The organism is Defluviimonas sp. D31, assembly GCF_033436765.1.
Lineage (GTDB): Bacteria > Pseudomonadota > Alphaproteobacteria > Rhodobacterales > Rhodobacteraceae > Albidovulum.
Genome location: NZ_JAWQFN010000004.1, coordinates 1 through 222,535 on the forward strand (window position 1 = coordinate 1; position 222,535 = coordinate 222,535).

Consider the following 222,535-nt stretch of genomic DNA (forward strand, 5'->3'; position numbering starts at 1 on the left):
CCTACGAGGAACCGAAGAACCCCGAGCTCAAGGTCGAGACCGAGAACGTCGACGTCGACAACTGCGCGCACCAGGTCATCCTGAAGCTCGAGCAGATGGGCCTGATCAGGGCCTGACGGCATTGGGCCGGACCTGCGGTCCGGCCCAGTTTCATCTGTTGGCAGCCGCCAACCCGCTCCTCGGGCTACAATACTGGCCATGTGCCGACGTCGTCGCTAAACTTCGTTTCAAGGCGGCAGGGGCGACCGCCGAGGCGGGATCGGAGCGAGCGGCATGTGGGCAATCGTCGAACAATCCGCGCTGGCGCTTTTTGGCGCGCTGCGCGACCTTCTCGCGCCGGCGTTGTTCTTCTTCCTGCTTGCGATGCTCCTGCGCGGACGCGCGGTCTTTCACGACATCCGCCGCGTCTGGCCGGAAACGCGCCTGAACCTCGAATTGCTCGCGTTCAACGCCTTGGTCGTGGTTCCTCTGATAGGTCTTGTCGCGACGTTTCTTGCGACCACGATCCAGTCGCGCGGTCTCGTGTTTTTCGATCCCGCCGACTGGGCGCGTTTGCCCACGCCGCTGGTGATCTTCATCGTCATCTTCATTGGAGATTTCGTAGGCTACTGGCGGCATCGGCTGGAGCATTCCGTACTGCTCTGGCCCTCTCATGCAGTGCACCATTCGGACACCGCGATGACCTGGCTGACGCTTGAGCGGTTCCACCCGATCAATCGCGTCACCACTTTCGTGATCGACGCCTCCGTTCTCATCCTTCTCGGCGCGCCGCCATTCGCCATCGTCGCCAACAGCCTTGTCCGGCACTACTACGGCTTCCTGATCCACGCCGATCTACCGTGGACCTACGGTCGCCTCGGCCGGATCTTCGTCTCGCCCGCCATGCATCGCTGGCATCACGCGGCGGACGCGAAAGCCTTGAACACCAACTATGCAACGGTCTTCTCTGTCTTCGACCAACTTTTCGGCACATTCCGCGTACCGGGCCCTTGCACGGCACCACTCGGCATCCTCGACGACCTGCCCGCGACGTTCGGGGCGCAACTCGGTTACGCGTTCCGTCCGAACGTCTATCGCAAGCTCATGGCCCACAACGCCCGGCGTCGCGCCAACCGAATAGGCTGACCGTGCGGGCACCGCAGCGGAATGCTCTACTCGGACTATGAGAAAAGATCGTCACGTCCACCTGTGCGGGCGCCTGCGACGGTACGGAGCCTCAGTGAACGCTGACCGGAGCCATGTCGTTCTGCCGCGCGAGGATGAAGGCCATCTCGCGGTCCTTGACCAGCGCCAGTCGCTCGCCGCTCGCGTCATGGACCGCGTAGAGCGTGTCGAGACCGTCGGCCTGTGCCTGGATCTCTTCAGGCAGGTCTGAAACCTCCACCGCGCGGACATAGACGATACGCTCGCCCGCCTCGGGTCCGAAATCGTACTTGGTGTGCATGTAACCTTACCTCCTTACCCTTTGGTGATGCGGATCGTCTGCACCACCTTCTCCGGGACCGAGCGACGCAGATCGACATGGAGAAGTCCGCTCTCCATCGTCGCGCCGGCGACATCGACGCCCTCGGCCAGGACGAAGCTGCGCTGGAAGGCCCGCGCGGCGATGCCGCGATGCAGGAACACGCGGCCCTCGTCGGCCTCCTCGGCCTGGCGGCCGCGAATCATCAACTGCCGGTCCTCGACCGTGATGCCGATGTCGTCCTCGCGGAAACCGGCCACGGCCAGCGTGATGCGGAACTCGTGCTCGGAGGATTGCTCGATATTGAACGGCGGATAGCCGTCATTGCCGGATTTGGCGGTGCGCTCCACAAGCCGCTCCAACTGGTCGAACCCCAGAAGGAAAGGGTGGGCGGCAAAGGTCAGTTTTGTCATCTCGGCATGTCCTCGGATTCAAGCGACACATCGCGAAACCCCGGCTTCCGGCAGTCCCGCAATTGGAATATGGATATCTCTCGCCGCCGCGACAAGGCATGGCAATGCTAAATGCTTCCCGCAATCACGCGGAATTGCTATCTTTCCAAGGGCCGCGATGTCGCGACTCAAGAACACAGGGATGGAATGAACGTCCGCATGGAAATGGACAACACGGAGGTTCTGCGCGTCAAGCTCGAGGTGCTCCGACAGGAGCATCGCGATCTAGACGAGGCGATCCATTTGATGGAGTCCTCCGGTCGCGCCGATCAGCTCACGCTGAAGCGGCTCAAGAAGCAAAAGCTGATGCTGAAGGACCAGATCGCGCGGATCGAGGACATCCTCACCCCCGACATCATCGCCTGATCTCCGGATCAGATCGCAAGCCGCCAGAACCCCGCGCCGAGCGCGAGGCAAAGCGGCCCGTAGAGCCGCCGGTCGAGTGTCGCGAAGGGCTCATCGGGAAAGTGCCGGCGCCAGGCCGGCAGCCAGGCCGCGATGCCGCGTCCGGCGAGGATCGTGCCCGTGGCCGCGAGCGCGACATCGCGCGGCAGGCCCGGTGCCCACCAGAGAAACGAGGCCGCGCCCAAAAGCGCCGAGGCGCCCAGCGAACAGGCCACCGCACCCGGCATCTCCCGCCGGCCCGGCGTACCGATCACCGCCCGCGCCAGCGCGGTTTCATCGCGCAGCGGAAACCAGAATCCGATTCCCCAGGCGATGTGCAGCACCGCCAGGAGCATGAGGATCGTCGTGAGCGTCAGGACCAGGAGCATCATGGCGGCACCCTATCGCGGCTTCCGGTGCCGTCAACCGCCGCCACCGGGCGCAATCCGCCCCCGATCCGCCGGTTCGGGCTCTTGCCCCGCCCCGGCCCGTCGCTATAGTGCGCGCTCCAATCCGGGGCGAAGGACGGCACCATGAGCGTGAAGGTCGGCATCATCATGGGGTCGCAGTCCGACTGGCCCACGATGAAGGAGGCGGCATCGGTTCTCGACGAGCTGGGCATCGCCTACGAGGCGAAGATCGTCTCCGCCCACCGCACCCCCGACCGGCTCTGGGCCTATGGCAAGGCGGCCGTTGAGCGGGGCCTGCAGGTGATCATCGCCGGCGCCGGCGGAGCCGCGCATCTGCCCGGCATGATGGCCTCGAAGACCCGCGTGCCGGTGATCGGCGTTCCGGTCCAGACCAAGGCGCTTTCGGGCGTCGACAGCCTCTATTCCATCGTCCAGATGCCGAAGGGCTACCCGGTCGCCACGATGGCGATTGGTGCGGCCGGTGCCGCCAATGCCGGGCTGATGGCCGCCGGCATCCTCGCCCTTTCCGACCCCGCCCTCGCCGCCCGGCTCGACGCCTGGCGCGACGCCCTTTCCGCCTCGATCCCCGACGAGCCCAAAGATGACTGACACCCTGCCCGCCGGTTCCGTGATCGGCATTCTCGGCGGCGGCCAGCTTGGCCGCATGCTTTCCGTCGCCGCCGCGCGGCTCGGCTACAGAACCCATATCTACGAGCCGATGGCCAATCCGCCGGCGGCCGATGTCGCCCATAGGGTGACGACCGCGCCCTACGAGGACCTCGCCGCACTTGAAGCCTTCGCCAGGTCGGTCGCCATCGTCACCTACGAGTTCGAGAACATCCCGACCTCGGCGCTCGACGCGCTCGAGGCGCATTGCCCGATCCATCCGAACCGCCGCGCGCTCTCGATCAGCCAGGACCGGCTGATCGAGAAGTCGTTCCTGCGCGATCTCGGCATTCACACCGCGCCCTATGCCGCCGTCGACGATGCCGCCGACCTTGCCGAAGCCATCGAGGAAATCGGCACGCCTGCGATCCTCAAGACCCGGCGGCTCGGCTATGACGGCAAGGGCCAGGAGCGGCTGAAGTCCCCCGATGACGCCGAGGCGGCGCTGACCGCTATGAAGGGTGCCCCCGCGATCCTCGAAGGCTTCGTCGAGTTCAGCCACGAGGTCTCGGTCATCGCCGCGCGCAGCCTCACCGGCGAGGTCGCGGCCTTCGATCCGGGCGAGAACGTGCATGTGGGCGGCATCCTCAGCACGACGACCGTGCCCGCACGGCTGACCGAGGCCCAGCGCACCGACGCCGTGCTTCTGGCCGCCAAGATCCTCAACGCGCTGAAATATGTCGGCGTCATGGGCGTGGAGCTCTTCGTCACGAAGAAGGGCCTCATCGTCAACGAGATCGCGCCCCGCGTGCACAATTCCGGTCACTGGACCCAGAACGGCTGCGCCGTCGACCAGTTCGAGCAGCACATCCGCGCCATCGCGGGCTGGCCGCTCGGCAACGGGTCGCGCCATTCCGACGTGGTGATGGAGAACCTGATCGGTGACGACATCACCCGCGTCCCCGAGATCGCGCGCGAAAAGCACGCGGCGATCCATCTCTACGGCAAGGCCGAGGCGCGGGCTGGCCGCAAGATGGGCCATGTGAACCGCGTCACCCCGCGCTGAGGATCACTCCCCGGGCAGGTGCGCGACGATCCTGAGGGGGCCGCCCGAGCCGCCCTCGATCATCATCGGCAGCGCCACGATCATGGCGCCGGTCGCGGGAAGATCGCTCATGTCGCCGACGTTTTCGAAGACGGGGATGTTGTGGGTCATGAGTTCGACATGCGCCGCGAAATCCTTCGACTGGCCGTAGTCGATAGAGGGCGTGTCGATCCCGACGGCGGCGATCCCGCGTTCCACCAGCAGCGCCGCGCCATCGGCCCCGAGACCGGGGAAATGCAGCTTCGCGACCGCCTCCTCGCCGCGCTCGTCGGTCCCCATATAGGCCTTGCGGTCACCGTAGAGCCCGGCGCGCCCGGCATTCAGGAGCACGATCGTGCCGGCCCCGATCGGCCCGTGCTCGGCCTCGAACGCCTCGATATCGGCGGCGCTCACGAGGTAGTCGACATCGGCCGTCGCCTGCTCCGTCACGTCGATCACCACGGCCGGCCCGATGAGCCGGTCGAGCGGCACCTGGTCAGTGGTATGCGCCCCTTCGGCGAAGTGGATGGGCGAATCCATATGAGTGCCGCCATGCTCGGCGGCGGCGAAATTGTAGGCCGCATAGAACCAGCCACCCTCGGTATGGCCGTGGAAGACCTCGGTCTTGGTGAACATCTCGGCCGTCGGCCAGTAGACCGAGTTCTCGTTGAAGGGATGGGTGAGTTCGATCCAGCGCCCCGCGGCGAGGTCCTGCGCCGCGGCCGGCAGCGCGAGGCCGCACCAGATGGCGGCAGTCGTCAATCCGGTATGCATGGCAATCCCCTGTCTGAGGTCGCGCAGCGCCGAAAGGCGCCGCAGCCTGTTACAGGGTAGCGCAGCCGGACCCGTCGACCAAGCCGTCGGGGCTCACTCGATCAGCCGCTCCGCGGCTTGAAGATAAGTGAGATCGTGGTCGAACCAGCCTTTTTCGAGGAACTCCAGCACCTCGGCGATCACCAGGGGATTGTTCATCATGAAAGTATGGGTGACGGGCAGCACGATATGGTCAACCATGCCGCCGATCCGGGTGCTGTCGACGCTGACCTTGCCGTCGTCCTCGCCCGAGATCACCGCCGAATAGACCGGGTTGAGCGAGCGGTTCCCTGCAATGATGCCAAGGTCGAACTGCACCGCCGGCAGCGCGTTAGGCACACTCGCCGGCCCGGTGCCAAGCTCCAGCCCCGCCGGGCCGTTGATCCAGCGGAACGGGCCGAGATCGCCGAAGGCGTCCACAAGCTCCGAGCCGTGGTTGGGCGGCGCCAGCATCACCACCCGACCCATCCGCTCCGACCTGTTGTCGGCCAGCCAGGCCCGGACCAGTATGCCGCCCATCGAATGGGTGACGAAGGACACCCGCTCCTCCTCGCATTTCGCAACGGCAGGACCGACATATTCGGCCACGAGATCCGCGATCGGCACCGTCGTTGACGGATAGTCGACGTTGATGACCCGGTGCCCCGCCCGCTCCAGCGCCGCCTTCATCACAAGCAGCGAAGAGTCCGTCCGCGCCAGACCATGCAGAAGCACGATGCAATCCGCCCGCGCGGGGCCGGTGGCAAGGGTCGCAAGGGCAAGAAGCAGCGCTTTGATCATGGTTTTGACATAAGAAGTTTACGCCTTCGATGCGAGCCCCTTGCTCTCGCCCCGACGCTTCGTCACTCTGGCGCGATGAAATCCCGACTGCCCCGCCTGGCAACCCGCGCCATCATCCTCGCCGAGGGGAGGCTCCTGCTTGTCAACGCCTATGCCGGACGCCGCTCGGACCTCTGGTGTGCGCCGGGTGGCGGGGTGGAACCGGGCCGCTCGCTGCCGGACAATCTCATCCGCGAGGTGCACGAGGAATGCGGGTTCGACATCACGGTCGGGCCGCTCGCGCTGGTCAACGAATTCCACGATCCGCGCACCGGGTTCCATCAGGTCGACCTCTTCTTCCGCTGCACGATCACCGGCGGCCGGCTCGATCCCGGCTGGGCCGATCCTTCGAAGGTCGTCCATACCCGCCGCTTCTTCGCGCAGGAAGAGCTGCAAGCGATCCGGCTGAAGCCCGACAGCCTGCCGCGCATCGCCTTCGGCGCCGACGGGCCCGCGCATTACGACCCGCTGGAGGTCATCGTCCAATGAGCCGCGCCTTCGTGAAGGAGGATGGGCCCGACAACGAGCCCCTCCCCGATCTTCCCGTCTCGTCGCATCCGAACTACGTCACGCCGCGCGGACTCAAGGCCTTGCGCGACCGGCTCGCGACACTACAGGCCGAGCTTGCCCGGCTCAAGGCGCGTGCCGAGCGGCTCGACAAGCTGCCGGAAAAGGCCGCCGAGCGCGACATCCGCTATGTCGAGGCGCGGCTCCGTTCGGCGATCCTTGTCGACCCGGCGGACCAGCCCGGCGGCGAGGTCGCCTTCGGCGCGCGGGTGACCGTGGCCGACGAGGACGGGGCCGACGCTGTCTACGAGATCACCGGAGAGGACGAGGCCGACGCGAGCCTCGGCCGCATCGCGCCGCAATCGCCGCTCGCGCGCGCGCTTCTCGGCGCGCGGGTGGGCGACGTCGTCGAGTGGAAGCGCCCGGCGGGACGTGTCGAACTGGAAATCCTCGCTATCGCCTATGCCTGACGGGCCGGACGCACCGCGAAGGCGACGCCGCCGAGGACCAGGATCGCCGAGAGCGCGAAGCGCAAGGTGAGGACCTCACCGAGAAGCACCATCCCGCCCGCAAGCGCGATCACCGGCACGGTGAGTTGCGCCACCGCGCCCCGCGCGGCGCCAAGCTCGGGCAGCACGCGGTACCAGAGCGCGTAGCCCAGCCCCGATGTCACCGCGCCCGAGATCACCGAGAGTAGCACCCCCGAGGCCGTCGCCGGAACCGCGTCCGCCGGGGCGAAGGCGAAGACGAGCCCTGCCACCGGCAACGCGAGGATGAAGTTCCAGGCCGTGGCGCCGAGCGGGTCGCGGGCGCCCCGCGCCGAGAGCGAGTAGAAGCCCCAGCCGATCCCCGCCGCCGCCATCAGCGCCGAATGCAGCAGGACCTCCCCGGCGCCCGATCCCGGCGTAAGGAGGTAGACCAGCCCGAGAAAGGCCATCCCCGCCCCGACCCAGCGCCGTGCCGGCACCCGCTCGCCAAGCGCCAGCGCGCCTGCGAACATCGTGACCTGCACCATCCCGAAGAGAATGAGCGCCCCGGACCCGGCATCGAGCGCGAGATAGGCGAATGAGAAGCCGAAGAGATAGACGAGCAGCGACAAGGATCCCGCGACCCGCCCGCGTGTGCCGGGCCAGACCGCGCCACGCCCGGCAAGCGCCCGCAGCCCGACCAGTGCCCCGAGCATGCCCGCCCCGGCGAGAAGCCGGATCACCGCGAAATCGACCGGACCGATCAGCCCTGTCCCGACCGCCATCCGGTTCAGCACCGAATTCGCGGCGAAAGCCGTCATGGTGAGCGCGGTGAGCAAGAGCAGTCGCATGGCCCTGCCTACACCGCCACGCCCGCGCCGCCAACGGCCTTCGTCGTGCCGGATATGACGCGGAACTATCCCGCCGGGACGAGCGGTCAGACACCGAATGCACCGCCTGACACGTCGCGCCTTTTTTACGGTGCGGCCGTCTTTCACCGATAACAGGTCAACTGTGCTATGGAGGATGCCGGGAGGGGCCGGCCGGCCGCCGGCGTCGGCCGGATGAAGGGGTGTGGGGGACACATGCTGAAGACGACCGGCCTTTTGCTGATGACGTTTGCCATGATCCCCACGGCCATGCCCGCCGGGGCGCAGGAGGCGGTGTTCATCATCCGCCACGCGGAGAAGGTGGCCACCGGCGAGGACCCGAACCTGACCGATCAGGGGCGTGAACGCGCGGTCGCCTGGGCCGGGATGCTGGAACGCGCCGGGATCGACCATGTGATCACCACCAGCGCCCTTCGAACGCGGGAGACCGGCGGCATCGTCGCCGACGCTTTGGGTGTGGATCGAACGCAGGTCGAAATCGCGGACGTGACGGGTTTGGTCGATCTCCTTGCCTTCGACCATGCGGAGAGCCGCGTTCTGGTCGTGGCTCACGAAGAGACGATCCCGTCGATTCTGACCGGGCTTGGCATCTCCAACGAGATAGACGTCGACCCGGACGACTACGCCAATCTGTTCATCGTCACGACCCCGGACAGCGAACACCCGGTTCTGGCGCATCTCAGGATGCCGACCGCTGCCCTTGCCCCATAGCCTCCTCTTCAGGCTCGAAACGATCCGACCCGGATCCGGGCCATTCCCAAACGAAAAGGGGCCCTGTGCGGGGCCCCTTCCCTGTTCCTTGCCGGAACGGCGTGATTACATCATGCCGCCCATGCCGCCCATGTCGGGCATGCCGCCGCCGGCGGCGCCCTTCGGCTCGGGCTTGTCGGCGACCATGGCTTCGGTCGTGATCAGGAGACCGGCGACCGAGGCCGCGTCTTCCAGAGCCGTCCGGGTCACTTTCGCCGGGTCGATGACGCCGAACTTGAACATGTCGCCATATTGTTCGGTCTGGGCGTTGAAGCCGAAGGCGAGATCCTTCGATTCACGGACCTTGCCGGCCACGACCGCGCCATCGACGCCGGCGTTCTCGGCGATCTGGCGCAGCGGCGCTTCGAGCGCGCGGCGCACGATGGCGATGCCGGCTTCCTGGTCGCCGTTTTCGCCCTTCATGCCTTCCAGAGCCTTCGCCGCCTGGACGAGAGCCACGCCGCCACCGACGACGATGCCTTCCTGAACCGCCGCACGGGTCGCGTTCAGCGCGTCATCGACGCGGTCCTTGCGCTCTTTCACTTCGACCTCGGTCATGCCGCCGACGCGGATGACGGCGACGCCACCGGCGAGTTTCGCAACACGCTCCTGCAGCTTCTCGCGGTCGTAGTCCGAGGTGGTGTCCTCGATCTGGGTGCGGATCTGGGCGACGCGCGCCTCGATCTCGGACTTCTCACCGGCGCCATCGACGATCGTCGTGTTGTCCTTGGTGATCGAGACCTTCTTGGCGCGGCCGAGCATGTCGACACCGACATTCTCGAGCTTCATGCCGAGGTCTTCCGAGATGACCTGACCACCGGTCAGGATCGCGATGTCCTGCAGCATCGCCTTGCGACGATCACCGAAGCCCGGCGCCTTGACGGCGGCGATCTTCAGGCCGCCACGCAGCTTGTTGACGACGAGCGTGGCCAGCGCCTCGCCCTCGACGTCTTCCGCGATGATGAGGAGCGGCTTTTGCGACTGAATGACCGACTCCAGCAGCGGAACCATCGGCTGCAGCGACGAGAGTTTCTTCTCGTGCAGCAGGATCATCGCGTCTTCGAGTTCCGCGATCATCTTGTCCGGGTTGGTGACGAAGTAGGGCGAGAGGTAGCCGCGGTCGAACTGCATGCCCTCGACGACTTCGGTCTCGGTCTCGAGGCCCTTGTTCTCCTCGACGGTGATCACACCCTCGTTGCCGACCTTCTGCATCGCGTCGGCGATCTGACGGCCGATCTCGGCCTCGCCGTTCGCGGAGATGGTGCCGACCTGAGCGACTTCGGCCGAGTCAGCGACCTTGCGGGCCGCGCCCTTGATGTGCTCGACGGCCTTGTGCACGGCGAGATCGATGCCGCGCTTGAGGTCCATCGGGTTCATGCCGGCGGCAACCGACTTCAGGCCCTCGCGGACGATCGCCTGGGCGAGAACGGTCGCGGTGGTGGTGCCGTCGCCGGCCTCGTCGTTGGTGCGGGAAGCGACTTCCTTCACCATCTGCGCGCCCATGTTCTCGAACTTGTCGGAAAGCTCGATCTCCTTGGCGACGGTGACGCCGTCCTTGGTGATGCGCGGGGCGCCGAACGACTTGTCGATCACGACGTTGCGGCCTTTCGGGCCGAGCGTCACCTTCACCGCGTCGGCGAGGATGTTGACGCCCTTGAGCATCCGGTCACGGGCATCGGAATTGAATTTGACGTCCTTAGCAGCCATGTTGGCTTCTCCTGGTTGTCTGGATGGAATTCGAGGTCAGCGAGGGTCTCAGGCGATGATGCCGAGAATGTCGCTTTCCTTCATGATGAGTAGCTCTTTGCCGTCGATCGTCACTTCCGTGCCCGACCACTTGCCGAAGAGGATGCGGTCGCCGGCCTTGACCGACGGCGCGATCAGCTCGCCGGAATCCTTGCGCGCGCCTTCGCCGCACGCCACGACTTCGCCCTCGGCCGGCTTTTCCTTGGCGCTGTCGGGGATGATCAGACCGCCCTTGGTCTTCTCGTCGCTTTCCACACGCTTGACCAGCACACGGTCATGAAGCGGTTTGAAATTCATCTGGCCACTCTCCCTTGGGGTTCCAGGTTGAAGGATGATTAGCACTCGATGCGAGTGAGTGCTAACATGCCGTAGTTAGGCGTCGCTCCTGCGTGAGTCAACTCCCGCGTGCCGCAAAATTTCCACGACTTCCACATGGCCCTGCCGAGCCGTCCGTGCAAGGATGCCCCGACAGTGAATTCTTGTATGCAGCGAGGAAGTTCCCATGCTTCGCACCGCCTTGGTCTGGATCCTTTTGGCATTTAGCGTGAAGGCGGCGACCGCCGCCTGCAACGGCACGGACCTCGCCCAGACGATGGCGCCCGATGACCGCGCCGCGATCGACGCCGCCATCTCGGCGGTGCCCTATGCGCGCGGCAATGCCTGGCTGGCCCAGCGCGGCGACGCGCGGCTGTTCCTCGTCGGCACCTACCACCTCGATGATCCACGCCACGACGCGGTGCTCGAGCGCATCGGCCATGCGGTTGACGAGGCCAAGGTGGTTCTGGTCGAGGCGGGACCGGACGAGATGGAGAATCTGACGTCCGAAATGACCCGGCGGCCCGACCTTCTGTTCACCACCTCCGGCCCGACGCTGCCCGAGCGCCTTGACGAGGCGGATTGGCAGATGCTCGCCGACGCGATGCGCGAGCGCGGCGTTCCGCCGGTCCTCGCCTCGAAGATGCGGCCCTGGTATGTCTCGATGATGCTCGGCATCCCGCCCTGCGCCATGGAAGAAATCGGGGCGGGCTCAAGCGGCCTCGATGCGCGCATCATCGACCGCGCCGAGGCCAAGGGGATTCCGCTGTGGGCGCTGGAGCCCTACGACACGATCTTCGGGCTTTTCGATGCCATGCCGCCTGAAAAGCAGCTCGACATGATCCGCGCGACGCTCGCCATGGGCGAGCAGGCCGAGGACTACGCCGCGACCCTGACGGAGGCCTATTTCGCCGAGGATGTCCGGCTGTCGTGGGAACTCGGCCGCCTCGCGGCTTACGACCTGCCGGGGATGACGCGCGAAGAGGTCGACGCCGATCTCGTCCTGATGGAAGAGGCGCTGGTCAACCGTCGCAACCGCGACTGGCTTCCGGCGCTGGAAGCCGCGGCCGAGGAAGGTCCGGCCTTCGCGGCGTTCGGCGCGATGCACCTGTCCGGGGAGGAAGGCGTGCTGGCACTTCTGGAACGCGAGGGCTTCACGATCGAACGCCAGCCGTTCTGAAAGCTGATAACCCGGCCGGTCGGGGCGTCACGCCCGTTCGAACACCACCGCCCCGCCGACCATCGTCATGTCCACCTTCGTGGCGCCGATCTCGTACACCGGGCAGGCGAAGATGTCGCGGTCGAGCATCACGAGATCGGCCTGCTTGCCAATGCCGAGCGTCCCGGTATCTGCGCCTCGCCAGGCCGCCGCTGCAGCCTGTACAGTATAGCCCGCGACCGCCTCTGCGCGCGTGATGCGCTCCTCGGGCAGGAACGGCGGCACCCGGCCCTCCGCGACCGGCGGCTGGCGCGTCACGGCGGTTTCGATGATCTCGAACGGGTTGAGCGTCGAGACACCCCAGTCGCTCGACAGCGCCATGCCCGCGCCCGCGTCAAGGAGCGAGCGGAAGGCGTAGATCCAGCGGCTTCGGTCGTTGCCGACCAGCGGCACGGCGGCATCGGTGACGACAGGCTCGTTCCTAGCCCAGAGCGGTTGCACGTTCGCCATGACGCCGAGGGGGCGGAAACGCGGTATGTCGGCGGGGTCGACGAACTGGATATGGGCGATCTGGTGCAGCGAGGGCCAGTCCGCGTTAGCCCCACGCGCCGCCTCGCACCCGTCGAGCGCGGCGCGCACGGCCATGTCTCCGATCGCATGGACATGGATCTGGAACCGCGCGGCGTCGAGCGCGGTGAACATCTCCGCGATCTGGCTTGGATCGAACATCAGCGGCGCGTTGCCGCCGGTCTCGTCCGCATAGGGGGCGATCATCGCCGCGGTGCGGTTCTCGATGACCCCGTCGAGGAAGAACTTGGCTGAATGGACCTTGAAGCGGGGGCCATGGGCCATGGCGCGGAAGTCGGATAACCGCTCCAGCGCCTCCGTCGTCGTGTCAAAGGCGTTGACGAGCGCGGTCGAGGCCACGCGCAGCGTCAGCGCACCCGCATCGTCCAGATCCCGGTAGACGCGGACGTGCCGCTCTTCCACGCGCGCGTCGATAACGCCCGTGATGCCGTGGCGATGGGCGAGCGCCTGCGCCCACAGCACGCCCGCGGCGTAATCCGCATCCGACGGACAGGGCATCCGGCTTTCGGCCCAGTCGACGGCCTTTTCATAGAGCATCCCAGTGGGCTCTCCCCCCGCGTCGCGCACGAAATGGCCGTTCATGGGATCGGGCGTCTCCGCCGTCAGCCCCAGCGCCGCGCAGCCGGGGGTGTTCAGGCAGGCGCTGTGGCCGTCGGAAGAGACGATCAGGCATGGCCGGCCCGGCACCGCGCGGTCGAGGAGATGGCGGTCGAGGTTCCCGGCGTGAAAGATGACCGCGAGCCATCCCGTCCCGTTCACCCAGGGCTTTTCGTGCGTGGCGGCGAAGGCCGACAGCGTGGCGACAAGCTCGTCCGGCGTCCGCGCGGCGGTGAGGTCGGCATTCTGGCTGAAATCCAGCCCGCCGTCCTGAAGATGGATATGGGTGTCCTGAAAGCCCGGCAGGACGAGCCTGCCACCCGCGTCGATCACCTTGGTCGCGGGACCGGCCATGCCGCAGATGTCGTCGTCGGATCCCAGCCCGGCGACGCGCCCGCCTCGGATCGCGAGAGCCTGCGCGCGGGGGATCGCGCCGTCCATCGTGACGATGTGGGCATTGACAACGATCATGTCGGCCGACCGCATCGGAATCGCCTTTCAGACCAGAGTCCGGATGCCAGGCTGAAGCGGGGAACGCCGCCGCGACCTGCGGACAAGTCTCCCGCTCGACATGCCCCCGGCCGTGATCATGGCTTCCGCGCCCTCAGATGGGTCGGGCAGTGTTCGCCGCTGTCGAGAACCGGGATCATCCGCTCCCATATGCCGATGTTCTCGTCGACGAAGTCCTGCCCGACGACCCCGGCCGCCGCCCTGCCCACCGGTCCCTTCAGCCGCTCCAGTTCGGACTTCGCCGCGGCGCGATACCACTCGTTGCGGCTCGTGATCGTGATGTCCGTGAAGCCTGCCGCCGCCATCGCGTCCCGGTAGCGTCCGGGCGAGGCCATGCCGAAATCGAGCCCCTCGGCGGCGATGTAGGCGGCCATCTCGGGGCTCGGGTCGCCGTCATGCCCGATCAGCCAGTCCGAGGCGAGGAACCAACCGCCGGGCCGGAGCACGCGGAACACCTCGCGCATGAGCGCGTGCTTGTCGGGGATGTGGACGATGGAATCCTTGGAAAACACGATATCGAAGCACGACGGCGGGAACGGCAGCGGACCCGGCGCGACCTTCAGGCATCCGATGCGGTCGCCGAGACCCGCCTCGCCGATCACCTCGCGGGCACGGGCAAGCACCGTGTCCTCGACGTCGATGCCCGAGACGTAGCCCGCGCCGTGGGTGCGCACCAGCGCGATGTCGATCCCGCCCGCGCCGCAGCCGATATCGAGGACGGCCTTGCCGCCGATGTCGATGCCGGCGACGACGCGGCCCACCTCGTCCGGCCCGCCGGGCGACAGGAACCCGGTGCCCCAGAGGGCTTCGAGCGTCGCGACGAGCCGATTGTGGTAGAGTTCTCCGCCTTCCGCTTCCATCGTTCCGTCTCCCTGCTTGCCCGGCGGCAGTGCCCTCAGGCGTCGATCATGCCTTGTTCGAGCGCGTCCCAATCCCCGGCCGGAATGATGCGCGCCGGTTCGTTCGCATCCTTCGTCCAGCAATAGATGCAGAGGAATGGCCGGGGCCCGACCTTCGTCAGATGCGGCACGTCGGGCGCGTTCCAGACCGGCTCATGCGCTGGCTTGATCACGAGCGGGGCATCGGGCGCGAAGCGCCAGCCATGCGGCCCCGTCAAAGGCGCATAGAGTTCGGGCGCGCTGTGGGCGTGGTCGCGATAGAGCAGACCCGGCGCGATCAGGAACAGGCCGAGGTCGAAGTCCTCGGCGGGGATCGCCCCCTCTCCGATCAGCGAGGCATAGGCATGGCCCGCGCGGAACGCGGCACCGATCTCCTCCGGCGGATAGCTGTCATAGGCGCGCCAGCCGAGGTGCGGCATGGCCTCCTCGATCGCGGCCGCGAGGGCGGGCCGCTCCGTGGCGAGCGCCGCCAGCGCATCGGGAAGATGCGCGCGCACGACCGCGAGGTCGGACTGCGCGCCCGGTCGCACCGGACCGTCGCGATGCGCCGCGAGACCCGCGCGGGTCTCCGAGATTCCCGGCCCGGAAAGCCCCGCAAGATAGCGGTCGATTTCGCCCAGAAGCCCGCGCAGCGCCAGTTCCCGGTCCGGCTGCGGCCGGGGCGGAATGTCTGCCCTCAGAGCGCGGGCATTCAGAAGCCCGGCCGGGTCCTCGCCATCGCGGGCCGAACAGATGCGGTAAACCTCCAGCACTTCCGCGGACATGAGCCCCTTGCGGTAGAAATGCATCGCCGCCGCATAGCGGACCCGGCCCGAGCCGGGTTGCCCGAACCCGCCATGAAGCTCCGCGAGCGCCTGAAGGTCGTCGGCCGGCAACGTCATTGGTTGGCCTGGTAGGCGAGTTGGATATCGCGCTCTCGCGCCTTCTCGGCCCGGTTGAGAAGCCATCCGGCGATGAAGACCCCGATCCCGACGATCACCACGGTGATCGTGGCGAGCGCGTTGATGTCCGGCGTCACGCCGAGCTTCACCTTCGACCAGATCAGGATCGGCAGGGTCGTCGTCCCCGGCCCAGTGGTGAAGTTCGTGATGACCACGTCGTCGAGCGAGATCGTGAAGGCGAGAAGCCAGCCCGACATGATCGCGGGCGAGATCACCGGCAGGGTGATGTCCTTCATCACCTGCCAGGGGCGACTGCCGAGATCCATCGCCGCCTCCTCGATCGCCTCGTCGGCCTGAACGAGCCGGGAATGGACGATTGTCGTCACGAAGACCATCGAGAAGGTGATGTGGGCCAGCGTCACCGTGGTGAAGCCGCGCGTCGCGGGCCAGCCGATATACTCCGCCATCAGGATGAAGAGCATCAGCGAGGCGATGCCGGTGATCACCTCTGGCATCACGAGGGGCGCGGTCACGAGGCCGGAAAACAGCGTCCTTCCGCGGAACCGCTTGAACCGGGCCATGGCGATGCCGGCCATCGTGCCGAGGATGGTGGCGAAGGTGGCGCTGAGTACGGCGATCTCGATCGACAGGACCGCGGCCTTCAGCACCTGCCGGTTGGACAGGAGCGAGACATACCACTTCGTCGAGAACCCGCCCCAGACGGTCGCAAGGCGCGATCCGTTGAACGAATAGACCATCATCGACAGGATCGGGATGTAGAAGAACGCGAAGCCGAAGCAGAGCATCGTGATCAGGAAGACCGGACGGCGGTTCATCAGCTCTCTCCCTCCGCCTTCTTCTTTTCCAGCGACTTGCCCTCGAAATAGGTATAGGCCATCAGCGGCCCGACGAGCAGGAGCAGCAGCGCCACCGCGACGGCGGACGCCATCGGCCAGTCCCGCGCCGAGGCGAACTCGTCCGAGATCACGCGCCCGATCATCGGCTGAGAGGACGAGCCGACGAGCGAGGGGATGATCAGCTCGCCCGAGGCCGGGATGAAGACCAGGAGCGATCCCGCGATGATGCCGGGCAGCGACAAGGGAAGCGTCACGTCGCGAAACACCTGAAAGGGGCGCGAACCAAGGTCCATCGCGGCCTCGTTCAGCGAAAGGTCGAGCTTTTCGAGGTTCGCGTAGAGCGGCAGGATCATGAACGGCAGGTAGGAATAGACCGTGACGAGGACGACCGCGAAGCCGGTGTTCATCATCGGGATGTAACGCAGCGCCATGTCGGCGGGCATCACCCAGTTATAGGCGCCGGTCAGGAGCTTGTTGAACCAGCTGTTGGTCCCCATCAGCCCCATCCAGGCATAGACGCGCAGAAGGAACGAGGTCCAGAAGGGCAGGATCACCAGCATCAGGAGGACATTGCGCCACGACCGGCTGACGCGCGTGAGGCCCAGCGCCATCGGGTAGCCGATGAGGAGGCACATGAGGGTGGCGAGCGTCGCGTTGCCGATCGAGTTCAGGTAGGCGCGGATGTAGAGGTCATCGCTGAACAGCCGCGCGTAGTGGTTGGTGTTCATCACCGGATAGTCGCCGCCGAAAGAGAACGGCGGCGCGGTCGGCGTCCGGGTCGCGAAGCTCATCGCGATGACGATGACGAAGGGCAACAGGAAGAACAGCGAAAGCCAGACGTAGGGCGTGGCGATCGTGATCTTGATCCAGCCGCGCCGGTTGAACCATCTGCGAAAAACCGGGGACCGATGTGCCGCTTCCATCGCTTCAGTCCTTCAGGAGGATCGCTGCCGCCGGCTCGAACGAGAGCCAGACCTGGTCTTCCCAGTCGGCGACACGCTCGTTTTCGCCCACGCGCCGCGCGTTGACCGAGTTGACCGACATGACCCGTCCGGACGGCATCTGGATGCGGTAGAGCGAATCCTTCCCGAAATAGGCGAGGTCGCGGACCTTGCCCGGAAAGGCATTGGCCGTCGCGGGCTTCCCGCGCGAGATCGTGAGCTTCTCGGGCCGGATCGCCAGCGTGATCGGCTGGCCGAGCGCCAGGCCCGGTATCGCGCGCGCCTCGACCGTGCCGCCAAGTTCCGGCACCTCCACCTCCGCCGTGTCGCCTTCGGCGGCGCGGACCGTGGCGTCGAAGAAGTTGATCGACCCGATGAAACCCGCGACCAGCTTCGAATTCGGGTATTCATAGACCTCGGTCGCGGTGCCGGTCTGCATGATGCGGCCCTTGTCCATGACCGCGAGGCGCGAAGAGAGCGTCATCGCCTCCTCCTGGTCGTGCGTCACGACGATGAAGGTCGTGCCGGTCTTGTCCTGGATGTCCATGAGCTCGAACTGCGTCGCCTCGCGCAACTTCTTGTCGAGCGCCGCGAGCGGCTCGTCGAGCAGCAGGAGCTTCGGCTGCTTGGCAAGGGCGCGCGCGAGCGCCACGCGCTGGCGCTGGCCGCCGGAAATCTGGTGCGGCTTGCGGTGGGAAAAGTCGGAGAGCTGCACGAGCGCCAGCATCTCCCGCACCCGCTCGGTACGCTGGGACGCCGTCATGTCCATGTGTTTCAGCCCGTAGGCCACGTTCTTCTCGACCGTCATGTGGGGAAAGAGCGCGTAGGACTGGAACATCATGTTCACCGGGCGCTCGTAGGGCGGCAGGTCGGTCATGTCCTGACCGTCGATGAAGATGCGCCCCTCGGTCGGGTCCTCGAACCCGGCCAGCATCCTCAGAAGCGTGGTCTTGCCGCAGCCCGAGCCGCCAAGGAGCGAGAAGATCTCGCCCTTGCGGATCTCGAGGCTGACGGAGGAGACCGCCGTGAACGCTCCGAACCTCTTGGTGACGCCCTCGATACGGATGAAGGGCGGTTCCTTGGTGGCCGGTGCGACGGCGCGCGGAAACTGCGCAATCTTCGCGTCGGCAGTGGTGGCCGGTTCGGGCATCTCGACGGTCTCCTCCGGTGAGTGGTGGCAAATGCGCGAGGCGCGATCAGCCCGACTTGATCTCCTGCCACGCGCGGGTGATGGCGCGGTCCTGTTCCTCGCTGAAGGGCTTCGGCGCCCACATCCGGCCGATCGTCTCGGCATCCGGATAGACCGCCGGATCGTCGAGGATCTCCTTCAGCACGAACTCCCGCGAGGGCACGTTGGCATTGGCGTAGTAGGTGTAGTTGGTGCAGCCCGCCGCGACTTCCGGCTGCATCATGAAGTCGAGGAACTTGTAGGCGTTGTCGCGGTTCGGCGCGTCCGAGGTGATGCACATCACGTCGACCCAGGCCGGCGCGCCAGTCTTCGGCACGAAATAGGCGAGGTTCATCTCGATCCCGGCCTCGGCCGCGCGGCCCGCCGCCGTCGCGTAGTCGCCCGACCAGTTGTTGATGGCGCAAAGCTCGCCGTTCGGGATCGCGTTCAGGTAGTTCGTGTTGTCGAAGGTGCGGATGTACTGGCGGATCGGTTTGAACGCCTCCACGACCTTCTGGTAGTCCTCGACATTCGTCGTGTCGCCGTCGAGCCCGAGGTATTTCAGCACCATCAGCATGATGTCGGTCGGGCTGTCGAGGATCGAGATGCCGCAATCGGCGAGCTTCGCGGCATTCTCGGGATTGAAGATCAGGTCCATCGAGGTCATGTCGGCATCGGGGATCCGCTCGTTCACCATGTCGACATTGTAGGTGAAGCCGACCGAGCCCCACATGTAGGGCATGCCGTATTTGTTGTCCGGATCCCAGCCCGACAGGATGCGCAGGATCTCGGTGTCGAGGTTCTTCCAGTTGGGCAGGAGCGACTTGTCGAGCTCCTCGTAGATGCCGGCCGCGATAACCCGCGGCATGTCGATGCCGGCATGGTCGACGACGTCGTAGCCGGTCGATCCGGCGAGCATCTTCGCCTGCATCTCCTCGGCCGAGGAATAGGTGTCGTAGACGACGCCGATCCCGGTCTGCGCCTCGAAATCGGCGAGCGTCGTCTCGCCGATGTAGTCGGCCCAGTTGTAGACGTTGACGGTTCCGGACTGCGCCCAGGACGGGCGCACATAGGGTGTCGCCAGCGCCGCCCCGATCGCGGTGAGCGTGGTTCGTCTCGTCAGCTGTGTCATGCCTTGTCTCCTCCCTTGGTCTTCGCCGTACCTACTGATGTTATTGGGTTTTCGCGCCGGCGCTACGCATTTCTTCGTTGATGTGGGCCAGTTCATCCTCCGGTGGCGCCGCATCCAGCGTCACGACCGGCAGGAGCGCGCGCAGCCGGTCGTGATGGGCGCGCACGCCGAACTCGAGATCGGAAAGGTGGAAGTCGTCGAAAGCAGAGGACTTCATCGACTCGTTCGACCAGATCGAGAGCTGCTGGTCCTCGTAGGACGTCTCGCGGTCGATCCGGTAGGCGAGGTAACGCGCCGCGCGTTCCTCGCGCGTCTCGTGGGCGCGCCGGTAGAGCCGCCCGCCGACGACGGTCTCGTTCAGCGAGAGCGGAATGTCATGGTAATACTGCGCGCCGTCCGGGGTGAAGGCGATGACCGAGTTCGGGAAGATGCCGTAGTACGTCCAGCTTCGCCGCAACCGCTCCGGCAGCCACTCGCGCTCGGGGCTGAACTTCGTGTAGAGCTTGACCGACCAGAGCCGGCCTGGCTTGTCGCCGAACTCGCCGATGGAATGCGAGATCCCGCCCGGATAGACCAAGTCCCGGTAAGTCCGGCCGTAAAGATCCTGAAGGGCCGGATGCGCCATCGCGACGTGATAGCCCTCGTTGTCCACATCGCGCACCGATTTCCAGTTGACCGGCAGCGGTTCGAACGTCCACCGGCCGAAAGCCTCCGTCGAGAGCAGCTCTTCCGCGCGATAGGCTTCGAAATCCGCGTCGAACGGCTTCATGAGCTCGGCGACGCTGGGCTGCGGGCCGGGCCGGAACCGCAGGAATATGAACCCGTGCCAGATCTCCATCTCGACCGGCTTCAGGCCGAACTCGGCCCGGTCCATGTCGCCGAAACTCTCGGGCCGCGCCGCGCCCCTGAGCGTGCCGTCGAGGTTGTAGACCCAGCCGTGGAACGGACAGACCATCGCCGACTTGCACTGCCCCGCCTCGCCATCGACCAGCCGCGCGCCGCGATGGCGGCAGAGATTGTGGAACGCGCGCACGACGCCATCCTTGCCCCGGACGATGAGCGCCCGTTCGTTCAGGAAGTCGAACGCCAGCCAGTCGCCCTGCCCCGGAACGTCGCTGACATGGCCCGCGATCTGCCAATGCGTCAGCAACACCTCCGAGCATTCGAGGTCGAAGAGCGCCTCGGAGTGATAGGTCCAGCCCGGTAGACCGCGGCGGTCCCAGTCGTTCGGAACGGGAATGGCTTTAAGGCTCTGGTTCATGGCGTCTCTCCTGCGGTCGTCTCCATCTGCCGGCGCACCCATTCGTGGAACCTCAGGATGTCGAATTCCTGCGGCATGAGGCGGCCGCCTGTGTACCGGACGGATCGGAGCCCGCGCTGGTTCATCTCGCAGGCTTCGGCGTCCTGGGACATCACGAGCGTCGCGAACTCCGCGACCGACGCGGCATCGAACCCCGGCTGGGCCAGCGTTTCCTCTGAAAACAGCCATTCCGCCGTGAGCCGCGTCCGTTCCGGCCCGAGCGGCATCAGCGAGACGGCGCGCACATAATCGACATGGGCGACGACGAACATCGTGGGATAGATCGTCACGAAGTTGTGGCCGTTGGCGCGTTCCTCGGCGGTCAGCTGCGCGAATTCGGGGCCGCAGGGCTCGCCGGTCATGGTCCAGGTCCGCGCCTTCTCGCGCAGGGCCGGGGGCCTCGGGGCGCCGCCGGTCCAGCCCGGCGCCTCCTCGGGCGACATGATCCCGTCGCGGTAGACCGGAACCATGTCGCAAAGCTCGGGGTGAATGCCCGGACAGTGCAGGCATTCGTTGTAATTCTCCCAGAAGACCTTCCAGTTGCAGGCGATCTCCTTGACGACGCGGTGCCCGGTGCGAAGGTCCTCCATCGGCCAGTTGTCGAGCGCAGAGAGGCCGAGGTCGGGGGCGAGGTCTTCCGGCTCATCCGCGAGGCAGAGGAAGACGAAGCCGTTCCAGATCCGCACGCGGACCGGAAAGAGGCCGTTATCCTCCTTGCGAAAATCCTCCGTCGGCGTCGCGTGGGCGGTCGAGACGAGCCGCCCTCCGGTGTCGTAGGCCCAGGCGTGATAGGGGCAGCGGATGAGCTTGCCGAGCTCCTGCCGCTCCTTCGTGCAAAGCTCAGATCCGCGGTGGCGGCAAGTGTTGTGAAAGGCGGTCACCGTGCCCTTGCCGTCGCGGCAGAGAACAAGGTTGTGGCCCGCCAGATCGACCCTCCGCATCGTCCCCGGCGCGAGGTCCGAAAGCCGCCCCGCCGCCACCCAGTTCCGCGCCCAGATCGCCTGTCGCTCGCGCTCGTACCAGTCCGGGTCGACATAGGCCGCCGCCGGAAGGGTCTCGGGGCAGTGATCGAGAAGGGGCGAGGCAGGATGGCGGTGTTCGGTCATCGGCTTGTCCTCAGAAGCGTCCGGGCGGGGTCGCGCGGCGGCGGGGCGGGGCGAAGAACGGGCGCTCCGTCACCCGCGCCTCCATCATCAGCTTCACGTAATGCAGCTCGCGCAGCGCGTAGATCTCGGCCCGGAGGCCGCCCTTCGCCCCGGCGTGATGCGGACGGCGCACCTGTGCCAGCGCGATGCTGCGCTTGGTCGACGGCGACCAGGCCGCCGACGTGATCTGACCGACCTCGCGGTTGCGGCCGTCGTAAAGGATCGCGTGATCGGCGGCCACGTTGCCCTCGATGTCGAGCGCCACGAAGGCCCATTCGGAAGTCTGCCCGTCACGCTCTGCAAGAAGCGCCCGGCGGCCATTGAAATGGCCCTTGCCGAAATCGATCATCCAGTCCAGCGCCAACTCGTAGGGCGAGCGCACCCGGTCCTCGCGCAGAGCCTGGTCGGCCGGCACGAAATCCGCGTGCGTCGCCAGGAACCCCGCCTCGATGCGCGCGATGTCGAGCGCGTGCGACCCGACCGGGCGGATGCCGCAATAGGCTCCCGCCGCCATCAGCCGGTCCCAGAGCGGCAGCGCCAGCGCGGGCTCGATCCAGAGCTCATACCCGAGATCGCCGGTGAACCCGGTGCGCGAGATGATCAGGTCGCCCCCCTCGAACGGGAAGGACGCGAAGCGGTAGGGCTTGAGCGCCGAGACGTCGAACCCGGCCGCGTCCAGCACCGAAGCCGTGCAGGGCCCCTGAAGCGAGAGCGCGGCAATCTCCGCCGTGACGTCGTGAACCGAAACCTCGAAGCCGATGGCCGAGTCCAGGAGCCACGGCAGATGGCGCTCCTGGCAGCAGAGCAGGAACTCGGCCTCGCCGAGCCGGAAGAGCGTCCCGTCATCGAGAAGCTTGCCCCGGTCGTCGCACCATGCGGTGTACTGCACCGCCCCCACGGCCACGCGCGCGACATCTCGGAGCGTCAGCCGGTTGAGGTAATCCGCCGCGTCGCGCCCGGTGATCCGGTACTTGATCATCGGGCAGAGGTCGTAAAGGCTCGCCGTATTGCGGATCGCGGAATATTCCATTTCCGCATCCTCAAGGACGAGCGCGGTCGTGTAGCCGGCCCACGGCCCCCATTGGTTCAGCACATTCGCCTCCGCGATGCGCTCGTGGAACGGCGTTGTCCGCAGCGGGGCTTCGTAGTGATGGCGCAGGTCCTTCATGCCGCCACCCCCGAGAGAATGCGCTCCGCCGCGTTCCAACCCGCCGCGCCGGACACACCGCCGCCCGGATGACTGCCCGCCCCGGCAAGCCAGAGGCCGGCGATGGGCGTCGCATACTGGGCAACCTCGGCGAAGGGCCGCAGGAACAGCATCTGCTCGACGCTGAGTTCGGCGTGATGCCAGTTGCCGCCCGCCATACCGTAGCGCGCCTCGATGTCCTGCGGCATGAGAAGCTCGCTGTGCGTGATCAGGCCGCCGATGCCGGGCGCGTAGTCTTCGAGTACGCCGAGCGTGTTCGTGAGCATCCGGCTGCGCGCCTCCTCGAGACCGGCGCGTGGGGCGTGGGGCGCGAACTGTACGATGGCGGACAGAACGTGACCGCCGCCCGCTTCGCGCTCATGCGCCTTCGGCAGCACGATCTCCATGACTGGGCGCTGAGGCACCTCGCCGTATTTCGTCGCGTTGAAGGCCTCCTCCACCGACGCGATATCCGGCGCGATCACCAGCCGGGTCGCTAGGTCGGCGCCACGGAAATCGGGCGCGCCCTTCAGCGCGAGATGCAGCTTGGCCGCGCCGCCGCGCGCGCGGATGTTCGTGGCGCGGCGCACGAAGCCGGTATCGAGGTGCCGCACCCCGACCAGATCGAGGAACGTGGCCTTCGGACCGACCGCCGAAACGACGAGACCGGCCCGGATCTCCTCACCGTCCGCGAGGATGACACCGCAGGCCCGATCCGCCTCGATCAGCACGCGCCCGACGCGCGCCCCGGTGCGCAAGGTGACGCCCGCGGCCTCGGCCGACCGCGCCATCGCGTCAGCCACGGCGCCCATGCCGCCCTGCGGCACAGCGAGCGCGGCCCGTGTTCCGGCGGCCTCCCCGGCAAGGCGGTTGAGATAGAGGATCAGCGAGTTCGGCGACCGCGGCCCGAGCCAGGCGCCGAGCACCGCATCGAAGGCGACGAGCCCCCGCAGCCGGTCGTCCGCAAGCTCGTCCTCGAGCACGTCCGCGATATTGATGAGGGCCATCCGCAGGAACTCGCGGAACTCCTCCTGGCCGAGCCGGCGGAGCCCGAGCCCGATGCGCGCGAGCTTCAGATTGTCGTTCCCGGCCTTCCGCGCGATCCGCGGCGGCGTGACGGCGCGAAACGGCGCGAGGGCATCAGCGAAACCCATCAGGCGCTGGCGCAGCGCCTCCCACGCGCTCCGCCCGGCGTCGTCGATCGAGCCGGAGAGCGCTGCCCCGGCCGGTCCCTCCAGAACCAGATGATCGCCGGTCGCCGACAGGGCCGTCGTCGCGATCCCGGCCGCGGCATAGCTGAGCCCGTGCCGCTCCAGCTCCATCCCGTCCAGAACCCGCGGGTCGAGCGTCGTCAGAAGATGCGCGAGCGGCATCGGTGCGAGGTCGGGCGCGAGCGCCGCGCCGGTCGCCCCGCCGCCCGCACGCTCGGTGGCCTCGAGCACGAGGACGCGCTTGCCCGCCTTCGCGAGCCGTGCAGCACAGGCGAGCCCGTTCGTGCCGCCGCCGATGATGATGGTGTCATACGACGGCATAGGCCTGCCTCATCTGGGTCTTTGCGCGCAGATCGCGCAGGATTTCGGAGGCCGCGTTGCGGCCGGGCGCGCCCATCACCCCACCGCCGGGATGGGCGGTCGAGCCGCAGAGCCAGAGATCGCGGATCGGCGTCTTGTACTGGGCGTAACCGGGCACCGGGCGGTTGAAGAGGAGCTGGTCGAAGGTCAGCTCGCCCTGGAAGATGTTGCCGTCGGTGAGGCCGACCTCCGCCTCCAGTTCGCGCGGGGTCCGCACCTCCATATGCAGGATGCGGTCCTTGAAGCCCGGCGAATACTCCGCGATCTGGTCGATGACCGTCTGCCCGAAGGCGTCGCGGTCGGCGTCCGTCCAGTCGCGCCCCTCGATCTTCGGCGGCGCGTACTGGATGAAGCAGGACATGAAATGCTTGCCCGGCGGCGCCATCGTCGGGTCGATCATCGTCGGGATCATCGTGTCCTGGAACGGATCGCGGCTGAATTGCCCCGCCTTCCAGTCGTCATAGGCCCGCTCCATCCGCTCGACGCTGTCGGTGAAGTGGAGATCGCCCTTCAGCATCGGCGCGCCGTCGGGAAGCGCCGGGAAGTGCGGCGCGGCGTCGAGGGCGATGTTGAGCTTGCCCGACGAGCCGCGGCTCTTGAAGGTTTCGACCCGCTTGACGAAGGCGGGCGGCAGCTCGGCCGTGTCGACATGCTTCAGGAAGGTCCGCTTCACATCCATGTTGGACAGCACGCGCCGGGCGGCGATCTCCTCGCCGCCCTCCAGCCGCAGCCCCGTGGCCCGGCCATTGACGACGAGAACCTTCTCGACCCCGGTGCCCGTCCGCACCTCGCCACCGGCTGCCCTGAGCGATGCCGTCAGCGCCTGCGTGATCGCCCCCATGCCGCCGCGCGCAAATCCCCAGGCGCCGACGTTGCCGTCCACGTCCCCCATGTAGTGATGCAGCAGCACATAGGCCGAACCCGGCGACATCGGGCCGAGCGCGGTACCGATGATCGCCGAGACGGCAAGATAGGCCTTGACCACAGGGTTCTCGAAATACTCGTCGAGAAAGTCCGAGATCGACATGGTCCAGAACCGGATCATGTCGCAGATCTGGGCTTCCGACATCTCGCCGACCTTGCGGCCGAGCCACGCCAGTTCGGCAATGTCGCGCGGCCGGAAGGTCGCGGGATCGGGCGGCGTGCGCAGCAGCAGCGGCCGGATGAAGCGGCAGTGCCGCATCACGTCGCGCGAATAGCGGTCATAGGCCTCCGCGTCGCGCGGCGAATGTCGCATGAGCTCTCGGCGGTTGGCCTCGTGATCGCGGAAGGTCGCGAGATAGCCACCGTCGCGGGTGAAGACCGCGCCGCCTTCATAGGGCAGGACCTGCAGCCCGTGCTTCGGCAGTTCGAGATCGCGCATGATCTCGGGCCGGAAAAGCGAGCAGACATAGGAGCAGTTGGAATAGGTGAAGTCAGGATGCAACTCGCGCGACACCGCCGCGCCGCCGATCCAGTCGTTCTTCTCGACGACGACGACCTTCAGCCCGGCGCGGGCGAGGTAGCAGGCCGCCACCAGCCCGTTGTGCCCCGCCCCGATGATCGCCGCATCGTAGCTCATGCGCGCTTCTCGGCCTCGAAATGCTCCAAAGTCATGTCGACCGCGGTCTCGAACGCCACAAGCGTATCCTCGAGACATGCCGCGTCATGCGCTTCGCACATGAACCAGGGCTCGCGGCTGTCGGGCTCGCAGATGACCCCGAGGTCGTGGAGGTGGTAGGCCATCTGGTCGTAGAACGAGTAGTCCGACGTCTTCCAGTCGCGGTAATTGTCCGGCGCCTTCTCGGCGAAGAAGAGGCCGAACATCGAGTCGTGCCCCGCATAGGAATGCACGATGCCGCGCCGATTGAGGATCCTGGACATGCCGGCTTTCAGGTTCTCGCCGTATTTCGCGAGGGTCTCCAGCGCCGGGGTTTCGTCGAGGATGCGCAGGCATTCCTCGGCAGCCGCGAGGCTGACCGAATGCGCGGTGTAGGTGCCGCCATGCGCCGCGCCGCCGTAGCGGAAGGTCCGCATGACCTCCTCGCGGCCAGCGACCACGGCGATCGGGTAGCCGTTGGCCATCGCCTTGGCGAAAGTGCAGATGTCTGGCGTCACGCCGTGGAGCGACTGCACGCCGCCGCGCGCGACCCGAAAGCCGGTCTTGACCTCGTCGATGATCAGAAGGACGCCGTACTGGTCGCAGAGCTTGCGCGCGAGCCGCACATAGTCGCCCGAGGCCGAGATCCCGCAGCAATTGCCCTGGATCGGCTCGATCAGCATCGCGGCCATGTCGTTGCCGTGGCGCTTGAACGTGTCCTCGAGCCGCTGGAGATCGTTCATCGGCACGAGATGGGCGAGCGTCTTCAGCTCCTGCGGGATGCCCTTCGAATAGGCCACGACCTCCGGGTCGCCGCCGCCGCGCCGGCTCCATTCCTCGACATTGGCCATCCACATCGCCGCATCGAAGAGACCGTGATAGGCGCCCTCGATCAGTAGATAGCTGTCGCGCCCGGTATGGGCCCGCGCCAGGCGCAGCGCCGCCATGACCGCCTCGGTGCCGGAGTTGGAGTAGCGCACGAGATCGACGCCCGGCACCATCTTCGCGATACGGTCCGCCACTGCAAGCTCGCGCTCGGTCGAGAGCGCGAAGACGCCGCCAACCTCCATGCCGCGCCGCGCCGCCGCGTCTACCCGATCGTCGGCGTAGCCGAGGATCGCCGGACCGTAGCCGAGGCGGTAATCGACATAGCCGTTGCCGTCGATGTCCCAGATCCGCCCGCCCTTGCCGTGATCGACATAGATCGTCCGGTCGTCGCCCCAGTACCGGAACGTCGAAGCAACGCCGAGCGGCAGCCTTTTCAGAGCTTTCTGGAACTGTGCATTGGATTTTTCGATTGAGCGTCGGGGTGCCGCGCGCATGTCCTGTCCTCTGGTTGATGGGCAATGACCGGGCCGCTTCAAGTCGGCCGGTCTTTGTCATGGATCCCATCTGACACGCATATTGACTGGACTGTCAATCAATTTTTTGACTGACAATCCAGTCAGAATATGGTTAGGTTGCACATCGGGACGGATTGCGTATGTCTGTCGGCACGCGAGGAGGCAGGATCGAAGCGGGGCGGGATGAACGAGATCGAGAGCAGCACGACCGACCAACAGCCGCAGCCGCGCAAGCTGAGCCGCGAGGCGCGGCGCGAACAGCTCATCGAGGCGACGATCGAAACCATCGGCCGGCAAGGTTACGCCAAGACCACGCTGACGGATGTCTCCCGGCACGCGGGATTGTCGCACGGGCTGGTCAACTTCCACTTCGAGACCAAGGAAAAGCTGCTCGCTGAGACGCTCTCCTATCTGGCCGAGGAATACCGGCGGAACTGGACGACCGCACTGGAAGCGGCCGGTTCCGACCCCGCGCGACGCCTCGACGCGATCTTCAGGGCCGATTTCAACCCGACGATCTGCACACCGTCCCGCCTTGCCGCCTGGTGCGCCTTTTGGGGAGAGGCGCAAAGCCGGCCGCTCTATCAGGAACAGTGCGGATCGAACGACCGGGAATACAACCGGGTGCTTGAGGAGATCTGCCGCGAACTTCTCGCCGAGACCGGCCGCCCCGGCGACCCCGTGCGCATCGCCCGCGTCCTGCGCGTCACCACGGAAGGCGTCTGGATGGACCTGATGACAATGAGCGCCCCCTACGACAAGGAAGAGGCGCTGTGCACGGTCTTCACCTGCGCCGCCGCCTTCTTTCCGGAAAAGTTCACGTCGCAGGGCACCGTGACTTCGGGTTCGCCCGGGCATTCCCCTGTGGCCGATCCGGTCTGACGGCGAGCTTCTAACAGAGCGGGCGCGCTCAGAATGCTGGGCCGCCATCCAGGTCGCTTCATCGTCGTCCATGACGTCGGAAGGTGAACCGACCGGGGGCAGCCTCGAAGCGCCAATCGGAAATCATCGAGGGCACACGGCGAGAGGTGGCGCCGTCGCTCGGTTTCGCCGCCGCAAAGGTCTGCTCCGGGATTGGTCCGGTCGGGTCAGATGCTCGTCATAGGAATAGAAGTGCGCTAGACTTCTTCGCCAGCACCGTCGGCGATCTCGGCAGAGCGCGGTGCGTCCATCGGGGCGGCGCCAATGTCAGATGCAGGTATCGCAGCCGACTACGTCGTGATCGGCGCTGGAGCCGCAGCGATGGCCTTCACGGACACGCTGCTCACCGAAACCGACGCGACCTTCGTCATGGTCGACCGACGTTCCCGGCCCGGCGGGCATTGGAATGACGCCTACCCCTTCGTGCGCCTCCATAGCGCCGCAACCTTCTACGGCGTGAACTCCGCCCCGCTAGGCTGCGGGCGCATCGACCAGGTCGGCTGGAACAGCGGCCATCTGGAACTGTCGAGCGGTGCCGCGATCTGCGGCTATTTCGACGACGTGATGCGCCACAGGTTCCTCGCCAGCGGCCGCGTCACCTTCCTGCCAAACCACGAGTACGAGCCCGGCGGCTTTGCCGCGTCCCGCTTGACCGGGACCCGCACGATCCTGCACGCCCGGCGCAGGGTCGTCGACGGCAGCCATGCCGATACCCGGTTGCCGTCGACCCATCCGCCGTCCTTTCCCGTTGCGCCGTCCGTCCGGCTCGTGACGCCGGACGCCCTGCCCGGCATCACCCGGCCCGCCACCGACTTCGTCATCATCGGCGGCGGAAAGACCGCGATCGACTGCGTGTTGTGGCTCCTCGAGCAGGACCTGCCGCCCGAGCGGATCTTCTGGATCAGGCCCCGCGACAGTTGGTTCTACAACCGCAAGCGCATGCAGCCGCAGTCAGACGTGGCCGCAGAGACCATCGAGCAATACGTGATCGACATGGAATCCGCGCGCGACGCGAAGAACATCGACGATCTGTTTCGCAGGCTCGAAACGAAGAACGCGCTTCTCAGGATCGACCCCGAGGTCACGCCGACGATGTTTCATTGCGCCACGGTCACCGAGGCGGAACTGTCGCAGCTTCGCCGCGTCCGCAACGTCATCCGCAAGGGCCGGGTGACGGCGATCGAACCGGACCGGGTCATGCTCGAACATGGCGACATACCGACGTGTCGCGAAACCGTCCATATCCACTGTGCCGCGAGCGGCGTTCCGGTCCGCCCGTCAGAGCCGGTCTTTCAGGACGGCCGCATCGTCCTGCAATTCATCCAGCATTGCTGGCCCACGTTCAGCGCGGCGGCAATCGCCTTTCTGGAAGCGCGCCGATCCGACGACGCCGCGCGCAATCGCCTCGCCGTGCCCGTCCGGATGGCCGATCGGCCCATCGACTGGTTGCGCGGCGAACTCGCCAGCCGGGAAAACGAAGCCCTGTGGTTTGCCGAGCCCGATCTCGCGGAGTGGCGCGCGGCCGCTCGGCTCGACGGGTTCACCCGGCTGTTCCTGGCGGTCGAGAAAAGCCCGGATCCGGCATTACGGGATCTGCTCAACCGCCTAGAAGCAGCCAGCGGGCCGGGCATCGCGCGGATTCGGACGCTGCTCGAAGCGGCCGGTGGAGCGGGCCACATGTAACGAACCGCCGGGGTCCGCACGAAAACGCGTCTAGATCAGCCCGTGCGCGCGGAACAGCGCCTTGACGTCGGTCTCGGGGCGCGCGCCGAAATGGCTGATCACTTCGGCCGCCGAGATGCAGCCCATCCGCCCCGCCGTCGCCAGCGACTGCCCGGTGGCCATCCCGTAAAGGAAGCCCGCCGCGAACTGGTCGCCCGCGCCGGTCGCATCGACCGGCACCACCCGGTGCACCGGCACCTCGGCCCGTTCCGCGCCGCGCAACAGTATCACGTCGGCGCCCGAGCGGGTGCAGACGATGAGCGGGCAATCCGCCTGCGCCTCCTTCAACGCCGCCTCCAGGTCCTCGGTCTGGTAGAGAGAGCACCATTCGTGCTGGTTGCCGATGACGTAGTCCATCTGGTCGTGAACGAGCCGCCGGAAATCCGCGCGGTGGCGGTCGACGCAGAACGGGTCGGAAAGCGAGATCCCGGCCCGGCCGCCACCCCGGTGGCAGGCTTCGGCGGCCTTGAGGAATGCCGCCTTGCCCTGGTCCTTGTCGAAGAGATAGCCCTCGAGGAAGAGGTAATCCGCGGCCCGCACCACTTCCTCGTCGAGGTCCTCCGCCCCGAAATCCGCCCCCGCGCCGAGATAGGTGTTCATCGACCGCTCGCCGTCATTCGTAACGAAGATCATCGATCGCGAGGTCGGCAGCTCCGCCCGCGCCGAAGGCGGGTTCGGAAAGTCCGTCCCCTCGCCCTCCAGCGACTTCGCGTAGAACCGGCCGAGCGCATCGTCCTTCACCTTGCCGACGAAGGCGGTCTTCAGCCCGAGATTGCCCAGGCCCGCCAGCGTGTTGCCGACCGAGCCGCCGGGCGCCTGGGTGCGCTCCTTCATCGCGGCGTAGAGCGTCTCGCCCCGCTCGCGGTCGACGAGTTGCATGATCCCCTTCTCGATCCCCATCCAGTCGAGGAAATCGTCGTCGCACTGGGTCAGGACATCGACGATCGCGTTGCCGATGCCGACCACCTGGTAGCGGTTGGTCAAAGCGTCTTCTCCTCGTAGGGACAGAGGTCACGGATGTGGCAGGCGCCGCACTTGGGCTTCCGCGCCACGCAGATGTAGCGGCCGTGCAGGATCAGCCAGTGATGGGCGTGGCTCTGGAACTCGGCCGGCACGTTGTCCTCGATCGCCCGCTCGACCGCCTCGACGGTCTTGCCCGCGGCGATACCGGTGCGGTTGCCGACCCGGAAGATATGCGTGTCGACCGCCTGCGCCGGGAAATGGAACCACATGTTCAGCACGACATTCGCGGTCTTGCGCCCGACGCCGGGCAGCGTCATCAGCGCCGCGCGCGAGGATGGAACCTCGCCGCCATAGTCCTCGACGAGGATGCGGCTGAGCTTGATCACGTTCTTCGCCTTCTGGCGGAAGAGCCCGATCGTCTTGATATGCTCGATCAGCCCCTCTTCGCCGAGGGCAAGCATCTTCTCGGGCGTGTCGGCCACCTGGAAGAGCGCCCGCGTCGCCTTGTTCACGCCGGCGTCCGTAGCCTGCGCCGAGAGCGCCACCGCGACGAGGAGCGTGAAGGCATTGACATGCTCAAGCTCCCCCTTCGGCTCGGCCTCGGCCTCGCGGAAGCGGGTAAAGATCTCGCGGATCGTTTGGTAGTCGAGTTGGCGTGACATGGAATCGGTCTATGCCCGCCCGGCCGGGGCGCGGCAAGGGCCGAGCGCGCCGATCCCGTCGTTTTACCTCTCCCCATGCCTGTTAACCGGGCTTTCGCCGTTCCGCGCGATCATCGCATCGGACCGGCAGGGAGGGACGGCATGGGGAGCGAAACGGGCCTCGCGGCGGGCACCCGCATCGCCACCACGCGCGGCCCGGTCGCGGTGGAAGGGCTCTGCCCCGGCGACCGGCTCCTGACCCGCGATCACGGCTACCGGCCGCTCCGGGCGCTCGCCGGCACGCTGCTCGCCCATCCGGTCGAGATCGCGACGGGCCGCCTGGGCTTCGGGTGTCCGGACCGTCCGCTGCGTCTCGGCCCGGAGCACGGTGTTCTCCTCCGGGCGCCCGGCCTTGCCGCCCGGTTCGGCACCGCCGAGCTGCTGGCGCGGGCCGCCGACCTGTCGCCGCCCCGGCCGCCGGGCCCAGTCCTGGGGTTTCTCCCGTTCCTCGACAATCCCGCGCTGATTCTGGCCGACGGCCTCTGGCTCGCGGCGCCGGCCATCGCCGCGACGAACCCCGCCCGGCCGCTCCGGCCCATCCCCGACCTGGACACGCTCGCCATACTGCTGGCCGCGCCGTTTGACGCTGCGGCCTGAGCACCAAACCGCAGCTTTCGGGTCGCCGTCGCCCGCCCCGCGTCCTATCTTCGGGTCAAGGAGACAGACCATGCTGAACGAACCGCTCGACCGGGGCTACCACTACGGCGTCATCGCCCGCGCCCTCGCCCTCATCGAGACCGAGGGCGACCTCGGCCTCGACGACCTCGCCGCCCGGCTCTCGATGAGTCCCGCGCATTTTCAGCGCGTCTTCTCGCGCTGGGTCGGCGTCTCGCCGAAAAGGTACCGCCAGTACCTCACGCTCGACCTTGCCAAGCGGCTCCTGGCCGAGCGCCACACGCTGCTCGACACCGCCGCCGAGACCGGGCTGTCCGGCGCGGGCCGCCTGCACGACCTTTTTCTGCGCTGGGAGGCGATGAGCCCCGGCGAATACGCCCGCGCCGGCGAGGGCCTCGCGGTGCGCTACGGCTGGTTCGATTCGCCCTTCGGCGCCGCGCTCGCGATGGGCACCGACCGCGGCCTCTGCGGCATCGCCTTCGCCGAGGACTGCGGCCGCGACCACGCCTTCGCCGACCTCGCCGGCCGCTGGCCGCGCGCCTCTTTCGCGGAAGCGCCCGAGACCATCGCGCCCTGGGTCACGGCGGCCTTCGAGCAGAAGGGCGAGGCGGCGCTCCACATGATCGGCGCGCCGTTCCAGATCAAGGTCTGGGAGGCGCTGCTCAAGATCCCCTCGGGCCAGGTGACGACCTATTCCGACATCGCCAGCCGGATCGGCAATCCGCGTGCGGTGCGCGCGGTCGGCACCGCGGTCGGGCGCAACCCGGTAAGCTGGCTCATTCCCTGCCACCGGGCGCTGAGAAAATCCGGCGGGCTCGGCGGCTATCATTGGGGCCTGCCGGTGAAGCGGGCGATGCTGGCCTGGGAAGCCGCCCGCGCCGACGCCGAATCCGCCACCGCGAGATGATGCGCGGAATGCTGCCGGAACCGCTTTTCCCCGCCTGCGTTATTGCCTAACAGTCGCTAATCTCACACTTAACGCACAACGAACACCAAGCGGAGCAGCTTTCATGCGTTTCACCACCCTCTTGGCCGGCGGCACCGCCGCGGCGATCCTGCTGGCAGCCTGCACGCCGGTCGACCAGTACAATCCGAACGACCCCTACCAACGGACCCGCCAGGGCGCGCTCACCGGGGCCGGCGTCGGCGCCCTTGCCGGCGCCTTGACCGGGGATGGCGGCATCGAAAAGCGCGACCGCGCGATCGTCGGCGCGGTGGCCGGCGGCCTGATCGGCGGCATGGTCGGCAGCAACCTCGACCAGCAGGCGGCCGAGCTTGACCGCGCCATCGTCAACGACCGCGTGCGCGTCATCAACGAGGGCAACCAGCTCCGCGTCATCATGCCGGAAGGCATCCTCTTCGCCGTCGACAGCGCCTCGGTCAATCCCGGCATCATCGGCGACCTCTATGCCGTGGCCAACAACCTCAACCGCCATCCCGACAGCCGCGTCGAGGTCATCGGCCATACCGACAACACCGGCGCCGCAGCCTACAACTTCGACCTTTCGCAGCGCCGCGCCAGCGCGGTGGGCGCGATCATCCGCGACGGCGGCGTGGCACCCGGCCGCATCGCCGCCTTCGGCCAGGGCGAGAACCAGCCCGTCGCGTCGAACCTCACGCCCGAGGGCCGCGCCCAGAACCGCCGGGTCGAGATCCTGATCATCCCGACCCGCTGACGCAGCGTGGATCCGGGAAACCGCCGCCGATCGCGGCGAGCCGCCCGGACGAAGACCTGGAACGGCCCCCGTCGCGCGCGCCGCGACGGGGGCCGTCCGCTCTGGGCTCCGGCACTTGCGCCGGGTAGCTCCGAATGCCCCTCGCCGATGGGTGACAAGCCCGATCGCAGCGCCTATAAGGCCGGCGATTTCCAATTCTCCCTGATGGATGACAGACATGATCAAGGTTTTTGGCCACAAGTCCCCCGACACCGACTCCACCGGCTCGCCCATCATCTGGGCCTGGTATCTCTCGGAAGTGAAGGGCACGCCCGCGACGCCCGTCCTCCTTGGCGAGCCGAACACCGAAGCCGCCTTCGTCCTCAAGCGCTGGGACCTGCCGAAGCCCGCGATCATCGCCGACGTCGCGGCCGGCGAGACCTGTGTCGTCGTCGACACCAACAACCCGGCCGAGCTTCCCGCCTCGATCAACGAGGCGAATGTGGTCCAGATCATCGACCACCACCTCCTCGCCGGCGGGCTGAAGACCAAGGGGCCGATCGACATCACCATCCGCCCGCTCGCCTGCACCGCGACGATCATGCACGACCTGATGGGCGACGACGCGGCGAAGATGCCCGAGAACATCAAATGCGCGATGCTCTCCTGCATCCTTTCCGACACGCTGGAGTTCCGCTCGCCGACCACGACCGCGCATGACCGCGCCGTGGCCGAGAAGCTGGCCACCGAGCTCGGCATCTCGATCCCCGACTATGCCGCCGAACTCTTCGCCGCGAAATCCGACGTCTCGGCCTTCTCGGACGCGGAACTGCTGCGCATGGATTCCAAGGAATACAACGTCGCCGGCAAGGAGCTGCGCGTCTCGGTGCTGGAGACGACCTCGCCGCAGATGGTGCTCGACCGCAAGGACAGCCTGATGGCCTCGATGGTCGATGTCGCGAAAGAGGACGGTGCCGACCAGGTCCTGCTCTTCGTCGTCGACATCCTCAAGGAAGAGGCGACGCTTCTGGTACCGAACGACCTCGTGAAGCAATTCGCCGAAGCCTCCTTCGGCGCCAAGGTGACCGGCGACACCGTGGTCCTGCCCGGCGTCATGAGCCGCAAGAAGCAGATCATCCCGGCGCTGAAACTCTGAGCCGCCGAACACGTTGCATTAGGGCGCCTTCGGGCGCCCTTACCTTTCTCCGGCCCGGCCTGTAACAAGGGCTGCAACACGAGGAGGCGCCCATGACCCGGATCATTCAATCGCTGTCGGAGGCCGCCGCCGGTTACGACGCGCTCTTCTGCGATCTCTGGGGCTGCGTCCACGACGGGCTGCGCCCCTTCCCCGCCGCCGTCGCCGCCCTGCAGGCCTACCGGGCCAATGGCGGCAAGGTCGTTCTCGTCACCAACTCGCCCCGTCCGCGCGCCGGCGTGGCCGCGCAGCTCGACCAGATCGGCGTGCCGCGCGACGCTTGGGACACGATCGCGACCTCGGGCGACAGCGCGCGGGCGGCGATGTTCCAGGGCGCTGTCGGCCAAAAGGTCCACTTCATCGGCAACCCCGAGACCGACATGGGTTTCTTCGAGCCGCTGAAGATCCTCGACAATCCCGCCCGGATCGAGATCGTGCCGCTCGCCGAGGCGGAGGGCATCGTCTGCACCGGACCCGCCGATCCCATGGCCGATCCGGCGGTCTACCGGCCCGACTTCCTCTACGCCAAGGCGAAGGGTCTGAAGCTTCTCTGCGCCAACCCCGACATCGTCGTCGACCGCGGCGAGCGGCGGGAATGGTGCGCCGGCGCGCTCGCGCGGCTCTACACCGAAATGGGCGGCGAGAGCCTCTATTTCGGCAAGCCGCACCCGCCGATCTACGACCTCGCCCGGCGGCGGCTGACCGCGCTGACCGGCGCAGCCGTCGGCGACGCCGGCATCCTCGCCGTGGGTGACGGGATCGGCACCGATATTCAGGGGGGCATGGGCGAGGGGATCGACACGCTCTTCATCACCGGCGGGCTCGAGGCGGCCCGCTTCGGCGCGGATGTCGAGGCGCCCGAACCGGGCAAGCTGACCGCGTGGCTCGACGAGGTGCAGATGGCGCCGACCTTCGCCATCGGGCGCCTGCGATAGATTATTGCCAGACGGCAACATTCTTTCGATCCAGTCGCCGTTTCGGTCAAATAATTACTTCCCCAGATTGCGCGAAGGCCCGCGCTCATCTATGCTGCACTGCAACATGGATGTTTGGGATTCGTGATGATGCTCGACAATCAGCCGCGCGGGACGATCTGCATCGAGGATCTGGAGATCGGGATGACCCGCTATCTCCAGAAGGAGATCACGGACCGCGACATCGAAATGTTCGCCGAAGTCTCGACCGACCGCAATCCGGTCCATCTCGACGAGGACTACGCCCGCGAGACGATCTTCGAGGGGCGCATCGCCCACGGCATGCTGACCGCGGGCCTGATCTCGGCCGTGATCGGCGAGCAGCTGCCGGGCCACGGCACCGTCTATCTTGGCCAGACGCTGAAGTTCATGGCGCCGGTTCGCCCCGGTGACGTGGTCTATGCCGAGGTCAAGGTCACCGCGATCGACCACGCCAGGCGCCGCGTCACTCTTGAAACCCATTGCGCGGTGGGCGATACGGTCGTCCTGAAGGGCGAGGCGCTGGTTCTGGCGCCGAGCCGCAAGTTCGACTGATCCGGCGGGCGCTCCCGCCACACGGGGGCCGATGCGCACGCATTTCCATTGGACGGAACTGGCGGAGGCCGACCGGGGCGCCTCGGTCGCGATGGGCAACTTCGACGGCGTCCATCTCGGCCACCAGGCGGTGATCGACCAGGCGCGCCGCACCGACGCGCCGCTTGGCATCGTCACCTTCGAGCCCCATCCCCGCCAGTTCTTCGCCCCCAAGGCCCCCGCCTTTCGCCTGATGAACGCCGAGGCGCGGACCCACCGGCTGGAAAAGCTCGGCGTCGAACAGCTCTACGAACTCCCCTTCGACGCGGATCTCGCCGGGATGGAGGCGGAAGACTTCGTAGCCGAGGTGCTGGTCCGGGGGCTCGGCGTCGCCCATGTCACGGTCGGCGCGGATTTCTGCTTCGGCAAGGGCCGCAAGGGCAATGTCGAGACCTTGCGCGACTGCGCCCGCCGTCACGGCTTCGGCGTGACGATCGCGGAGCTTGTCGAGATGGGCGGCGAGGAGATCTCCTCGACCGCGATCCGCACGGCGCTCGCCGAGGGGCGTCCGCGCGACGCCGCGCAGATGCTCGGCCACTGGCACCGAATCGAGGGCAAGGTTCTGCACGGCGACAAGCGCGGCCGCGATCTCGGCTTTCCGACCGCCAACATGGGCGTCGGCGGTCTGCACCTGCCGAAGCTTGGCGTCTATGCGGTGAAGATCGACGTCCTGACCGGGCCGCATCAGGGCAGCTACAACGGCGCCGCGAGCCTCGGCGTGCGGCCGATGTTCGGCGAGAACAAGCCCAACCTCGAAAGCTTCCTCTTCGACTTCAAGGGCAACCTTTACGGCGAGCATCTCTCGGTGGCACTCATCGACTATCTGCGCCCCGAGATGAAATTCGACGGCCTGCCCGCGCTCGTGGAGCAGATGAACGCGGATTGCCACCGCGCCCGGACGATCCTCGCGGCGCTCTGAGCACGGTGCAGAACGGCCTGCATCGGAAAATCCGCGCAGACGGAATCATCGCCCTTCCCTTTAGGCCCGCTCTCGGCCAATGTCGCGCGCCATGAAAAGCTCGAACGTTCGCGAAGCCCTCCGGCCCGGATTCTGGAACCGCCCCCTCGACACGCTGACCGCGTCCGAATGGGAGGCGCTTTGCGACGGCTGCGGGAAGTGCTGCCTCAACAAGCTCGAGGACGCCGATACCGGCGAGATCTACTTCACCCGCATCTCCTGCCGCCTCCTTGACGATCACAGCTGCCGCTGCACGCAGTACGAGAACCGCAAGACCTTCGTCCCCGAATGCGTCGTCCTGACCCCGAAGACGATCGACAAGGTCGCCTACTGGCTGCCCTCGACCTGTGCCTACAAGCTCCTGCACGAGGGCAAGCCGCTCTTCGACTGGCATCCGCTGATTTCCGGCGACCCGGAAAGCGTCCACCGCGCCGACGAATCGGTGCGCGGCTGGACCCTGCCGGAATTCGAGGTCGCGGAAGAGGAATGGGAAGACCACATCATCGAGGATCTGTAATGGAATTCGCCTCCGACAACGCCTCCGGCGCCGCGCCGGAGATCCTCGCCGCCGTCACTGCGGTCAACGCGGGCGCCGCGCCCTCCTACGGCGCGGATGCGTCGATGGCGCGGGTGCGGGCGCTCGTCCGCGAGACCTTCGCGGCGCCGGAGGCCGAGGTTTACCTCGTCGCCACCGGAACCGCGGCGAACTCCTTGTCGCTCGCCTGCCACTGCCCGCCCTGGGGTGCCATCTATGCCCATGCCTCGGCGCATGTCGACACCGACGAATGCGGCGCGCCGGAGTTCTACATCGGCGGCGGCAAGATCGTGCGCATCGCCGCGCCCGACGGAAAGCTGACACCTGGCATACTGAAAGCCGCCATCGAGGCGACGCCGCAGGGCTTCGTGCATTCCCATCAGCGCGGCATGGTGACGATCACCAACACCACCGAGGCCGGCACCGTCTACAGCCCCGCCGAGGTCGCCGCCCTGACCGCCATCGCCCGCGACCATGCGCTGCCCGTCCACATGGACGGCGCGCGTTTTGCCAATGCCGTCGTCGCCGCGGATTGCAGCCCGGCAGAGATGACCTGGAAGGCCGGGATCGACGTCCTGTCCTTCGGCGGCACCAAGAACGGCTGCATGGGCGTCGAGGCGGTCGTGCTCTTCGATCCTGCGAAAGCCTGGGAATTCGAGCTCCGCCGCAAGCGCGGCGGACATCTCTTTTCCAAGCATCGGTTCCTCTCCGCCCAGATGGAGGCCTATCTGACGGGCGACCTTTGGCGCCGCCTCGCGGCCCGCGCCAACACGATGGCGGAGCGCCTCGCCGCCGGAATCGCCGCGATACCGGAAGCCTCGCTCCTCCACCCCTGCGAGGCGAACATGGTCTTCGCCTACCTGCCGCGCCGCCTGCACCGCCGGCTCATGGAGCGCGGGGCGCACTACTACTTCTGGCCCGTCGACCCGCCGGCCGAGGGGCCGGACGACGAACCTCTCGCGGCGCGGTTCGTCTGCTCCTGGGAGACACGGGACGCTGAAATCGACGACTTCCTTGCGGTCATCCGCGATCGAGATTGACCCCGATCAGCCCGGCGGTCTCGTCGGGATGGGTGATCGGCACCATGTGCCCCGCACCCGGCACCGTGGCGACGCCGACATCGGGCAGCCGCGCCGCGATGTTTTCCGCGATCCGCTCGATGACCGGCGGCGACTGCTCGCCCCGGATCAGCAAGACCGGCATATCGAGGCACTCGAGCGCGTCTGGCTTCAGAAAACCGGCGCTGTCCGAAAGTGTCGCTGGATCGCCCGCGCAGATCAGGCGGATCCGCTCCTCGATCCGCGCCCGGGCGTGGGGCTCCATGCTGTCCCAGTCCGCGCCGGCGCCCCAGACCTGCATGAAGGCGCGCGCCGCCGCGGCATCGTCGCCCGCCGCGAGTGCCGCGCGGAACGGCCCCTCGGCGACGAGATGCGCCTCCCATTCGGGAGACCCCTTGGCGGCGGCAAAGAGCACCGGCTCGATCAGGGTCAGCGTCCGGATCGCCTCAGGTGCCGCACGAGCGAGCCGCATCGCCACCAGCGCGCCGTAGGAATGACCGATAAGGTCCACCGGCTCCTCGACGAAACTCGCGGCAATTCGCGTGGACAGCGTCAGGAAGTCGCCCTCGCCCGACCAGCCCGCCGATTTTCCGTGGCCGGGCAGATCGAAGGCCGTGAGCGTGATCCGGTCGGAAAGCCGCGACGCGACACCTGCCCAAGCCGATGAGGCGGCGAGCGAGCAGTGGATCGCCAGCGCCGGCCGCGCACCTTGGCCGAAGCTCTGCCAGAAGGTCGGGTGCCCCGCCCGCTCGTCGAGCGGCATCAGAGTTTTCCGGCCAGATGCAGGTCGAGGTCGTCGAGCCGGTCCTGCCCCCAGAACCGCTGGCCGTTGTCTACGAGGTAGAAGGGCGAGCCGAACACGCCGCGGCTTACCGCCTCCTCGAGGTTGTTGGCATAGGTCTCAGCCCCGAGCAGCATTCCCTTGTCGGCAAGATCGGGCTCGAACCCCGCCTTGGTCAAGAGATCACGGATCACCTCGTCAGAGGAGATGTCGCGCTCCCCGGCCCAGCAGGCGCTGAGGATGGAGTGGACGAAGCCGCCGAGATCGCCCTCGGCGCCCTTCGCCTTCGCCGCCTGCGCCGCGATGATCGCATAGGACGAGGGCGCGGCATTCGCCGGCCAGAACATCGGCTGGAGGTTGATCTTCATCCCGGCCTTCGTCGCCTGACGGGCGATATCCTGCAACCGGTATTCCTTGCGGCTGTCGTGGCGGTCCTTGAGCGCCGTCCCGCCGGTCCTCGCAAAGACCGCGCCAATATCGACCGGCTTGTAGGTGACGGTCGCGCCGTGCTTCGCCGCGATCGCCTCGAGCCGGGTGCCCGCCAGATAGGTGAAGGGCGAGATTGTGGACAGGAAGTAGTCGATCTGTGGCATATCCGGCACTCCTTCGGGTTTGCCGGGAAGCTAGCCCGGTGGTAAGCGGGGTGCAACGTCACGAATCCGTCATCCGGCCCGGTTTTTCGGCCAACGACAAGGACCCGCCATGCCCTCCATGACCGAACCGAAACTGATCGCCGGCAATTCGAACCGTACGCTCTCCAACGCCATCGCCCGGCGGATGTCGATGCACCGGGGCATGAGCGTCGGGCTCGTCGATGCCCGAGTCGAGCGCTTCAACGACCAGGAAATCTTCGTCGAGGTCTTCGAGAACGTCCGTGGCGAGGACATGTACATCATCCAATCGACGTCGAACCCGGCCAACGACAACCTGATGGAACTCCTGATCATGGCCGACGCGCTGCGCCGCTCCTCGGCCGACCGGATCACCGCCGTGATCCCCTATTTCGGCTATGCCCGCCAGGACCGCCGCGCCAAGGCGCGGACACCGATCTCGGCCAAGCTCGTCGCCAACCTCCTGACCGAGGCAGGCGTCGACCGGGTGCTGACGATGGACCTGCACGCCGCGCAGATCCAGGGCTTCTTCGACATTCCGGTCGACAACCTCTATGCCTCGCCGATCTTCGCGCTCGACATCGAGCATCATTTCAAGGGCAAGCTCGACAAGGTCACCGTGGTGTCGCCCGACGTCGGCGGCGTCGCCCGCGCCCGCGAACTTGCCCAGCGGATCGGCTGCGGACTGGCCATCGTCGACAAGCGGCGCGTCAAGGCCGGCGAGATCGCCGAGATGACCGTGATCGGCGACGTGGCAGGTCAGACCTGCATCATCGTCGACGACATCTGCGACACCGCCGGCACGCTCTGCAAGGCCGCCGAAGTGCTCATCCAGGGCGGCGCGAGCGAGGTCCATTCCTACATCACCCATGGCGTGCTGTCCGGCCCCGCGGTCGAGCGCGTCACCAATTCCGTGATGAAGAGCCTCGTCATCACCGATTCCATCGAACCGACCGAGGCGGTCCGCAAGGCAAAGAACATACGCATCGTGCCGACGGCGCCGCTCTTCGCCCAGGCGATCATGAACATCTGGTCGGGAACCTCGGTCTCGTCGCTCTTCGACGCGGAGACGCTCGGGCCAATCTACGAAGGCATGTATTCGCGCGGCTGACCCAAGGGCCGGCACAATACCGCCGGATGGCGTGCGACGGGCGTCAGGTGACGTCCCAGGCGTCAGGATCGGGAAGCTCGCCGATTGCAAGCCAGTCGGCGCGGATCCGGGCGATCCGCGTGTCGCCCCAGGTGCGGAATACGACCTCGAACCCGCCGGGCTGGATCTGGCCCGTGGAGATGTCCGCTCGCGGATTCGTCATCTGATCCATGTCCCACATGGACATGGAGATGTGGACCACCGGTTTTGATCTGAATTTCTCGGAAAACTCGACCTGCCGGCGCGTCTCGCGCGCACCGCTTCCGGTCCACATCTGTCCGCCTTCTTCGAAATCCGAAAACAATAGAACGGAGCCGCGTTCTACCCCCACCAAACGACCGTTAAACCGCAGCATCTACGACCCCAAATTTGCTGCCATCGTAGCTAGTGAACCTTGGTAGACAATAGTTAAATTGGTTCTGACGCAAGCACATCGGCCCGTTTGCGAACAGTGATCAGATAATTCGCCGACTTTCCAAAAAAAGGGCGGCCCGAAGGCCGCCCCGATTATCTTGTCCTGCATCCGGACCTCAGAGCCCGAGCGCCGCCTTCAGAGCCTGAAGGTCTGCGACCAGCTTGTTCGCGGCGTCCTTGCCCTCGGCCGGGGCCTCGGCGACCTCGGCCGTCGCATCTGCAATGAGCGCGTCCATGTCGGACGCCTTCACCTCGGCTTTCGGCATCGCACGCTCGGCCAGAACCGAGGCGCCCGCTGCCGAAATCTCAGCGAAGCCGCCGATGACGGCATAGTCGTTCATGCCTTCGACGGTGACGACAGTGAGAATGCCGGGACGCAGCGTCGTGATCAGCGGCGAATGGTCGGGCATTGCCGTCAGGTCGCCATCGGCGCCCGGAATGCGAACCTCGCGGGCCTGAACGGAGGCGAGCCGCCGTTCAGGGCTGACGAGGTCGAACTGCATCGTGTCGGCCATCTCGCCCCCTTACGCCGCTTCCGCGGCCAGACGCTGCGCCTTGGCTTTCACTTCCTCGATGTCGCCGACCATGTAGAAGGCGGCTTCGGGCAGGTGGTCGTACTCGCCGGCGACGACGGCCTTGAACGAGGCGATCGTCTTGTCGAGCGGCACCTGGACGCCGTCCGAGCCGGTGAAGACCTTCGCCACGTCGAAGGGCTGGCTGAGGAAACGCTGGATCTTCCGGGCACGGGCCACGGTCAGCTTGTCCTCTTCCGAAAGCTCGTCCATGCCGAGGATGGCGATGATGTCCTGCAGCGACTTGTAGCGCTGGAGGATACCCTGGACTTCACGGGCGACGTTGTAGTGCTCTTCGCCGACGACCGAGGGATCGAGGATCCGGCTCGTGGAGTCGAGCGGGTCAACGGCCGGGTAGATGCCGAGCTCCGAGATGGCGCGCGACAGAACCGTGGTGGCGTCGAGGTGGGCGAACGAAGTCGCCGGTGCCGGGTCGGTAAGGTCGTCGGCCGGAACGTAGATGGCCTGCACCGAGGTGATCGAACCCGCCTTGGTCGAGGTGATGCGTTCCTGCATCGCGCCCATGTCGGTGGCGAGCGTCGGCTGGTAGCCCACGGCCGAAGGAATACGGCCGAGAAGGGCCGACACTTCCGAACCCGCCTGGGTGAAGCGGAAGATGTTGTCGACGAAGAACAGAACGTCCGTGCCCGACTGGTCGCGGAACTGCTCGGCCAGCGTCAGACCCGAGAGGGCGACGCGCATGCGGGCCCCCGGCGGCTCGTTCATCTGGCCGTAGACAAGGGCCACTTTGGATTTCTCCAGATCGTCCGGGACGATAACGCCCGACTCGATCATCTCGTGGTAGAGGTCGTTGCCCTCGCGGGTCCGTTCGCCGACGCCGGCGAAGACCGAGAAGCCCGAGTGCACCTTGGCGATGTTGTTGATCAGTTCCATGATCAGAACCGTCTTGCCCACGCCGGCGCCGCCGAAGAGGCCGATCTTGCCGCCCTTGGAGTAGGGCGCCAGAAGGTCGATGACCTTGATGCCGGTGACGAGGATTTCCGACGAGGTCGACTGTGCCGAGAATTCCGGCGCCGGCTGGTGGATCGGCCGGGTTTCCTTGGCCTTGACCGGACCCTTTTCGTCCACCGGCTCACCGATGACGTTGAGGATGCGGCCGAGCGTTGGGTTGCCGACGGGAACCGAGATCGGCTCGCCGAGGTCGGTCACGGCGGCGCCGCGGACAAGACCTTCGGTCGCATCCATGGCGACGGTGCGGACCGTGTTCTCACCGAGGTGCTGGGCAACCTCGAGAACCAGACGCTTGCCGTTGTTGTCGGTTTCGAGCGCGTTCAGAATCGCCGGGAGGTGATCGTCGAACTGCACGTCCACGACGGCGCCGATGACCTGCGTCACCCGGCCCGCTGCGGCAGCTGCTTTCGGTGCTTTTGCCATCTAGTTTCTCCGGTTTCGTCAGAGCGCCTCGGCGCCCGAAATGATTTCGATGAGTTCCTTGGTGATCGCGGCCTGACGCGAGCGGTTGTACTCGATGGTCAGCCGGTCGATCATGTCGCCCGCGTTGCGGGTGGCGTTGTCCATCGCGCTCATCCGTGCGCCCTGTTCCGAGGCCGCGTTCTCCAGAAGCGCGGTGAAGACCTGGGTGGCCACGCCGCGCGGCAGAAGATCGGCGAGGATCTCCTCTTCCGAAGGCTCGTAGTCGTAGAGCGTCGAGACGCCCTCGTCCGCGTCGGCGTCGAACTTCGCGGGGATCACCTGCTGCTCGGTCGGGATCTGGGAGATCACCGACTGGAAGCGGTTGAAGAAGATCGTGGCGACGTCGAACTCACCGTGGTCGAAGCGGTGGATCAGGTCACGGGCGATGCCTTGCGCGTTGTCGTAGCCCATCTTCTTGACGTCGGAGAGATCGACATGGGCGACGAAGTGCTTCGCAAGATCCCGCTTGAGCTGCTCGCGGCCCTTCTTGCCGACGGTCAGGATCTTCACCGTCTTGCCCTGCTTCAGAAGATCGTTCGCCTTCATGCGGGCAAGCCGCACGATGGTCGAGTTGAAGCCGCCGCAAAGGCCGCGCTCGGCGGTCATCACCACCAGCAGATGGGTCTGATCCGCGCCGGTTCCGGCCAGAAGCCGGGGCGCCGCGTCAGAGCCGCCGACCGAGGCGGCGAGCGAAGACATGACCGCATTCATCCGCTCGGCATAGGGCCGGGCGGATTCTGCGGCCTCTTGGGCGCGGCGGAGCTTGGCCGCCGCGACCATCTGCATGGCCTTGGTGATCTTCCGCGTCGATTTGACGCTTCCGATCCGGTTCTTAAGGTCCTTAAGGCTGGGCATATCCCTGTCCCTCCCCTCGCTTAAGCGAAGGTCTTGGCGAACTCGGCGATCGCGGCCCGGATCTTGTCCTCGGCTTCACCCTTGATCTTCGGGTCTTCCTTGGTGATCCAGTCCAGAAGGTCCTTGCGGTTGGTGCGCAGATACTTGAGCAGATCCGCCTCGAACCGGCCGACGTCCTTGACCGGAAGCTTGTCGAGGAAGCCCTTGGTGCCGGCGAAGATGACGCAGACGATTTCCGCGTTGGTCAGCGGCGAGTACTGCGGCTGCTTCATCAGCTCGGTCAGGCGCGCGCCCCGGTTCAGGAGCTTCTGGGTCGCGGCATCGAGGTCGGAGCCGAACTGCGCGAAGGCCGCCATCTCGCGGTACTGCGCCAATTCAAGCTTGACCGGGCCGGCGACCGACTTCATGGCGTTGGTCTGGGCCGAGGAGCCGACGCGCGACACCGACAGACCGGTGTTCACGGCCGGACGGATGCCCTGGTAGAAGAGTTCCGTCTCAAGGAAGATCTGGCCGTCGGTGATCGAGATCACGTTGGTCGGAATGAAGGCCGACACGTCGCCGCCCTGGGTCTCGATGATCGGCAGGGCGGTCAGCGAGCCCGCGCCATTGTCCTCGTTCAGCTTGGCCGAACGCTCGAGAAGGCGGGAGTGCAGGTAGAAGACGTCGCCCGGATAGGCTTCACGCCCGGGCGGACGGCGAAGCAGCAGCGACATCTGACGGTAGGCCACGGCCTGCTTGGAGAGGTCATCGTAGATGATCAGCGCGTGGCGGCCATTGTCGCGGAAGTATTCCGCGATAGCGGTCGCCGAGTAGGGCGCGAGGAACTGCATCGGCGCCGGGTCCGAAGCGGTCGCGGCGACAACGATCGAGTAGTTGATCGCGCCGGTCTCTTCCAGCTTCTTCACCAGCTGGGCGACGGTCGAACGCTTCTGGCCGATGGCGACGTAGACGCAGTAGAGCTTCTTGCTCTCATCGTCGCCGGCAGCGTCGTTGTAGGATTTCTGGTTCAGGATCGTGTCGAGCGCGATGGCGGTCTTGCCGGTCTGGCGGTCGCCGATGATCAGTTCGCGCTGGCCCCGGCCTACCGGGATCATGGCGTCGACCGACTTGAGGCCGGTCGCCATCGGCTCGTGCACCGATTTTCGCGGGATGATGCCCGGCGCCTTCACATCGGCCACGGAACGCGTCTTGGCTTTGATCGGGCCCTTGCCGTCGATCGGGTTACCGAGGCCGTCGACCACCCGGCCGAGAAGCTCGTCACCGACCGGCACGTCCACGATGGACTTGGTGCGCTTGACGGTATCGCCTTCCTTGATGTCCTGGTCGGAGCCGAAGATGACGACGCCGACGTTGTCGACTTCGAGGTTCAGCGCCATGCCGCGGATGCCGCCCGGAAACTCGACCATCTCACCGGCCTGGACGTTGTCTAGGCCGTGGACGCGGGCAATACCGTCGCCGACCGACAGCACCCGGCCGACTTCGGCCACCGCTGCTTCCTGACCGAAGTTCTTGATCTGCTCCTTAAGGATCGCAGAGATCTCGGCTGCCTGGATTCCCATTATCCGACCTCTTTCATAGCATTCTGGAGGGAAGCGAGCTTCGAGCGGATCGACGTGTCGATCATCTTCGAGCCCACTTTGACGATAAGTCCGCCGACGAGGCTCTCATCGACGGTGGTGTTGAGCTTGACGGTCTTGCCGACAGTCTTCTTGAGCGTTGCGGCGAGCTTTTCGGCCTGCGCTTTGGTCAACGCTGCGGCAGCGGTGACCTCGGCGGTCACTTCGCCCTTTTCTTCCGCGATCATGTCGCGCAGGGCGGCCAGAAGCTGCGGCAGAACGAACAGACGGCGGTTCGAAGCCATCAGGCCGAGCGTATTGGCGAGTGTCGCCGAGAGGCCCATCTTCGCGGCAAGAGCGCCGACCGAATTGGCCTGCTCCTCGCGCGAATAGACCGGGGAAGCGATCAGCGTCCGCAGATCCGCGCTTTCCGCCAGCGCGGCGCCGAGCGCGTCCACATCCCCTTCGAGCGCCTTGAGGCCATCGGCCTCCCTGGCGAGTTCAAACACGGCCGTCGCATAGCGACCGGCGATCCCTGCGGAAATCGAAGCTGGTTCGGACACGTCCACCCTTCCGATTGTTCTGTCCCATCGCCTCTTTGTTCTGATCGGTTCAGAGGCCACCTCTGGCATGCACAGACGCGCACAGCCGAAGTTCGGCGCGGGTGTATCAGAGGCTTTCGGGCCTCGCAACCGCCTTGACGAACTTATTGGAACCTCGAAAGACAAGTCATTTCAAATACTTCGACCCACCAGGGGAAACTGTTGCTTTTTCGCAGCGCGTAGTTTGGGCGGTAACAGTTGAATTGTGGAGCAGAATCCCGCGCGAGGGGGTCCGAGTCAGGCCGGTTCGGCCGCGGGTTTCGGCAGCGCATCGAGCACTTTGAGCGGTCTTTTCACCGCCGTCGCGAGGCCGGGACGCTGCGGCGCATGAACCTGTTTCGAAACCTCCAGCAAGAGCACGCCGCCCGCCAGGACCGATGACACGCGGTGGCCGAAGCGCTCCCACATCGGCGCGGTGCGCAGCCAGAAACGGCGCGAACTCGGCGGCGCGAAAAGCGCGGACTGCTGGCGTTCGGCCGCGAAGCTGTGGCGGCGAAGCTGGCCGTCGAGCTGGCTCATCGAGTAGGGCCGGCCGAAGCCGAACGGGGTCCGGTCGGACCGCGACCAGAGGCCGGAGCGGTTAGGAACGATGAACAGCGCCCTGCCGCCGGGACCGAGCACGCGCCAGCACTCGTCGAGCAGCGCCGTCGGATTCTCCGATGTCTCGAGGCCGTGCAACAGCACGAGCCTGTCGACCATCCCGGTTTCGAGCGGCCATTGCGTCTCCTCGCATAGAACCGAGACGTTCTCCATCCCGGCGGGCCAGGGCATGACTCCCTGCGGTCCGGGCATCAGCCCGATCACGCGCCGCGCCTCCGCGAGATAGGGGCGCAGCAGAGGCGCGGCGAACCCGAATCCGGCCACCGTCTGCCCCTTGGCGGGCGGCCAGAGCGCGACGACCTGATCGCGAACGGCCTTCTGGGCAACGCGCCCGAGTTGGGTGCGGTAGTAGAAATTCCTCAGGTCGAGAACGTCGAGATGCATTGCGCCCGTCGCTTCCATCGGCAAAAGTCTGTGGAAGCATACGGAAACATACACGAAACACCATGCCCCTGGAAATCGTCACCGTTCCCTGCCTGAGCGACAATTACGCTTACCTCGCGCATGATCTCGCAACGGGCGCGACCGCCGTCGTGGACGTCCCCGAAGCCGCACCGATCCTGAACGTCCTGTCCGCGCGGGGCTGGCGGGCAAGCCACATCCTGATCACCCACCACCACGGCGATCATATCGACGGCGTCCCCGCGCTCGCCGCTGCGACCGGAGCCCGCGTCATCGGCGCCGCGGCCGACGCCCACCGGCTGCCGCCGCTCGACGAGGCGATCAATCCGGGCGACACCGTTCGCATCGGCATGGACAGGGGCGAGGTGATCGACGTCTCCGGCCATACGGTCGGCCATGTCGCCTATCATTTCCCGGATTCCGGGGTCGTGTTCACCGGAGACAGCCTCATGGCGCTCGGCTGCGGACGACTGTTCGAGGGAACAGCGTCACAGATGTGGGACAGCCTCTCCCGGCTTGCCGCCCTGCCTCCGGAAACGCTGGTCTGTTCGGGGCACGAGTATACTCAGTCGAATGCCCGCTTCGCCCTGACGATCGAACCGGGGAATCCTGCTCTGGCGGCACGGGCGAAATCGGTGGATGCCGCACGCGCCGATGGGCTTGCGACCGTCCCGTCGACCCTCGCCGAGGAGCTTGCGACGAACCCGTTCCTGCGCGCGCGTGTTGCCGAGGTGAAGGCCGCGCTGGGAATGTCCGGCGCGGCTGACGCCGACGTGTTCGCCGAGATCCGCTCACGCAAGGACCGGTTCTGACCTGTCACATTTCCAAACCGATTTTGCACGAATCGGTCACGAAAGACCGAAAATCGTTCAAATTTTGCGTCACTGATCGAGCATTGGGATAAATCGGCAAGAAAACACTTGAAGCCGCCCGAATTCCACCGAACTTTAATAGTATGAGGCGAAAGTATGGGCTGACCCTCGGGTCACCCTGCTTGATGGGAAAGGAGCACGAACGTGCCGTCATTTTCGAACACGCTCGAACAGGCGATCCACGCGGCGCTGGCCTTGGCCAATGCGCGGCGCCATGAACTTGCAACTCTCGAACATCTGCTCCTGGCCTTGATCGACGAGCCGGACGCGGCGAAGGTGATGCGCGCCTGTTCCGTCGACATCGAGGAATTGCGCAAGACGCTCGTGGATTTCATCGACGACGACCTGTCGACGCTCGTGACCGACGTGGACGGGTCGGAAGCCGTCCCTACGGCCGCGTTCCAGCGGGTGATCCAGCGGGCCGCAATCCATGTCCAGTCCTCGGGCCGGACGGAGGTCACCGGCGCCAACGTTCTCGTCGCGATTTTCGCTGAACGGGAATCGAACGCCGCGTATTTCCTGCAGGAACAGGACATGACCCGGTACGATGCGGTGAACTTCATCGCGCATGGCGTTGCCAAGGATCCCTCCTTCGGCGAAACGCGGCCGGTCACCGGCGCCCAGGAGCAAGAGGAACATCAAGCCGCCCAGGCGGACGGAGAGGCCAAGGAATCGGCGCTGTCGAAATTCTGCATCGACCTCAATGCGAAGTCGAAGAAGGGCGATGTCGACCCGCTCATCGGCCGCGAGGCCGAGATCGAGCGCTGCATCCAGGTCTTGTGCCGCCGGCGGAAGAACAACCCCCTTCTGGTAGGAGAGCCCGGTGTCGGCAAGACCGCGATCGCAGAGGGCCTCGCGCTCAAGATCACGCGCGGCGAGACCCCCGAGGTGCTTGAAGGCGCCACGATCTTCTCGCTCGACATGGGCGCGCTGCTTGCCGGCACCCGCTATCGCGGCGACTTCGAGGAACGTCTCAAGGCTGTCGTCAAGGAGCTCGAGGATCATCCCGACGCGATCCTCTTCATCGACGAGATCCATACCGTGATCGGCGCCGGCGCGACGTCGGGCGGGGCCATGGACGCTTCGAACCTTCTCAAGCCCGCGCTTCAGGGCGGGCGGCTGCGTTGCATGGGCTCCACCACTTACAAGGAGTTCCGCCAGCATTTCGAGAAAGACCGCGCGCTCAGCCGTCGGTTCCAGAAGATCGACGTTAACGAGCCGACGGTGGAAGACGCGGTCAAGATCCTGATGGGCCTAAAGCCCTATTTCGAGAAGCACCACGACCTGCGCTATACCCATGACGCGATCAAGGCCGCGGTCGAACTTTCAGCCCGCTACATCCATGACCGCAAGCTGCCCGACAAGGCGATCGACGTGATCGACGAGGCCGGCGCGGCGCAGCACCTGGTGGCGGAATCGAAACGCCGCAAGACCATCGGCCCGAAAGAGATCGAGGCCGTCGTCGCCAAGATCGCCCGGATCCCGCCGAAGAATGTGTCGAAGGACGATGCCGAGGTGCTGAAGGATCTGGAGAAGACGCTGAAGCGCGTGGTCTTCGGCCAGGACAAGGCGATCGAGGCGCTCTCTTCCGCGATCAAGCTGGCCCGCGCGGGTCTGCGCGAGCCGGAAAAGCCGATCGGCAACTACCTCTTCGCCGGCCCGACCGGTGTCGGCAAGACCGAGGTCGCCAAGCAGCTCGCCGATACGCTCGGCGTCGAGCTTCTGCGCTTCGACATGTCCGAGTACATGGAAAAGCACGCCGTCTCTCGGCTGATCGGCGCGCCGCCGGGCTATGTCGGATTCGATCAGGGCGGTCTCCTGACCGACGGCGTCGACCAGCACCCGCATTGCGTCCTGCTGCTCGACGAGATCGAGAAGGCGCATCCGGACGTGTTCAACATCCTCCTGCAGGTGATGGACCACGGCAAGCTCACCGACCACAACGGCCGTCAGGTCGATTTCCGCAACGTGGTGCTGATCATGACCTCGAACGCGGGTGCGGCCGAGCTTGCCAAGTCCGCGATCGGCTTCGGCCGTGACCGGCGCGAGGGCGAGGATACCGCCGCGATCGAACGCACGTTCACGCCCGAGTTCCGCAACCGGCTCGACGCGGTGATCTCCTTCTCGGCTCTGCCGCGCGAAGTGATCCTGCAGGTGGTGGACAAGTTCGTCCTGCAACTCGAAGCACAGCTGATGGATCGCCATGTCCATATCGAACTGTCACCGGAGGCGGCCAACTGGATCGCCGAGAAGGGCTACGACGACCGGATGGGCGCAAGGCCATTGGCCCGCGTGATCCAGGAGCACATCAAGAAGCCGCTCGCGGAGGAGCTCTTGTTCGGCAAGCTCACGAAGGGTGGCGTCGTGCATGTGAAGGTACGCGATGGCGCGATCGTCCTCGAGATCGAGGAACCTCAGAAAGCGCGGATCGCCGGCTCGAAACCGCCGCTTCTGACGGCCGATTGAGTCTGCGCGATTTAACCTGGTGGACCCGGCCGACACCTTTCCGGTGCCGGCCGCGTTTCGTTGAAACGCCCGCGGCGGCACGTTCGTCCCGGCCTTTCGCGGAACACGAACGGGTGGCTCCACTCGGTCAGGCGCTGCAAGTACCGGGTCTTGAGTGCGGCAGACAGTGCAAGCGCTCCGTCTGGATCAGCCGGTCGCATAAGCGGTCAGCGCCTCGGCGGCGAGTGCTGCCGCTCTATCTGCGTACCGGGCGGAGTGATGAAACGGCGTGAGTCCGGCCACGCCGGCTGCCCGCGCGATTTCTCCGGCCGCCCGCGCCGTCAAATGGCGCGTCGCGGTCGCGAAAGCGCGGTCCGCGTCGGGAAAGACTGCTTCGATGAAGAGGTGATCCGCGCCACCGGCAAGTTCCATGATAAGGGCGCGATTATCCGCGGTATCGGCGACGTCTGTGACATAGGCGAAATGCTGACCCTTCTCGGACCGAAAAACCCGCGCGCGCAAAAGGCCGAGCGAGACCTCCCCGGCTCCGGGCACCGAAATCCGGTGACGGTCGGGCAATCCGTCGCGCATCGCCCGCTTGGCGATGTCGATCCACGGGCCGACTGGAAGCCCCATCTCGTCGAGCGCGTTTCGCCAGACGTTCACGCGGATGCGCTGCCGGAACGCGAAGCCCAGCGACGGGATGCCGTGGTCGAACGCGAGCGAGCGGACCTCGAACTCCGGCTCGCTCAGCACGAGGCCGTCGCCCAGCTCCGGGACCGGCACATCGCACCTAAGGAAGCGACGGCGGGCGTGAAACTCGGCTGCCTCCACGATCCGCCCCCCGTCGAAAGCCTGAACGGATAGGCGGAAGTCGACCGATGTTTCGTCAAGCAGGTTCCAGGTATAGGAGCCGAGACGACTTTCCATCTGGTCGACGAACCCGGCCGGCCCGAGAAACTGGAGCGGCTGCGGCCGGTGAAGGCGCAGGCGAAAAAGTCGCTCAAGACCGGCAATGTGGTCCATATGCGCGTGGCTGACAAAGACATGCGACACCCGGATCAGTTCTCGTGGCGAGAGTGGCGTGGTGTCGCCAAGATCGAAGAGCATCGCCCGGCGACCGAAGCGGAAGTCGAGATAGAGGCCGGGATCCCCACAAGGGTCGTTGATCAGCCGGGGTTGGACGAGAAGGCCCATCGGTCACGCTCTCCGGTACGGCGCGCCGAGAGCACCGATCCTGTTCCTGCAGGGCGTCATGATGGCACGAAGGGTCGAGTTGCTCCAATCCGCTGGTTCCAGCGGTCTCCGGCGTGACATTGAGGCGCAGGCTCAGGGAGCGTCCGGAACGCCCGAACCGCTCACCGCTCGGTCAGCTTGAGCTCGATCCGCCGGTTCTGCGCCCGCGCCTCGGGCGTGTCGCCCTCGGCCACCGGGTGGTACTCGCCGAAACCCGCCGCGACGAGGCGCTCGGGCGGGAAGCCCAGCTGGCCCTGCAAGAAGCGCACGACCGAAAGCGCCCGCCCTTGACTGAGTTCCCAGTTGTCGCGGAACTGGCCGAAGCCGGAGAGCGGCAGGTTGTCCGTGTGCCCATCGACGCGAATGATCCAGTCGATTTCGGACGGGATCGCGACCGCGAGCTCCTGCAGCGTCGTCGCGACATTGGCGATCTGGCTGCGCCCCTCGGCGGCGAGATCGGCCGAGCCGGGTTCGAACAGGACTTCTGCGGAAAAGACGAACCGGTCACCGACGACGCGGACGCCCTCCCGGCCGGCAAGCACCTGCGAGAGCCGCGCGAAGAACTCCGACCGGTAACGGGCAAGCTCCTTCGTTTCCTCCTTCAGCGCCTTGGCCTCGGCCTCGAGACGCTTCCGCTCGGCCTCCTCCAGATCGGCCCGGCGGCGCTGCTCGCTTGCCACCTGGGCGAGCGCCGAATTCAGCCGCGTACCGAGCGCCTCGATCTGCACCTTGGCCTCGGCGTCGCGGGCCGCGGAGGCGTCGAGAAGGTTCTGCAGCCCGCCCAGTTGACTGCGCAGCGCCAGAACCTGCTCGTTCAGCAAAGCGACCTTGCGCGCGGCTTCGGCCGAGGCCGCGCGTTCCTCAGCCAATGCCGCATTCGCTGTCGCAAGCAGCGCCTTGTGGCGGTCCGCCTCGCTGAGCGTTTCCTCAGCCTGCCCGGCAGCCGCTTCCCGCGCGGCACGGGCCGCGGCCAGAAGCATCAGGGTCTCCTCGGCGCGGCGGCGCTGCTCCTCAAGCGCGAGCGTCATCGCGGTCAGCTCGTCCTCGGCCCCCTTCAGCTTTTCGCGCAGCGCGGCGGCGGCGGCAGCTTCCGTGAGGCGCGTGGCCTCCGCTTCGCTCAGTTGCTCCGCTGTCGCGTTCTGTTTCGCCCTCAGGTCATCGACCAGCGCCTCCAGCGCATAGCGCCGGGCCGCGGCAAGGCGCGCGGCCTCGGCTTTCTCGTCGACCTCGGCCCGAGCCGCCGCGACTGCGAGGTTGAGCGCCTCCTGCGCCGATTTCAGTTCGTCGCGCTCGGCGATCAGGGCATCGGCCGCACCGCGGGCCGTGTCGCGCTCGGCCGTCATTGCCGCGGCCTGGCCACGAGCCGCATCGCGCTCGGCAAGCAGGCTGGCGACCTGCGCCTCGAAATCGGTGACCTTCGCCTGCGCGGCGCTTAGTTCCGCCGCCCGCCCCTCAAGTTCGGAGGTGAGCGTCGCGATCAGCGAAGACTGGCGGTCGGCGTCGGCGCGGGCGGCGGCGATATCGGCATTAAGGCCCGAGACCTCGCCCTCGAGCTCGGACGCGCGCGCGCGTTCCAGACCGAGCGCTTCGGCGAGGCCGGCGACCTGCTCGTTGAGCGCGGCCAGCTCGTCGCCCTGGGTGTCGATCGTCTCGCGCAAGGTGAACTGCACGATCATGAAGATCGTCAGGACGAACATCAGCACCATCAGGAGCGCGGTCATCGCGTCAACGAAGCCCGGCCAGATATTGGCCGAGAACCGTTGACCGTTGCGCCCCTTGGCGAGTGCCATCCCTAGCCCTTCCGCACCGGGTCGGGCCGGCCGAGTGCGCGGACCGCGCGGGTGAGCTGCGCGATGTCCCCGCGCAGATCGGCCATGCTTTCCTGCCGCCCGGCCGCGACCTCCTCGAGCAGCCGCAGAAGCTGCACATCGATGGAGCGCAGCCGCATCCGGCTTTCCGCGTCATCTCCGCCGTCGTTGCCGGCGGCGACCGGGCCGTTGCGCTCGATCAGGCTGGCGACGCGGTCCTGGCCGTCGGCGATGCGCGCGAGCACCGCGGACGCGCCTGCCTCCGCCTCTAACCGATGGGTCAGGTTTCCGACCGCCGCGATCAGGCTTTCGAGCCGCTCGTTCACCGCGGCCCGGCCGGCATCCGATTGCTGGAGAATCGCCTGCAGCGTCTCAACCTGCCCGGCCATGTGATCGAGAACGCCGGCGACCGCGTCACCGTCGGGCGCGGCATCGCCGTCGCCGCCCGCGAAGGACAGGCGGGTGAAGGATGTCAGCCATTCCTCCAGCTCGCGGTAGAAGCGGTTCTGGCCGTGACCTGCGAAAAGCTCCAGCAGCCCCACGACGAGCGATCCGGCAAGGCCGAGTAGCGAGGACGAGAAGGCCGTTCCCATGCCGCCGAGCTGCTTTTCGAGCCCGCCCATGAGCTTGTCGAAGACCTGCATCCCGGTCTCGCCCTCCTGGGGCGCCAGCGCGCGGATCGTGTCGACAACGGCAGGTACGGTGATCGCGAGGCCGTAGAACGTTCCGAGCAGCCCAAGGAAGATCAGCAGGCTCGTGAGGTAGCGCGTGATGTCGCGCGCCTCTTCGATGCGGGTCGAGACCGATTCAAGGATCGAGCCCGCCGAGGTCGAGGAGATCTGGCCGCCGCGCCGGCCGCGGGATCGCAGAAGGGCGGCGAGCGGCGCCAGCATGCTGGGCGCGATCGTCATCTCGTGACCGGGCTGCTGCGCGGCGAACCCCTCGATCCAGCTCACCGACCTCACGAGCTGGGCGACCTGCCAGAAGCAGGTCAGCACACCGAAGACGAAGACCCCAAGGATCAGGCCGTTCAGCCAGAGGTTGGCGCTGAAGATCGAAATGATCGGGCCATAGGCGACATAGGCGCCCGCGCCGACAAGGACCGATACCAGAAGCATCATCGCAATCTGGCGCACCGGCTGTGAGAAGAACGGCTCGGCCGAGCGCATGGATTTTGCCATCAGGATCGCGACCCTTGTCCTTTCAGTTTCTTGGACAATAGGCGGGGCCGTCGCGGCTCACAAGCCGTTAGAGGCGGCGTCCGCCGTCAGCGACCGCACCCGCTCCGATAGCCAGTCGAGATCGGGGTCGGCAATACCGAGTTCGTGCAGATGCTCGGCGGTGTTCCAGAGATATTCGGTGTTCGGCCCGCGTCCGCCCCGCGCCGTGGCGATGATGCCGGCCTGCTCCTCGAGCCCGAGGCCGCCGCAGTACTGGACGTGGTCGGGGTCGATCACGTAGGTCACGGCCTCCAGGCTGCGGCCGTCGCGCAGCGCGATCGGCAGGGTCCTTTCCAGATAGGCGGAGGAGATCAGCTCGCGCTCGCGCAGGTAGTCGAGGGTCTCGGCGGCCCGCGCCGCCTCGACCGAATAGGCGACGCCGTTGCAGCACGCCCCCCCGGCAGCGTCGAGCGCGAGCACGAGGCCGGGGTGGTCCGAGGTGCCGCGATGATGGATCGAGCGCATGCAGAACGAGCGGTGCCAGCCCTCGAGCCGGGCAAGGGTACGTTCCCGATACTCGAAACCCGGCTCCCACATGAGCGATCCGTAACCGAAGACCCACAAAGAATTCATGCCAACCTTCTGGTTCTTGCCCCTGCCCCCTTATAAACAGCATCCGGAACGGTCAGGAAAGGCCCCCTCATGCGCGTAGTGATCTGGCTGGTGGCGGCCTTCGCCGCTTTCTACGGCGGCTACTGGGTCGTCGGGTCGCGCGCACTTCTCGACGGGACCGAGGCGGCACTTGCCGAGATGCGTGCGGCGGGGCTCGCCGATTTCGGCGCGGTCGATCTATCCGGCTTCCCGTCGCGGTTCGACCTCACTGTGAGCACACCGGAGCTTATGAGCGCCGACGGGCGCCTGCACTGGTCGGCGCCCGAGATCAATCTCCACGCCCTGTCCTACAAGCCGCACCATATCGTCGCGCTCTTGCCGGCGACGCAGGACATCCGCATTGACCGCGAGGCTTTTAAACTCGATTCCAAGGACCTCAAGGCCAGCGCGGTATTCGGGATCGCGACCGATCTGCCGCTCATCCGGGCGCAGACGGTTGGCACCGAAATGTCCCTGACCTCCGATCACGGCTGGGGCGCCGCTGCGACCGAGGCGCGGCTCGCGGTCCGGCGCGGCACGGCGGAGACCGAACAGGAACTCGGCGTCGAGCTTTTCGGCCTGTCGCTTTCCGGTCTGCCGGCCCGCCTGATCGAAGCCACCGGGGCGCTCCCGGCCAAGGGTGAGCATGTCCGGCTCGACGCCAAGCTCCGGCTTGACCGGCCGCTCGACCGCTTTGCCCAGGTCGAGGGTATCGCGGTTACCGGGGCGGAAATCCGGTCGGCCGAGCTTGAGTGGGGACCGCTCCGGGTCACCGGACAGGGCGCGGTCGAGCGTCTCGCCGGCGGCACGCCGGATGGCCGCATTGACCTGTCGATCAAGAACTGGCGCGCGGCGCTGCCGCTTCTCACCAGGCTCGGCCTGATCCGCGAGGAACTGGCGCCCACGGTGGAAAGCGCGTTCGAGCAACTGGCGCTCGCCGGTGGCGACGCTGAGACGCTGAGCCTGCCGCTCACCTTCAGCAATGGCCGGGTGAGCCTCGGGCCGATCCCGCTTGGCGCCGCGCCGCGGTTCTAGCTCAACGGCAATAGGGCCCGCGGCCGCGCGCGGTATCGAGATGAAGGTGGTCGTGGTGGTGGCGGTCCGATCCCGGCCCCAGCACTGTATTGAACGGCCCGCAGGCGGAGCGGCGCATCGAGGCGAGCACCTTGCCGTAGCGTTTCGATCCCCAGCCGTTCTCGACCGTGATCGCGGTGCCGTCGGCCAGCAGGATCGCCGAGATATCGACCGCCCGGCCGCGCCCGTGCTCGGAGACCTTCGCGCCCCTCTGGTTGTTGCGGCCCCGGCAGGTGTAGCTGCCCGCGACCTGCAGCGCCGCGACGCCGCCCCCGGTTCCCTCCAGCGCCGGCTTCACGCCCGTCTCGACCCAGGTCTTCAGCGCCGACGCCGTCGCGCAGTCGACCGAGGCCGGCTGGCTGAGCGCGACGCCCGCGACCGAAACGAGGCTCAAGCCCTTCTCCAACCCGCAGCCTTTGACCTTCGAGAGGATCGGCGGGATCGTCTTGCCCTTGAGCGCGGGATCGCCGCAGAGCGCGCCCTTGCGGCCTATCGTGGCCTCGGGCGCGGGCTGGCTGCGGAACACCACCTTCTCGACCTGCGGCTCGGTGGCGAGCCCGCGGGGTCGTTTCTCGGGGCGCGCGGAAGCCGCCGGGGCGAAGGCGCTGGCGGCGGCGACCATTACCACGGCCTCGACGGCGAGACCGGGGCGGGCAGCCGGGCGCGGCGACTGCGCGGGCGGGTTGGCCAGCGCCGTCGTCGCGGCAAGGAAGAAAGCCAGCGCAATGCCGGTGCGGTTGAACCGGGGCGCGCTCATTTTTCCTCCATCGCGGCGCGGCCGAAGTCTGGCGCGGCGGTGTCCTGGCCGGCCTCGATGATGCTGCGACGGATCGCGCGGGTGCGGGTGAAATAGTCGAAAAGCTGGTCGCCGTCGCCCATCCGGATCGCGCGCTGGAGCATGAACAGCTCCTCGGTGAAGCGGCCGAGAATGTCGAGCGTCGCTTCCTTGTTGGTCAGGAACACGTCGCGCCACATAGTCGGGTCGGAGGCCGCGATGCGGGTGAAGTCGCGAAAGCCGGCGGCGGAATACTTGATGATCTCGCTTTCGGTCACGCGCCGCAGGTGGTCGGCCACGCCGACCATCGTGTAGGCGATGAGATGCGGCGTGTGGCTGGTAACGGCGAGCACCAGGTCGTGGTGGACCGCGTCCATCTCCTCGACGTTCGAGCCCATCCCTTCCCAGAGTGCGCGGAGCCGCGCCACGGCCTCGGGCGCGGCGTCGCCGGGAATGATCAGGCACCAGCGGTTCTGGAACAGGGTGGCGAACCCCGAGCGCGGACCGGAATGCTCGGTCCCGGCAAGGGGATGGCCGGGGACGAAGCTCACATGGGCGGGCAGGTGCGGCGCGACTGCCTCGATCACCGCCTGCTTCACCGAACCGACATCGGTGACCGTGGCGCCCGGCTTCAGATGCGGGCCGATCTCGGCCGCCACCGCGCCCATCGCGCCGACCGGCACCGCGAGAACCACGAGGTCGGCCCCCTCGGCCGCTTCGGCGGCGGTCGCGAAGACCTCGTCGCAAAAGCCAAGTTCCAGTGCGGCGGCGCGGGTCGCCTCGGTCTTGGCGTGGCCCGTAATGCTCCGCGCGAGGCCCCATTTCTTCATCGCGTGGCCCATCGACGAGGCGATGAGGCCGAGCCCGATCAGGGCGACGCGGTCATAGATCGGGGCGCTCATTTCTGCCCCTTGAACTGGCCGATCGCATGGGCGACGCGGCGGCACGAGGCCTCGTCGCCGATGGTGATCCTGAGGCAATGCGGCAGGCCGTAACCGGCGACGCGGCGCACGATCAGGCCCTGCGTTTGCAGGAACTCGTCGCAGGCGCCCGCCTCGGCCTCGCTGGCGAAGCGGGCGAGGACGAAGTTCGCGGTCGAAGTATCCGACGGCACGCCCTTCTCGGCCAGCGCCTCGGCAAGCCAGGCGCGGAGCCGGGTGTTTTCCTCGCGGCACCGCTCCACATGGTCGCGGTCGCGCACCGCAGCCTCGGCGGCCTCGAGCTGCGCGGTCGAGAGGTTGAACGGGCCGCGGATCCGGTTCAGCACGTCGATGATCGCCTGCGGACCGTAGCCCCAGCCGATCCTGAGGCCGCCGAGCCCGTAGATCTTCGAAAACGTGCGCGTCATGAAGACATTCGCGCGCTCCGTCGCCAGTGCCGCGCCGCCGTCGTAGCCCTCGACGTATTCCGCATAGGCGCCGTCGAGAACGAGGATTGCCTGTTTCGGCAGGCCGCTCGCGAGCCGCTCGATCTCGGGCAGGCCGATCATGGTGCCGGTCGGGTTGTTCGGGTTGGCGATGAAGACAAGCTTGGTGCGACGGTTGCAGGCCGCGAGAATCGCGTCGACATCGGTCGTGCGGTCCCGCTCCTTCACCGCCACCGGAGTCGCCCCCGCCGCCATCGCCGAGATCCGGTACATGAGGAAGCCGTGCTCGGTGAAGACGACCTCGTCCTTCGGCCCGGCATAGGCCTGGCAGAGGAAGTGGATGATTTCGTCCGAACCCACGCCGCAGATGATCCGCGACGGGTCGAGCCCGTGGGTCTCGCCGATCGCGCGGCGCAGGCTCGCATGATCGGTGTTCGGGTAGCGGTGGAGCTTGTGGACCGCGCGCTGGAACGCCTCCCTGGCCTTGTCAGAGGGGCCGAAGGGGTTTTCATTCGACGAGAGCTTCACCGCATCGGTGACCCCGGCCACATGCGCCGCGCCGCCCTCGTAGAGAGCGATATCCATGATCCCCGGCTGCGGACGGATGTGGTCGGTCATCTCGGGCCTCTGCGCAATGTCGGCGCTTTCTAGCGGCCCGCCGGTCGCAAGACCAGCGGGATATTGCCGCAACCCCGGCAGGTGGTGTCAAGTGGCAACGCCAAATAGGACGGACGGTCGGGAGCGACCGGGCAAGGACCGAAAGCGTCAGCCGGGCGTCGAACCGCCCAGCCGTCCCTCGAACGCGGCGCGGTTGGCGAGGAGCGCCCTCGTCACCATGTCGACGAAGGCGCGGACCCGCGCGGCGTGGCGCACCTCGGGATGCATCAGAACCCAGATCCCGATTCCGCGCGGCACGAAGGCGCCAGAGAGCCGGGAGAGGCCCGGATCGCGGTCCGCCCAGTAGCAGGGCAGCGCCGAGATTCCTGCCCCCTCGCGCACCATCGCGCTAAGCGCCACGAGGCCGTCGACCTCGTGCACGATCCGTGCCGACGGAAAGGTATCGAGGATCACCCGCGCGTTGCCCGCATCATCGGCCCAGCCGATCCAGTCGAGCCGGTCGGGCCGGGGCAGATCCGGCGCGCCCGCCTGCCGTGACGTCGCGCCGTAAACCGCGAGGGCAAAGTCGCAAAGCCGGCGCCCCACCAAGGGCGGCGGCGGGCTCTCGGACACCCGGATCGCCACGTCGGCCTCGCTGCGCATCAGGTCGAGCGGTCGCATAGACGCCTGAAGGGTAAGGGCAAGCCCTGGATGCTCGCGGCAGAAGCGGGCGAAATGCGGCGCGAGGAAGCGGTCGATCATCATCTCGACGCAGGTCACGCGGAGGACGCCGCCAAGCTGAGCGTCACGCCCCTCGACCTGGCGCAAAACGGCACCGATCTCTGCCGCGATCGGCTCCGCGGCCTGCGCGAGGTCGCGGCCCACCGGGGTCAGGAGATGTCCGGTCGCATGGCGCGTCACCAGGAGCGTGCCGAGCCGGCGTTCAAGCGCGGCCAGCCGGCGCGACACCGTCGACTGGTTCACCCCGAGTTCCTTCGCGGCGGCGGAGAACGAGGCCGCGCGCGCGACGGTCAGAAAGAAGCGCAGATCGTCCCAATGCATCGCCATGCATTCTTGCATGTCCACGATGCGAAATCACCCCGGCCGACGACGGCGAGGCAGGCCTATACTGGAGCAAACGCAGAGGAGGACCGGCCATGAGCACCTACATGATCGCGCAGATCGACATCCGCGACCCTTCGGAATACCAGAAATACCTCGACGGGTTCCTGCCGGTCTTCGAGCGGCACGGCGGGAAGCTCCTTGTGACGTCGCGGGCCGAAACCGAGGTTCTGGAAGGATCGTGGGCGCATCCGCGCACCGTGGTGATGGCGTTTCCCGACGCGGCGCGGGCGCGCGCATGGTACGCGGATCCCGACTACCACCGCCTCAAGGCACACCGGCTGGCGTCGGCAGAGGCGAACCTCGTCCTGGTAGAGGGGATCGGTTGACTTCGGCTCGGTCAAGACCCGAGCAGTTGCAAACGGACATTCCACGACATCGGTCTGATCGGCGGCGCGAGGAAAGATGACGTTCGCATGAGACGCCGCCATTGCATCTTCCCGTGCAAAGCATGATGCTTTGGGCCTCCTGAACCGAATTAGAAAGCCAATCCAACTTCGCACAATATACCAGGGAGAATGTGCCCAATGCGCTTTAGTCTCGTCGCTGGAACAATCGCTGCCCTTCTCGCCTTCCCTTCCTATTCGCAATCGACTGACAGCGCCGAGCGGTCGGACACGATCACGATGAAGGGCAGGATCGAGGCGGTCGACGCCGAAACACGTCAGGTCACGATTACCGGTGAAGACGGTGAATCCACGGTTTTTGAAGCCGGAGACAACGTTGCGAACTTCGATCAGATTGAAGTGGGTGACCAGGTGACCCTTGAATATGCAGGAGGTGTTGCACTCGCCATGGCCGATCCCGCCGACGATGGGGCGCCGGAAATGGTGATTTCGGAGGCCCGTGCCGCGCTCGGAGACAAGCCTGGGGCAGCTACGGTCGAGATTGTGACTTTCGTCGTCGAGGTGGTGAGTTACGACAGCGAAAACCAGATGGCGACGGTCATTTTCCCCGAAGGCGACGAACGCACCTTGCCGGTGGACGACAGGATGGTGGAATTCGCCAAGTCTCGGCAGCCAGGCGATCGGGTGCTTGTCGTAGTTGGACAATCGGTAGCGGTGGCTGTCACGCCTAGCGAGTAATTCCGCGGGGAATGTCGCTCAGCAAAGCCCGAGGTTTCCGAATGATTGTGCGCGCCATCGCGTAGCGACGCGATGGCGGCTCCCGTCACCGCGCGGGCGCGCGCATGCTACGCGGCTCCGGACTCCGCCGCCTCAAGAAGAACCGGTTCGCCTCGGCCGAGGCGAACCTTGGTCTGGTCGAAGCAATCGGCTGAGCGCTGCCCGACAGGGCACGGACGCCTCGCACCGGGCTGAAGGAAATCGACATTCAACCAATTCGGCTCGGCCCGCCGTGCCGGACATTGTTGCGATGAGTTCTGCGGCATCAGACTTGGACGGCCGACCTCGGCGTGAACCGTGCGATGGTCAAGACAGGATTTCGAGTCCGAGCATGGCCGCGCCTAGTTTTTGACAGGCTCGACATCGAAGGTGTTGAATTTGCTTGAGCTCCAATCCTCACTGTAAACACCGTTGGCCAGCGTACCCTTGAAGCTCGATTGTGGAGGTCTGGGAATTACGCGCACAGGTCCGCCTTCGAGCGTCGTCACTCCCGCGTGAACCGCGGCGATGCAGATGTTGCTGACGGAATCGTATGGACCACTTCCATACAACTTCACGGTACCCTCTATTTGTCGAATTTCCGGGGTACACAGGCACTCGATTGGATCTCCCGGCGGTTCCCCAAGTACTCTGATGCGGGCCGGGCATTCTGGAAACTCGGCGCGCACATCCGAGCTTTCTGAACTGCTTTGTGCATTGGTCGACGCAGGACCTGCAATCAATATGGCTGCGTAGAGAATTGTAAATCGGTTCATCGATCGATCCTCCCTTGTAGCAGGTCCTTTATTACCAGAAGCTCCCGGATATTTCGAACGACGCGGGTGTCAGAACCGAACTCGCGGCGAACGTCGATCTCCTTGAAGGAACCGGCTGAACTTGGCCGACAGGCCCCTGCGCCCGGCATTGATGGGCAGGACAAAAGATGCCCGGATATGGGCTGGCCTGCGAGGCGGGCTTTCCGGACATGAGCCGAGTGTCTCTGCGTGCTCGACAGTTGGCGATCCCCAAGGCCGGGATCACCACGATCTCCTACTCGGTAGGCTTTCCCAGCACGTCGAGCGCAATGACAGAGGCCAGTCGCGTTCCCCACGGAATGGCGTCGAGATCGACGACGTAGTTTGGCTCGTGCACGAAGAACGGGAACTCCTTCCCTTCGGCATGCGCCTTGGCGACGACCTCGGGGTCGGCCGTGCCGACCCCGATATAGGCGCCCTTCACGCCCTCTAGCCCGTCGATCAGAAGGAAGGCGTCGTCCGAGCCGGGAACCTGGAGATCGTCGATGGCAACACCTTCGACCACCCGCCTCTCGTTGACGATCTCGTCCACTGCCTTCGCCTCGCTCAGAACCTGCCGGATGCGGTCCATCCACTCCGCATCGTTGAAGATGACCGGTGCATATCCCTTCTCGAAGATGGTCGGCATCATGGCCTCGTCATCGATGCCGTAGCTCAAGGCGATGTTCCTGCTGATCCGCTCGATGCCGGAAACCATGACCTCGCGCAGCTCGGGGGTCGTATAGTGCAGCTTGAGCTTCAATTCGGCCTCTGTCGGGATGACGTTGTTGTCGACGCCCGCCTGCACGCTGCCGACCGTCAGAACGCTCGTCTCGGTCTGATCAGCCATGCGCGACACGATGGTCTGGTACTGGACGATCGCCATTCCGGCCATGATGACCGGATCGGTGGCATGATGCGGCGACGAGCCGTGGCCGCCTGATCCGTGGAAGGTGACGTCGATATGGTCCGTTCCCGTGTTCATCCTGCCGCTGGTAAGGGCAACCATGCCAGTCGAAAACGGCGCTGTATGGAAGGTCAGGAAATAGTCGGGCTTGGGGACGGCATGGGTCTCATAGAGCCCGTCATCCCGCATCGCCTTGGCCCCTTCCACCGGCTCTTCCGCGGGTTGGGCTATGAGAACCAGTGTTCCGGACCACCGGTCCTTCAACTCTGCCATCGTCCTTGCAGGGCCGATCAACCATGTCGTATGCGCATCGTGGCCGCACATGTGGGCGACATAGGTCTCGACGCCCGAGAGGTTGGTGACTCGCTGGGTGCTGGCGTATGGCAAGCCCGTTGCCTCTTGAACCGCATTTGCGTCCATGTCGGCCCGGAACATGAAGGTCGGGCCTTCTCCATTCTCCATGATCCCGACAACGCCGGTGATACCGATGCCAGTTTTGACCTCGAATCCAAGTGCCTCCAGTTCTGCAGCCACTATCCCCGCGGTCCGGGTTTCCATGAAGCCAAGTTCGGCGTGCTGATGGATGTCCTTGAAAATGTCCTTGAGCCGGGCCGAGTCCGCCTCAATGATCTGATTGATTTCAGGAACCAGCGCAGCGCCCTCACTCGACGACTGAGCGGATGCCACGGTTGGCGTGGACGCCAAATAGATCGCCGCCAGCATTGCCAGCTTTCCGGCCTTCGAAGGTCTCATGAAACCACTCCCCCTGAATCTGAGAAGAGGAGCCAACCCGAAGTCCACAACAACCGGGCCGACGCAACTGCCCCTCAAAAAAACTTCAGCATAAAAAATGCGACCTTCCGATCGCCGGAATCCGCAGAGCCGCTTCGAACTCGAAGACGACAACCAAGATCACAGGCATGGAAAAAGAAAAGGGCCACCCGGAGGCGGCCCTTTCCGAACTCTCCCGCGAAGGATCAGTTCTTCGCGTAGTATTCGACGACGAGATGCGGTTCCATCTGCACGGCGTAGGGCACGTCGCCCAGCGCCGGGGTGCGCACGAAGGTCGCGGTCATCTTGGAATGGTCGGCCTCGATGTAGTCCGGCACGTCCCGCTCGGCGAGGCCGACGGCCTCGAGCACGATGGCGAGTTGGCGCGACTTGTCGCGGACGGCGACGACGTCGCCTTCCTTGACGCGGTAGGACGCGATGTTGACGCGCTTGCCGTTCACGGTGACGTGGCCGTGGTTCACGAACTGACGCGCGGCGAAGATCGTCGGGACGAACTTGGCGCGGTAGACGATGGCGTCGAGACGGCGCTCGAGGAGGCCGACCAGGTTCTCACCGGTGTCGCCCTTGACGCGCTCGGCCTCGCCGTAGATGCGGCGGAACTGCTTCTCGGTCAGGTCGCCGTAATAGCCCTTGAGCTTCTGCTTGGCGCGTAGCTGCGTGCCGAAGTCGGAAAGCTTGTTCTTGCGGCGCTGGCCGTGCTGGCCGGGGCCGTACTCGCGGCGGTTCACCGGGGACTTCGGACGGCCCCAGATGTTCTCGCCCATGCGGCGGTCGATCTTGTACTTGGCAGAGGTGCGTTTGGTCACCGCTGATCTCCTTCTTAGTGTCGCCGCCCGGAGGCGGCATGAAGGGCGTTGTCCTTTCCGTCGTCCCGGACGTGATCCGGGTCTCGGGCGACAGGCTTCCCCTTGCGGGGTCCACCAACACCAAATGAAAGCCCCGGGCGCGATGTCCCGGGACGGGCGGCTTATAACGCCCCGATCCGCAGAGTCAACGCCCGGCGGCCATGTTTCTCAGGTCTCCCGCGCCACGTCCTTGTGCACGATCACGTCGCATTGCGGATAGGTCTCGAGGATCCGGCGCCTGAGCCCGGCGCCGATCGCATGGGCCTCGCGCAGGGACTGGTCGCCGTCGAGCTCGATATGGATGTTGACGAAGACCCGGCTGCCCGCGGTCCGTGTCTTGAGGTCGTGGAAGCCGTGCACGCCCGGCCAGTCGCGGGCGATCGCGGCGATTGCGGTGATTAGCGCGGGATCGGCGCTGCGGTCCATCAGCGCGTCCCAGGCGCCCTTGCCGATCCGGAGCGCCCCGAAGACCAGCATCACCGCCGCGGCGAGCGCGACGACGCTGTCGACCTCGACGACGCCGAAGCGGCGCGAGATCCAGAGCGCCGCGATGGCGCCGAGCGCGGGCAGGAGATCGGACATGTAGTGCAGGCTGTCGGCGGCGACGACCCGGCTGCCGGTCCGGCGCGCGACCCGGCGCTGCCAGAGCACGAGCGCCACCGTGAGCACGATCGACACCACCATGACCGCCATGCCGCGCCCCTCGTCCGCGAGCGCGCGCGGGCTGTCGGACAGGAGCCGGTTGACCGCTGACCAGCCGATCACCGCGCCCGAGATCAGGATGAAGACCGATTGCGCGAGCGCCGCGAGATCCTCGGCCGAGGTGTGGCCGAAGGCGTGGTCCTCATCGGCGGGGCGCGCCGCGTAGAGAATCGCCGTCAGCCCGCCGAGCGACATCATCAGGTCGAGCGCGCTGTCCGCAAGCGAGGCCGCGACCGAGAGCGCCGAGGTCGCGCCGAGCGCCCAGAGCTTCAGCGCAACGAGAACCAGCGCCACCGCCACCGAGGCGATGCCGGCCGATGCGTTGAGCCTTGTGTCGTTGCGTCCCATCATCCGCTCCCGTCCTTGCCCGGCTCATAGCAGCGGCGGCGGGGGCGGGAAAGGCGGCATCCTGACCTGGACAGTGATCGGACCGGAAGGAAGCACGCCGGGGCCGGACGCCTCCCCTCCCCCACGAGGGGGGAGGAAAGCGCCCCGACCTCATCCGATCCTCTCCGGTTCGACAATGCTCCGGACGGGCGGCAGGCCGCGCCGGGTGCACGGCGCGCGCCAGGCCGGCGCCTCGTAATCGTCGGGCCAATACTCCACCTGCTCCACGATTCGGCCGCCGACGACGCGGTGGAAGGAGACGGCGCGGGCTGTCCTGGAGACGTCGGTCACCGTCGCGTCGCTAACGACCAGCGGACCCTCGCCCACAAGCCTCACGACGTCGAACCGCCATGGCCCGGCGGCGGTATAGGCGGCATTCAGCGCCGCGAAATCCGCGCGGCCGACGATCACTTCGCTGGATTGCGGCCAGTAGAGCCGGAAATCGTCGGAGAACCACCTTGCGGCATGGGCGAAGTCATTGCCGTTCATATCGGCCCAATAGGCCGCAACGATCTCCCTTTCCGTCGCGGATGCGCTCACTCGCGGATCTCGTCCGGCGCGACGCCCCAGAGCGCCTCCTTGGCGACCCAGCCCTTCTCGCCGCCCGCGCTGATCCGGCACCAGCCGGGATTGCATTCGCCGAGCCAGCCGATCACCCCGGCCTCGGCCTCGGCCACGACCCGCGCGGAGGGATCGGGCTGGACCCGCATCGCGGTCCGGTCGACCTCGAACATCACGGTGCGGGCGCCCGACAAGAGGGTGTAGTAGATCCAGCCGCCCTGGCCCTCGCTGTCCTCGACCCGGCGCCAGTGCTCGAATTCGGCGGTGATCCGGAGCGGCATGTCGCGGTGGCGGAACACCCAGTCGATCCGGTGCTCGAGGCTCGGCCCGCGGCGCACGTTGCCCTCCGCCGCCTTGAGCGAGACGAAGCGCGGCAGCGGCAGGTTCGTCACCGGCCCGCGCAAGGTTTCCGTCGCGGCCGCGACGCTCAACGCGCCGCCGAAACAGATGATCGACGCGATCAGCGCCCGCAGCGCGCGCATTGTGTAAACTCGTCCGCTCATGTCCTGCCCGATCTTCGCCCGACGTGGCGGGCGCCGTCTTTCAGGGCTTGTGACTTGCCCCGTTGCGCTGCACTTTGCCAGTAGCAACGCGCCGTTGGAAGAGAGGAGAGAAGTCCCATGGGATCGCAGCGCCTGACTGTTGTCGTCACGCGACGCTTGCCCGAGGTCGTCGAGACGCGGATGAAGGAACTCTTCGATGTCGAGTTGCGCGACCCCGACACCCGGATGACCCGCGAGGAACTCGCGGCCTCGATGCGGCGGGCGGACGTCCTGGTGCCCTGCGTCACCGACCATATCGACAGCAACCTCCTCGCCCAGGCAGGGGAAAGGCTGAAGCTCATCGCCAACTACGGCGCGGGCGTCGACCATATCGACGTCCATTCGGCGCGCCAGCGCGGGGTGCTCGTCTCCAACACGCCCGGCGTCGTGACCGAAGACACCGCCGACATGACGATGGCGCTGATCCTCGCCGTCACCCGGCGCATCCCCGAGGGGCTCGCGGTGATGCAGTCGGGCCAGTGGCAGGGCTGGGCGCCGACCGCCTTCATGGGCGGCCGGGTCGGCGGGCGCCGGCTCGGCATCCTCGGCATGGGCCGGATCGGCACCGCCGTGGCGCGCCGCGCCGCCGCCTTCGGCATGCAGATCCACTATCACAACCGCAAGCGCCTTCGCCCCGAGCAGGAGGCGGAAGTCGAAGCCACCTACTGGGAGAGTCTCGACCAGATGGTGAGCCGGATGGACGTGATCTCGGTCAACTGCCCGCACACCCCGGCGACCTTCCACCTGATGAACGCGCGCCGGCTGCGGCTGATGAAACCGACCGCCGTCATCGTCAACACCTCGCGTGGCGAGGTGATCGACGAGAACGCGCTCACCCGGATGCTGCGCGCGGGCGAGATCGCCGGTGCCGGGCTTGACGTCTACGAGCACGGCAAGGACATCAACCCGCGCCTGCGGGAGCTCAGCAACGTCGTGCTCCTGCCGCACATGGGTTCGGCCACCGTCGAGGGGCGGACCGAGATGGGCGAGAAGGTCATCATCAACATCAAGACCTTTGCCGACGGTCACCGTCCACCCGATCTCGTGGTGCCGGGTATGCTCTGACGACTGCATTCCGTGGGCCGGGTGGCCGGGTCCGGATACCGGCCAAAACACCGGCGTCGCGGTCGAAACCGAAAAGGGTCGGGTATGGGTCGGATATTCGCGCTTGCATTCGCCGTCGTCATGGCACTGACGGTGTTCGGGTTAGACTATTTCACCGCATGGCGGGCGCATCCTGAAAACCGCTATACGCTTGCAGACCACATTTCCGCGCGCCGCGACGCGCTCTTCGGGCCTGAAAAGCCGGAAGAGGCGATGGCTGCGGTTCGGGTAGCTCCGGCCTCGGTAGCCCGCGACGCGGACAAACCACTGTCGTCCGAAGGCTGCGAGAAACGGGCCGGTTCGAAAACCTGCGGCATCGAAACCAAGTGACCGGTCAGACCGTCCACCAACGCCGCCGGGTCAGCCCGATCACGCGACCGTCGGGGACGTGGAGTCCCGAAGGCAATTGCGGCCGCCCGGCTCAGAGCGTCAGGACGGTCGATCCCGTGGTCCGGCGCGCCTCCAGCGCGCGATGGGCCTCGGCGACCTCTTCCAGCGGATATCGCTGGCCGACCTCGATCTTCACCTTGCCCGAGGCGATCTTGCCGAAGAGGCGCGCGGCCATCTCCTGACAGGTCGCGTGATCGGCAATGTGGGTGAAGATCGTCGGCCGGGTGATCTTAAGCGATCCCTTGGCGGCGAGCGTCATGATGTTCAGGGGCGGCACCGGCCCCGAGGCGGCGCCGAAGGAGATCATCATGCCAAGCGGGCGGAGAGAGTCGAGCGATCCCTCGAACGTGTCCTTGCCGACCGAATCCATCACCACATGGACCCCGCGCCCCCCGGTGATCTCGCGCACACGAGGGGCGAAGTCGCCCTCGCGGTAGTTGATCGCGTGGGCGGCGCCGTGGTCGAGCGCCATCTGGCACTTCTCGTCGGTGCCCGCGGTGGCGATCAGGTTGATGCCCTCGGACCGCGCCCACTGGCAGGCGATGAGGCCGACACCCCCGGCGGCGGCATGGAAGAGCACCCAGTCGCCTTTCGCGATCGGCGTGGTGCGGTTGAAGAGGTAGTCGACCGTCAGCCCCTTCAGCATGGCCGCCGCACCCTCCTCGAACGATATCCCGTCCGGCAGCCTGCAGACCTGCGCGGCGGGCATCACGCGCGCCTCGGCATAGGCGCCGGGCGGCTGGCAGGCATAGGCCGCGCGGTCGCCGGGGCTCAGATGGGTGACCCCCTCGCCCACCGCCTCGACGATCCCGGCCGCCTCCATCCCGAGCGCCGCCGGCAGCGGCAGCTTGTAGAGCCCGTCGCGCTGATAGACGTCGATGAAGTTGAGCCCGCAGGCCTTGTGGGCGATGCGGATCTCGCCCGGCCCCGGCGCGCCCACGTCGCGGTCAACGAGGACAAGCGCCTCCGGTCCGCCGTGGGTCTCGATGATCACCGTGCGCGCCATGTGCTATACTCCCGTCGTGGTTCTGTTTGCCGAAGTTGTAGGCGCCCGCGCGCCGGCGGTCGAGTGCCCGCATCCGCGCGAGCAGGGTCTAGCGTGTCTCCGACCTGCGCACATGTCGTTTTTCCTCCGGTTTAGGTCGGGCTGACATTTCCGCTAATCTGCGGCTCTGGCAGATAGGGGCCAGAAAATTGACCCGAGGAGTCGGCCCGATGAAAACCCATGTCAAAGCCCTTGTCGTCGGCGGCGGTGCCGTCGGAACCGGGATCGCCTATCACCTGGCCAAAGCTGGCTGGGACACGATGCTGCTGGAGCGCGACGAGCTGACCTCGGGCTCGACCTGGCATGCCGCCGGCCTGCTGCCGCTCTTCAACATGTCCTACGCCACGACCCACATCCACAAGTACTCGGTCGACTTCTACAAGTCGCTCGAAGCCGAGACCGGCCTGAATGCCGGCTTCGCGGTGGTGGGCAACCTGCGCATGGCGCAGACCCAGGACCGCATGGACGAATACATGCTCTATTCGTCGGTCGCGGAAACCTGTGACGTCTATCACGAGTTCCTGACGCCGAAGGAAATGAAGGAGCGCTGGCCGCTCCTGCGCACCGACGACCTCAAGGGCGCGCTGTTCCACCCGCAGGACGGCTACATCAACCCCGCCGACGTGACCCAGGCGATGGCCAAGGGCGCACGCCAGCACGGCGTCACGATCGAGCGCAAGTGGCAGGTCGACGGCTACAAGTGGACCGGCTCGGAGTGGATCGTCTCGATCACCAAGATGGTCGAACAGGGCGGCAACCTGGTTGCCTCGGAAGAAACCGCGGAAATCCGTGCCGAGCATGTCGTCACCGCCACCGGCAACCATGCCCAGCGCACCGCCAGGCTGCTGGGGATCAAGACCCCGGCGATTCCGGTCGAGCACCAGTTCATCGTGACCGAGCCGGACCCGATGCTGCAGGAATACCGCAAGAACAACCCGGAGCACCCGGTTCTGCGCGATGCCGATGCCAAATGGTATGTGCGCGAAGAGCGCGGCGGCTGGATCCTTGGGCCCTATGAAAAAGGCGCGCCCGCGCGCTTCGAGTACGGCGTTCCCGACAGCTTCCGCGCCGACCTCTTCCCGCTCGACCTGGAGCGGATCGAGGCCGAATACATGTCGATGATCCACCGCCTGCCCTCGTCCGAGACCGTGGGCCTCAAGGACGATTTCAACGGCCCGATCTGCTACACGCCGGACGGCAACCCGCTCGTCGGCCCCGCCCCGGGCCTGCGCAACATGTGGCTGGCCGAGGGCTTCTCGTTCGGCATCACCGCCGCGGGCGGCACCGGCTACTACCTCGCCCAGATGATGGTGGAGGGCGAAGCCGAGATCGACATGGCCTCGCTCGATCCCAAGCGCTACGGCAACTGGATGACGACCGAATACGCGGCGCGCAAGAACGAGGAGTGCTACGACCACGTCTTCATCCTGCACCATCCGGACGAAGAGCGCGAAGCCTGCCGTCCGCTGCGGACCTCGCCCGCCTATGACCGTCAGAAGGCACGCGGCGCGCAGTTCGGCCAGATCAACGGCTGGGACCGTCCGAACTACTACGGCCCTGTCGATGCGCCAGCCTCGTTTGACCACGACAGCCGCTCGTTCCGTCGCGGCGCCTGGTGGAAATACGCGGTCGAGGAGGCCAAGGCCGTGCGCGAGACCGCCGGTCTGATCGACGCCACCGCCTTCACCAAGCACCTCGTGCGCGGGCCGGGCGCCACGGCGTTCCTCGACTGGTTCACCTGCAACGCGCTGCCGAAGGTCGGCCGCATCAACCTGACCTACGCGCTGACGCCCACGGGCACGACGCGGACCGAATACACCATCGTCCGCAACGGCGAGAACGACTACTACCTCGTCTCGGCCGGTGCCTGGACCGCCTATGACGCCGATTACCTGCGCAAGTGCGCCGAGGACAAGGCGGCGGAGTTCGGCCATATCGACATCCACGATGTCACTACCCAGTGGGGCGTCTTCGCCATCGCCGGTCCGAAGTCGCGCGACATCCTGAAAGAGATCATCAAGGATGCCGACCCGGAAACCGCCCTGTCGAACAAGCGCTTCCCCTGGCTTTCGGCGCGCAAGATCGAGCTCGGCATGTGCCCGGTCAATGCGATCCGCGTGGCCTATACCGGCGAACTCGGCTGGGAACTGCATCACCCGATCGAGATGCAGAACTACCTCTTCGATCTTCTCGAAGAGGCCGGCAAGAAACACGGCATGAAGCTGGTTGGCGGCCGCGCCCAGAACTGGCTGCGTCAGGAAAAGTCCTATCGCGCGTTCGGCACCGAGCTTGGCCGCGACGCGACGCCGATGGAGGCCGGTCTCGACCGCTTCATCGACCTGTCAAAGGACTTCCAGGGCAAGCAGGCGATGATCGACACCGGCGTGCGCTTCAAATGCGTCACCGTGCTGATCGACGGTCCGTCGGACACCGATCCCTGGGGCAAGGAGGCACTGCTCAAGGACGGCAAGAAGGTCGGCCGTCTGACCTCGGGCGGCTACTCGGTGGCGTTCGGCAAGCAGATCGGCATGGGCTATGTCAGCCCGGACCTCGCGGCGGTCGGCACCAAGCTGAAGGTGCGGATGCTGCGCCAGGAGTGGGATGTCGAAGTCGTCGAGGACAGCCCGTTTGACCCGTCGAACGAGCGCATCCGCGTCAACGGCTGACCTTGGCGGGGAGGCCGGGGGCGCTGCCCCCGGACCCCCGGGATACTTCTGAAAAGAAGAAGGGCCGGGAGACCGGCCCTATTCTTTTGCCGCCGCCAACTCGTCCCAGCAGGCGAGTGCTGCGGCCGAATACATCAGCGTCGGCCCGCCGCCCATCTGGATCGCCATCGCGAGCACGTCGCCCAGTTCCTCGCGGGTGGCGCCGGCCTTCATCAGCGCCTCGACGTGGAAGTTGATGCAGGGCTCGCAGCGCAGCGCGACCGCCATCCCAAGCGCGACATATTCCTTTTCCTTGACGCTCAAAGGACCGTTGTCCTTCACCGCGGCCGAGAGCTGCGAAAAGCCCTCGGTCGCGGCGGGAATGGTCCTGTAGAGCGTGCGCAACTCGGCGCGGGTCGCCTTGATCTCGTCGATGTAGCTCATCTCGGCCTCCGGTTTCCTGTCACCGCCCAGTGGCATGGGCGGGAGAGACGGGCCTTGACCTGCGTCAAGTTATTCCATTTCTGGAATGTGACGTAGCGTCAGAGGCTGCGCCGCGCGAGCCAGGCGGACCAGGCGGCTTCGGAGCCCGCGAAGGCGTTGAGATCGGCCTCGCCGGAAATGCCCGGAACGACGCCGGTGCCGGTGTATTGCCAGAAGCTCCAGTCCTGGCCGGGATACTTGATGCTCGGGTGGCCGGCCACCGAGCGAAGCCAGAATTCCTCGCCCCGGAGCTTCCACAATTCGTTGTCGCTCCAGAAGTCGACCGCGGTGTAGATCACCGGGCGCTGGCCGAAGCGGGCACCGACGATGCGCTGGAAGGTCTCGATCTCGGAACGGATCACCGCCGGATCCGGGCGCGAGCGGCAGGTCTTCGAGGTGTGGTTCCACTCCATGTCGAGAACCGGCGGCAGCGTGCCGCGTTCGGCCGGGACATTGGCGATGAACCACTGCGCCTGTTCAACGGCGGAGCGGCAAAGGTAGTAGAAGTGATAGGCGCCGCGCGGGATGCCGGCCTGGGCGGCACCGGACCAGTGCTGGTAGAACATCGGATCGGCGTAGTCCCCGCCCTCGGTCGCCTTGATGAAGGCGAAGGAGACGCCGGAGCCCCTGACCCTGTGCCAGTCGACCGCGCCCTGGTAACGCGAGACGTCGACGCCGTGGACCGGGTGATGCGCGGGGGTGATGCCGCGCCAGTCATAGGGGTCGATGTCGCTGAACCGCTGCGGGATTCCGGCGACGCGGTCATTGCCGCCTCCGCATCCGGACATAGCGATGAGGGTGAGTGCTGCCAGAAACCGCCCGATCGGCCGCATTATGCTGTCCCTTTTTTATTTCTTGCCTGTTCGCACAGGATGTCACGAAAACCGGTTCGGCGAAAGAGCGCTCACGGCGGCGGCCTCGATTTCCGGGGCGCGCCCGGCGATGAGGTCGGCGGCAAGACGGCTCGCCGAGGGTGCGGTCTGGAAGCCGTAGCCGCCCTGCCCGGCGAGCCAGAAGAAGGAGGGCTCGGCCCGGTCGGGGCCAATGACGAGCACCCGGTCCGGCGCGAAGGTTCTGAGGCCCGCCCATGAGGCGAGGAGCCGGGTCACGGGCTCGGTGACCATCGCCTCGTAGCGCGCGAGCCCCTCGGCCAGCACCATGTCGTCGGCCCAGGCGTCGTGCGGATGGGTCGGATCCTCCTCGGCCGGCGAGACGATCAGCGCGCCGGCATCGGGCTTGGCATACCAGGTCTCGCCCGCCCCCATGACGAGCGGCCAGCGGGAGAGGTCGTGCCCGCCCGGTGCCGGGATCCGCGCCATCGAGCGGCGGTGCGGCGTGAGGCCGATGGGCGTGACGCCGGCCAGGCCGGCGACCGTGTCGGCCCAGGCGCCCGCGGCATTGACGAGGATCCGTCCGGCGAAGGCGCCCTCTGCCGTCTCGGCGCGCCAGGTGCCGCCCTCGCGGGATACGGCCGTGACGCGGGCGCCGGTGACGATCCGCCCGCCCGCCGCCCTCGCCTCCCGCGCGAAGTCCTGGATCAGCCGGTCGGTGTCGATGTCCCAGGCATGGTCGGCGAAGGCGGCGCGGGAGAGCGCATCGGCCCGGAGCACCGGCACCCTGGCCAGCGCGTCGGCAACCGCGATCTCGTCCAGGCCGAGCGCGGCGCGGTCGGTCTCGAAGGCGGCGTCCTCCCCCGGCCCGGCGACCAGCATCATGCCGCGCGGACTGAGCACACCGCCATTGGCGTGGCGCAGATGCGCCTCGCTCGCGAGCGACAGGGCGACCACCGGCGCACGGCCGTAATAGGGCTCGAAGAGCGCGGCGGAACGGCCGGACGTGTGGTAGGCGAGGTGATCCTCGGCCTCAAGCAGCGTCACCGTGCCCAGCGCCGCGAGCCGCGCGGCGGCGGATATTCCGGCGATGCCGCCTCCGATGATGAGAAAGTCGCTCGCCACCCCTTGCACCCCCGTCAGGCCCTTTCAGATGCGATTTCGTCAAGCAGGCCCCGGCCCTTCAGGAGCGGCTCCACCCCCGGCATCCGGCCGCGGAACGCCGTGTAGAGATCCTCGGCCTCCCGCGAGCCGCCGGCCGAGAGAATATTCGCTTCCAGCCGCCGCGCGGTCGCGGGGTCGAAGGCGTCGCCCGACTCCCGGAACGCCTCGAAGGCGTCGGCATCCATCACCTCGGACCACATGTAGCTGTAATAGCCCGAGGAATAGCCGTCCCCGGCGAAGACATGGGCGAAATGCGGCGTCGCGTGGCGCATCCGGATCGCGTGCGGCATGCCGATCCCGGCCAGAATGTCGGCCTGCACTGCCATCGGATCGGCCGGCGCCGTGCCGTCGTGGAATGCCAGATCGACGAGCGCCGAGGCGACATACTCCACCGTCGCGAAGCCCTGGTCATAGGTCGAGGCCGCGAGCAGACGGTCACGCAGCGCCGCCGGGATCGGCGCCCCGGTCCGGGCATGGCGGGCAAAGCGGTCGAGCACCTCGGGCACATCGAGCCAGTGCTCGTAAAGCTGGCTCGGCAGTTCCACGAAATCGCGCGCGACCGAGGTTCCGGCGATGAAACCGTAGGTCACATCCGACAGCATCGCGTGGAGCGCATGGCCGAACTCGTGGAAAAGCGTGCGCGCATCGTCCCAGGACAGAAGCGCGGGCTCTCCCCTGGCCGGCTTGGCGAAGTTGCAGACATTGACGACCACGGGCCGCTGCTCCGCCCCGAGCTTGCGCTGGCTGCGGAAAGACGAACACCAGGCGCCGGACCGTTTCGAGGCCCGCGCGAAATAGTCGCCGATGAACACCGCGACATGGTTTCCGCCGCGCGTCACCTCCCAGGCGCGGGCATCGGGGTGATACAGCGCCACGTCGAGCGGCCGGAACGCGAGCCCGAAGAGCCGCGCGGCACAGTCGAAGGCGGCCTCGATCATGGTCTCGAGCCCGAAATAGGGCTTCAGCTCGCCCTCATCGAGCTCGTGTTCGGCAAGCCGGCGCTTCTCGGCGTAGTAGCGCCAGTCCCAGGCTTCGAGATCGCCGTTGATGCCGTCCGCGTGCATCATGGCGGTGAGGACAGCGGCATCGGTCTCGGCCCTGGCCTTCGCCGGCTCCCAGACCCGCATCAGGAGGTCACGCACCGCCTCCGGGGTCTTGGCCATCTCGGGTTCGAGCTTGTAGGCGGCGAAGCTTTCGTAGCCGAGGAGCTTCGCCCGCTCCTCGCGGAGCGCGAGGATCTCGGTGGCGATCGCCCTGTTGTCGGTGGCGCCGCCATTCTCGCCCCGCGCGACCCAGGCCGCATAGGCCGTCTCCCGCAGGTCGCGACGCGGCGAGAACTGCAGGAACGGCACGACGAGCGAGCGGTTGAGCGTGAGCATGTGGCCCTCGGCCCCGCGCTCCTCCGCCGCTGCCTTCGCTGTCGCGACGACGAACTCCGGCAGGCCGACCAGATCGGTCTCCGCGAGCGGCAGCGCCCAGTCGCGCTCGTCGGCAAGGAGGTTCTGGGTGAAGGCGGTCGAGAGCACCGCAAGGCGCTCCTTCACCGTGGCCATCCGCGCCCGACCCGCCGCGTCCAGCGCCGCGCCGGCACGCACGAACATGCGCCGGTAGAGCTCCAGCACCCGCGCCTGCTCGGCATTCAGGCCAAGCGTGTCCCGCGCGGCCCAGAGCGCCTCGATCCGGGCAAAGAGCCCGGCATTCATCGTCACTTCCGAGGCGAAGGCTGCAAGTTTCGGCGCCAGATCGCGCTGCAACGCCTCGCGCTCGGGCGTCGACTCGGCGCCTGCGAGGTTGAAGAACACCGCCGACACCCGGTCGAGCGTTTCCTCCGCCAGCTCCAGCGCCTCTATCGTGTTCGCGAAACTGGCCGGTTGCGACGACCCGGCGATCGCCGCGACATGGGCGCGGGCCTCGGCCAGCGCGGCCTCGAAGGCGGGGGCGAAATCGGCGTCGCGGATCTCGGCGAAGGGCGGCAGCGCGAAGGCGCCGGTCCAGGGCTGAAGCAGCGGATTGGTCATGGGGCGGTCTCCTTTGCCGGGTGAAGCTAGGCACAGGCACCGGCAAAGGCCAGAACCCTTTCCCACTTTCTGTCCCGCAATACTCCCGCCGGAAACCGGACCGAGGGGGCTCGACGCCCCCGAGGGCCGTCCTACCCGCCGCAGACCGCGCAGCCCGAACTGCGCTTCAGCATGATCTGGCGGCTCTCGCCGTAAAGCGCGTCGTAGATCAGCATCCGGCCCCGCAGCCCCTCGCCCGCGCCGGTGATCTCCTTGATCGCCTCGACCGCCATCATCGAGCCGACGACGCCCGGCAGCGCCCCCATCACCCCCGCCACGGCGCAGGCGGGCGCCAGCCCGTCGGCGGGCCGCTCGGGGAAGATGCAGGCATAGCAGGGCGCCCCCTTCGCGGGATCGTAAAGGCTGATCTGCCCCTCCCACTGGGTGATCGCTGCCGAGAGGAGCGGGCGCTTCGCCGCCACCGCCGCCGCGTTCACCATGTAGCGGGTGTCGAAATTGTCCGACCCGTCGAGGATGAGATCGTATTCCGCGAAAAGTGCCTCCGCCTCGGCCGCGCCCAGCCGCCGGTTGTAGGGCTTCACAGCGATGAAGGGATTGAGCGCCTTCATCGCTCCTTCAGCGGAAAAGACCTTGGGCTGGCCGATCCTTGCATCGGTATGGATCACCTGCCGCTGAAGGTTGGAATTCGACACCTCGTCGTCGTCGATCACCCCGATCGTGCCGACCCCGGCCGCCGCGAGATAAAGGAGCGCGGGCGAGCCGAGCCCGCCGGCGCCGACGACCAGAACCTTCGCCTCCTTCAACCGCCGTTGGCCCATGCCGCCGACCTCGCGCAGCACGATGTGGCGGGCATAGCGGTCAAGCTCCGCGGTCGAGAACGTGCCGCCCTCGGCAACCGCGACCGGCCGCGCCCGGTTCTTGAGCTGCACCAGCACGGCGCGGTAGAGAAGGACCAGCGCCACCCCAAGACCGAGCGCCGCCCAGGACCGCCAGTCCCCGCCGAGCGCCGCGGCCAGAGGATGGCCGGACGGCAAAGCGAGATGCGCGACCAGAACGCCAAGCCAGAGCATCCCGAGCAGCCGCAGCACGACCCGGCCCGGCAGCCGCAGCACGAACCCGAGCGCGACCAGCGCGGCGGCGATCAGAGCAACCGTCATCGCGCGCCCGTCGAGCCGAAACCGCCCCCGCCGCGCGCGGTGTCCCCAAGCTCCGCCGCCTCGGCAAAACCCGCCTGCACCACCGGCGCGACGACGAGCTGCGCGATCCGGTCGCCGTGACCGACCACGAAGGGCTCGGCCCCGAGATTGATCAGGATCACCCCGAGCGGCCCGCGATAGTCGCTGTCGATCGTGCCCGGCGTGTTCGGGAGCGATATCCCGTGCTTTAGCGCGAGGCCCGAGCGCGGCCGGACCTGCACCTCGAACCCCTCCGGGATCTCGAGCCGCAGCCCGGTTGGCACCAGCCGCCGCGCCATCGGGGCAAGCACGAGCCCCCCCGCCCGCTCCGCCTCGGGCAGGTTCGCGCGGACATCGGCCCCCGCCGCCCCCGCCGTCACATAGGACGGCAGCGGCACCGCCGGATCGGCCCATTCCTCGCGCAGAACCCGGATCGTGGGTCGCATCGCCTGCCCCTTCATCTTGCCGAAAACATCCCCGCCGGAGGCATCCGCCCTATCCGCCCGCCCCAAGCGCCCCGGCGATCCGCGCCGCGAGCCGCCGCGCCACCTCGTCCTTCGGCAGCCGCGGCCATTCCTCGGCGCCACTTTCCGTGATCAGCGTCACCGCGTTCTCGGTGCCGCCCATGATCCCGGTCGCGGGCCGCACATCATTGGCGACGATCCAGTCGCATTTCTTGCGCGCCCGCTTCGCCGTCGCATGGGCGATCACGTCGTCCGTCTCGGCCGCAAACCCCACGACCAGCGCCGGCCGCCCCTTCTTCCGCTGCGCCACCGTCGCGAGGATGTCCGGATTCTCGGCGAAGTCGAGCGCCGGCGCCTTGCCGGTGCCGTCCTTCTTCATCTTCGAGCCCGCCGCATTGGCCACCCGCCAGTCGGCCACCGCCGCGGCGCAGACGGCCGCGTCGGCGGGCAGGGCCGTCTCGACCGCCGCCAGCATCTCCACCGCGGTTTCGACCCGAACCACCTCGACCCCGCCCGGCGCCGGCACCGCCGCCGGGCCGGTGACGAAGGTCACCCGTGCGCCGAGGTCTCGCAACGCCCGCGCCAGCGCCGTGCCCTGCGCGCCCGAGGAGCGGTTGGCGATGTAGCGCACCGGGTCGATCGGCTCGTGCGTCGGGCCCGAGGTCACGATCACATGCCGTCCCTGCAACGGCCCGTCGCCCAGCGCCGCCTCGATCGCGGCGACGATTTCCAGCGGTTCCGCCATCCGCCCCGGCCCGTACTCGCCGCAGGCCATGTCGCCCTCGTTCGGCCCGACGAAGCGGATGTCGTCGGCCCGGAGCGTCGCGATGTTGCGCTGCGTCGCCCGATGCAGCCACATCCGCACGTTCATCGCCGGCGCGATCAGTACCTTCTTGTCGGTCGCCATAAGAAGCGTCGAGGCGAGATCGTCCGCATGCCCCCCGGCCATCTTCGCCATCAGGTCCGCCGTCGCGGGGGCGACGACCACCAGGTCCGCCGCTCGACTAAGCTCGATATGCCCCATCTCGGCCTCGTCGGTCAGGTCGAAGAGATGCCGGTAGCATTTCTCGCCCGCCAGAGCCGCCACCGACAGCGGCGTCACGAATTCCTCGCCCGCCCGCGTCAGCACCGACGTCACCGAGGCGCCCCGCTCCCGGAGCCGCCGGATCAGGTCGAGCGCCTTGTAGGCCGCGATGCCGCCGCCGATGATCAGAAGGATGCGCTTGCCCGAAAGCATGAAGGCCTCACTCGCTGGGGTTCCCAAGGATTAGGTCGCGCCCGGGCGGAAGACAAGCCGCGCGGACCATCACGGCCCGTGATGGCGACGTCCACAAAGAAGAACGTGACGCCGGATCGCCCCTCGGGCTAGCAAACGGGAAACGGAGGCGCGACATGACATATCACCTCGCCATCGGCGACCGCTCCCATTCGAGTTGGTCGCTGCGCGGCTGGCTTCTCTTCGAGAAATTCGGCCTGACCGTCGAGTGCCATTCCGGCGTACTCTACACCGGCGACTTCGACTGCCTGCTCGCCGACTTCGCCCCCGCCCGGCTGGTGCCCGCGCTGCGCCTGCCCGACGGCGAGGTGATCGGCGAAAGCCTCGCCATCGCCGAGACGCTTGCCGAACGCCACCCCGAAGCGCGGCTCTGGCCGGAGGACCCCGCCGCCCGCGCGATGGCGCGCTACATGGCGGCCGAGATGTGCGCGGGCTTCACCGCGCTCAGGGGTGACTGCCCGATGAACCTCCTGAAAAGCTACGCCGACAGCGCGCCGCGCGCCGAGGTTCTGGCCGACCTCGCCCGGATCGAGCGCATCTGGGCCCGCGCCCGCGAGAGGTTCGGCGAAGACAGCCCCTGGCTCTTCGGCCGCTACACCGCGGCCGATGCCTTCTTCGCCCCAGTGGCGACCCGGATCGCCACCTACAACCTGCCGGTATCGGCGGCGGCGATGGACTATGTAAACGCGCATCTCGCCGACCCCGCCTTCCGCCGCTGGCGGGCGATGGGCAAGGCCGAGAACCGCGTCCAGCCGAGCTATGCCAAGCCCTATTCCGAACGCCCCTGGCCCGGCCCCGCGCCACGTCCCGCTACGGCCGCCGACGGCCCATCGGAAAACGCGGCCTGCCCCTATTCCGGCAAGCCGGTGACCGACTTCCTCCGCCTCGACGGCCGCGTCTGGGGCTTCTGCAACCCGTTCTGCCGCGACAAGACGCTCCACGACCCCGAAGCCTGGCCGGCCTTCATGGCGATGATCGCGCGTTAACCATTCCTAAACCACGCCCGAGTAGCCGTTAACCAGTTGGAAGGGGACGGCGGATGGTGGCGCGCACCTACACGGTCGCATTCGAGGGCGTGGAGGCGCGCATCGTCGAGGTGCAATGCTCGGTCGCGACCGGCATGCCGGCCTTTGCGGTCGTCGGCCTGCCCGACAAGGCGGTGAGCGAGGCGCGCGACCGGGTCCGCGCGGCGCTGACCTCGCTTTCGATCGCGCTGCCGTCGAAGCGGATCACGATCAACCTCTCGCCCGCCGACCTGCCGAAGGAGGGCTCGCATTTCGACCTGCCGATCGCGCTGGCGCTCATGGCCGCGATCGACATCCTGCCGCGCGAGGAGGTCGAGACGACCGTGGCTCTGGGCGAGCTGTCGCTCGATGGCCGGCTGGTCCCGGTGATCGGCGCGCTGCCCGCGGCAATGGCAGCGGCTGAGGAGGAACGGACGCTCCTCTGCCCCAAGGCCTGCGGGCCGGAAGCCGCCTGGGTCGGGGCGACGACGGTGATCGGCGCGGCGACGCTCGCCGACGTGCTGCGCCACTACACCGGCCAGGCGCCGATCGCGCCCGCAACGCCCGGCGAGGTCCGGCGCGACCCCGCGCACCGCGACCTGCGCGACGTCAAGGGCCAGGAACGCGCCAAGCGCGCGCTGGAGATCGCCGCGGCGGGGCGCCATCATCTGCTGATGGTCGGCACACCCGGTTCCGGCAAGTCGATGCTGGCGGCGCGCATACCCGGCATCCTGCCACCGCTGACGGCCGTCGAGGCGCTCGAGACCTCGATGATCCACTCGCTTTCGGGGCTCATCGACGAGGGCGGGATCAGCCGCACCCGCCCCTTCCGCGAACCGCACCACACCGCCTCGATGGCCGCCATCGTCGGCGGCGGGCGCGGTGCCAAGCCGGGCGAGATCAGCCTCGCCCATAACGGCGTGCTGTTTCTCGACGAGTTTCCGGAATTCCCCCGCGCCGTGCTCGAGACGCTGCGCCAGCCGATCGAGACCGGCGAGGTCGTCGTGGCCCGCGCCAACGCCCATATCCGCTATCCCTGCCGCTTTCTCCTGGTCGCCGCCGCCAATCCCTGCAAATGCGGCTACCTGACCGACCCGTCCCGCGCCTGCGCCCGCGTACCGCAATGCGGGGAGGACTATCTCGGCCGCATCTCGGGGCCGCTGATGGACCGGATCGACCTTCGGGTCGAGGTGCCGCCGGTTGCCTATACCGATCTCGACCTGCCCGAAACCGGGGACGCCTCTGCCACGGTCGCCGAACGCGTCGCCGCCGCGCGGGCGGCGCAGACGGCGCGCTTCGCGAGCTATCCCGAGGTCCGAGTCAATGCCGATGTCGAGGGGCGGTTGCTCGAAGAGGTGGCGAGCCCCGATCCGGAGGGGCGGGACCTGCTCGCCCGTGTCGCGGATCGCTTCGGGCTCTCGGCCCGCGGCTACCACCGGATCCTGCGGGTCGCGCGCACCATCGCCGATCTGGCGGGGTCCGAGGCGGTCCGAAAGCCCCATGTGGCCGAGGCCGTCAGCTACCGGCTGAGCGTTCAGGAGAAGCGGTGAGCCTGCCCCCGGCGAGGCCGAGATGGCGGACGAGGAAGGCCGCGGCCCGCGCGACGGTCGCATCCGCCTCGGGAACGCGGCCGACGAAGATCGGCCAGGCATGCGGGCAATCGGGGCTGACCTGAAGCTCCGTCGCCACCCCCTCCGCCTCGAGCCGCCGGACAAGCCGCATGGTGTCATCGAGCAGCACTTCGGTTTCGGAAGCCGCGAAGAAAACCGGCGGAGAGGCCGGAAACCCGGCAAAGAGCGGCGAGGCAAGCGGATCGCGTGGATCGCGACCGCCCAGCGCGTAGCCCGCAAGCTCAGGCAGCCGCTCAACCGGCAGAAACGGATCGCGCCCGGCATTGCTTCGGCAGGAAGCACCCGATCCGGTCAGGTCGGTCCACGGGAAAAAACCGCCAGGGCGGCAGGCGGCGTGCTCTCGGCGCAGAGCCGCGCGAGCAGCGACAGCGCGAGGCCCCCGCCTGCGCTGTCGCCGGCGAGCGCGATGTCGCCGGGCGCGAAACCCGACCGGCGCAGGTGCCGCCAGGCCGCATAGGCGTCGTCCTGCGCGGCCGGGAAGGCGTGTTCCGGCGCGAGCCGATAGCGCGGTGCACAGACGGCGATGCCGGTGGTCGTCGCGAGGGCGGCCAGCAGGCCGCGATGGCTCCGCGGAGAGCCGGCGATGTAGCCGCCGCCGTGAAAATAGATAAGGACCTTGGGCCGCGCCGCGGGCGGTCGATACCAGAAAAGCTCTGGAGCATTTTCAGGATGCTCCCGCTCGACCATGACACCGCTCGGCCGGGCCAGGAACGCCCACGCGAACCGCTCGAAGCCGCGCCGGGCCGCGAGGGGGGGGTGGACATGTGGCGAAGCTGCGGCTTGACGACAGCCGCGAGGGCGGCGTTCAACAGACGCAGCCGAAAGCTCACCGCGCGGACCGCTTCGCCTCGATCGCCTCCCAGATCTTTGCCGCGGCATTGGTCCCGTCGAAGCGTTCGAGCTCCTGGATCCCCGTGGGCGAGGTCACGTTGATCTCGGTCAGCCAGTCGCCGATCACGTCGATCCCGACGAAGACCTGGCCCTTCTCGCGCAGCGTCGGCCCGATCGCGGCGCAGATCTCGCGGTCGCGCTCGGTCAGGCCGACAGGCTCCGGCCGGCCGCCGACATGCATGTTCGACCGGGTCTCGCCCTCGGCCGGGATCCGGTTGATCGCGCCGACCGGCTCGCCATCGACGAGGATGATGCGCTTGTCGCCCTTGACCACCGCAGGCACATATTTCTGGGCGATCAGAGGCTCGCTGCTGATTCCGACGAAAAGCTCGTGCAACGACGCGAGGTTGCGGTCGTTCGGGTCGAGCCGGAACACGCCCGCGCCGCCGTTCCCGTAGAGCGGTTTGAGGATGATGTCGCCGTGACGCGCCTTGAAGGCGCGGATCGCGTCGAGGTCGCGGGCGATCAGCGTCGGCGGCGTGAGGTCGGGGAAGTTGAGGACAAGCAGCTTCTCGGGATAGTTCCGGACCCAGAACGGATCGTTCACCACAAGCGTCTTCGGGTGGATCATGTCGAGAATATGGGTCGTCGTGATGTAGCCCATGTCGAAGGGCGGATCCTGGCGCAGCCAGACCACGTCGTAATCGGCCAGATCGACCTCGGTCTCGCTTCCGAGCGTGAAGTGGTTCCCCTTCTCGCGCCGCAGTTCGAGCGACCAGCCATAAGCGGTCACCCGGCCTTCGCGATAGCACAGCCGGCCCGGTGTGTAGTAGAACAGTTCATGCCCGCGCGCCTGCGCTTCGAGCGCGATGCGGAAGGTCGAATCCGCATCTATGTTGATGCGCTCGATGGGATCCATCTGGATCGCGACCTTGAGTGCCATGCGCGCCCGCCTTTCTCTGCTACGACCGGTCCCGATTGATGACCGAGCCGGCGGCGGGATGCAATCCGCGATCAGACTCCGATCGCGTTTCGAACAAGCTCGATCCGGCCCTGGCCATCGACCAGCGCAACGTCGAACCGGACCTCGCTGTCCTGTCCCAAGGGTTCGCCCTCGAGGAATTCCGACGCCGTCCGGTAGATGCGCTCCGCCTGCCGCGCCGACAGCCGTTCGGCCGCGCACGCATGGGTTGCCGCGCGCTTGACCTCGACGAAGACCACGACGTTCCCGTCCCGCGCGATCAGGTCGATCTCGCCGCCCCGGCCGCGCCAGCGCCGCGCCAAGATTTTACAGCCAGCCCTCGTGTAGAGCGCCTCGACCTGGTCCTCGGCCGCCCGGCCGCCGTGATGTGCGACCGCGCCCGTCAGCCGTCTTCGCCGAGTTTCAGCGCGATCTGGTAGACGTGCCTGCGCGGCAGACCGAGCGCTTCCGCGACCACCGCCGCCGCATCCTTCGTCGAATGGCATTCCAGCGCCTCCCTCAGTGCCCGCTCGATCTCCGCCGGATCGGCCGCCCTGGCCCGCGCCCGGTCGATCACGACGGCAATCTCGCCCTTAACGCTCCGATCCGAAAAAGCCGCCGCGAGCTCGGCCAGAGACCCGCGGGTGATTTCCTCGAATCGCTTTGTCAGTTCGCGGCAGACCGCAGCCTGCCGTTCCGCTCCGAAGCTTACCGCCAGATCAGCTAACATTTCCCGAATCCGCTTGGGCGATTCGTAGAGGATCAGCGTCGCGGGAACCGCCGCCAGCTCCGCCAGCCACTGGCGCCTCTGGCCCGCGCCCGACGGCGGGAACCCGGCGAACATGAACCTGTCCGATGGCAGGCCTGACACCGTGAGCGCCGCCAGCGCCGCCGAGGGTCCCGGCGCGGCGATGACGTGGTGTCCTGCCGCGATCGCGGCGCGCCCGAGCTGAAAGCCTGGATCGGCCACGAGCGGCGTGCCGGCCTCGGAGGCATAGGCCACCGACTTGCCCTCGGCCAAGGCCGTGAGGATCCGCGGACGGACCCTTTCGCCGTTGTGATCATGATAGGACCAGAGCGGGCGGTCGCCGAGCGCGATGCCATGAATATCCATCAGGTGCCGCAGCGTCCGCGTGTCTTCCGCGGCGATCACGTCGGCGCTCGCGAGGATGTCGAGCGCCCGAAGCGTGATGTCGCGCGCGGCGCCGATCGGCGTCGCCAGAAAATAGAGGCCCGGGGCCAGTGTCTGTGCTTGGCCGGTCATCGCCGTTCTTGATGCTCCTGCGTTTACTTCGTCCGGCGGAACGCATAGTCTCGCCGGCACCCTGCGCCCTATGACCGGACCCGAGGACCGACCCATGTTCGCCGTTTTGAGCACCCGCCGCAAGGCATTGACCCGCGCCGCTTTTCTTGCCGCCGCCCTGATGCTCGGCGCCTGCGAGCCCGTGGCATCCGGCCGTGGTCCGACCATCGACACGAGCGCGCCGGTTCCGGTCGCGCTGATCCTGCCCGGCGGGTCGGGAAACTCGGGCGACGAGGTGCTTGCGCGCAACCTCAAGCAGGCCGCTGACCTCGCGATCGCCGACCTCAACGGCGTGCAGATCGACCTGCGCGTCTACAATGCCGGCTCAAGCCCGGCGATCGCCGCGAGCATGGCGCGGCGCGCCGTAGACGATGGCGCGAAGATCATCCTCGGCCCGGTCTTCGCCGAGGCGGCCAATGCCGCCGGGGTCGCGGTCGCGGGCAGCGGCGTGAACGTCCTGTCCTTCTCCAACAACACCGACATCGCCGGCGGCAACGTCTTCGTGCTCGGCCCGACCTTCCAGAACACCGCCGACCGGCTCGTGCGCTTCGCGGCGCGCCAGGGCCGCGGCCGCATCATGGTCGTATACGACCAGACCCCCGGCGGCGACCTCGGCCGACGCGCGATCGAATCCGCCGCCGGAGGATCCGGCGCCTCCATCGCCGGAACGGCGACCTACGAGTTTTCCCAGCAGGGCGTGATCAATGCGGCCCCGGCCATCGCCTCGACGGTCAGCTCATCGGGCGCCGACGCGATCTTCTTCACCGCCGACACCGCCGGCGCGCTGCCGCTTCTGGCCCAGCTCCTGCCCGAGGCGGGGGTCAGCAACCAGACCACGCAGTTCATCGGCCTTACCCGCTGGGACATCCCGCCGGCGACGCTCGCCATGCCGGGCGTCCAGGGCGGTTGGTTCGCGCTGCCCGATCCGGGTCTCTCGCAGCAGTTCCAGTCCCGCTTCACCGCGGCCTATGGCGAACCACCGCACCCGATCGCCGGCCTCGCCTATGACGGAATCGCCGCAATCGGCGCGCTCGTGAAACGCGGCAACGCGAATGCCCTTTCGGCCGCGGCGCTCACGCAGGGCTCGGGTTTCGCCGGGGTCAACGGCGTTTTCCGGCTTCGCCTCGACGGCACCAATGAACGCGGCCTAGCCGTTGCCCAGATCCAGAATTCACAGGTGGTCGTGATTGATCCTGCTCCGAGAAGCTTCGGTGGCGCGGGATTCTGATCCGGCGGCGATAGAGCCGCGGATCGGACTTCCCGCCGTCATCGGCGACCACCCGATCTTCGACACCCATGGCTTCGCGGCGCGCCTTGGCGCCGCGGCCGCAAGCGCCGAAGACGGCCGTGCCCAGCGCGCCGCCATCGTCCACCACCTCGCCGATGCCCGCCAGGACGTTCTTGACGCCATCGCGGCGGACTTCACCACCCACCCCCGCGAGGCCTCGATCTCGGTGCGGGCCTATGCGGCGCTCACCGACGCGATCGTCCGCGCGGTCTTCGCGGTCGTCACCGAATCCCTTCATCCCCGCGCCAATCCGACCGAGGCCGAACATATCGCCGTCATGGCCGTCGGCGGCTACGGCCGCGCCGAGATGGCGCCGCAGTCCGATGTCGATCTGCTCTTCCTGACGCCGTGGAAGGTGACCGCTTGGGCCGAGAGCGTGATCGAATCCATGCTCTACATCCTGTGGGACCTGCGGCTCAAGGTCGGCCATTCGAGCCGCACGGTGAAGGACTGTCTGCGGCTCGGGCGGGAGGATTACACCATCCGCACCGCGCTTCTCGAGCGCCGCTTCATCACCGGCCACCAGCCGCTCGCGGCAGACCTCCGGCTCAAGCTCCGCAACGAGCTGTTCAAGAGCACGGGCGCCGAGTTCATCGAGGCCAAGCTCACCGAACGGGCCGAGCGCCACAAGCGGCAGGGCGGCCAGCGCTATGTGCTCGAACCGAACGTCAAGGAGGGCAAGGGCGGGCTTCGGGACCTGCAGACGCTCTATTGGATCGGCAAGTACATCCACGGCGTCCGGCAATCGGCCGAGCTTGTCGACCAGGGGCTGCTGCGGCGCGAGGAATACGACAACTTCGCCGCCGCCGAGGATTTTCTCTGGGCGGTGCGCTGCCATCTGCACCTGATCACCAAACGCGCCCAGGACCAGCTGACCTTCGACCTCCAGGTCGAGGTCGCGCGCCGCATGGGCTACACCGATGCCGGCGGCCGCCGCGCGGTCGAGCATTTCATGCAGGACTACTTCCGCCACGCCACCCGTGTGGGCGAGCTGACGCGGGTCTTCCTCACCGCGCTCGAGGCGCGCCACGTCAAGCGCGAGGCGATGCTGGCCGGCCTTCTCCGCCGCCGCCGAAAGACCCGTGAGGGGTTCAGGATCGAACGCGGGCGCATCACGATCGTCGATCAGAAGGCGTTCCTTAAGGACAAGCTGAACCTGCTCCGGCTGTTCGAGGAAGGGCTCAGGACCGGCTACCTGATCCATCCCGACGCGATGCGCATCGTCACCGCGAACCTCGACATGATCGACGACGAGATGCGCGAGGACCGCGAGGCGACGCGGATCTTCCTCGACCTCCTCCTGAAGCACGGCAATCCCGAACGCGCGCTGCGGCGCATGAACGAGCTCGGGGTTCTCTCCGCCTTCATCCCGGAGTTCGAGCCGATCGTCGCGATGATGCAGTTCAACGTCTACCATCATTACACTGTGGACGAGCACACGATCCAGACGATCTCCACCCTTGCGCAGATCGAGCGGAAGGAGCTGATCGAGGAACTGCCGCTCTCCTCCTCGATCCTCGATGCCGGCGTGAACCGTCGGGTGCTCTATGTGGCGCTTCTCCTGCATGACATCGGCAAGGGCCGGCCCGAGGATCATTCGATCCTCGGCGCCCAGATCGCGCGCAAGGTGGCGCCGCGGCTGGGGCTCAATGCGGAGGAATGCGAGACGGTCGAATGGCTCGTCCGCTATCACCTCTTCATGTCGGACATGGCCCAGAAACGCGACCTTTCCGATCCGCGCACGGTGCGCGACTTCGCCAAGGTCGTGAAGACCAAGAAGCGGCTCGATCTTCTGACCGTGCTCACGGTCTGCGACATCCGCGGCGTCGGCCCGAACACCTGGAACAACTGGAAGGCGATGCTGCTGCGGCGCCTCCATGCCGACACCTCCGACGCGCTCGAAGCCGGGCTCGAGACGCTGAACATGAGCAAGCGCCAGGACGAGTCGAAGCGCGCCCTGCGCGAGCGGCTGGCGGACTGGGACACCAAGGACATACGGCGCGAGACCGCGCGGCACTACGATCCCTACTGGCAGGGGCTCTCCACCGATACCCAGGTCGTCTTCGCGAACCTGCTGAAGGACATTCCCGACGACGCGATCCGCATCGACATCAAGCCGGACCCGGACCACGACGCGACCCGCGCCTGCTTTGCGCTCGCCGACCATCCCGGCATCTTCTCGCGCCTCGCGGGCGCACTGGCGCTGGTCGGCGCCAACGTCGTCGACGCGCGGACCTACACCTCGAAGGACGGCTACGCGACGGCCGTCTTCTGGGTGCAGGACGCCGAGGGTCATCCCTACGAGACCGACCGCCTGCCGCGGCTGCGCGCGATGATCGAAAAGACACTGAAGGGCGAGGTCGTGGCGCGCGAGGCGCTGAAGGACCGTGACAAGATCAAGAAACGCGAACGCCAGTTCCAGTTCCCGACCCATATCACCTTCGACAATGAGGGCTCGGAAATCTACACGATCATCGAGGTCGATACCCGCGACCGGCCGGGTCTGCTCTACGACCTGACGCGGACCCTCGCGGCGAACAACATCTACATCGCGAGTGCTGTGATCGCGACCTATGGCGCCCAGGTCGTCGACTCCTTCTACGTCAAGGACATGTTCGGATTGAAACTGCATACGCGCTCGAAGCAGGACGCGCTGGAACGCAAGCTCAGGACCGCCATCACCGAGGGCGCGGAGCGGGCGCGCGGCGAATGAAACCAATCCGTCTCGTTCGCGGCTTCCTCACGGTCGGCGCCTGGACCCTGTTGAGCCGCATCGCGGGCTTCGTCCGCGACGTCTTGATCGCGGCCTATCTCGGCACCGGGCCGGTGGCCGAGGCCTTCCTGGTGGCCTTCACGCTGCCGAACATGTTCCGCCGCTTCTTCGCCGAGGGCGCGTTCAACACCGCCTTCGTGCCGCTCTTCTCGAAGAAGCTCGAAGCCGGTGAGGATCCCAAGGGCTTCGCCGAGGACGCCTTCGCCGGGCTCGCCTTCGTGGTCCTCATCGTCTCGCTCGTCTCGATGGTGGCGATGCCCTGGCTTGTCCTCGCGATGGCGGGCGGCTTCGCCGGGGACGAGCGGCTGCCGCTCGCGGTCGAGTACGGCCGCATCTGCTTTCCCTACATCCTCTTCATCTCTCTGACAGCACTGCTTTCCGGCCTTCTGAACGCGGGCGGACGGTTCATCGCGGCGGCAGGCGCGCCGGTCCTACTCAATATCATCTTCATCGTCGCCATGGTCACGGCCGACAGGCTCGGCTGGGACATGGGGCTGACGATGGCCTGGGCGACGCCGGTGACCGGGCTCGCGCAGCTCGCGCTGGTCTGGGTCGCGGCGGCGCGGATGGGCTTCGCGCTGAAACTCCGGCTGCCCCGGATGACGCCGGACCTGAAGCGGCTTCTCACCATCGCCGGACCGGCCGTCATGGCGGGCGGCGTGGTGCAGATCAATCTCCTCGTCGGCCGCCAGGTCGGCAGCTTCTTCGAGGGCGCCATCGCCTGGCTCTCCTATGCCGACCGGCTCTACCAGTTGCCCTTGGGCGTCGTCGGCATCGCCATCGGCATCGTACTCCTGCCCGACCTGTCGCGCCGGCTGAAGGCCGAGGACACGTTCGGCAGCCGTTACGCGCTCTCGCGCGCCACCGAGTTCGCGCTGTTTCTGACCGTTCCGGCGGGCGTCGCGCTCATGGTGATCCCGCTGCCGCTGATCTCGGTCCTCTACGAACGTGGCGCTTTTGATGCGACCGATACCGCGCCTACGGCGCTCGCGCTCGCCGTCTACGGGCTGGGGCTGCCCGCCTTCGTGCTGCAAAAGGTGCTGCAACCTCTCTACTTCGCCCGTGAGGACACCGCGACACCGTTCCGCTTCGCGCTCTGGTCGATGGTCGTGAACGCCGTGCTTGCCATCGGGCTCGCGCCCTTCCTCGGCTTCATCGCCGCGGCCTGGGGCACCACGCTCGCCGGCTGGGCGATGACCTTCCAGCTCTGGTGGGGAACCCGGAAGATGGGCGAGGCCGCCCGCGCCGACGAAAGGCTCCGCCGCCGCCTGCCGCGCACGGTGCTTGCCTCGGCGGTGATGGGGCTCTTCCTCTGGCTGGCCGAGACCGCGCTCGCCGACCAGCTTTCCGCCCACGGCCACCGCTACTGGGCGTTGACGGTCCTGATCCTCGCCGGCATGGCGGTCTTCGGTCTTGCCGCCTACGCGTTCGGTGCCTTCCGGATCGCTGACTTCCGCTCCGGCCTCTCGCGTCAGCGCTGACGGATCACCTTCAAGAGATGGGCAAGCCCGCCCGGCGCCACGACGAACGAAAGAAGGAAACCCGCGCCGAAGCCCGCCAGATCGGCAATCCAGTCCGGCGCGCCGCCGAAGATCGCACCAAAGAGAAGCTGGATGCCAAGGAGGAACCCGATCAGCGTGAAAGCTCGGGCTCGGTTGGCATGTTCCGCCCCGAGCCGCGCCCAGAGGATGAAGGTGAAGGCGCCGATCAGCCCGTAGGCCCCGGGATAGGCGCCATAGAGCGCCACCTGTAGCCCCGGCACCAGCGAATAGGCGAGCCCGCCGGCGATCACCCCGCCGAAGAAGACGGCCAGCACCGCCCAGGCCCGATAGACCTCGGCCACGAATTTGCCGAGCGCGAGGATGAACACCCCCGCGAAGAGCGCATGGGTGAGATTGCCGTGCACGAAGGGATAGGTGACGAAGCGCATCAGGTAATCACCGTCGATGCGCCCCGTGGCGAGCATCTGGTCGAGCATCATCGGCGACAGCGCGAAGCGCTGCAGCGCGTCGCTGCGCCAGCCGATCGCATCGGCGCTGCCGGCCAACCCATAGGTGCCCGCGTTCAACACCACCTCCATCGCCACGATCGGCAGCACCAGAAGCCAGATGACCGGCGGCAGCGGATTGAGGGGCGCTTCATCGTAACCGTCGCGCATGGGGTCTCCTTGTTGACGGGGCTCTGCCCCTGCGATACGCGAGCGGGGCGAAAATTTCCAGACGAACCTATGGGGACAGTCATGACCGACGCGGCGAAGTCCAAATTCACCCCGCGTGTATTCTCCGGCATCCAGCCGACGAACCACCTGCAGCTGGGGAACTACCTCGGTGCGGTGAAGCGCTTCGTGGAGATGCAGAACAGCGGCATCGAGACGATCTACTGCATCGTCGACCTGCACGCGATCACGGTCTGGCAGGACCCCGCCGACCTGCAGAACGCCACGCGCGAGCTTGCCGCCAGCTACATCGCCTCGGGGCTCGATCCGAAGCGGTCGATCCTTTTCAACCAGAGCCAGGTGCCGGGCCATGCCGAGCTTGGCTGGATCTTCAACTGCGTCGCCCGCATGGGCTGGATGAACCGCATGACGCAGTGGAAGGACAAGGCCGGCAAGGACGCCGAGAAAGCCTCGCTCGGGCTTTTCGCCTATCCCTCGCTGATGGCCGCCGACATCCTTCTCTACCACGCGACCCATGTGCCCGTGGGCGAGGACCAGAAGCAGCATGTCGAACTGACCCGCGACATCGCGATCAAGTTCAACCACGACTTCAAGGTGGGCTTCTTCCCCGTCACCCAGCCGGTGATTGAGGGCGCCGCCACGCGGGTCATGTCGCTGCGCGACGGCTCCAAGAAGATGTCGAAATCCGATCCCTCGGATGCGAGCCGGATCAACCTCACCGACGATGCCGACACGGTCGCCCAGAAGTTCCGCAAGGCGCGGACCGATTCCGAGCCCCTGCCCGAGACGCTCGAGGGGCTGAAGGACCGGCCCGAGGCGCGCAACCTCGTCAACATCTACGCGGCCCTTGCCGAGATGACGCCCGAGGCGGTGATCGGCGAATATGCCGGCCAGGGTTTCGGCACGTTCAAGCCGGCGCTCGCCGATCTCGCCGTCTCGAAGCTCTCGCCCATCGCGGACGAGATGAAGCGGCTGATGGCGGACCCGGCCGAGATCGACCGCATCCTCGGCGACGGCGCCGAGCGCGCCAATGCCATCGCCGAGCCGATCCTTGCGAAGACCTACGACATCGTCGGCCTGATCCGCTCGCGCAGGACCTGACGGCGGACCGTCACGCACACGTTTCATTTCGCGGGCAGGATGACGTTGTCTGGTACAGATGCTCTCCCCGGTCGCGGCCTCCCCGGCGCCCCCGGATGACACCGGACAGCACCGCGGGGCCTTCCCCCGGCCCTCCGCGGACCCCCGGCTTGCCGGGGGTTTTGCTTTTTTTTGCACAATATCCCTGCGAAATCGCAAGTTCTGTGCGTTCACTTGTCAGGTTAGACTGGTTCCGCAACGAAAGGGGATGATCGCAATGAGCTACACAGCACCGCCGGAAACCCGCATTGGACATGTCCACCTGAAGGTCGCCGATCTCGACCGCGCCATTGCCTTCTACTCCGGCTTGCTCGGTTTTTCCGTGACCCAGAAATACGGAACCGGCGCAGCCTTCCTGTCGGCTGGCGGCTACCACCACCACATCGGCCTCAACACCTGGGAAAGCAAGGGCGGCAGGCCGCCCGCGCCCGGCCATACCGGGCTATACCACACCGCGTTTCTCTATCCGTCGCGGGCCGCGCTCGCGGCGGTTCTGAAGCGCCTAGTCGAGGTGGACTATCCGCTCGACGGGGCATCCGACCACGGTGTCAGCGAGGCGCTCTATCTCTCGGACCCGGATGGCAACGGCGTCGAGCTCTACCGCGACCGGCCGGAAGCCGAGTGGCCGCGCGACTCCGCGGGCGCCCTGGCGATGGTGACACTCCCGCTCGACCTGCGCGCGCTATTGGCCGAAGCGGGTTGAGCCTAGGCCTGCGCACCGAAGAGGGACCGCTGCCGCGCCCGCTGTCCGGAACCTTATCCTGTGCGAGTTCCATGTTTGCTACTCACCGGTGATGGATCTCACGCCGAGAACCTGTGCCCTTTCTGAATTTCTCCGGCCGGCGTTGGGACATTGGTAACCAAACGGGCGTATCTCCCGTCTGAGGATGCGATCATGCTTAATGTTCAATGGTGGGCCCCGCCATGCTGTCTCCGAGCTTCTCGACGGCTACGATCCGGCCGGACCGGCCGAACGCCGCAATGGCTCATGCTGCCGTCGCGCCCTCTGCGCATCTCGGGCGTCCACGCGGAGGTGCTTCGGCACAATCGCGGCTCTCTCGGACGGCCGCGCTCTGATGCCCGGCACTGCGGGCAAATCACAGCCCGGAAACAGCGTCCCGCCGCTCGATGCGGTCACGATCCTGCACCCCATGCGATGCGGCACCGCATCCTCTGCTCGCCCCGAGGTGGGTTCAGCCGATCATGATGTAGCCGAGCAGGTCCTGCGGATCCATGACGCCGTGGATCAGCAACAACTCGCCGCCGTCGAACTGGAACTGAGCCCCTTGCGGGGTGACGCTGGCATGCGCGGCGATCAACTCGGCGTCGGTCATCACCGAGATGCCCGACAGCCCGGCGCCAAACCGAAGACTGTCGAGGCCGAGTTGGAAGTCCATCACCTGATCCGAGCCGCCATCCGCAAAGACGAAAACATCGGCTCCAAGGCCACCGACCAGCGTGTCGTTGCCCACGCCGCCGTCCAGCACGTCATTGCCCACCCCGCCGTTAAGAATGTCGTTACCCGCCCCGCCGAATAGAATGTCGTCGCCTGGGCGGCCCAGGATCACGTCGTCGCCCCAAGCACCGAAGATCTTGTTGGCGCCGCTGTCACCGCGCAGGACGTCATTGCCGGACGAACCTTCGAGATCCTCGATCCCGTCGAACGTGTCGCCCGCCGCGATCCCGGTATTGCCGCCGGGCGACATCAGGTCGACCGTCAGGCCCGCCGGCGAGTCGGCGTAATTGGCGCGGTCGGTCCCGAGTCCACCGACAAGGCGGTCCCTTCCCCAGCCGCCCAACAGAACATCATTGCCCACCCCGCCGTCCAGCACGTCATTGCCCATCCCGCCGCAGAGAATGTCGTCGCCCGGGCGGCCCAGGATCACGTCGTCGCCCCCCTCACCGAAGATCTTGTTGGCGCCGCTGTCACCGCGCAGGACGTCATTGCCGGGCGAGCCTTCGAGATCCTCGATCCCGTCGAACGTATCGCCCGCCGCGATTCCGGTATTGCCGCCGGGCGACATCAGGTCGACCGTGAGGCCCGTCGGCGAGTCACCGTAGCTCGCGCGGTCGATCCCGAGCCCGCCGACAAGACGGTCCCCCCCCCTGCCGCCCAACAGCACATCGTTGCCTACTCCGCCGAGGAGAATGTCGTCGCCGTCGCGGCCCAGGATCACGTCGTCGCCCCAAGCACCGAATATCTTGTTGGCGCCGCTGTCACCGCGCAGGATGTCATTGCCGGACGAACCTTCGAGATCCTCGACCCCGTCGAACGTGTCGCCCGCCGCGACCCCGGTATTGCCGCCGGGCGACATCAGGTCGACCGTCAGGCCCGTCGGCGAGTCGGCGTAACTGGCGCGGTCGGTCCCGAGCCCGCCGACAAGACGGTCTCCCCCCCAGCCGCCGACCAGAGTGTCGTTGCCCACCCCGCCGTCCAGCACATCATTGCCCATCCCGCCGAGGAGAATGTCGTCGCCCGGGCGGCCCAGGATCACGTCGTCGCCCCAAGCACCGAAGATCTTGTTGGCGCCGCTGTCACCGCGCAGGACGTCATTGCCGGGCGAACCTTCGAGATCCTCGATCCCGTCGAACGTATCGCCCGCCGCGATCCCTGTATTGCCGCCGGGCGACATCAGGTCGACCGTGAGGCCCGTCGGCGAGTCGCCGTAGCTCGCGCGGTCGATCCCGAGCCCGCCGACAAGACGGTCTGCCCCCCAGCCGCCGACCAGAGTGTCGTTGCCCACCCCGCCGTCCAGCACGTCATTGCCCATCCCGCCGAGGAGAATGTCGTCGCCCGGGCGGCCTAGGATCACGTCGTCGCCCATCGCGCCGAAGATCCTGTTGGCACCGCTGTCGCCGCGCAGGACGTCATTGCCGGACGAACCTTCGAGATCCTCGATCCCGTCGAACGTGTCGCCCGCCGCGATCCCGGTATTGCCGGCGGGCGACATCAGGTCGACCGTCAGCCCCGTGGCCGAGTCGCTGTAGCTCGCGCGGTCGACCCCGAGCCCGCCGACAAGACGGTCTCCTCCCCAGCCGCCCAACAGCACATCGTTGCCGTCCCCGCCGTCCAGCACGTCATCGCCGCCACGGCCGTTCAACTCGTCGTCGCCGCTGCCGCCGAAGACCTCGTTCGCGCCTTCGTCGCCCCACAGCCAATCGGCGAAGCGCGATCCGACCACCGCCTCGATCTCGGAGTAGCGGTCTCCGGCGGCAATCATCGTGTTGCGGCTTGGATCGGCAAGGTCGACGACAAGGCCGGTTGAAGCATCCGAGTAGTCGGCGACGTCGAATCCGCTCCCGCCGACCAGCGTATCGGCACCCTCTCCGCCCTGAAGCGTATCGTTGCCGTTGCCGCCCTCAAGCCGGTCGTTCCCCGATCTGCCCCGGATGCCATCCGCACCGTCCCGCCCGTAGATCCTGTTATCCCCGTCATCGCCGCGCAGATCGTCGTCATAGGACGACCCGATGAGCCCTTCGATGCCAAGATAGACATCCCCCGCCGCATCACCCGAATTCATGTCCGGTGAGATGAGATCGGCGCGGATCGCAGCACCGGCCTTCGCGTAGTCCGCGTAATCGAAACCGAAACCGCCATCCAGCGTGTCGCGCCCCGGTCCGCCGGTCAGCGTGTCGTTCCCGGCGCCGCCCCGGATCAAGTCGTTGCCCGACTGGCCATCGAGCCGATCGTCGAAAACCGTCCCGATCAGCCTGTCGTCACCGGGCGTTCCGGCCTCGACCCGCCCTGCGACGATCTGCTGAAGCGGCGATCGGGACAGGTTGATCGTGTTTGCATTGGTGAACTGCGAGGCGGTCAGCGGCGAATAGGACGATGAAATGACCTCCACCTCCTCGTCGCCAAAGGTGATCGTCGCGCCGATCGCGGTGCTCGTGATCTTCAATGCCGCGACGGAGTAGAGAAGCGCGAAATCCGAGAGGTCGAGCCTGTCGCAGTTGATGTCGAAATCCGTAATCCGGTCACGCGCGCCGTCGGTCATAAGGACGAAAAGATCGCGTCCGTCACCGCCACTGAGCGTATCGCTCCCCGCACCGTCGACGAGGATGTCGTCGCCGCCGCCGCCCAGGAGCAGGTCGTTGCCCCTGCCGCCGAGAATCACGTCGTCGGCCGCACCGCCGGTCAGTACGTCATCCGCCTCGCCGCCAATCAGGTTCAGCCCCGGCGTGCCAAGATCGAGCCGGAACTGGCTGATCCCGTTCTCGTCCCCAGACGTTGTGAAGATCTGGATCTCGCCGCCCACGGCAATCGCCTCGATCGCCTCGACCGCCGATAGCGCCGTAAACTTCGTATCGGAGATGCTCGTGAGCAGGATCAACCGACCATCGGGTAGCAACTGGAATACCGAGATGCCGTCATCAGCCCCCCCGGCGACCACATAGGTCCGGCCCGAGACGGTGACGGTGTCGAGCGCCGACAACGACTGAAACCGGGTCGACAGCGTGTCGGTGACGTGATCCGTCGGCATCAGCCGGTCGGCCTCCACCCGCAGAACCGAAATCGAAGAGCTGCCCATGCCGGCGACGACGAGGTACTGGACCGACCCGAACGAGACCGCCTGCAGCGCACTCGGCGCGTCGATGCCAAGCCCGTCGCGCGCGCCGATCGATGCATGGAACTGCAGCGATCCGTCACCGGCGATCCGGAAGCTCGTCACGCCGTCTTCGCGGCCCGACGCCACGAACAGCCAGCGTTCACCGCCCACCCTCGCGGTCACCATCGCGGTAACGTCCGCCGCGAGGCTTTGCGCGCTGTCGGCGAAGCCCGCCGACGGAGTCAGCGCGCCCGACCCGTCCGGCAGCGACCAGGCCCTGATCTGGTCCGACCCTTGGGTGACGCCGTAGATCCAGCTCGTCGTCCCGATCTGTATTGTCGCCAGATCCGAAAGCGCGCCATCGCTATCACCACCACCCGAAAAGCCCCTGATCGAGCCGAACGCGCCGTCGCCACCGAGAATTCGTCCGTCGAGCGTCGCCCCGAACCGGGCCGAGGCCAGCAGCACCGTCTGGCTTCCGGTCTGCAGGACGTCGAGCCGCGTCAGGCCGGTGACGTCCGAACCCGCCGGGTAGGGAACCCAGCCGAATGAGGTGGCCGCCGCACCAGGCGCCAGCTGGTAGGAGGATATCCCCAGCCCGGGCTGCGCCCCGGCATAGAGGTATGTGCCCGACGCCGTCGTCAGCGTCGCAAAGCCCGTCACGCGAGCACCGAAGGACAACGTGCCGTCAAGCAACGTCGTCACATGCTGGAGGCCAACCACGTTTGCCACCCGATTTTTCTTCACCCGCCCCTAGTGAAGCCCGGCCGGCTTTAGAAACCCTTAAGGCGTCACCGCTCGGCGGACCGGCAAGTGCGCAAAATGCCGACAATCGAAGCGGTTCGCGCGTGTCGATCGGGCGGGACATTTCCACACAAGGCGGCCGTGCCGGCGAAAGCCAGCGCGGTCGCGCAAGGTCCGTTGCCAATCGCGGCCGCAGCCGCCATGATCGCCGCGCCACACAGGGGGATATGATGCGCAAGTTCCTGGTCGTTCTCGACGACAGCCGCGAGTGCCTGAACGCGATGCGGTTCGCCGCGCTGCGCGCCGCGCATACCGGCGCCGGCGTCACGATCCTCGCCGTGATCCCGCCGGAGGAGTTCCAGCACTGGATCGGTGTCGCCGACATCATGCGCGCCGAGGCACGCGAGCGGATCGAGGCGCATTACGAGGTCTTTGCCAAATGGATGCGCGACCGCCAGGGAATCGAGCCCGAACTCGTCATCCGTGAGGGGGAGCCAATGAACGAGATCTTCGCCCAGATCACGGAAGACCCCGAGATCGGCGTTCTCGTCCTTGGCGCAGGCACCGACAAGGGCGGCCCCGGACCGCTCGTGACGCAGATGTCGAAGAACTCCGGCAGCCTGCCGATCCCGATCACGATCGTGCCGGGCGAGATGTCGAAAGAGCGGCTTGAAGCCATCACCTGAGCCGGTGACGCAGGCGCGGCCTCTGTCAGCACAGGTTCGCCGCACGCCAAACACTCGACGAGCGTAATGTGGAGGACCACGGGCCAAGCAACGGCCCGTGCCTTTGCACCGTCCTCGCGCAAATGCTGGCGGCGCTGTTCGCACGGACCGCAGCGCATGGCATAACCGATTGCAGTTGGCGCGTTTTCCGCGTCCGGTGCCTTGATCCGCGTCAAGTTCCCGTCACCGGGGCGATGCTACAAAAAACCAAGTGTTTGTAGCCCTTGCCCTGCGACAATTCTTGGAGGGATCGCAATGAAAAACCTGGTCTTGCCCTTGGCCATGGCTCTTGCATCCAGCGCCGCTCTGATCGCGTCGCCAATCGGCGCGCAAATTCCGGACAACACGCTGAACGCCCTCGTTGAAGCCCGTGAAATTCCCGTCACCATCGACAATTTCATCCGCGCGGCCACGGATCTTGAGCTCGGGAAGTACGAGGCCCTTGCGGGCGGGGTGAACCGGTTCTTCCATTTCCGCGCGCCGACGCCAGTCGAGAGCCAGCCGACGATCCGGATGAACCGCGATACGCTCTACAGCACCGCGGTCATCGACATCAGCGAAGGCGCCACGCTGACACTGCCCGACGTGGGCGACCGCTACATGACGGCAATGGTGGTCAACCAGGACCACTACATCGACGAGGTTTTCTTCGGAGGCGGCAGCTACACGCTCGACATGGAAACGTTCGGCACGCCCTATGTCATCGTCTTCATGCGCGTGCTCGTGGACGCGGCCGATCCGGAGGATGTCGCCGCCGTGAACGCGATCCAGGACCAGATGACGGTCGAGGCAGGTTCGGCGAAGACCTTCATCGTCCCGGATTACAACGAGGAGGATTTCGAGGGCCTCGTCGGGGCGATCCTCGGCCTTGGCCCCTTTGTACCGGACAGCAGCGGCATGTTCGGCGCGCGGGGCGAGGTCGGCCCGGTGCGCCACTTCATCGGCACGGCCGGCGGCTGGGGCGGCCTGCCCGAGTCCGAGGCGTTCTACGTCAACGTGGATCCGGGACTGCCGGTCGGGGACTACCGGATCGACGTGCCCGCCGACGTGCCGGTGGGCGCGTTCTGGTCCATCAGCCTCTACAACCGCGCCGGCTTCTTCGAGAAGAACGACCTCGGCGCGTACAATATCAACTCGGTGACCGGGGCCCGCAACGAAGACGGCTCGATGACGGTGCACCTCGGCGGATGCGACGATGGCCGGGTGAACTGCCTGCCGGTCATGGACGGCTGGAATTACACCGTGCGCCTCTACCGGCCCGGCCCCGAGATCCTCGATGGGAGCTGGTCCTTCCCCGCAGCGCTGCCCCTGAATTGACAGAAAAGGATGCCAGGATGAAACTTTTGCTGACAATCGCATTGCTCGCGCCGATCGCCGCTTCGGCCCAGGAGGTCAATGTCGAAACCTTCGTGCGGGCCGAGACGGATCACATGATCCGCCTGAACATGGAAAGCCAGGGGCTTGAGGTGGGCAAGATCGCCCATCTGCGCGAACCGACGACGGTCGCGAACCAGACGGTGATCCGCAGCAACCAGGATACGCTCTATTCCTCCGTCGTGCTCGACCTGTCGGAACCCGTCACCTTCACGATGCCGGAAATCGGCGGGCGCTACATGTCGATGCATGTGATCAATCAGGATCACTACATGTTCGTCGAGACCCGGCCGGGCACCTACGACCTGACGGAGGAAACGGTCGGATCGCGGTTCGCCATCGTGCTCATCCGCACCTTCGTCGACGTCAACGATCCCGACGACGTCGCCAAGGCCCATGCGGCGCAGGACGCGATCGAGATCGCCGGCGGCGGGGCCGGACCGTTCGAGGCGCCGGACTGGAATCTCGACAAGCTCGCCGTGATCCGCAAGGCGCTCAACGATGTCGCAGCGCTCGGCTTCGATTCCACCTATGCCTTCGGCTCCGTGGGGGAGACGCGGCCCGTGGACCATCTCGTCGGAGCTGCCGCTGGCTGGGGCGGCCTGCCGGTCACAGCCGCCTATTACCTGATCGACAGCGTCAAGGCGAACGACGGCGCGACCCCGCATGCGGTCACCGTCAAGGACGTGCCCGTGGATGCCTTCTGGTCGATCACGGTTTACAATTCCGACGGCTATCTGGCGGCCAACGACCTTGGCAGCAACAGCTACAACAACGTCACGTCGGCAGCTAACGAGGACGGCAGCTACACGCTCCATTTCGGCGGCTGCGAGGATGGCCGCACCAACTGCATCCCGATCACGCCAGACTGGAGCTACGCGATCCGCATGTACCAGCCGCGGCCCGAACTTCTGGACGGTAGCTGGACCTTCCCCGCGATCGAGCCCGCGAGCTGACCGGCCGCGCGGGCGAGCGAACCGCGGTCAGGCCGACAGACACTTGATGGCGCCGCCTCAGATCAGGAGCGAGGCGGCGCCCTCGTGTTTCAGGAGCGCGACCTTGGTCTCCACCCCGCCGGGCGCGGAGAAACCGCCAAGGCCGGCTGCGCCGAGCACCCGGTGGCACGGCACGATCACCGGCACCGGATTGGCGCCGCAAGCCTGTCCCACCGCCTGCGCCGGCACGCCGAGGTCGCGCGCTAGATCGCCGTAGGTGCGGGTCTCGCCGAAGGGGATCGCGCACATCGCCTGCTGGACACGCCCGGTCAGGCCCGTCGCGAAGGCGATGGGAAGGTCGAACGCGCGGCGGTTGCCGGCGAAATACTCGGCGAGCTGGCGGCAGGCCTCATCAAGCAGGCCGGAGGCTTCGTGCGCAACCGCCTCCGCGCTCCATTCGAGCCGGATGAGGACGCCGTCCGCCTCGGTCAGGACCAGCCGGCCGAGCGGGCTTTCCCAGGCCGCCTTGCGGATCATTCCTCGACCTCCGTGAACGCGCCGGGCCGGAAGGCGGCGCGGATCGCCTCGGCCAGCGCATCGACCGCCGGAGAGGCGCCGCGCGAGGAGCGATGCAGCAGGACGGAGGAGGAATCCACCGCCGGGAACCCCTCCTCCAACGTCAGTTCGCGGCAACCGTCCGGGATCGTGCTGCGCGACAGTGCGACGACGGCAAGGCCGGACCGCACGGCCGCGAAGAACCCGCCCACCGTGTCGCATTCGAACGCCACCCGGTATGGAATGCCATGCCGGTCGAGCGAGGCGATCATGTTGGTCTGGCACCAGTCGGAGTCGAAATAGACCGCGATCGGCAGCGGGGTCTGGAGGTGCTGGGCGTGGCGGTCCGACGTTACCCAGACCGTCGGCTCGACGCAGAGGATCTCGCCCTTCGTGCCGGCGGGCTTCCACTCGAACACCACGGCGAGGTCGAGCTCGCCCGCTGCCATCGCCTTGAGCTGCGGCACCGAATAGTCGAGCCGCACGGTGACCTCGACCGCCGGATAGCGCCGCGAGAAGGCCGACAGGATGCCGGGCAGCACGGTTTCGCTGTAGTCCTGCGGGATGCCGATCCGCACCGGCCCGTCGAGCGGGCGCGAGCGCAGCGCGGTGGCCGCCTCCTCGATCAGCCCGGTAACGCGGCGGGCATAGGGCAGAAGCTGCGCGCCCCGCGCGGTCAGCGCCATGCCGCGCGGCAGCCGGTCAAAAAGCTGTTGGCCAAGGTTCTCCTCCAGCCGCGCGATCTGCATCGACACGGCCGATTGCGTGCGGCCGAGCCGTTCGGCCGCGGCGGTCACGCTGCCGGCCTCGGCGATTGCGAGGAAGCTGCGCAGGAGATCGCTGTCTGGTGGATGAGCCATGGTATCAGCCTGTCTGATTCCTTTTATAAAATCTATTGGTTTGTCTGATGCCTTTGGGGGCTGACACTGGGACCTGACAGAAGGAGCCCGCCATGCTGAACCGGACTGCCCGATCCCGCCTTTTCGCCGTCCCGCCGACCGGGCCGATCGGCCGGGTCCTCGCCGAATGGCGCGACCGCCGCGCCGCCCGTGCGCGCATCCTCGCGCTCCTGAGGCGGGGCAACGATCACCTGATCGACGACATCGGCATGACCCGGGACGGCCTCCGCGCCCGGTTCGGCTGTCGGGACGCTGTCTGACCGAAACCTTCGCGGCGCCAGAGGGTCAAGGCGTCAGCACGCCCGCGCGCCCAGGCCTTCCACCGTCCGCGCCCAGCGGTCCACGAGTCCGTCACCGGGATTGCTCGCGCCGGAAAACCAGGTGAAACGAGCCGGGCGAATGCCGACGAAACCGAGCACCTGGCCGCGAAGCTGATGTATCAGCGCGTTGCGATACATCAGCCGCTGGAACCAGCCCGGCGTGTCCGACGTCACGATGACGCGCGCGCTGCGCCCGGTCAGCAGCGGCGAGGGCATGCCGAGCCGGGTCGTGACGCGGGTGTCGAAGGTGGTCCCCGGCAGGAAGCTGCGGTCGATCAACCCCTTGAGCTTGGCCGGCAGGCCGCCCCACCACATCGGCATTGCCAGCACGAAGTGGTTGGACCACGACAGATCCCGCATCACGGTTTCCAGCACCGGTTCCAGCGGCTTCGTGTCCGTGTAGCTGGCCTGACCGAAGTCGGCATCGAACTCGAGGTCGCCCAGATGCGCGACCCGCACCTCGTGGCCAGCGGCCCGGGCCGCGCGGGCATAGGTCTCGGCGAAGCTGCGCGACAGCGACGCCGACCCGGGATGACCGTTGAGAATGAAGATGCGTTTCGCAGGCATGATTCCCTCCTTAAATTGACCGCGGTCACCATTATTGAAAAATTGACCGCGGTCAATAATAAATTTGACCGCGGTCAAAACATGCGCTAGAAGGCGGCATGGCCCGAGCTGTCCAGAAGCGAACCCTAGAGACCCGCGCGCGGCTGATCGCGGCGGCGCAAGAGGTTATTGCCGAGGCGGGGTACGAAGCGATGCGGGTCGAGGAGGTGGTGCTGCGCGCCGGCGTCGCCAAAGGCACGTTCTTCGCCCATTTCCGCGACAAGGAGGCTTTGCTCGAACTCCTGATCGGCGCCCGGATCGACTCCGAGCTCGACCGGATCGAGGCGCTGCCCGCGCCCGCCGACGTGCCCGCGATCATCGGGGCGCTGATGCCGCTGGTCGCGGTGATGATTACCGAACGCTATGTCTTCGACCTGATCCTGCGCCATTCAGGCGCGGCGGGGAAGGCAGAGATCGGCCCGATCGCGCAGACCTTCGCCCGCACCGATCAGGTGCTGGGCATGTGGCTGGCGCTCGGCCCCTTCCGCAAGGATGTCACGCCCGCGCTGCTCTCATCGGGCGTGCAAGCCTTCCTGATTCACGTGATCGCGCTGCATTTCTGCGCCCTGCACCAGAAGCAGACATTGCAGGAGATGCTGGCGGACCTGCTGCAAGCCTGGCTCCTGCCCGGCGGGACCGGGGCATAACGGAAAGCGGGCGCGACAATCGCGCCCGCTCGCCCTTGTGTTACCTTCGGATCTCGATCCGCCTCAGCCCAAGACGTCGTCGCAACGCGCGCAGGTGCCTTCGTGACCGTGGCTGCCGACATCGGCAAGGATCTTCCAGCACCGCTGGCACTTCTCGCCCTCGGCCGCCTCGAAGACGACGCCGACACCCGGCACTTCGGGCAGGCGGAACGCCTCCTGCGGCGCCGGATCGGCGGTGAGGCTCATGCCCGAGGTTATACAGATGTCGGCGAAGGGCACCGATTGCAGCGCCTTCAGCACCTCGGCATCCTCGACATGGACGACCGGCGCGGCCTCCAGCGAGGCGCCGATGACCTTGGCGGTGCGCTGCACCTCCAGCGCCGCCGTCACCACCCGGCGGACCCGGCGGATCTTCTCCCATTTCTGCGCGAGCGGTTCGTCGAGCCAGTCGGCCGGTGTCTCGGGCATGTCGACGAGGTGGACCGACGAATCCTCGCCGGGGAAGCGCGAGAGCCAGACATCCTCCATCGTGAAGACCAGGATCGGCGCGAGCCAGGTCGCGAGCCGGTGGAACAGGAGGTCAAGCACGGTGCGCGTCGCGCGTCGGGTCAGGCTGCCCTCGCCGTCGCAATAGAGCACGTCCTTGCGGATGTCGAAATAGACCGCCGAGAGGTCGACCGTGCAGAAGGTGAAGAGGGTCTGGAACACGCCCTGGAAGTCGTATTTCGCATAGCCCTTGCAGACGGTGTGATCGAGTTCGGCCAGCCGGTGCAGCACCCAGCGTTCAAGCTCCGGCATCTCGGCGGGATCGACGCGCTCGGCCTCGGAGAAGCCGGCGAGGTTGCCAAGGAGGAAGCGCATGGTGTTGCGCAGCCGCCGGTAGCTGTCGGCGGTGCCCTTCAGGATCTCCTTACCGATGCGGAGGTCCACCGTGTAGTCGGACTGCGCCACCCAGAGCCTGAGGATATCGGCGCCGTATTCGTCGATGACCTCCTGCGGCGCCACGGTGTTGCCGAGCGACTTCGACATCTTCATGCCCTTCTCGTCGAGCGTGAAGCCGTGGGTCAGGACGCCGTGATAGGGCGCGCGGCCCTTGGTGCCGCAGGCCTGCAGCATCGAGGAATGGAACCAGCCGCGGTGCTGGTCGGTGCCCTCGAGATAGAGGTCGGCGATGCCGTCCTTCGTCCCGTCGGGCCGGTCGCGCAGCACGAAGGCATGGGTGGAGCCGCTGTCGAACCAGACGTCGAGCACGTCGAAGACCTGCTCATAGGCCGCCGCATCGTGGTCGTTGCCGAGCACCTGCTCCTTGAAGCCCTCACGGTACCAGACATCGGCGCCCTCGGCCTCGAAGGCCGCGACGATGCGGGCGTTGACCGCCGGATCGCGCAGGAGGAAGTCCGGATCGGTCGGCATCGCGCCCTTCCTGACGAAGCAGGTCAGCGGTACCCCCCAGGCGCGCTGGCGCGACAGCACCCAGTCGGGCCGCGCCTCGATCATCGAATGGAGCCGGTTGCGGCCCGTCTTCGGGGTCCAGGTGACCAGCTCGTCGATGGATTTGAGTGCACGCGCGCGGATCGTGTCGCCGTACTCGCGCATGCCGTCGTCGAGCTTCGCGTCGATGGCGACGAACCATTGCGGCGTGTTGCGGTATATGAGCGGCGCCTTCGAGCGCCAGCTGTGCGGATAGGAATGCTTGACCTTGCCCTTGGCGAAGAGCTTGCCCGCCCAAGCAAGCTGCTTGATCACCGAGACGTTGGCCGGCCCTTCCTTGCCCTCGGCCGTGATGATCGCCTCGCCGCCGAAGAGCGGCAGATCGGCGCGGTAGGAGCCGTCCTCCATGACGTTGTAGGTCATCTTGAGGCCGTACTTCAGCCCGAGCTGGTAGTCGTCGTCGCCGTGGCTCGGCGCGGTGTGGACGAAGCCGGTGCCGGCATCGTCGGTGACGTGATCGCCGGGCAGCATCGGGACGTCGTAATCCCATTCGCCACTGGCTCCTTCGACGCCGTGCAGCGGATGGGCGAGCGTCAGCGCGCCAAGCTCCTCGGCGCTCACGTCGCGGAGCTTTTTGGATTCCTCGACCCGCGCGGCGGTGAAGACCGAAGCGGCAAGGTTATCCGCGAGGATGATCGTTTCGCCGGGTTTGGCCGAGGCGTTCTCGCCGACCGCGACAACCTCGTAGAGCCCGTAGGCGATCTCGGGGTTGAAGGCGACGGCGCGGTTCTGCGGGATCGTCCACGGGGTCGTGGTCCAGATCACGACGGTTGCGGCTTTGAGTTGATCGATTTTCGTAAAGGCTCCCGCGGGACCACGCAGATCAGCGCCATCACCTGCCACACCAGTCGAACGCACATCCGTCACAACGAACCGCACCCAGATCGTGTGGCTCGTATGGTCGTGGTACTCGACCTCGGCCTCGGCAAGCGCGGTCTTCTCGACCGGCGACCACATCACGGGTTTCGAGCCCTGATAGAGCGAGCCGTTCATCAGGAACTTCAGGAACTCCTCGGCGATCACCGCCTCGGCGTGGTAGTCCATCGTGAGGTAAGGATCGGCCCAGTTGCCGGTCACGCCGAGCCGCTTGAACTCCTCGCGCTGGACGTCGATCCAGCCTTCCGCGAACTTGCGGCATTCCTGGCGAAAGGCCACGACATCGACGTCGTCCTTGTTCAGCCCCTTCTTGCGGTACTGCTCCTCGATCTTCCATTCGATCGGCAGGCCGTGGCAGTCCCATCCCGGCACATAGCGCGCGTCCTTGCCCATCATCTGCTGGGAGCGCACCACCATGTCCTTCAGGACCTTGTTCAGCGCATGGCCGATATGGAGATGGCCGTTGGCATAGGGCGGGCCGTCATGCAGCGTGAAGGGCACGCGGCCCTTCTTCTCGCGCAGCCGGTCGTAGACGCCGATCCGCTCCCAGCGGGCGAGCCAGTCCGGCTCGCGCTGCGGCAAGCCGGCGCGCATCGGGAAATCGGTCTCGGGCAGGAAGACGGTGCTGCGGTAATCGGGGTGCATATCGGTCTTATCGGCGCACATCGGGGTGTCCTCTGGTCGGTCTGTCGCGGTCTATGGGGCGGTGCGAAGTCTCGGACACCTTTGCCCGGCGGCTCTTGCTCAGAGCGCCGGGCTCGTAATTCGTTTGCCGTGCTGCAGACACATCATGGCCCGTGCTATAATTCCCATGCGCTCCGAGGTAAAGGAGGTGTCGCATGGCCCCTTACGAGCCAACCGACGTCGTGGTGAGCCTGGACGAGATCCGATCCGTTATCCCCGACAAATTCGCCTCGCAGACCGGCAAGATCATCGACCACATCGACCGGTTCGTGCGGGTCTGGATCGAGCGATCGCCCTTCGTCACGATCGGGACCCACGACCGGGAGGGGCACGTCGATGTCGCCCCGAAGGGCGATCCGGCCGGCTTCGTCAAGGTGGTGGACGACTGGACGCTGGCGATCCCCGACCGGCCAGGCAACCACCGTTTCGACACCTTCGCCAACATCCTCGAGACCGGGCGCATCGGGCTGATGTTCATGGTGCCGAACCGCAACGAGGTGGTGCGCGTCAACGGCTCCGCCCGCGTCGTCCGCGATCTGGCACTGCGCGAGACGATGGCGATCAACGGCCGGGTGCCGGAATTCGCGATCCTCGTGCGGGTGGAGGAGGCCTTCTACCATTGCGGCAAGTCGGTGATCCGCTCGCGTCTCTGGCAGCCGGATCAGGCGGCGCCGACCGACGGGCTGCCGACTTATGCGCAGGCGCTCATCGAACATGCGAAGCTCGAACGGACGCTCGAAGACGTGGAGCAGTCAATGAAGGACAATGAGGAGAAGCGGCTCTACGACGAGTGACGGCGGCAAAGCGGCGCATTGCGGGGAGCGTCGGAAGCGGGCAGGGTCGCGCCGAAAGGAGCCGCCATGCCCGCCATTCCCCCGCGCTTTGCCGTGACGCCCGAGGAGATCGACCGCGTCGTCGTCGCCTTCTACGCCAGCGTCCGGGAGCATCCCGGCCTCGGCCCGGTCTTCGCCGCGCATGTCAAGGATTGGCCCGCGCACGAGGCGAAGATCGCCGCCTTCTGGCGCAACGCGATCCTCCACGAGCGCGGCTACGACGGCAACCCGATGGCGGTCCACTAGGATTCCGGCAACGTCCGGCCCGGCATGTTCGACCCCTGGCTCGGCCTCTTCGACTCCGTGCTCCGGCACGAACTCGCGCCCGAGACCGCCGCGCAATGGTCCGCCCTCGCCCACCGCATCGGACGCGGGCTCCGCTACGGGCTGGTGGAGGCCGCAACCCTGCCCGGCGGCATCCCGAAACTGGTCTGATCGCGCTCAGTCACCGCGCAGGCAATGCCGCGGCGCGCCGGTCGCGACCGCGCCGCAGGCGGCGCAGCGGTAGCGGTCCGCGCCGAGCGTGCGGTCGAGCCGCCAGCGGCAGGCACGGGTCAGCGTCTTGCCCCGGCGCGCAAGCCAGAGATAGGTGAAAACGCTAAGGAGCAGGATCAGAAGCAGGATCGGCATGCCCCGCCCTAGCACGCGCCGCTACAAGTTGTAATATCCGCCGGTCACATGGCGGAGAAAACGATGCCGAAGCCGCCCGCGCCGGTCGCCACGATCGATGTCCGCATCGCGCGCATCGAGTCGCTGTTCGAGTCGCTCGACCCCTCGCCGTTCCATGACCGCGACCTCGATCCCAAGGCGCTCGACTACATCGTCGGCTGGGCGCGCGAGTATCCGTCAGACGCCGGGTTCCGGTTGCGCCTGCACCTGCCGGAAGGTGAAGCGGCCCGCGCCCGCGGCAGCGATGTCGCCACGGCGATCCGCGCCAACTTCACCTACTGGGCCGAGTCCGAGGCGCGCGACCGCCGCGAGCAGTTCCGCCTCGGTCGCCGCTACCTCGCGATCGGCCTGACGGTGCTCGCGATCTGCCTGCTGATCCGCGAGTCGCTTCCTGCTCTGATCGGCCAGAGCCCGCTCAGCCAGTTTCTCGGCGAGGGGCTGGCGATCCTCGGCTGGGTGTCGAACTGGAGGCCGCTCGAGACCTTCCTCTACGACTGGTGGCCGATCCACCGGCGGCTCACGCTCTACCGGCGCCTCGCACAGGCCGAGATCGAGATCGCGGCCGAGCCCGACTAGCGGCCGTTCCGGTTGCGCCGCGCCTTGCGGAAGGCGCGGACATCGAGCCAGACGACGCCGATCCCGAGCGGGATCATCCAGAAACCGAGAACCGGCAGGAAGCCGAGAAAGCCGCCCCCGATCAGGATCAGCCCTAGCGCGGTCCGCAGCCCCGGCGGCACGCGGCGGTTGACGCGGACGAGGAACCGCCGGCTGCGTTTCGCCAGCGCCTTGAACTTCGCTCGGTCGATGAGGGGCATGGGCGCGGGCTCTGGCGGCTGACGGGGCGAAACGACGCCTGTCGTATAGACCGGGAATGACTCCGCGTTAAGGGGCGCCGGCCCGTGCTGGCACATTGACGCCTGACGTGGTTCCGCTCACACTTCCGTTGACGGCACTCTCCGCCGAAGGAGGCCTCCATGCGCCAGCAAGCCGGCCTGAGACTCCTAGCCGCCGCGCTCTGCGCCGCGATGGTCACCACCGCCGCGACAGCCCAGGATCTGCCCGGTTGGGGCGACGTCCGGGGCTTCCTGACCCAGACCCTCGCGCCTGGACAGGAGATCGCATCCTTTGCCTGGGTCCCCGACAATCCCGACCCGGCGCTGGCGCGCGAGGCGATCGGCGTCATCTATCCGGAGATCGCCGGATCGGCGGGCAATGTCGACATCAGGGTGGCGCACTTCACGCGCGTCGAGGCGGGCTTCACCATGAACCGCGCGGTCAGCAACGTCTTCGGTTTCGAACCGCGGAATGCGCGGTTCCTGCCGGACCGGATCGAGGTCACGACGACCGTCCTCGGCCCCAATGACCCGCGCTGCTGCCCTTCGGTGGCGCGAGTCTGGACGATCTCGCGCACCGACTGGAGCGCCCGGCCGCTGAACTAGGCCGGGCGGCCCCGCTCAGACCACGCGTTCGACCATCAGGCGCTTGATCTCGGCGATGGCCTTGGCGGGGTTCAGTCCCTTCGGGCAGGTCTTGGCGCAGTTCATGATCGTGTGACAGCGGTAGAGCTTGAAGGGATCCTCGAGCTGGTCGAGCCGCTCGCCGGTGGCCTCGTCGCGGCTGTCGATGATCCAGCGGTAGGCGTGGAGAAGTGCCGCCGGGCCGAGATAACGGTCGCCGTTCCACCAGTAGCTCGGGCAGGAGGTCGAGCAGGAGGCGCACATCACGCATTCATAGAGCCCGTCGAGCTTCTTGCGGTCCTCGATCGACTGGCGCCATTCCTTCGCCGGGCGGTTGGTCTTGGTCTCGAGCCAGGGCATGATCGAGGCGTGCTGGGCGTAGAAATGCGTGAGGTCCGGGATCAGGTCCTTGACCACCGGCATGTGCGGCAGCGGGTAGATCTTCACGTCGCCCTTCACCTCGTCGAGCCCGTAGATGCAGGCGAGCGTGTTGATCCCGTCGATGTTCATCGCGCAGGAGCCGCAGATGCCTTCCCGGCAGGAGCGGCGGAAGGTCAGCGTCGGGTCGATCTCGTTCTTGATCTTGATCAGCGCGTCGAGAACCATCGGCCCGCACTTGTCCATGTCGAGGAAATAGGTGTCAACGCGCGGGTTCTCGCCGGTATCGGGATCCCAGCGGTAGATCTGGAACATGCGGACAGTGGTTGCACCGGCGGGCTTCGGCCAGGTCTTGCCGGTGCGGATCTTCGAGTTCTTGGGAAGCGTGAACTGGACCATGGGTTATCCCCTTTGCTCGCGGGTCTGGACGCGTGTCATTCCGAAGCATCGGCCGGGTTGAAGGACGAGTACGGCACGGGTGGCGGAAGGTCGGATCTGCATCAGTCGGTCCTTAACGAAGCGCCGATCGTGGAGCCGTCCTTGAGGAAAAGGAGCGCGCGCTGCTGCTGGGCGAGCGTCAGCGAGTTCCACCGTTCGGCATCGCCGGGAAGAAGCGGATATTCGACCGGCAGCGGCAGCTTGCCCCTGGCGGGCTTCGGCGCCGCGGCGCGCGGCGGCACAACATCGGCGGCATAGGTGACGGTACCGGTGCCACCCTCGAGATACGAGCCGCGATAGCCTGCGCCGCCGGTCATCGCAGCCGCGCCGCGCTGCTGCGGCGTATAGGCCAGAGCGGTCGGGGACGCGCCCGGCGCCGTGGCGGCGGGCGGCGTGCCGTAGGTATAGGTCCGCACCGTCATTCCGCCGCCGCTCGGCACGGCACTGTATTCGCGGATCGGGGTCGAGGCCGAAACCGCCGGCACGCCGGCGGTCGCCGAGGCCGTCGGCGCCTGCGTGGACTGGCAGGCGGCGAGCGCCCCCAAAGCCCCGACAGCGAGGCCGGCGATGGGTCCGCGCCGCCGCATCAGTAGACCCTCGCCTTCGGCGCGATCTTCTTGAGGTCGATCCCGCCCTCCTTTTCCGTCGTCAGCGGGTCAAGATGGACAGGCCGGGTCGAGAGCGTGACCTTGGCGCCGTCGACATGGGCCAGCGAATGCACCCGCCAGTTCGCGTCGTCGCGCTTGGGGTAATCCTCGTGGGCATGCGCGCCGCGACTTTCCTTGCGCGCCTCGGCGGCGACGATGGTCGCGAGCGCGTTCGGCATCAGGTTTGCCAGTTCCAGCGTCTCCATCAGGTCGGAGTTCCAGACCAGCGAGCGGTCGGTGACGGCAAGGTCGTCCATCTTGGCGGCGACCTTCTGCATCTTTTCGACGCCCTCGGCGAGCGTCTTGTCGGTACGAAAGACCGCGGCATCGGCCTGCATGGTCTTCTGCATCTCAAGGCGCAACTCGGCCGTCGGCACGGCGCCCTTGGCGTTGCGGAAGCCGTCGAAGCGCGAAAGCGCCTTGTCGACCTCGGCCCGGTCGACGGGCTGGTTGCGCTCTTTCGGGTCCACCACCTCGCCTGCGCGGATCGCAGCGGCGCGGCCGAAGACCACGAGGTCGATGAGCGAGTTCGACCCGAGCCGGTTGGCGCCGTGGACGCTTGCGCAGCCGGCCTCGCCCACCGCCATCAGGCCCGGGAAGACCGCGTCGGGGCTGTCCTTCGTGGGGTTCAGCACCTCGCCCCAGTAGTTCGTCGGGATGCCGCCCATGTTGTAATGCACCGTCGGCAGGACCGGGATCGGCTCCTTGGTCACATCGACGCCGGCGAAGATCTTCGCCGATTCCGAGATGCCGGGCAGACGCTCGTGCAAGGTCTCGGGCGGCAGGTGGTTGAGGTGGAGGTGGATGTGATCGCCCTCCGCACCGACACCCCTGCCCTCGCGGATCTCGATCGTCATGCAGCGCGAGACGACGTCGCGGCTCGCGAGGTCCTTGTAGGTCGGCGCGTAGCGCTCCATGAACCGCTCGCCCTCGGAGTTGGTGAGGTACCCGCCCTCGCCGCGCGCGCCTTCGGTGATGAGGCAACCCGAACCGTAGATGCCGGTCGGGTGGAACTGCACGAATTCCATGTCCTGAAGCGGCAGACCCGCCCGCGCCACCATGCCGCCGCCGTCGCCGGTGCAGGTATGGGCCGAGGTCGCGGAGAAATAGGCGCGGCCGTAGCCGCCTGTCGCGAGCACAACCATCTTCGCGTTGAAGACATGGATCGTGCCGTCATCGAGCTTCCACGCGACGATGCCGGTGCAGCGGCCATCGGTGACGATCAGATCGAGCGCGAAATACTCGATGAAGAACTCGGCGTTGTTCTTGAGGCTCTGACCATAGAGCGTGTGAAGGATCGCGTGGCCGGTGCGGTCGGCGGCCGCACAGGTGCGCTGCACCGGAGGCCCCTCGCCGAACTCGGTCGTGTGGCCGCCGAAGGGGCGCTGGTAGATCTTGCCCTCCTCGGTGCGGCTGAACGGCACGCCGTAATGCTCAAGCTCGTAGACCGCCTTCGGCGCCTCGCGGGCGAGGTATTCCATCGCATCGGTATCGCCGAGCCAGTCCGACCCCTTCACGGTGTCGTACATGTGCCACTGCCAGCTGTCCGGCCCCATGTTGCCCAGGCTGGCGGCGATGCCGCCCTGCGCCGCGACCGTGTGCGAGCGGGTCGGGAAGACCTTGGTCACGCAGGCCGTGCGCAGCCCCTGCTCGGCCATGCCGAGAGTCGCCCGGAGCCCCGCGCCGCCGGCGCCGACCACGACCACGTCGTATTCGTGAACTTCGTACGGATAAGCAGTCATCTTGTCAGTCCCTCAGAGCGCGAGCCGGATCAGCGCGTAAAGCCCGGTGGCCATCAGGCCGTAGGAGAAGCAGGTCACCGCGATGATCGAGAGCTTGCGGACGATCCCGTGGGTATAGTCCTCGATCGCGATCTGGGCGCCGTTCTTGAAGTGGTAAAGGCCGATCAGGATCGTCAGCCCCGCGACGAGCGCCGGGAAGGGCCGGCTGTAATAGGCGACCACTTCCTCGTAGGGCGCGCCGAGGATGCCGCCGAATGTGAAGATGAAGAGCGGGATCAGGATCGCCAGCCCGACGGCCGAGACCATCATGTGCCAGTGATGCAGCGTGCCGGACTTGGCCGAGCCGAGGCCCTCTGCGCGCTTGCGGTCGGTGAGGTAACGCATGGTCCAGCCCCCTCAGAGAATGATGACGGTTAGAAGGGTCAGCACGACCGATCCGATGATGCAGCCCCAGCCGAGCTTCTCGGCGGTAGGAATGTCGAGGCCGCGGCCGCTGTCGTAGTAGAGATGCCGGAGCCCGGCGAGGAAGTGGTACCAGATCGCCCAGATCGAGCCGAGGAAGACCAGCTTGCCAAGCCACGACCGCAACACCGCGTCGGCCACGGCGAAATAGCTCTCGCTCGTCGCCGCCGCCAGGAGCCACCAGACGATCAGGAGCGCCGCCACAACCAGCGCATTGCCGCTGATCCGGGTCAGGATCGAGGTGAGCATCGGCACCTGCCAGCGATAGATCTGCAGATGCGGCGACAGCGGACGGTTGCCCCGGTTGACGTCGGCCATGGTCGGTCCCTCTCTTGTCTCAGCCTCGCGGCAGCGCAGAAACGCCGGCGGGCATCGAGTACTTCATGACCGCAAAACCAGCCCGTGTCACGTCGCTATTGGCGCAAAAACGACGAATCCCCACGCGTTAGCGATAAAGATCGGAATTGTGATCACATAAAAAAACCTTGTGATCACCAATCAGACGCCCCACGCCACGAAGGTAAGGCATCGGGTTCGCCGACAGGCGAAATGCAGAAAGCCGCGGAACCACTGACTGTTCTCCGAAGTCATCTGACGCCGTGCGACCTTTGCGCCCGAAGCCGCCGACACGGTTCTCCGCAGGCTCGACGCGCCATGATATTGCTGAACATCCAATGGACGCTTGCCTGCAAACCGCTCCCGGTCGTCGAAACCCGGTGCCGCGGCCAAGGAGGAGATACGAACGCCCCGGCCGCGCGGGGCAGGCAAGGTCTACAGGAATAAGGGAATGGAGGCGGGTACCGGAATCGAACCGGTCTTCACGGATTTGCAATCCGCTGCGTAACCTCTCCGCCAACCCGCCGGAGGTGGGAGCGGGATATACCAAGCCCTATCGCCGTGCAAGCCGATAGCGCGCCGGAAGTTGTCACCTTGGGACATCCTGCCCCGTTGCCCCTCCTTTTTTTCTGTGGCAAGAGGTTGGGCAACCTGAAGCCAGATCCACGAGTTCAGTCGATGACCGATTTCGCCGCCCTTCGCACGATGATGGTCGATACCCAGGTCCGTCCCAACGACGTAACGAAATTCCCGATCATCGAAGCGATGCTCTCGGTCCCGCGTGAAGCGTTCGTGCCGGGCTCACGACGCGAGGCTGCCTATGTCGGCGGCAATCTCGATATCGGCGCCGGCCGCGAGATGCTCGAGGCGCGGACGCTCGCCAAGATGCTGGACGCGCTCGACATCCAGCCAACGGACCTTGTGCTCGATATCGGCTGCGGGCTCGGCTATGCGACGGCGGTGATCGCGCGGATGGCCGAGGCGGTCGTCGGTGTCGAACAGGATCCCGAGCTTGCCGCCCAGGCCCAGTCCCGGCTTTCGGCCGAAGGCGCCGACAATGCCGCGGTGATCGAGGGCCCGCTTGCCGGTGGCGCGGCCAAGCACGGGCCCTATGACGCGATCGTCGTCGAAGGCGCGGCCGAGACCGTGCCCGCCGCGATTCTCGCCCAGCTCAAGGAAGGCGGGCGCATCGCCTGCCTGTTCATGGAGGGGCCGCTTGGACTGTGCAGGATCGGCCACAAGGCCGACGGCCAGGTGACCTGGCGGCTGGCTTTCAATGCCTCGGCGTCGGTGCTGCCGGGATTCGATCAAAAGCGGGCCTTCACACTATAGTCCGGCTCCGCAAGTTTGCGGGCAGCCAGCTGCGACGGGAGAGAAAACCGAATGAGACCTTCGACGAAATTCCTCCCTTCGAGGCGCGTGATGACCGCCGGACTTACGGCCCTCTCGTTGGTCGCCGCGGCCCCCGCCTGGGCTGAGACGCTCGCGGACGCGCTGATCGCGGCCTACAGGAACTCCAATATCATCGAGCAGAACCGCGCCGTTCTGCGCGCCGCCGACGAGGACGTGGCCACCGCCGTCTCGACGCTGCGGCCGGTTGCCGCCTGGGCGCTGGACGTGGGATATACCAACGATGTGCTGAACGAAGGACTGGCATCTTTCCTGGGCTTGAACGCGCAGTGGACGCTGTTCGATTTCGGCCGCAACCGGACCGGGATCGACATCGCCAAGGAAACCGTGCTGGCCACCCGCCAGTCTCTGATCGGCGCTGAGCAGGACGTGCTGCTCGAGGCTGTCCGCGCCTATTTCGTCGTCCGCGGTCAGGTCGAGAACGTGGCGATCAACGAGAACTCCGTCCGTGTTCTGACCGAGACCCTGCGCGCCGCCCAGGACCAGTTCGACGTCGGCGAGGTCACGCGGACCGACGTCGCCCAGGCCGAGGCGCGGCTCGCCGCCGCGCGGGCCGGGCTGGCCGCCGCCGAGCGCGAGCTCGCCGTGGCGCGCGAGGACTACCGGGCCGCAACCGGCCAGTATCCCGGCTCCCTCGCAGCGGCGCCGCGCGGCCCCGCCTTGCCGCGCACCCTCGACGACGCCCGCGTGATCGCGCAGCGCACCCATCCGTCCATTCGCCAGGCCCAGTTCCAGGCGCGCGCGGCAGATTTGCAGGTGACACTCGCGGCGGCGGAGCGGATGCCGACGATCGTCGGCAGGGCCTCGATCGGCATCGACGAAGACGGCGACGACGCGTCGGGCGTCGGGGTCGAGCTGAACCAGACGTTCTATGCGGGCGGCCGGCTGTCGTCCCTTCACCGCAAGGCGATCGCGCAGCGCGACGCCGCGCGTTCGGTGCTGCTGCAGTCGAGTGTGATCGTGGTTCGCGAGCTCGGCACCGCATGGGCCGAAATCGAAGTCGCCAATGCACAGATTTCCGCCGCCGATCTCGAGATCGAGGCCGCCACGATCGCCTATGAGGGTGTGCGCGAGGAGGCCAAGCTTGGCGCGCGCACAACGCTCGACGTGCTCGATGCCGAACAGGAGCTTCTGGATGCGCGCGGCAACCGGATCTCTGCCGAGGCACGGTACCAGATAGCGATTTATGCACTTCTGTCGTCTATGGGATTGCTGACGGCCGAGCAGCTGGGTCTCGGTGTGCCGATCTATGATCCGGAAGGCTATTACAATGCAGTCAAGTCCGCGCCGCTGACCTCCGTGCAGGGCGAGAGCCTTGACCGGGTCATGAAGGCGATCGGCAGGAACTGAGCGTCGGCTCCGGTTGTAGGCCCGGCCGTGGCGCTCTACAATGAGAGTTCGAACGGTTGAGGTGTTCCCATGTCCGATCTGCAGACGAATCCGGAAATTGAGGACGTACTTTCCTCGATTCGTCGTCTTGTGTCAGAGGGTGGGCGCCATGGTTCCGCTCCCGCGCCGGCGCCCGCGCAGGACGAACCGGACAGCAAGCTGGTCCTGACCGACGCGCTTAGGGTTGCCGGTAACGAACCTGAGTCGCTGCCTGACGAAGGGAAAGCTGCCGATACCGCGGCGGATACGGACGCCGGCCCGGTGTCGCAGGCGGCGGTCGATGACCCGCAGTCCGACACGGGGCGGCAGTCTCTGGAAGCGACGATAGCCGAACTCGAGGTAGCGGTCGCGAGAATCGGCGACGACTTTGAGCCGGACGGCGGCGAGGTCGCAATGCCTGACGAGGCCCGCGACCGGGATGAGACGATCGAGGACGGCTCGGGGGCGGACGAGGCCGACGAGCCAGCGGCAACCGTCGGCGAAGCCGAACAAGTCACCACGGAAGCAAGCGATGACGCCGGCGCGGATGCGCCCGAAGAAGAGAGCGTCCGCCGCTCCGACGCGTCGGTGGATCGCTACGATGATGAACCCTGGGCGGTCCGGACCGGCGACGCGGACACCCTGCCCGATGCTCCGGCCTCAGGACCCGAGTCGCCCGACCGCGATGATGCGACCGAAGCCAGGGATCTCGACGACGAGGCCGATGTGACAACAGGCACCGGAGCGACGCGGCGGCTCCATCTTGGCGCGGCCGACGCGGTCTCGGGTTTCGAACCGGCGGAGCCCCGCTCCGGCGATGAACCTGCGGCAAGCCCCGAGCCGGAAAGCGCCTACCGGTCGGACGAGGACCAGGAGGACGCCGAGATCGAAGCCCTGCGCGCGCTTGTCTCCGAACTGATCCGGCAGGAACTGCAGGGAGCTCTCGGCGAACGCGTGACCCGCAACATGCGCATGCTGATCCGGCGCGAGATTCAGCGGGCGCTTGACTGCCGCGAGACCGACTGAAACGCGCCCGCAATTCCCGTAACGAAAAACGCGCCCCGAGGGGCGCGTTTTTCATTCAGCGCGTGCCGGCCGTCTCACGCCGCTTCGGCTTCCTCGGCCGCATGGCGCCGTTCACTTTCCTCGCGCGACAACGCGACGGAGGTGCGAATGCCCTTGCCGACGAATTCCATCAAACCTTTGACGACCCGCTCGTTGGGGTCGATCCCGGCACAGGACAGAACCTCGCGGCCGTCACGCGACCGCGCCCAGCGGGCAATCTGCTCGGGTCCGTTGCCATACTTCTTGTCATCGGCAATCGCATCATCCAATGCCGCAAGGACCACCGCCGCGAAAAGTTTACGCGACCTCTGGCCTTGCTCATAGTTGAATGCGGTGCCATCCACGAAATCGCGCATTTCCTGTCTTCCGATCTTCTTGCTCTTGCGTTTCTCGGCGTTCCGCTGTTTATGGTGTTTCGCCCCTGATTCGGTATTCCCCATTTGGAATGACTGCCATGCGTTTGGCGCATAGGTCGTCCCGGGGCCTACAGTATCTAGCCTGCTTGTCACCTCGAAGCCCGGCATATATATGTGCCGCCGAATTCCATTCAACCTTCCGTCAAGGTTTAGAGACATGCCCAAGATCAACGGCAACGAAATCCGCCCCGGCAACGTTCTGGAGCACGACGGCGGCCTGTGGGCTGCCGTGAAGGTCAACCACGTCAAGCCCGGCAAGGGCGGCGCCTTCGCACAGGTCGAACTGAAGAACCTCCGCGACGGCCGCAAGCTCAACGAGCGCTTCCGGTCGGAAGACAAGGTCGAGCAGGTGCGGCTCGAGCAGAAGGACCAGCAGTTCCTCTACGAGAACGACGGCATGCTCGTCTTCATGGACAACGAGACCTTCGAGCAGATCGAGCTGCCGGCCGACCTCCTCGGCGACCGCCGTCCGTTCCTGCAGGACGGCATGGTCGCGACGATCGAATACTACGGCGACGAGGCGCTCTCGATGCAGCTGCCGCAGAAGGTCGTCTGCAAGGTCGTGGAGACCGAGCCCGTGGTGAAGGGCCAGACCGCGGCCAACAGCTACAAGCCGGCGATCCTCGACAACGGCGTGCGGATCATGGTGCCGCCGTTCATTGGTCAGGACGAGGACATCATCGTCCATACCGAGTTCATGGAATACAGCGAACGCGCCTGAGCCGCTCCGCGATCGCTGACCAGAAAGCCGCCCCTCCGGGCGGCTTTTTCATGCCAGGGCGATCCGGGCGGTGCCCGCCCGCATCTCGCCGCCCGCGCGGTCGAGCCGCAGATAGGCGATGCCGCGCCCACCCGACTGGGTGAAGAGCCTTCCGACAGGCTTGCCCTCGGCAATGATCTCGGTCCCGGCCGGAGCCTTGCCGTCGACCGTAACGCTGGCCAGCCCTTTCCGGAGCTCGGTCTTGTGCTTCATCCGTGCGGTCACCTCCTGGCCGACATAGCAGCCCTTGCGGAAGTCGACGCCGTTGAGTCGCTCGAATCCCGCTTCGAGAATGTAGGTCTCCTCCGGGATCAGCTCGACCCCGGTCTCGGGGATGCAATGGGCAACACGGATCGCGTCCCAGTCGATCTGCGCCGGTCCGCCCTCCTCGGTTCCGTAGAGACGCCAGCCCAGCGCCGGGTGGCGGGGATCGACGAAGGCGCCTTCGGGCGCATCTCCGAGCCCGCGCGTGACCTTTAGATCGGTCGGGGTGATCGTTACCTCCGCCCGCAGCCGGTACATCGCCAGCCGGCGGCCGAGCGCCTCGGCCTGATCGGCGTGAGCATCGAGCAGGATCCGCCCCGCGTCCGGCACGAGGAAGAAGTCGGCGAGGTACTTGCCCTGCGGCGACAGGAGCGCGGCATAGACGAGACCGTCCCGCAGGCGCCCGAGATCGTTGGTGACGAGGCCCTGCAGGAACGGTTTCGCCTCCAGCCCGGCAATCTCGAACACCCTGCGGTCTGGTGCGGCTTCGCCCGTCATTGCTCGCGTCCTTCTTCCTAACCGCCTCGGGGCGGGACCGGCAAGATGCCGTCCCGCGGGCAGGAGGTAAAGAGCTCACGGCGCGTTTGACCCGCCGCGGGGCCGAGCGAGCTAGCCGCGCGAGGCCACGAGCGCCTCCGGTAGGGCCTCGGCGAAGCGGGCGAGGTCTTCAGGGCGGCCGCAGCTCACCCGGATGCAACGGTCGTGGGGGGCGACGAAGGGCATTCGGACGAAAATGTCGCGGGCGATAAGTTCGGCGAGCACAAGGCGCGCGAAACTGCCATCCTGGCCGCAATCGACCGTCACGAAGTTGGTGGCCGAGGGCAGCGCCACGAGGCCGTTCGCCGAGGCGATCCGCCCGATCTCGTCCCGGGCGGCGGCGACCTTCGCGCGGATGTCGGCGAGGTGGGGCTGGTCCTGAAGCGCCGCGAGGGCTCCGGCCTGGCTGATGCGGCACATGCCGAAATGGTTGCGGATCTTGTTGAAGGCGGTGATGAGGCCCGCCTCGCCGATGGCATAGCCCACCCGCGCGCCGGCCATGCCGTACCCCTTGGAGAAGGTGCGCATCCGGATGACCCTCGGGTCGTCCGCGTCGATGGCGGGGGCGGTGCCTTCGGGGGCAAGCTCGACATAGGCCTCGTCGAGGGCGAGAAGCGTGCCCTCCGGCACCGCCGCGATCATACGGGAGATGGTTTCGGCATTGTGCCACGAGCCCATCGGATTGTCGGGATTGGCGAGGTAGATGAGCTTCGCCCGTGTGTCCCTGGCCCTCGCGATCAGCGCCTCGGGGTCCTCGTGGTCGCCCCGGTAGGGCACCTTTTGGAGCGTGCCGCCGAAGCCCGCGACGTGGAAGTTGAACGTCGGATAGGCGCCCTCGGAGGTGACGACCGCGTCGCCGGGGCCGACGAGCATCCGGACGAGATAGCCGAGAAGGCCGTCAATCCCTTCGCCCACAACGATATTTTCCGGACCGACCCGGTGATGCGCGGCGAGCGCGTGGCGGAGGTCATGGTTTTCCGGATCGCCGTACATCCAGACATCTCGGGTGGCTTTCGCCATCGCTTCGAGGGCTTTCGGCGAGGGGCCGAAGAGGTTCTCGTTGGCGCCGAGCCGGGCGGCGAAGGGGCGGTTGCGGGTGCGTTCCTGGGTTTCCGGGCCGACGAAGGGAACGGTGGCGGGGAGGCTTGCGACGAGTTGCGTGTAGCGGGGTCCGGTCATGGCTGGCCTCTCGTCTGGTGGCGAGGCCGGGGGCGCTGCCCCCGGACCCCCGGGGTATTTGGGCAATGAAGAAGCCTAGCCGATTTCGGACAGGCGCTTCAGGGCGGCGTTCAGTTTCGCGGCCTCGTCCTCGCCCAAGGTGAGTTTCTCGCGGGTTTCCTCGACGATTTCCTCGGGGGCGCTTTCGACGAACTTGGGGTTGGAGAGGCGGGCCCTGAGGCCGTTCAGGTCCTTCTCCAGTTTCTCCAAGGTCTTGAAAAGGCGCGCCTTTTCCTCGGCGATGTCGATCACGCCCTCGAGCGGGATGGCGAAGCTTCCGCCCTCGACCGGGACCGTGATCGCGCCTTTCGGGGCCGTGCCCTCGGTCATGCCGTCGAGGCGGGCAAGGCGGGTGATCATCGGTTCGTTGCGGGCGAAGGCGGCGCGGCCCTTCTCGTCCATCGCGGTCATGACGAGGGGGAGTTTGAGGCCCGCCGGCACGTGCATCTGGGCGCGGGCGGAGCGGATTTCCTCGATGAGGGCGATCACCCAGTTCATCTCGCGGTCGGCGGTTTCGTCAATGAAATCAGCGCCGCACTCGGGCCAGTCGGCATGGACGAGGAGCTTCTCGCGTTGCCCGGTCTGGCCCCAGAGCTCCTCGGTGATGAAGGGCATGAAGGGGTGCAGGAGGATGTAGCACTGGTCGAGGACCCAGGCCATCGTGGCCCTTGTTTCATTGGCGTCGTCGCCGTCCATCAGGGGCTTGGCGAACTCGACATACCAGTCGCAGACCTTGCCCCAGACGAAGGCATAGAGGGTGTTGGCGGCGTCGTTGAAGCGGTAGGCGGCGAGCGCCTCGTCCACCGCCAGCCGGGCGCGGGCGGTCTCGCCGATGATCCAGCGGTTCACGGTATGCGTCGCGTCGGGTTTTCGTGCAGCCTCCGTACCGCCAACGTGCTGACGCAGGGCGTCGTTCATCTCGGCGAAGCGGGTGGCGTTCCAGAGCTTCGTGGTGAAGTTCCGGTAGCCGGCGATGCGGTCCTTGGAGAGCTTGAGGTCGCGGCCCATCGCGGCCATCGCGGTCAGCGTGAAGCGGACCGCGTCGGCGCCGTATTCGGCGATGAGGTCGAGGGGGTCGAGGACGTTGCCGAGCGACTTCGACATCTTCTTGCCCTTCTCGTCGCGGACGAGGGCGTGGACATAGACGGTGTGGAAGGGGACCTGATCCACCACGGCCAATTGCATCATCATCATCCGGGCGACCCAGAAGAAGATGATGTCGAAGCCGGTGACGAGGACGTCGGTCGGGAAGTACTTCTTCAGCTCCTCGGTCTCCTCGGGCCAGCCGAGCGTGCCGATGGGCCAGAGGCCGGAGGAGAACCAAGTGTCGAGGACATCGGGATCTCTTTCCAAGAAGATCCCAATCACAGTTCCGTCGCCGTCGCTGAGCACTTCGACATGCGCGGTGTCAACGGGCACAGCCCGCTCTCGCCCCATCTCATCGTGACGCACAATGTCGCCAAACTCCTCGGCGAATACCTTGATACCTTTGATGCGTACGTCTTCACTATATCCAAGCGTTTGAGCTAGCGTTCCGGCCTCATGCAATGCCCAGTAGTGTTCTTCGGCTAGTTCGATGGCTGCCTCGTAGACATCGCCACAAAACGCCTTTCCATCGGGCCCATACCAGACCGGGATCTGGTGGCCCCACCAGAGCTGGCGGGAGATGCACCAGGGCTCGATGTTCTCGAGCCAGTGGAAATAGGTCTTGGCGTCGCGTTCGGGGAGGATGCGGGTGTAGTTCGCAGTCTTGTCGAACTGCCCTGCCTCCTGCGCCGCCATGCCCTTGCGGACGGCCTCCAGCGCCGGTTCGACGATCTTCGCGGTGTCGACGAACCACTGGTCGGTCAGCATCGGCTCGATGACGACCTTGGAGCGGTCGCCATGGGGCTGCATCATCCTGTTCTGCTCGACCAGCGGCAGGCGTTCGAGATGCTCGGCGCCGGTTTCCTTGTCGATGGACTTCATGAGGACGGTGACCGCGAGCCCCTCGGCGGTGATCTGGTCGATCACGCGGCTCCGGGCCTCGTAGCGGTCGAGGCCGCGGAGGTCGTCGGGGACGAGGTTGAGCGCGTCGGTCTCGGCCTCGGAGAGCGTCTTTTCGCCCCGGGCGACGGACATGGCCACGGCGGCGGCCTCGGCGTAAGCCGCGCCGTCGGCCCGCATATGGGCCTTGGTGTCCATCAGCCGGTAGCAGGGGATGTTGCCGCGCTTGGCGACGCCGTAGTCGTTGAAGTCATGCGCGCCGGTGATCTTCACCGCGCCCGAGCCGAAACTCGGGTCGGGGTATTCGTCGGTGATGATCGGGATCAGGCGGCGGTGTTCCTTGGGCCCGACCGGGATCTCGCAGAGCTTGCCGACGATCGGGGCGTAGCGTTCGTCCGAGGGATGGACCGCGACGGCGCCGTCGCCGAGCATGGTCTCGGGGCGCGTGGTGGCGATGGAGATGTAGTCGCGGGTCTCGCGGAGCGTGACGTTGCCGTCCGCGTCCTTCTCGACATACTCATAGGTCTCGCCACCGGCGAGCGGGTACTTGAAATGCCACATGTGGCCCTGCACCTCGATCTGCTCGACCTCGAGGTCGGAGATCGCGGTCTCGAAATGCGGGTCCCAGTTCACGAGGCGCTTGCCGCGGTAGATCAGGCCCTTGTTGTACATGTCCACGAAGACCTTGATCACGGCGTCGTGGAAGTTGCCCTCGTCCGAGGCGGGGGCGCCGGGGGCGCCGGACATGGTGAAGGCGTTCCTGGACCAGTCGCAGGAGGCGCCGAGGCGCTTCAGCTGGGTGATGATCGTGTCGCCGGACTTGCCCTTCCACTCCCAGACCTTTTCGAGGAACTTCTCGCGGCCCATCTCGCGGCGGGTGGCGTTGGACTTGTCCTTGGCCAGCTCGCGCTCGACGACCATCTGGGTGGCGATGCCCGCATGGTCCTGCCCCGGCTGCCAGAGCGTGTCGAAGCCGCGCATCCGGTGCCAGCGGACGAGGATGTCCTGGAGCGTGTTGTTGAACGCGTGGCCCATGTGCAGGGAGCCGGTGACGTTCGGCGGCGGGATCATGATGCAGAAGGTCTCGGCGCCCGGTTTGGCGTTGGCGCCAGCCTTGAAGGCGCCGGCCATTTCCCATGCGGCGTAGAGGCGTTCTTCGGCTTCCGCCGCGTTGAAGGTCTTTTCCATCGGCATGGCTCTGCTTCCCGTCCTTGGCTTGCGCTTCCCTTAGCGAATGGGCGCGGGAAGGAAAAGGGGCGGGGGCTGGGAAGGCCCGCGGCCTCCGCTCACACCCGGCCCTCGAGCGCCTGTTCCATTTCGAAGATCGTCGCGTCGAGCGTGCTGTCGTCGAGGCGGATCAGGCCGGAAAAGGCGTTCTGGGTGTCGGCGATCATCACCATCACCACGAACAGGAACCCCGAGAGGACGAAGGTGCGCCACGAGGGCTTGCGTCCGGCCGCGCCCGACCTGTCTCCGAGCAGGAAGAGCGCGGTCAGGGCGGTGGCGAGGAGCGTCAACTGGGTGGCGCCAGAGACCGGCGAGGACAGCGTCTGCATCCGGCGGAGATGGGCGTCGAGCGCGTCGTTCATGGCGCTGGCGAAGAAGGTCTTGAGCGGCGCCGGCATCGGGTCGGCCGTCGCCTCGAGGGTCAGCGGCCAGAGCCTGGCCTGGGCCACGAGGCTCACGTCGATGAACTGCCGCGCCTGGTCGCGGGTCTTGAATCCGCCGTCGGCCGGCAGCACGCGCGTCTTCGCGTAGCCGAGCAGCGCGGCCTGGATCTTCGTCCGGCTCGGTTCCGGCAGGTAATCGGCGCGCAGGAACACCGTCCCGAGGGCGGCGGCCTCGGCGATGCCGTCGCTCTTGCGGGTCTCGGTCAGGCTCAGAGCGTTGCCGAAGGTGAAGGCGAGGAGCAGGCCGAGCAAGGCGAGGATCGCCCCGAGCGTCGTGTCGTCGACCGCCTTGTCGACGTCCTGGCCCGACCCCGCCTGCCGCCGGCGGGCCGCCCCCACGACGGAGCCGAGGATCGCCGACAGCGGCAGAGCGATCAGAAGGATGATCACCAGGATCGGGAACGGCACGAGCGGCACGGTGATATCGCCATAAACCGCGGCCGAGGTAGTGGGATCCATCGCTTGGCAACTCCAACAGGTTCAGGGACTGCTGCGGAGATTGCTACATATTTTGGCCGCGGGCGCCACTCCCGGATTGCGGCATGCGACAGGAGAAATCGCCGCGGCCGTATCGGCCGTACGGCCCGGGCGTCAGGCGCCCGGGCTTTCTTCGCGCGCCCGGCGCCGGGTTCCAGGGGGACGCCGGCGCGCGGGGGTTTCGCCGGTCAGCGCGACCGGGCCTTCTCGGCGTCGGTCAGCGGCACCCGTTCGCCCCGGCGGATGACCTTCGGGTCGTAGGGCTTGCGGGCGAAGACCTCGCGGACCATCGGGGCGAAGAACTCGAGCGGCAGGTCGTCGTACTCGGGGTCGAAGGAGGACTGGTCCCAGCGTTCGCAGAACTCGGCGCAGTCCTCGAAATAGGGGTGGCCGCGGTGGCGTTCGCGCTTGTTCTGGTCGAAGCCGTCGAGATGGTGGCCGTAGTAGAGCATCTGGAAGTCGCCGTGGGTCTGGACGCACCAGGAGCATTGCTCGCGGACGAAGGGTTTCAGGATCGTCGCGGCGTATTCGTCGTGGTTGTAGGGCGCGTAGATGTCGCCGATGTCGTGGAGGAGGGCCGAGACCACCCAGTCGATGTCGGCGCCGTCGCGCCAGGCGCGGGTGGCGCTTTGCACCGAATGGCCGAGCCGGGTGATCTGGTAGCCGGAGAGGCTCTTGTCGAGGTCGACGAGGGCCGTCAGCAGCCGGTCGGCGGTGTGCTTGGTGTGGTCGATCTCGTGGGCGGTGAGGAATTCGTATTCTTCCTTCGTGCCGTCCTTCATCTGGGTAAAGCTGACTTTTTCCATTAGCGTGCCTCTGCGTACAGTCCTTTGTCGTTGGTGGTGCCCTGCATCAGGAACTTGGCCTGAGCGGAGCGGATTTCCTCGTAGAGCGCAAGGCTCGCGGGGGTGAAGTTCGCCGTGGGGGCGGCGTAGTTTATGAAGTTGCCGACCCGGTCGGCGCCGCGGGCGAGCATCGCGTAGTCCTTGTCGCCGACAAGCTGGGCGATTTCCGGGGTCACGTAGCGGACGACGGCGCCGATGCGGCGGTCGTCGGTGGTGTTGGGGCCGGAGCCGTGGATCGTGAGCCCGTGGTGGAGGCTGATCTGGCCGGGCATGAGCTCGATCGGCACCCGGTCCTCGAGGGCGACGTCGACCTTGATCTCCTGGCCGCGGGAGAGGAGGTTGTCCTCGGCGAAGGTGTCCTCGTGCGGCAGGATCGGGTTGAGGTGGGAGCCCCGGACGAACTCCATGCAGCCCGAGGCGCGGGTCGAAGGCGAGAGCGCGAGCCACATCGTCACCATGCCGTCGATCGCGCCGAGGCCCCAGTAGGTCAGGTCCTGGTGCATCGAGACCTTATGCTTGGTGCGCGGTTCCTTGATGAAGAACTCCACCCCGTAGATCAGGAGGTCGGGGCCGAGGATGCCCTCGACGATGTCGAGGATCGCGGGGTCGGTGCCGATCCGGTGCGCCAAGGGCAGCACGCAGTTGGCGTTGACGCGCTTGTAGGTGTTCAGGGGCAGCGGCAGGCCGGCGTCGAGCCAGTCATGCTCGATACCCTCAAGCTCCGAGCGCCAGGCGCGGGCCTTCTCGGCCGGGATCGCCTGGATCGGGAAGAGGTAGCCGTCCTCCCAGTATCTCGCCTTCTCGGCCTCCGTGAGGCGGCCGTCGCTCAAGGGCACACACATCGCAGTCTCCTGTCCGTCGCGTTGAGGGAACGCTAACGCGGATGCGCCGAAGTTCAGAACGGTATCTCTTGCCGGTCAGGTTAAGCTGAGCTTATCCTCCCCGCATGGACCGCACCCGCATCCCCTCGCTGAACTGGCTCCGCGTCTTCGAGGCGGCGGCGCGGACCGAAAGCTTCGCCCGCGCGGCGGCGGAGCTGAACATGTCGCCCCCGGCCGTCAGCCAGCAGGTCAAGGCGCTGGAGAGCCATCTCGGCATGGCGCTCTTCACCCGCCAGCCCCATGCGGTGCGGCTGACCGAGGCGGGGCGGGCCTACCTGCCCTCGGTGCAGATGTCGCTCGTCTCGCTCGAGACCTCGACGGCGGGGCTCTTCGGCCGGGCGCGGGAGGAGCGGCTCTATGTCCAGGCGGTGCATATCTTCGCGCAAGGGGTGCTGGCGCCGCTTTTTACCGATTTCACCGCACGGCATCCCGATATCGCGCTGCATCTCACCACCGGCAACGCGGTCGAGGACTTCACCCATGCGTTCAGCGACCTGAAGATCATCTTCGGCGCGCCCTCGGCCTTCGGCCGCGCCCATGACCGGCTGATCGGCGAGCTGCTCTACCCGGTGGCGACGCCGGAGATCGCGGCGCGGATCAAGGCCCCGGCCGACCTTCTGGCGCATCCTTTGCTGGAGGTCGCGACCCACCGCGCCGGCTGGCCGCATGTGTTCGAGAGCCTGCGGCTCCTCGGTGCCGGGGCGCGGGTGGTGATGGTGGATTCGACCGTGATGGCGGCGGCGCTGGCCGGGCACGGCGCCGGGATCGCGCTCGCCCGCGCGCCGGCGAGCGACCCGATCGTGCGTGCGCAGGGGCTGGTGCCCTGCCTGCCGGGCGTCGCGGTGCCGGGCTTGGAATACTACCACCTGATCTATCCCGATCCGGGCACGCTCCGCCGTCCGGCGCGGGCGTTCCGAAGCTGGCTGATGGAGCGGATGGCGGAGATGGAGCTTCCTTCCGCCCAGGGCTGACGCGAGGGGCGGCCCTCAGCGCAGCGCGGCCGGGCGGATCGTGGCGCCCTCGCCCGTCGAGATCTGCCGCTCGGTCTCGCGGCGGAGCTTGCGGCGCATCCGCTCGGGGTATTCGTCGTAATCCTCGGCGGTGACCACGAAGGCATTGCCGCCGGTCATCACGTTCTGCGCGAAATAATCCGGCAGCCCCTCGTCGTCGCCGCGGATCACCAGCGCGTTCACGGTGATCGCCAGCGCCTCCAGGTCGGGGCGGACGTCGGCGGGCTCGGCGCCCTCGTTCGAACGCCCGTCGCCGGAGATGTCGATCACCCGGCGGCGGCAGGCTGGTGCGTCGATCACGACGTCGGTGGCGAAGCTCAGGGCCTCGCCGATGGCGGTGGAGAACTCGGTCCAGATCCGCGGCGCGGTCTCTACCCGGCGGGCCAGCGCCTTGAGATCGGCGACGGTGCCGACCTTGGTCCAGCCGATGGTGAGATCCTGGCGCGAGGCGCCGGTCCATTGCATCAGCGCGACCACCGCCTGGCCCCGGACGAGCGCCTCGGTCACGACCGGATCGCGCAGCCCCTCAGCCAGTCCGCGCATCTGCACCGCGTATTCGCGCCGGTCGACCGACCCCGAGACATCGACCGCAAGAAGAAGCGCGAGCTCGCAGGCCCCGGCTTGCGCCGGAGTGAGGGCGACGAGGCTCAGGGCCCCGGCGAGGGCGGCGCGAAACCGTGTCATGGCCGAAGTTTAGCAGCCCCTGCCCGCCTCGGTCCATCGCGATCCCATCACATCGGCATCAGCGCCCAGTAGTCGAGATCGAGAAGCACGTCGGGCCGGTACTTGCCGTCGTCACCCTTCAGCGCGAAGGGCTCGGCGCCGTGCCGCACCGCGACCAGCCGCAGCCGGATCGCGCCTACGCCGGGGGCCGCGGTCTCGGCCTTGTCGAGCACTTCCGACCAGGCGCGCACGGTGTCGCCGGAGAAGCAGGGGTTGGCATGGGCGCCCGCGTTGAGGGCGACGATCACCTGCGCATTCGCAAGGCCGTTGAACGAGAGCGCGCGGGCGAGCGAGATGACATGGCCGCCGTAGATCAGCCGTTTGCCGTCCTCGCGCTGGGTGGCGTCGAAATGCACCTTGGCGGTGTTCTGCCAGAGCCGCGTGGCGAGCATGTGCTCGGCCTCCTCGACGGTGACGCCGTCGACATGGTCGATCTGCTCGCCCACGGCATAGTCGCCCCAGCGGTGCGGCTCGCCCGCGAGCGTGAAGTCGTAGCGGGAGAAGTCGAGCCCCCCGGGGATCACCAGGTCGGCGGCGGCGACGGCGGGCGCGAGCGCGGGGATCACGGTCTCGGGCGCGGGGGCGGCCGTGTCGCGTTTACGGACCATCACCCAGCGGACGTATTCCAGGACCGCCTCGCCCGCCTGGTTCAGGCCCCGGGTGCGGACATAGACGACGCCCGACTTGCCGTTCGAGTTCTCCTTGAGGCCGATGACCTCGGATTCCGACCTGAGCGTGTCGCCGGGCCAGACCGGCTTCAGCCAGCGGCCCTCGGCATAGCCGAGATTGGCGATGGCGTTGAGCGAGATGTCGGGCACGGTCTTGCCGAAGACGGTGTGGAAGGCGATGAGGTCGTCCATCGGCGCGGCGGCAAGGCCCGAGGCCCGCGCGAATTCGTCCGAGGAATAGAGCGCGCCCCGCGCCGGGTAGAGCGCGTGGTAGAGCGCCCGCTCGCCGCCCGAGACGGTGCGCGGCACGGCATGGGCGATCACCTCGCCGAGGGTGTAGTCTTCGAAGAAACGGCCCGGATTGGTCTTCATTGCTCGCCCAGTCTGATGTCAGGTGTGTAGGTGCCCGCCGTCTCCTTCACCACGGCCTGGCCGCAGCGCATCACGCCCTTCGCGGCGTCGAAGGCGTAGCTCGGCGCGCCGTGAAGCTCCCAGCCGCGGTTCAGCGCGGCGGTGACCTTGTGGCAGAAGGCGGAGGTGTCGTCGTCGGAGAGGAAGCGGTAGAGTTTCATCCGTAGGTCCCGAGGAACGGGTTGTAGCCCATCCAGAGATGCGCGCCCGCGATCAGCGCGTAGACGACGAGCGTGATCGCGGCTCCGATCAGGTCGGAGCGGATCTTGCCGGTTGCCGGCGGCGTCCAGGGCTCCTGCGACGAGATCAGCGCCATCGACACCAGGGCCCAGAGCCCGAGCCAGCCGAAGAGCACGACCGAGGCCATGTCGCCGTTCACCAGAAGATGCGCCACCGCCCAGAGCGCCACCGACAGAAGCATCGGGTGGCGCAGCTTCGTCTTTACCACGCCCTTCGAATGCGGCACGCCGATCAGGAAGACCGCGATCAGCATCAGGAGGTTGTTGAGATGCCCGATACCGGGCCAGGGCGTGTAGACCGGATCGACCCCGGCGCGGCGGTAGCCGATCACCATCAGCGCCAGCGCGGCGATCGAGAGCACGGTCACCAGCATCTTGCCCGGCACGACGCCGAGCCTTGCCCGGAGGCCGGGGGCCACCCGCTTGAAGAGATGCGCCACGGTCCAGAGGACCAGGCCAAGGATCATCACTCTCATGTCGGACCTCGCGTGCCGGGGAAACCGGGCCGCAGTTTCCCCTAAATCGCGCGTTCCGCAATAGCCGAGGCGCGCGAGAGGATCTGTCTTGCCGTCACGGCATGCAGGTTTTCGACGATTTTGCCGTCGACCACGGCCACGCCCTGGCCGGCGCGCTGCGCGGCGTCGAAGGCCTCGATCTGGCGGCGAGCGAGCTCGATCTCGGCCTCGGAGGGGGCGAATTCCTCGTTGGCGACGGGGATCTGCGCGGGGTGGATCACGGTCTTGCCGTCGAAGCCCATGTCGCGGCCCTGGCGGCATTCGGCCCGCAATCCGTCATCGTCCTTGAAGGCGTTGTAGACGCCGTCGATGGCGATGCGGCCAAAGGCGCGGGCGGCGAGCAGGCAGAGCCCGAGGCTCGCCACCATCGGCTCGCGGTCGGGGCGGAAGCGGGTGCCAAGCTCCTTGGCGAGGTCGTTGGTGCCCATGACCATCCCGGCGAGCCGGGGATGGGCGGCGATGGCGGCGGCGTTGAGGATGCCGGCGGGCGTCTCCATCATCGCCCAGAGCGGCACGTCGGGGATGAGGGCGGCCACCGCATCCACATCGGCGGGCGAACCGACCTTGGGGATCAGGATCGCGTCGACCTTCGCGCCCCGGAAGGCGGCCACGTCCGCGCGCCCCCAGGGCGTGTCGAGCCCGTTGATCCGCACGATCTTCGCGCGGGTGCCGTAATCGGCCGATGCCAGCACACGGGCGAGGAGCGCGCGGGCATTGTCCTTCTCGTCGGCCGCGACCGCGTCCTCGAGGTCGAAGATGATCGCGTCGGCCGGCAGTTCGCGCGCCTTTTCCAGCGCACGCTCGCGGGCGGCGGGGATGTAGAGCACCGAGCGATAGGGGCGCATCCGGTCGTCGGAAAGGGGCATCGAACTCTCCTCGCAATATTATTTCGCAAATGACCACATTCCCGGCAGATTCCGCAAGCCCATAAATGCCGCAGCGCAGAAATTTCTTCGCGGTCGCGAAACCCCGCCGGTCAGGCGGCGAGAAGCTCGCACAGGATCCCGGCCGCCGCGACGCAGGCCTCGCGGCTCACGTCGAGATGGGTGCAGGCGCGGACCCGGCGCGGCCCGAACGGCACGAGGAGCACCCCGCGCTCCGCCGCCCGGCGCACGAATGTCGCGGCGTCGGGCGCGCCGGGCGCGAGGTCGAAGACGACGATGTTGCTCTGCACAGTGGCGAGGTCGAGCGCCACCCCCTTCGCCCCGGCCAGCGCCCCGGCGATCAGCCGCGCATTGGCGTGGTCCTCGGCGAGCCGGTCGATGTTGTGGTCGAGCGCGTGGAGCCCGGCGGCGGCGAGGATCCCGGCCTGCCGCCAGGCGCCGCCGAGCATCCGCCGGATCCTGACCGCGCGGGCGATGGTCTCCCTCGGCCCCGCGATGACGCTGCCGATCGGGCAGCCGAGCCCCTTCGAGAGCGAGATCGACACGAGGTCGAAGGGCGCGGCGAGCCGTTCCGGCGCCAGCCCGGTCGCGCAGGCCGCGTTGAAAAGCCGCGCGCCGTCGAGATAGCTCGCCATCCCGAGTTCGGCGGCGCGGGCGCAGACCGCTTCGGCCTCGGCTTGGGGAAAGACGATGCCGCCGCCGCGGTTGTGGGTGTTCTCGACCACGACGAGGGTGGTCGGCGGGTAGACGACGTGGCCCGCGGGCTTGAAGGCGGCGTCGAGATCGGCGGCGGTGAAGAGCCCGCCCCTCCCGATCGCCGCGAACTGCACCCCGGCATTGGCGGGCGCGGCGCCGGTCTCGTGCCAGGCGACATGCACCTCCTGCCCGACGATCACCTCGTCGCCGGGCCGGGTCAGGAGCTTCAACGCCATCTGGTTGGCCATCGTGCCGCTCGCGACGAAGAGCGCGGCCTCCTTGCCGAGCCGCTCGGCCACGACCTGCTGGAGCCGGTTGACGCTCGGATCCTCGCCGTACTGGTCATCGCCGACGGGAGCCGCGGCCATCGCGGCGCGCATCGCTTCGCCGGGCGCGGTCACCGTGTCCGATCTGAGGTCGATCCGGTCGTGGCCCATCTGCCCCTCCGATGTTGCACGGGACCGATCCTAGCAGATTTCCGGCGCCGGGAGGCGGGCGCGCGCCGGGTTAACCCCATTTACCGCCTCGCGGCGCAGGATCGCCCCATCGCCGCCCGCTACGGGCCGCATCGCAAGGGATGCCGCATGAAACAGCAGCTTTTCGCCCTCTCGCTCGGCTTCGTCGGGGTGATCCTCGCCACCGAGTACGCCTTCGGAGCACCGGCCCGCCCGCGCCCGGCACTCACGGCTGACGCCGGTCAGGCCAGCGACCAGAGGTGCTTCAGCGAGATCAGCAAGAGCGCCCAGGTCACCAGCCGGAAGAAGAGCTCCGTCGGGATCACCCGGACCAGCCAGACCCCGGCGAAGACCGACGCCACGGCGGGCACCATCAGCACCGCCGCGACGCCGAGATTGGCCGGCGAGAGCTGGCCGAGCGCCCAGTAGGGCAAGAGCTTCACCGCGTTGACGAAGGCGAAGAACACCGTCGCCGTGCCGGCGAAGGCGGCCTTGTCCAGCCGCAGCGGCAGGACGTAGACCTGGTAGGGCGGCGCCCCGGCATGGCTGACGAAGCTCGTGTAGCCCGCGACCGCCCCCCAGAAGAGCCCCGGCCCGACCCGCGCCGGTCCGGGTGCCGCCGTGGGCGCGGGGCGCAAGAGGAGGGTCAGCGAGAAGGCTAGGCCGATCGCGCCGACGATCCCGGTCACCAGCCGGTCGGACACCTGCGTGGCCGTCAGCCAGCCGAAGCCGATGCCGAGGACCGCCGCCGGCGCGAGGATCGCCAAGACCCGCCGGTCGAAGGCGCGGCGGTAGGCGTAAAGCCCGAAGACATCCGAGGCGATCAGCACCGGCAGCAGCAGCCCCGCCGCCGTCACCGGCGGCACGACGAGCGCGAGGACCGGCACCCCGAGCATCGCGACCACCGGCAGCCCGCCCTTCGACAGACCGACGAGCACCGCCGCCCGCACCGGCGGCACGACGAGCGCGAGGACCGGCACCCCGAGCATCGCGACCACCGGCAGCCCGCCCTTCGACAGACCGACGAGCACCGCCGCCAGCACCGCAACCGCCCAGAAGACGCCGCCTTCCATCACCCCGAACCCCGTCCGACAATGTCGCCCGGCATAGCCGATGGGTCGCCGGGCGCAAAGCAATCTCGCGATGCCGCAGCGCAGCGGACTTGCGCGACGCGCGCCGAGGGGCTACCCAATGCCGCGACATTCACTGGACCCGGAGACAAATCATGGCCAGACCCAAGATCGCCCTCATCGGCGCGGGGCAGATCGGCGGCACCCTCGCCCATCTCGCCGCGATCAAGGAACTCGGCGACGTCATCCTCTTCGACATCGCCGAAGGCACGCCGCAGGGCAAGGCGCTCGACATCGCGCAGTCGGGCCCGGTCGAAGGCTTCGACGCGAAGCTCAAGGGCGCCAATGATTACAGCGACATCGCGGGCGCCGACGTGTGCATCGTCACCGCCGGCGTGCCGCGCAAGCCGGGCATGAGCCGCGACGATCTTCTGGGCATCAACCTCAAGGTCATGAAGTCGGTTGGCGAGGGCATCAAGGCCCATGCGCCGGACGCCTTCGTGATCTGCATCACCAACCCCTTGGACGCCATGGTCTGGGCGCTGCAGCAGTTCTCGGGCCTGCCGGCCGAGAAGGTCGTCGGCATGGCGGGCGTGCTTGATTCGGCGCGTTTCCGCCACTTCCTCAGCCTCGAGTTCAACGTCTCGATGAAGGACGTCACCGCCTTCGTGCTCGGCGGCCACGGCGACACGATGGTGCCGCTCACCCGCTACTCGACCGTCGCCGGCATCCCGCTGCCGGACCTCGTCAAGATGGGCTGGACCACCCAGGACAGCCTCGACGCGATCGTCCAGCGCACCCGCGACGGCGGCGCCGAGATCGTCGGGCTTCTCAAGACCGGCTCGGCCTTCTACGCCCCCGCCGCATCGGCGATCGAGATGGCGGAAGCCTATCTCAAGGACCAGAAGCGGCTCCTGCCCTGCGCGGCTTTCGTCGACGGCGCCTTCGGCCTCAAGGGGCTCTATGTCGGCGTGCCGACGATCCTCGGCGCCGGCGGCGTCGAGCGGATCGTCGACATCACGCTCAACGACGACGAGCAGGTGATGTTCGACAAGTCGGTCGACGCGGTGAAGGGCCTTGTCGCCGCCTGCAAGGGGATCGACCCGTCGCTGGCTTGACCCCGGGCCGAAACTGAAATCTGCTGAAGCGCGGGCCGTCACCGGCCCGCGCTTTTCTTTTGATCCAAGTTGTTGAGCATATGCGCAAGTTATTCCCCCCGATCGTTCTCGGCGGCCTCCTCGCGATGGCCAGCCTCTCTCCCGCCCAAAGCCAGACGCCCCCCGGTCTGCAGGCGCGGATCGACGCGCTGGCGGGCGAGGCGGAGACGCATGGATTCGAGCTCGGCATGCTGCAAACCCTCCGCGCGGTCGAGAAGGCGCTGCAGACGCGCTACGAATACGGGGTCGGGCAGAACCTCAGGATGGTGCCGGTCTTCCGCGTCGGCACGGGGGCGGACATCAACCCCAACCCCAAGCCCGCCGCGCCCGACACATTGTCGCGGATCGTCGAGACCTTCCTTGCCGATCTCGACCGGGCGCGCGCCACCCTCTCCGCCTCAGGCGCCGAAGCGCAGCCCTTCGAGCTGACGCTGCAGGATCTCTGGTTCGATCTGAACGCGGACGGTGAGCGCGCCGACGGCGAGGGCGCGGTGGAGCTTCTCGCGCCGATCGTGCTCGGCCGGGCCGGCCGGATCGCGCTGCAGGACGGCACGCTCGCCGCCCCGATCACGATCCGCTTCGACGCGGCCGATCATGCCTGGCTCACCGCCTATACCCAGATGCTCGGCGGCTTCGGCAACCTCTTCCTCGCCTTCGACCCGACCGCGGCCCTCGTGGACATGGCCCGCGCGCGGGCGTCACTTCTGAACGCACCCGAAATCGAGAACTTCTACGACCTGGACCAGGTGACGGCCGACATCGCCGCGCTGGACGCGCGGAAGCGCGATCTCGAGGCCCGGCTGAAACAGGTGGAGGAGCAGCTCCCCGACGTGCGCGAACGCCAGCGGCAAATCGTCGAGGGCATGCATACGGCGACGGATGAGACCGCCAAACAGGCGCTCAAGACCGAGCTCGACGCGGTGCTCGAGGAGCTTCGCCCCCTCAGCGAGGCGCAGGATGCGCTGTTTCTAGAGCAGCAGATGATCCGCGCCGAGCTTCAGGCGGCCGAGGCCAAGCTGCCCGGCCGCGACACCCTGGCATTGCCGGGAATGGAGACCGAGTTCGACACGCTTCTGGTCGTCCTGAACGCGCTCCGCCAGCAGCCGGACAAGGACCGGCTCGCCGCCGCCCGCGATAGCTGGCGCGCGATGATCGCCGAGAACCGGCGGTTCTGGGCCGCGCTCGCCGCCGAGACCGATGACGACCGCGAATGGATCCCCAACCCATCGCAGACCTCGGCGCTTCCGGTCACCCTGCCGGCCGGCGTGGCCGAGGCCTGGCAGGCCATTCTCGCCGATGCCGAGGCGGTGCTCGACGGCCGGCTCCTCGTGCCGCATCCGCTGCTGCCGCCGGGCTACGGGATCGACCTTTCCGCCTATGTCGAGGATCCCGCGCCCATCGACATCCTCGAATGGATCCACGGCAAGGGCGCCTACCCCTATGCCGCGAAGGGCCCGCGCATCAGCGCCCAGAGCTGGCGCGCGTTCGAGCGACTGACGGCCGGGAATGCCGGGGGCTTCGCGCTCTACTTCAACTGACCCGGACCTGCGCGAATCGGGCTTCCGGCTTTGTGATCACACTTTTTCGAGCCGTGATCACAAAATGTCGAATTATCCCCGCCGGGCGCGATTTCCGGCATTTATCGCTTCGTCACGGGCCTCCCCCATGCGATGAGCGAGCCAGACCGAATGGAACGGGGATCAGCGATGAACATCCACGAATACCAGGCCAAGGCCCTTCTGCGCAGCTACGGCGCACCGGTGTCGGACGGCCGCGCCGTCCTCAGGGCCGAGGAAGCCAAGACCGCCGCGGGCGAGCTCGACGGACCCTTGTGGGTCGTCAAGGCGCAGATCCACGCCGGCGGCCGCGGCAAGGGCAAGTTCAAGGAGGCCGAGGCCGGCGAGAAGGGCGGTGTCCGCATCGCCAAGTCGGTCGAGGAAGCCGCCACCGAGGCCCGCAAGATGCTCGGCCGCACGCTGGTGACGCACCAGACCGGCGCGCCCGGCAAGCAGGTCAACCGCATCTACATCGAGGACGGCTCGGACATCGCGCGCGAACTGTACCTCGCGCTGCTGGTGGATCGCCAGACCAGCCGCGTCGCCTTCGTCTGCTCGACCGAAGGCGGCATGGACATCGAGGAAGTGGCGGCCAAGACGCCCGAGAAGATCGTCTCGTTCTCGGTTGACCCGGCCTCGGGGCTCTCCGACTTCCACGGCCGCCGCGTCGCCTTTGCGCTGGGGCTTGAGGGCGGCCAGGTCAAGCAGTGCGTCCAGCTGATCAAGACGCTCTACAAGCTCTTCGTGGAAAAAGACATGGAGATGCTGGAGATCAACCCGCTGATCGTGACGCCGAAGGGCGAGCTCAAGTGCCTCGACGCCAAGATGGGCTTCGACGGCAACGCGATCTACCGCCACCCCGATATCGCCGCGCTTCGCGACGAGACCGAGGAGGACCCTAAGGAACTTGCCGCCTCGAAGTTCGACCTCAACTACATCGCGCTCGATGGCGAGATCGGCTGCATGGTGAACGGCGCGGGCCTTGCCATGGCGACGATGGACATCATCAAGCTCTACGGCGCGGAGCCCGCGAACTTCCTCGACGTCGGCGGCGGGGCGACGAAGGAGAAGGTGACCGAAGCCTTCAAGATCATCACCTCGGACCCGAACGTGAAGGGCATCCTCGTCAACATCTTCGGCGGCATCATGCGCTGCGACATCATCGCCGAGGGCGTGATCGCGGCGGTGAAGGAAGTCGGCCTCAAGGTGCCGCTGGTGGTGCGGCTCGAGGGCACCAACGTCGAGAAGGGCAAGGAGATCATCAAGGGGTCCGGCCTCAACGTGATCGCGGCGGACAACCTCTCGGATGCCGCGCAGAAGATCGTCAAGGCGGTGAAGGGGTAAGGCTATGAGGGGTCCGCTTCCCGCGGCAGTCCTGGCTCTGGCGGCGGCCTTCCCGGCCCCCGCCCCGGCCAAGACCGCGGAAGAGGCGGCGGCGGTCAACATGCAGCTCGCGGCGGAGATCTGTCTGAGGAACTATCGCACCCCCGATAAGGTGGTCGATGCGTTCACGGCAGCCGGATTTGCGCTCGCGCCGGGCGCGGATCCCGGCACGCACGAGGTCACGGCGCCCGAGCTATGGGGCGTCATCGAACCAGGGCCCGAGCAGAGCTACTGCACCTTCCAGTCGAGCCGCGTGCCGCTCGCGATGGCGCAGGCCATCGGCACCGCGCTCGCCGAACGGCTCTTTCCGGGTCTGGTGCAGACCGGCCATCCCGAACGCGGGCTGGCGACCCCCTGCGACGGCCTCTCGGTCTTCGCGCCCCGGCAGCTGATCTGGATTCATTACGCTCAGGCCGGCAACTCCGGCGAATGCATCGACGATGGCACCAGCGCCATCATCCTGAACATGTAGGAAAAGGGACAATCATGGCAGTCCTCGTCAACAAGAACACCCGCGTCATCTGCCAGGGCCTGACCGGCTCGCAGGGCACCTTCCACTCCGAACAGGCGATCGCCTACGGCACGAAGATGGTCGGCGGGGTCACCCCCGGCAAGGGCGGCCAGAGCCATATCGGCCTGCCGGTCTTCAACTCGGTCCATGAGGCGAAGCAGGCGACCGAGGCCAACGCCTCGGTCATCTACGTGCCACCCCCCTTCGCGGCGGATTCGATCCTCGAGGCGATCGACGCCGAGATGGAGCTCATCGTCTGCATCACCGAGGGCATCCCGGTCCTCGACATGATGAAGGTGAAGCGCGCGCTGCAGGGCTCCCGCTCCACGCTCATCGGCCCGAACTGCCCCGGCGTCATCACGCCCGACGAATGCAAGATCGGCATCATGCCGGGCCATATCCACAAGAAGGGCTCGGTCGGCGTAGTCTCGCGCTCCGGCACGCTGACCTACGAGGCGGTCAAACAGACCACCGACGTCGGCCTCGGCCAGTCGACCTGCGTCGGCATCGGCGGCGACCCGATCAAGGGCACCGAGCATATCGACGTGCTCGAATGGTTCCTCGCCGATGACGAGACCCAGTCGATCATCATGATCGGCGAGATCGGCGGCTCGGCCGAGGAAGAGGCGGCGCAGTTCCTGAAGGACGAGGCCAAGCGGGGCCGCAAGAAGCCGGTCGCTGGCTTCATCGCGGGCCGCACCGCGCCTCCGGGCCGGCGCATGGGCCATGCCGGCGCCATCGTCGCCGGCGGCAAGGGCGGCGCGGAAGAGAAGATCGAGGCGATGCGCTCGGCCGGGATCGTCGTGGCCGACAGCCCGGCGACGCTCGGCGAGGCCGTGCTGAAGGCCATCGGATAACCAACCGCCCGCCCCGGTCCGGACCTGGGCGGGCACATTGAGAGAGTGACGAACATGCCGGTTTTCCGGACAGGCGGCCAGCTCCACTACTACGCGCATGTCCCCAAATGCGGCGGGTCATCGGTGGAGGCCTATCTGACATCCCGCTTCGGCAGCCTCGCCTTTGTCGACACCCGCCATCTCGACCAGCTCGAGGCGCGGCACTGGACCCGATCCTCGCCGCAGCATGTCACGGTCGCCGATTTCCGGCGGCTTGTGCCGGCCGACTGGATCGCCTCGTCCTTCGCGGTGGTGCGACACCCGGTGAAGCGGCTCGTCTCGGCCTTCCGCTTCCAGGTCGAGGTCGAGGGCACCGTGGCCGCGCTCTGGTCGGTCGACGAGTGGTTCGACGACTGGCTGAAACGGGCCGGAGAGGAGCCGTTCCTCTACGACAATCACCTGCGCCCGCAGTCCGAGATCGTGCCTCAGGACGCCACGATCTTCCGGATCGAGGAAGGGCTCGACCGGATCGTGCCGCATCTCGACGCGCTGGCCGGGAACGCGGACGGCGCCCGCATGATCCCGGCCGAGAACGTCCGCAAGAAGTCGATCGGGCCGGATGCGGCGCGGCTGAAACCCTCGGCCGAGACGCTGGCGCGGATCGGCGTCTGCTACGCCGAGGATTTCCGGCGCTTCGGCTACGGGCTGCACGACGAGGCCCCGATGCCCTCCATCCCGGCGCCGAAGGGCGGCCTGATGGGGCGGCTGGCCAAGACCTTCAAGGGGAAGCGGACATGACGAAGATCCGCCCCCATTCGATTTCATCCGGCCGCGCGCGAGCGCGGTCCAACCCATGATGACAGGAGCGGCAGGCGCGCGCCTCGCCGAGTGAGATCATGACGGAACAAAGCCCCAACGACCAGTTCCACGCCTCAAGCTTCCTCCAGGGCGCGAATGCCGAGTATGTCGAGCAGCTCTACGCCCGTTTCGCCAATGACCCGGGCGCGGTCGACGCGACCTGGGCGGCGTTCTTCCGCTCGCTCGGCGATGCCGAGAACGACGTCCGCAAGGAGGCGCGCGGCGCCTCGTGGGAGCGGCCCGACTGGCCGCCGCAGCCCACCGACGAGCTGACCTCGGCCTTGACCGGCGAATGGCCGATCGCGGCGAAGGAGGCGAAGGGCGCGGGCGACAAGATCAAGGCGAAGGCCGCCGCGATGGGCGTCGCGGTCAGCGACGACCAGGTCAAGCAGGCGGTGCTCGATTCGATCCGCGCGCTGATGATCATCCGCGCCTACCGGATCCGCGGCCATCTCGTGGCCGACCTCGACCCCTTGGGCATGCGCTCGGAGACGCCGCATCCCGAGCTTGACCCGCGCTCCTACGGCTTTGCCGAGGCCGACATGGACCGGCCGATCTTCATCGACAAGGTGCTCGGCCTCGAACATGCCTCGATGCGCGAGATCCTCGAGATCGTGAAGCGCACCTACTGCGGCACCTTCGCGCTCCAGTACATGCATATCTCGAACCCCGAGGAGGCCGGCTGGCTCAAGGAGCGGATCGAGGGCTTCGGCAAGGAGATCGCCTTCACCCGCGAGGGCCGCAAGGCGATCCTCAACAAGCTCGTCGAGGCCGAGGGCTTCGAGAAGTTCCTGCATGTGAAATACATGGGCACCAAGCGCTTCGGCCTCGACGGCGGCGAGGCGCTGATCCCGGCGATGGAACAGATCATCAAGCGCGGCGGCAGCCTCGGCGTCCAGGACATCATCATCGGCATGCCGCACCGGGGCCGGCTCTCGGTGCTGGCGAACGTGATGGCCAAGCCCTACCGGGCGATCTTCAACGAATTCCAGGGCGGCAGCTACAAGCCCGAGGATGTCGACGGCTCGGGCGACGTGAAATACCACCTCGGCGCCTCGTCGGACCGCACCTTCGACGGCAATTCGGTGCACCTGTCGCTGACCGCCAACCCCTCGCATCTGGAGGCGGTGAACCCGGTGGTGCTCGGCAAGGCGCGGGCCAAGCAGGCGCAGCTCAACGACACCGACCGGACGAGGGTGCTGCCGATCCTGCTGCATGGCGACGCGGCCTTCGCGGGCCAGGGCGTGGTGGCCGAATGCTTCGGCCTTACCGGCCTCACCGGCCACCGCACCGGCGGCACGATGCACATCGTCGTCAACAACCAGATCGGCTTCACCACCGCGCCGCACTTCAGCCGGTCGAGCCCCTACCCGACCGACATCGCGCTGATGGTCGAGGCGCCGATCTTCCACGTCAACGGCGACGACCCCGAGGCCGTGGTCCACGCCGCCAAGGTCGCGACCGAGTTCCGCCAGAAGTTCCACAAGGACGTGGTCATCGACATGTTCTGCTACCGCCGCTTCGGTCACAACGAGGGCGACGAGCCGATGTTCACCAATCCGCAGATGTACAAGCGGATCAAGACCCACAAGACGACGCTGCAGCTCTACACCGAGCGGCTGGTGAAGGACGGGCTCATCCCCGAGGGCGAGATCGAGGACATGAAGGCCGCCTTCCAGGCCCATCTCAACGAGGAGTTCGAGACCGGCAAGAACTTCAAGCCGAACAAGGCCGACTGGCTCGACGGCCGCTGGTCGCATCTCGACCGCGAGGGCGGGGAATACAGCCCCGGCAAGACCGCGATCACCAAGAAGCTGATGGGCGAGATCGGCACCGCGCTGACCCGCGTGCCGGAGGGCTTCGACATCCACAAGACCGTGGCGCGCCAGCTCGACAGCAAGGCGGCGATGTTCAAGTCGGGCGAGGGCTTCGACTGGGCCACCGCCGAGGCGCTGGCCTTCGGCTCGCTTCTGACCGAGGGCTACCCGGTCCGCCTCGCCGGCCAGGACTGCACCCGCGGCACCTTCTCGCAGCGCCATTCCGCCTTCATCGACCAGACGACCGAGGAACGCCACTACCCCTTGAACCACATCAAGGCCGGCCAGTCGCGCTACGAGGTCATCGACTCGATGCTCTCGGAATACGCGGTGCTCGGCTTCGAATACGGCTATTCGCTCGCCGAGCCGAACGCGCTGGTGATGTGGGAGGCGCAGTTCGGCGACTTCGCCAACGGCGCCCAGATCATGTTCGACCAGTTCGTCTCCTCGGGCGAATCGAAATGGCTCCGCATGTCGGGCCTCGTCTGCCTGCTGCCGCACGGCTTCGAGGGCCAGGGGCCGGAGCATTCCTCGGCGCGCCTCGAACGCTTCCTGCAGATGTGCGCCCAGGACAACTGGATCGTCGCGAACTGCTCGACCCCGGCGAACTATTTCCACATCCTGCGCCGCCAGCTCCACCGCACCTTCCGGAAGCCGCTGATTCTGGTGACGCCGAAATCGCTCCTGCGCCACCCGATGTGCATCTCCGATGCCGACGACTTCACCACCGGCTCGACCTTCCACCGCGTCCTCTGGGACGACGCGCAGAAGGGCCATTCGGAGACGAAACTGGTGGCCGACAGCAAGATCAAGCGCGTGGTGATGTGCTCGGGCAAGGTCTACTACGACCTCCTCGCCGAACGCGACGCCCGCGGGCTGGACGACGTCTACCTCCTCCGGCTCGAACAGTTCTATCCCTTCCCCGCGCAATCGGTGGTGAAGGAGCTCGGCCGCTTCAAGAACGCCGAGGTGATCTGGTGCCAGGAGGAGCCGAAGAACCAGGGCGCCTGGACCTTCGTCGAGCCCAACATCGAATGGGTGCTCGGCCGGATCGGCGCGAAGTCGCAGCGCCCGCGCTATGTCGGCCGCCATGCCTCGGCCTCGCCGGCGACCGGGCTCGCCTCGCGCCACAAGGCCGAGCAGGACGCGCTCGTCAACGAAGCACTGACCGTCGGGGAGGCCAACTGATGGGTATCGAGGTAAGGGTTCCGACGCTGGGCGAAAGCGTCTCCGAGGCGACCGTTGCGACCTGGTTCAAGAAGCCGGGCGACCGGGTCGCGGTCGACGAGATGCTCTGCGAGCTCGAGACCGACAAGGTCACAGTCGAGGTGCCGGCGCCGGCCGCCGGCACGCTCGCCGAAATCGTGGCCGCCGAGGGCGCGACCGTCGCGGTCAACGCGCTGCTCGCGCAGATCGCCGAGGCGGGCGAGGCCCGGCCGGCTGAACCGACAGACAAGGGCGCAGCGAAAGCGCCGAAAGCGGATGAGGGCAAGATGTCTCCCAGGAATACCGATGTGATGGTGCCGACCCTCGGCGAAAGCGTGACCGAGGCCACGGTCTCGACCTGGTTCAAGAAGATCGGCGACAGCGTCGCCCAGGACGAGATGCTGTGCGAGCTCGAGACCGACAAGGTCTCGGTCGAGGTGCCCTCCCCGGTCGCCGGCCGGCTGGCCGAGATTCTCGCCCCGGAAGGCGCCACGGTCGACGCCAAGGCCCGCCTCGCGGTGATCGCCGAGGGCGCGGGCGCCGCCGCGGCCGCGCCTGCCGCACCCGCACCCGCGGCCCCCGCCCCGGCCGCCGCGACCGGCAAGGACGTGGAGGACGCGCCCGCCGCCAAGAAGGCGATGGCCGAGGCCGGGCTTTCGGCCGATCAGGTCACCGGCACGGGCCGCGATGGCCGCATCATGAAGGACGACGTCGCCAGGGCCGCCGCCGGGGCCACCGCCGCGCCCGCCCCGGCCGCCGCCGCCACGCCGGCCCCGGCACCCGCCCCCGCGCAGGCGCCGCGCGCCCCGGTCCCGGCCGAGGACGCCGCCCGCGAGGAACGGGTGAAGATGACCCGGCTCCGCGCCACTATCGCCCGCCGCCTCAAGGATGCCCAGAACACCGCGGCGATGCTCACGACCTACAACGAGGTCGACATGTCGGCGGTGATGGAGCTCCGCAACGCCTACAAGGACGCCTTCGAGAAGAAGCACGGCGTGAAGATGGGCTTCATGTCCTTCTTCGTGAAGGCCTGCTGCCACGCGCTGAAGGAAGTGCCCGAGGTCAATGCCGAGATCGACGGCGGCGACGTCGTCTACAAGAACTTCGTCCACATGGGCGTCGCCGTCGGCACGCCCACCGGCCTCGTCGTGCCGGTCGTGCGCGACGCCGACCAGATGTCCTTCGCCGCGATCGAGAAGAAGATCGGCGAGCTGGGCCTGCGCGCCCGCGACGGCAAGCTCTCGATGGCCGAGATGCAGGGCGGCTCGTTCACCATCTCGAACGGCGGCGTCTACGGCTCGCTCATGTCCTCGCCGATCCTCAACCCGCCGCAATCGGGCATCCTCGGCATGCACAAGATCCAGGACCGCCCGGTGGTGGTGAACGGCCAGATCGTCATCCGCCCGATGATGTACCTCGCCCTCAGCTACGACCACCGCATCGTCGACGGCAAGGGCGCCGTCACCTTCCTCGTCCGCGTCAAGGAGGCGCTCGAGGACCCGCGCCGGCTGCTGATGGATCTGTGAGGCTACTGCCGAACCGGGAAGGGGCATGCCATGACACATCGGTTCATTGTCGACGTGCCAGGCGTGCCCGCCTCGCCCTCCCCGATCTCCAACGCGGTGGTCGCGGGCGGGACGTGCCACATCTCGGGTCAGCTCGCCGTCTACGATGACGGATACCGCGCCGGCAGCGCCGCCGAGGAGGCGGAGCGCGCGTTCGAGCTGGTCTTCCGGATCGCCGAACATTGCGGTTTCGCGCGCGAGGAGATCGTCTATGTCGACATCGCGTTTTCGAACCTTGATGATGTCGGCGAAGTCAACGCGGTCTACGGCCGGCTCTTTCCCGAGAACCGGCCGGCAAGAACCATCTACCAAGCCGCCCGGTTGCCATTTGGCGGCAAGGTCAAGGTTCAGGCCGTCGCGATGCGCGCATCAGAGTGAAAGGACCACGACCCATGTCCAGCGAACTGAACATCCTCGCGCTCTACGGGCTCTACACCTGCGTGATCCTGATCCTGAAGGTGACGGGCGCCACCGGCCAGCTCGGCATGGGCTACCTCCTCTCCTCGCGCGACGAGGCCCGCACGCTGACCGGCATCACCGCCCGCCTCGATCGCGCGCTGACCAACTCGGTGACCGCGATGGCGCTCTTAGCCCCCGCCATCCTGATCCTCGCGCTGAAGGACGGCTTCAGCCCCTCGACGCTCACCGCGGCCCAGGCCTTCCTGATCGCCCGCGTGCTCTACGTGCCGGCCTACGGCCTCGGCATCACCGGCATCCGCACCCTTCTCTGGCTCGTCGGCTTCGCCGCGACGGTGCTTCTCTACCTCATGGCGCTGATGGCCTCATGATTTCTTCTTTTCGCAAATATCCTCGGGGGGTCCGGGGGGCAGACAGCCCCCCGTCCGACACCCGCCGCAGGGTCCGACACCTGCCACACATTCTGCCGACACCGCGCAGACCCCGAAATGACCAAAGGAGTACCCCATGGCTGAGTTCGACGTGATCATCATCGGCGCCGGCCCCGGCGGCTATGTCTCGGCGATCCGCTGCGCGCAACTGGGTCTGAAAACCGCCGTCGTCGAGGGCCGCGAGACCCTCGGCGGCACCTGCCTCAACGTCGGCTGCATCCCCTCGAAGGCGCTCCTTCACGCCTCCCACGCGCTCCACGACGCCGAGACGAATTTCGAGAAGATGGGCCTGATGGGCGCCAGGCCGAAGGTCGACTGGGCGAAGATGCTCGCCTACAAGGACGAGGTCATCGGCCAGAACACCAAGGGCATCGAGTTCCTGTTCAAGAAGAACAAGATCACCTGGCTCAAGGGCTGGGGCGCGATCCCCGAACCCGGCAAGGTGAAGGTCGGCGACGAGGTCCACGCGGCGAAAAACATCGTCATTGCAACGGGTTCCGAACCGCTGAGCCTGCCGGGCGTCACCGTGGACGAGAAGGTGATCGTGACCTCGACCGGCGCCCTCGAACTGCCGAAGATCCCGAAGTCGATGGTCGTGATCGGCGCCGGTGTGATCGGGCTTGAACTCGGCTCGGTCTATGCCCGCCTCGGCAGCAAGGTCACCGTGGTCGAGTATCTCGACACGATCACGCCCGGCATGGACGGCGAGGTGGCCAAGACCTTCCAGCGCATCCTGAAGCGCCAGGGCCTGGACTTCGTGCTCGGCGCCGCGGTGCAGTCGGCCGAGGTCAAGAAGGGCAAGGCCACGGTGAGCTACAAGCTGAGGAAGGACGACAGCGCCGCCACGCTCGAGGCCGACTGCGTGCTCGTCGCGACCGGCCGCGGCCCCCATACCGACGGGCTCGGCCTCGCCGAGATCGGCGTCGAGATGGAAAAGCGCGGCCAGATCAGGACCGACAGCCACTGGCAGACCAATATCAAGGGCATCTACGCGATCGGCGACGCGATCACCGGCCCGATGCTCGCCCACAAGGCCGAAGACGAGGGCATGGCGGTGGCCGAGGTCATCGCCGGCAAGCATGGCCACGTGAATTACGACGTGATCCCCGGCGTGATCTACACCACGCCCGAAGTCGCCACCGTGGGGCGCACCGAGGAGAGCCTGAAGGAGGAAGGCCGCGCCTACAAGGTCGGCAAGTTCGCCTTCATGGGCAACGGCCGCGCCAAGGCGGTGTTCCAGGGCGACGGCTTCGTGAAGATCCTCGCCGACAAGGAGACCGACCGCGTGCTCGGCGCCCATATCATCGGCCCTTCGGCGGGCGATCTGATCCACGAGATCTGCGTCGGCATGGAGTTCGGAGCCTCGGCCGAGGACATCGCGCTGACCTGCCACGCCCACCCGACCTTCTCCGAAGCGGTGCGCGAAGCCGCGCTGGCCTGCGGCGACGGGCCGATCCACTCCTGACGGGGGTGCGAATTTTCGGCGAAAATTCGGCTTAACCGGCGATGTGGCGCAGGCCCTGCGTCACATCCGTCCGGACTGCGAGCCGGAGCGCCGGCTCGTCGCCCGCCTTCAGCGCGGCGATGATCATCCGGTGGTGCTGCGGCGGCTCGGCGCGGGTCAGGCGCGCATAGAGCGCCCGCATCGTCGGGCCGAGCTGCAACCAGACCGTCTCGGCTATCGCCAGCATCGCCGGGGCCTGGGCGCGCAGATAGAGCGTGCGATGGAACTCGAGGTTGGTGCGGATATAGGCCACCGCGTCGCGCTTCACGGCGGCCTCGGCATTGGCCATGTTGATCGCCTGCAGGCGCTCGATCAAAGCGATATGGGCGCGCGGCATCGCCCGACTCGCGAGTTCAGTCTCGATCAGCGCCCTGAGGCTTGCCAGTTCCTCGATCCGCTCGTTGGTGAGGTCCGGCGTCGTCACCCGCCCAGAGGAGGACAAAGTCAGCGCGCCCTCCGCCGCGAGCCGCCGCAGCGCCTCGCGCGCGGGCGTCATCGAGACGCCGTAGCTCTTGGCCAGCCCGCGCAGCGTCAGCGCCTGACCCGGCGCCAGTTCGCCATGCATGATCTGCTGGCGCAGCGACCGGTAGAGCCGGTCATGCGCCGCGATCGTCGTGTCCGAGGGCCGGGTCTGCAAGAGCATGCCGGATGTGATCACGCCGGCCCGGCGCCGTCAATCGCCGCCGGTGTCCATTCAAAGGATCAGAAGTCGACGCGGTGCAGCTCGGCGCCCTCGCGGCGCAGCCAGGCGCGGTGCCGCTCGTAATCAGGAGCCAGACGCGCCACCACCGCCCAGAAGGCGGGCGAGTGGTTCATCTCGACCAGGTGCGCAACCTCGTGCGCGGCCACATAATCGAGCACCTCGGGCGGCGCCATGATCAGGCGCCAAGAGAACATGAGCCCGCCCTCGGCCGTGCAGGATCCCCAGCGCGAGCGGGTATCGCGCAGGGTGATGCGCCGGATCCTCCGGCCGAGTGTCGCCGCATGGGTCTGCGAGGCGGCCTGCAGGCGCTGCCGCGCGGCAAGCTTCAGGAAGGCGAGGATCCGCGCGCCGAGCCGCGCCTCGTCCATCGGCACGAGAAGGGCCGCCCCCTCGACCCGAACGGCCGCAACCGGCGCCGGGGTGACGACCAGCCTGCGGCCCTCGAACGGTATCTCGGCTCCGGGCGCCACGGCAAGCCGCGCGGCGGTGCCGCGCAGGATCTGGCGCACCCAGTCGGCCTTGCCTTCGGCGAAGGCAAGGGCTTCGACCTCGCGCGCACGCGCGGGCATGGAGAGCGTCACCTTGCCGTCGAGACGCGAAACGCGCAGGGAAAAGCGTCTTGCGCGGACGGATCGGCGGAGCGTGATCTCGACGGGAGGCTCGCCGGGCAATGTGCGCTGAGTCATGAGAAATTTCCTTCCGAGGGGCACAATACAGGCGGCACCGGCAGCGAAAAGGGAAAAAACGACGGAGAAGAAAAACGCTGTGGAAAGCCTTTGACAGGCCCGCGCACTTGTGGCAGTTGGCACCGACTCTCGAATAGACGTGCACAGAAGGAGTGTCCCATGCCCAAGGACGAATGGGGCGTCAAACGCCTCTGCCCGCATTGCGCCAGCCGGTTCTACGACCTCCAGCGCGACCCGATGACCTGCCCGGAATGCGGCCATAGCTTCAGCGCAGAAAGCCTGCTTGCTGGCCGCGGCCGCACGATGATCAGCGAGAAGACCGCGTCCAAGACCGACGAGCTCGATGTCGACGATCTGACCGATGACGAAGATCTCGACGATGATTCGAGCGATTCCGATCTCGACGACGATCTGCTCGAGGATGACAGCGACGACGACGTCTCGCTCGACGAGATCGCCGATGTCGCGACCGGTGAAGACGACAGCTGACGCGGAATTCGCGTCACGAATGCACGATATGAAACGGGCGCGGAGCATTCCGCGCCCGTTTCGATTTTGTCCGCGAGCTGCGGTGAAATGATCTTCGCGCGGTTTGATTTTTCGCTTGCGCCTTCCCGCGGCCTTCCCTATATCGCCCTTCACGCGGGCGGCGACGCCCGGACCTCCGGTGGGGCCATAGCTCAGTTGGGAGAGCGCTTGAATGGCATTCAAGAGGTCAGGGGTTCGACTCCCCTTGGCTCCACCATCTCGCCTTTTGACGTTGAAATTTCCGCTAACACCTTGAAAGGTAAGGCGTATTTAGCGGTTCGATAACCTGAATCCCGCGAGTATCGCATAGGCTCCATAAAGGCCAGTCTGAGTGAGCAGCCTTACCTGACTGGTCCAGTTTGATTGTTAGTGGGCGTTGTTGCAGAATTCCGCCTGTGTCCGATTCACATCGTGAATCCATGAGCTTAGAAGGGCTGCATGACGAAGCCCCTCCCTGCCCGTTACCGCACGAAAAACTGGAAAGCCTATAATGCCGCGCTGAAGCGGCGCGGCTCGCTGCTGATCTGGTTGGACAAGGATATGGTCTGGCTTGCTCCGAAGGTTGGCCGTCCCGGCCGCCCTCCGGTGTTCTCCGATGCAGCGATCCAGACCTGTCTGATGATCAAGGTTCTGTCCGGTCTGCCGCTGCGGCAGGCGACGGGGATGGTTGCCAGCATTCTTGAACTGGCGGGTCTCGACTGGCCTGTTCCTGACTTCTCCACGCTGAGCCGACGGCAAAAGACCATTGCCGTGGCGATACCTTTCCGCCGCGCGCCGGGGCCATTGAACCTGCTGGTCGATAGCACTGGGATCAAGTTCCTGGGCGATGGCGAGTGGTTGGCGAAGAAGCACGGTACGCAGCGCCGGCGCCAATGGAGAAAGGTGCATCTGGCCATGGACACGGCCACAGGCGACATCCGGGCGGTGGAAATCACCCCGAGCCGCGAGGGCGACAGCCCGGTTCTGCCGGACCTGCTGGATCAGATCCCGCCGGACGAGCAGATCGGCACCGTGACCGGAGACGGCGCCTTCGACACCCGCAGGTGCCACACCGCCATCGTGGAGCGCGGCGGCACGGCCATCATACCCATCCGCAAAAACGGCCGTCCTTGGAAGGAGGACGGTCCTGCGGCCAAGACCAGGAACGAGATCCTCCGGACGACCACGCGCTTCGGCCGGGCCAGCTGGAAGCGATGGTCCGGCTATCACACCCGAAGTCGGATCGAGGCCAAGATGAGGTGCCTCAAGTCCTTCGGCGAGCGCATCGCCTCACGAAACGCGGACCGCCAAACCGCCGAAATCCACATCCGCATCGCGCTCATGAACCGCTTCAACGCCCTCGGCACCGCCGAGACCGTGCGCGCGGCCTAATGCCTGCGGGGAAAGGGGAACTCACGCCTCAAACGCGAGTTTCGCAACAACGCCGATTTGTTGGCCAGATCTCCGGCGATGATCAACAGGTCCAGCCCCGAGAAATCCGCGTGTTCAAGCGGGTCGCGCCCAGCCTGGCGCCAGAAGTCGTGATGAAGGTCGGCAAGGATCAAGGTCTTCGTCATCTGAGTCTCATCGGGAATCGGCCGGATCCTAGTGAAGGGGCGGACGGCCCTGCAGGGCGGAAATACGGTCGAGAAGCCGGCTCAGGCTGCGCAGATTCGGTTGCGTCGTCCCACGCGACAAGGCCTTGGCGATCGCCTCCACGCTGCCCCCGTCGATGCCGCGCCGCTCGGCTTCCCTCTCGACGAAGCCGAGCAGGCCACTGCTCGTGAGAGGCCCGAGGCGGATCAGCTGGCAGCGGCTCACAAACGGTGCCGACAGGTATCGCCAGTTGTTGGAGGTCATGATCCAGCCAATCCAGCTCATGTCGAAGTTGACGCGGAAATAGGGGCAGCTCCAGCTCCGCGCCGTGACGGGCTCCAGGAGGCCCAGCATCGCATCGGTCAGGTCATGGGCACGCCCCTTGTCCGACGTGACTCGGCCGGACTTTTCGATCTCGTCCACCACGATGATCGGATTGGCGACGAGCTGGCGCAGGATCAGTTCGAGCGGCCGCCCCGGCCCGGCACTGGACCAGCCGCGCTGGCAGCCCGCGACGGCGAAACCGGCGGCCTCGGAGGCGGCGTCGATCTGCGTCGTGGCGGTGCCGATCAGCGACGCCAGGCGCTGCGCCCAGGTGCTCTTGCCGATGCCGGGAGGGCCATCGAGCAGGAGCGGCGGTAGCCAGAATCCGGGCGCGCCCGAGCGCACCGATGCGCGCATCGCATGCCAGACCGCCTCGGTCGCCGGGGCCATCCAGGGCATCTCGGCATGAAGCTCGGCCGCCAGCTCGTCGGCCCGGTGCTCGCTGGGGATGGCGACAAGACGGACGCCATCGCGCAGGATGGAAAGCTGTTCGCGCTCCTCCTTCCTGAGATGACTCAGCCCGGAGGCCGCCTCGCGCCGGGCGAAGAGCGCCGTGGCCCGGCGCCGGATGCGACGGCGGTCGTCTTCGCTGAGATCCGTCGGCAGCCGCCAGCCGTCGCTCCCGTCCTCGTCCGGCTTGTCGCTGATCGCAGCGTCGGCCTGCACTTCCGCCTTGCGGACGCGGAGGGCGCGGACGTGTCGGCTCAGGCGGATCTCGATGTCATCCTTCGACTCGGTCTTGTCGGGGAAGCGGGCCGCGATGAAGGGGATGCGGGGCATGGGGAAGGTCCTTTCCGATACGAGGGGCGGCACGCGCCGCCACGGCGCCCGCCGGACCGGATCGGTCAGGGCAGAGACGCGATGAAGGAAGAACCCGGGTGTGGCGGGATAGAGGTCATGACGGCGCGACTTGGTCAAGCCGGAGGGCTGCGCATCGCTGGCGCGGGGCTATCCACAAGAGGGAAAGCCAGAAATCAAAACAACATACTGATATAAAACAAAAACCACCGATCGCGATGCGACCGGTGGTCATTTGACCTGTGCCGGAGTGGTCAAAAAACCCCGGAAATGGTCATTTATTCGTGGGTCCTACATTACACTCAGTCTCACTGACCACCTCGTCATCCGCACTTGGAATGGCCGCAATTCGGGCAGGTCAGGCAGCCCTCGATCATCTGCAATCCGAACTGGCCGCAGGAGGGGCAGGCCGGGCCGCGGGGCGCTTCTCCGACCGCGACGACCTGCGATTTGGGGTCGGACTTGAGGCCGAGGCCCTCGCCCTCGAGGAAGCCGATCGCGATCATGTGGCGTTCGATGACGCCGCCGATCGCGGCGAGGATCGAGGGGATGTAGCGTCCTCCCATCCAGGCGCCGCCGCGCGGGTCGAAGACGGCTTTCAGCTCCTCGACGACGAAGGAGACGTCGCCGCCGCGGCGGAAGACGGCGGAGATCATCCGCGTCAGCGCCACCGTCCAGGCGTAGTGCTCCATGTTCTTGGAGTTGATGAAGACCTCGAAGGGGCGCCGGTGGCCGCCCTGGACGATGTCGTTGATCGTGATGTAGATCGCGTGCTCGCTGTCGGGCCATTTCAGCTTGTAGGTCGCGCCTTCGAGCGCCTGCGGCCGGTCCAAGGGTTCGGAGAGATAGACGACGTCGCCATGCGGCGTGAGCGGTTCGGCGCCGTCCTTGGAGAGGACTTCGGGCCCACTGGACGGCAGAAGATCTGCGACCTTGACAGAAAGCGCCCCGGCTATCTTTTCGATGGTATCCAAGCGCGGACTTTGTGATTTTCCGCTAAGTATGTCGTAGACGCCGGTCGGATTAAGGCCTGCGACACGCGCTACTTCAGCAGCGTTTACTTCCTTCTGAGCCATTACTGATTTCAGACGGTCTTTCAGAGTATCACTCGTTGACTTGTCGGATACCGACAACACGCTCCCCGTGACCGCGTTCGGGCGGTAGGTGGTGCAGCCCTTGCAGCCCTGGTCCCAAGCCGCCATGTAGACGTCCTTGAAGGCCTCGAAGCCGATCTCCTCGGGGCAGTTGATGGTCTTGGAGATCGACGAATCCACCCATTTCTGCGCCGCCGCCTGCATCCGGACGTGGTCGAGCGGCGGCAGGGTCTGGGCGTTGACGAAATGCTCCGGCAGGGGCTTGTCGCCGAAACGCTCGCGCCAGAGCTGGACGGCGTAGTCGACGACCTCCTCCTCGGTGCGGCTGCCGTCCTTTTGGAGAACCTTGCGTTTGTAGGCATAGGCGAAGACCGGCTCGATCCCGGACGAGACATTGCCGGCATAGAGGCTGATCGTGCCGGTGGGAGCGATCGAGGTCAGGAGCGCGTTGCGGATGCCGTGTTCCGCGACCGCCGCGCGCACATCGGGGTCCATCTGCATCATGTTGCCCGAGGCAAGATATTTTTCCGCGGCGAAGAGCGGGAAGGCGCCCTTTTCCTTCGCGAGCTCGACCGAGGCGAGATAGGCGGCGCGGGCGATCCGGTGCATCCATTCCTCGGTCGCGCGCGCGGCCTTTTCCGAGCCGTAGCGGAGGCCCACCATGAGGAGCGCGTCGGCAAGCCCGGTGACGCCGAGGCCGATGCGGCGCTTCGCTTGCGCCTCAGCCTTCTGCTGGGGCAGCGGGAAGCGCGAGGCGTCGACGGTGTTGTCCATCATCCGCACCGCGGTCGTGACGAGCTCATCCAGCGCATCCGCGTCGAGCGCCGCGCCCTTGCCGAACGGGTCGGTGACGAGGCGGGCGAGGTTGATCGAGCCGAGCAGGCAGGCGCCATAGGGCGGCAGCGGCTGTTCGCCGCAGGGATTGGTGGCGGCGATGGTCTCGGCATAGCCGAGGTTGTTGGCGGCGTTGATGCGGTCGATGAAGATCACGCCCGGCTCGGCGTAGTCGTAGGTCGCGCGCATGATCCGGTTCCAGAGGTCGCGCGCCTCGACGGTCTTGTAGACCTTGCCATCGAAGGTGAGGTTCCAGGGCTTGCCGTCCTTGACCGCCGCCATGAACGGATCGGTGACGAGGACCGAGAGGTTGAACATCCTGAGCCGCGCGGCGTCCTGCTTGGCGGCGATGAAGGCCTCGATATCGGGGTGGTCGCAGCGCATCACCGCCATCATCGCGCCGCGGCGCGAACCGGCCGACATGATGGTGCGGCACATCGCGTCCCAGACATCCATGAACGAGAGGGGGCCCGAGGCGTCGGCGGCCACCCCTTTCACCTCGGCGCCGCGCGGGCGGATGGTGGAGAAGTCGTAGCCGATGCCGCCGCCCTGCTGCATGGTCAGCGCGGCTTCCTTCAGCGCGTCAAAGATGCCGCCCATGTCGTCGGGGATCGTGCCCATGACGAAGCAGTTGAAGAGCGTGACCGTGCGCCCGGTGCCGGCGCCGGCGGTGATGCGGCCGGCGGGGAGGTACTTGAAATCCTCGAGCGCGGCGTAGAAGCGGTCCTCCCACCGGGCGGGATCCTTCTCGACGGCGGCAAGGGCACGGGCGATGCGGCGCCAGCTGTCTTCGACCGTGCCGTCGATGGGGGTGCCGTCCGCCTCCTTGAAGCGGTACTTCATGTCCCAGATCTGTTCGGCGATGGGGGCAGCGAAACGGGTCATCGGGCCTCGGTCCTAAGGTATCGGAAGGGGTGACCACGATACGCCCGGCAGTCGGGACGGTCAACTTGATCTCGGGGGTGGCGCGGGTAGAATGGCAAGGTCTTGGGGGTGCCATGGCCGAGTCTCTTCATCTTCTGAAGCTCTGCGTCGGCGCGGAGAGTGTCGAGGATCTCCTCGACTGGCAGCGCACGCATCCCGCGCCCTACCCGACCGGCGAGCGGCGCCATGTCACGCGGATGTGGCCGAAGCGCGAGGCCGAGGTTCTGGCGGGCGGCTCGCTCTACTGGGTGGTGAAGGGGGTGATCCTCTGCCGCCAGCGGATCCTCAGGCTCGACGAGATCGAGGGGTCGGACGGGATCCGGCGCTGCGGCATTGTCCTCGATCCGGAGGTGGTGCGCACCGAGGCGGCGCCGCGGCGGCCGTTCCAGGGCTGGCGCTACCTCGAGCCGAAGGACGCGCCGCGCGACCTGCCGAAGGCGCGGGAGGCCGATACGGCGCTGCCGGAGGAGATGGCGCTGGCGCTGGCCGAGATCGGGTTGCGCTGAGGGCGGGCGCCGGGGGCGCTGCCCCCGGACCCCCGGGATATTTGGAAAAAGAAGAAGATCAGAGCGGCTTCGGATCGAAGCCGAGGCGCGCGGCGAGACCGGCGAGGGTTTCGGCGGCGCCGTTTTTCCAGTCGGCGGCGCGGGCGGCGTAGAGCGTGGCCTGGCTTTGGTGGACGAGGCCGTCGGCGAGGATCTTCAGGTGGTTGGCGCGCAAGGTCTCGCCGGTCGAGGTGATGTCGGCGATGGCCTCGGCGGTGAGGTTCTTGACGGTGCCCTCGGTCGCGCCCTGGCTGTCGACGAGCTGGTAGTCGGCGACGCCGTTCCGGGTCAGGAACTCGCGCACGAGGCGGTGGTACTTGGTGGCGATCCTGAGCCGGTGGCCGTGGGTTCGGCGGAAGGCGGCGGCGGCGGCGTCGAGATCGTCGAGCGTGTCGACATCGGGCCAGCAGGCGGGCACCGCGATGATGAGATCGGCATGGCCGAAGCCCATCGGCGCGAGCTCGGCGACCTGGCGGTCCCAGTCGGCGAGCTTGTCGCGCACGAGGTCGGAGCCGGTGACGCCGAGATGGATGCGCCCCGCCGCAAGCTCACGCGGGATCTCTCCGGCCGAGAGGAGGACGAGGGCGAGGCCGTCGGCGCCCTCGACGGCGCCGGCGTATTCGCGGTCCGACCCGGTGCGGCGGAGCGTGATGCCGCGGCTGGCGAACCAGTCGAAGCACTGCTCCATGAGCCGGCCCTTGGAGGGGATGCCGAGTTTCAGCATGGGTGCATCTCCGTCAGGTCGGCGACGAGGCCGGGGCGGATCACGCCGCCTATGGCCGGGATCGAGCGCCCCTGGCCAAGGACCTGCGTCAGCGCATCGTAGCGCCCGCCCGAGGCGATCGGCGGCAGTTCCGCGTCGTGCCCGTGGAAGGAGAAGACGAAGCCGTCGTAATACTCGAGCGTGGTGCGGCCGTGCGACGCCTCGAAGGCGAGGCTGCCCACATCGACTCCCTTGGCGCCGAGCGCGTCGAGCCGCGCTTCCATCCGGTCGGTCGCCTCCGCGATGGCGGGCATGTCTCGGGCCATGTCGCGCAAATGCGCAAGTGCTGCCGGGCTTTTCGCCGTGAGGTTCAGGAGGTCTTCGAGGCGGGCGACCTCCTCGGCGGAGATCGGCGCGGCCCTGGCGTCGTCCTTGAGCGCCGCGAGGCGGGCGGCGATCTCGGCCTCGGAGCGCAGGCCGATCCGCGGGGCGGTCGTCAGTGTATCGCCGGCGGCGAGGGCGGCGAGGAGGCGGGCGCGGCTCTCGGGGACCGGAGCGCGGCCGCCGAAACGGTCGAGGAGCTGGGTGAAGCGGCGGGGGCGCCAGATGTGGCGCAGGAGCGCGGCCTTGCGGCTTTCCAGCGTCTTGAGGCCCTCAACCGCCGCCATCAGGATCGCGATGTCGCCGGTGACGGCGCGCAAGCCGAGCGGCGCGAGGAGGTCCGCGAAGAGGGCGAAGACCTCGGCATCGGCAAGGGCCGGGTTCGCGCGGTCGAAGACCTCGTAACCCACTTGGAAATACTCGGATTTCCGGTCGGTCAGATGTTCCTGCTTGCGGAAGACCTCTCCCATGTAGCAGTAGCGCGCGGGTTCGGCGCCGCCGGCCATGTGCATCTGCACCACCGGCACGGTGAAGTCGGGGCGCAGCATCATCTCGCCCCTGAGCGGGTCGGCGGTGACATAGGCGCGCGCCCGGATGTCCTCGCCGTAGAGGTCGAGAAGCACCTCGGCGGGCTGCAATATGTCGGCCTCGACAGGCACCGCGCCCGCCGTGCGGAAGGCGGCCATGAGGCGGTCGGCCTCGGCCCGCGCTGCCCCTTTCAGCGCCATTCAGGCGGTTCCCAGAAGGCGGCGGACCTCGGTCACGAGATCGGCGCGCGGGACTTCTGTCTGGGCGGGCTGGCTCTTCCATTCCTCGTGGCTGGCCTCGGCGGCGATCTTGGCGCCGAGGAAGAGGTCCTTGAGCTGAACGACGCCGCGCTCCGCCTCGTCCCCGCCCTGGATCACCGCGACGGGAGAGTTCCTTTTGTCCGCGTATTTCAACTGGTTGCCGAAGTTCTTCGGGTTGCCGAGATAGACCTCGGCGCGGATGCCGGCCTGGCGGAGCTCGGTCGCCATCTTCTGGTAATCGGCCATGCGGTCGCGGTCCATGACGGTGACGACGACGGGGCCGCGCGTGTCGGCCTGGACCCGGCCCTTGGCATGGAGCGCCGCCAAGAGCCGGTCGACGCCGATCGAGACGCCGGTCGCGGGCACCGACTGGCCGGTGAAGCGCTTCACGAGGTCGTCGTAGCGGCCGCCGCCGGCGACCGAGCCGAACTGGCGCGGGCGGCCCTTTTCGTCGAGGATCTCGAAGGTGAGCTCGGCTTCGAAGACCGGGCCGGTGTAGTAGCCCAAGCCGCGGACGACCGCGGGGTCGATCACGATGCGGTCGGGGCCGTAGCCCTGCGCGTCGAGAAGTTCCGCAATCTTTTCAAGCTCGTCGACGCCTTCGGTGCCGACGGCGGAGCCGCCGGCGAGTTCGCGGAGACGCGCCACGGTCTCGGCCCCGGTGTCGCGGCGGGCGGACATGAAGCCGAGCACGACATCGGCCTGCGAGTCCGACAGCCCGGCGCCTTTGGTGTAGTCGCCGCTGTCGTCCATCCGGCCCGCGCCGATCAGCGCGCGCACCCCCGCGTCGCCGAGGCGGTCGATCTTGTCGATGGCGCGCATGACGATGCCGCGCTCGTGTTCGAATTTCGACGGGTCGGCGGGATCGAGGACGCCGGCGACCTCCATTACACCATTCAAGACTTTACGATTGTTTACCCGCACGACGTAGTCGCCGCGGGGGATGCCGACCTCTTCGAGGGCGTCGGCCAGCATCGCGCAGATCTCGGCGTCGGCGGCCACCGAACCGGAGCCGACCGTATCCGCATCGCATTGATAGAACTGGCGGAATCGCCCCGGTCCCGGCTTCTCGTTGCGCCAGACGGGGCCCATCGCGTAGCGCCGGTAGGGCGTCGGCAGGTCGTTGCGGTACTGTGCCGCGACCCGCGCCAAGGGTGCCGTGAGGTCGTAGCGGAGCGCCAGCCAGTCGCTGTCCTCCTCCTGCCAGGCGAAGACGCCGTCGTTCGGGCGGTCGACGTCGGGCAGGAATTTCCCAAGCGCCTCAACGGTTTCCACGGCGGATGTCTCCAGGGGATCGAAGCCGTAGCGGTGATAGACGGCGGCGATCTTGTCGAGCATCGCCTTGCGCTCCGTCACCTCGGCGCCGAAATAATCGCGGAAGCCCTTGGGCGTCTCGGCCCTCGGTCTGCGCGGTCCCTTGTCCTTGGCCATGATCCGACCCTTCACATCCATCCGCGCGCGGGTGTAACGGAAGGGGGGAACGGGAACAAGCGGCTGCGGGAGGCGCAACCGGCATATGCCGGGCGTACAGCGGGCGTCGGTCATGCGTACAGCGGGCGTATGTACATGCGCCGGACGAGGAAGGGGCGATGAGCGAGAGACTGGAAAGGGCGGAGGAGGAGATCGCGCATCTCAGGCGCGCGGTCGACGACCTCTCGGACGTGATCGCGGCGCAGGCGCGCGAGATCGAGGTGCTGACCCGGCGCGTGCGGCTCCTGATGGAGCGGGCGGCGGAGGCGGAGGCCGAGGCCTCGGGCGCGATCCCGCTCGCCGACCAGAAACCGCCGCACTGGTGAGCATGGCCGCCACAGCCGCGCCGATTCCGGAGTTCGACACGCCGCGGCTGTCGCTGCGCCGGTGGCGCTCGCTCGCCCCGGACGCCGGCCGACGCGCCGCGCTCGAGGCGGAGCTGGGCGCGGTCCTGACGCAGCGCGTGCTGGCGCATCTGCCGGAACGGATGCAGTTGGGGCCGGGGCCGGCCGCAGTCGCCGGTTGGATCGACGGCCGGATTGCGGAAAGCGATCTCTTCGTTGCGCTCACGCGGCCGGAGGGCCGGATCGCGGGGCTTCTGATCCTTGCGGCCTTCCGGGCGGAGGGCGGGCTGCGGGAGGTCCATATCGGCTACCTTCTGGCCGAGGCGGACTGGGGCAAGGGGCTCGCGACCGAATTGCTCACCGGGCTGATCGGCGCGGCGGGTGCGGCCGGGCCGCTGCGCCTGCTGGGCGGCGTCGACCGGGCGAACCCGGCCTCGGCACGGGTGCTCGAAAAGGCCGGGTTCCGGCACGACCCGGACCTGTCGGACGGCGCGGCCGACCTCTTTGTCCGCGACCTGCCCTGAGGCCCGCGCCGGGGCCGCCTTCTCTGGTGACAACGCGCGATCCGGGTGGCAGGCTGGGTCCACGCGGACCATATCGAATGGGGAACGACCATGTTGCGCCCTGCCGTCCTGATCCTCCTTCTCGGCCCCCTGCCCGCCCATGCCGACATCTGGACCTTCGAGACCCCGTCGGAGAACATCCAGTGCACGGTGGGGATGGAGGTCGACATGTCCGACATCCAGTGCACGATCATCGAGCGGCATGGCGCGCCCGCCCTGCCGCGTCCGGCGGATTGCGCCTCGGACTGGGGGCACAGCTTCATGATGCTCGACCGGGGGCCGGTGCAGATGCTGTGCGCGCCGCTCAGCCATGACCGTAGCGGCTTCGACCGGGCGGACTACGGCGTGACCGGGACGTTCGGGGGCTTCGTCTGCCATTCCTCGCAGAAGGGGCTCGAATGCCGCAACCGCGACGGGCACGGCTTCTTCCTGTCGCGCGCGGTGCAGACGGTCTTCTAGGGCCGGGGCTTGCCCTCGGGCGCCGGCGCTGACAGGTTGACGGGAGGGGTCGCGGCCGCGGTCCCGTAAGCCGGGACACCCATGCGCCACCTGATCGACCGCCTCCTCGGCGCTCCGCACTGGCCGACGGTCGGACTGACCTATGCGCTCGGGCTGGCCGGCGGCTTCGCCGCGCGGGCATTGCACCTGCCGTTGCCGATGCTCCTCGGCTCGCTCCTCGCGGTCGGCGCGGCGGCGATTGGCGGCCTGAAGCCCTTCGGCCACCTGCCGCAGGCGCCGCAGAAGGTGCGGATGGTCTTCGTCCCTATCATCGGGATCGCCATCGGCGGCGCGGCGCGGCCGGAGATCCTCGCCGAGGCGCCGCAGTGGATACCCTCTCTGCTGGCGCTCTGCCTCTTCATCCCGCTGGTGCATTTCCTCGGCTTCAAGCTCCTGACCGCGACCGGGCGGGTGGACCGGCGGACCGCCTTCTACGGCACCGCGCCGGGCGGGCTCGTCGAGACGGTGCAGATGGGCGAGGAGGCGGGGGCCGACGTGCAGATGCTGGCGATGCTGCAGTTCCTGCGGCTGATCCTGACCATCGTCCTCGTGCCGGTCGCGTTTTCCTGGATGGAGGGCCATGCGGTCGGCTCGGCGGGCGGCGCGGCGGTGGCGGGATCGGCGCTCGGGGCCTGGGACGTGGCGGTGCTGTCGGTGGCGGCGGTGGCGGGCGCACTCATCGGGCTGAAGCTCCGGCTGCCGGCGGGCCATGTGCTGGGGCCGATCCTCCTATCGGCGGCGGCGCACATGGCGGGCTGGACCGAGGGCGTGCCGCCCGGCTGGCTCCTGGCCGCGGCGCAGGTCGTGGTCGGCACCTCGCTCGGGGTGCGCTTCGCGGGGATGCCGAAGGGGCGGATCCTCGTGGCGCTGCGGCTCGCGCTGATGAACGCGGTCATCACCATCGGGACCGCGGTCGGCTTCGCCGTCGCGCTGGCGCCCCTAGCGGGCGAGCCGGTGCGCGCGGTGTTCCTCGCCTTCGCGCCGGGCGGGCTGATCGAGATGGGGCTCATCGCGCTCAGCCTGAAGATGTCGATCCTCTACGTCACCGCGCATCACCTCGTGCGGATCATCCTCGCGGTGAGCTTTGTCCGGGCCTTCGGGGGCCGCGTGGAGTAGCGCGGGGTTCGGGTCGCGGCGGCGGGACTCACATCGTCGCGAAGCGGTAGATGGCGATGCCGATCGCCAGAAGCCCGACCGCGACGGTCAGCGGCCGGTGCGGCACCCGCGCGGCCAGCCTTCCGCCGAAGATCGCCGCCGGAACACCGCCCGCGACGAGGCCGGCGACCGAGCCGACGAGCGAGCGCCACTCCATGTCCGCGCCCCAGTGGCCGGCATGGAAGCCCAGCGTCAGGACCGCGAAGACCACGAAACTCACCACGAATTCGGAGAGGTTCGACGAGCCCACGGCCTGCCGGGGCGGCACGCCGGAGCCGAGCAGCCCGGTCGTGACGATCGGGCCCCAGCTGCCGCCGATCCCCTCGATGGCGCCGCCCGCGAAGCCGATCAGGCGGAACCGGCCGGCGGCGACGAGCGCGGGCGCCCGGCCGCGCCAGGCGCGGACCAGAACGAGCGCGCCGATCGCGAGAAGGTAGAGGTTGGTGAGCCACAGGAGCAGCGCCCCCTTGAGCGAGGTCAGCAGAAGCGCGCCGAGGCAGCCGCCGAGCGCGCCCATCACCACGACCGGGCGGACCACCCGCCAGTCGATATTGCCGTGCAGCCAGTGCGAGGTGGCAGAGGTGCCCGAGGTCGGCAGCTTCGCGGCGTTGACGCTGGCCGAGACCAGCGGCGGCGGCACGCCTTGGGCAAGAAGGACGGCCGAGGAGATGACGCCGAAGCCCATGCCGAGCGCCCCGTCGACCAGCTGCGCGAGGAAGCCGACGATGGCGAATGCGATGAAATTGTCCAATTGGAGAGGTTCCCGAACACCCGAAGGCGGCATGGGCGCGAAGCTATCCGGGCCAATGGCGCGCGCAAGCCCCATTCGGAGCGGACTTCGGAACGCTTTTTCTGAAATCGTCGCAATGATCAGAGAATCGTTCTGTAAAATCGCGCCCGTCAGGAACTCCCCAAAACGCTGTCCCTCAATCTCCCGGCGTCTGGCGCAGGGTCGGGGGGCGGATTCGGGACCGGGTCACAGCATCCATTCGATCGGCAGCCAGGCAACGGCGGCGACGAGGGCGCGGATCGTCCAGGAGGTGTTCGGCTCGCGCCGGTAGTCGGTCCCCGCCCCGTCCGCCGAGGCCTCGTGCCAGGTGAGCTTGCCGGCGCCGTCGCGGGTGACGCGGTAGGACGCGAGGGGAACCGTCGTGTCGAAGGCGTCCTGCATCGTGCCGGCGAGGCGCGGGCTGTCGATGAGAAAGCCCATCTCGCAGTTCAGCCGGGCCGAGCGCGGGTCGAAGTTGAACGAGCCGATGAAGATGTGGCGGCGGTCGTAGGCGAAGCTCTTGGCGTGCAGGGACGAGGTCGACTGGCCGAGCACGCCAAAATTGTCGATGGTGCGGCGTTCCTCGATCCCGGAGCGGAGTTCGTAGGTCTCGACGCCGCCGTCGATGAGCCGCTCGCGGTATTCGGCATAGCCGGAATGGACCACCGGGACGTCGGTCGCCTCGAGCGAATTGGTGAGCGTCCGGACCCTGATGCCGTCGCCCGCGAACCGCGTCAGCGCCTCGGTTCCCTCTCGTCCGGGGATGAAATAGGCCGAGACGAGATCGAAGGAGGTCTGCGGCGGCGGCATGTCGCGCCAGAGCCGGAAGATCAGCAAGTCATCGCCGTTCATCGGGCCGAGCCCCTTGGCCGGATCGTCGGAGAAGAGCCGCACCGGCACCCATTCGAGCGGCAGTTTGCCCGCGGCGAGATCGCGCGCGAGGGTCGTTTCGGACAGCGCCCGCAGGTAGCCCGCGAACTGCCCGGACGCCGCCGCCGCGGCGGCGCGCGCGGCGAGCCGGCCCTCGTCGCCCGGCACAGGCGCGATCAGCGACAGCGCGGGGTAGGACGAGCGGCTGTTCCAGTAGCGGTCGAAATCGGCGGCGACATCGGTGGCGGCGGGGCCGACGGCGAGCACGTCGAGATCGAAGTAGATGCCCGAGGTGCCGGTCTCGAAATAGACGTCGCCGATGTTGCGGCCGCCGATGATGGTCGCGGCGCCGTCGACGGTGAAGGACTTGTTGTGCATCCGCCGGTTCAGGCGGGGAAAGTCGAAGAGGTAGGAGGCGAGCCGCGGGGCGCGGAGCGTGAAGGGGTTGAAGATCCGCACCTCGGCGTTCGGATGGGCGTCGAGCGCGGCAAGCTCGGGGTCGAGCGCGGGCGTGCCGTTGTCGTCGACGAGGAGACGGACCCGCACCCCCCGGTCGGCGGCATCCTGAAGCTCCTTCAGGAGCGTGAGGCCGGTCATGTCGTCGGCCCAGATGTAGTACTGCGCGTCGATCGTCTCCGCCGCCGCCCGCGCCATGAGCGCGCGCGCGGTATAGGCGTCGAGCCCCGATGACAGGGGATAGATTCCGCTCAGACCCGCGTGGCGCGCAGCGGCGGTGAGGACGGCCGCGCCGAACGCGGTTGCGGGCGATGCGGGACGGGCGCTGGACTCGGTGCGGTCATCGAGCGGTGGGAGCGGAAAGGCGAGCCGCGCGAGGATGATCGCGACGGTGCCGACAAGAACCAGGAACACGGTCCAGCGGAGCAGTATCATCTTCGCTTGCCCTCTCGACGGGACCGCCCGCTGCGGTCAGACCTCCTCGACCAGCACCACGCCGCCCATCGCCTTGATCGCGCCCTTGATCTGGGGATTGACCGGGAAGTCGCGGCCGGTGGCGATCTCGACCTCCTCGCCGGTCTCGCGGTCGGCGATGCAGAAGCTGACCGGGCCGCAGCTGCGGATCTTCGCCTCCTCGACCATGCGGGCGAGCAGGGCGGCCACCGAGGCGACGGCGGCCTCGCTCTCGATGTGGATCCGGAGCCCGGCGGCCCCGGCATCGGCGACGGCGGCCTCCATCGGCGCGACGGAGCGGGCGACGGGGTCGAACTGGCCCTCGTTGAAGCGGGCCTCGAGCGACATGACGACGTGGTTTGTCTGGTCGAAGACCTTGCGGCAGGCGTCGAAATCCTCGGGGAAGAGCGCCATGCCCGAGACCTGCCCGGTCGGGTCGGAGATGTTCATGCGGAAGAAGCGCGTGCCGCGCGCCGACTTGCGGTCCTGAAGTCCGGAGACGAGGACGCCGACGCGCGACACCGCCGCGCCGTCGCGTTCGGCCTTCTGCTGCAATTCGGCAAGCGTCAGCATCCCCTTGCGCTTCAAGGCCGGGGCGTAGTCGTCCAAGGGGTGGCCCGAGAGGTAGAAGCCGATCGCCTGATGCTCCTGCGCCAGCCGGTCGGCCGGGAGCCAGTCGTCGCCGGAGGGCAGGCGCGGTTCGGGAAGGTCCTCGCCCGCCTCGCCGAAGAGCGAGACCTGGGCCGAGGCGCGGCCCTCGTGGATCGCCGCCGAATAGGCGACGAGCGCGTCGAGCGCGGCGAAGACGCGGGCGCGGTTGGGGTCGAGCTGGTCGAAGGCCCCGGCCCGCGCCAGCATCTCCAGCGGGCGCTTGCCGATGCGCTTCAGGTCGGCGCGGCGGGCGAAGTCGTAGAGCGTGGCGAAGGGCTTGCCGCCCCGCGCCTCGACGATGAGCCGCATCGCCTCGACGCCGACGTTCTTGAGCGCGCCCAGCGCATAGACGATCTGGCCGTTCGTGACCGAGAAGGTCGCCTCGGAGCGGTTCACGCAGGGCGGCACGATGGTGATCTCGAGCCCGCGCCGCACCTCCTCGGCGTAGATCGAGAGCTTGTCGGTGAGGTGGATATCGCAGTTCATGACGCCTGCCATGAACTCGACCGGGTGGTTGGCCTTGAGCCACGCCGTCTGGTAGCTGACGACGGCATAGGCGGCGGCGTGGGACTTGTTGAAGCCGTAGTTCGCGAACTTCTCCAGAAGGTCGAAGACCTCGCCCGCCTTCTTCTTGTCCACCCCGTTGGCGGTGGAGCCCTCGATGAACTTCGGCCGCTCCTTGGCCATCTCCTCGGCGATCTTCTTGCCCATCGCGCGGCGCAGAAGGTCGGCGCCGCCGAGCGTGTAGCCGGCCATCACCTGGGCGATCTCCATCACCTGTTCCTGATAGACGATGATGCCTTGCGTCTCTTTCAGGATGTGGTCGATGGTGGGGTGGATCGATTCCAGATCCTTCACCCCGTTCTTGACCTCGCAATAGGTCGGGATGTTCTCCATCGGGCCGGGCCGGTAGAGTGCCACGAGGGCGACGATATCCTCGATGCAGGTCGGCTTCATGCGCCGGAGCGCATCCATCATGCCCGAGCTTTCCACCTGGAACACGGCGACGGTCTTGGCGGCGGCGTAGAGTTTGTAGGTCGGCTCGTCGTCGAGCGGGATCGCGTTGATCTGGTCCTCGGCCCCCTCGGGCGGAGTGTAGAGCGTGCGGCCGTCGGCGGACTGGTGGAGGTGGCGGCCGCCCGCGCGGATGAGGTCGACGGCGTTCTGGATGACGGTCAGCGTCTTCAGCCCGAGGAAGTCGAACTTCACGAGGCCGGCCTGCTCCACCCATTTCATGTTGAACTGGGTCGCGGGCATGTCCGAGCGCGGGTCGCGGTAGAGCGGCACCAGCTCGTCGAGCGGCCGGTCGCCGATGACGACGCCGGCGGCGTGGGTGGAGGCGTTCCTGAGGAGCCCCTCGATCTGCTGGCCGTAGTCGAGAAGGCGCTGCACCACCTCCTCGGCGCGTGCGGCCTCGCGCAGGCGCGGCTCGTCGGCAAGGGCCTTCTCGATCGAGACCGGCTTGACCCCTTCGACGGGGATCAGCTTCGAGAGCCGGTCGACCTGGCCGTAGGGCATCTGCAACACGCGGCCGACGTCGCGGACGGCGGCTTTCGACAGGAGCGCGCCGAAGGTGATGATCTGGCCGACCTTGTCGCGGCCGTAGCGTTCCTGGACGTAGCGGATCACCTCTTCGCGGCGGTCCATGCAGAAGTCGATGTCGAAGTCCGGCATCGAGACCCGCTCGGGGTTGAGGAAGCGTTCGAAGAGGAGCGAGTAGCGCAGGGGGTCGAGGTCGGTGATCGTGAGCGCATAGGCGACGAGCGAGCCCGCGCCCGAGCCCCGGCCGGGGCCGACCGGAATGTCGTGGTCCTTGGCCCATTTGATGAAGTCGGCGACGATGAGGAAGTAGCCGGGGAAGCCCATCTGCTCGATGATACCAAGCTCGAAATCGAGGCGCGCCTGGTAGTCCTCGACGCTGACCGCGTGGGGGATGACGGCGAGCCGCGCCTTGAGCCCCTCGTTCGCCTGACGCCGCAGTTCCTGCACCTCGTCATCAGCGAAGCGCGGCAGGATCGGCTTGCGCTTGAAGGCGGCGAAAGCGCAGCGGCGCGCGATCTCTATGGTGTTCTCCAAGGCCTCGGGCAGGTCGGCGAAGAGCGCCGCCATCTCCTCGGGCGATTTCAGATAGTGCTGCGGCGTCAGCCGCCGGCGCTGCTCCTGCTGGTCGACATAGGCGCCCTCGGCGATGCAGATCAGCGCGTCATGCGCCTCGTACATGGCCGGTTTCGGGAAGTAGACGTCGTTTGTGGCGACCAAGGGCAGGCCCATCGCATAGGCCATCTCGACATGGCCGCGCTCGGTCAGCCGCTCGGCCTCGGTGTACTGGCCGCCCTCGCCGGGATGGCGCTGCAGCTCGACATAGAGCCGGTCCGGGAAGGCGGCGGCAAGGCGCTTCATCAGCGCCTCGGCCTTCGGCCCCTGCCCCGCTTGCAGGAACCGGCCGACGGGGCCGTCGGGACCGCCGGTGAGGCAGATGAGGCCCTCCGCATGGGTCTCCAGCTCCTCCGCGGTGACATGTGGCAGGGCACCGTCCTCGCGGAGATAGAGGCAGGAGTTGAGCTTCATCAGGTTCATGTAGCCCGCCTCGTTCTGGGCGAGCAGCACGAGGCCCGCGGGCGGGCGCGGCTTTTCGCCCGGCTGGGCGGGATCGTGGTCGAGCGAGAGCTGGCAGCCGACGATGGGCTGCACCCCGGCCCCCTTGGCGATCACGGAAAATTCCAGCGCCGCGAACATGTTGTTCGTGTCGGTCACGGCGATGGCGGGCATCCCCATCTTGTCGCAATGCCCGACGAGCTTCTTCACCGGCACCGCCCCTTCGAGGAGCGAGTATTCGGTATGGGTGCGGAGGTGGATGAATCGCGGCGCCTTGGTCATGGCCGGACCCTAGCCGAAGGGCGCGGGCCCCGGAAGGGCGTACCGGCGCGCATGGATCAGGGCGCGAGGTGGTAGTTGCTGATCCGGCCGCGGAAATAGACCTCGTAGCCCGAAGGGTAGACGTAGCCGACCTCGCCGAAGGTGGGCAGGCGGCGCTCGCCGATCTCCTGGTAGTCGCCGAATCTTCCGTGCCAGTCGTAGCGGTGCGTTACGCCGTCGGGGCCGCGGGCGGGGCGGTCCTTCGCCTCCATCGCGACGATGTCGCCCTGCGCATCGAAGCGGAATGTGACCCGCGCGACGCCCTCGCGCGTCGGCATCCGGACCTCGGCCGTGTCGGGGCCGGTCACCCGCCAGGTGAGGTCGGGATTGCCGAGGATCGCATCCGGCATCCAGGGCAGTTCGGCGAGGTAGCGGTAGGCCTCGCCAAGGTCGATCTCGACGCCCCTTGCCGACGCGACGGGGATCGTTCCGAAAAGCCGCGCCTCGAGGAGGCCCTCGCCGCCGACGAAGGCGTCGATGACGCGGAGACGGGTCAGCGGCCCGAAGGGCTGGCGCGCATCCCAGACGAAGCCGGCGCGACCGAGCGACACGACCTGCCAGGCCTCGATCTTGTGGAAGGGGCCGCCCTGCTTCAGCCGGAGCTCGGCGGTCTGGTTGAAGCTCGCCGCGCGCATCGGCCGGGCCGGGTCGGCGCCGGCGCGGCGGGCGAAATCGGCGACCATGGGCGGCAGGGCGATGTCGATATCGCGTGTGGGCGGCGTGTCGCGGAGTCGCGCGGCAAGGCCGAGCACGCGGCCGCGATACCGCTTGCTTGCCGCGACCTGCAGCACGAGGAGCCCGATTACCGCGAGCAAAACCAGATAAAAGGCCGTCAGCATCCCCCGCCCTCATGGCGACGTCACCCCAGGGCACTATGGCCCAGCGCTTGGGGCATGGCCAGCCGGACGCGCCTGCCGGCCGCCTGTTTCGATGATTATGCGGGATTCCGAGAAGCTGCTTAACGGTTTTTCCGTTAAGTAGTGCTTGCCTTGCGGCCGGGTTCGGCGCTTCATTGAAAGCGGGAGACGGGGCGCGCACATCCGCTTTACGCCGCATCGGGCGGAGGCGCAACTAGCCCGGGAGAGGAGAAGGCGGCGGGTTCATTCGATGACCGACATCGCGTTTCTGTTGAACGGAACGCCTGTCACCGTAACCGGCGAGCGTCCGACCCGGACGCTTCTGGACTGGTTGCGCGAGCGGCAGGGGCTGACCGGCACCAAGGAAGGTTGCAACGAGGGCGATTGCGGTGCCTGCACCGTGATGGTCACCGACGATCAGGGGTGCCGGGCGCTCAATGCATGCATCCTCTTCCTGCCGCAGCTTCACGGCCGCGCGGTGCGCACGGTCGAGGGGCTGACCGGCCCGAAGGGCGAGCTGCACCCGGCGCAGGAAGCGATGGTCGCGCATCATGGCAGCCAGTGCGGTTTCTGCACGCCGGGTTTCGTGATGTCGATGGCGGTGGCGCAAAAGAACGGCGCGACCGACCACGACGACCAGCTTGCGGGCAATCTCTGCCGCTGCACCGGCTACGCGCCGATCATCCGCGCCGCCGAGGCCGCCGCGACCGCGCCGGTGCCGGGATGGGTCGACGACAGGCCCGCCCGGCCCGATGGCGCGGCGCCCCATGCGCCGGGATCGGCGGACGAGCTGGCCGAGTGGTACGAAGCCCATCCCGACGCGGTGCTCGTCGCCGGGGCGACCGATGTCGGGCTCTGGGTCACGAAGCAGTTGCGCGAGCTACCGGAGGTCGCGTTCCTCCATGCCTGCGCCGATCTGCAGCGGATCGAGAAGGTCGCCGGCGGCTGGCGCGTCGGCGCGGGAGTCACGATCGCGGGCCTGCGGCGCGCGATGGAAGATCCGCATCCGGCCTTCGCCGAGCTGCTGCGCCGCTTCGCCTCCGAACAGGTGCGCGGCGCCGCGACGATCGGCGGCAATATCGCCAACGGTTCGCCCATCGGCGACGCGCCGCCGGCGCTGATCGCGATGGGGGCGCGGCTGCATCTGAGGAAGGGCGCGGCGCGACGCGAGATCGCGCTGGAGGATTTCTTCCTCGACTATGGCAAGCAGGACCGGGCGAAGGGCGAGTTCGTCGAGGCGGTGACGATCCCCGAGGCGGTGCCGGGCCTTGCCTGCTACAAGCTCTCGAAACGGTTCGACCAGGATATCTCCGCGGTCTGCGGCTGCTTCAACGTGACCCTGAAAGGCTCGAAAATCGAAAGCGCGCGGATCGCCTTTGGCGGCATGGCGGGGATCCCGAAACGCGCCTCGGCGGTCGAGGCCGCGCTGGTGGGTCGCGACTGGACGCTCGCCACGGTCGAGGCGGCGCTGCCCGCCTTCGCGCAGGATTTCACGCCGCTCACCGACATGCGCGCCTCGGCCGGCTACCGGCTGGAAGCGGCCGGGAACATGGCCCTGCGCTATTTCCACGAGCGCGCCGGCGCGCCGGTCTCGGTTCTGGAGGTGACCCCATGAGCGTTGCCAAGCCTGTCACCCACGATTCCGGCCGGCTGCATGTCAGCGGCACGGCGCGCTATATCGACGACGTGCCGCTGCCGGCGAACGCGGCGCATCTGGCCTTCGGCCTTTCCACCGTGGCGCATGGCGAGATCGTTTCGATGGATCTCTCGGAGGTCCGCGCGGCGCCCGGCGTGATCGCGGTCTGGACCGCCGAGGACCTGCCCTTTGCCAACGACGTCTCGCCCTCGATCCATGACGAGCCGCTTCTTGCGATCGGGACGGTGCATTACGTCGGCCAGCCCGTCTTCCTCGTCATCGCGGAAAGCCATCTGGCCGCCCGCAAGGCGGCGCGGAAGGGGAAGATCGAATACAGGGAGCTGCCCGCGCTCCTGACCGTCGACGACGCGATGGCGGCGGGGAGCCGCTTCGAGGGCGGGCCGGTGATCTGGACCAAGGGCGATGCCGCGGCGGCGATCGCGGGCGCGCCCCATGTGATCGAGGGCCGGTTCGAGATGGGCGGGCAGGAGCATTTCTACCTCGAGGGCCAGGCGGCGCTGGCGCTGCCGGCAGAGGGCGGCGTGACCGTCCAGTCCTCGACCCAGCATCCGACCGAGATCCAGCACAAGGTCGCCGAGGCGATCGGCCTTCCGATGAACGCGGTCCGGGTCGAGATCCGCCGCATGGGCGGCGGCTTCGGCGGCAAGGAGAGCCAGGGCAACGCGCTCGCGGTGTCCTGCGCGCTGGTGGCGCATATGCTCGGGCGGCCGGCGAAGATGCGCTATGACCGCGACGACGACATGGTGATCACCGGCAAGCGCCACGATTTCCGCATCGAGTACCGCGCCGGCGTCGATGGCGACGGGCGGATCCTCGGGATCGAATTCCGGCAGCTTGCGCGCTGCGGCTGGGCGCAGGACCTGAGCCTGCCGGTCGCGGACCGGGCGATGCTGCATTCGGACAATGCCTACAACCTCGAGCATGTGCGGATCGAGAGCCATCGGCTGAAGACCAACACCCAGTCGGCGACCGCCTATCGCGGCTTCGGCGGACCCCAGGGGATGCTCGCGATCGAGCGGGTGATGGATCATGTGGCGCATCGGCTCGGGCGGGATCCGCTCGAGGTCAGGACGCGGAATTTCTATGCCGAGATGCCGGATGCCTCCGGCGGGGGTATTTCGGCAATGAAGAAGCAGACGACGCCCTATCACATGGAGGTCGAGGATTTCATCCTGAACGGGCTGGTGGCCGAGCTGGAGGCGTCGAGCGGGTTCGCCGCGCGGAAGGCGGCGGTGGCGGCGTGGAACGCGGCGAACCCGATCCTGAAGAAGGGGATCGCGCTGACGCCGGTGAAGTTCGGGATCTCGTTCACGCTCACGCATCTCAACCAGGCGGGCGCGCTGGTGCATGTCTATTCGGACGGGTCGATCCATCTCAATCACGGCGGCACCGAGATGGGCCAGGGACTGTTTCGCAAGGTGAGCCAGGTGGCGGCCTCGGCCTTCGGGGTCGACGTGGCGGCGATCGCGATCACCGCGACCGATACCGCGAAGGTGCCGAACACCTCGGCGACGGCGGCCTCCTCGGGGTCGGACCTCAACGGCATGGCGGTGAAGGCGGCCTGCGACACGATCCGGGAGCGGATGGCGGAGTACCTGGCCCGCGAGCACCAGACGGTGCCGGCGAAGGTGCGGTTCGAGGGCGGCAAGGTCGTGGTCGGCGGCGACGAGATGACATTCGCCGAGGCGGCGTCGCGCTGCTACATGGGGCGGGTGAGCCTCTCGTCCACGGGCTTCTACGCCACCCCGAAGATCACCTGGGACAGGAAGGCCGGGCGCGGCCGGCCGTTCTACTACTTCGCCTATGGCGCGGCGGTCTCGGAAGTCGTGATCGACACGCTGACGGGCGAGAACCGGATCCTCCGCGCGGATATCCTGCATGACTGCGGCGCCAGCCTAAATCCGGCGATCGACAGGGGCCAGATCGAGGGCGGCTATGTGCAGGGCGCGGGCTGGCTGACGACCGAGGAGCTGGTCTGGAACGACAAGGGGCGGCTGATGACGCATGCGCCCTCGACCTACAAGATCCCGGCCTGTTCCGACCGGCCCCGGGTCTTCAACGTCGATCTCTGGGACGGGCAGAACCGCGAGGACACGATCTACCGGTCGAAGGCGGTAGGCGAGCCGCCCTTCATGCACGGGATCTCGGTCTTCTCGGCCTTGGCCGATGCCTGCGCCGCCTGCGGGCCGAACTGGCCCGACCTGCAGGCGCCGGCGACGGCGGAGGCGGTGCTCGCGGCGGTGAAGCGGGCGCGGGGGACCGGGGCATGAGCGTCGATCTCCAGGCGCTGGCGCGCAGGGTCGCGGCGCATGGCGCGGTGATCCGGGTCGTCGTGGCCGAGGTCGCGGGCTCGGCCCCGCGCGAGGCGGGCGCGGCGATGCTGGTCTGGGCCGGCGGCCAGGAGGGCACGATCGGCGGCGGAGCGCTCGAATACGAGGCGGCGGCGCGGGCGCGGGCGATGCTCGCGGGCGGGACCGGCGACCGGGTCGACCGGATGCCGCTCGGGCCCCGGCTCAACCAGTGCTGCGGCGGGGCGGTCACGCTCCTGTCGGAGCTCTGGGACGCTGCGCGGCTGCGCGAGGCGGAGGGCGCGGCGGTGATCGCGCGGCCCTTGCCGGGAACCGAAGGCGAGGCGCCGCTCGCGGTGCGGCGCATCCTCAACCGGGCGCGCGGCGAAGGGTTCCGGCCGGTGGCGCGGATCCTTCACGGCTGGATGGTGGAGCCGGTGGCGATGGCGGAGCGCGAGATCTGGATCTGGGGCGCGGGCCATGTCGGGCGCGCGCTGGTGGCGGTGCTCGGGCCCCTGCCCGGCCTCCGGCTGACCTGGGTCGATACCGATGCGGCGCGGTTTCCGAACCTGCCGGAGGGCGTGGTGCAGCGGGTGGCCGCGAATCCCGCCGATCTGGTGGCGGAGGCGCCGGGGCATGCGGAGCACCTGGTGCTGACCTTCAGCCACGCCATCGACCTCGAGCTTTGCCACCGGCTGCTCGGCCACGGCTTCCGGCGGCTCGGGCTGATCGGATCGGCTACGAAATGGGCGCGGTTCCGGAGCCGGCTGAAGGCTCTGGGTCACGGCGAGGAGCAGATCGGGCGGATCCGATGTCCGATCGGCGATCCGTCACTCGGCAAGCATCCGCAGGCGATCGCCGTGGGCGTCGCGGCCGAGCTGATCCGGGACCGGGCCGCAGGCCGCACGAGGGAGGAGCGGACGGGATGACCGGAAAGACGCTTCAGGAACAGGAAACCGGGCGCGGGGCGCCCCGGGAGGGAAGACGCGAGATGACAAGGGACGTGCTTTTGACGATCGAGGGGCTGTCGAAGTCCTATCCGGGCGTGAAGGCCAATGACGACGTCTCGTTCCAGATCGGCGAGGGCGAGGTCCACGCGCTTTTGGGCGAGAACGGCGCGGGCAAGTCGACGCTGGTGAAGATGATCTACGGGCTGGTGAAGCCCGACGAGGGACGGATGACGTTCCGGCGCGAGGAATACACGCCCTCCGAGCCGCGCGAGGCGCGGGGCCTCGGCGTCGCGATGGTGTTCCAGCATTTCAGCCTCTTCGACGCGCTGAACGTCGCCGAGAACGTGGCGCTCGGCATGGACAACCCGCCGCCGATGCGCGAGCTCGCCGGGCGGATCCGCGAGGTCTCGGAAGGCTACGGCCTGCCCCTCGACCCCGAGCGGCTGGTGGGCGATCTCTCGGCCGGGGAGCGCCAGCGGGTGGAGATCATCCGCTGCCTGCTGCAGGATCCGAAGCTTCTGATCATGGACGAGCCGACGAGCGTTCTCACCCCGCAGGAGGTCAACATCCTCTTCGGCACGCTCAGGCAGCTCGCGGCGGAGGGGACCTCGATCCTCTACATCAGCCACAAGCTGGAAGAGATCAAGGCACTCTGCGACGAGGCGACGATCCTCAGGCGCGGCAAGGTCGTGGGCACCTGCACGCCGAAGGACAGCACCGCGCGCGAGATGGCCGAGATGATGGTCGGGGCGGAGCTGAACGCGCCCCAGCGGGCGCCGGTCAACCCCGGCCCGGTGGCTCTGCAGGTGCGCAACCTCTCGGTCCCGGCGCCGAGCGCCTTTGGCACCAGCCTGCGCGACATCGGCTTCGAGGTCCGGCAGGGCGAGGTCCTGGGCATCGGCGGCGTTGCCGGCAACGGTCAGGACGAGTTGCTTCTGGCGCTGTCGGGCGAGGTCAGGACGGCGCGCGACTGCGTGCAGATCCACGGTCTCGATGTCGGCGACCAGGGGCCGAACGAGCGGCGCAAGGCGGGGCTTTGCACCGCGCCGGAGGAGCGCCTCGGCCATGCGGCGGTGCCGGACCTGAGCCTGATGGAGAACGCGCTTCTTTCGGGTCAGGTCCGCAAGCAGCTGACGAAGAACGGCTTCATCGACTGGGCCGGCACCCGGCGCTTCGCCGAGGAAGTGGTCAAGACCTTCGACGTCCGGACCCCCGGCATCGGCACGGCGGCGCGCGCGCTCTCGGGCGGCAACCTGCAGAAATTCGTGCTCGGGCGCGAGATCATGCAGGAGCCGGAAGTGATCATCGTCAACCAGCCGACCTGGGGCGTCGATGCCGCGGCCGCGGCCTTCATCCGGCAGGCTTTGCTCAACCGGGCGGCCAAGGGCGCGGCGGTCGTGGTGATCAGCCAGGACATCGACGAGATCATGGAGATCGCCGACCGCTTCGCGGCGCTGAACGAGGGCCGCCTGTCGGCCCCGGTCCCGACGCAGGGACTGACCATCGACGAGATTGGCCTGATGCTCGGCGGAGCGCATGGCATGCATGAAGCGGAGGTGCACCATGTTCCGGCTTGAGAAACGCCCGACCCCTTCGACCTTCTGGTCCTGGGGCACGCCGGTCCTCGCCGTCATCCTGACGATGATCGCGGGTGGCATGCTCTTCGCCATGCTCGGCAAGGACCCGGTGCTCGCCATCAAGGCGATCTTCTGGGAGCCGTTGTTCGGGGCCAACGCGAGCTATTTCCGGCCGCAGCTTCTGGTGAAGGCGGGGCCGCTCATCCTGATCGCGATCGGCCTGAGCCTCGGTTTCCGGGCGGCGGTCTGGAACATCGGCGCGGAAGGCCAGTACATCATGGGCGCGCTCTGCGGCGGCTCGGTGGCGCTCGCGGCCTATCCGGCGGAAAGCTTCCTGCTGTTCCCGGCGATGATCATCGCCGGCGCGCTCGGCGGTTTCATCTGGGCGATGATCCCGGCGATCCTCAAGATCCGCTTCGGCACCAACGAGATCCTCGTCTCGCTGATGCTGGTCTATGTGGCCGAGAACATCCTCTCGGCCATGGCCTTCGGGCCCTTGAAGAACCCCGAGGGCTTCGGCTTTCCGGGCAGCCGCAACCTGCAGCAATACCCCTCGGCCTATAATGCCGACCTGATTGCCAATACCGGGCTGCACTGGGGCGTGGTCACAGCCTTCCTCGCGGTGATCGGGGCCTACATCCTTCTCAACCGCCATATCCTCGGCTTCCAGATCTCGGTCGCCGGGCAGGCGCCGCGGGCGGCGCGGTTCGCGGGCGTCAACCCGAGCACGCTGGTCGCGATCTGCCTCGGCATCTCGGGCGCGCTCGCGGGGCTCGCGGGGATCTTCGAGGTCGCCGGTCCGGGCGGGCAGATCACCGACAGCTTCAACGTCGGCTACGGCTTCACCGCGATCATCGTGGCCTTCCTCGGGCGGCTGCATCCGGTCGGCATCCTGCTCGCCGGGCTCCTGATGGCGCTGACCTATATCGGCGGCGAGATGGCGCAGCTTTCGCTGAGCCTGCCGCTGGCGGCGATCCAGGCCTTCCAGGGGATGCTGCTGTTCTTCCTGCTGGCGCTCGACCTTCTCACCAATTTCCGCATCCGCATCGGGGGGCTGATCTGATGACAATCGGCGGCATCGACATCGTTCTTCTCATCGCCTCGATGATGGTGGCGGCGACACCGATCCTGCTCGCAGCGACCGGAGAGATGGTGGCCGAGAAATCGGGTGTCCTGAACCTCGGGGTCGAGGGGATGATGATTATCGGAGCGATCACCGGTTTCGCCGCGGCGGTGGCGTCCGGCAGCCCGTTCGTGGGCTTCATGGCCGCGGCCGTGGGCGGCGCGGTGATGGCGCTTCTCTTCGCGCTCCTGACCCAGTACCTCCTGTCCAACCAGGTCGCGACGGGTCTGGCGCTGACGCTCTTCGGCCTCGGGCTTTCGGCGCTGATGGGTCAGGGCTACCAGGGCATCAAGCCGCCGCCGACGGCGAAGATCGACATGGGGCCGCTGTCGGACATTCCCGTGCTCGGTCCGATCCTCTTCAACCACGACTGGGTGGTCTATCTCTCGCTCCTCCTCGTCGGCGGCACCTGGGCCTTCCTGAAATACAGCCGCGCCGGGCTGATCCTGCGCGCGGTCGGCGAAAGCCATGACGCGGCCCATGCGCTCGGCTACCGGGTGATCCGGGTGCGGATCCTCGCGCTGATGTTCGGCGGCGCGCTCGCGGGCCTTGGCGGCGCCTACCTGAGCCTCGTGCGGGTCCCGCAATGGACCGAGGGCATGACCGCCGGCGCCGGCTGGATCGCGCTCGCCATCGTCGTCTTCGCCTCGTGGAAGGCGGAAAGGGTGCTGCTGGGCGCCTATCTCTTCGGCGGGGTCACGGTGCTGCAGCTCCGGCTTCAGGCGGCCGGAATCGCGATCCCGGTGCAGGTCTTGTCGATGGCGCCCTATCTGATAACGATCATCGTGCTTGTCATCATGTCGGCCCCGCGCGGGAGGGCGACGCTTGCCGCCCCCGCCGCGCTCGGCCGGGTGTTCCATGCCTCGCACTGAGGCGAAGCCAAACCGGGCCTCGAAGCCCATACACAGGGAGTAACGAAATGAAACGCAGACAGTTCCTTGCCACGTCGGCGCTTGCGGGCACGGCGCTCGGCCTCGGCCTTGCCGGTGCCGCCATGGCGCAGGAGCCGCTCAAGGTCGGCTTCATCTATGTCGGCGTGCCGGGCGACGGCGGCTGGACCTACCAGCACGACCAGGGCCGGCTCGCGGTCGAGGAGCATTTCGGCGACGCGGTGGAAACGACCTTCATCGAGAACGTGCCGGAAGGCGCCGATGCCGAGCGCGCGATCACCCAGCTCGCGCTTTCGGGCCACAAGCTGATCTTCACCACGTCCTTCGGCTACATGGATGCGACGCTGAACGTCGCGCAGAAGTTCCCCGACATCAAGTTCGAGCACGCGACCGGTTACAAGCAGGGCCCGAACGTCGCCACCTATGACGCGCGCTTCTACGAGGGCCGCGCGGTGATCGGCACGATCGCGGGGCGGATGAGCAAGACCGGCAAGATCGGCTACATCGCCTCGTTCCCGATCCCGGAAGTGATCCAGGGCATCAACTCGGCCTATATCCACGCCAAGAAGGTCAATCCCGACGCGCAGATGAAGGTGGTCTGGGTCTATACCTGGTTCGACCCTGCGAAGGAGGCCGACGCGACGGCGGCGCTTATCGCCGAGGGCGTCGACGTGCTGATGCAGCACACCGATTCCACCGCCGTGATGGCCAAGGCGCAGGAAGCCGGCGTCTATGCCTTCGGACAGGCCTCCGACATGACCGCCTATGCGCCGAAGCCGCGGATCTCGTCGATCATCGACAACTGGGCGCCCTACTACATCGAGCGCACCCAGGCGGTGATCGACGGCACCTGGGAGCCGGCGGCGAGCTGGAAGGGCATCGGCGACGGCGAGGTGGTGATCGGCGAGATCTCCGACGAGGTGCCGGCCGAGGTCAAGGAGGAGGCGCTGGCGCTGCGCGACAAGATCGGCGCTGGCGAATACCACCCGTTCAGCGGCCCCCTGAACAAGCAGGACGGCTCGGCCTGGCTCGCCGAGGGCGAGGTCGCCGACGACGCGACGCTGTCGGGGATGAACTTCTACGTCGAGGGGATCGAGGGCGAGATCCCGCAGTAACCGCGCTACGCACTCACGGAAGGCGCGAAGGCCCCGCCTCGGCGGGGCCTTCTTTCGTTCCGACAGGCGCCGCGGCTCACTCGGCGGCGGCGCGCTTCGGCAGTACCCAGTCGGGGCGCGGGAAGTGGCAGGTATAGCCGCTCGGGAACCGCTGGAGGTAGTCCTGATGCTGCGCCTCGGCCTCCCAGAAGTCGCCGGCGGGCCGGACCTCGGTCACCACCGGCCCCGGCCAGAGGCCGGAGGCGTTCACATCCGCGATCGTTTCCTCGGCGATCCGCTTCTGGGCCTCGGACAGGTAATAGATGCCCGAGCGGTAGCTCGTGCCGAGATCGTTGCCCTGCCGGTTCGCCGTCGTCGGGTCGTGGATCTGGAAGAAGAACTCCAGAAGCCGGCGGTAGCCGATCCGCTCGGGGTCGAAGAGGATCTCGATCCCCTCGGCATGGGTGCCGTGGTCGCGGTAGGTCGCGTTCGGCACGTCGCCGCCGGTATAGCCCACACGGGTCGCGACGACGCCGGGCAGCCTGCGGATCAGGTCCTGCATCCCCCAGAAGCAGCCGCCGGCGAGTATGGCGCGTTCGGTCATCTCACGTCCTCCACCTGGTCGAGATAGTCACCGTAGCCCTCGGCCTCCATCTCGTCACGCGGGATGAATCGCAGGCTGGCCGAGTTGATGCAATAGCGCAGCCCGCCCCGGTCGTGCGGACCGTCGGGAAAGACATGGCCGAGATGGCTGTCGCCATGGGCCGAGCGCACCTCGGTGCGGATCATGCCGTGCGAGATGTCGCGCAGTTCATTGACGTTCGCCGGCACGATCGGCTTGGTGAAGCTCGGCCAGCCACAGCCGGAGTCGAACTTGTCGGACGAGGCGAAGAGCGGTTCGCCCGAAACGATGTCGACATAGATGCCCGGGTCCTTCGTGTCGGTGTAAGCGCCGGTGAAGGGGCGCTCGGTGCCGCTTTCCTGGGTGACGTGGTACTGTTCCGGCGTGAGGCGGGCGATCGCCTCGGGGGACTTGCGGTAGGCCATTGCGGTCCTCTCCTGTCGCTGCGGTCGTGCCGAATGTGGGATTCGGCGGGCGAATTGCCAATGGCTTGACGAAATCGTGTGCCTGCGCGGCCGTGTTTCAGGGCACCGCCGCCGCGCGGGCGATCTCGAAGAAGGCCCGGACAAGCTTGCCGCCGCTGCGTTCGCGCAGGCAGATCAGCGCCTCGTCCATGCCGATCGCCTCCGCACCCTTGAGGGGAATCCGCACCAGCCGCGCGTCCTCGCCGAACTCCGCCGCCGAGACGAAGCCGATGCCCGCGCCGGAGGCGACGATCTCGCGCACCGCCTCGCGGCCCTCGGCCTCGATCGCCGGCACAAGCGCGACGCCGGCCGCCGCCGCAGCCTCCTCGAGCTTCTTGCGGGTGCGCGAGCCCTGCTCGCGGAACACCAGCGGATTGCGCGCGAGATCTTCGAAGCTGAACGACGGAACTTGCGCAAGCGGGTGGTGGGTGGCGACGAAGGCCACGATCGGCGTCGAGATCAGCTGCAGATGCTCGAAGTCGCGGGTGCGCGGGATCTCTCCGATGACGCCGATATCGGCCTCGTAGTTGTAAAGGCTCTGGATGACGGTCTCGGTGTTGCCGGCGCGGACGTTGATCCTGACGCCCGGATAGCGTTCGCGGAACGGGCCGAGGATGTGCAGGAGGTGATGCGCGCTGTCGGCGACGATCTGCAGGGTGCCCGAGCGCAGGGCGCGGCTCTCGGACAGAAGCTCGAGCGCCTGCTGTTCCTGGTCGAAGAGCCGCCGGGTGATCTCGAGCAGGCGCTCGCCGGCCGGGGTCATGACGACCTGCTTCTTGTGCCGGTTGAAGAGCAGGACGTCGTATTCCTCCTCGAGCTTGCGGACCTGATCGGAAATCGCGGGCTGAGTGAGGCAGAGTTCGTCGGCCGCGCGCGAGAAGCCGCCGCAGATCGCCACATAGTGAAAGGCCCGAAGCTGGACGTAGCGCATGGGAGGGGCGGCCTTATCGGGAAGGGTTATGTTTTCGCGGAGGCTAACGACTGGAGTTATGGGTTGCAACGCCGTTGAATGCGCCGCGGCCGCAGGGCGGAGAACCAGAACGATAAGCAGGCACTATATTTCAATCTAAAATAGCGATTTTACATATGGACGCGCGCATGGAAAAAGCGTCGCGATAGCCCATGAGGTCCCGAAGGAGCCCCGCATGCCGCATCCGTCCGAGCCGCTGCCCGCCCCGAGGCTGGGCGAGCCCTATCTGCTGACGCCGGGGCCGTTGACGACGGCGTTTTCCACCAAGGAGGCGATGCTGAAGGACTGGGGGTCGTGGGACGCGGATTTCCGCGCCATGACGAAATCGGTCTGCGACCAGCTCGTGGCGCTTGCCGGGGATACGACGGGCGCGTTCGTCTGCGTGCCGATGCAGGGATCGGGCTCGTTCTCGGTCGAGGCGATGCTCGGCACCTTCGTGCCTCGGGACGGCAAGGCGCTGGTCCTGGCGAACGGCGCCTACGGGCTCCGCGCGGCGGAGACGATGCGCTGCCTCGGCCGCGAATACACGCTGATCGACAAGGGCGACTACATGCCGCCGAGGGGCGACGAGGTCGCGGCCGTGCTCGACGCCGATCCGGCGATCACCCATGTCGTGGCGATCCATTGCGAGACCTCGTCGGGGATCCTCAACCCGGTCGCGGAGATTTCCGAGGCGGTCTATTCGCGCGGCCGCAAGCTTCTCATCGACTCGATGTCGGCCTTCGGGGCGCTGCCCCTCGACGTGAACGAGATCCGCTACGAGGCGATGGTGTCCTCGGCCAACAAGTGCATCGAGGGCGTGCCGGGCTTCGGCTTCGTCATCGCGCGGCGGTCGGAGCTTGAGGCGGCGAAGGGCAACAGCCACTCGCTCAGCCTCGATGTCCATGCGCAGTGGGCCTACATGGAAAAGACCGGCCAGTGGCGCTTCACGCCGCCCACGCATGTCGTCGCGGCCTTTCTGGAGGCTTTACGGCTTCATGCAGCTGAAGGCGGCGTTGCCGGGCGCGGCGCGCGCTATGCGCGCAACCGAGACGTGATGGTCGAGGGGATGCGGGGCCTGGGCTTCGAGACGCTCCTGAAGGACCGCTGGCTCTCGCCGATCATCGTCACCTTCTTCTGCCCGGCCGATCCGGCCTTCGTCTTTTCCGACTTCTACGAGAAGATGAAACAGAAGGGTTTCATCATCTATCCCGGCAAGCTGACGGTCGTGGAGAGTTTCCGCGTGGGCTGCATCGGCCGGATGGACGAACATGTGATGCGGCGCGTTGTTCAGGCCGCGAAGGAGGCGCTCGCCGAGATGGGCGTCGCCTCCGCCGCGCCGCCCGAGGCGGCGATCGCCGAACGCGCCAAGCTCGCCGCCTGAGGCGGCACCGAAATATGACGGAAGGACTGGAAATGAACATGATCACCCGCGCGCCCGTGACGGCCAATGACCGCGTCTACCCCTGGCCGAAGGTACCCGCCGTGGCGATCTGCCTCGACGGCTGCGAGCCGGAATACCTCGACGTGGCCATCGCCGAGGGGCTGATGCCGACCCTGAAGCGGATGCGCGCGGAGGGCACTGACCGGCTGGCGCATTCGGTGATCCCCTCCTTCACCAACCCCAACAACCTCTCCATCGCCACCGGCCGGCCGCCGAGCGTCCACGGCATCTGCGGCAACTACCTCTACGACCCGGAGACCGGCGAGGAGGTGATGATGAACGACGTGCGGTTCCTGCGCGCGCCGACGGTGTTCTCGCGCTTCTACGAGGCCGGTGCGCGTGTCGCCGTCGTGACCGCCAAGGACAAGCTCCGCGCGCTTCTGGGGGCGGGGCTGAAGTTCGACGAGGACCGGGCGATCGCGTTTTCCTCGGAGAAGTCCGGCACGACCACGAAGGCCGAGCACGGCATCGACAATGCGAGCCAGTGGCTCGGGATGCCGGTGCCCGAGGTCTATTCGGCGGACCTGTCGGAGTTCGTCTTCGCCGCGGGCGTTAAGCTACTGAAGGAGTGGAAGCCGGACGTGATGTATCTCTCGACGACCGACTACATCCAGCACAAGTTCGCCCCCGACGAGAAGGGCGCGAAGGACTTCTACGCGATGTTCGACCGCTACCTCGGCGAGCTCGACGCGCTCGGTGCCGCTGTCGTTGTGACCGCCGACCACGGCATGAAGCCCAAGCACAACGCGGATGGAAGCCCCGCGGTGATCTACGTGCAGGATCTGATGGACGAGTGGCTGGGCAAGGACGCGGCGCGGGTGATCCTGCCGATCACCGATCCTTACGTCGTCCACCACGGCGCGCTCGGGTCGTTCGCGACCGCCTACCTGCCCGAAGGCGCCGACCGCGTCCGCATCATGGACCGGCTCGCCGCGAAGGAAGGCATCATCCTCGCCGTTACCCGCGAGGAGGCGGTGAGGCGCTTCGAGCTGCCCGCCGACCGGATCGGCGATATCGTGATGATCTCCGGCGAGAACATGACCATCGGCACCTCGGCGCATCGTCACGACCTTGCCGCGCTGAAGGAGCCGCTCAGGAGCCACGGCGGCTTGACCGAGCAGGAGGTGCCCTTCATCGTCAACCGCAAGGTGGACCTGCCGGGCGCGCCGGAGTTGCGCAATTTCGACGCCTTCTTCTATGCCACCACCGCGGCGGCGCTCTGACCATGAAGGACCGGACCATGGAGATTGAACTCCGCCACGAGAGCATGCGGATCGGCGGCGAGACCGTCTTCACCGACAGGGTGATCGAGGTCCGCTATCCCTATACTGACGAGGTCGTGGGGACGGTGCCTGCGGGAACCGCCGAACATGCCCGCAAGGCCTTCGAGATCGCGGCGAACTACCGTTCGAAACTGACGCGCTACGAGCGCAGCCAGATCCTGAAACGCACCGGCGAGATCATCGGCGAGCGGCGCGACTACCTCGCGAAGTGGCTGGTGCTGGAGCTCGGCATCTGCTGGCAGCACGCGGTCTACGAGACGAAGCGCGCGCAGGACGTCTATACCTTCGCCGCGGCGCAGGCCTTGCAGGATGACGGGCAGATCTTTTCCTGCGACCTCACGCACAACGGCAAGGACCGCAAGATCTACACCAAGCGCGAGCCGGTCCGGGCGATTTCCGCGATCACGCCCTTCAACCATCCCCTGAACATGGTCAGCCACAAGATCGCGCCGTCGATCGCCACCAACAACTGCATGGTGCTGAAGCCGACGGAGCTGACGCCGCTGACCGCGATCACGCTCGCGGACATCCTCTACGAGGCGGGGCTGCCGCCGGAGATGTTCCAGGTGGTGACCGGCCTGCCGGCCGATATCGGCGACGAGATGATCACCAACCCGAACATCGACATCATCACCTTCACCGGCGGCGTGCCCGTGGGCAAGATGATCGCGTCGAAGGCGGTCTACAAGCGCCAGGCGCTGGAGCTTGGGGGCAACGATCCGCTGATCGTGCTCAATGACCTCGACGATGCCGATCTGGAGAAGGCCGCGACGATCGCGGTGGCCGGGGCGACCGGCAATTCCGGCCAGCGCTGCACGGCGGTGAAGCGCATCCTCGTGCAGGAGAGCGTCGCCGACCGCTTCGTGCCGATGGTGCTGGAGAAGGCCAGGAAGATCCGGTTCGGCGACCCGATGGACCCGGCGACCGAGCTTGGCTGCGTGATCCATGCCGGGGCGGCGGAGCTTTTCGAGAAGCGCGTCTACATGGCGGCCGACCAGGGCGCCAAGGTGCTCTACGATCCCGGCCGCAAGGGTGCCCTGCTGCCGCCGATCGTGGTCGATCATGTGCCGCATGACAGCGAGCTCGTCATGGAGGAGACCTTCGGTCCGGTCATTCCGATCGTCCGGGTGCCGGACAATGACGAGGAGGTCATGCGGATCTCGAACGGCACCGAGTTCGGGCTTTCCTCCGGCGTCTGCACCAACGACTTCCGCCGCATGCAGGCCTATATCGAGGGGCTGAATGTAGGCACGGTGAACATCTGGGAACAGCCCGGCTACCGGATCGAGACCTCGCCCTTCGGCGGGATCAAGGATTCCGGCAACGGGGTGAAGGAAGGGGTGACGGAGGCGATGAAGTTCTTCACCAATGTGAAGACCTATTCGCTCCCCTGGCCACGGTGAGCCCGGCGGTGCCTGCGGGAGCCTCCGGCGGGGATATTTGGAAAAAGAAGAAAGGGATGGCGTGATTACCCATACCGAGGGCGAGTCCAATACGTCGGAGGCGCGCCGCGCATGGGCGGCGCGGCATCCCGATCCGGCGACACGGGGCTTGCTGGCGCGCGACGCGGGGGCTTTCCTGCACCAGTCGCTGTCCTCGCCCTGTGTGTCCACCATCGCCAGGGCGGAAGGCATCTGGATCGAGGACACCGCCGGGCGGCGCTATATGGATTTCCACGGCAACTCGGTGCATCACATCGGCTACGGCCATCCCCGCGTGGTGGCCGCGATCAAGGACCAGCTCGATGCCTTGAGCTTCTCGCCGCGGCGTTTCACCAACGAGGTGTCGGTGGAGCTGGCCGAGACCCTGGGCGCGCTGGCGCCGGGGGATCTTTCCAAGGTCCTGTTCACCACCGGGGGCTCGGACGCGAACGAGGTGGCGCTCCGGATCGCGCGGGCGGCGACCGGGCGGTTCAAGACCGTGAGCTTCTGGGACGCCTTCCACGGTGCGGGGTTCGGCGCCGCGAGCGTCGGCGGCGAGGCGACGTTCCGCTCCCATATCGCCGGGCCGCTGCTGCCCGGCGCGGAGCATGTCGCGCCCTTCAACTGCTACCGCTGCGCCTATGGCCATGCCGGGCCGGAGGCCTGCGGGCTGGCTTGCGCGAAGATGGTCGAGTTCGTGCTCGAGCGCGAGGGCGATGTCGCGGCCGTGATCGCGGAGCCGATGCGGGCGGTGCCGGTGGTGCCGCCGCCGGGCTTCTGGAAGGCGGTGCGCACGGCCTGTGACCGCGCGGGCGCGCTTCTGATCATGGACGAGATCCCGACCGGGCTTGGCAAGACGGGCCGGATGTTCGCCTTCGAGCATGACGGGGTGGTCCCGGACATCGTGACGCTGGGCAAGGCCCTGGGCGGCGGCATCCTGCCCATCGCCGCCGTGGTGGCGCGGGCCGATCTCGACGTCTGCGGGGACTTCGCCATCGGCCATTACACGCACGAGAAGAACCCGGTGACGGCGCGGGCGGCGCTCGAGACGCTCGCGGTGATCCGCGACGAAGGCCTCGTCGCGCGCGCCGCGGAGCTTGGGGCGCATGCGCTCGCGCGTCTGCGCGAGGCGGTCGGCGACGATCCCCGCGTCGGCGATATCCGTGGCCGCGGGCTGATGTTCGGCGTCGAGATCGTCGCCGACCGCGAGAGCCGCGCGCCCGCGCGGGAGGCGGCGGAGCGGATCTATTACCGCTGTCTGGAGGCGGGGCTCAGCTTCAAGATTTCCGCAGGTTGCGTGCTGACGCTGTCGCCGCCCTTGACCATCGCGCAGGCCGACCTCGACCGCGCCCTCGGCATCGTCGCGGACGCCATCCGCGCGGAAGCGCGGTAACCGCCTCATTCCGCCGGTTCGCGACCGGGCACGCGCCTTTCGCGCGCCTTCTGAGCACCTTTCGCACGGACGCCTGCATCATCGGCGCCGGTGATCAAGTCATAAGATAAATAGATTTTTCCTATCGACCCCCAGATCCCATACTCCCTGTGGATGATGGCTCGAAGGAGGATGCGTGTTATCCTGCTGTTACCGAACAGCAATCCTGCCGTTACCCGGCAGCCTTACTGAACGCAACTGCGGCACGGGCGGAACGCCCGCAGCGTGACCGGCAGACCTGCAGACCACGTCTGCGCCAAAACTGGGGAGTATCATGATCAAAGCGAAAACACTGGTTCCGGCCCTTGCCGCCGCGGCGATGCTGTCAGGCGCCGCCTATGCCGAGACCGAACTGACGGTCTACACCGCCGTCGAGGCCGAGGATCTCGCGCGCTACGCCGAGACCTTCAACCAGGACCATCCCGACATCAAGATCAACTGGGTGCGCGATTCCACCGGCGTCATCACCGCCAAGCTCCTGGCAGAAAAGAACAATCCGCAGGCCGACGTGGTCTGGGGCCTCGCCGCGACCTCGCTTCTGGTGCTCAAGACCGAAGGCATGCTGGAGCCCTATGCCCCGGCCGGGCTCGACGCGCTCGACCCGCGGTTCCGGGACGCCGACAATCCGCCCTCCTGGGTCGGCATGGACGCCTGGGTGGCCGCGATCTGCTTCAACACGGTCGAGGGCGAGAAGCTCGGCCTGACCGCGCCGACGAGCTGGGCCGATCTCACCAAGCCCGAATATGCCGGCCATGTCGTGATGCCGAATCCGGCCTCGTCGGGCACCGGCTTCCTCGACGTGTCGAGCTGGCTGCAGATGATGGGTGAGGAGAAGGGCTGGGAATACATGGACGCGCTGCACGCGAACATCGGCGCCTATACCCATTCCGGCTCCAAGCCCTGCAAGATGGCCGCCGCGGGTGAGACCGTGATCGGCGTCTCCTTCGCCTTCCGTGGCGCCAAGTCCAAGGCCGAAGGCGCGCCGATCGACATCATCGTGCCGAGCGAGGGCATCGGCTGGGACATGGAATCGACCGCCATCGTCGCCGGCACCGCGAATGCCGAAGCCGCGCAGACGCTGGTCGACTGGTCGATCACGCCGAAAGCGATGGAGATGTACAACGTCGGCTACGCGGTCGTCGCCATTCCGGGCATGGCCAAGCCGGTCGAGCACTTCCCCGAGGGCATCACCGAGGCGATGATCGACAACGACTTCGAGTGGGCGGCCAACAACCGCGCCGCGATCCTCGAGGAATGGACCAAGCGCTACGACACCAAGTCCGAGCCGAAGGGCTGAGCCTCGGCTCCGACCCTCTCCGGGCGCCGCGTCGGGTCGCGGCGCCCACCCCGAAAGTTCCGTCCGGATGGAAAAGATGGTTGCAATGACGAGACGCGGCGCCCTTCAGGCGTCCGCCGGGAATTTTGTCGCCGACGGATCGGCGCCGCCCTACCTGGAGATCGCCGACCTGTGGAAGAGCTTCGGCGATTTCGTGGCGCTGCGGGAGGTTACGCTCGACATCGCGCGGGGCGAGTTCGTCTGCTTTCTCGGCCCGTCGGGCTGCGGCAAGACCACGCTTCTGCGCGCGATCGCGGGGCTCGACCCGCAGACCCGTGGCACCATCCGGCAGGGCGGCGAAGACATCTCGGGCCTGCCGCCGTCGCAGCGCGACTTCGGCATCGTGTTCCAGTCCTACGCGCTCTTCCCGAACCTCACGGTGCGCCGCAACATCGCCTTCGGGCTTGAGAACACCGGCCGCAGCAAGCGCGAGATCGACGCCCGGGTCACGGAGCTTCTTGACCTCGTCGGCCTGCCCGAGCAGGCGTCGAAATATCCCGCGCAGCTTTCGGGCGGCCAGCAGCAGCGCGTCGCACTCGCCCGCGCCATCGCCATCGACCCGGGGCTTCTGTTGCTCGACGAGCCGCTTTCGGCGCTCGACGCCAAGGTGCGGGTGCATCTGCGCCACCAGATCAAGGAATTGCAGCGCAAGCTCGGCGTCACCACGATCATGGTGACGCATGACCAGGAAGAGGCGCTGTCGATGGCCGACCGCATCGTGGTGATCAACCGCGGCCGGATCGAGCAGGTCGGCACCCCGACCGAGATCTACCGTGAGCCTGCTTCGCTTTTCGTCGCGGATTTCATCGGCGAGACCAACAAGGTCGCCTCGACCTACCGGGCGGGCGCGGTCACGCTCGGCGACGCGGTGATCGCCACCAGCGAGACCCGCGTCGTCGACGGTGCAGCCGTCACGGTGGCGGTGCGGCCAGAGGACATCCTGCCCCACCGGGCCGAGGATGCCGGGAACGGCGCGGCCAACATGCTGCCGGTGACGATCGAGGACATGGAGTTCCTCGGCTCCTACTGGCGCACTCATCTGCGGAGCGACGCGCTCGGCGCGACGCCGCTCGTGGCAAACTTCTCGATGAACGCGGTGCGACGGCTGGATCTGAAGCCGGGCGCGGCGATGGCGGTCGAACTGCCCGCCGAGCGGGTCCTCGTCTTCGCGCGGGGGGCCTGAGCATGGCCGAGACCACCGCCGCGCTTCCGCCCGGCCGCCGGGTCCGGCTCCGCCTCGACCGGGACGGGATCATCAAGCGGCTCTTCATGGGGGTGATCGCGCTCTATCTCATCGCGGCGCTGGCACTTCCGCTCTATGCGATGCTGTCGAAGAGCTTCGTCACCTACGGCTTCGACCTCGCCCGATACGAGTTTCAGGTCAGCGACGAGACCGGCACCGTCTGGAGCGAGCCGGTCACCGCCGAGGCGCTGAACGCGGACCTGGGCGCGGTCCCGGCCGACGACCTGCGCTCCAGCTCAGATGGCCGGCTGTCGGCAACGGTGTTCTTTCCCGATTTCAGCTTCCGCAGCCCGGTCAAGTACCGGCTGCGCGGCACCACGGGCGACGCGCCCTGGCTGGTCGGGCTCGACCTGAAGAACACGACCGACTGGCAGGAATACGACAGCAACACCTTCCGGCGGATCAACCTGAGGCCGGTGAAGTCGGTCGGGGTGCAGAACTATGCCGAGTATTTCTCGAACCCGACGCTGTTCTCCTCGATCCAGAACTCGCTCTACATCGCGGTGATCAGCACGGTGCTGACCGTCGTCTTCGCCTTCGGCTTCGCCTATGCGATCAACCGCAGCTGCATGCCCTTCAAGGGCGCGTTCCGGATGATCGCGATGATGCCGATCCTCGTGCCGTCGCTCCTGCCGGGCATCGCGCTCATCTATCTCTTCGGCAACCAGGGGATGCTGAAGTCGCTCCTGATGGGGCAGTCGATTTACGGACCCCTGGGCATCGTCATCGGCTCGGTGTTCTTCACCTTCCCGCATGCGCTGATCATCATCTCGACGGCGCTCTCGATCGCCGACCAGCGCCAGTACGAGGCGGCGGAGTCCCTGCGGGCTTCGAAGTGGCGCACGTTCTGGACGGTCACCATCCCCGGCGCGCGCTACGGCCTGATCTCGGCGGCCTTCGTGACCTTCACGCTGGTGATCACCGACTTCGGCCTGCCGAAGGTGATCGGCGGCCAGTACAACGTGCTCGCCATCGACATCTACAAACAGGTCATCGGCCAGCAGAACTTCGAGATGGGCGCGGTGGTGTCGGTGATCCTCCTGATCCCGGCGGTGCTGGCCTTCCTCGTCGACCGGCAGGTGCAGAAGAAGCAGGTCTCGCTTCTTTCGGCCCGCTCGGTCCCCTACCAGCCGCGACCCGACCGCCGCTTCGAGGCGCTGTGCCTCGCCTGGTGCGGCGTGATGGCGGTGTTCATCGTCGGGATCATCGCGATCTGCCAGTATGCGGCGCTGATCCGGTTCTGGCCCTACGACCTCAGCCTCAGCCTCAAGAACTACGCCTTCGACCGGATGGATGGCGGCGGCTGGGCGGCCTACTGGAACTCGATCAAGCTGGCGCTGATGACGGCGGGGATCGGCACGGTCGTGATCTTCACCGGCGCCTACATGGTCGAGAAGATCGATGGCTTCAAGACCGGGCGCGGCCTCTTCCAGTTCCTCGCGATGCTGCCGATGGCGGTGCCGGGGATGGTGCTCGGGCTGGCCTATATCTTTTTCTTCAACAATCCGGCCAATCCGCTGCACTTCATCTACGGAACGATGATAATCCTCGTCATCTCGACCGTGACCCACTTCTACACCGTCGGCCACCTCACCGCGCTGACCGCGCTGAAGCAGATCGACGCGGAGTTCGAACCGGTCGCCTCGTCGCTGCGCCAGCCCTTCTACAAGCTCTTCGCGCGGGTCACGGTGCCGGTCTGCCTGCCTGCGATCCTCGACATCTCGATCTACCTCTTCGTCAACGCGATGACGACGGTCTCGGCGGTGGTGTTCATCTATTCGACCCATACCGCGCTCGCCTCGATCGCGGTCCTGAACATGGACGATGCGGGCGACATCGCGCCCGCGGCGGCGATGGGGATGATGATCTTCTACACCAATGCCGGGGCGCGGATCCTGCACGCGCTGGCCTCGCGGCGGATCCTCAACCGCACCCAGGCCTGGCGGTTGCGCTGAAGCGGGGCAGCTCGCGTCGCGCCGCTTCCCCAGGCGGCGCGGCTCGCCTATAAGGGCGCGGACAGGGAACCAACAAGCGGGCAACGGGGCATGTCGGGCAACGCGGCGGGAGAGCGCGGCTTCAACGTCTTTTGCATCGGCCAGGCCGGGCGGCTCGGCTACGAGGCGGTGGTGTTCGCCGCCACCTTCCGCGCCGCCAATCCGGACTTCCCCGGCCGGCTCATCGTCGGCGAGCCCCAGCCGGGCCCGCTCTGGACCGAAGACCCGCGCATCGAGGCGCCGCTCCGGGCGCTTCTGGAAGGCTTCGGGGCCGAGATCGTCCCGTTCGAGAGCCGCCACTTCGGCGAGCGCTATCCCTACGGCAACAAGATCGAGGGCCTCGCCGCCCTGCCCGAGGGCGAGCCCTTCGTCTTCTTCGATACCGACACGATCTTCACCGGGCCGCTTTCCGGCGTCGGCTTCGACTTCGACCGCCCCGCCGCCTCGATGCGGCGCGAGGGGACCTGGCCGGTGCTGGAGCTTTACGGGCCGGGCTACGGCGCGACCTGGAAATCGCTCTACGACAAGTTCGGGCTCGACTACGAAAGCTCGCTCGACCGCTCGAAGCCGGACGAATACTGGGAGCGGTATCTCTACTTCAACGCCGGCTGGTTCTTCCACCGCTGCCCGCGCGCGTTCGGGGAGCGGTTCCTCGACTACGCGCTGGCGATCCGCGACGACGGCCCGCCGGAGCTTGTCTGCCAGTCGCTCGACCCCTGGCTCGACCAGGTGGCGCTGCCCTTGGTGATCCATTCCTTCGGCGGCGGCCGGCCGGGGCCGGAGCTTGCCGGGCTCGACGGCGAGGTGACCTGCCACTACCGGCTCTTCCCGCTGCTTTATGCGCGCGAGAGCGACCGCGCGGTGGAGATGCTCGAGACCGCGATCGCGCCCAATCCGATCAAGAAGGTGCTGAAGGAATACCTTCCCCTGAAGAAGATCGTCTACCAGAAGAAGGGCCACGAGATCCGGGAGATGTTCGACCGGACCGACCTGCCCAAGCGCGAGCAGGCGATCCGCAACACGATCAAGCGCGCCGGTCTCTGGATGCGCTGAGGCCCGGTGGCCGCCGGTTACGCGCCGGCGACACTCGGATACAAAATGATGCACTCTTCTTCTTTGCCCGCCCGCGGGGACATGGCACCGTTCGGAAGCGCGAACTCCGGGACCAGACGCTTCGTGAAGGAGAGAGCTGCCATGCGAACCTATTCTGAAACGGCAATCGCGGTCATGATCGCGGCGATGCTCGCGACGCCCGCCGCAGCGATGAGCCTCGGCGAGTTCGAGTACCGCAACAGCTGCGTCGCCTGCCACGGCGAGGCGGCGAAGGGCGACGGCCCCTTCGTCGGCTACCTGCAGGGCGTCTCGCCGCCGGACCTGACGGTGCTCCAGAAGAACAATGGCGGCCTGTTTCCGGTCACGATGATCTACGACGTGATCGAAGGCTCCGACAAGGCTGGCGCGCACGGCACGAGCGAGATGCCGATCTGGGGCAGCCGCTACCGGATGCGGATCGACGCGGCGCAGGATCCTTACTTCTCGCCAGAGGAGACCGAGGTCTATGTCCGCACCCGGATCCTGTCGCTGATCGAGTATCTCTCGACGCTGCAGGAAGAATAGGCCGGACGGAAATCGGCGCGGGCGGCGCTTGAACTGGCTGCGGCGGCGACCGATCTTGGCGGAAGCACGCAACGACACGGACCGGAACCCGAATGCGTATTGCCGCCGCCTGCCTCATTCTGGCCGCCGCCCTGCCCCTGCCGCTTCCTGCACAAGATCAGGTGCCCGCCGACCGGGCCGAGATCGGGCTCAGCTTCGCGCCGGTGGTGAAATCCGCCGCGCCGGCGGTGGTCAACATCTATGCCAGCCGCATCGTCGCCCAGCGCCGCAGCCCCTTCGCCGCGGATCCGTTCTTCTCGCAGTTCTTCGATTTCGGCCAGACCGTGCCGCGGGTGCAGAACTCGCTCGGCTCGGGCGTGATCCTCGGGGCGGACGGGATCGTGGTGTCGAACTTCCACGTCGTCGGCGGCGCCGAGGACATCCGCGTCGTGCTCGCCGACCGGCGCGAGTTCGAGGGCCGCGTTATCCTTGCCGACGAGGCCGCCGATCTGGCGGTGATCCGGCTCGACGGGGCGGAGAACCTTCCGGCGCTGGATCTGGCCGATTCCGATCTGGTGGAGGTCGGCGATCTCGTGCTCGCGATCGGCAACCCCTTCGGGATCGGCCAGACCGTAACCAGCGGGATCGTCTCCGGGCTGGCGCGGGCGGGCGGCGACATGGGGCGCGGGCGGGGCTACTTCATCCAGACCGATGCCGCGATCAACCCCGGCAATTCCGGCGGCGCGCTGGTGGACACGGCGGGCCGGCTTCTCGGCATCAACACCTCGATCCTGACCCGCTCCGGCGGCTCGAACGGGATCGGCTTCGCGATCCCGTCGAACCTCGTCGCGCAATATGTCGCGCAGGCCGAGGCGGGTGCCGCCCGCTTCGCGCGGCCCTGGTCGGGGATCGAGGTCCAGCCGGTCGATGCCGGCATGGCCGAGGCGCTGGGGCTCAACGCGCCCGGCGGCGTGATGATCCGGCAGATCCACCCCGAGAGCCCCTTCGCGAAGGCCGGGCTCGGCGCCGGCGACGTGGTCATCAGCATCGACGGGCATCCGGTTGACGGGCCGCAGGAGCTCGACTACCGGCTCGCGACGCTCGGCCCCGGCGGCACGGCGGCGGTGCGGTACTGGCGCGACGGGGGCGAGGCCGAGGCCGAGCTCGCGCTCGACCCGGCGCCCAAAAATGCCGGCGCGGACGAGCTTCGGATCAACCTCGGCACGCCGCTCGACGGGCTCGGCGTGGCATCGCTCGGCCCGGCGCTGATCGAGCGGCTGGGACTGCCGCTTTCGGCCGAGGGCGTGGTGGTGACCGAGGTCGCGGGGCGCGCGCGGCGGACGCAACTGCAACCCGGCGACGTCCTGATCGCGGTCAACGGACGGCCGATCCGGGAGCCGGCAGACCTCGCCACGGTGGCGGCCCTGCCGACGCGGCTCTGGCAGATCGAGTTCCTGCGCGGCGGCCGGCGCGCGGTGATCCGGCTGTCAGGCGGCTGAGGCGCGATCACGCCGCCCTGTCCGGCATGTGATTTCCCGGTGATGGGCGCGGCGTCGTATGATCAGGCTGAGGGACGGCAACCCGAGACCGGGAGCAGCCGATGCGCATCCTCGCCAGCCTTGCCATTGCCACACTCACGGCCAGCCTGCTGGCGGCTTGCGTGCCGCATCAGTCCTTCGGCGTCGGCAATGCGGCGCTCGAGGGCCGCTCCGACCGCCATCGGGATGACCGTCCCCGCTAGGCGCGGCGCCGGCCGGCAGGAGGCCGGTTGTGCGCCGCGCGGCCTTGCCCTAACGTCCCCGGCGAACCCAAGTCACGGAGACGATGATGGCCAAGTCCTACGGTTTCGACACGCTGCAGATCCATGCCGGCGCCCGCCCCGACCCCGCCACCGGCGCGCGCCAGGTGCCGATCTACCAGACCACCGCCTATGTCTTCCGCGACAGCGACCACGCCGCCGCGCTCTTCAACCTGCAGGAAGTGGGCTACATCTACTCGCGGCTGACCAACCCGACCGTCGCCGCACTGGCCGAGCGCATCGCCACGCTCGAGGGCGGTCAGGGCGCGGTCTGCTGCTCGTCGGGCCATGCGGCTCAGATCATGGCGCTCTTCCCGCTGATGGGGCCGGGCTGCAACATCGTCGTCTCGACGCGGCTCTACGGCGGCACCGTCACCCAGTTCTCCCAGACCATCAAGCGGTTCGGCTGGTCGGCGACATTCGTCGACACTGACGACCTTGCCGCGGTCGAGGCCGCGGTGGACGACAAGACCCGCGCGATCTTCTGTGAATCGATCGCCAACCCCGGCGGCTATGTCACCGACATCCCGGCGCTCGCCAAGGTGGCCGACAAGGTCGGGGTGCCGCTCATCGTCGACAACACCTCGGCCACGCCCTGGCTCTGCCGGCCGATCGAGATGGGCGCGACGCTCGTCGTCCATTCGACCACCAAGTACCTCACCGGCAACGGCACCGTCACCGGCGGCGCGATCGTCGATTCGGGCAAGTTCGACTGGTCGAAATCGGGCAAGTTCCCCTCGCTTTCCGAGCCCGAGCCCGCCTATCACGGGCTTAAGTTCCACGAGACCTTCGGGCCCCTCGCCTATACCTTCCACTCGATCGCCATCGGCCTGCGCGACCTCGGCATGACGATGAACCCGCAGGGCGCGCATTACACGCTCCTCGGCATCGAGACCCTTTCCCTGCGGATGGAGCGCCACGTCGCCAACGCGAAGAAGGTCGCCGAGTGGCTCGAGAACGATCCGCGCGTCGATTACGTCACCTATGCCGGCCTGCCCTCCTCGCCCTATTACGAGCGCGCCCAGTCGCTCTATCCGAAGGGCGCGGGGGCCTTGTTCACCTTCGCGGTGAAGGGCGGCTACGACGCCTGCGTGAAGCTCGTCAATTCGCTCGATCTGTTCTCCCATGTCGCCAACCTCGGCGACACGCGGTCGCTGATCATCCACTCGGCCTCGACGACGCACCGCCAGCTCTCGCCGGAGCAGAAGAAGGCGGCGGGCGCGGCGCCGAACGTGGTCCGGGTGTCGATCGGGATCGAGGACGCCGAAGACATCATCGCCGATCTCGACCAGGCGCTGGCCAAGGCCACGGCCTGATCAAGGCCTGCGGCCGGCGCCCCTTTACCGGGGCGCCGGCCGGTTTTCTCAGTCGTCGATCTCGTAGACGACGACAACCGAACTCGTCAGGTTCAGCTCGCCCGGCGCGACCGGCACGTCGGCGGATTTCGCGAAGGCCTCGGCCCCCATCGCCATCGGCATCGGTGGCATCTGGCCGCCTCCTTCGCCGATCCGCATCACCCGGCCGAGCTTCACCCCCGCCGCCTCGGCATAGAGCGCCGCCTTGCGCGCCGCATCCGTCACGGCGAGCCGCCGCGCCTCGTCGCGCGCCGCCTGATCGTCCTGCAGCCCGAAGCTGAGCCCGTTGAGCGTGTTGGCGCCCTCGGAGACCACCGCGTCGAGCGTGGAGCCGAGCGAGTCGAGCGCCCGCACACGCACCGTCACCATGTTCGAGGCGAAATAGCCCGCGAGCTTCGGCGCCCCGCCCGAATTGCCGTGATCGTAGCGCGGACCGAGCGAGAGGCCGGTTGTCTGCAGGTCGCGCTCCTCGATCCCGGACTCGCGCAGCTTCGCGATAACCGCGGCGACGGCTTCGGAATTCGCCGCCATCGCCTCGGCCGCCGTGGCCGCCTCATTGTTGACGCCGAGCGTGAGCGTCGCCATGTCCGGCGCTGCCTCGACCCGGCCCTCGCCGGTCACCGAAATCGTGGCCAGGGCGGCCTCGTCCGCCGTCGCCGGCAACGCCAAAGCGAGAACTGTCATGAAAACACTGAGAACACGCATGAAAACCTCCATATGGTGCATTCGATCATCGGAGCTTTGACGCCGCCCGCAAGCCGATCCTTGGCGGTTCGCCTTTCCATGCGCGAAATTCTGCTTTAGGAGGGGGGCCAATCCCTTGGCGGCTTTGGTGAAGACCGCGAACATGCTACCTGCGCCCTGATGAAACCAAACTTCGCGCTCAACTTCGGTCTAGACAGCGTCGGCCTTCTTGGCCGCGTGCCGGACGGCTGGGCCGAACTCGGCCGCGCCGAGTTCGACGATCCCGACCTCGAAGCGACGCTCGCGGGCCTGCGCGAGCGGGCCGAGACGATGGCGCCGGAAGGATTTGCGACCAAGCTCATCCTGCCGGCCTCCCAGATCCTCTACACCGATATCGAGGCTGCGGGCTCCGACGCCGCCAGCCGCCGGGACGAGATCGCCGCCGCGCTCGACGGCCGTACGCCCTACCCTGTCGCGGATCTCGTGTTCGACTGGTCCGGCGAAGGCCCCGCGGTGCAGGTCGCCGTTGTGGCGCGGCTGACCCTCGAAGAGGCCGAGGATTTCGCCGCGGCGCATGGCTTCAACCCTGTCGCCTTCGCCACGGTCCCGGAACCCGGCCAGTTCGCGGGCGAGCCGTTCTTCGGCGCAACCCGCGCCGCCGCGGAGCTGCTGCCCGATGGCGACCAGCCCGAACGCGACCGCGAGCCGGTCCGGATCATTTCGCTCCCGGAGGCGACACCGAAGCCCGACACGACGCCCGAGGCCGGTTTCGGGCTTGCGGACGCGGGGGAGACCGACGAGATCGCCCCCGAGGATGATGCGCTGGAGATCGACGCTGTCCTCGAAGACGCGGATGACGGCGCGCCTCCCGTCGAGGCGGAGGCCGAGGACTTCGCGGCCGAGGCCGCGGCCGATGATCCGGAAGAGGCGGATGACGAGGACGATCTCGCGGCGGAAGCCAGAGATGAAGCGGACACCGGCCGCGACGAGACGGAGGAGGCGGCGCCTGCCGCCGATGATCCGGAAGAGGCGGATGACGAGGACGATCTCGCGGCGGAAGCCAGAGATGAAGCGGACACCGGCCGCGACGAGACGGAGGAGGCGGCGCCTGCCGCCGATGATCCGGAAGAGGCGGATGACGAGGACGATCTCGCGGCGGAAGCCAGAGATGAAGCGGACACCGGCCGCGACGAGACGGAGGAGGCGGCGCCTGCCGCCGATGATCCGGAAGAGGCGGATGACGAGGACGATCTCGCGGCGGAAGCCAGAGATGAAGCGGACACCGGCCGCGACGAGACGGAGGAGGCGGCGCCTGCCGCCGATGATCCGGAAGAGGCGGATGACGAGGACGATCTCGCGGCGGAAGCCAGAGATGAAGCGGACACCGGCCGCGACGAGACGGAGGAGGCGGCGCCTGCCGCCGATGATCCGGAAGAGGCGGATGACGAGGACGATCTCGCGGCGGAAGCCAGAGATGAAGCGGACACCGGCCGCGACGAGACGGAGGAGGCGGCGCCTGCCGCCGATGATCCGGAAGAGGCGGATGACGAGGACGATCTCGCGGCGGAAGCCAGAGATGAAGCGGACACCGGCCGCGACGAGACGGAGGAGGCGGCGCCTGCCGCCGATGATCCGGAAGAGGCGGATGACGAGGACGATCTCGCGGCGGAAGCCAGAGATGAAGCGGACACCGGCCGCGACGAGACGGAGGAGGCGGCGCCTGCCGCCGATGATCCGGAAGAGGCGGATGACGAGGACGATCTCGCGGCGGAAGCCAGAGATGAAGCGGACACCGGCCGCGACGAGACGGAGGAGGCGGCGCCTGCCGCCGACGACCCGGACGAGGCGGAGGACGAGGACGATCTCGTGGCCGAGGCTGGCGATGAAGCGGACACCGGCCGCGACGAGACGGAGGAGGCGGCGCCTGCCGCCGACGACCCGGACGAGGCGGAGGACGAGGACACCGGCCGCGACGAGATCGAAGCCGAGGCGCCCGCCGACGATCCCGACGACGCCTCGGAGGATGCGGGCGTCCTCGCGGCCGAGATCGCCGATGACGACGCCAGCGAAGAGCCGGAGGAAGCGCCCGCCGCCGCCGTGAGCGCCCCGAACATCACCGCGGGAGACCTTCCCGAAGAGGGCGAGCTGCCGGATGGTGCGCCGGGCTACGCGGCGGGATCCGGGGGGGATCTGCCCGGCGACTTCGCCGCGCCGCTCGGCCCCGAGCCCGATGCCGCCGAAGCGCCCTTCATCGCGGTCGAGGATCTGCCCGAACTTGACGGCGCCGACGCCCCGGCTGCGCGTCTGCCGGGCGTCCGGTTCCACCTCGCCGAGGCCTCCGAGCCCGATCTGCGCCTTTCCGCGCCGCGGGCGAACGCGACGGCCGGCGGGCATGGCGTGACCGAGCCGGTGCTCGCGGTTCCGCAAAACCATGTCCCCCGGACCGGCAGCGCTCCCGTGGCGCCCCCTACGCCCGCCGCCCGCCGCGCGAAGAAGGCGCAGGGACCGGCGAGACCGGCGGCCAGAGGCGCATCGGACGCCGAGCCCGCCTTCGGGGTCTGGAGCGGCAACCATGTATCATCGCCGGCCCGGCTTCGGATCGGCCTCGTCCTCGCCGCCATCGCGCTGATCGTGATCACCGCGATCACGCTCTGGTCCTTGTGGTTCGGGTCGGGCGGCGAGTCCGTCAGCACCGCCCCCGCGCCTGTCACCGCCACTGAAACCGCCGGCCTCGCGCAGGCGCCCGCGCCGCAGCCGACTGCCGCGGCGGACGCGCAGCTTCCCGCTGCCCGAGATGCCGGAACCGCAGAAGCGGACCTGCCCCCCGAGCTTGCCGGGACAGATGCCGCCGAAGACCTGACGCAGGCCGCAGAGGAAGCCGAGACCGCGGCCCCCGCGTCCGTGGTCAATGGCGCGGTCGAGCCGAAGCCGGTTCCCGCGCTTGCCGCCGATGCGACCGGCGCGCCTGCCATCGCCGACGCGGCGCCCGGCCCGGCCGCAACCCCCGCGACCCCGCTGGCCGCTCCCCAGACCGACATCGCCGATTCAGCCCCGGCGCCGCTGCCGCTGCCGCCGCCCTTCGGGACCGAGTACGACCTCCTGCCCGATGGCACGATCCGCCCCACGGCGGAGGGCGTGGTGACACCCGGCGGCTTCACCCTCGTCGCCGGTCCGCCGCCGCGCAGCCCGGCCTCACGGCCCGAGGCCGTCGCCGCCGCGTTCGCCGCGCGCGACACGGCCGATACAGCCGATACTGCAGTCTCCGCGGAACCGGAGATCGCGGCCGGGATCGACGCGCCGCTGCCCGAACCCGTCGACCCGGCCCATGCCGCGCGCAAGCCGCGCGTCCGCCCCGAGGCGGTCGCCGCCCGCGCCGCCGCGGCCGATGCCGCGGCGCGGGCGGAAGCCGAGGCCCTTGCGAGCGCGAGCCGCCTTGCCGTGGCCTCGTCGCGGCGCCCGTCCGAAAAGCCGTCCGGCTTCGCCAAGGCGGTCGAATCCGCGATCGCCAGCGCCGTGGCCGAGAGCATCGCCGCCGCGCCGCCGCCCGAGCCCGCTCCCGAACCCGTCGCCGCCCCCGAACCCGTGGCCGCGCCGGCGCCGGCCGCGCCCCAACCCGCCGCCACCGCCAGCACCGAGGAGATCGACGAGCCCGAGCCGGTCGAGGCGGTGCCGAACATGCCGACCTCGGTGACGGTCGCCCGTCAGGCCACGGTGAAGAACGCCATCAACCTGAAAGACATGAACCTGATCGGGGTCTACGGCTCCTCGGCCAGCCGCCGCGCGCTGGTCCGGATGCCGAACGGGCGCTACGTCAAGGTCAAGGTCGGCGACCGGCTTGACGGCGGCCAGGTCGCGGCGATCGGCGACAGCGAGCTTGCCTATGTCAAGAAGGGCAAGACCCACGTCCTGAAGATCCTCAAGGGCGGTTGACGGGCGCAACCAGACAGGCAAAGGGCGCGAGCCTCGCGGCCGCGCCCCTTCCTTCCCCCCTGCGGGACTGCCGGTTCACCCGGCCTTCAACACCCCACGCGCGATCTGGTCGGCCTCGATCGATTCGAAGAGCGCCTTGAAGTTGCCCTCGCCGAAACCGTCATCGCCCTTGCGCTGGATGAATTCGAAGAAGATCGGCCCGATCACCGTCTTCGAGAATATCTGCAACAGGATCCGCGTCTCGCCGCCGTCGACCACGCCCTCGCCGTCGATCAGGATGCCGTGTTTTTCCATCCGGTCGAGCGGCTCCTCGTGGCCCGCCACCCGGTCGCGGCTCATCTCGTAATAGGACATCGGCGGCTTCGGCATGAAGCGCAGGCCGCGGTCATGGATCGCGTCGGTCGCGCCGTAGATGTCCTCGGTTCCGACCGCGATGTGCTGGATGCCCTCGCCCTTGTAGCGGCGCAGGTACTCGACGATCTGCCCCTTCTCGCCCCGGTCCTCGTTGATCGGGATGCGGATGCGGCCGCAGGGCGAGGTCAGCGCGCGAGAATAGAGCCCGGTAAACTTGCCCTGGATGTCGAAGAAGCGGATTTCGCGGAACTTGAAGAGATCGCCGTAGAACTTGAACCACTTGTCCATGTTGCCCTTGTGGACGTTGTGGGTCAGGTGGTCGAGATAGTAGAAACCGACGCCCTCGGGCTTCGACTTCTGCAGCCAGTCGAACTCCTCGTTGTAGGGCGAGGTCTCGTAATACTTGTCGATGAAGTAGATGAGCGAGCCACCGATGCCCCTGATCGCGGGCACGTCCATGGTCTTGTCGTCGCCCTCGTAGGGTTCGGCACCCTTCGATACCGCATGCTCGAAGGCGTGCTGAGCATCGACCACGCGCCAGCCCATCGAGGGCGCGCAGGGTCCGTGTTCCGCGACGAAGCGGGCCGCGAAGCTGCCGGGCTCGGCGTTCAGCACATAGGTGACGTCGCCCTGCTGCCAGAGTTCGATGTCCTTGGCGCGGTGCCTGGCTACCAGTTCGTAACCCATCCGGGTGAAGAGAGCGCGTAGCTCTTCCGGCTCGGGATGGGCGAACTCGACGAATTCGAAACCATCGGTGCCGGCCGGATTCTGATCCGAGATAACGGATTTCGGGGCGGAATGGGGAAAGGGACCCATCAGACATATCTCCTGTGCGCGTTATTCAGAGAATACCGCACCGTAAGCGCGTAATTTGCGCGAAGTATCGCGATTTTGGCCCTGTAAATGCGCGTTTATTGTGCCATAATCCCAAATAATGCACGAACCCCGCATCATTCTGGACGAAATCGATTCCCGGCTCCTCGCCGCGCTGCAACGCGACGCGCATCTCACCTCGCAGGAACTCGGCGAGGCCCTGAACCTCTCGCCAAGCCAGGCCGGACGCCGCCGCCAGCGGCTCGAGGCGGAGGGGCTGATCCAGGGCTACGCGGCGCGTCTCGATCCGTTGAAGGTCGGCCTTTCGGTGCAGGCCTTCGTCCAGGTCCAGATGGTGCGGCACGGCGCGGAGACCACGGCGGCCTTCTCGCGGCTCGTCGCGACACAGCCCGAGATCACAAGTGCGTGGACCTTGACCGGGGAAGCGGATTATCTTCTCCGGGTCTATTGCGAAGACCTCGCGAGCCTGAACAGATTGATCCATCAGGTTCTGCTCGCCCACCCCGCTGTCGCGCGTGTGCAGAGCCAGATCGTGATGGACCAGTTCAAACCCGACGCGCCTTTGCCGACCTGAAAGATTAGATGGAAAGCTTTCTTTTTCACGCCTCGATCTACCTGATCGCCGTTGTGCTGGCGGTGCCGATCGCCTCTCGCCTCGGGCTCGGCTCGGTGCTGGGCTATCTGGTCGCCGGGATCATCATCGGACCGGTTCTGAACATGACCGGGACCGACACCAAGGATCTCCAGCATTTCGCCGAGTTCGGCGTGGTGATGATGCTGTTCCTGATCGGCCTCGAGCTTGAGCCGCGGGCGCTCTGGGCGATGCGCGACCGGCTCGTCGGGCTTGGCGGGCTTCAGATCGTTGTCACCGCGCTCGTGGTCACGCTCGGCGTTCTGGCGCTCGGCTATTCGTGGCGGATCGCGCTCACCCTCGGCGTGATCCTGTCGCTCTCCTCGACCGCGATCGTGCTGCAGACGCTGTCGGAAAAGCAGCTGATGCCCACGGCGGGCGGGCGCAGCACCTTCTCGGTTCTGCTGATGCAGGACATCGCGGTGATCCCGATCCTCGCCTTCCTGCCGCTTCTGGCGCTGCCGGGCGCTCGGGCGCTCGCCAAGGCGCAGGCGGCGGAGACCCATGTCACGCTGCCCTTCCTGCAGCAGCTGCCGCCCTGGGGCGTGACGCTCGTCACGCTCGGCGCGGTCGCGGCCACGGTGCTTGCGGGCCACTACCTCGTGCGCCCGCTCTACGCCTATGTCCACCGCGCCCGGCTGAGGGAGGTCAACACCGCGCTCGCGCTGATGATCGTCGTGACAATCGCGACGCTGATGCTTCTGGTCGGTCTCTCGCCCGCGCTCGGCGCCTTCCTCGCGGGCGTGGTGCTCGCCAACTCCGAGTTCAAGCACGAGCTTGAATCCGACATCGCGCCGTTCAAGGGGCTCCTGCTCGGGCTCTTCTTCATCACCGTCGGCGCCGGGATGGACTTCGACCTGTTCTTCAGCCAGCCCATCACGCTGCTCGGGCTCGCGCTCGCGCTGATGGTCGCCAAGGGCGTGGTGCTCTATGTCCTCGGGCGGCTCTTCAAGCTGAAGGGCCGCAACCAGTGGCTGTTCACGCTCGGCCTCGCCCAGGCGGGCGAATTCGGCTTCGTGCTGACCGCCTTCGCGGTCAAGCAGCGCATCCTGCCTGACATGCTGGCGCAGTCGCTGCTTCTGGTGATCGCGCTCTCGATGTTCCTCACGCCCCTGTTCTTCATCCTCCACGACATCCTCGCCAAGCGGATGAAGGAGGAAGGCGAGGCCCAGGAGGCCGACGAGATCGACGAGCAGCAGCCGATCATCATCGCCGGGGTCGGCCGCTTCGGCCAGGTCGTCAACCGGATGGTGACGATGTCGGGGTTCCGCACCACGGTGCTCGACCATGACCTAAAGGTGATCCAGCTGCTCCGGCGGTTCGGCTTCAAGGGCTATGTCGGCGACCCCACCCGGCCCGAGCTCCTGCGCGCGGCCGGAATCGGGCAGGCCCAGGTCCTTGTCGTCTGCCTTGATGACCGCGCGGCCGCGACGCGGCTCGTGTCCTATGTCCGCCGCCTGCGCGAGGACATCCACATCATCGCCCGCGCCCGCGACCGCGAGCACGTGTTCGAGCTTTACCGCGCCGGGGCCGACGACATCGTGCGCGAGTATTTCGACGGCGCGCTACGGGTCGGGCGCTATGTGCTCGAGAATGCCGGGCTTTCGGAATACGAGGCGCACGAGCTCGAGAAGACCTTCTACAACCTCGACCGCGCTGCGGTGCGCGACCTCGCGGACCTGTGGAAGCCGGATCTGCCGACCGAGAAGAACGCGGCCTACATCGCCCGCGCCAAGCAGCTCAACCGCGAACTGGAGGCGGCGCTGCTCGCCCGCTATTCGCAGACCCGCAGCGAGAAGGACGAGCCCCGCACCGACACGGCCGCCGAATAGGCACCGGCAGGGCGCGCGCGACTTGCGGCGGCAGCGCGCACGCCCCTATTGGAGGTGATCATCCGAGCGAGGCTTCGCCCACGAAGGCCGGGACGAACAGGAACTTCACCTCGCGCTCCTTCATCAGCAGAAGCGCGCGGTCGGCGCCCATGTCCGGTGTCGCCGCCGGCCGGGTACAAAGGTGATATTCGGTGCCCACCGCCCGGACGATCCTGAGATCGCCGTGGCCAAGCTGGGCGCCAAGGCTTTCGACATAGAAACCGCCCGGATTCTCGCGGACATCGCCGGCGCCCGCGATCTCGTTCACATGGCCCGGCCCGCACAGGTCGTCGATGCGCGACTGCGCGGTCGCGGCGACGGCGGACGCGGCGATCATGATGGTCGTTGCTGCTGTCAGTCTCATCTTTCCCTCCGCTTTCATCGTCATGCTGCGCGCCGCCACCCGGCACCGGTTCGTTGGCCCGCGGCGGCCGATGCGCTAGACTAGAAAGGCAGGGAGAGCGGCGAAATGTCCCGAACGCGCGATGAAATTCCGGCGAAATCGCATGAAACCGTTCACATCGGAAGCTTCAGCTTCGACCTGAATTCCATGGAATTGAAGGATGTTGGCGGTGCGCCGGTGAGCCTGCGCAGTCAAAGCGCCGAGGTTCTGGCGCTCCTGGCCGGCCGGCCCGGCGAAGTCCTGTCGAAGGAGGCGCTGATCGCTGCCGTCTGGCCCGACACCTTCGTGACCGACGACAGCCTCGTCCAGTGCATCGCCGACATTCGTCGCGCGCTCGACGATTCCGATCACAGGCTGGTGCAGACGCTGCCGAAGAAGGGCTACAGGCTGAACGCCGCGGAGGGCGTCGCGCCGCCGGTCGGGGCGGGAACCGCTGACCGGCGCCTGCTGAACGGAGCCGCGGTGCCGCCGAGGCGTGCGGTCGCGGTCTTGACCCTGGTCCTGCTGGCGGTGATCGCGTGGCAGGTCGCCGGACGTGCGACCTCGAAAAACGCCGCCGCCGCGGAGGCGCCGACCATCGCGGTGCTGGCCTTCGACGATTTCAGCGCCGGCGCGGACAGGGGCTTCCTAAGCGACGCCATCGCCGAGGGCATCATCACCGAACTCGCCCGCAGCCACACCTACGGCGTGATCGCGCGCAACTCGAGCTTCCGGTACCGCGACGCCCCCGCCGACATCCGCCGGATCGCCAACGAACTCGGCGTCGACTATGTGCTGGAGGGGAGCCAGCAGAAGGACGGCGACCGGCTGAAGGTCACCGCGCAGCTGATCGACGCGGCGAACGGTCGGCACATCTGGTCGAACAGCTACAACCGCGAGATCGGCGACCTCTTCACCGTGCAGGACGAGATCATCCGCACCCTCGCCGACCGTGTCGGGCAACGGATCGAACGCCCGGTTCCGGGCCGCGACCCGGCCGGGGTCAGCGCGTTGCACTACCTGCTCCAGGGCATCCAGACGGTGCGGAGCGACTTCTCGGCGGAGTCGAACGCGACCCTGCGGCGGCTGGCGACGCGAGCCGTCGAGGTCGATCCCGATGCGCCCTACGGCCATATCGGCCTCGCCTGGGCGGAGCGGCACGACGCCGTCTTCGGCTGGAACGGCGCGGACCGGCACGCGGCGCTGGAGCGCGGCCTGCGCCACGCCGATCGGGCCATCGACCTTGCCCCCGACAACGCGGAGACCCACTACGCCCGCGCCCGGATCCTGAGCGAGCTCATGCGGCACGACGAGGCGATTGCCAGCTTCGACAAGGCCATCGAGCTCAATCCCAGCGACTCGGATGTCCTCGTCGGCAGCACCGATGCGCTGCTCTATGTGGGTCGGACCGACGAGGCCATCGCGCGGATCGAGCGGGCGAAGGGCATCGACCCGTTCCACAAGGACTGGTTCCACTGGCAGATGGGCTGGGCGCTTTGGGAAAAGGGCGACTGCGACGGCGCGCTGGCGGCCATGCGGAAGATGCGGAAGATCTTCAAGGGCGCGCACCGGATGCTCGCGGGCATCCATGCCTGCCTCGGTGAGGTCGAGAAGGCGCAGGCCGCCTACCGGGTGTTCTATGCCGATTCCGCCGAACCGACGATCGCTGAGCAGCGCGCCGAATGGCAGGATGTCTGGACCGCGCCGGGCAGTCTCGACCGCTGGCTCGAGCACATGCGCATTGCAGGCATGCGCGACTAGGCGCCGGGGCGGTCCCGCTTACTCCGCGGGCTGTTCCTTCGGCTCGAGGCGGCCGAACCAGTCGAGATCGTGCAGCGTCACCATCCCCGACAGGATCACCGATGCGATCACCGACCAGAGCACGGCGGCGACCAGCGTCGTCACGAGGGCCTTGCGCTTGAGGTTCACCTCAGCCGGCGCGCCCGGCGGCGTGCCGGGCACGACCCTGCCGGCATCGGCCTGGCTGTTCGGCCGGATCTGGAGCGCGATGAAGAACACCATGAACCAGATCACGGCGAACAGCACGATGCCGCCGGTGAGGTTCATCAGACCTGCTCCAGCTCGACGAGGCAGCCGTTGAAATCCTTCGGATGCAGGAACAGCACCGGCTTGCCGTGGGCGCCGATCTTCGGCTCGCCGGTGCCGAGAACGCGCGCTCCTTGCGCCTTGAGCCGGTCGCGGGCGGCGAGGATATCCTCGACCTCGTAGCAGATGTGATGGATGCCGCCCGAGGGGTTCTTCTCGAGGAAACCGGCGATCGGGGAGTTCTCGCCCAAGGGATAGAGCAGCTCGATCTTGGTGTTCGGCAGCTCGATGAAGACCACGGTCACGCCGTGATCGGGCTCGTCCTGCGGCGCGCCGACCCTGGCGCCGAGCGTGTCTCGGTACTGCGCCGATGCCGCCTCGAGGTCGGGCACGGCGATGGCGACATGGTTCAGGCGTCCGATCATGGGCTGTCCTCCGGGGATGAGCGTCCCGTGCTTTATGCGGCGCTGCGGCGCGGCACGCAAGCACGAGCTTCGGAGCGGGCTTTACCGGCCGTTAGGCAATCGGTGCGTTACTCGGAAGGGATTCGCGCCCGTGCGGAAAGGAGAGTGCAGATGGCCGACGACCTGTCCGATTTCATCGCCGCGAGCGGCCCCCCGGCCGGGCGCCCGCTTCAGGGGCTGACCGTGCTTCTGGTCGAGGACAGCCGGTTTGCGTGCGAGGCGATGCGGCTCATGTGCCAGCGGTCCGGCGCACGGCTCCGGCGCGCGGACTGCCTGCGTTCGGCACGGCGCCACCTTCAGGCCTACCGGCCGACGGTGGCGATCGTCGATCTCGGGCTGCCGGACGGCTCGGGGCTCGATCTGATCCACGACATCGCGGCGATGTCTCCGCGCGTCCCCGCGCTTTTGGGAACAAGCGGCGAGAGCGGCGCCGAGGGCGCGGCCCGCGCCGCCGGGGCGGACGGGTTCCTCGCCAAGCCAGTCGAGAGCCTCGCGGGCTTCCAGCGGACCGTGCTCGCGGCGCTGCCTGCCGGTGCCGGCATGACCTGGGCGTCGCGGGGGCCGGAGGACCGCGTCGATCCCGATCCGCTCGCCTTGCGCGATGACCTCGCGCGGGCGGCCGAGCTTCTGGGCCGGGCCAGCGACGGCGCCACGCTCGACTATGTCGCGCAATTCCTCTCCGGCCTCGCGCGGTCGGCCCGTGACGCACCGCTTCAGGCAGCGGCCGAGGCGCTGGCGCGGGACGGGCTCACGGGGCTGCGGAGCCGCGCGCCGGTGAGCCGCGTCAGCGGCCTCGTCCGCGACCGTCTCGCCGCCGGTGCCCGGTTCTGAGTGCCCCGCGCCAAAGTTTTCCGCCGTCGCCCGCCCCGGTCCGGGCCGCGCTCACCCCACCGCGCCGGTGCGATCGGGATCGTCCGCGACCAGAAGTGGCCGGGTCAGCGCCGAGAGGCTTTCGCGCTGGCGGCCTTCGGCGTCGAAATTCTCGGGTCGGAGCCAGCGGTCGAAGCATGCCTTCAGCGCCGGCCAGTCCTTGTCGATCGCCGCGAACCACGCGGTGTCTCGGTTGCGGCCCTTGACCACGGTGGCCTGACGGAACACGCCCTCGAAGCTCAGCCCGAGCCTTTCCGCCGCCCGCCGCGACGGCCGGTTCAGCGCGTCGCATTTCCACTCGTAACGGCGATAGCCCGCCGCGAAGGCCCAGCCCATCATCAGGTACATCGCCTCGGTCGCCGCACGGCTCCCCTGCAGGACCGGCGCAAGGTTGATGTGCCCGACCTCGATCGAGCCCGCCGCCGGGTCGATCCGGAGATAGCTGGCGACCCCGCCCGCAAGACCGGTCCCGCGGTCGACGAGCGCGTAAAAGCACGGATCGTCGCGCCCGGCCATCCCGGCGGCCCAGTCGCGATAGGCAGCTTCGGCCGCGAAGGGGCCGTAGGGCAGATAGTCCCAGATCCGGTCGTCCGCACGATTCGCGGCAAAGAGCGCGGCCGCATGGCGTTCCGGGTCGAGCCTTTCGAGCCGCACCCAACGCCCCTCCCGCGCCGCCCAGTCCGGCCGTCGCGGCGGCGTCCAGCCCGGCACCGGCTCTCTCAGGTTCCGCTGTTCCGCCATCCGCTCCTCCGCCGTTGCGCTCCGCAGTCTAGGCCCTGAAGCGCGGGGCGCAACGGGCCTCACCGCCACTTGCAGGCCGCCCGACGGCCACAACCCGGCCCCGCAATCTCCCAAATCCTGCCGCATTTGCCACCAAAATGGATAGTCAGAGCCTGCTGCCCAGGGGAATGCACCGCCATGAAGGATCAGTTCCTGCGGATCGCGAAAAAAGAAAAACTCACGCGCGCCGCTCATGCGACGGTGTTCGGCACCGGGCTCCTTTCGTTGACCATTTCGATTTCCGCCAGCGCCGCATCGGCGTACTGACACGTTCCTTTCGTATCCACCCTCACGGAAAAGCCGCGCCCCTTGAGGCGCGGCTTTCTCGTCATCGGGCGGCCGAAGCTCTGCCGGGGCTCTTCAACACAGCCTCTGCTCCATCGCCTCCCAGTCGCCCATTTGCCAGTCCGGCCCGACCACCGCGGCGAAGAGGCCGTCGAAGGCCGCCTGCGGCATCGCCTGACGCATTCCACTGACCATGCCGACCCGCTCGGAGCGCGAGGCGGCGCCGAGCATCACCTTGAGGAAGGCCACCATCTTCTCCGGCGCGATGGCCGATACGATCGAATGCTCGATCCCCTCGATCTCGGCGCCCGAGAAATTCGCGGCGACGAGCGGCATCAGTTCGGTTTCCTCCTCGTGCATATGCGTGAGGTCGTCGGCGACGAAGAGCGCGAAGCGCTGATAAAGCCGGCGCAGCTTCGCAGCCCGATCCGCGCCGGCCATGGCCACCTCTTCAGCCAGGCGGCGCAGTTCGGAGAAGGATTCGAGGTGGTGATCGTGATCCTCGCCCTGATGATCCGACGCGCCGGGCACGCGGGCATCGACCACGGCATGGATCTTGTCGTTCTCGTGGGTCAGATGGCCAAGGCTGAGATCCAGATGCGCGGAGAGCTTGCCCAGCACCTCCATCACGCTTGACTCGTCGGACGCGTCCGCCTGGCCAAGCGCGATCAACATGCGCGCACTGGCCAGGCGGATGCCCTTGTGGACCGCGTAATAGAGATCCTTCTTCGTCTCGGTTTCGAAATTCGTTTCGGCGTTCATGTCTTGTCTCCAGTCATTGGTATGCAAATGAACTCTTCGATGCCGACCGGAATACGCCGCTTTTCTTTCGTCGGAAATGCCAGCATATTGGTTTCACTCTCTTGCATTTTCGGACAATCGATGGACCACCTCCGCGCCATGCGGCTCTTCCTCCGGGTCGCGGAACTCGGCAGCCTGACTGCCGCCTCGACCGATGCCGGCCTCGCGCGGGGGGCGGCTTCGGCCATCGTGGCGGAGCTCGAACGCTATCTCGGCGTCCAGCTTCTCGAACGCACGACGCGCAAGATCAGGCTGACCGAGGAAGGCGGCCGGTACCTTGCGCGGGCACGCGCGATCCTGGCCGATGTCGCGGAACTGGAGGAAGACATCGGCGCATCGGAGCGGCGCCCGCGCGGGCGTCTCAGGATCCAGATCCCGCCCGGCCTCACCCGCCTCATCGTCGCACCGGCCCTGCCCGGCTTCATCGCGCAGTATCCCGGGATAGAGCTGGAAATCCTCTCGCGGTCGGACCTGCCGGATTTCGTCGGGATGCGTCTCGATGCCGCCGTCGTCGTCGGCCCCCTGCCCGAGCTCGACCTCGTCGCGCGGCCGCTCGGACACCTGCCGGCGCTGACGGTCGCCGCGCCGGCCTATCTCGAACGGCGCGGAACACCGCAGGTGCCGGCGGACCTCTCAGCCCACGACTGCGTCCGGACGATCTCCACCGCGACCGGCAATCCGGTGGTCTGGCGTTTTCGCGAGGACGGCAAGGACGTGCGCATGGAAATGCCGGGGCCGCTGGCCTTCGAATCGCCCGAGGCCGCGGTGGCGGCGGTCAGGCGCGGCGGCGGCGTCCTGCAGATCGCGAGCTATCTCGTCTATGACGATATCCGCTCCGGCCAGCTCGTCTCGGTGCTCGACCCGTTCCGGCCCGAGGGGCCGACGCTCCAGATCGTGCATCCCCGCCACCGGCACAAGCCGCGCCGGCTCAAGGTGTTCGAGGATTTCCTGTCCGATCTGAACCTGCGATTCCGGTCGCGGTGGAACATTCGCGACACGCAAAGCCCCGGCCCGGGACGGCTCGTCACTCCTTCGGATTGACCCGCAACTGAAGCTCGCGCATCTGCTGGTTGGTGGGCTCGGAGGGCGCACCCATCATCAGGTCCTCGGCGCGCTGGTTCATCGGGAACATGATGACCTCGCGGATGTTCTGCTCGTCGGCCAGAAGCATCACGATCCGGTCGATCCCGGCCGCGCAGCCACCGTGCGGCGGGGCGCCGAACTTGAACGCCTTGACCATGCCGCCGAAGCGGTTCTCGACCTCTTCCTTCGGATAGCCCGCAAGCGCGAAGGCGCGGAACATGATCTCCGGCCGGTGGTTGCGGATCGCGCCCGAGACGATCTCGTAGCCGTTGCAGGCGAGGTCGTACTGGTAGCCCAGCACCTTCAGAGGATCGCCGTCGAGCGCCTCCATCCCGCCCTGCGGCATCGAGAACGGGTTGTGGCTGAAGTCGATCTTCCCGGTCTCGGGATCCTTCTCGTACATCGGGAAATCGACGATCCAGGCGAAGCGGAAGGCGTTCTGCTCGGTCAGGCCCAGCTCGCGGCCAATCTCGGTGCGGGCCCGGCCCGCGACCGCCTCGAACTGCGCCGGATGGCCGCCGAGGAAGAAGACCGCGTCGCCCTTGCCGAGGCCGAGCTGGCGGCGGATCGCCTCGGTCCGCTCGGGTCCGATGTTCTTGGCGACGGGACCGGCCGCCTCCAGCCCCGAGCCGTCTTCGGCCTCGCGCCAGAAGATGTAGCCCATGCCCGGCAGGCCTTCCTTCTGGGCAAACGCATTCATCCGGTCGCAGAACTTGCGGCTGCCGCCGCCCGGCGCCGGGATCGCGCGGATCTCGGTGCCTTCCTGCTCCAGAAGCTTGGCGAAGATCGCGAAGCCGGAACCGGCGAAATGCTCGGAAACGCGGGCCATCTTGATCGGGTTGCGGAGGTCCGGCTTGTCGGTGCCGTACCAGAGCGCCGAGTCGGCGTAGGAGATGCGCGGCCAGACCGCGTCGACCTTGTGGCCGCCGCCGAACTCCTCGAAGACGCCCTGGATCACCGGCTGGATCGCGGCGAAGACATCCTCCTGCTCGACGAAGGACATCTCGAGGTCGAGCTGGTAGAAATCGGTGGGCGAACGGTCGGCGCGCGGGTCCTCGTCGCGGAAGCAGGGCGCGATCTGGAAGTAGCGGTCGAAACCCGCCACCATGATCAGCTGCTTGAACTGCTGCGGCGCCTGCGGCAGCGCGTAGAACTTGCCCGGATGAAGCCGCGACGGCACGAGGAAGTCGCGCGCCCCCTCGGGAGAGGAGGCGGTGATGATCGGGGTCTGGAACTCGGTGAAGCCCGAGCCCCACATCCGGTCGCGCATCGACTTCACCACGCGGCTGCGCAGCATCATGTTGCGGTGCAGCTTTTCGCGGCGCAGGTCGAGAAAGCGGTAGGTGAGCCGCGTCTCCTCGGGATATTCCTGATCGCCGAAGACGAGAAGCGGCAGCTCCTCCGCCGGTCCCAGCACCTCGATGTCGGTGACATAGACCTCGATCTCGCCGGTCGGGATCTTGGAGTTCACGAGGCTCGCATCGCGCGCCTTGACGCGGCCGTCGACGCGGACGACGGTCTCGGCCTTCAGCTTCTCGATCGCCTTGAACGCCGGGCTGTCGCTGTCGGCCAGCACCTGGGTCATGCCGTAGTGGTCGCGCAGGTCGATGAAGAGGACGCCGCCGTGATCTCGCACCCGGTGCACCCAGCCCGACAGCCGCACGGTTTCCCCGGCATGGGCCTTGTTGAGTTCGGCGCAGGTATGGCTGCGATACGCGTGCATTTGATCTGCCCTTTGGGTGTTGCGGATATTCGACGCCGATACACCCGCCCGGAGCAGTGAAGTCAAGGGCGCGCGGCCGAGGAAACACCTGTCGCGCCCTCTCCTGCGCCCTTGAGACCACGGGCGCGGGACCCCGATGATGAAAAAGCGGCGCGGCCGTGAGGTTCGCAAGGTCGCCCGCTCATGTGTTAGGATCCCGGCTCCCGAGGCTACGCGAACGCGCGCCGCTGCCGTGGCGCTGGCCGCCCGATCGGCCCTTGCGCCGCGAGCCGTCTTGACTATAACCCCGTCCAATTTGCGCGAAGGGGGCCGCCATGCCGAAAAGAACCGATATCAAGTCCATCATGATCATCGGAGCCGGCCCCATCGTCATTGGCCAGGCCTGCGAGTTCGACTATTCCGGCGCCCAGGCCTGCAAGGCTCTGCGCGAGGAAGGCTACCGGGTCATCCTGGTGAACTCCAACCCCGCGACGATCATGACCGATCCCGGCATGGCCGACGCCACCTATATCGAGCCGATCACCCCCGAGATCGTCGCCAAGATCATCGAGAAGGAACGCCCCGACGCGCTCCTGCCGACGATGGGTGGACAGACCGGCCTCAACACCTCGCTGGCGCTCGCCGACATGGGCGTACTCGACAAGTTCAATGTCGAGCTCATCGGCGCCAACCGGCAAGCGATTGAAATGGCGGAGGATCGCAAGCTCTTCCGCGAGGCGATGGACCGGATCGGGCTGGAGAATCCGAAGGCGACCATCATCGCGGCGCCGAAGAAAGAGAACGGCAAGTACGACGTCAACGCCGGCGTCGCCGAGGCGATGGACGCGCTCGAGGACATCGGCCTGCCGGCGATCATCCGCCCCGCCTTCACATTGGGCGGCACCGGCGGCGGCGTCGCCTACAACCGCGACGACTACGAACGCATCTGCCGCTCGGGCCTCGATGCCTCGCCGGTGGCGCAGATCCTCGTCGACGAGAGTCTTCTGGGCTGGAAGGAATACGAGATGGAGGTTGTCCGCGACAAGGCGGACAACGCCATCATCGTCTGCTCGATCGAGAACGTCGACCCGATGGGCGTGCACACCGGCGATTCGATCACCGTTGCCCCGGCGCTGACGCTGACCGACAAGGAATACCAGATCATGCGCAACGGCTCGATCGCCGTGCTGCGCGAGATCGGGGTCGAAACCGGCGGCTCCAACGTCCAGTGGGCGATCAACCCCAAGGACGGCCGCATGGTCGTGATCGAGATGAACCCGCGCGTCTCGCGCTCCTCGGCGCTGGCCTCGAAGGCCACCGGCTTCCCGATCGCCAAGATCGCCGCGAAGCTCGCCGTCGGCTACACGCTCGACGAGCTCGACAACGACATCACCAAGGTGACCCCGGCCTCGTTCGAGCCGACCATCGACTATGTCGTGACCAAGATCCCGCGCTTCGCCTTCGAGAAGTTCCCCGGTTCCAAGCCCGAACTCACCACCGCGATGAAGTCGGTGGGCGAGGCGATGGCGATCGGCCGCACCATCCATGAATCGCTCCAGAAGGCGCTCGCCTCGATGGAAACCGGCCTCACCGGCTTCGACGAGATCAAGATCGAGGGCGCGCCCGACCATGCCGCCATCGTCAAGGCGATCTCGGGCCAGACCCCCGACCGGATGCGGCTCATCGCGCAAGCCATGCGGCACGGGCTTTCGGACGACGAGATCCAGAACGTCACCGCCTTCGATCCCTGGTTCCTCGCCCGCATCCGCGAGATCGTCGAGGAAGAGGCCCGGATCGCCAAGGACGGCCTGCCGGTGACCGAGCACGGTCTGCGCCGCCTCAAGATGATGGGCTTCACCGACGCCCGCCTCGCCAAGCTGACCGGCCGCGACGAGGGCCAGGTCCGCCGCGCCCGCCAGCGGCTCGGCGTCACCGCCGTCTTCAAGCGCATCGACACCTGCGGCGCCGAGTTCGAGGCGCAGACGCCCTACATGTATTCCACCTATGAGGCCCCCGCGATGGGCGACGTGGAATGCGAGGCGCGGCCGAGCGATGCGAAAAAGGTCGTCATCCTCGGCGGCGGCCCGAACCGGATCGGCCAGGGCATCGAGTTCGACTACTGCTGCTGCCACGCCTGCTTCGCGCTGACCGAGGCGGGCTACGAGACGATCATGATCAACTGCAACCCGGAGACCGTGTCGACCGACTACGACACCTCCGACCGGCTGTACTTTGAACCCCTTACGCTCGAGCATGTCCTCGAGATCCTCCGCGTCGAGCAGGAAAACGGCACGCTGCACGGCGTCATCGTCCAGTTCGGCGGCCAGACGCCCTTGAAGCTCGCCAACGCGCTCGAGGCCGAGGGCATCCCGATCCTCGGCACCACGCCGGATGCGATCGACCTCGCCGAGGACCGCGAGCGGTTCCAGAAGCTCCTGAACCAGCTCGGTCTGAAACAGCCGGTGAACGGCATCGCCTCGTCCGACGAGCAGGCCGTCGCCATCGCAGAACGCGTCGGCTTCCCGCTGGTGATCCGCCCCTCTTATGTCCTTGGCGGCCGCGCGATGGAGATCGTGCGCGACATGGACCACCTCAAGCGCTACATCACCCATGCCGTCGATGTCTCGGGCAAGAACCCGGTGCTTCTCGACAGCTACCTCACCGGCGCCATCGAGGTCGATGTCGACGCGCTCTCGGACGGCGAGACGGTGCATGTCGCGGGCATCATGGAGCATATCGAGGAAGCCGGCGTCCATTCCGGCGACAGCGCCTGCTGCCTGCCGCCCCACAACCTCACCGCCGGGACCGTCGAGGAGCTGAAGCGGCAGACCGTCGCGATGGCGCTCGCCCTGAAGGTCAAGGGCCTGATGAACGTCCAGTTCGCGATCAAGGACGGCACGATCTACGTCCTCGAAGTGAACCCCCGCGCGAGCCGCACCGTGCCCTTCGTCGCCAAGGCCACCGACAGCGCCATCGCCTCCATCGCCGCCCGCCTCATGGCCGGCGAGCCGATGGCGAACTTCCCGATGCGCGCCCCCTACGCGCAAGGCGTCGGCCCCGACACCGACCTGCCCTATGCCGATCCCCTGACGCTCGCGAACCCGATCACGCCCTGGTACTCGGTGAAGGAGGCCGTGATGCCCTTCGCCCGCTTCCCCGGCGTCGACACGATCCTCGGGCCCGAGATGCGCTCCACCGGCGAGGTCATGGGCTGGGACCGGACCTTCGCGCTCGCCTTCCTCAAGGCCCAGCTCGGCGCCGGCACGAACCTGCCGGAAGCGGGCCGCGTATTCATCTCGATCAAGGACATGGACAAGACTCAAGAGATGGCCGCGGCCGCGCGCGACCTCGTGTCGATGGGCTTCGAGATCATCGCCACCCGCGGCACTGCGGCCTTCCTGGCGGAGAACGGCATCGACTCGGAGACCGTGAACAAGGTCTACGAGGGCCGGCAGGAGGGCAAGCTGCACATCGTCGACCGCCTGAAGAACGGCGAGGTGGCGCTTCTCTTCAACACGACCGAAGGGAGCCAGGCCATCGAGGACAGCCGCTCGATCCGCGCCGTCGCGCTCTACGACAAGATCCCCTATTACACAACCGCCGCCGGTTCGATCTCGGCCGTGCAGGCGATCAAGGCCCGCGGCGAGGGGATCGGGGTCCGGACACTGCAGGGGTGAGACGCGACCGGACGACCTTCCAGGGGAAGGTCGTCAGCGTCGAACGCCCGATCCGCAAGGATCGGGCCGGAACTGCCAGAGACAACGGCCAGCCGCCGCGGCTTACCGCGGCGGGAGCCACATGTGCCACCGCGTGACCTCGCGGAACCCCATGCGCTCGTAGACCGGCCTCCCCATCGGCGACGCCTGCAAGGCCGCGACGACACATCCGTGCTCGCGCCGGCCCGCGTCCATCGCATGGGCGGTCATCGCGCGGCCGAGCCCCCGCCCCCGGTGTGACGCGAGGGTGCAGACATTGTAGATGCCCGCGCAGGCCACGCCCGCACCGGTCGAAACCGCGTAGAGCGCGGTCGCGACCGGAACGCCGTCGCACCGACCGACGAAGAAGCCGAACCGCTCGCCGAGGATCGCCGGGTGGCAGACCGGCCCGAAACAGCCGAACGGCGTCTCGAAGGCCTGCGCGACGATCTCGAAATGGCATCGCAGGCCGGCGATATCGGTGACCCTTTCGATCACGAGACCATCGGCCGCATCCGGCTCGGAAATCTCGTCAAGGACCATGAACGGAACATCGAAGCCGAAGCTGAACCCAAGACCGTTGAGCGCCGCGTCGGTTATTGGCGCATCCGGCACGCGGGTCGCAACCGTCTAGGCGGGCGAGCGGTGCTGGTCGTGGAACGCCGACGCTTGTCGCAGGAGCCGCTCGGCGGGCACTGCCGGTGCGCAAAGGATCGAGGGGTTGAAGGTCGCGATGTCGGCGCCACAGTAGATATGCAGCGCCCCGTCCAGATCGAGGCTCACCCCGGTCGGCAGAGTCTCCGTCATGCCGGAAAAGGTCGAGAAGTAGTTGTCCTCGGCGATCTTGATGCGCGGGCGCATGGCGGCACGAAACCTGATCCGGATCGTATCGAGGCTACACGACACGGCGGCCGCCGCGCAACGGGCGAACGCATGTCCCGACGCGGCGCTGCGGCCTCAGCCCCCGACCGCGATCATGCCTCGCGCGACCTCCAGCCGGCGCTTCTCGGCATGCACCTCGCCCTGCGGGCGCCACTTGTAGCGCGGGTCCGCCAGCGTCGGCGACCAGAAGAGTTCGCCGCCGTTCCGCCAGGGGTCAAGCACCATGCCGTCGTAGATCGTGCCGCCCGGCAGGCTGACCAGCGCGGTCGAATGGTCGATGCCGAGGAAGTCCGGCGTCGCGATGGCGCGCTGGATCTCCAGCGTGCGGAAATTCTCCTGCTTCAGCCGCTTTTCCATGTCCTCGGCCCAGTGCCAGCAAAGCCCGCGCGGCCGCAGCCCCATGTTGACCTTGGTGTTGTGGACGAGCGGCGGATCGGTGATCTCGTATTCGACCGCGAGATGCTGCGACCAGGAATAGGCGATCTCGGCGGCCCGCGCCGCCTCCTCGGGGTCCACCTCGGGCCCAAGCGCCCGGATCCCCGCGGCCAGCTTCGCGACCTCGGCGCCGCCGCCCGCGTCGGGCGCCGCGGCGCAGCCCGCGACGAGGAACGCCATGAGCGACATCAGGACCGCAACCGTCTTCATCTGTCTCACCGCCCCCGAACGGCCCGCTTTGCGGCCCGTCAAAGGATGGACGGGCCGTGCGCCTTATGTCCCGCAAGGGCCCGCCATGCAAGCGCGCGGGCGATCCCCGGCGGAGTTTCGCGGGATCGCGCGATTCCCTGCCCGACTCGCCCGGCGGATGCTACCATCGCCCGGCGTTTACCCGGAGTGATGCCCATGCGCACGTTGCTGTTTGCCCTTCCCCTGCTTCTCGCCACCCCCGCGATCGCCGACGAGACCACCGGCACGATCCTCGCCTTCGACCGCGTCGACCGGGTGATCGTGCTCGATGACAAGACCGTCTGGCAGTTCGACGACAAGACCGATCTCGCACCCGACCTGGTCGCCGGAGACATTGTGAAGATCATCTATACCGGCGCTGCCGACAGCGGCATCGGCCCGATCACCTCGATCCTGCGCGCGGAAGGGTAGCCCCCAACCGCGGCGCACACGTCACAAGAACGGTTTTTTCCGAATCTTCGCCATATTCGGGAAGGGACCGCTGTGGCATGATTCCGCTCATGGGCAACTTTTCCGGTGAAATCACTGCCATGACCCGATTGACGACTTCGCTTCTCATCGCGGCACTCGTCGCCGCAGCCGGCACCGCTTCGGCCGAAAGCCGGGGAAGCTGGCTGATCTCCGGCGGCATGGTCAACGACACCACCGCGCTCGTCGGCTCCCGCAACCACTGGTCGGTCGACTACCTGCCCGACAGGGAGCTGTTCTGGGGGCTGCAGCCGCTCTACGGCGTCGGCGTCTTCGGCGATGGCGGTGTCTATATCACCGCCGGGCTGCGCAAGGATTTCCGGTGGAACAAGATCACGCTGACCCCGCACACCGGCACCGCCCTGTTCGAGAGCGGCCAGAACGGAGCCAACTTCGACGACGAAACGATCCAGTTCCGTACCGGCCTCGACGTCGGGCTGCAACTGAATGACCGGCTCGACGTCTCGCTCGGCTATTTCCACATGTCGAATGCCGGGCTGACCAGGGCCTCCGCCGATGTCGACGTGCTCCGACTCGGCCTGAGGATTCGCTACTGACGGCGGACCTCAGCCGAGCGCCTCGACGACCTCGTACATCACCGGCTCGAACCGCGAGCAGAGCGCCGAGATCCGGCGGTTGCGTTCGCGCATCTCGGGGCTGCGCAGCATCGCCTGGAAGTCTTTGCGGTCGCGCCATTGCGAGTAGTTGGCGATCCGGGTCTGGGCGTCGTTCATGTGCAGCCCGGCGCCGATGAAACCCGGCTGGTGGCGGATGAATTCCTGGTAGGCGTTGGTGAGCTCGTCCATCAGGTCCTGCGCCGTTCCGGGCGTCATCTCGAATGTCGTTATCACGGTCTGACCCGTGAATTCCTTGTCAATCTTCGGCATGGGCTCACTCCGTTCCGGGCGCGTTCAGAACAACTATCGCGCCCGGTCCGGCCACTGTAAACCGCGATCAGAAATCGAAAAGCTCGGACAGGAAGCTCTCGCGTTTCTTCTTGTGATAGCGCCGGTCGTCGTCCTCGTCGCGATAGCGCCGGCCCTCGTCAGAGCCGCGATGACGCCGGTCCTCGTCGCGCGCCACCGGGCGCTGGGGTTCGCTCAGCGCCACCGCGGGCGCGGCGGCGGCGGCGCTGCGCTCGATGATCTTGTCGAGCTCGCCGCGATCCAGCCAGACGCCACGGCAGTTGGGGCAATAGTCGATCTCGACCCCGGAGCGTTCGGCCATGGTCAGGGTGGTGGTGCAGGCGGGACATTTCATCGGGCGCGACCTTTCATCGGCGTATGGGATCCCGACCGATATGGGGCCGCGCGCGGACGATGCAAGTCAGTCGGCGAGAAGCCCCATCACCTCGTCGGCGAAGGCCTCGACCTCCACCCGCGCCGCCTTCTGCCCCGCCTCGACCGCGCCGAGGCCGAGGCCCAGCGTCTCGGCATAGACGACCCGGTTGGCGATCCGCGCCTCGGTCACGCCCGCCGTCAGTTCGGCAGCCGCCCGCGCCACGTCCTCGCTCAGCCGCGTCCCGGCGCGGGTGCGGTTGAGCACCAGCCAGGCGCGCTTGTGCTCGCGCGCGGCGAGGTCGAGCACGCCGTCCGTCGCCCAGAGATCGACATGCGACGAGGCGACCGGCACCAGAACCAGGTCGGCCTCGCGCAAGGCCGGCCTGAGGTCGGCATCGACCTTGGGCGGGGTGTCGACGATGACGAGATCGACATCGCGCTTCAGCTTCTCGCATTCGTAGGAGACACCCCAGGCCGAGGAGGTGGAGAACTCCAGCCCCGCCTCGCCGAGCCGCTCGCGCCGCGTCATGAACCAGCGCCCGAGCGAGCCCTGCGGATCGGTGTCCAGAAGCGCCACCTTCAGCCCCCGCCGCGCGGCGGCGACGGCCATGTTGACGGCGAGCGTGGTCTTGCCAGACCCGCCCTTCTGCTGAACGACCGCGATGACCTTGCCTGTCATTTCGTCCCCCGATGCGCGTCGTCATTGCTGCGCCGCAGCGTAACGCCCTTCCGCGAGGATTGCACGTGCGGAATCGTCGCGGGCGCCGATCAGCTCACCTTCAACACGATCTTGCCGATATGGCCGGAGCTTTCGATCCGCCGGTGCGCCTCGGCGGCCTCGGCGAGCGGATATTCCGAATCCATCACCACGCGCACCCGCCCGGCCTCGATCAGCGGCCAGACATGGGCGCGCAGGTCTTCCGCGATCCGCGCCTTGGCGAGGTCGCTCTGCGGGCGCAGGGTCGATCCGGTGATCGTCAGCCGCCGGGTCATCACCTGGGCGAAGTTCAGCTCCACCTTCGGCCCCGACAGGAAGGCGATCTGCACCAGCCGCCCGTCATCGGCCAGGGCCTTGACGTTGCGCGGGATGTAGTCGCCGCCGACCATGTCGAGGATCAGGTCGGCCCCACCCGCCGCGCGCACCGCTTCGACGAAATCCGCCTCGCGGTAGTTGACCGCGTGCTCGGCGCCCAGCTCCTCGCAGACCCTGCACTTTTCCGCCGATCCGGCGGTGGTGAAGACCCGCGCGCCGAGCGCGGAGGCGATCTGGATCGCCGTCGTGCCGATGCCGGAGGAGCCGCCATGGACAAGGAAGACCTCGCCCGCCTTCAGCCCGCCGCGCTGGAAGACGTTCGACCAGACCGTGTAGCAGGTCTCGGGCAGGCAGGCCGCCTCGCGCAGCTCCATGCCGGCCGGCACCGGCAGCGCATGGGCGGCGGGCGTCACGACGTACTCGGCATAGCCGCCGCCCGGCAGGAGCGCGCAGACCGCGTCGCCGACCTTCCAGCCCGCGACATCCGGCCCGAGCGCGGCCACGCGGCCCGACGCCTCCAGCCCCGGCAGCGGCGAGGCAGAGGGCGGCGGCGCATAGGCGCCCGCGCGCTGCAGGGCGTCGGGGCGGTTCACGCCGGCATAGGCGACCTCGATCAGGATCTGCCCCGGCCCCGGCACCGGCACCGGCGCCTCGATCAGCTGCAGCACCTCCGGCCCGCCCGGCTTCGAAATCTCGACCGCCCGCATCGTCTTCGGCAGCGTCATGTCCTCTCCCCTTCCCCGATCCGTCCCGGCAGGTCGCGCGGCGCGCCGTCCGGCCGCTTGATCCGCCCCAGCGCCTTCAGCGGCCCCGCGAGCGCCGCACCGAGCACCGGCATCTCGCGCACCCGCGCCTTGAACTTCTCGAACCGCATCACGTCCTCGACCCGGCGGTCGAGGAACTCCCAGCTCGCCGCATGGCCCTCGCTCTCGTCGCCGAGCCAGTAGAGCACTACCGCCGAATAGACCGCCGCGAGCGTCGCGCGCTTCGAATACCAGTTGATGTCGTCAGACGTGTCGCCGAGCGCGTGCCAGATCGCATCCGCCGTGCCCCAGATCAGCGCCGCCCCCTCCGCCGCATGCTGCGGCAGCGCGAAGAGGGCCGCGCCGCGCCTGACCGCCTCGCGGTCGGTCGCCTCGAGCCGAAGCCGCACCGCCAGCGCCACCCGCTCGCGGATCTTGAGCCCGGTCAGATCGCTCGCCATGTAGGCCGCCGCCATCAGCCGGTCTCCGCGCCGGTGATAGGCGGCGGCGAGGTCGAGCGCCCCGCGCGGGCAGACCACCCGCGCCAGGTCCACGCCGATCCCCGAATCCTCCGCCGCGGCGCGGAAGGTCAGTTCCGACCAGCCATCGAAGGCGACATGGCAAAGTGCCGCGTCCAGAAGCCGGTCCGGCGCCGATCCAATATCCAAGCCGTTGTTTTCCATGCGCTCCGCCCCCGATCGCCTTCCCATAGACAAAACCGGGCGGCTTTGCTATAGGGGCGCTTCCTGCAACCGATTGCAACTCTAACTTAGGAAGGTGGTGACAACCACATGCAGGTCAGCGTTCGCGACAACAACGTCGAACAGGCGCTTCGTGCTCTGAAGAAGAAACTTCAGCGCGAGGGGGTATTCCGCGAGATGAAGCTCAAGCAGCATTTCGAGAAACCCTCCGTCAAGAAAGCGCGCGAGAAGGCTGAGGCCGTTCGCCGTGCCCGTAAACTGGCGCGCAAGAAGGCCCAGCGCGAAGGCGCTCTCTGAGGCGACTGGAATTGCTGGCGGGGGCAACCCCGCAAAGACGAGGACCCCCGAGGCAGCGCCCGGGGGTTTTTCGTTACCCCTTTCAGACCGCGAGCGTGGCCAGGGCCCAAACGAGAAGCAGCCCGCCCGTGATCCGCCCCACCGCCACGCCCGGCCCCGCGAGCTTCTCGACCAGCACCAGGAGCGCCAGCGCCGCGATCCAGAAGAGGTTCATCACCCCGCCGACGAAGAGAAGAAGCATCAGCGGCCAGCAGCAGCCGAGGCAGAAGGCGCCGTGGCGAAACCCCATGCTGAACGCGCCCCACGCCCCGTCCCGCCAGTGCCGCGCGAGGAACTCCATCGGCGAGCGGCACTCGACGAGGCAGCGGTATTTCAGCCCCGAGACCTGGTAGCCGGCGGCCAGCACCAGAAGCCCGGCCGAGAGCCAGCGGCTCTCCGACCAGAGCATCATGCCCGAGATCAGCCCGGCCTCGACCAGCCCGAGCTGCAGCAGCGCCGCCGCGACGGAAAAGCCGAGCCAGACCGCGAGGTAGCCCGCCGCGAACCAGCCCGGCGCCGCGCGCATCGCGTGGCCGCGCGCCCGGCCGCGCGCCACCACGCGGGCATGGA

214 protein-coding genes, 2 tRNA genes and 1 pseudogene (1 of these 217 cut by a window edge) are annotated in these 222,535 nt (G+C 67.4%); 98 read left to right on the top strand and 119 right to left on the bottom strand.

The features are described 5' to 3' along the window. Positions 1-273: 273 nt before the first annotated feature. The gene (locus R5H32_RS08445) at positions 274-1,125 is read left to right on the top strand and encodes a sterol desaturase family protein (RefSeq protein WP_318338254.1); all 852 of its coding nucleotides are present in this window, start codon (positions 274-276) and stop codon (positions 1,123-1,125) included. 91 nt (positions 1,126-1,216) lie between these two features. Here the strand turns inward: R5H32_RS08445 and R5H32_RS08450 are convergent, their stop codons facing one another. Next, a complete protein-coding gene (locus R5H32_RS08450; RefSeq protein WP_263337434.1) occupies positions 1,217-1,444 on the bottom strand; it encodes a DUF1150 domain-containing protein in 228 nt (75 codons plus the stop codon). A gap of 14 nt (positions 1,445-1,458) precedes the next feature. Next, on the bottom strand, positions 1,459-1,875 hold the full coding sequence (locus R5H32_RS08455; RefSeq protein ID WP_318338255.1) for an Hsp20 family protein: 417 nt from the start codon (positions 1,873-1,875) through the stop codon (positions 1,459-1,461). Positions 1,876-2,073: 198 nt separating this feature from the next. On the opposite strand from R5H32_RS08455, the gene R5H32_RS08460 reads away from it, so the two are divergent. After that, the gene (locus tag R5H32_RS08460; protein ID WP_412099005.1) at positions 2,074-2,280 is read left to right on the top strand and encodes a YdcH family protein; all 207 of its coding nucleotides are present in this window, start codon (positions 2,074-2,076) and stop codon (positions 2,278-2,280) included. Between the two features lie 8 nt (positions 2,281-2,288). Here the strand turns inward: R5H32_RS08460 and R5H32_RS08465 are convergent, their stop codons facing one another. Beyond that, a complete protein-coding gene (locus R5H32_RS08465; protein ID WP_318338257.1) occupies positions 2,289-2,690 on the bottom strand; it encodes a DUF3995 domain-containing protein in 402 nt (133 codons plus the stop codon). A gap of 141 nt (positions 2,691-2,831) precedes the next feature. Between R5H32_RS08465 and purE the strand changes: the two genes are divergently transcribed. Together purE and R5H32_RS08475 are read left to right on the top strand one after the other, a co-directional pair. Continuing rightward, positions 2,832-3,317, top strand: a complete 486-nt coding sequence (purE, locus tag R5H32_RS08470; RefSeq protein WP_318338258.1) for a 5-(carboxyamino)imidazole ribonucleotide mutase — start codon at positions 2,832-2,834, stop codon at positions 3,315-3,317. Further along, positions 3,310-4,380 carry a 5-(carboxyamino)imidazole ribonucleotide synthase gene (locus R5H32_RS08475; RefSeq protein ID WP_318338259.1) on the top strand — a complete coding sequence of 357 codons (1,071 nt, stop codon included), beginning with the start codon at positions 3,310-3,312 and terminating at the stop codon, positions 4,378-4,380. Before purE ends, R5H32_RS08475 begins: the two co-directional genes overlap by 8 nt. A gap of 3 nt (positions 4,381-4,383) precedes the next feature. Here R5H32_RS08475 and R5H32_RS08480 read toward each other — a convergent pair whose 3' ends face one another. Both R5H32_RS08480 and R5H32_RS08485 read right to left on the bottom strand, forming a co-directional pair. After that, positions 4,384-5,160, bottom strand: a complete 777-nt coding sequence (locus R5H32_RS08480) for a cyclase family protein (RefSeq protein ID WP_318338260.1) — start codon at positions 5,158-5,160, stop codon at positions 4,384-4,386. 105 nt (positions 5,161-5,265) lie between these two features. After that, positions 5,266-5,991: an alpha/beta fold hydrolase gene (locus tag R5H32_RS08485; protein WP_318338261.1), complete on the bottom strand. Its 726-nt coding sequence runs from the start codon at positions 5,989-5,991 to the stop codon at positions 5,266-5,268. A 75-nt stretch (positions 5,992-6,066) separates the two neighbouring features. On the opposite strand from R5H32_RS08485, the gene R5H32_RS08490 reads away from it, so the two are divergent. Next, entirely contained in the window at positions 6,067-6,519 is a 453-nt protein-coding gene (locus R5H32_RS08490) for an NUDIX domain-containing protein (protein ID WP_318338262.1), read from the top strand. Continuing rightward, on the top strand, positions 6,516-7,007 hold the full coding sequence (locus R5H32_RS08495; RefSeq protein ID WP_318338263.1) for a GreA/GreB family elongation factor: 492 nt from the start codon (positions 6,516-6,518) through the stop codon (positions 7,005-7,007). Before R5H32_RS08490 ends, R5H32_RS08495 begins: the two co-directional genes overlap by 4 nt. Here the strand turns inward: R5H32_RS08495 and R5H32_RS08500 are convergent. Continuing rightward, positions 6,998-7,855 carry a DMT family transporter gene (locus tag R5H32_RS08500; RefSeq protein ID WP_318338264.1) on the bottom strand — a complete coding sequence of 286 codons (858 nt, stop codon included), beginning with the start codon at positions 7,853-7,855 and terminating at the stop codon, positions 6,998-7,000. The genes R5H32_RS08495 and R5H32_RS08500 overlap by 10 nt on opposite strands. Positions 7,856-8,089: 234 nt before the next feature. Between R5H32_RS08500 and R5H32_RS08505 the strand changes: the two genes are divergently transcribed. Next, positions 8,090-8,605 (top strand): phosphoglycerate mutase family protein, encoded by a 516-nt coding sequence (locus tag R5H32_RS08505; protein WP_318338265.1) that lies wholly within the window; start codon positions 8,090-8,092, stop codon positions 8,603-8,605. Between the two features lie 105 nt (positions 8,606-8,710). On the opposite strand, the gene groL is transcribed toward R5H32_RS08505, so the two are convergent. Then, positions 8,711-10,351 carry a chaperonin GroEL gene (gene groL / locus R5H32_RS08510; RefSeq protein ID WP_318338266.1) on the bottom strand — a complete coding sequence of 547 codons (1,641 nt, stop codon included), beginning with the start codon at positions 10,349-10,351 and terminating at the stop codon, positions 8,711-8,713. A gap of 48 nt (positions 10,352-10,399) precedes the next feature. Next, positions 10,400-10,687 carry a co-chaperone GroES gene (locus R5H32_RS08515; RefSeq protein ID WP_263337459.1) on the bottom strand — a complete coding sequence of 96 codons (288 nt, stop codon included), beginning with the start codon at positions 10,685-10,687 and terminating at the stop codon, positions 10,400-10,402. Between the two features lie 205 nt (positions 10,688-10,892). Here R5H32_RS08515 and R5H32_RS08520 point away from each other — a divergent pair, with 205 nt between their 5' ends. Next, a complete protein-coding gene (locus tag R5H32_RS08520; protein ID WP_318338267.1) occupies positions 10,893-11,885 on the top strand; it encodes a TraB/GumN family protein in 993 nt (330 codons plus the stop codon). 27 nt (positions 11,886-11,912) lie between these two features. Here the strand turns inward: R5H32_RS08520 and R5H32_RS08525 are convergent, their stop codons facing one another. The 13 genes from R5H32_RS08525 to R5H32_RS08585 all read right to left on the bottom strand — a co-directional run bounded on the left by R5H32_RS08525 (position 11,913) and on the right by R5H32_RS08585 (position 27,540). Further along, entirely contained in the window at positions 11,913-13,535 is a 1,623-nt protein-coding gene (locus R5H32_RS08525; RefSeq protein ID WP_318338268.1) for an amidohydrolase, read from the bottom strand. Between the two features lie 101 nt (positions 13,536-13,636). Then, positions 13,637-14,419, bottom strand: a complete 783-nt coding sequence (locus R5H32_RS08530) for a methyltransferase domain-containing protein (protein ID WP_318338269.1) — start codon at positions 14,417-14,419, stop codon at positions 13,637-13,639. Positions 14,420-14,454: 35 nt separating this feature from the next. Then, entirely contained in the window at positions 14,455-15,339 is an 885-nt protein-coding gene (locus tag R5H32_RS08535) for a dimethylsulfonioproprionate lyase family protein (RefSeq protein WP_318338270.1), read from the bottom strand. Then, positions 15,336-16,175 carry an ABC transporter permease subunit gene (locus R5H32_RS08540; RefSeq protein WP_318338271.1) on the bottom strand — a complete coding sequence of 280 codons (840 nt, stop codon included), beginning with the start codon at positions 16,173-16,175 and terminating at the stop codon, positions 15,336-15,338. Before R5H32_RS08540 ends, R5H32_RS08535 begins: the two co-directional genes overlap by 4 nt. After that, a complete protein-coding gene (locus R5H32_RS08545; protein ID WP_318338272.1) occupies positions 16,175-17,119 on the bottom strand; it encodes an ABC transporter permease in 945 nt (314 codons plus the stop codon). The genes R5H32_RS08540 and R5H32_RS08545 overlap by 1 nt, the downstream gene beginning before the upstream one ends. Positions 17,120-17,123: 4 nt before the next feature. Further along, positions 17,124-18,287 carry an ABC transporter ATP-binding protein gene (locus tag R5H32_RS08550; RefSeq protein WP_318338273.1) on the bottom strand — a complete coding sequence of 388 codons (1,164 nt, stop codon included), beginning with the start codon at positions 18,285-18,287 and terminating at the stop codon, positions 17,124-17,126. A gap of 46 nt (positions 18,288-18,333) precedes the next feature. Then, complete coding sequence (locus R5H32_RS08555) at positions 18,334-19,437, bottom strand: polyamine ABC transporter substrate-binding protein (protein ID WP_263337477.1); 1,104 nt, start codon at positions 19,435-19,437, stop codon at positions 18,334-18,336. 40 nt (positions 19,438-19,477) lie between these two features. Then, entirely contained in the window at positions 19,478-20,698 is a 1,221-nt protein-coding gene (locus R5H32_RS08560; protein WP_318338274.1) for an aromatic ring-hydroxylating dioxygenase subunit alpha, read from the bottom strand. Beyond that, complete coding sequence (locus tag R5H32_RS08565) at positions 20,695-21,843, bottom strand: aromatic ring-hydroxylating dioxygenase subunit alpha (protein WP_318338275.1); 1,149 nt, start codon at positions 21,841-21,843, stop codon at positions 20,695-20,697. Before R5H32_RS08565 ends, R5H32_RS08560 begins: the two co-directional genes overlap by 4 nt. Before the next feature lie 10 nt (positions 21,844-21,853). After that, positions 21,854-23,050, bottom strand: a complete 1,197-nt coding sequence (locus R5H32_RS08570; protein ID WP_318338276.1) for an aminomethyltransferase family protein — start codon at positions 23,048-23,050, stop codon at positions 21,854-21,856. Next, positions 23,047-24,600: an NAD(P)/FAD-dependent oxidoreductase gene (locus R5H32_RS08575; protein WP_318338277.1), complete on the bottom strand. Its 1,554-nt coding sequence runs from the start codon at positions 24,598-24,600 to the stop codon at positions 23,047-23,049. The genes R5H32_RS08570 and R5H32_RS08575 overlap by 4 nt, the downstream gene beginning before the upstream one ends. Continuing rightward, positions 24,587-26,200: an NAD(P)/FAD-dependent oxidoreductase gene (locus R5H32_RS08580; RefSeq protein ID WP_318338278.1), complete on the bottom strand. Its 1,614-nt coding sequence runs from the start codon at positions 26,198-26,200 to the stop codon at positions 24,587-24,589. Before R5H32_RS08580 ends, R5H32_RS08575 begins: the two co-directional genes overlap by 14 nt. Beyond that, positions 26,197-27,540 (bottom strand): aspartate aminotransferase family protein, encoded by a 1,344-nt coding sequence (locus R5H32_RS08585; RefSeq protein WP_318338279.1) that lies wholly within the window; start codon positions 27,538-27,540, stop codon positions 26,197-26,199. The genes R5H32_RS08580 and R5H32_RS08585 overlap by 4 nt, the downstream gene beginning before the upstream one ends. Before the next feature lie 204 nt (positions 27,541-27,744). Here R5H32_RS08585 and R5H32_RS08590 point away from each other — a divergent pair, with 204 nt between their 5' ends. Further along, a complete protein-coding gene (locus R5H32_RS08590; RefSeq protein WP_318338280.1) occupies positions 27,745-28,443 on the top strand; it encodes a TetR family transcriptional regulator C-terminal domain-containing protein in 699 nt (232 codons plus the stop codon). 303 nt (positions 28,444-28,746) lie between these two features. Further along, on the top strand, positions 28,747-30,165 hold the full coding sequence (locus R5H32_RS08595) for a hypothetical protein (RefSeq protein WP_318338281.1): 1,419 nt from the start codon (positions 28,747-28,749) through the stop codon (positions 30,163-30,165). Positions 30,166-30,195: 30 nt separating this feature from the next. Here R5H32_RS08595 and R5H32_RS08600 read toward each other — a convergent pair whose 3' ends face one another. Both R5H32_RS08600 and nth read right to left on the bottom strand, forming a co-directional pair. After that, complete coding sequence (locus R5H32_RS08600; protein WP_318338282.1) at positions 30,196-31,188, bottom strand: adenosine kinase; 993 nt, start codon at positions 31,186-31,188, stop codon at positions 30,196-30,198. Continuing rightward, entirely contained in the window at positions 31,185-31,829 is a 645-nt protein-coding gene (nth, locus tag R5H32_RS08605) for an endonuclease III (protein WP_318338283.1), read from the bottom strand. Before nth ends, R5H32_RS08600 begins: the two co-directional genes overlap by 4 nt. 141 nt (positions 31,830-31,970) lie before the next feature. Here nth and R5H32_RS08610 point away from each other — a divergent pair, with 141 nt between their 5' ends. The 9 genes from R5H32_RS08610 (at position 31,971) to R5H32_RS08650 (ending at position 39,413) form a co-directional block, all read left to right on the top strand. Next, positions 31,971-32,465 (top strand): Hint domain-containing protein, encoded by a 495-nt coding sequence (locus tag R5H32_RS08610; protein WP_318338284.1) that lies wholly within the window; start codon positions 31,971-31,973, stop codon positions 32,463-32,465. 70 nt (positions 32,466-32,535) lie between these two features. Further along, positions 32,536-33,390 (top strand): methylated-DNA--[protein]-cysteine S-methyltransferase, encoded by an 855-nt coding sequence (locus R5H32_RS08615; protein ID WP_318338285.1) that lies wholly within the window; start codon positions 32,536-32,538, stop codon positions 33,388-33,390. A 103-nt stretch (positions 33,391-33,493) separates the two neighbouring features. Next, entirely contained in the window at positions 33,494-34,159 is a 666-nt protein-coding gene (locus tag R5H32_RS08620) for an OmpA family protein (protein ID WP_318338286.1), read from the top strand. Positions 34,160-34,376: 217 nt separating this feature from the next. After that, positions 34,377-35,294 (top strand): manganese-dependent inorganic pyrophosphatase, encoded by a 918-nt coding sequence (locus tag R5H32_RS08625; protein WP_412099006.1) that lies wholly within the window; start codon positions 34,377-34,379, stop codon positions 35,292-35,294. 92 nt (positions 35,295-35,386) lie between these two features. Next, complete coding sequence (locus tag R5H32_RS08630; protein WP_318338288.1) at positions 35,387-36,268, top strand: TIGR01459 family HAD-type hydrolase; 882 nt, start codon at positions 35,387-35,389, stop codon at positions 36,266-36,268. A 129-nt stretch (positions 36,269-36,397) separates the two neighbouring features. Then, positions 36,398-36,841, top strand: coding sequence for a MaoC family dehydratase (locus R5H32_RS08635; RefSeq protein ID WP_318338642.1), 444 nt, complete (start codon positions 36,398-36,400; stop codon positions 36,839-36,841). Positions 36,842-36,872: 31 nt separating this feature from the next. Next, positions 36,873-37,799 (top strand): bifunctional riboflavin kinase/FAD synthetase, encoded by a 927-nt coding sequence (locus R5H32_RS08640; RefSeq protein ID WP_318338289.1) that lies wholly within the window; start codon positions 36,873-36,875, stop codon positions 37,797-37,799. A gap of 91 nt (positions 37,800-37,890) precedes the next feature. After that, the gene (locus tag R5H32_RS08645; RefSeq protein ID WP_318338290.1) at positions 37,891-38,355 is read left to right on the top strand and encodes a YcgN family cysteine cluster protein; all 465 of its coding nucleotides are present in this window, start codon (positions 37,891-37,893) and stop codon (positions 38,353-38,355) included. Beyond that, complete coding sequence (locus R5H32_RS08650) at positions 38,355-39,413, top strand: low specificity L-threonine aldolase (protein WP_318338291.1); 1,059 nt, start codon at positions 38,355-38,357, stop codon at positions 39,411-39,413. Before R5H32_RS08645 ends, R5H32_RS08650 begins: the two co-directional genes overlap by 1 nt. Here R5H32_RS08650 and R5H32_RS08655 read toward each other — a convergent pair. Together R5H32_RS08655 and R5H32_RS08660 are read right to left on the bottom strand one after the other, a co-directional pair. Next, entirely contained in the window at positions 39,394-40,194 is an 801-nt protein-coding gene (locus tag R5H32_RS08655) for an alpha/beta hydrolase (RefSeq protein WP_318338292.1), read from the bottom strand. The two genes, R5H32_RS08650 and R5H32_RS08655, sit on opposite strands and share 20 nt — an antisense overlap. Continuing rightward, entirely contained in the window at positions 40,194-40,805 is a 612-nt protein-coding gene (locus tag R5H32_RS08660) for a 2-hydroxychromene-2-carboxylate isomerase (RefSeq protein ID WP_318338293.1), read from the bottom strand. The genes R5H32_RS08655 and R5H32_RS08660 overlap by 1 nt, the downstream gene beginning before the upstream one ends. Before the next feature lie 109 nt (positions 40,806-40,914). Here R5H32_RS08660 and R5H32_RS08665 point away from each other — a divergent pair, with 109 nt between their 5' ends. Then, the gene (locus tag R5H32_RS08665; protein WP_318338294.1) at positions 40,915-41,934 is read left to right on the top strand and encodes a ribose-phosphate pyrophosphokinase; all 1,020 of its coding nucleotides are present in this window, start codon (positions 40,915-40,917) and stop codon (positions 41,932-41,934) included. 43 nt (positions 41,935-41,977) lie between these two features. Here the strand turns inward: R5H32_RS08665 and R5H32_RS08670 are convergent, their stop codons facing one another. The 7 genes from R5H32_RS08670 to R5H32_RS08700 form a co-directional block, all read right to left on the bottom strand. Continuing rightward, positions 41,978-42,247 carry an H-type lectin domain-containing protein gene (locus tag R5H32_RS08670; protein ID WP_318338295.1) on the bottom strand — a complete coding sequence of 90 codons (270 nt, stop codon included), beginning with the start codon at positions 42,245-42,247 and terminating at the stop codon, positions 41,978-41,980. Positions 42,248-42,503: 256 nt separating this feature from the next. Then, a complete protein-coding gene (locus R5H32_RS08675) occupies positions 42,504-42,902 on the bottom strand; it encodes a F0F1 ATP synthase subunit epsilon (RefSeq protein ID WP_318338296.1) in 399 nt (132 codons plus the stop codon). Positions 42,903-42,911: 9 nt separating this feature from the next. Beyond that, positions 42,912-44,354 carry a F0F1 ATP synthase subunit beta gene (atpD, locus tag R5H32_RS08680; protein ID WP_318338297.1) on the bottom strand — a complete coding sequence of 481 codons (1,443 nt, stop codon included), beginning with the start codon at positions 44,352-44,354 and terminating at the stop codon, positions 42,912-42,914. An 18-nt stretch (positions 44,355-44,372) separates the two neighbouring features. Continuing rightward, complete coding sequence (locus tag R5H32_RS08685; RefSeq protein WP_318338298.1) at positions 44,373-45,248, bottom strand: F0F1 ATP synthase subunit gamma; 876 nt, start codon at positions 45,246-45,248, stop codon at positions 44,373-44,375. 20 nt (positions 45,249-45,268) lie between these two features. Next, positions 45,269-46,807, bottom strand: a complete 1,539-nt coding sequence (atpA, locus tag R5H32_RS08690) for a F0F1 ATP synthase subunit alpha (protein WP_318338299.1) — start codon at positions 46,805-46,807, stop codon at positions 45,269-45,271. After that, on the bottom strand, positions 46,807-47,367 hold the full coding sequence (locus tag R5H32_RS08695; protein WP_318338643.1) for a F0F1 ATP synthase subunit delta: 561 nt from the start codon (positions 47,365-47,367) through the stop codon (positions 46,807-46,809). The genes atpA and R5H32_RS08695 overlap by 1 nt, the downstream gene beginning before the upstream one ends. A 276-nt stretch (positions 47,368-47,643) precedes the next feature. Further along, the gene (locus tag R5H32_RS08700) at positions 47,644-48,390 is read right to left on the bottom strand and encodes a class I SAM-dependent methyltransferase (RefSeq protein ID WP_318338300.1); all 747 of its coding nucleotides are present in this window, start codon (positions 48,388-48,390) and stop codon (positions 47,644-47,646) included. A 62-nt stretch (positions 48,391-48,452) separates the two neighbouring features. On the opposite strand from R5H32_RS08700, the gene gloB reads away from it, so the two are divergent. Beyond that, positions 48,453-49,220, top strand: a complete 768-nt coding sequence (gloB, locus tag R5H32_RS08705; RefSeq protein WP_318338301.1) for a hydroxyacylglutathione hydrolase — start codon at positions 48,453-48,455, stop codon at positions 49,218-49,220. 204 nt (positions 49,221-49,424) lie between these two features. After that, positions 49,425-51,746, top strand: coding sequence for an ATP-dependent Clp protease ATP-binding subunit ClpA (gene clpA / locus R5H32_RS08710; protein ID WP_318338302.1), 2,322 nt, complete (start codon positions 49,425-49,427; stop codon positions 51,744-51,746). Positions 51,747-51,932: 186 nt separating this feature from the next. On the opposite strand, the gene R5H32_RS08715 is transcribed toward clpA, so the two are convergent. From R5H32_RS08715 to R5H32_RS08730, 4 genes are all read right to left on the bottom strand, one after another. Continuing rightward, positions 51,933-52,922, bottom strand: a complete 990-nt coding sequence (locus R5H32_RS08715) for an MBL fold metallo-hydrolase (protein ID WP_318338303.1) — start codon at positions 52,920-52,922, stop codon at positions 51,933-51,935. A 161-nt stretch (positions 52,923-53,083) separates the two neighbouring features. After that, the gene (locus tag R5H32_RS08720) at positions 53,084-54,751 is read right to left on the bottom strand and encodes a peptidoglycan -binding protein (RefSeq protein WP_318338304.1); all 1,668 of its coding nucleotides are present in this window, start codon (positions 54,749-54,751) and stop codon (positions 53,084-53,086) included. A gap of 2 nt (positions 54,752-54,753) precedes the next feature. Then, positions 54,754-55,950, bottom strand: coding sequence for a biopolymer transporter ExbB (locus R5H32_RS08725; RefSeq protein WP_318338305.1), 1,197 nt, complete (start codon positions 55,948-55,950; stop codon positions 54,754-54,756). 57 nt (positions 55,951-56,007) lie between these two features. Further along, a complete protein-coding gene (locus tag R5H32_RS08730) occupies positions 56,008-56,562 on the bottom strand; it encodes a gamma-glutamylcyclotransferase (protein WP_318338306.1) in 555 nt (184 codons plus the stop codon). A gap of 69 nt (positions 56,563-56,631) precedes the next feature. Between R5H32_RS08730 and R5H32_RS08735 the strand changes: the two genes are divergently transcribed. After that, positions 56,632-57,615 (top strand): DUF2125 domain-containing protein, encoded by a 984-nt coding sequence (locus tag R5H32_RS08735; protein ID WP_318338307.1) that lies wholly within the window; start codon positions 56,632-56,634, stop codon positions 57,613-57,615. 1 nt (position 57,616) lies between these two features. On the opposite strand, the gene R5H32_RS08740 is transcribed toward R5H32_RS08735, so the two are convergent. The 4 genes from R5H32_RS08740 to R5H32_RS08755 form a co-directional block, all read right to left on the bottom strand. After that, positions 57,617-58,411 (bottom strand): extensin family protein, encoded by a 795-nt coding sequence (locus R5H32_RS08740; protein WP_318338308.1) that lies wholly within the window; start codon positions 58,409-58,411, stop codon positions 57,617-57,619. Continuing rightward, positions 58,408-59,331, bottom strand: a complete 924-nt coding sequence (locus R5H32_RS08745; protein ID WP_318338309.1) for a prephenate/arogenate dehydrogenase family protein — start codon at positions 59,329-59,331, stop codon at positions 58,408-58,410. The genes R5H32_RS08740 and R5H32_RS08745 overlap by 4 nt, the downstream gene beginning before the upstream one ends. Next, positions 59,328-60,413 (bottom strand): histidinol-phosphate transaminase, encoded by a 1,086-nt coding sequence (gene hisC, locus R5H32_RS08750; protein ID WP_318338310.1) that lies wholly within the window; start codon positions 60,411-60,413, stop codon positions 59,328-59,330. Before hisC ends, R5H32_RS08745 begins: the two co-directional genes overlap by 4 nt. A 147-nt stretch (positions 60,414-60,560) precedes the next feature. Next, the gene (locus tag R5H32_RS08755) at positions 60,561-61,472 is read right to left on the bottom strand and encodes a LysR family transcriptional regulator (RefSeq protein WP_318338644.1); all 912 of its coding nucleotides are present in this window, start codon (positions 61,470-61,472) and stop codon (positions 60,561-60,563) included. 77 nt (positions 61,473-61,549) lie between these two features. Between R5H32_RS08755 and R5H32_RS08760 the strand changes: the two genes are divergently transcribed. Both R5H32_RS08760 and R5H32_RS08765 read left to right on the top strand, forming a co-directional pair. Beyond that, the gene (locus R5H32_RS08760; RefSeq protein ID WP_318338311.1) at positions 61,550-61,843 is read left to right on the top strand and encodes a DUF1330 domain-containing protein; all 294 of its coding nucleotides are present in this window, start codon (positions 61,550-61,552) and stop codon (positions 61,841-61,843) included. A 198-nt stretch (positions 61,844-62,041) separates the two neighbouring features. Further along, the gene (locus R5H32_RS08765) at positions 62,042-62,599 is read left to right on the top strand and encodes a hypothetical protein (RefSeq protein ID WP_318338312.1); all 558 of its coding nucleotides are present in this window, start codon (positions 62,042-62,044) and stop codon (positions 62,597-62,599) included. A 380-nt stretch (positions 62,600-62,979) separates the two neighbouring features. On the opposite strand, the gene R5H32_RS08770 is transcribed toward R5H32_RS08765, so the two are convergent. From R5H32_RS08770 to R5H32_RS08795, 6 genes are all read right to left on the bottom strand, one after another. Then, positions 62,980-63,393 carry an LCCL domain-containing protein gene (locus R5H32_RS08770; RefSeq protein WP_318338313.1) on the bottom strand — a complete coding sequence of 138 codons (414 nt, stop codon included), beginning with the start codon at positions 63,391-63,393 and terminating at the stop codon, positions 62,980-62,982. 274 nt (positions 63,394-63,667) lie between these two features. Further along, the gene (locus R5H32_RS08775) at positions 63,668-65,071 is read right to left on the bottom strand and encodes an amidohydrolase (protein WP_318338314.1); all 1,404 of its coding nucleotides are present in this window, start codon (positions 65,069-65,071) and stop codon (positions 63,668-63,670) included. Positions 65,072-65,295: 224 nt separating this feature from the next. Further along, positions 65,296-65,916, bottom strand: a complete 621-nt coding sequence (gene rpsD, locus R5H32_RS08780; protein ID WP_318338315.1) for a 30S ribosomal protein S4 — start codon at positions 65,914-65,916, stop codon at positions 65,296-65,298. Between the two features lie 207 nt (positions 65,917-66,123). Next, complete coding sequence (locus R5H32_RS08785) at positions 66,124-67,008, bottom strand: cation diffusion facilitator family transporter (RefSeq protein WP_318338316.1); 885 nt, start codon at positions 67,006-67,008, stop codon at positions 66,124-66,126. Positions 67,009-67,155: 147 nt separating this feature from the next. After that, complete coding sequence (locus R5H32_RS08790) at positions 67,156-67,584, bottom strand: nuclear transport factor 2 family protein (protein ID WP_318338317.1); 429 nt, start codon at positions 67,582-67,584, stop codon at positions 67,156-67,158. Beyond that, the gene (locus tag R5H32_RS08795) at positions 67,581-68,087 is read right to left on the bottom strand and encodes an SH3 domain-containing protein (protein WP_318338318.1); all 507 of its coding nucleotides are present in this window, start codon (positions 68,085-68,087) and stop codon (positions 67,581-67,583) included. The genes R5H32_RS08790 and R5H32_RS08795 overlap by 4 nt, the downstream gene beginning before the upstream one ends. A gap of 138 nt (positions 68,088-68,225) precedes the next feature. Here R5H32_RS08795 and R5H32_RS08800 point away from each other — a divergent pair, with 138 nt between their 5' ends. Both R5H32_RS08800 and R5H32_RS08805 read left to right on the top strand, forming a co-directional pair. Beyond that, on the top strand, positions 68,226-69,212 hold the full coding sequence (locus R5H32_RS08800; RefSeq protein ID WP_318338319.1) for a D-glycerate dehydrogenase: 987 nt from the start codon (positions 68,226-68,228) through the stop codon (positions 69,210-69,212). Positions 69,213-69,332: 120 nt separating this feature from the next. Beyond that, a complete protein-coding gene (locus R5H32_RS08805) occupies positions 69,333-69,581 on the top strand; it encodes a hypothetical protein (protein WP_318338320.1) in 249 nt (82 codons plus the stop codon). A gap of 91 nt (positions 69,582-69,672) precedes the next feature. On the opposite strand, the gene R5H32_RS08810 is transcribed toward R5H32_RS08805, so the two are convergent. Then, positions 69,673-70,647, bottom strand: a complete 975-nt coding sequence (locus R5H32_RS08810; protein WP_318338321.1) for a quinone oxidoreductase — start codon at positions 70,645-70,647, stop codon at positions 69,673-69,675. A gap of 209 nt (positions 70,648-70,856) precedes the next feature. Here R5H32_RS08810 and R5H32_RS08815 point away from each other — a divergent pair, with 209 nt between their 5' ends. Continuing rightward, on the top strand, positions 70,857-73,352 hold the full coding sequence (locus R5H32_RS08815) for an FAD-dependent oxidoreductase (RefSeq protein WP_318338322.1): 2,496 nt from the start codon (positions 70,857-70,859) through the stop codon (positions 73,350-73,352). 78 nt (positions 73,353-73,430) lie between these two features. On the opposite strand, the gene R5H32_RS08820 is transcribed toward R5H32_RS08815, so the two are convergent. From R5H32_RS08820 to coaBC, 7 genes are all read right to left on the bottom strand, one after another. Beyond that, entirely contained in the window at positions 73,431-73,775 is a 345-nt protein-coding gene (locus R5H32_RS08820; RefSeq protein WP_318338323.1) for a carboxymuconolactone decarboxylase family protein, read from the bottom strand. Between the two features lie 98 nt (positions 73,776-73,873). Continuing rightward, positions 73,874-74,647: a GH25 family lysozyme gene (locus R5H32_RS08825; RefSeq protein WP_318338324.1), complete on the bottom strand. Its 774-nt coding sequence runs from the start codon at positions 74,645-74,647 to the stop codon at positions 73,874-73,876. A 42-nt stretch (positions 74,648-74,689) separates the two neighbouring features. Next, on the bottom strand, positions 74,690-75,769 hold the full coding sequence (locus R5H32_RS08830) for an FAD-dependent oxidoreductase (RefSeq protein WP_318338325.1): 1,080 nt from the start codon (positions 75,767-75,769) through the stop codon (positions 74,690-74,692). A 14-nt stretch (positions 75,770-75,783) separates the two neighbouring features. Then, positions 75,784-77,826, bottom strand: a complete 2,043-nt coding sequence (locus R5H32_RS08835; protein ID WP_318338326.1) for a M3 family metallopeptidase — start codon at positions 77,824-77,826, stop codon at positions 75,784-75,786. A 131-nt stretch (positions 77,827-77,957) separates the two neighbouring features. Further along, positions 77,958-78,983 (bottom strand): molybdopterin-synthase adenylyltransferase MoeB, encoded by a 1,026-nt coding sequence (locus R5H32_RS08840; RefSeq protein WP_318338327.1) that lies wholly within the window; start codon positions 78,981-78,983, stop codon positions 77,958-77,960. Further along, on the bottom strand, positions 78,980-79,447 hold the full coding sequence (dut, locus tag R5H32_RS08845) for a dUTP diphosphatase (protein WP_264772384.1): 468 nt from the start codon (positions 79,445-79,447) through the stop codon (positions 78,980-78,982). The genes R5H32_RS08840 and dut overlap by 4 nt, the downstream gene beginning before the upstream one ends. A gap of 49 nt (positions 79,448-79,496) precedes the next feature. Further along, a complete protein-coding gene (gene coaBC / locus R5H32_RS08850; RefSeq protein ID WP_318338328.1) occupies positions 79,497-80,702 on the bottom strand; it encodes a bifunctional phosphopantothenoylcysteine decarboxylase/phosphopantothenate--cysteine ligase CoaBC in 1,206 nt (401 codons plus the stop codon). 155 nt (positions 80,703-80,857) lie between these two features. Between coaBC and R5H32_RS08855 the strand changes: the two genes are divergently transcribed. Together R5H32_RS08855 and R5H32_RS08860 are read left to right on the top strand one after the other, a co-directional pair. Further along, positions 80,858-81,727, top strand: a complete 870-nt coding sequence (locus R5H32_RS08855) for a glutathione S-transferase (RefSeq protein ID WP_318338329.1) — start codon at positions 80,858-80,860, stop codon at positions 81,725-81,727. 53 nt (positions 81,728-81,780) lie between these two features. After that, complete coding sequence (locus R5H32_RS08860) at positions 81,781-83,295, top strand: YifB family Mg chelatase-like AAA ATPase (RefSeq protein ID WP_318338330.1); 1,515 nt, start codon at positions 81,781-81,783, stop codon at positions 83,293-83,295. Here R5H32_RS08860 and R5H32_RS08865 read toward each other — a convergent pair. From R5H32_RS08865 to rsmI, 5 genes are all read right to left on the bottom strand, one after another. Then, on the bottom strand, positions 83,261-83,725 hold the full coding sequence (locus R5H32_RS08865; protein WP_318338645.1) for an alpha/beta hydrolase fold domain-containing protein: 465 nt from the start codon (positions 83,723-83,725) through the stop codon (positions 83,261-83,263). The genes R5H32_RS08860 and R5H32_RS08865 overlap by 35 nt on opposite strands. Continuing rightward, positions 83,668-84,063 carry an alpha/beta hydrolase gene (locus R5H32_RS08870; protein ID WP_318338331.1) on the bottom strand — a complete coding sequence of 132 codons (396 nt, stop codon included), beginning with the start codon at positions 84,061-84,063 and terminating at the stop codon, positions 83,668-83,670. Before R5H32_RS08870 ends, R5H32_RS08865 begins: the two co-directional genes overlap by 58 nt. 139 nt (positions 84,064-84,202) lie before the next feature. Next, on the bottom strand, positions 84,203-85,150 hold the full coding sequence (gene gshB, locus R5H32_RS08875; RefSeq protein WP_318338332.1) for a glutathione synthase: 948 nt from the start codon (positions 85,148-85,150) through the stop codon (positions 84,203-84,205). A gap of 71 nt (positions 85,151-85,221) precedes the next feature. Continuing rightward, positions 85,222-85,575: a YraN family protein gene (locus R5H32_RS08880; RefSeq protein WP_318338646.1), complete on the bottom strand. Its 354-nt coding sequence runs from the start codon at positions 85,573-85,575 to the stop codon at positions 85,222-85,224. Continuing rightward, on the bottom strand, positions 85,572-86,432 hold the full coding sequence (gene rsmI / locus R5H32_RS08885; RefSeq protein WP_318338333.1) for a 16S rRNA (cytidine(1402)-2'-O)-methyltransferase: 861 nt from the start codon (positions 86,430-86,432) through the stop codon (positions 85,572-85,574). The genes R5H32_RS08880 and rsmI overlap by 4 nt, the downstream gene beginning before the upstream one ends. A gap of 94 nt (positions 86,433-86,526) precedes the next feature. Here rsmI and R5H32_RS08890 point away from each other — a divergent pair, with 94 nt between their 5' ends. From R5H32_RS08890 to murJ, 3 genes are read left to right on the top strand one after another with little or no spacing between them, the layout of a single operon-like run. After that, on the top strand, positions 86,527-87,699 hold the full coding sequence (locus R5H32_RS08890; RefSeq protein WP_318338334.1) for a penicillin-binding protein activator: 1,173 nt from the start codon (positions 86,527-86,529) through the stop codon (positions 87,697-87,699). A gap of 55 nt (positions 87,700-87,754) precedes the next feature. Beyond that, positions 87,755-90,472: a [protein-PII] uridylyltransferase gene (locus R5H32_RS08895; protein ID WP_318338647.1), complete on the top strand. Its 2,718-nt coding sequence runs from the start codon at positions 87,755-87,757 to the stop codon at positions 90,470-90,472. Beyond that, positions 90,469-92,013 carry a murein biosynthesis integral membrane protein MurJ gene (gene murJ, locus R5H32_RS08900; RefSeq protein WP_318338335.1) on the top strand — a complete coding sequence of 515 codons (1,545 nt, stop codon included), beginning with the start codon at positions 90,469-90,471 and terminating at the stop codon, positions 92,011-92,013. Before R5H32_RS08895 ends, murJ begins: the two co-directional genes overlap by 4 nt. Here murJ and R5H32_RS08905 read toward each other — a convergent pair. Continuing rightward, positions 92,004-92,690 (bottom strand): rhomboid family intramembrane serine protease, encoded by a 687-nt coding sequence (locus R5H32_RS08905; RefSeq protein ID WP_318338336.1) that lies wholly within the window; start codon positions 92,688-92,690, stop codon positions 92,004-92,006. The two genes, murJ and R5H32_RS08905, sit on opposite strands and share 10 nt — an antisense overlap. Positions 92,691-92,771: 81 nt before the next feature. Here R5H32_RS08905 and trpS point away from each other — a divergent pair, with 81 nt between their 5' ends. Together trpS and R5H32_RS08915 are read left to right on the top strand one after the other, a co-directional pair. Next, positions 92,772-93,809, top strand: a complete 1,038-nt coding sequence (gene trpS / locus R5H32_RS08910) for a tryptophan--tRNA ligase (RefSeq protein ID WP_318338337.1) — start codon at positions 92,772-92,774, stop codon at positions 93,807-93,809. 256 nt (positions 93,810-94,065) lie between these two features. Beyond that, positions 94,066-94,551 (top strand): VOC family protein, encoded by a 486-nt coding sequence (locus R5H32_RS08915; protein ID WP_318338338.1) that lies wholly within the window; start codon positions 94,066-94,068, stop codon positions 94,549-94,551. 490 nt (positions 94,552-95,041) lie between these two features. Here the strand turns inward: R5H32_RS08915 and R5H32_RS08920 are convergent, their stop codons facing one another. Then, positions 95,042-99,130: a calcium-binding protein gene (locus R5H32_RS08920; protein ID WP_318338339.1), complete on the bottom strand. Its 4,089-nt coding sequence runs from the start codon at positions 99,128-99,130 to the stop codon at positions 95,042-95,044. A gap of 242 nt (positions 99,131-99,372) precedes the next feature. Here R5H32_RS08920 and R5H32_RS08925 point away from each other — a divergent pair, with 242 nt between their 5' ends. The 3 genes from R5H32_RS08925 (at position 99,373) to R5H32_RS08935 (ending at position 102,197) form a co-directional block, all read left to right on the top strand. Continuing rightward, entirely contained in the window at positions 99,373-99,828 is a 456-nt protein-coding gene (locus R5H32_RS08925) for a universal stress protein (RefSeq protein ID WP_318338340.1), read from the top strand. A gap of 321 nt (positions 99,829-100,149) precedes the next feature. After that, positions 100,150-101,184: a DUF1214 domain-containing protein gene (locus tag R5H32_RS08930; protein ID WP_318338341.1), complete on the top strand. Its 1,035-nt coding sequence runs from the start codon at positions 100,150-100,152 to the stop codon at positions 101,182-101,184. Positions 101,185-101,201: 17 nt separating this feature from the next. Then, the gene (locus tag R5H32_RS08935; RefSeq protein ID WP_318338342.1) at positions 101,202-102,197 is read left to right on the top strand and encodes a DUF1214 domain-containing protein; all 996 of its coding nucleotides are present in this window, start codon (positions 101,202-101,204) and stop codon (positions 102,195-102,197) included. A 57-nt stretch (positions 102,198-102,254) separates the two neighbouring features. Here R5H32_RS08935 and R5H32_RS08940 read toward each other — a convergent pair whose 3' ends face one another. Together R5H32_RS08940 and R5H32_RS08945 are read right to left on the bottom strand one after the other, a co-directional pair. Next, positions 102,255-102,713, bottom strand: a complete 459-nt coding sequence (locus R5H32_RS08940; RefSeq protein WP_318338343.1) for a methylated-DNA--[protein]-cysteine S-methyltransferase — start codon at positions 102,711-102,713, stop codon at positions 102,255-102,257. Continuing rightward, a complete protein-coding gene (locus R5H32_RS08945) occupies positions 102,710-103,591 on the bottom strand; it encodes a LysR family transcriptional regulator (protein ID WP_318338344.1) in 882 nt (293 codons plus the stop codon). The genes R5H32_RS08940 and R5H32_RS08945 overlap by 4 nt, the downstream gene beginning before the upstream one ends. A gap of 92 nt (positions 103,592-103,683) precedes the next feature. Here R5H32_RS08945 and R5H32_RS08950 point away from each other — a divergent pair, with 92 nt between their 5' ends. Continuing rightward, on the top strand, positions 103,684-103,890 hold the full coding sequence (locus R5H32_RS08950; protein ID WP_318338345.1) for a hypothetical protein: 207 nt from the start codon (positions 103,684-103,686) through the stop codon (positions 103,888-103,890). A 33-nt stretch (positions 103,891-103,923) separates the two neighbouring features. Here R5H32_RS08950 and R5H32_RS08955 read toward each other — a convergent pair whose 3' ends face one another. Then, positions 103,924-104,517, bottom strand: a complete 594-nt coding sequence (locus R5H32_RS08955; RefSeq protein ID WP_318338346.1) for an NAD(P)H-dependent oxidoreductase — start codon at positions 104,515-104,517, stop codon at positions 103,924-103,926. Between the two features lie 98 nt (positions 104,518-104,615). On the opposite strand from R5H32_RS08955, the gene R5H32_RS08960 reads away from it, so the two are divergent. Further along, positions 104,616-105,203: a helix-turn-helix domain-containing protein gene (locus R5H32_RS08960; protein ID WP_318338347.1), complete on the top strand. Its 588-nt coding sequence runs from the start codon at positions 104,616-104,618 to the stop codon at positions 105,201-105,203. A 63-nt stretch (positions 105,204-105,266) separates the two neighbouring features. Here R5H32_RS08960 and ileS read toward each other — a convergent pair whose 3' ends face one another. Further along, a complete protein-coding gene (gene ileS / locus R5H32_RS08965) occupies positions 105,267-108,236 on the bottom strand; it encodes an isoleucine--tRNA ligase (RefSeq protein ID WP_318338348.1) in 2,970 nt (989 codons plus the stop codon). 173 nt (positions 108,237-108,409) lie between these two features. Here ileS and R5H32_RS08970 point away from each other — a divergent pair, with 173 nt between their 5' ends. Further along, the gene (locus R5H32_RS08970; RefSeq protein ID WP_318338349.1) at positions 108,410-109,048 is read left to right on the top strand and encodes an MSMEG_1061 family FMN-dependent PPOX-type flavoprotein; all 639 of its coding nucleotides are present in this window, start codon (positions 108,410-108,412) and stop codon (positions 109,046-109,048) included. Between the two features lie 66 nt (positions 109,049-109,114). Beyond that, positions 109,115-109,522: pseudogene (locus R5H32_RS08975) on the top strand (group III truncated hemoglobin). A 6-nt stretch (positions 109,523-109,528) separates the two neighbouring features. On the opposite strand, the gene R5H32_RS08980 reads toward R5H32_RS08975, so the two are convergent. Continuing rightward, positions 109,529-109,717, bottom strand: coding sequence for a hypothetical protein (locus R5H32_RS08980; protein ID WP_318338350.1), 189 nt, complete (start codon positions 109,715-109,717; stop codon positions 109,529-109,531). 63 nt (positions 109,718-109,780) lie between these two features. Here R5H32_RS08980 and R5H32_RS08985 point away from each other — a divergent pair, with 63 nt between their 5' ends. Beyond that, a complete protein-coding gene (locus R5H32_RS08985) occupies positions 109,781-110,332 on the top strand; it encodes a hypothetical protein (RefSeq protein WP_318338351.1) in 552 nt (183 codons plus the stop codon). Here the strand turns inward: R5H32_RS08985 and R5H32_RS08990 are convergent. Next, entirely contained in the window at positions 110,329-110,571 is a 243-nt protein-coding gene (locus tag R5H32_RS08990) for a hypothetical protein (protein WP_318338352.1), read from the bottom strand. The genes R5H32_RS08985 and R5H32_RS08990 overlap by 4 nt on opposite strands. 159 nt (positions 110,572-110,730) lie before the next feature. On the opposite strand from R5H32_RS08990, the gene R5H32_RS08995 reads away from it, so the two are divergent. After that, positions 110,731-111,195: a hypothetical protein gene (locus tag R5H32_RS08995; RefSeq protein WP_318338353.1), complete on the top strand. Its 465-nt coding sequence runs from the start codon at positions 110,731-110,733 to the stop codon at positions 111,193-111,195. 15 nt (positions 111,196-111,210) lie between these two features. Here R5H32_RS08995 and R5H32_RS09000 read toward each other — a convergent pair whose 3' ends face one another. The 6 genes from R5H32_RS09000 to R5H32_RS09025 all read right to left on the bottom strand — a co-directional run bounded on the left by R5H32_RS09000 (position 111,211) and on the right by R5H32_RS09025 (position 115,742). Next, a complete protein-coding gene (locus R5H32_RS09000) occupies positions 111,211-111,990 on the bottom strand; it encodes a succinate dehydrogenase iron-sulfur subunit (RefSeq protein ID WP_318338354.1) in 780 nt (259 codons plus the stop codon). A 101-nt stretch (positions 111,991-112,091) separates the two neighbouring features. Next, positions 112,092-112,616, bottom strand: a complete 525-nt coding sequence (locus tag R5H32_RS09005; protein WP_318338355.1) for a hypothetical protein — start codon at positions 112,614-112,616, stop codon at positions 112,092-112,094. Next, on the bottom strand, positions 112,616-114,418 hold the full coding sequence (sdhA, locus tag R5H32_RS09010) for a succinate dehydrogenase flavoprotein subunit (RefSeq protein WP_318338356.1): 1,803 nt from the start codon (positions 114,416-114,418) through the stop codon (positions 112,616-112,618). The genes R5H32_RS09005 and sdhA overlap by 1 nt, the downstream gene beginning before the upstream one ends. A gap of 12 nt (positions 114,419-114,430) precedes the next feature. Next, positions 114,431-114,802: a succinate dehydrogenase, hydrophobic membrane anchor protein gene (locus R5H32_RS09015; RefSeq protein ID WP_318338357.1), complete on the bottom strand. Its 372-nt coding sequence runs from the start codon at positions 114,800-114,802 to the stop codon at positions 114,431-114,433. A 12-nt stretch (positions 114,803-114,814) separates the two neighbouring features. Beyond that, positions 114,815-115,198, bottom strand: coding sequence for a succinate dehydrogenase, cytochrome b556 subunit (gene sdhC / locus R5H32_RS09020; RefSeq protein ID WP_318338358.1), 384 nt, complete (start codon positions 115,196-115,198; stop codon positions 114,815-114,817). A gap of 470 nt (positions 115,199-115,668) precedes the next feature. Further along, positions 115,669-115,742, bottom strand: a tRNA-Cys gene (locus tag R5H32_RS09025). A 152-nt stretch (positions 115,743-115,894) separates the two neighbouring features. Between R5H32_RS09025 and R5H32_RS09030 the strand changes: the two genes are divergently transcribed. The 3 genes from R5H32_RS09030 (at position 115,895) to R5H32_RS09040 (ending at position 119,020) form a co-directional block, all read left to right on the top strand. Beyond that, on the top strand, positions 115,895-116,548 hold the full coding sequence (locus R5H32_RS09030; protein ID WP_318338359.1) for a protein-L-isoaspartate O-methyltransferase: 654 nt from the start codon (positions 115,895-115,897) through the stop codon (positions 116,546-116,548). 90 nt (positions 116,549-116,638) lie between these two features. Beyond that, entirely contained in the window at positions 116,639-117,976 is a 1,338-nt protein-coding gene (locus tag R5H32_RS09035; RefSeq protein WP_318338360.1) for a TolC family outer membrane protein, read from the top strand. 69 nt (positions 117,977-118,045) lie between these two features. After that, positions 118,046-119,020 (top strand): hypothetical protein, encoded by a 975-nt coding sequence (locus R5H32_RS09040; protein WP_318338361.1) that lies wholly within the window; start codon positions 118,046-118,048, stop codon positions 119,018-119,020. Positions 119,021-119,094: 74 nt separating this feature from the next. Here R5H32_RS09040 and R5H32_RS09045 read toward each other — a convergent pair whose 3' ends face one another. Continuing rightward, positions 119,095-119,415, bottom strand: coding sequence for a DUF6280 family protein (locus tag R5H32_RS09045; protein WP_263337305.1), 321 nt, complete (start codon positions 119,413-119,415; stop codon positions 119,095-119,097). Positions 119,416-119,632: 217 nt separating this feature from the next. On the opposite strand from R5H32_RS09045, the gene efp reads away from it, so the two are divergent. After that, positions 119,633-120,196: an elongation factor P gene (gene efp / locus R5H32_RS09050; RefSeq protein WP_318338362.1), complete on the top strand. Its 564-nt coding sequence runs from the start codon at positions 119,633-119,635 to the stop codon at positions 120,194-120,196. Positions 120,197-120,244: 48 nt separating this feature from the next. Here efp and R5H32_RS09055 read toward each other — a convergent pair whose 3' ends face one another. From R5H32_RS09055 to R5H32_RS09080, 6 genes are all read right to left on the bottom strand, one after another. Beyond that, positions 120,245-120,997: a folate-binding protein gene (locus R5H32_RS09055; RefSeq protein ID WP_318338363.1), complete on the bottom strand. Its 753-nt coding sequence runs from the start codon at positions 120,995-120,997 to the stop codon at positions 120,245-120,247. Positions 120,998-121,108: 111 nt separating this feature from the next. Beyond that, positions 121,109-122,215 carry a pyridoxal phosphate-dependent aminotransferase gene (locus tag R5H32_RS09060; RefSeq protein WP_318338364.1) on the bottom strand — a complete coding sequence of 369 codons (1,107 nt, stop codon included), beginning with the start codon at positions 122,213-122,215 and terminating at the stop codon, positions 121,109-121,111. Positions 122,216-122,290: 75 nt separating this feature from the next. Then, positions 122,291-125,434, bottom strand: coding sequence for a valine--tRNA ligase (locus tag R5H32_RS09065; RefSeq protein ID WP_318338365.1), 3,144 nt, complete (start codon positions 125,432-125,434; stop codon positions 122,291-122,293). Between the two features lie 92 nt (positions 125,435-125,526). Continuing rightward, the gene (locus R5H32_RS09070) at positions 125,527-126,369 is read right to left on the bottom strand and encodes a hypothetical protein (protein ID WP_318338366.1); all 843 of its coding nucleotides are present in this window, start codon (positions 126,367-126,369) and stop codon (positions 125,527-125,529) included. Positions 126,370-126,575: 206 nt separating this feature from the next. Beyond that, positions 126,576-127,193, bottom strand: coding sequence for a peptidase (locus R5H32_RS09075; protein WP_318338367.1), 618 nt, complete (start codon positions 127,191-127,193; stop codon positions 126,576-126,578). Then, the gene (locus R5H32_RS09080; protein ID WP_318338368.1) at positions 127,193-128,074 is read right to left on the bottom strand and encodes a phytanoyl-CoA dioxygenase family protein; all 882 of its coding nucleotides are present in this window, start codon (positions 128,072-128,074) and stop codon (positions 127,193-127,195) included. The genes R5H32_RS09075 and R5H32_RS09080 overlap by 1 nt, the downstream gene beginning before the upstream one ends. A 104-nt stretch (positions 128,075-128,178) precedes the next feature. Between R5H32_RS09080 and R5H32_RS09085 the strand changes: the two genes are divergently transcribed. Further along, positions 128,179-129,084, top strand: a complete 906-nt coding sequence (locus tag R5H32_RS09085) for a LysR family transcriptional regulator (protein ID WP_318338369.1) — start codon at positions 128,179-128,181, stop codon at positions 129,082-129,084. 15 nt (positions 129,085-129,099) lie between these two features. Here the strand turns inward: R5H32_RS09085 and R5H32_RS09090 are convergent, their stop codons facing one another. From R5H32_RS09090 to R5H32_RS09120, 7 genes are all read right to left on the bottom strand, one after another. Then, on the bottom strand, positions 129,100-129,807 hold the full coding sequence (locus R5H32_RS09090; protein WP_318338370.1) for a DUF1194 domain-containing protein: 708 nt from the start codon (positions 129,805-129,807) through the stop codon (positions 129,100-129,102). A 47-nt stretch (positions 129,808-129,854) separates the two neighbouring features. Next, positions 129,855-130,886, bottom strand: a complete 1,032-nt coding sequence (locus tag R5H32_RS09095; RefSeq protein WP_318338371.1) for a MaoC family dehydratase — start codon at positions 130,884-130,886, stop codon at positions 129,855-129,857. Then, on the bottom strand, positions 130,883-131,086 hold the full coding sequence (locus R5H32_RS09100) for a DUF1737 domain-containing protein (protein ID WP_318338372.1): 204 nt from the start codon (positions 131,084-131,086) through the stop codon (positions 130,883-130,885). The genes R5H32_RS09095 and R5H32_RS09100 overlap by 4 nt, the downstream gene beginning before the upstream one ends. After that, positions 131,083-131,640 carry an NnrU family protein gene (locus R5H32_RS09105; protein ID WP_318338373.1) on the bottom strand — a complete coding sequence of 186 codons (558 nt, stop codon included), beginning with the start codon at positions 131,638-131,640 and terminating at the stop codon, positions 131,083-131,085. The genes R5H32_RS09100 and R5H32_RS09105 overlap by 4 nt, the downstream gene beginning before the upstream one ends. 41 nt (positions 131,641-131,681) lie before the next feature. Further along, positions 131,682-132,524, bottom strand: a complete 843-nt coding sequence (locus R5H32_RS09110) for a CoA ester lyase (RefSeq protein ID WP_318338648.1) — start codon at positions 132,522-132,524, stop codon at positions 131,682-131,684. Positions 132,525-132,655: 131 nt separating this feature from the next. Beyond that, positions 132,656-133,696 (bottom strand): GntG family PLP-dependent aldolase, encoded by a 1,041-nt coding sequence (locus R5H32_RS09115; protein WP_318338374.1) that lies wholly within the window; start codon positions 133,694-133,696, stop codon positions 132,656-132,658. A 260-nt stretch (positions 133,697-133,956) separates the two neighbouring features. Then, positions 133,957-134,703, bottom strand: a complete 747-nt coding sequence (locus R5H32_RS09120) for a sulfite exporter TauE/SafE family protein (protein WP_318338649.1) — start codon at positions 134,701-134,703, stop codon at positions 133,957-133,959. A 236-nt stretch (positions 134,704-134,939) separates the two neighbouring features. Here R5H32_RS09120 and mdh point away from each other — a divergent pair, with 236 nt between their 5' ends. From mdh to lpdA, 11 genes are all read left to right on the top strand, one after another. Beyond that, positions 134,940-135,902, top strand: a complete 963-nt coding sequence (mdh, locus tag R5H32_RS09125; RefSeq protein ID WP_318338375.1) for a malate dehydrogenase — start codon at positions 134,940-134,942, stop codon at positions 135,900-135,902. Between the two features lie 80 nt (positions 135,903-135,982). After that, positions 135,983-137,479 carry a hypothetical protein gene (locus R5H32_RS09130; protein WP_318338376.1) on the top strand — a complete coding sequence of 499 codons (1,497 nt, stop codon included), beginning with the start codon at positions 135,983-135,985 and terminating at the stop codon, positions 137,477-137,479. A gap of 168 nt (positions 137,480-137,647) precedes the next feature. Continuing rightward, entirely contained in the window at positions 137,648-138,841 is a 1,194-nt protein-coding gene (gene sucC / locus R5H32_RS09135; protein ID WP_318338377.1) for an ADP-forming succinate--CoA ligase subunit beta, read from the top strand. 4 nt (positions 138,842-138,845) lie between these two features. After that, on the top strand, positions 138,846-139,352 hold the full coding sequence (locus R5H32_RS09140) for a hypothetical protein (protein ID WP_318338378.1): 507 nt from the start codon (positions 138,846-138,848) through the stop codon (positions 139,350-139,352). A gap of 14 nt (positions 139,353-139,366) precedes the next feature. Next, entirely contained in the window at positions 139,367-140,248 is an 882-nt protein-coding gene (gene sucD, locus R5H32_RS09145) for a succinate--CoA ligase subunit alpha (protein ID WP_318338379.1), read from the top strand. A 54-nt stretch (positions 140,249-140,302) separates the two neighbouring features. Beyond that, positions 140,303-141,025, top strand: coding sequence for a sulfotransferase family 2 domain-containing protein (locus R5H32_RS09150; RefSeq protein ID WP_318338380.1), 723 nt, complete (start codon positions 140,303-140,305; stop codon positions 141,023-141,025). A gap of 98 nt (positions 141,026-141,123) precedes the next feature. Further along, positions 141,124-144,090, top strand: coding sequence for a 2-oxoglutarate dehydrogenase E1 component (locus R5H32_RS09155; protein WP_318338381.1), 2,967 nt, complete (start codon positions 141,124-141,126; stop codon positions 144,088-144,090). Next, on the top strand, positions 144,090-145,634 hold the full coding sequence (gene odhB, locus R5H32_RS09160; protein WP_318338382.1) for a 2-oxoglutarate dehydrogenase complex dihydrolipoyllysine-residue succinyltransferase: 1,545 nt from the start codon (positions 144,090-144,092) through the stop codon (positions 145,632-145,634). The genes R5H32_RS09155 and odhB overlap by 1 nt, the downstream gene beginning before the upstream one ends. A gap of 30 nt (positions 145,635-145,664) precedes the next feature. Further along, positions 145,665-146,051, top strand: coding sequence for a RidA family protein (locus R5H32_RS09165; protein WP_318338383.1), 387 nt, complete (start codon positions 145,665-145,667; stop codon positions 146,049-146,051). Positions 146,052-146,065: 14 nt separating this feature from the next. Next, positions 146,066-146,461 (top strand): MAPEG family protein, encoded by a 396-nt coding sequence (locus R5H32_RS09170; protein WP_318338384.1) that lies wholly within the window; start codon positions 146,066-146,068, stop codon positions 146,459-146,461. 136 nt (positions 146,462-146,597) lie between these two features. Continuing rightward, on the top strand, positions 146,598-147,986 hold the full coding sequence (lpdA, locus tag R5H32_RS09175) for a dihydrolipoyl dehydrogenase (protein ID WP_318338385.1): 1,389 nt from the start codon (positions 146,598-146,600) through the stop codon (positions 147,984-147,986). Between the two features lie 31 nt (positions 147,987-148,017). On the opposite strand, the gene R5H32_RS09180 is transcribed toward lpdA, so the two are convergent. Beyond that, on the bottom strand, positions 148,018-148,668 hold the full coding sequence (locus R5H32_RS09180; protein WP_318338650.1) for a GntR family transcriptional regulator: 651 nt from the start codon (positions 148,666-148,668) through the stop codon (positions 148,018-148,020). A 59-nt stretch (positions 148,669-148,727) separates the two neighbouring features. Beyond that, positions 148,728-149,414, bottom strand: coding sequence for a SprT family zinc-dependent metalloprotease (locus tag R5H32_RS09185; RefSeq protein WP_318338386.1), 687 nt, complete (start codon positions 149,412-149,414; stop codon positions 148,728-148,730). Positions 149,415-149,573: 159 nt separating this feature from the next. On the opposite strand from R5H32_RS09185, the gene R5H32_RS09190 reads away from it, so the two are divergent. The 3 genes from R5H32_RS09190 to R5H32_RS09200 all read left to right on the top strand — a co-directional run bounded on the left by R5H32_RS09190 (position 149,574) and on the right by R5H32_RS09200 (position 151,313). Then, positions 149,574-149,903, top strand: coding sequence for a TIGR02300 family protein (locus R5H32_RS09190; RefSeq protein ID WP_318338387.1), 330 nt, complete (start codon positions 149,574-149,576; stop codon positions 149,901-149,903). A gap of 180 nt (positions 149,904-150,083) precedes the next feature. Continuing rightward, a tRNA-Ala gene (locus tag R5H32_RS09195) sits at positions 150,084-150,159 on the top strand. 221 nt (positions 150,160-150,380) lie between these two features. Then, entirely contained in the window at positions 150,381-151,313 is a 933-nt protein-coding gene (locus R5H32_RS09200) for an IS5 family transposase (protein WP_318338388.1), read from the top strand. Here R5H32_RS09200 and R5H32_RS09205 read toward each other — a convergent pair. From R5H32_RS09205 to R5H32_RS09215, 3 genes are all read right to left on the bottom strand, one after another. Then, positions 151,310-151,498 carry a hypothetical protein gene (locus R5H32_RS09205; RefSeq protein ID WP_318338389.1) on the bottom strand — a complete coding sequence of 63 codons (189 nt, stop codon included), beginning with the start codon at positions 151,496-151,498 and terminating at the stop codon, positions 151,310-151,312. The two genes, R5H32_RS09200 and R5H32_RS09205, sit on opposite strands and share 4 nt — an antisense overlap. Positions 151,499-151,526: 28 nt before the next feature. Continuing rightward, the gene (locus R5H32_RS09210) at positions 151,527-152,621 is read right to left on the bottom strand and encodes an AAA family ATPase (RefSeq protein WP_318338390.1); all 1,095 of its coding nucleotides are present in this window, start codon (positions 152,619-152,621) and stop codon (positions 151,527-151,529) included. Positions 152,622-152,962: 341 nt separating this feature from the next. Further along, positions 152,963-155,452 (bottom strand): adenosylcobalamin-dependent ribonucleoside-diphosphate reductase, encoded by a 2,490-nt coding sequence (locus R5H32_RS09215; protein ID WP_318338391.1) that lies wholly within the window; start codon positions 155,450-155,452, stop codon positions 152,963-152,965. A gap of 113 nt (positions 155,453-155,565) precedes the next feature. Between R5H32_RS09215 and R5H32_RS09220 the strand changes: the two genes are divergently transcribed. Then, a complete protein-coding gene (locus R5H32_RS09220) occupies positions 155,566-155,997 on the top strand; it encodes a DUF1489 domain-containing protein (protein ID WP_318338392.1) in 432 nt (143 codons plus the stop codon). Positions 155,998-156,055: 58 nt separating this feature from the next. Here the strand turns inward: R5H32_RS09220 and hisG are convergent, their stop codons facing one another. The 3 genes from hisG to hisS are packed head-to-tail and all read right to left on the bottom strand — an operon-like array spanning position 156,056 to position 159,339. Further along, entirely contained in the window at positions 156,056-156,760 is a 705-nt protein-coding gene (hisG, locus tag R5H32_RS09225; protein WP_318338393.1) for an ATP phosphoribosyltransferase, read from the bottom strand. After that, the gene (locus R5H32_RS09230) at positions 156,754-157,848 is read right to left on the bottom strand and encodes an ATP phosphoribosyltransferase regulatory subunit (protein WP_318338394.1); all 1,095 of its coding nucleotides are present in this window, start codon (positions 157,846-157,848) and stop codon (positions 156,754-156,756) included. The genes hisG and R5H32_RS09230 overlap by 7 nt, the downstream gene beginning before the upstream one ends. Further along, positions 157,849-159,339: a histidine--tRNA ligase gene (hisS, locus tag R5H32_RS09235; RefSeq protein ID WP_318338395.1), complete on the bottom strand. Its 1,491-nt coding sequence runs from the start codon at positions 159,337-159,339 to the stop codon at positions 157,849-157,851. Between the two features lie 158 nt (positions 159,340-159,497). Here hisS and R5H32_RS09240 point away from each other — a divergent pair, with 158 nt between their 5' ends. The 4 genes from R5H32_RS09240 to R5H32_RS09255 all read left to right on the top strand — a co-directional run bounded on the left by R5H32_RS09240 (position 159,498) and on the right by R5H32_RS09255 (position 161,899). Further along, the gene (locus tag R5H32_RS09240) at positions 159,498-159,704 is read left to right on the top strand and encodes a SlyX family protein (RefSeq protein WP_318338396.1); all 207 of its coding nucleotides are present in this window, start codon (positions 159,498-159,500) and stop codon (positions 159,702-159,704) included. Between the two features lie 2 nt (positions 159,705-159,706). Next, complete coding sequence (locus R5H32_RS09245) at positions 159,707-160,246, top strand: GNAT family N-acetyltransferase (protein WP_318338397.1); 540 nt, start codon at positions 159,707-159,709, stop codon at positions 160,244-160,246. Between the two features lie 90 nt (positions 160,247-160,336). Further along, complete coding sequence (locus R5H32_RS09250; RefSeq protein ID WP_318338398.1) at positions 160,337-160,744, top strand: DUF6636 domain-containing protein; 408 nt, start codon at positions 160,337-160,339, stop codon at positions 160,742-160,744. Positions 160,745-160,825: 81 nt separating this feature from the next. Continuing rightward, positions 160,826-161,899 (top strand): AbrB family transcriptional regulator, encoded by a 1,074-nt coding sequence (locus R5H32_RS09255; RefSeq protein ID WP_318338399.1) that lies wholly within the window; start codon positions 160,826-160,828, stop codon positions 161,897-161,899. 28 nt (positions 161,900-161,927) lie between these two features. Here the strand turns inward: R5H32_RS09255 and R5H32_RS09260 are convergent, their stop codons facing one another. From R5H32_RS09260 to R5H32_RS09275, 4 genes are all read right to left on the bottom strand, one after another. Further along, positions 161,928-162,689 (bottom strand): sulfite exporter TauE/SafE family protein, encoded by a 762-nt coding sequence (locus R5H32_RS09260; RefSeq protein WP_318338400.1) that lies wholly within the window; start codon positions 162,687-162,689, stop codon positions 161,928-161,930. Positions 162,690-162,914: 225 nt separating this feature from the next. Then, a complete protein-coding gene (locus R5H32_RS09265; protein WP_318338401.1) occupies positions 162,915-164,468 on the bottom strand; it encodes a phospholipase D family protein in 1,554 nt (517 codons plus the stop codon). A 36-nt stretch (positions 164,469-164,504) separates the two neighbouring features. Then, complete coding sequence (gene dnaE, locus R5H32_RS09270; protein WP_318338402.1) at positions 164,505-168,014, bottom strand: DNA polymerase III subunit alpha; 3,510 nt, start codon at positions 168,012-168,014, stop codon at positions 164,505-164,507. 56 nt (positions 168,015-168,070) lie between these two features. Then, positions 168,071-168,892: a DUF6544 family protein gene (locus tag R5H32_RS09275; protein ID WP_318338403.1), complete on the bottom strand. Its 822-nt coding sequence runs from the start codon at positions 168,890-168,892 to the stop codon at positions 168,071-168,073. A gap of 268 nt (positions 168,893-169,160) precedes the next feature. Here R5H32_RS09275 and xdhA point away from each other — a divergent pair, with 268 nt between their 5' ends. The 7 genes from xdhA (at position 169,161) to R5H32_RS09310 (ending at position 178,510) form a co-directional block, all read left to right on the top strand. Beyond that, a complete protein-coding gene (gene xdhA, locus R5H32_RS09280; RefSeq protein WP_318338404.1) occupies positions 169,161-170,525 on the top strand; it encodes a xanthine dehydrogenase small subunit in 1,365 nt (454 codons plus the stop codon). After that, positions 170,522-172,837, top strand: coding sequence for a xanthine dehydrogenase molybdopterin binding subunit (xdhB, locus tag R5H32_RS09285; RefSeq protein ID WP_318338405.1), 2,316 nt, complete (start codon positions 170,522-170,524; stop codon positions 172,835-172,837). The genes xdhA and xdhB overlap by 4 nt, the downstream gene beginning before the upstream one ends. Next, positions 172,834-173,784: a xanthine dehydrogenase accessory protein XdhC gene (gene xdhC / locus R5H32_RS09290; RefSeq protein WP_318338406.1), complete on the top strand. Its 951-nt coding sequence runs from the start codon at positions 172,834-172,836 to the stop codon at positions 173,782-173,784. The genes xdhB and xdhC overlap by 4 nt, the downstream gene beginning before the upstream one ends. Positions 173,785-173,846: 62 nt before the next feature. Then, positions 173,847-175,382 carry an ABC transporter ATP-binding protein gene (locus R5H32_RS09295; RefSeq protein WP_318338651.1) on the top strand — a complete coding sequence of 512 codons (1,536 nt, stop codon included), beginning with the start codon at positions 173,847-173,849 and terminating at the stop codon, positions 175,380-175,382. Then, positions 175,369-176,445: an ABC transporter permease gene (locus R5H32_RS09300; RefSeq protein ID WP_318338407.1), complete on the top strand. Its 1,077-nt coding sequence runs from the start codon at positions 175,369-175,371 to the stop codon at positions 176,443-176,445. Before R5H32_RS09295 ends, R5H32_RS09300 begins: the two co-directional genes overlap by 14 nt. Further along, positions 176,445-177,377, top strand: a complete 933-nt coding sequence (locus tag R5H32_RS09305) for an ABC transporter permease (RefSeq protein ID WP_318338408.1) — start codon at positions 176,445-176,447, stop codon at positions 177,375-177,377. Before R5H32_RS09300 ends, R5H32_RS09305 begins: the two co-directional genes overlap by 1 nt. A gap of 47 nt (positions 177,378-177,424) precedes the next feature. After that, entirely contained in the window at positions 177,425-178,510 is a 1,086-nt protein-coding gene (locus R5H32_RS09310) for a BMP family ABC transporter substrate-binding protein (protein WP_318338409.1), read from the top strand. Positions 178,511-178,586: 76 nt separating this feature from the next. On the opposite strand, the gene msrA is transcribed toward R5H32_RS09310, so the two are convergent. From msrA to R5H32_RS09325, 3 genes are all read right to left on the bottom strand, one after another. Further along, positions 178,587-179,093 carry a peptide-methionine (S)-S-oxide reductase MsrA gene (gene msrA, locus R5H32_RS09315; RefSeq protein ID WP_318338410.1) on the bottom strand — a complete coding sequence of 169 codons (507 nt, stop codon included), beginning with the start codon at positions 179,091-179,093 and terminating at the stop codon, positions 178,587-178,589. Further along, positions 179,090-179,536 carry a peptide-methionine (R)-S-oxide reductase MsrB gene (gene msrB / locus R5H32_RS09320; protein WP_318338411.1) on the bottom strand — a complete coding sequence of 149 codons (447 nt, stop codon included), beginning with the start codon at positions 179,534-179,536 and terminating at the stop codon, positions 179,090-179,092. The genes msrA and msrB overlap by 4 nt, the downstream gene beginning before the upstream one ends. A 97-nt stretch (positions 179,537-179,633) precedes the next feature. Continuing rightward, a complete protein-coding gene (locus tag R5H32_RS09325; protein WP_318338412.1) occupies positions 179,634-180,506 on the bottom strand; it encodes a LysR substrate-binding domain-containing protein in 873 nt (290 codons plus the stop codon). Between the two features lie 214 nt (positions 180,507-180,720). On the opposite strand from R5H32_RS09325, the gene R5H32_RS09330 reads away from it, so the two are divergent. The 12 genes from R5H32_RS09330 to R5H32_RS09385 all read left to right on the top strand — a co-directional run bounded on the left by R5H32_RS09330 (position 180,721) and on the right by R5H32_RS09385 (position 195,387). Next, positions 180,721-181,908 carry a 2-aminoethylphosphonate--pyruvate transaminase gene (locus R5H32_RS09330; RefSeq protein WP_318338413.1) on the top strand — a complete coding sequence of 396 codons (1,188 nt, stop codon included), beginning with the start codon at positions 180,721-180,723 and terminating at the stop codon, positions 181,906-181,908. A gap of 32 nt (positions 181,909-181,940) precedes the next feature. Then, a complete protein-coding gene (gene phnA, locus R5H32_RS09335; RefSeq protein WP_318338414.1) occupies positions 181,941-183,191 on the top strand; it encodes a phosphonoacetate hydrolase in 1,251 nt (416 codons plus the stop codon). 17 nt (positions 183,192-183,208) lie between these two features. Then, the gene (gene phnY, locus R5H32_RS09340) at positions 183,209-184,654 is read left to right on the top strand and encodes a phosphonoacetaldehyde dehydrogenase (protein ID WP_318338415.1); all 1,446 of its coding nucleotides are present in this window, start codon (positions 183,209-183,211) and stop codon (positions 184,652-184,654) included. Between the two features lie 61 nt (positions 184,655-184,715). Beyond that, positions 184,716-186,065, top strand: a complete 1,350-nt coding sequence (locus R5H32_RS09345) for an aspartate aminotransferase family protein (RefSeq protein ID WP_318338416.1) — start codon at positions 184,716-184,718, stop codon at positions 186,063-186,065. A gap of 313 nt (positions 186,066-186,378) precedes the next feature. Next, positions 186,379-187,401: a putative 2-aminoethylphosphonate ABC transporter substrate-binding protein gene (locus R5H32_RS09350; RefSeq protein ID WP_318338417.1), complete on the top strand. Its 1,023-nt coding sequence runs from the start codon at positions 186,379-186,381 to the stop codon at positions 187,399-187,401. Between the two features lie 85 nt (positions 187,402-187,486). Beyond that, entirely contained in the window at positions 187,487-188,623 is a 1,137-nt protein-coding gene (locus R5H32_RS09355; protein WP_318338418.1) for a putative 2-aminoethylphosphonate ABC transporter ATP-binding protein, read from the top strand. A gap of 2 nt (positions 188,624-188,625) precedes the next feature. Beyond that, entirely contained in the window at positions 188,626-190,638 is a 2,013-nt protein-coding gene (locus R5H32_RS09360) for a putative 2-aminoethylphosphonate ABC transporter permease subunit (RefSeq protein WP_318338419.1), read from the top strand. A gap of 90 nt (positions 190,639-190,728) precedes the next feature. Next, positions 190,729-191,730, top strand: coding sequence for a hypothetical protein (locus tag R5H32_RS09365; RefSeq protein WP_318338420.1), 1,002 nt, complete (start codon positions 190,729-190,731; stop codon positions 191,728-191,730). Between the two features lie 141 nt (positions 191,731-191,871). Further along, complete coding sequence (locus R5H32_RS09370; RefSeq protein ID WP_318338421.1) at positions 191,872-192,294, top strand: cytochrome c; 423 nt, start codon at positions 191,872-191,874, stop codon at positions 192,292-192,294. Between the two features lie 92 nt (positions 192,295-192,386). Then, complete coding sequence (locus R5H32_RS09375; protein ID WP_318338422.1) at positions 192,387-193,772, top strand: trypsin-like peptidase domain-containing protein; 1,386 nt, start codon at positions 192,387-192,389, stop codon at positions 193,770-193,772. A gap of 101 nt (positions 193,773-193,873) precedes the next feature. Then, complete coding sequence (locus tag R5H32_RS09380) at positions 193,874-194,014, top strand: hypothetical protein (RefSeq protein WP_318338423.1); 141 nt, start codon at positions 193,874-193,876, stop codon at positions 194,012-194,014. Positions 194,015-194,100: 86 nt separating this feature from the next. After that, positions 194,101-195,387 (top strand): O-acetylhomoserine aminocarboxypropyltransferase/cysteine synthase family protein, encoded by a 1,287-nt coding sequence (locus R5H32_RS09385; RefSeq protein WP_318338424.1) that lies wholly within the window; start codon positions 194,101-194,103, stop codon positions 195,385-195,387. Positions 195,388-195,435: 48 nt separating this feature from the next. Here the strand turns inward: R5H32_RS09385 and R5H32_RS09390 are convergent, their stop codons facing one another. Further along, positions 195,436-196,131 (bottom strand): SIMPL domain-containing protein, encoded by a 696-nt coding sequence (locus R5H32_RS09390; RefSeq protein ID WP_318338425.1) that lies wholly within the window; start codon positions 196,129-196,131, stop codon positions 195,436-195,438. A 159-nt stretch (positions 196,132-196,290) separates the two neighbouring features. Here R5H32_RS09390 and R5H32_RS09395 point away from each other — a divergent pair, with 159 nt between their 5' ends. Next, entirely contained in the window at positions 196,291-200,040 is a 3,750-nt protein-coding gene (locus R5H32_RS09395) for a hypothetical protein (RefSeq protein WP_318338426.1), read from the top strand. A 75-nt stretch (positions 200,041-200,115) separates the two neighbouring features. On the opposite strand, the gene hppD is transcribed toward R5H32_RS09395, so the two are convergent. Then, the gene (gene hppD, locus R5H32_RS09400; protein ID WP_318338427.1) at positions 200,116-201,210 is read right to left on the bottom strand and encodes a 4-hydroxyphenylpyruvate dioxygenase; all 1,095 of its coding nucleotides are present in this window, start codon (positions 201,208-201,210) and stop codon (positions 200,116-200,118) included. Positions 201,211-201,346: 136 nt separating this feature from the next. Between hppD and R5H32_RS09405 the strand changes: the two genes are divergently transcribed. Together R5H32_RS09405 and R5H32_RS09410 are read left to right on the top strand one after the other, a co-directional pair. Continuing rightward, complete coding sequence (locus R5H32_RS09405; protein WP_318338652.1) at positions 201,347-201,802, top strand: Lrp/AsnC family transcriptional regulator; 456 nt, start codon at positions 201,347-201,349, stop codon at positions 201,800-201,802. 8 nt (positions 201,803-201,810) lie between these two features. After that, complete coding sequence (locus tag R5H32_RS09410; protein ID WP_318338428.1) at positions 201,811-203,691, top strand: monovalent cation:proton antiporter-2 (CPA2) family protein; 1,881 nt, start codon at positions 201,811-201,813, stop codon at positions 203,689-203,691. A gap of 58 nt (positions 203,692-203,749) precedes the next feature. Here R5H32_RS09410 and R5H32_RS09415 read toward each other — a convergent pair whose 3' ends face one another. Beyond that, the gene (locus tag R5H32_RS09415) at positions 203,750-204,094 is read right to left on the bottom strand and encodes a hypothetical protein (protein ID WP_318338429.1); all 345 of its coding nucleotides are present in this window, start codon (positions 204,092-204,094) and stop codon (positions 203,750-203,752) included. A gap of 186 nt (positions 204,095-204,280) precedes the next feature. Between R5H32_RS09415 and R5H32_RS09420 the strand changes: the two genes are divergently transcribed. Next, entirely contained in the window at positions 204,281-205,873 is a 1,593-nt protein-coding gene (locus tag R5H32_RS09420) for a winged helix-turn-helix domain-containing tetratricopeptide repeat protein (RefSeq protein ID WP_318338430.1), read from the top strand. A gap of 18 nt (positions 205,874-205,891) precedes the next feature. On the opposite strand, the gene R5H32_RS09425 is transcribed toward R5H32_RS09420, so the two are convergent. Both R5H32_RS09425 and mce read right to left on the bottom strand, forming a co-directional pair. Then, entirely contained in the window at positions 205,892-206,179 is a 288-nt protein-coding gene (locus R5H32_RS09425) for a DUF1467 family protein (protein WP_318338431.1), read from the bottom strand. Next, positions 206,179-206,583 (bottom strand): methylmalonyl-CoA epimerase, encoded by a 405-nt coding sequence (gene mce, locus R5H32_RS09430; RefSeq protein WP_264772456.1) that lies wholly within the window; start codon positions 206,581-206,583, stop codon positions 206,179-206,181. The genes R5H32_RS09425 and mce overlap by 1 nt, the downstream gene beginning before the upstream one ends. A gap of 150 nt (positions 206,584-206,733) precedes the next feature. Here mce and R5H32_RS09435 point away from each other — a divergent pair, with 150 nt between their 5' ends. Then, positions 206,734-207,453: a response regulator gene (locus R5H32_RS09435; RefSeq protein WP_318338432.1), complete on the top strand. Its 720-nt coding sequence runs from the start codon at positions 206,734-206,736 to the stop codon at positions 207,451-207,453. 51 nt (positions 207,454-207,504) lie between these two features. Here R5H32_RS09435 and R5H32_RS09440 read toward each other — a convergent pair whose 3' ends face one another. After that, on the bottom strand, positions 207,505-208,233 hold the full coding sequence (locus tag R5H32_RS09440) for a GNAT family protein (protein ID WP_318338433.1): 729 nt from the start codon (positions 208,231-208,233) through the stop codon (positions 207,505-207,507). Between the two features lie 177 nt (positions 208,234-208,410). Between R5H32_RS09440 and R5H32_RS09445 the strand changes: the two genes are divergently transcribed. Further along, entirely contained in the window at positions 208,411-208,539 is a 129-nt protein-coding gene (locus R5H32_RS09445; RefSeq protein ID WP_318338434.1) for a hypothetical protein, read from the top strand. Positions 208,540-208,632: 93 nt separating this feature from the next. On the opposite strand, the gene R5H32_RS09450 is transcribed toward R5H32_RS09445, so the two are convergent. Next, the gene (locus R5H32_RS09450) at positions 208,633-209,319 is read right to left on the bottom strand and encodes a hypothetical protein (protein WP_318338435.1); all 687 of its coding nucleotides are present in this window, start codon (positions 209,317-209,319) and stop codon (positions 208,633-208,635) included. A 120-nt stretch (positions 209,320-209,439) separates the two neighbouring features. Here R5H32_RS09450 and R5H32_RS09455 point away from each other — a divergent pair, with 120 nt between their 5' ends. Further along, positions 209,440-210,399: a LysR family transcriptional regulator gene (locus R5H32_RS09455; protein ID WP_318338436.1), complete on the top strand. Its 960-nt coding sequence runs from the start codon at positions 209,440-209,442 to the stop codon at positions 210,397-210,399. On the opposite strand, the gene aspS is transcribed toward R5H32_RS09455, so the two are convergent. Then, the gene (aspS, locus tag R5H32_RS09460) at positions 210,383-212,164 is read right to left on the bottom strand and encodes an aspartate--tRNA ligase (RefSeq protein WP_318338437.1); all 1,782 of its coding nucleotides are present in this window, start codon (positions 212,162-212,164) and stop codon (positions 210,383-210,385) included. The two genes, R5H32_RS09455 and aspS, sit on opposite strands and share 17 nt — an antisense overlap. 314 nt (positions 212,165-212,478) lie before the next feature. Here aspS and carB point away from each other — a divergent pair, with 314 nt between their 5' ends. Next, the gene (carB, locus tag R5H32_RS09465) at positions 212,479-215,820 is read left to right on the top strand and encodes a carbamoyl-phosphate synthase large subunit (protein ID WP_318338438.1); all 3,342 of its coding nucleotides are present in this window, start codon (positions 212,479-212,481) and stop codon (positions 215,818-215,820) included. Between the two features lie 102 nt (positions 215,821-215,922). On the opposite strand, the gene R5H32_RS09470 is transcribed toward carB, so the two are convergent. From R5H32_RS09470 to R5H32_RS09480, 3 genes are all read right to left on the bottom strand, one after another. Further along, positions 215,923-216,453: a GNAT family N-acetyltransferase gene (locus tag R5H32_RS09470; protein WP_318338439.1), complete on the bottom strand. Its 531-nt coding sequence runs from the start codon at positions 216,451-216,453 to the stop codon at positions 215,923-215,925. A 15-nt stretch (positions 216,454-216,468) separates the two neighbouring features. Then, positions 216,469-216,699 carry a hypothetical protein gene (locus R5H32_RS09475; protein ID WP_318338440.1) on the bottom strand — a complete coding sequence of 77 codons (231 nt, stop codon included), beginning with the start codon at positions 216,697-216,699 and terminating at the stop codon, positions 216,469-216,471. A gap of 96 nt (positions 216,700-216,795) precedes the next feature. Beyond that, positions 216,796-217,365 carry a hypothetical protein gene (locus R5H32_RS09480; RefSeq protein WP_318338441.1) on the bottom strand — a complete coding sequence of 190 codons (570 nt, stop codon included), beginning with the start codon at positions 217,363-217,365 and terminating at the stop codon, positions 216,796-216,798. A gap of 195 nt (positions 217,366-217,560) precedes the next feature. On the opposite strand from R5H32_RS09480, the gene R5H32_RS09485 reads away from it, so the two are divergent. Then, entirely contained in the window at positions 217,561-217,815 is a 255-nt protein-coding gene (locus tag R5H32_RS09485) for a hypothetical protein (protein WP_318338442.1), read from the top strand. A gap of 119 nt (positions 217,816-217,934) precedes the next feature. Continuing rightward, positions 217,935-218,429, top strand: coding sequence for an acyloxyacyl hydrolase (locus R5H32_RS09490; RefSeq protein WP_318338443.1), 495 nt, complete (start codon positions 217,935-217,937; stop codon positions 218,427-218,429). A 9-nt stretch (positions 218,430-218,438) separates the two neighbouring features. On the opposite strand, the gene R5H32_RS09495 is transcribed toward R5H32_RS09490, so the two are convergent. The 5 genes from R5H32_RS09495 to R5H32_RS09515 form a co-directional block, all read right to left on the bottom strand. Beyond that, a complete protein-coding gene (locus R5H32_RS09495) occupies positions 218,439-218,759 on the bottom strand; it encodes an antibiotic biosynthesis monooxygenase family protein (protein WP_318338444.1) in 321 nt (106 codons plus the stop codon). Positions 218,760-218,826: 67 nt separating this feature from the next. Then, on the bottom strand, positions 218,827-219,132 hold the full coding sequence (locus R5H32_RS09500) for a zf-TFIIB domain-containing protein (protein ID WP_318338445.1): 306 nt from the start codon (positions 219,130-219,132) through the stop codon (positions 218,827-218,829). A 66-nt stretch (positions 219,133-219,198) separates the two neighbouring features. Further along, complete coding sequence (gene parA / locus R5H32_RS09505; RefSeq protein ID WP_318338446.1) at positions 219,199-219,831, bottom strand: ParA family partition ATPase; 633 nt, start codon at positions 219,829-219,831, stop codon at positions 219,199-219,201. An 89-nt stretch (positions 219,832-219,920) separates the two neighbouring features. Continuing rightward, positions 219,921-220,910: an NAD(P)H-quinone oxidoreductase gene (locus R5H32_RS09510; protein WP_318338447.1), complete on the bottom strand. Its 990-nt coding sequence runs from the start codon at positions 220,908-220,910 to the stop codon at positions 219,921-219,923. After that, positions 220,907-221,590: a COQ9 family protein gene (locus R5H32_RS09515; RefSeq protein WP_412099011.1), complete on the bottom strand. Its 684-nt coding sequence runs from the start codon at positions 221,588-221,590 to the stop codon at positions 220,907-220,909. Before R5H32_RS09515 ends, R5H32_RS09510 begins: the two co-directional genes overlap by 4 nt. A gap of 129 nt (positions 221,591-221,719) precedes the next feature. Between R5H32_RS09515 and rpsU the strand changes: the two genes are divergently transcribed. Further along, entirely contained in the window at positions 221,720-221,926 is a 207-nt protein-coding gene (gene rpsU, locus R5H32_RS09520) for a 30S ribosomal protein S21 (RefSeq protein WP_011748553.1), read from the top strand. Positions 221,927-222,008: 82 nt separating this feature from the next. Here rpsU and R5H32_RS09525 read toward each other — a convergent pair whose 3' ends face one another. Next, a protein-coding gene (locus R5H32_RS09525; protein ID WP_318338449.1) for a DUF2182 domain-containing protein crosses the window boundary here: on the bottom strand, positions 222,009-222,535 show its 3' portion. The gene runs 361 nt beyond the window's last position; 527 of the gene's 888 nt are visible here — the last part of the coding sequence; its start codon lies beyond the right edge, outside the window; it ends in the stop codon at positions 222,009-222,011.

Coding starts and splice junctions, on each gene's coding strand:
- R5H32_RS09230 (WP_318338394.1), bottom strand. CDS start 157,848: ATGGCGCTGAAAGGGGCAGCGCGGGCCGAGGCCGACCGCCTCATGGCC.
- R5H32_RS09190 (WP_318338387.1), top strand. CDS start 149,574: ATGCCCAAGGACGAATGGGGCGTCAAACGCCTCTGCCCGCATTGCGCC.
- R5H32_RS08795 (WP_318338318.1), bottom strand. CDS start 68,087: ATGCGCGCGCTGCGGGCGCTGATCGCGTCGATCATCTGTTTCGGCGGC.
- R5H32_RS08770 (WP_318338313.1), bottom strand. CDS start 63,393: ATGAACCGATTTACAATTCTCTACGCAGCCATATTGATTGCAGGTCCT.
- R5H32_RS09480 (WP_318338441.1), bottom strand. CDS start 217,365: ATGAAGACGGTTGCGGTCCTGATGTCGCTCATGGCGTTCCTCGTCGCG.
- R5H32_RS09245 (WP_318338397.1), top strand. CDS start 159,707: ATGGCCGCCACAGCCGCGCCGATTCCGGAGTTCGACACGCCGCGGCTG.
- nth (WP_318338283.1), bottom strand. CDS start 31,829: ATGTCACGCCAACTCGACTACCAAACGATCCGCGAGATCTTTACCCGC.
- sdhC (WP_318338358.1), bottom strand. CDS start 115,198: ATGGCCGACGTCAACCGGGGCAACCGTCCGCTGTCGCCGCATCTGCAG.
- R5H32_RS09150 (WP_318338380.1), top strand. CDS start 140,303: ATGCCGGTTTTCCGGACAGGCGGCCAGCTCCACTACTACGCGCATGTC.
- R5H32_RS08640 (WP_318338289.1), top strand. CDS start 36,873: ATGCGCACGCATTTCCATTGGACGGAACTGGCGGAGGCCGACCGGGGC.
- R5H32_RS09355 (WP_318338418.1), top strand. CDS start 187,487: ATGACGAGACGCGGCGCCCTTCAGGCGTCCGCCGGGAATTTTGTCGCC.
- R5H32_RS09485 (WP_318338442.1), top strand. CDS start 217,561: ATGCGCACGTTGCTGTTTGCCCTTCCCCTGCTTCTCGCCACCCCCGCG.
- R5H32_RS08590 (WP_318338280.1), top strand. CDS start 27,745: ATGAACGAGATCGAGAGCAGCACGACCGACCAACAGCCGCAGCCGCGC.
- R5H32_RS09440 (WP_318338433.1), bottom strand. CDS start 208,233: ATGGCGGAACAGCGGAACCTGAGAGAGCCGGTGCCGGGCTGGACGCCG.
- R5H32_RS08970 (WP_318338349.1), top strand. CDS start 108,410: ATGGCCCCTTACGAGCCAACCGACGTCGTGGTGAGCCTGGACGAGATC.
- R5H32_RS09435 (WP_318338432.1), top strand. CDS start 206,734: ATGGCCGACGACCTGTCCGATTTCATCGCCGCGAGCGGCCCCCCGGCC.
- R5H32_RS08940 (WP_318338343.1), bottom strand. CDS start 102,713: ATGATCCGCAAGGCGGCCTGGGAAAGCCCGCTCGGCCGGCTGGTCCTG.
- R5H32_RS09000 (WP_318338354.1), bottom strand. CDS start 111,990: ATGGTCCAGTTCACGCTTCCCAAGAACTCGAAGATCCGCACCGGCAAG.
- R5H32_RS08915 (WP_318338338.1), top strand. CDS start 94,066: ATGAGCTACACAGCACCGCCGGAAACCCGCATTGGACATGTCCACCTG.
- R5H32_RS08725 (WP_318338305.1), bottom strand. CDS start 55,950: ATGGCAAAATCCATGCGCTCGGCCGAGCCGTTCTTCTCACAGCCGGTG.
- R5H32_RS08675 (WP_318338296.1), bottom strand. CDS start 42,902: ATGGCCGACACGATGCAGTTCGACCTCGTCAGCCCTGAACGGCGGCTC.
- R5H32_RS08545 (WP_318338272.1), bottom strand. CDS start 17,119: ATGGAAGCGGCACATCGGTCCCCGGTTTTTCGCAGATGGTTCAACCGG.
- R5H32_RS09040 (WP_318338361.1), top strand. CDS start 118,046: ATGTCCGATCTGCAGACGAATCCGGAAATTGAGGACGTACTTTCCTCG.
- purE (WP_318338258.1), top strand. CDS start 2,832: ATGAGCGTGAAGGTCGGCATCATCATGGGGTCGCAGTCCGACTGGCCC.
- R5H32_RS09300 (WP_318338407.1), top strand. CDS start 175,369: ATGTTCCGGCTTGAGAAACGCCCGACCCCTTCGACCTTCTGGTCCTGG.
- R5H32_RS09080 (WP_318338368.1), bottom strand. CDS start 128,074: ATGTGTGTGCCCTTGAGCGACGGCCGCCTCACGGAGGCCGAGAAGGCG.
- R5H32_RS09490 (WP_318338443.1), top strand. CDS start 217,935: ATGACCCGATTGACGACTTCGCTTCTCATCGCGGCACTCGTCGCCGCA.
- R5H32_RS09265 (WP_318338401.1), bottom strand. CDS start 164,468: ATGATACTGCTCCGCTGGACCGTGTTCCTGGTTCTTGTCGGCACCGTC.
- R5H32_RS08585 (WP_318338279.1), bottom strand. CDS start 27,540: ATGCGCGCGGCACCCCGACGCTCAATCGAAAAATCCAATGCACAGTTC.
- R5H32_RS09325 (WP_318338412.1), bottom strand. CDS start 180,506: ATGCGCTACGTCCAGCTTCGGGCCTTTCACTATGTGGCGATCTGCGGC.
- msrA (WP_318338410.1), bottom strand. CDS start 179,093: ATGACCGAACGCGCCATACTCGCCGGCGGCTGCTTCTGGGGGATGCAG.
- lpdA (WP_318338385.1), top strand. CDS start 146,598: ATGGCTGAGTTCGACGTGATCATCATCGGCGCCGGCCCCGGCGGCTAT.
- hppD (WP_318338427.1), bottom strand. CDS start 201,210: ATGGGTCCCTTTCCCCATTCCGCCCCGAAATCCGTTATCTCGGATCAG.
- R5H32_RS08485 (WP_318338261.1), bottom strand. CDS start 5,991: ATGATCAAAGCGCTGCTTCTTGCCCTTGCGACCCTTGCCACCGGCCCC.
- R5H32_RS08490 (WP_318338262.1), top strand. CDS start 6,067: ATGAAATCCCGACTGCCCCGCCTGGCAACCCGCGCCATCATCCTCGCC.
- R5H32_RS09210 (WP_318338390.1), bottom strand. CDS start 152,621: ATGCCCCGCATCCCCTTCATCGCGGCCCGCTTCCCCGACAAGACCGAG.
- R5H32_RS08840 (WP_318338327.1), bottom strand. CDS start 78,983: ATGACGGTTGCTCTGATCGCCGCCGCGCTGGTCGCGCTCGGGTTCGTG.
- R5H32_RS08530 (WP_318338269.1), bottom strand. CDS start 14,419: ATGGAAGCGGAAGGCGGAGAACTCTACCACAATCGGCTCGTCGCGACG.
- R5H32_RS08755 (WP_318338644.1), bottom strand. CDS start 61,472: ATGCAAGAATGCATGGCGATGCATTGGGACGATCTGCGCTTCTTTCTG.
- xdhA (WP_318338404.1), top strand. CDS start 169,161: ATGACCGACATCGCGTTTCTGTTGAACGGAACGCCTGTCACCGTAACC.
- R5H32_RS08765 (WP_318338312.1), top strand. CDS start 62,042: ATGCGCTTTAGTCTCGTCGCTGGAACAATCGCTGCCCTTCTCGCCTTC.
- R5H32_RS08810 (WP_318338321.1), bottom strand. CDS start 70,647: ATGGCGCGCACGGTGATCATCGAGACCCACGGCGGACCGGAGGCGCTT.
- R5H32_RS08925 (WP_318338340.1), top strand. CDS start 99,373: ATGCGCAAGTTCCTGGTCGTTCTCGACGACAGCCGCGAGTGCCTGAAC.
- sucD (WP_318338379.1), top strand. CDS start 139,367: ATGGCAGTCCTCGTCAACAAGAACACCCGCGTCATCTGCCAGGGCCTG.
- ileS (WP_318338348.1), bottom strand. CDS start 108,236: ATGTGCGCCGATAAGACCGATATGCACCCCGATTACCGCAGCACCGTC.
- R5H32_RS08815 (WP_318338322.1), top strand. CDS start 70,857: ATGAAAACCCATGTCAAAGCCCTTGTCGTCGGCGGCGGTGCCGTCGGA.
- R5H32_RS09015 (WP_318338357.1), bottom strand. CDS start 114,802: ATGCGTTACCTCACCGACCGCAAGCGCGCAGAGGGCCTCGGCTCGGCC.
- R5H32_RS08700 (WP_318338300.1), bottom strand. CDS start 48,390: ATGCATCTCGACGTTCTCGACCTGAGGAATTTCTACTACCGCACCCAA.
- gloB (WP_318338301.1), top strand. CDS start 48,453: ATGCCCCTGGAAATCGTCACCGTTCCCTGCCTGAGCGACAATTACGCT.
- R5H32_RS08615 (WP_318338285.1), top strand. CDS start 32,536: ATGCTGAACGAACCGCTCGACCGGGGCTACCACTACGGCGTCATCGCC.
- R5H32_RS09005 (WP_318338355.1), bottom strand. CDS start 112,616: ATGCGGCGGCGCGGACCCATCGCCGGCCTCGCTGTCGGGGCTTTGGGG.
- hisC (WP_318338310.1), bottom strand. CDS start 60,413: ATGACCGACCACATCCGTCCGCAGCCGGGGATCATGGATATCGCTCTC.
- R5H32_RS09365 (WP_318338420.1), top strand. CDS start 190,729: ATGTCGGGCAACGCGGCGGGAGAGCGCGGCTTCAACGTCTTTTGCATC.
- hisS (WP_318338395.1), bottom strand. CDS start 159,339: ATGGCCAAGGACAAGGGACCGCGCAGACCGAGGGCCGAGACGCCCAAG.
- R5H32_RS09180 (WP_318338650.1), bottom strand. CDS start 148,668: ATGCTCTTGCAGACCCGGCCCTCGGACACGACGATCGCGGCGCATGAC.
- R5H32_RS08595 (WP_318338281.1), top strand. CDS start 28,747: ATGTCAGATGCAGGTATCGCAGCCGACTACGTCGTGATCGGCGCTGGA.
- R5H32_RS09090 (WP_318338370.1), bottom strand. CDS start 129,807: ATGACACGGTTTCGCGCCGCCCTCGCCGGGGCCCTGAGCCTCGTCGCC.
- R5H32_RS09035 (WP_318338360.1), top strand. CDS start 116,639: ATGACCGCCGGACTTACGGCCCTCTCGTTGGTCGCCGCGGCCCCCGCC.
- R5H32_RS08645 (WP_318338290.1), top strand. CDS start 37,891: ATGAAAAGCTCGAACGTTCGCGAAGCCCTCCGGCCCGGATTCTGGAAC.
- R5H32_RS09475 (WP_318338440.1), bottom strand. CDS start 216,699: ATGCGCCCGCGCATCAAGATCGCCGAGGACAACTACTTCTCGACCTTT.
- R5H32_RS08455 (WP_318338255.1), bottom strand. CDS start 1,875: ATGACAAAACTGACCTTTGCCGCCCACCCTTTCCTTCTGGGGTTCGAC.
- R5H32_RS09065 (WP_318338365.1), bottom strand. CDS start 125,434: ATGCCGATGGAAAAGACCTTCAACGCGGCGGAAGCCGAAGAACGCCTC.
- R5H32_RS09110 (WP_318338648.1), bottom strand. CDS start 132,524: ATGCGCCCCTATCGCTCGGTGCTCTACATCCCCGCCGCCCGCGAGCGT.
- sdhA (WP_318338356.1), bottom strand. CDS start 114,418: ATGACTGCTTATCCGTACGAAGTTCACGAATACGACGTGGTCGTGGTC.
- atpA (WP_318338299.1), bottom strand. CDS start 46,807: ATGGGAATCCAGGCAGCCGAGATCTCTGCGATCCTTAAGGAGCAGATC.
- R5H32_RS09395 (WP_318338426.1), top strand. CDS start 196,291: ATGAAACCAAACTTCGCGCTCAACTTCGGTCTAGACAGCGTCGGCCTT.
- R5H32_RS09155 (WP_318338381.1), top strand. CDS start 141,124: ATGACGGAACAAAGCCCCAACGACCAGTTCCACGCCTCAAGCTTCCTC.
- R5H32_RS08655 (WP_318338292.1), bottom strand. CDS start 40,194: ATGCCGCTCGACGAGCGGGCGGGGCACCCGACCTTCTGGCAGAGCTTC.
- R5H32_RS09130 (WP_318338376.1), top strand. CDS start 135,983: ATGCGCAAGTTATTCCCCCCGATCGTTCTCGGCGGCCTCCTCGCGATG.
- R5H32_RS09255 (WP_318338399.1), top strand. CDS start 160,826: ATGCGCCACCTGATCGACCGCCTCCTCGGCGCTCCGCACTGGCCGACG.
- R5H32_RS08525 (WP_318338268.1), bottom strand. CDS start 13,535: ATGCGGTCGGCCGACATGATCGTTGTCAATGCCCACATCGTCACGATG.
- R5H32_RS08500 (WP_318338264.1), bottom strand. CDS start 7,855: ATGCGACTGCTCTTGCTCACCGCGCTCACCATGACGGCTTTCGCCGCG.
- R5H32_RS08685 (WP_318338298.1), bottom strand. CDS start 45,248: ATGCCCAGCCTTAAGGACCTTAAGAACCGGATCGGAAGCGTCAAATCG.
- R5H32_RS08565 (WP_318338275.1), bottom strand. CDS start 21,843: ATGACCGAACACCGCCATCCTGCCTCGCCCCTTCTCGATCACTGCCCC.
- rpsU (WP_011748553.1), top strand. CDS start 221,720: ATGCAGGTCAGCGTTCGCGACAACAACGTCGAACAGGCGCTTCGTGCT.
- R5H32_RS09360 (WP_318338419.1), top strand. CDS start 188,626: ATGGCCGAGACCACCGCCGCGCTTCCGCCCGGCCGCCGGGTCCGGCTC.
- coaBC (WP_318338328.1), bottom strand. CDS start 80,702: ATGCTTTCGGGCAAGCGCATCCTTCTGATCATCGGCGGCGGCATCGCG.
- R5H32_RS08445 (WP_318338254.1), top strand. CDS start 274: ATGTGGGCAATCGTCGAACAATCCGCGCTGGCGCTTTTTGGCGCGCTG.
- R5H32_RS09310 (WP_318338409.1), top strand. CDS start 177,425: ATGAAACGCAGACAGTTCCTTGCCACGTCGGCGCTTGCGGGCACGGCG.
- R5H32_RS08635 (WP_318338642.1), top strand. CDS start 36,398: ATGCTCGACAATCAGCCGCGCGGGACGATCTGCATCGAGGATCTGGAG.
- R5H32_RS08995 (WP_318338353.1), top strand. CDS start 110,731: ATGCGCCAGCAAGCCGGCCTGAGACTCCTAGCCGCCGCGCTCTGCGCC.
- R5H32_RS08450 (WP_263337434.1), bottom strand. CDS start 1,444: ATGCACACCAAGTACGATTTCGGACCCGAGGCGGGCGAGCGTATCGTC.
- R5H32_RS09120 (WP_318338649.1), bottom strand. CDS start 134,703: ATGCTCGGGGTGCCGGTCCTCGCGCTCGTCGTGCCGCCGGTGCGGGCG.
- R5H32_RS09055 (WP_318338363.1), bottom strand. CDS start 120,997: ATGACGGGCGAAGCCGCACCAGACCGCAGGGTGTTCGAGATTGCCGGG.
- R5H32_RS08960 (WP_318338347.1), top strand. CDS start 104,616: ATGGCCCGAGCTGTCCAGAAGCGAACCCTAGAGACCCGCGCGCGGCTG.
- R5H32_RS08870 (WP_318338331.1), bottom strand. CDS start 84,063: ATGGTCGAGCGGGAGCATCCTGAAAATGCTCCAGAGCTTTTCTGGTAT.
- R5H32_RS08660 (WP_318338293.1), bottom strand. CDS start 40,805: ATGCCACAGATCGACTACTTCCTGTCCACAATCTCGCCCTTCACCTAT.
- R5H32_RS08945 (WP_318338344.1), bottom strand. CDS start 103,591: ATGGCTCATCCACCAGACAGCGATCTCCTGCGCAGCTTCCTCGCAATC.
- hisG (WP_318338393.1), bottom strand. CDS start 156,760: ATGCTGAAACTCGGCATCCCCTCCAAGGGCCGGCTCATGGAGCAGTGC.
- R5H32_RS09385 (WP_318338424.1), top strand. CDS start 194,101: ATGGCCAAGTCCTACGGTTTCGACACGCTGCAGATCCATGCCGGCGCC.
- R5H32_RS09200 (WP_318338388.1), top strand. CDS start 150,381: ATGACGAAGCCCCTCCCTGCCCGTTACCGCACGAAAAACTGGAAAGCC.
- R5H32_RS09375 (WP_318338422.1), top strand. CDS start 192,387: ATGCGTATTGCCGCCGCCTGCCTCATTCTGGCCGCCGCCCTGCCCCTG.
- R5H32_RS08515 (WP_263337459.1), bottom strand. CDS start 10,687: ATGAATTTCAAACCGCTTCATGACCGTGTGCTGGTCAAGCGTGTGGAA.
- R5H32_RS09250 (WP_318338398.1), top strand. CDS start 160,337: ATGTTGCGCCCTGCCGTCCTGATCCTCCTTCTCGGCCCCCTGCCCGCC.
- R5H32_RS09240 (WP_318338396.1), top strand. CDS start 159,498: ATGAGCGAGAGACTGGAAAGGGCGGAGGAGGAGATCGCGCATCTCAGG.
- R5H32_RS09215 (WP_318338391.1), bottom strand. CDS start 155,452: ATGACCCGTTTCGCTGCCCCCATCGCCGAACAGATCTGGGACATGAAG.
- R5H32_RS08855 (WP_318338329.1), top strand. CDS start 80,858: ATGACATATCACCTCGCCATCGGCGACCGCTCCCATTCGAGTTGGTCG.
- R5H32_RS08555 (WP_263337477.1), bottom strand. CDS start 19,437: ATGACACAGCTGACGAGACGAACCACGCTCACCGCGATCGGGGCGGCG.
- R5H32_RS08625 (WP_412099006.1), top strand. CDS start 34,377: ATGATCAAGGTTTTTGGCCACAAGTCCCCCGACACCGACTCCACCGGC.
- murJ (WP_318338335.1), top strand. CDS start 90,469: ATGAAACCAATCCGTCTCGTTCGCGGCTTCCTCACGGTCGGCGCCTGG.
- R5H32_RS09140 (WP_318338378.1), top strand. CDS start 138,846: ATGAGGGGTCCGCTTCCCGCGGCAGTCCTGGCTCTGGCGGCGGCCTTC.
- R5H32_RS09205 (WP_318338389.1), bottom strand. CDS start 151,498: ATGACGAAGACCTTGATCCTTGCCGACCTTCATCACGACTTCTGGCGC.
- R5H32_RS08740 (WP_318338308.1), bottom strand. CDS start 58,411: ATGAGCGCGCCCCGGTTCAACCGCACCGGCATTGCGCTGGCTTTCTTC.
- R5H32_RS08800 (WP_318338319.1), top strand. CDS start 68,226: ATGGGATCGCAGCGCCTGACTGTTGTCGTCACGCGACGCTTGCCCGAG.
- R5H32_RS08460 (WP_412099005.1), top strand. CDS start 2,074: ATGGAAATGGACAACACGGAGGTTCTGCGCGTCAAGCTCGAGGTGCTC.
- R5H32_RS08760 (WP_318338311.1), top strand. CDS start 61,550: ATGAGCACCTACATGATCGCGCAGATCGACATCCGCGACCCTTCGGAA.
- phnA (WP_318338414.1), top strand. CDS start 181,941: ATGAACATGATCACCCGCGCGCCCGTGACGGCCAATGACCGCGTCTAC.
- R5H32_RS08805 (WP_318338320.1), top strand. CDS start 69,333: ATGGCACTGACGGTGTTCGGGTTAGACTATTTCACCGCATGGCGGGCG.
- R5H32_RS09030 (WP_318338359.1), top strand. CDS start 115,895: ATGACCGATTTCGCCGCCCTTCGCACGATGATGGTCGATACCCAGGTC.
- R5H32_RS08715 (WP_318338303.1), bottom strand. CDS start 52,922: ATGGGCCTTCTCGTCCAACCCCGGCTGATCAACGACCCTTGTGGGGAT.
- R5H32_RS09305 (WP_318338408.1), top strand. CDS start 176,445: ATGACAATCGGCGGCATCGACATCGTTCTTCTCATCGCCTCGATGATG.
- R5H32_RS08580 (WP_318338278.1), bottom strand. CDS start 26,200: ATGAGCTACGATGCGGCGATCATCGGGGCGGGGCACAACGGGCTGGTG.
- atpD (WP_318338297.1), bottom strand. CDS start 44,354: ATGGCAAAAGCACCGAAAGCAGCTGCCGCAGCGGGCCGGGTGACGCAG.
- R5H32_RS09170 (WP_318338384.1), top strand. CDS start 146,066: ATGTCCAGCGAACTGAACATCCTCGCGCTCTACGGGCTCTACACCTGC.
- aspS (WP_318338437.1), bottom strand. CDS start 212,164: ATGCACGCGTATCGCAGCCATACCTGCGCCGAACTCAACAAGGCCCAT.
- R5H32_RS09220 (WP_318338392.1), top strand. CDS start 155,566: ATGGCCGAGTCTCTTCATCTTCTGAAGCTCTGCGTCGGCGCGGAGAGT.
- R5H32_RS08650 (WP_318338291.1), top strand. CDS start 38,355: ATGGAATTCGCCTCCGACAACGCCTCCGGCGCCGCGCCGGAGATCCTC.
- R5H32_RS09115 (WP_318338374.1), bottom strand. CDS start 133,696: ATGGGCCACGACCGGATCGACCTCAGATCGGACACGGTGACCGCGCCC.
- R5H32_RS08860 (WP_318338330.1), top strand. CDS start 81,781: ATGGTGGCGCGCACCTACACGGTCGCATTCGAGGGCGTGGAGGCGCGC.
- R5H32_RS09075 (WP_318338367.1), bottom strand. CDS start 127,193: ATGGAAAAAGTCAGCTTTACCCAGATGAAGGACGGCACGAAGGAAGAA.
- R5H32_RS08720 (WP_318338304.1), bottom strand. CDS start 54,751: ATGGCACTCGCCAAGGGGCGCAACGGTCAACGGTTCTCGGCCAATATC.
- R5H32_RS08670 (WP_318338295.1), bottom strand. CDS start 42,247: ATGTGGACCGGAAGCGGTGCGCGCGAGACGCGCCGGCAGGTCGAGTTT.
- R5H32_RS08620 (WP_318338286.1), top strand. CDS start 33,494: ATGCGTTTCACCACCCTCTTGGCCGGCGGCACCGCCGCGGCGATCCTG.
- R5H32_RS08610 (WP_318338284.1), top strand. CDS start 31,971: ATGGGGAGCGAAACGGGCCTCGCGGCGGGCACCCGCATCGCCACCACG.
- efp (WP_318338362.1), top strand. CDS start 119,633: ATGCCCAAGATCAACGGCAACGAAATCCGCCCCGGCAACGTTCTGGAG.
- R5H32_RS09380 (WP_318338423.1), top strand. CDS start 193,874: ATGCGCATCCTCGCCAGCCTTGCCATTGCCACACTCACGGCCAGCCTG.
- R5H32_RS09105 (WP_318338373.1), bottom strand. CDS start 131,640: ATGAGAGTGATGATCCTTGGCCTGGTCCTCTGGACCGTGGCGCATCTC.
- R5H32_RS09165 (WP_318338383.1), top strand. CDS start 145,665: ATGACACATCGGTTCATTGTCGACGTGCCAGGCGTGCCCGCCTCGCCC.
- R5H32_RS08835 (WP_318338326.1), bottom strand. CDS start 77,826: ATGACCAATCCGCTGCTTCAGCCCTGGACCGGCGCCTTCGCGCTGCCG.
- R5H32_RS09350 (WP_318338417.1), top strand. CDS start 186,379: ATGATCAAAGCGAAAACACTGGTTCCGGCCCTTGCCGCCGCGGCGATG.
- xdhC (WP_318338406.1), top strand. CDS start 172,834: ATGAGCGTCGATCTCCAGGCGCTGGCGCGCAGGGTCGCGGCGCATGGC.
- rsmI (WP_318338333.1), bottom strand. CDS start 86,432: ATGACCGGCCAAGCACAGACACTGGCCCCGGGCCTCTATTTTCTGGCG.
- R5H32_RS08890 (WP_318338334.1), top strand. CDS start 86,527: ATGTTCGCCGTTTTGAGCACCCGCCGCAAGGCATTGACCCGCGCCGCT.
- R5H32_RS09425 (WP_318338431.1), bottom strand. CDS start 206,179: ATGAACCTCACCGGCGGCATCGTGCTGTTCGCCGTGATCTGGTTCATG.
- R5H32_RS08825 (WP_318338324.1), bottom strand. CDS start 74,647: ATGCGGCCGATCGGGCGGTTTCTGGCAGCACTCACCCTCATCGCTATG.
- dnaE (WP_318338402.1), bottom strand. CDS start 168,014: ATGACCAAGGCGCCGCGATTCATCCACCTCCGCACCCATACCGAATAC.
- R5H32_RS08955 (WP_318338346.1), bottom strand. CDS start 104,517: ATGCCTGCGAAACGCATCTTCATTCTCAACGGTCATCCCGGGTCGGCG.
- R5H32_RS09415 (WP_318338429.1), bottom strand. CDS start 204,094: ATGAGACTGACAGCAGCAACGACCATCATGATCGCCGCGTCCGCCGTC.
- sucC (WP_318338377.1), top strand. CDS start 137,648: ATGAACATCCACGAATACCAGGCCAAGGCCCTTCTGCGCAGCTACGGC.
- phnY (WP_318338415.1), top strand. CDS start 183,209: ATGGAGATTGAACTCCGCCACGAGAGCATGCGGATCGGCGGCGAGACC.
- R5H32_RS08935 (WP_318338342.1), top strand. CDS start 101,202: ATGAAACTTTTGCTGACAATCGCATTGCTCGCGCCGATCGCCGCTTCG.
- mdh (WP_318338375.1), top strand. CDS start 134,940: ATGGCCAGACCCAAGATCGCCCTCATCGGCGCGGGGCAGATCGGCGGC.
- R5H32_RS09100 (WP_318338372.1), bottom strand. CDS start 131,086: ATGAAACTCTACCGCTTCCTCTCCGACGACGACACCTCCGCCTTCTGC.
- R5H32_RS08735 (WP_318338307.1), top strand. CDS start 56,632: ATGCGCGTAGTGATCTGGCTGGTGGCGGCCTTCGCCGCTTTCTACGGC.
- R5H32_RS09275 (WP_318338403.1), bottom strand. CDS start 168,892: ATGCTGACGGCCTTTTATCTGGTTTTGCTCGCGGTAATCGGGCTCCTC.
- R5H32_RS09095 (WP_318338371.1), bottom strand. CDS start 130,886: ATGAAGACCAATCCGGGCCGTTTCTTCGAAGACTACACCCTCGGCGAG.
- R5H32_RS09450 (WP_318338435.1), bottom strand. CDS start 209,319: ATGAACGCCGAAACGAATTTCGAAACCGAGACGAAGAAGGATCTCTAT.
- R5H32_RS09455 (WP_318338436.1), top strand. CDS start 209,440: ATGGACCACCTCCGCGCCATGCGGCTCTTCCTCCGGGTCGCGGAACTC.
- xdhB (WP_318338405.1), top strand. CDS start 170,522: ATGAGCGTTGCCAAGCCTGTCACCCACGATTCCGGCCGGCTGCATGTC.
- R5H32_RS09085 (WP_318338369.1), top strand. CDS start 128,179: ATGGACCGCACCCGCATCCCCTCGCTGAACTGGCTCCGCGTCTTCGAG.
- R5H32_RS09045 (WP_263337305.1), bottom strand. CDS start 119,415: ATGCGCGATTTCGTGGATGGCACCGCATTCAACTATGAGCAAGGCCAG.
- R5H32_RS09495 (WP_318338444.1), bottom strand. CDS start 218,759: ATGCCGAAGATTGACAAGGAATTCACGGGTCAGACCGTGATAACGACA.
- carB (WP_318338438.1), top strand. CDS start 212,479: ATGCCGAAAAGAACCGATATCAAGTCCATCATGATCATCGGAGCCGGC.
- R5H32_RS08540 (WP_318338271.1), bottom strand. CDS start 16,175: ATGAACCGCCGTCCGGTCTTCCTGATCACGATGCTCTGCTTCGGCTTC.
- R5H32_RS08495 (WP_318338263.1), top strand. CDS start 6,516: ATGAGCCGCGCCTTCGTGAAGGAGGATGGGCCCGACAACGAGCCCCTC.
- R5H32_RS08535 (WP_318338270.1), bottom strand. CDS start 15,339: ATGACGTTGCCGGCCGACGACCTTCAGGCGCTCGCGGAGCTTCATGGC.
- R5H32_RS09295 (WP_318338651.1), top strand. CDS start 173,847: ATGACAAGGGACGTGCTTTTGACGATCGAGGGGCTGTCGAAGTCCTAT.
- R5H32_RS09445 (WP_318338434.1), top strand. CDS start 208,411: ATGAAGGATCAGTTCCTGCGGATCGCGAAAAAAGAAAAACTCACGCGC.
- R5H32_RS08775 (WP_318338314.1), bottom strand. CDS start 65,071: ATGAGACCTTCGAAGGCCGGAAAGCTGGCAATGCTGGCGGCGATCTAT.
- msrB (WP_318338411.1), bottom strand. CDS start 179,536: ATGGCCTACCGCAAGTCCCCCGAGGCGATCGCCCGCCTCACGCCGGAA.
- R5H32_RS08990 (WP_318338352.1), bottom strand. CDS start 110,571: ATGCCCCTCATCGACCGAGCGAAGTTCAAGGCGCTGGCGAAACGCAGC.
- R5H32_RS08785 (WP_318338316.1), bottom strand. CDS start 67,008: ATGATGGGACGCAACGACACAAGGCTCAACGCATCGGCCGGCATCGCC.
- R5H32_RS08560 (WP_318338274.1), bottom strand. CDS start 20,698: ATGAACCAGAGCCTTAAAGCCATTCCCGTTCCGAACGACTGGGACCGC.
- R5H32_RS09390 (WP_318338425.1), bottom strand. CDS start 196,131: ATGCGTGTTCTCAGTGTTTTCATGACAGTTCTCGCTTTGGCGTTGCCG.
- R5H32_RS09370 (WP_318338421.1), top strand. CDS start 191,872: ATGCGAACCTATTCTGAAACGGCAATCGCGGTCATGATCGCGGCGATG.
- R5H32_RS08930 (WP_318338341.1), top strand. CDS start 100,150: ATGGCTCTTGCATCCAGCGCCGCTCTGATCGCGTCGCCAATCGGCGCG.
- R5H32_RS08985 (WP_318338351.1), top strand. CDS start 109,781: ATGCCGAAGCCGCCCGCGCCGGTCGCCACGATCGATGTCCGCATCGCG.
- R5H32_RS08950 (WP_318338345.1), top strand. CDS start 103,684: ATGCTGAACCGGACTGCCCGATCCCGCCTTTTCGCCGTCCCGCCGACC.
- gshB (WP_318338332.1), bottom strand. CDS start 85,150: ATGGCACTCAAGGTCGCGATCCAGATGGATCCCATCGAGCGCATCAAC.
- R5H32_RS08465 (WP_318338257.1), bottom strand. CDS start 2,690: ATGATGCTCCTGGTCCTGACGCTCACGACGATCCTCATGCTCCTGGCG.
- groL (WP_318338266.1), bottom strand. CDS start 10,351: ATGGCTGCTAAGGACGTCAAATTCAATTCCGATGCCCGTGACCGGATG.
- R5H32_RS09420 (WP_318338430.1), top strand. CDS start 204,281: ATGGAATTGAAGGATGTTGGCGGTGCGCCGGTGAGCCTGCGCAGTCAA.
- R5H32_RS08980 (WP_318338350.1), bottom strand. CDS start 109,717: ATGCCGATCCTGCTTCTGATCCTGCTCCTTAGCGTTTTCACCTATCTC.
- dut (WP_264772384.1), bottom strand. CDS start 79,447: ATGCGACCCACGATCCGGGTTCTGCGCGAGGAATGGGCCGATCCGGCG.
- R5H32_RS08505 (WP_318338265.1), top strand. CDS start 8,090: ATGCTGAAGACGACCGGCCTTTTGCTGATGACGTTTGCCATGATCCCC.
- R5H32_RS08820 (WP_318338323.1), bottom strand. CDS start 73,775: ATGAGCTACATCGACGAGATCAAGGCGACCCGCGCCGAGTTGCGCACG.
- trpS (WP_318338337.1), top strand. CDS start 92,772: ATGACCGACGCGGCGAAGTCCAAATTCACCCCGCGTGTATTCTCCGGC.
- R5H32_RS09060 (WP_318338364.1), bottom strand. CDS start 122,215: ATGACCGGACCCCGCTACACGCAACTCGTCGCAAGCCTCCCCGCCACC.
- R5H32_RS08745 (WP_318338309.1), bottom strand. CDS start 59,331: ATGAGCGCCCCGATCTATGACCGCGTCGCCCTGATCGGGCTCGGCCTC.
- odhB (WP_318338382.1), top strand. CDS start 144,090: ATGGGTATCGAGGTAAGGGTTCCGACGCTGGGCGAAAGCGTCTCCGAG.
- R5H32_RS08550 (WP_318338273.1), bottom strand. CDS start 18,287: ATGCCCGAACCGGCCACCACTGCCGACGCGAAGATTGCGCAGTTTCCG.
- R5H32_RS09070 (WP_318338366.1), bottom strand. CDS start 126,369: ATGGATCCCACTACCTCGGCCGCGGTTTATGGCGATATCACCGTGCCG.
- R5H32_RS08520 (WP_318338267.1), top strand. CDS start 10,893: ATGCTTCGCACCGCCTTGGTCTGGATCCTTTTGGCATTTAGCGTGAAG.
- R5H32_RS09185 (WP_318338386.1), bottom strand. CDS start 149,414: ATGACTCAGCGCACATTGCCCGGCGAGCCTCCCGTCGAGATCACGCTC.
- R5H32_RS08730 (WP_318338306.1), bottom strand. CDS start 56,562: ATGAATTCTTTGTGGGTCTTCGGTTACGGATCGCTCATGTGGGAGCCG.
- R5H32_RS08665 (WP_318338294.1), top strand. CDS start 40,915: ATGCCCTCCATGACCGAACCGAAACTGATCGCCGGCAATTCGAACCGT.
- R5H32_RS08575 (WP_318338277.1), bottom strand. CDS start 24,600: ATGCCGTCGTATGACACCATCATCATCGGCGGCGGCACGAACGGGCTC.
- R5H32_RS08475 (WP_318338259.1), top strand. CDS start 3,310: ATGACTGACACCCTGCCCGCCGGTTCCGTGATCGGCATTCTCGGCGGC.
- R5H32_RS09510 (WP_318338447.1), bottom strand. CDS start 220,910: ATGACGCTGCCGAAGACGATGCGGGCGGTCGAGATTTCGAAGCCGGGC.
- parA (WP_318338446.1), bottom strand. CDS start 219,831: ATGACAGGCAAGGTCATCGCGGTCGTTCAGCAGAAGGGCGGGTCTGGC.
- R5H32_RS09330 (WP_318338413.1), top strand. CDS start 180,721: ATGCCGCATCCGTCCGAGCCGCTGCCCGCCCCGAGGCTGGGCGAGCCC.
- mce (WP_264772456.1), bottom strand. CDS start 206,583: ATGATCGGACGCCTGAACCATGTCGCCATCGCCGTGCCCGACCTCGAG.
- R5H32_RS09500 (WP_318338445.1), bottom strand. CDS start 219,132: ATGAAATGTCCCGCCTGCACCACCACCCTGACCATGGCCGAACGCTCC.
- R5H32_RS08630 (WP_318338288.1), top strand. CDS start 35,387: ATGACCCGGATCATTCAATCGCTGTCGGAGGCCGCCGCCGGTTACGAC.
- R5H32_RS08905 (WP_318338336.1), bottom strand. CDS start 92,690: ATGCGCGACGGTTACGATGAAGCGCCCCTCAATCCGCTGCCGCCGGTC.
- R5H32_RS08570 (WP_318338276.1), bottom strand. CDS start 23,050: ATGAAGGACCTGCGCCATCACTACGAAGCCCCGCTGCGGACAACGCCG.
- R5H32_RS09410 (WP_318338428.1), top strand. CDS start 201,811: ATGGAAAGCTTTCTTTTTCACGCCTCGATCTACCTGATCGCCGTTGTG.